This is a genomic window from Achromobacter kerstersii (assembly GCF_902859595.1).
GTDB classification, from domain to species: domain Bacteria; phylum Pseudomonadota; class Gammaproteobacteria; order Burkholderiales; family Burkholderiaceae_B; genus Achromobacter; species Achromobacter kerstersii.
In genome coordinates this window covers 345,600-557,660 of record NZ_CADIJQ010000002.1, presented here as the reverse complement: position 1 = coordinate 557,660, position 212,061 = coordinate 345,600, and the positions used below count along the sequence as shown (strand labels likewise).

Annotated in this window: 199 protein-coding genes, 8 tRNA genes and 1 pseudogene (1 of these 208 cut by a window edge); 70 read left to right on the top strand and 138 right to left on the bottom strand. The window is 63.6% G+C overall.

Annotated elements, in window-relative coordinates:
- Positions 1-256: 256 nt before the first annotated feature.
- The 12 genes from HV765_RS11440 to rnr form a co-directional block, all read right to left on the bottom strand.
- On the bottom strand, positions 257-2,185 hold the full coding sequence (locus tag HV765_RS11440) for a potassium transporter Kup (protein ID WP_054423395.1): 1,929 nt from the start codon (positions 2,183-2,185) through the stop codon (positions 257-259).
- Positions 2,182-3,207: a sensor histidine kinase gene (locus HV765_RS11435; protein WP_054423396.1), complete on the bottom strand. Its 1,026-nt coding sequence runs from the start codon at positions 3,205-3,207 to the stop codon at positions 2,182-2,184. The genes HV765_RS11440 and HV765_RS11435 overlap by 4 nt, the downstream gene beginning before the upstream one ends.
- Positions 3,208-3,363: 156 nt before the next feature.
- A complete protein-coding gene (locus tag HV765_RS11430) occupies positions 3,364-4,035 on the bottom strand; it encodes a response regulator transcription factor (protein ID WP_006218435.1) in 672 nt (223 codons plus the stop codon).
- A 66-nt stretch (positions 4,036-4,101) separates the two neighbouring features.
- Entirely contained in the window at positions 4,102-4,608 is a 507-nt protein-coding gene (locus tag HV765_RS11425) for an ExbD/TolR family protein (RefSeq protein ID WP_054423397.1), read from the bottom strand.
- Entirely contained in the window at positions 4,608-5,573 is a 966-nt protein-coding gene (locus tag HV765_RS11420; protein ID WP_082387088.1) for a MotA/TolQ/ExbB proton channel family protein, read from the bottom strand. The genes HV765_RS11425 and HV765_RS11420 overlap by 1 nt, the downstream gene beginning before the upstream one ends.
- 1 nt (position 5,574) lies before the next feature.
- The gene (locus HV765_RS11415) at positions 5,575-6,372 is read right to left on the bottom strand and encodes an energy transducer TonB (protein ID WP_054423398.1); all 798 of its coding nucleotides are present in this window, start codon (positions 6,370-6,372) and stop codon (positions 5,575-5,577) included.
- A 500-nt stretch (positions 6,373-6,872) separates the two neighbouring features.
- A tRNA-Val gene (locus tag HV765_RS11410) sits at positions 6,873-6,948 on the bottom strand.
- 156 nt (positions 6,949-7,104) lie between these two features.
- Positions 7,105-7,377, bottom strand: coding sequence for an HU family DNA-binding protein (locus tag HV765_RS11405; RefSeq protein WP_003812968.1), 273 nt, complete (start codon positions 7,375-7,377; stop codon positions 7,105-7,107).
- A gap of 357 nt (positions 7,378-7,734) precedes the next feature.
- Positions 7,735-8,415 (bottom strand): Fe2+-dependent dioxygenase, encoded by a 681-nt coding sequence (locus HV765_RS11400; RefSeq protein WP_175169754.1) that lies wholly within the window; start codon positions 8,413-8,415, stop codon positions 7,735-7,737.
- Positions 8,416-8,473: 58 nt separating this feature from the next.
- Positions 8,474-9,718, bottom strand: coding sequence for a cystathionine gamma-synthase family protein (locus HV765_RS11395; RefSeq protein WP_175169753.1), 1,245 nt, complete (start codon positions 9,716-9,718; stop codon positions 8,474-8,476).
- Positions 9,719-9,766: 48 nt separating this feature from the next.
- A complete protein-coding gene (gene rlmB, locus HV765_RS11390) occupies positions 9,767-10,504 on the bottom strand; it encodes a 23S rRNA (guanosine(2251)-2'-O)-methyltransferase RlmB (RefSeq protein WP_175169752.1) in 738 nt (245 codons plus the stop codon).
- A 142-nt stretch (positions 10,505-10,646) separates the two neighbouring features.
- Complete coding sequence (gene rnr, locus HV765_RS11385; protein ID WP_175169751.1) at positions 10,647-13,115, bottom strand: ribonuclease R; 2,469 nt, start codon at positions 13,113-13,115, stop codon at positions 10,647-10,649.
- A gap of 225 nt (positions 13,116-13,340) precedes the next feature.
- Here rnr and HV765_RS11380 point away from each other — a divergent pair.
- Positions 13,341-13,425: transfer RNA gene (locus HV765_RS11380), tRNA-Leu, on the top strand.
- A gap of 221 nt (positions 13,426-13,646) precedes the next feature.
- Here HV765_RS11380 and HV765_RS11375 read toward each other — a convergent pair.
- Positions 13,647-14,258, bottom strand: coding sequence for a tRNA-uridine aminocarboxypropyltransferase (locus tag HV765_RS11375; protein ID WP_175169750.1), 612 nt, complete (start codon positions 14,256-14,258; stop codon positions 13,647-13,649).
- Positions 14,259-14,419: 161 nt separating this feature from the next.
- Between HV765_RS11375 and HV765_RS11370 the strand changes: the two genes are divergently transcribed.
- A tRNA-Leu gene (locus HV765_RS11370) sits at positions 14,420-14,504 on the top strand.
- Between the two features lie 107 nt (positions 14,505-14,611).
- On the opposite strand, the gene HV765_RS11365 is transcribed toward HV765_RS11370, so the two are convergent.
- Positions 14,612-15,070 carry a GNAT family N-acetyltransferase gene (locus HV765_RS11365; protein ID WP_082387090.1) on the bottom strand — a complete coding sequence of 153 codons (459 nt, stop codon included), beginning with the start codon at positions 15,068-15,070 and terminating at the stop codon, positions 14,612-14,614.
- A gap of 112 nt (positions 15,071-15,182) precedes the next feature.
- Here HV765_RS11365 and HV765_RS11360 point away from each other — a divergent pair, with 112 nt between their 5' ends.
- The 4 genes from HV765_RS11360 to HV765_RS11345 all read left to right on the top strand — a co-directional run bounded on the left by HV765_RS11360 (position 15,183) and on the right by HV765_RS11345 (position 20,279).
- Positions 15,183-16,079, top strand: coding sequence for a DMT family transporter (locus HV765_RS11360; protein ID WP_054423404.1), 897 nt, complete (start codon positions 15,183-15,185; stop codon positions 16,077-16,079).
- 28 nt (positions 16,080-16,107) lie between these two features.
- Positions 16,108-17,064 carry an AEC family transporter gene (locus HV765_RS11355; RefSeq protein ID WP_175169749.1) on the top strand — a complete coding sequence of 319 codons (957 nt, stop codon included), beginning with the start codon at positions 16,108-16,110 and terminating at the stop codon, positions 17,062-17,064.
- A 220-nt stretch (positions 17,065-17,284) separates the two neighbouring features.
- Complete coding sequence (locus HV765_RS11350; protein WP_054423406.1) at positions 17,285-18,511, top strand: YeeE/YedE family protein; 1,227 nt, start codon at positions 17,285-17,287, stop codon at positions 18,509-18,511.
- A 127-nt stretch (positions 18,512-18,638) separates the two neighbouring features.
- Positions 18,639-20,279, top strand: coding sequence for an FMN-binding glutamate synthase family protein (locus tag HV765_RS11345; RefSeq protein ID WP_054423407.1), 1,641 nt, complete (start codon positions 18,639-18,641; stop codon positions 20,277-20,279).
- 99 nt (positions 20,280-20,378) lie between these two features.
- On the opposite strand, the gene HV765_RS11340 is transcribed toward HV765_RS11345, so the two are convergent.
- Positions 20,379-21,743 carry a phospholipase D-like domain-containing protein gene (locus HV765_RS11340; protein WP_175169769.1) on the bottom strand — a complete coding sequence of 455 codons (1,365 nt, stop codon included), beginning with the start codon at positions 21,741-21,743 and terminating at the stop codon, positions 20,379-20,381.
- Positions 21,744-21,878: 135 nt separating this feature from the next.
- Positions 21,879-22,211, bottom strand: coding sequence for an ElaB/YgaM/YqjD family protein (locus tag HV765_RS11335; protein ID WP_054423408.1), 333 nt, complete (start codon positions 22,209-22,211; stop codon positions 21,879-21,881).
- Between the two features lie 330 nt (positions 22,212-22,541).
- On the opposite strand from HV765_RS11335, the gene egtD reads away from it, so the two are divergent.
- The 3 genes from egtD to HV765_RS11320 all read left to right on the top strand — a co-directional run bounded on the left by egtD (position 22,542) and on the right by HV765_RS11320 (position 25,068).
- Positions 22,542-23,519, top strand: a complete 978-nt coding sequence (gene egtD, locus HV765_RS11330; protein WP_054423409.1) for an L-histidine N(alpha)-methyltransferase — start codon at positions 22,542-22,544, stop codon at positions 23,517-23,519.
- Between the two features lie 35 nt (positions 23,520-23,554).
- Positions 23,555-24,871 (top strand): ergothioneine biosynthesis protein EgtB, encoded by a 1,317-nt coding sequence (gene egtB / locus HV765_RS11325; RefSeq protein WP_054423410.1) that lies wholly within the window; start codon positions 23,555-23,557, stop codon positions 24,869-24,871.
- Between the two features lie 120 nt (positions 24,872-24,991).
- Positions 24,992-25,068: transfer RNA gene (locus HV765_RS11320), tRNA-Met, on the top strand.
- 175 nt (positions 25,069-25,243) lie between these two features.
- Here the strand turns inward: HV765_RS11320 and HV765_RS11315 are convergent.
- From HV765_RS11315 to HV765_RS11305, 3 genes are all read right to left on the bottom strand, one after another.
- The gene (locus HV765_RS11315; protein WP_054423411.1) at positions 25,244-26,164 is read right to left on the bottom strand and encodes a hypothetical protein; all 921 of its coding nucleotides are present in this window, start codon (positions 26,162-26,164) and stop codon (positions 25,244-25,246) included.
- A gap of 209 nt (positions 26,165-26,373) precedes the next feature.
- Positions 26,374-26,565: a hypothetical protein gene (locus tag HV765_RS11310; protein ID WP_175169748.1), complete on the bottom strand. Its 192-nt coding sequence runs from the start codon at positions 26,563-26,565 to the stop codon at positions 26,374-26,376.
- A gap of 132 nt (positions 26,566-26,697) precedes the next feature.
- Positions 26,698-26,949, bottom strand: a complete 252-nt coding sequence (locus tag HV765_RS11305; RefSeq protein ID WP_054423413.1) for a hypothetical protein — start codon at positions 26,947-26,949, stop codon at positions 26,698-26,700.
- Between the two features lie 262 nt (positions 26,950-27,211).
- On the opposite strand from HV765_RS11305, the gene HV765_RS11300 reads away from it, so the two are divergent.
- Positions 27,212-27,403: a hypothetical protein gene (locus HV765_RS11300; protein ID WP_054423414.1), complete on the top strand. Its 192-nt coding sequence runs from the start codon at positions 27,212-27,214 to the stop codon at positions 27,401-27,403.
- 32 nt (positions 27,404-27,435) lie between these two features.
- Here HV765_RS11300 and yddG read toward each other — a convergent pair whose 3' ends face one another.
- Positions 27,436-28,344 carry an aromatic amino acid DMT transporter YddG gene (gene yddG, locus HV765_RS11295; RefSeq protein ID WP_054423415.1) on the bottom strand — a complete coding sequence of 303 codons (909 nt, stop codon included), beginning with the start codon at positions 28,342-28,344 and terminating at the stop codon, positions 27,436-27,438.
- A 506-nt stretch (positions 28,345-28,850) separates the two neighbouring features.
- Positions 28,851-30,425 (bottom strand): sensor domain-containing diguanylate cyclase, encoded by a 1,575-nt coding sequence (locus tag HV765_RS11290; RefSeq protein ID WP_175169747.1) that lies wholly within the window; start codon positions 30,423-30,425, stop codon positions 28,851-28,853.
- Positions 30,426-30,696: 271 nt separating this feature from the next.
- Between HV765_RS11290 and HV765_RS11285 the strand changes: the two genes are divergently transcribed.
- Positions 30,697-32,559, top strand: a complete 1,863-nt coding sequence (locus HV765_RS11285; RefSeq protein WP_175169746.1) for a DUF4153 domain-containing protein — start codon at positions 30,697-30,699, stop codon at positions 32,557-32,559.
- A gap of 31 nt (positions 32,560-32,590) precedes the next feature.
- On the opposite strand, the gene HV765_RS11280 is transcribed toward HV765_RS11285, so the two are convergent.
- The 4 genes from HV765_RS11280 to HV765_RS11265 form a co-directional block, all read right to left on the bottom strand.
- A complete protein-coding gene (locus HV765_RS11280; protein ID WP_054423419.1) occupies positions 32,591-32,812 on the bottom strand; it encodes a hypothetical protein in 222 nt (73 codons plus the stop codon).
- A 117-nt stretch (positions 32,813-32,929) separates the two neighbouring features.
- Positions 32,930-34,021, bottom strand: coding sequence for an AI-2E family transporter (locus HV765_RS11275; RefSeq protein WP_175169745.1), 1,092 nt, complete (start codon positions 34,019-34,021; stop codon positions 32,930-32,932).
- 67 nt (positions 34,022-34,088) lie between these two features.
- The gene (locus tag HV765_RS11270; protein ID WP_175169744.1) at positions 34,089-34,793 is read right to left on the bottom strand and encodes a DUF3053 family protein; all 705 of its coding nucleotides are present in this window, start codon (positions 34,791-34,793) and stop codon (positions 34,089-34,091) included.
- Between the two features lie 122 nt (positions 34,794-34,915).
- A complete protein-coding gene (locus HV765_RS11265) occupies positions 34,916-35,422 on the bottom strand; it encodes a GNAT family N-acetyltransferase (RefSeq protein ID WP_175169743.1) in 507 nt (168 codons plus the stop codon).
- A 140-nt stretch (positions 35,423-35,562) separates the two neighbouring features.
- Between HV765_RS11265 and HV765_RS11260 the strand changes: the two genes are divergently transcribed.
- The 3 genes from HV765_RS11260 (at position 35,563) to HV765_RS11250 (ending at position 37,748) form a co-directional block, all read left to right on the top strand.
- Positions 35,563-35,922: a hypothetical protein gene (locus HV765_RS11260; RefSeq protein ID WP_175169742.1), complete on the top strand. Its 360-nt coding sequence runs from the start codon at positions 35,563-35,565 to the stop codon at positions 35,920-35,922.
- A 738-nt stretch (positions 35,923-36,660) separates the two neighbouring features.
- On the top strand, positions 36,661-36,945 hold the full coding sequence (locus HV765_RS11255; RefSeq protein WP_054423425.1) for a hypothetical protein: 285 nt from the start codon (positions 36,661-36,663) through the stop codon (positions 36,943-36,945).
- A 110-nt stretch (positions 36,946-37,055) separates the two neighbouring features.
- Entirely contained in the window at positions 37,056-37,748 is a 693-nt protein-coding gene (locus tag HV765_RS11250; protein ID WP_175169741.1) for a cytochrome b/b6 domain-containing protein, read from the top strand.
- A 93-nt stretch (positions 37,749-37,841) separates the two neighbouring features.
- Here HV765_RS11250 and HV765_RS11245 read toward each other — a convergent pair whose 3' ends face one another.
- Both HV765_RS11245 and purB read right to left on the bottom strand, forming a co-directional pair.
- Entirely contained in the window at positions 37,842-38,300 is a 459-nt protein-coding gene (locus HV765_RS11245) for a c-type cytochrome (RefSeq protein ID WP_175169740.1), read from the bottom strand.
- Between the two features lie 58 nt (positions 38,301-38,358).
- Positions 38,359-39,735 carry an adenylosuccinate lyase gene (purB, locus tag HV765_RS11240; protein WP_054423428.1) on the bottom strand — a complete coding sequence of 459 codons (1,377 nt, stop codon included), beginning with the start codon at positions 39,733-39,735 and terminating at the stop codon, positions 38,359-38,361.
- A gap of 161 nt (positions 39,736-39,896) precedes the next feature.
- Between purB and HV765_RS11235 the strand changes: the two genes are divergently transcribed.
- Positions 39,897-40,508: a glutathione S-transferase gene (locus tag HV765_RS11235; protein WP_054423429.1), complete on the top strand. Its 612-nt coding sequence runs from the start codon at positions 39,897-39,899 to the stop codon at positions 40,506-40,508.
- Between the two features lie 109 nt (positions 40,509-40,617).
- Here the strand turns inward: HV765_RS11235 and HV765_RS11230 are convergent, their stop codons facing one another.
- The 3 genes from HV765_RS11230 to HV765_RS11220 all read right to left on the bottom strand — a co-directional run bounded on the left by HV765_RS11230 (position 40,618) and on the right by HV765_RS11220 (position 43,601).
- A complete protein-coding gene (locus HV765_RS11230) occupies positions 40,618-41,439 on the bottom strand; it encodes a sulfite exporter TauE/SafE family protein (RefSeq protein ID WP_054423430.1) in 822 nt (273 codons plus the stop codon).
- Positions 41,440-41,547: 108 nt separating this feature from the next.
- Positions 41,548-42,666 carry a tRNA 2-thiouridine(34) synthase MnmA gene (mnmA, locus tag HV765_RS11225; RefSeq protein WP_175169739.1) on the bottom strand — a complete coding sequence of 373 codons (1,119 nt, stop codon included), beginning with the start codon at positions 42,664-42,666 and terminating at the stop codon, positions 41,548-41,550.
- 8 nt (positions 42,667-42,674) lie between these two features.
- Positions 42,675-43,601, bottom strand: coding sequence for a LysR substrate-binding domain-containing protein (locus HV765_RS11220; protein ID WP_175169738.1), 927 nt, complete (start codon positions 43,599-43,601; stop codon positions 42,675-42,677).
- A 224-nt stretch (positions 43,602-43,825) separates the two neighbouring features.
- On the opposite strand from HV765_RS11220, the gene HV765_RS11215 reads away from it, so the two are divergent.
- From HV765_RS11215 to HV765_RS11195, 5 genes are all read left to right on the top strand, one after another.
- On the top strand, positions 43,826-44,815 hold the full coding sequence (locus tag HV765_RS11215; protein ID WP_054423433.1) for a Bug family tripartite tricarboxylate transporter substrate binding protein: 990 nt from the start codon (positions 43,826-43,828) through the stop codon (positions 44,813-44,815).
- Between the two features lie 70 nt (positions 44,816-44,885).
- Positions 44,886-45,761 (top strand): N-formylglutamate amidohydrolase, encoded by an 876-nt coding sequence (locus tag HV765_RS11210; protein ID WP_175169737.1) that lies wholly within the window; start codon positions 44,886-44,888, stop codon positions 45,759-45,761.
- A 265-nt stretch (positions 45,762-46,026) separates the two neighbouring features.
- Positions 46,027-47,145, top strand: coding sequence for a Re/Si-specific NAD(P)(+) transhydrogenase subunit alpha (locus HV765_RS11205; protein WP_175169736.1), 1,119 nt, complete (start codon positions 46,027-46,029; stop codon positions 47,143-47,145).
- Between the two features lie 2 nt (positions 47,146-47,147).
- Positions 47,148-47,465, top strand: coding sequence for an NAD(P) transhydrogenase subunit alpha part 2 (locus tag HV765_RS11200; protein WP_006388447.1), 318 nt, complete (start codon positions 47,148-47,150; stop codon positions 47,463-47,465).
- Positions 47,462-48,901 carry an NAD(P)(+) transhydrogenase (Re/Si-specific) subunit beta gene (locus HV765_RS11195; protein WP_054423436.1) on the top strand — a complete coding sequence of 480 codons (1,440 nt, stop codon included), beginning with the start codon at positions 47,462-47,464 and terminating at the stop codon, positions 48,899-48,901. The genes HV765_RS11200 and HV765_RS11195 overlap by 4 nt, the downstream gene beginning before the upstream one ends.
- Positions 48,902-48,984: 83 nt before the next feature.
- On the opposite strand, the gene glcF is transcribed toward HV765_RS11195, so the two are convergent.
- The 10 genes from glcF to tldD all read right to left on the bottom strand — a co-directional run bounded on the left by glcF (position 48,985) and on the right by tldD (position 60,627).
- A complete protein-coding gene (glcF, locus tag HV765_RS11190) occupies positions 48,985-50,220 on the bottom strand; it encodes a glycolate oxidase subunit GlcF (protein ID WP_054423437.1) in 1,236 nt (411 codons plus the stop codon).
- A 6-nt stretch (positions 50,221-50,226) separates the two neighbouring features.
- Positions 50,227-51,333, bottom strand: a complete 1,107-nt coding sequence (gene glcE / locus HV765_RS11185; RefSeq protein ID WP_175169735.1) for a glycolate oxidase subunit GlcE — start codon at positions 51,331-51,333, stop codon at positions 50,227-50,229.
- 12 nt (positions 51,334-51,345) lie between these two features.
- On the bottom strand, positions 51,346-52,845 hold the full coding sequence (locus tag HV765_RS11180) for an FAD-linked oxidase C-terminal domain-containing protein (RefSeq protein WP_054423441.1): 1,500 nt from the start codon (positions 52,843-52,845) through the stop codon (positions 51,346-51,348).
- Positions 52,846-52,977: 132 nt separating this feature from the next.
- Positions 52,978-53,718 (bottom strand): IclR family transcriptional regulator, encoded by a 741-nt coding sequence (locus HV765_RS11175; RefSeq protein WP_175169767.1) that lies wholly within the window; start codon positions 53,716-53,718, stop codon positions 52,978-52,980.
- Between the two features lie 89 nt (positions 53,719-53,807).
- The gene (locus tag HV765_RS11170; RefSeq protein WP_175169734.1) at positions 53,808-54,524 is read right to left on the bottom strand and encodes an SDR family NAD(P)-dependent oxidoreductase; all 717 of its coding nucleotides are present in this window, start codon (positions 54,522-54,524) and stop codon (positions 53,808-53,810) included.
- Between the two features lie 10 nt (positions 54,525-54,534).
- Positions 54,535-55,053, bottom strand: a complete 519-nt coding sequence (locus HV765_RS11165; RefSeq protein ID WP_054423446.1) for a 2,4'-dihydroxyacetophenone dioxygenase family protein — start codon at positions 55,051-55,053, stop codon at positions 54,535-54,537.
- Between the two features lie 6 nt (positions 55,054-55,059).
- Entirely contained in the window at positions 55,060-56,028 is a 969-nt protein-coding gene (locus tag HV765_RS11160) for a Bug family tripartite tricarboxylate transporter substrate binding protein (RefSeq protein WP_175169733.1), read from the bottom strand.
- A 276-nt stretch (positions 56,029-56,304) separates the two neighbouring features.
- Positions 56,305-57,714 (bottom strand): FAD-binding oxidoreductase, encoded by a 1,410-nt coding sequence (locus HV765_RS11155; protein WP_175169732.1) that lies wholly within the window; start codon positions 57,712-57,714, stop codon positions 56,305-56,307.
- A gap of 100 nt (positions 57,715-57,814) precedes the next feature.
- A complete protein-coding gene (gene aroG / locus HV765_RS11150; RefSeq protein WP_081534219.1) occupies positions 57,815-58,924 on the bottom strand; it encodes a 3-deoxy-7-phosphoheptulonate synthase AroG in 1,110 nt (369 codons plus the stop codon).
- 242 nt (positions 58,925-59,166) lie between these two features.
- A complete protein-coding gene (tldD, locus tag HV765_RS11145) occupies positions 59,167-60,627 on the bottom strand; it encodes a metalloprotease TldD (RefSeq protein WP_175169731.1) in 1,461 nt (486 codons plus the stop codon).
- A gap of 883 nt (positions 60,628-61,510) precedes the next feature.
- On the opposite strand from tldD, the gene HV765_RS11140 reads away from it, so the two are divergent.
- Positions 61,511-61,891 carry an H-NS histone family protein gene (locus tag HV765_RS11140; RefSeq protein WP_175169730.1) on the top strand — a complete coding sequence of 127 codons (381 nt, stop codon included), beginning with the start codon at positions 61,511-61,513 and terminating at the stop codon, positions 61,889-61,891.
- 86 nt (positions 61,892-61,977) lie between these two features.
- Here the strand turns inward: HV765_RS11140 and HV765_RS11135 are convergent, their stop codons facing one another.
- On the bottom strand, positions 61,978-62,616 hold the full coding sequence (locus tag HV765_RS11135) for a DUF4136 domain-containing protein (protein ID WP_054423455.1): 639 nt from the start codon (positions 62,614-62,616) through the stop codon (positions 61,978-61,980).
- 149 nt (positions 62,617-62,765) lie between these two features.
- On the opposite strand from HV765_RS11135, the gene pepN reads away from it, so the two are divergent.
- Positions 62,766-65,471 (top strand): aminopeptidase N, encoded by a 2,706-nt coding sequence (gene pepN, locus HV765_RS11130; protein WP_175169729.1) that lies wholly within the window; start codon positions 62,766-62,768, stop codon positions 65,469-65,471.
- A gap of 10 nt (positions 65,472-65,481) precedes the next feature.
- Positions 65,482-66,501: a class 1 fructose-bisphosphatase gene (locus HV765_RS11125; protein ID WP_054423457.1), complete on the top strand. Its 1,020-nt coding sequence runs from the start codon at positions 65,482-65,484 to the stop codon at positions 66,499-66,501.
- A 71-nt stretch (positions 66,502-66,572) separates the two neighbouring features.
- Here the strand turns inward: HV765_RS11125 and HV765_RS11120 are convergent, their stop codons facing one another.
- The 4 genes from HV765_RS11120 to alaC form a co-directional block, all read right to left on the bottom strand.
- Positions 66,573-66,794, bottom strand: a complete 222-nt coding sequence (locus HV765_RS11120) for a YgdI/YgdR family lipoprotein (RefSeq protein ID WP_054423458.1) — start codon at positions 66,792-66,794, stop codon at positions 66,573-66,575.
- 198 nt (positions 66,795-66,992) lie between these two features.
- Positions 66,993-68,402, bottom strand: a complete 1,410-nt coding sequence (gene thrC / locus HV765_RS11115) for a threonine synthase (protein WP_054423459.1) — start codon at positions 68,400-68,402, stop codon at positions 66,993-66,995.
- Complete coding sequence (locus HV765_RS11110) at positions 68,399-69,703, bottom strand: homoserine dehydrogenase (RefSeq protein ID WP_054423463.1); 1,305 nt, start codon at positions 69,701-69,703, stop codon at positions 68,399-68,401. The genes thrC and HV765_RS11110 overlap by 4 nt, the downstream gene beginning before the upstream one ends.
- Before the next feature lie 47 nt (positions 69,704-69,750).
- Positions 69,751-70,938, bottom strand: a complete 1,188-nt coding sequence (alaC, locus tag HV765_RS11105) for an alanine transaminase (protein WP_175169728.1) — start codon at positions 70,936-70,938, stop codon at positions 69,751-69,753.
- Between the two features lie 262 nt (positions 70,939-71,200).
- Between alaC and HV765_RS11100 the strand changes: the two genes are divergently transcribed.
- Genes HV765_RS11100 through HV765_RS11090 form a run of 3 tightly spaced genes read left to right on the top strand, consistent with a single transcriptional unit; the run spans position 71,201 to position 73,879 of the window.
- Positions 71,201-71,662, top strand: coding sequence for an Mth938-like domain-containing protein (locus tag HV765_RS11100; protein WP_054423467.1), 462 nt, complete (start codon positions 71,201-71,203; stop codon positions 71,660-71,662).
- A complete protein-coding gene (locus HV765_RS11095) occupies positions 71,659-72,123 on the top strand; it encodes a peroxiredoxin (protein ID WP_054423469.1) in 465 nt (154 codons plus the stop codon). The genes HV765_RS11100 and HV765_RS11095 overlap by 4 nt, the downstream gene beginning before the upstream one ends.
- A 55-nt stretch (positions 72,124-72,178) precedes the next feature.
- Positions 72,179-73,879, top strand: a complete 1,701-nt coding sequence (locus HV765_RS11090; RefSeq protein WP_054423471.1) for a PhoH family protein — start codon at positions 72,179-72,181, stop codon at positions 73,877-73,879.
- Between the two features lie 81 nt (positions 73,880-73,960).
- On the opposite strand, the gene HV765_RS11085 is transcribed toward HV765_RS11090, so the two are convergent.
- From HV765_RS11085 to HV765_RS11055, 7 genes are all read right to left on the bottom strand, one after another.
- Positions 73,961-74,092, bottom strand: a complete 132-nt coding sequence (locus HV765_RS11085) for an entericidin A/B family lipoprotein (protein WP_008164311.1) — start codon at positions 74,090-74,092, stop codon at positions 73,961-73,963.
- A gap of 44 nt (positions 74,093-74,136) precedes the next feature.
- On the bottom strand, positions 74,137-74,832 hold the full coding sequence (locus tag HV765_RS11080; protein WP_054423472.1) for a fumarylacetoacetate hydrolase family protein: 696 nt from the start codon (positions 74,830-74,832) through the stop codon (positions 74,137-74,139).
- 82 nt (positions 74,833-74,914) lie between these two features.
- Positions 74,915-75,217 (bottom strand): Dabb family protein, encoded by a 303-nt coding sequence (locus tag HV765_RS11075; protein WP_175169727.1) that lies wholly within the window; start codon positions 75,215-75,217, stop codon positions 74,915-74,917.
- Positions 75,217-77,094, bottom strand: coding sequence for an ABC transporter permease (locus tag HV765_RS11070; protein ID WP_175169726.1), 1,878 nt, complete (start codon positions 77,092-77,094; stop codon positions 75,217-75,219). Before HV765_RS11070 ends, HV765_RS11075 begins: the two co-directional genes overlap by 1 nt.
- 13 nt (positions 77,095-77,107) lie before the next feature.
- Positions 77,108-77,800 (bottom strand): ABC transporter ATP-binding protein, encoded by a 693-nt coding sequence (locus HV765_RS11065; RefSeq protein ID WP_054423479.1) that lies wholly within the window; start codon positions 77,798-77,800, stop codon positions 77,108-77,110.
- Position 77,801: 1 nt separating this feature from the next.
- Positions 77,802-78,569 (bottom strand): ABC transporter ATP-binding protein, encoded by a 768-nt coding sequence (locus HV765_RS11060; protein WP_175169725.1) that lies wholly within the window; start codon positions 78,567-78,569, stop codon positions 77,802-77,804.
- Positions 78,570-78,580: 11 nt separating this feature from the next.
- Positions 78,581-79,360: an SDR family NAD(P)-dependent oxidoreductase gene (locus tag HV765_RS11055; protein ID WP_054423483.1), complete on the bottom strand. Its 780-nt coding sequence runs from the start codon at positions 79,358-79,360 to the stop codon at positions 78,581-78,583.
- Between the two features lie 174 nt (positions 79,361-79,534).
- Here HV765_RS11055 and HV765_RS11050 point away from each other — a divergent pair, with 174 nt between their 5' ends.
- From HV765_RS11050 to HV765_RS11035, 4 genes are all read left to right on the top strand, one after another.
- Complete coding sequence (locus HV765_RS11050) at positions 79,535-79,933, top strand: cupin domain-containing protein (RefSeq protein ID WP_054423485.1); 399 nt, start codon at positions 79,535-79,537, stop codon at positions 79,931-79,933.
- 104 nt (positions 79,934-80,037) lie between these two features.
- The gene (locus tag HV765_RS11045) at positions 80,038-81,249 is read left to right on the top strand and encodes an ABC transporter substrate-binding protein (protein ID WP_054423487.1); all 1,212 of its coding nucleotides are present in this window, start codon (positions 80,038-80,040) and stop codon (positions 81,247-81,249) included.
- Positions 81,249-82,010, top strand: a complete 762-nt coding sequence (locus tag HV765_RS11040; protein WP_175169724.1) for an SDR family NAD(P)-dependent oxidoreductase — start codon at positions 81,249-81,251, stop codon at positions 82,008-82,010. Before HV765_RS11045 ends, HV765_RS11040 begins: the two co-directional genes overlap by 1 nt.
- A 15-nt stretch (positions 82,011-82,025) precedes the next feature.
- Positions 82,026-82,862: an IclR family transcriptional regulator gene (locus HV765_RS11035; protein WP_175169723.1), complete on the top strand. Its 837-nt coding sequence runs from the start codon at positions 82,026-82,028 to the stop codon at positions 82,860-82,862.
- Here HV765_RS11035 and ppa read toward each other — a convergent pair whose 3' ends face one another.
- From ppa to metE, 12 genes are all read right to left on the bottom strand, one after another.
- Positions 82,863-83,393 carry an inorganic diphosphatase gene (ppa, locus tag HV765_RS11030; RefSeq protein ID WP_046802833.1) on the bottom strand — a complete coding sequence of 177 codons (531 nt, stop codon included), beginning with the start codon at positions 83,391-83,393 and terminating at the stop codon, positions 82,863-82,865.
- Between the two features lie 32 nt (positions 83,394-83,425).
- On the bottom strand, positions 83,426-85,048 hold the full coding sequence (locus HV765_RS11025) for a heme biosynthesis HemY N-terminal domain-containing protein (RefSeq protein WP_175169722.1): 1,623 nt from the start codon (positions 85,046-85,048) through the stop codon (positions 83,426-83,428).
- Between the two features lie 5 nt (positions 85,049-85,053).
- On the bottom strand, positions 85,054-86,247 hold the full coding sequence (locus tag HV765_RS11020; protein WP_054424630.1) for a uroporphyrinogen-III C-methyltransferase: 1,194 nt from the start codon (positions 86,245-86,247) through the stop codon (positions 85,054-85,056).
- 37 nt (positions 86,248-86,284) lie between these two features.
- Entirely contained in the window at positions 86,285-87,085 is an 801-nt protein-coding gene (locus tag HV765_RS11015) for a uroporphyrinogen-III synthase (RefSeq protein ID WP_175169721.1), read from the bottom strand.
- A complete protein-coding gene (gene hemC, locus HV765_RS11010) occupies positions 87,085-88,032 on the bottom strand; it encodes a hydroxymethylbilane synthase (RefSeq protein WP_054423497.1) in 948 nt (315 codons plus the stop codon). Before hemC ends, HV765_RS11015 begins: the two co-directional genes overlap by 1 nt.
- A gap of 118 nt (positions 88,033-88,150) precedes the next feature.
- The gene (locus HV765_RS11005; protein WP_054424631.1) at positions 88,151-88,870 is read right to left on the bottom strand and encodes a TerC family protein; all 720 of its coding nucleotides are present in this window, start codon (positions 88,868-88,870) and stop codon (positions 88,151-88,153) included.
- A gap of 110 nt (positions 88,871-88,980) precedes the next feature.
- The gene (locus tag HV765_RS11000) at positions 88,981-89,679 is read right to left on the bottom strand and encodes a TerC family protein (protein ID WP_175169720.1); all 699 of its coding nucleotides are present in this window, start codon (positions 89,677-89,679) and stop codon (positions 88,981-88,983) included.
- A gap of 283 nt (positions 89,680-89,962) precedes the next feature.
- Complete coding sequence (gene sucD / locus HV765_RS10995) at positions 89,963-90,844, bottom strand: succinate--CoA ligase subunit alpha (RefSeq protein ID WP_054423501.1); 882 nt, start codon at positions 90,842-90,844, stop codon at positions 89,963-89,965.
- A 103-nt stretch (positions 90,845-90,947) separates the two neighbouring features.
- Positions 90,948-92,108: an ADP-forming succinate--CoA ligase subunit beta gene (gene sucC / locus HV765_RS10990; protein ID WP_054423503.1), complete on the bottom strand. Its 1,161-nt coding sequence runs from the start codon at positions 92,106-92,108 to the stop codon at positions 90,948-90,950.
- A gap of 10 nt (positions 92,109-92,118) precedes the next feature.
- Positions 92,119-92,721 (bottom strand): DUF2889 domain-containing protein, encoded by a 603-nt coding sequence (locus HV765_RS10985; protein ID WP_175169766.1) that lies wholly within the window; start codon positions 92,719-92,721, stop codon positions 92,119-92,121.
- 135 nt (positions 92,722-92,856) lie between these two features.
- Positions 92,857-96,879 carry a Pls/PosA family non-ribosomal peptide synthetase gene (locus tag HV765_RS10980; RefSeq protein WP_175169719.1) on the bottom strand — a complete coding sequence of 1,341 codons (4,023 nt, stop codon included), beginning with the start codon at positions 96,877-96,879 and terminating at the stop codon, positions 92,857-92,859.
- A 135-nt stretch (positions 96,880-97,014) separates the two neighbouring features.
- Positions 97,015-99,312 carry a 5-methyltetrahydropteroyltriglutamate--homocysteine S-methyltransferase gene (metE, locus tag HV765_RS10975; RefSeq protein ID WP_175169718.1) on the bottom strand — a complete coding sequence of 766 codons (2,298 nt, stop codon included), beginning with the start codon at positions 99,310-99,312 and terminating at the stop codon, positions 97,015-97,017.
- A 152-nt stretch (positions 99,313-99,464) separates the two neighbouring features.
- On the opposite strand from metE, the gene HV765_RS10970 reads away from it, so the two are divergent.
- Positions 99,465-100,382: a LysR family transcriptional regulator gene (locus tag HV765_RS10970; protein ID WP_054423509.1), complete on the top strand. Its 918-nt coding sequence runs from the start codon at positions 99,465-99,467 to the stop codon at positions 100,380-100,382.
- Between the two features lie 47 nt (positions 100,383-100,429).
- Here the strand turns inward: HV765_RS10970 and recX are convergent, their stop codons facing one another.
- Both recX and recA read right to left on the bottom strand, forming a co-directional pair.
- The gene (recX, locus tag HV765_RS10965) at positions 100,430-101,194 is read right to left on the bottom strand and encodes a recombination regulator RecX (protein WP_175169717.1); all 765 of its coding nucleotides are present in this window, start codon (positions 101,192-101,194) and stop codon (positions 100,430-100,432) included.
- A 92-nt stretch (positions 101,195-101,286) separates the two neighbouring features.
- Positions 101,287-102,348 carry a recombinase RecA gene (gene recA, locus HV765_RS10960; protein ID WP_054423513.1) on the bottom strand — a complete coding sequence of 354 codons (1,062 nt, stop codon included), beginning with the start codon at positions 102,346-102,348 and terminating at the stop codon, positions 101,287-101,289.
- Between the two features lie 306 nt (positions 102,349-102,654).
- Between recA and HV765_RS10955 the strand changes: the two genes are divergently transcribed.
- The 3 genes from HV765_RS10955 to HV765_RS10945 all read left to right on the top strand — a co-directional run bounded on the left by HV765_RS10955 (position 102,655) and on the right by HV765_RS10945 (position 106,719).
- Positions 102,655-103,344 carry a response regulator transcription factor gene (locus HV765_RS10955; RefSeq protein WP_006225021.1) on the top strand — a complete coding sequence of 230 codons (690 nt, stop codon included), beginning with the start codon at positions 102,655-102,657 and terminating at the stop codon, positions 103,342-103,344.
- A 115-nt stretch (positions 103,345-103,459) separates the two neighbouring features.
- Positions 103,460-104,836: a sensor histidine kinase gene (locus tag HV765_RS10950; RefSeq protein WP_156336667.1), complete on the top strand. Its 1,377-nt coding sequence runs from the start codon at positions 103,460-103,462 to the stop codon at positions 104,834-104,836.
- Positions 104,837-105,057: 221 nt separating this feature from the next.
- Entirely contained in the window at positions 105,058-106,719 is a 1,662-nt protein-coding gene (locus tag HV765_RS10945; protein ID WP_054423515.1) for an MFS transporter, read from the top strand.
- A 615-nt stretch (positions 106,720-107,334) separates the two neighbouring features.
- Here HV765_RS10945 and HV765_RS10940 read toward each other — a convergent pair.
- The gene (locus tag HV765_RS10940) at positions 107,335-107,544 is read right to left on the bottom strand and encodes a hypothetical protein (protein ID WP_054423516.1); all 210 of its coding nucleotides are present in this window, start codon (positions 107,542-107,544) and stop codon (positions 107,335-107,337) included.
- A 150-nt stretch (positions 107,545-107,694) separates the two neighbouring features.
- Between HV765_RS10940 and HV765_RS10935 the strand changes: the two genes are divergently transcribed.
- Complete coding sequence (locus HV765_RS10935; RefSeq protein WP_175169716.1) at positions 107,695-108,594, top strand: recombination-associated protein RdgC; 900 nt, start codon at positions 107,695-107,697, stop codon at positions 108,592-108,594.
- Between the two features lie 87 nt (positions 108,595-108,681).
- Here the strand turns inward: HV765_RS10935 and HV765_RS10930 are convergent, their stop codons facing one another.
- From HV765_RS10930 to HV765_RS10905, 6 genes are all read right to left on the bottom strand, one after another.
- On the bottom strand, positions 108,682-110,103 hold the full coding sequence (locus tag HV765_RS10930) for a diguanylate cyclase (protein WP_175169715.1): 1,422 nt from the start codon (positions 110,101-110,103) through the stop codon (positions 108,682-108,684).
- Positions 110,104-110,395: 292 nt separating this feature from the next.
- Positions 110,396-111,688 carry an aspartate carbamoyltransferase gene (locus HV765_RS10925; RefSeq protein ID WP_054423518.1) on the bottom strand — a complete coding sequence of 431 codons (1,293 nt, stop codon included), beginning with the start codon at positions 111,686-111,688 and terminating at the stop codon, positions 110,396-110,398.
- Between the two features lie 101 nt (positions 111,689-111,789).
- Positions 111,790-112,200, bottom strand: coding sequence for a hypothetical protein (locus HV765_RS10920; protein WP_054423519.1), 411 nt, complete (start codon positions 112,198-112,200; stop codon positions 111,790-111,792).
- A 3-nt stretch (positions 112,201-112,203) separates the two neighbouring features.
- A complete protein-coding gene (locus HV765_RS10915; RefSeq protein ID WP_054423520.1) occupies positions 112,204-112,635 on the bottom strand; it encodes a BPTD_2524 family lipoprotein in 432 nt (143 codons plus the stop codon).
- 127 nt (positions 112,636-112,762) lie between these two features.
- Positions 112,763-112,894, bottom strand: coding sequence for an entericidin A/B family lipoprotein (locus HV765_RS10910; protein WP_054423521.1), 132 nt, complete (start codon positions 112,892-112,894; stop codon positions 112,763-112,765).
- Positions 112,895-113,039: 145 nt separating this feature from the next.
- Complete coding sequence (locus HV765_RS10905) at positions 113,040-113,954, bottom strand: LysR substrate-binding domain-containing protein (RefSeq protein ID WP_175169765.1); 915 nt, start codon at positions 113,952-113,954, stop codon at positions 113,040-113,042.
- A gap of 133 nt (positions 113,955-114,087) precedes the next feature.
- Between HV765_RS10905 and HV765_RS10900 the strand changes: the two genes are divergently transcribed.
- The 4 genes from HV765_RS10900 to HV765_RS10885 all read left to right on the top strand — a co-directional run bounded on the left by HV765_RS10900 (position 114,088) and on the right by HV765_RS10885 (position 116,851).
- Positions 114,088-114,723 carry a glutathione S-transferase family protein gene (locus HV765_RS10900; protein ID WP_175169714.1) on the top strand — a complete coding sequence of 212 codons (636 nt, stop codon included), beginning with the start codon at positions 114,088-114,090 and terminating at the stop codon, positions 114,721-114,723.
- Between the two features lie 83 nt (positions 114,724-114,806).
- Positions 114,807-115,847, top strand: a complete 1,041-nt coding sequence (locus HV765_RS10895; protein ID WP_175169713.1) for an LLM class oxidoreductase — start codon at positions 114,807-114,809, stop codon at positions 115,845-115,847.
- 176 nt (positions 115,848-116,023) lie between these two features.
- Positions 116,024-116,383 (top strand): hypothetical protein, encoded by a 360-nt coding sequence (locus tag HV765_RS10890; RefSeq protein WP_054423524.1) that lies wholly within the window; start codon positions 116,024-116,026, stop codon positions 116,381-116,383.
- Positions 116,384-116,449: 66 nt separating this feature from the next.
- Positions 116,450-116,851 (top strand): hypothetical protein, encoded by a 402-nt coding sequence (locus tag HV765_RS10885; RefSeq protein WP_054423525.1) that lies wholly within the window; start codon positions 116,450-116,452, stop codon positions 116,849-116,851.
- A 56-nt stretch (positions 116,852-116,907) separates the two neighbouring features.
- On the opposite strand, the gene HV765_RS10880 is transcribed toward HV765_RS10885, so the two are convergent.
- From HV765_RS10880 to HV765_RS10865, 4 genes are all read right to left on the bottom strand, one after another.
- Positions 116,908-118,158, bottom strand: coding sequence for a TIGR03862 family flavoprotein (locus HV765_RS10880; protein WP_175169712.1), 1,251 nt, complete (start codon positions 118,156-118,158; stop codon positions 116,908-116,910).
- 320 nt (positions 118,159-118,478) lie between these two features.
- Entirely contained in the window at positions 118,479-118,823 is a 345-nt protein-coding gene (locus tag HV765_RS10875) for a hypothetical protein (RefSeq protein WP_054423528.1), read from the bottom strand.
- A 196-nt stretch (positions 118,824-119,019) separates the two neighbouring features.
- Positions 119,020-119,096, bottom strand: a tRNA-Met gene (locus tag HV765_RS10870).
- A 24-nt stretch (positions 119,097-119,120) separates the two neighbouring features.
- On the bottom strand, positions 119,121-119,498 hold the full coding sequence (locus HV765_RS10865) for a hypothetical protein (RefSeq protein ID WP_054423530.1): 378 nt from the start codon (positions 119,496-119,498) through the stop codon (positions 119,121-119,123).
- Positions 119,499-119,668: 170 nt separating this feature from the next.
- On the opposite strand from HV765_RS10865, the gene HV765_RS10860 reads away from it, so the two are divergent.
- Both HV765_RS10860 and HV765_RS10855 read left to right on the top strand, forming a co-directional pair.
- Positions 119,669-121,108 (top strand): aminotransferase-like domain-containing protein, encoded by a 1,440-nt coding sequence (locus tag HV765_RS10860; protein ID WP_175169711.1) that lies wholly within the window; start codon positions 119,669-119,671, stop codon positions 121,106-121,108.
- The gene (locus HV765_RS10855; protein ID WP_175169710.1) at positions 121,105-121,674 is read left to right on the top strand and encodes a DedA family protein; all 570 of its coding nucleotides are present in this window, start codon (positions 121,105-121,107) and stop codon (positions 121,672-121,674) included. Before HV765_RS10860 ends, HV765_RS10855 begins: the two co-directional genes overlap by 4 nt.
- A gap of 7 nt (positions 121,675-121,681) precedes the next feature.
- On the opposite strand, the gene HV765_RS10850 is transcribed toward HV765_RS10855, so the two are convergent.
- Positions 121,682-121,912: a hypothetical protein gene (locus HV765_RS10850; protein WP_245636340.1), complete on the bottom strand. Its 231-nt coding sequence runs from the start codon at positions 121,910-121,912 to the stop codon at positions 121,682-121,684.
- Positions 121,913-122,134: 222 nt separating this feature from the next.
- Positions 122,135-122,380, bottom strand: coding sequence for a hypothetical protein (locus HV765_RS10845; protein WP_054423536.1), 246 nt, complete (start codon positions 122,378-122,380; stop codon positions 122,135-122,137).
- Positions 122,381-122,554: 174 nt separating this feature from the next.
- On the opposite strand from HV765_RS10845, the gene HV765_RS10840 reads away from it, so the two are divergent.
- The 5 genes from HV765_RS10840 (at position 122,555) to HV765_RS10820 (ending at position 126,400) form a co-directional block, all read left to right on the top strand.
- Entirely contained in the window at positions 122,555-123,160 is a 606-nt protein-coding gene (locus HV765_RS10840; protein WP_054423539.1) for a hypothetical protein, read from the top strand.
- A gap of 152 nt (positions 123,161-123,312) precedes the next feature.
- Positions 123,313-123,771, top strand: coding sequence for an Lrp/AsnC family transcriptional regulator (locus tag HV765_RS10835; protein WP_050446088.1), 459 nt, complete (start codon positions 123,313-123,315; stop codon positions 123,769-123,771).
- 254 nt (positions 123,772-124,025) lie between these two features.
- On the top strand, positions 124,026-124,334 hold the full coding sequence (locus tag HV765_RS10830; RefSeq protein ID WP_054423541.1) for a hypothetical protein: 309 nt from the start codon (positions 124,026-124,028) through the stop codon (positions 124,332-124,334).
- Entirely contained in the window at positions 124,331-125,311 is a 981-nt protein-coding gene (gene pdxA / locus HV765_RS10825) for a 4-hydroxythreonine-4-phosphate dehydrogenase PdxA (RefSeq protein ID WP_175169709.1), read from the top strand. The genes HV765_RS10830 and pdxA overlap by 4 nt, the downstream gene beginning before the upstream one ends.
- A gap of 111 nt (positions 125,312-125,422) precedes the next feature.
- Entirely contained in the window at positions 125,423-126,400 is a 978-nt protein-coding gene (locus HV765_RS10820; RefSeq protein ID WP_054423545.1) for a bile acid:sodium symporter family protein, read from the top strand.
- A 67-nt stretch (positions 126,401-126,467) separates the two neighbouring features.
- Here HV765_RS10820 and HV765_RS10815 read toward each other — a convergent pair whose 3' ends face one another.
- The 12 genes from HV765_RS10815 to HV765_RS10760 all read right to left on the bottom strand — a co-directional run bounded on the left by HV765_RS10815 (position 126,468) and on the right by HV765_RS10760 (position 136,649).
- Positions 126,468-127,850 carry a replicative DNA helicase gene (locus HV765_RS10815; RefSeq protein WP_054423547.1) on the bottom strand — a complete coding sequence of 461 codons (1,383 nt, stop codon included), beginning with the start codon at positions 127,848-127,850 and terminating at the stop codon, positions 126,468-126,470.
- Complete coding sequence (locus HV765_RS10810) at positions 127,847-128,686, bottom strand: BUD32 family EKC/KEOPS complex subunit (RefSeq protein ID WP_175169708.1); 840 nt, start codon at positions 128,684-128,686, stop codon at positions 127,847-127,849. Before HV765_RS10810 ends, HV765_RS10815 begins: the two co-directional genes overlap by 4 nt.
- Positions 128,687-128,812: 126 nt before the next feature.
- Positions 128,813-129,268 carry a 50S ribosomal protein L9 gene (gene rplI / locus HV765_RS10805; RefSeq protein WP_054423552.1) on the bottom strand — a complete coding sequence of 152 codons (456 nt, stop codon included), beginning with the start codon at positions 129,266-129,268 and terminating at the stop codon, positions 128,813-128,815.
- A gap of 15 nt (positions 129,269-129,283) precedes the next feature.
- Positions 129,284-129,556, bottom strand: a complete 273-nt coding sequence (gene rpsR / locus HV765_RS10800; protein ID WP_006218308.1) for a 30S ribosomal protein S18 — start codon at positions 129,554-129,556, stop codon at positions 129,284-129,286.
- A 110-nt stretch (positions 129,557-129,666) separates the two neighbouring features.
- Positions 129,667-129,990: a primosomal replication protein N gene (gene priB / locus HV765_RS10795; protein WP_054423554.1), complete on the bottom strand. Its 324-nt coding sequence runs from the start codon at positions 129,988-129,990 to the stop codon at positions 129,667-129,669.
- A gap of 51 nt (positions 129,991-130,041) precedes the next feature.
- On the bottom strand, positions 130,042-130,416 hold the full coding sequence (gene rpsF / locus HV765_RS10790) for a 30S ribosomal protein S6 (protein ID WP_054423556.1): 375 nt from the start codon (positions 130,414-130,416) through the stop codon (positions 130,042-130,044).
- A gap of 277 nt (positions 130,417-130,693) precedes the next feature.
- A complete protein-coding gene (locus tag HV765_RS10785; RefSeq protein ID WP_175169707.1) occupies positions 130,694-131,617 on the bottom strand; it encodes a DUF817 domain-containing protein in 924 nt (307 codons plus the stop codon).
- Positions 131,618-131,624: 7 nt separating this feature from the next.
- A complete protein-coding gene (folE2, locus tag HV765_RS10780) occupies positions 131,625-132,422 on the bottom strand; it encodes a GTP cyclohydrolase FolE2 (protein ID WP_054423559.1) in 798 nt (265 codons plus the stop codon).
- A gap of 188 nt (positions 132,423-132,610) precedes the next feature.
- Positions 132,611-134,473, bottom strand: a complete 1,863-nt coding sequence (gene dxs, locus HV765_RS10775) for a 1-deoxy-D-xylulose-5-phosphate synthase (protein WP_054423560.1) — start codon at positions 134,471-134,473, stop codon at positions 132,611-132,613.
- A 53-nt stretch (positions 134,474-134,526) separates the two neighbouring features.
- Positions 134,527-135,438: a polyprenyl synthetase family protein gene (locus HV765_RS10770; protein ID WP_054424643.1), complete on the bottom strand. Its 912-nt coding sequence runs from the start codon at positions 135,436-135,438 to the stop codon at positions 134,527-134,529.
- A gap of 7 nt (positions 135,439-135,445) precedes the next feature.
- Positions 135,446-135,712, bottom strand: a complete 267-nt coding sequence (locus HV765_RS10765; protein WP_054423561.1) for an exodeoxyribonuclease VII small subunit — start codon at positions 135,710-135,712, stop codon at positions 135,446-135,448.
- Positions 135,713-135,794: 82 nt separating this feature from the next.
- The gene (locus tag HV765_RS10760) at positions 135,795-136,649 is read right to left on the bottom strand and encodes an IclR family transcriptional regulator (RefSeq protein WP_175169706.1); all 855 of its coding nucleotides are present in this window, start codon (positions 136,647-136,649) and stop codon (positions 135,795-135,797) included.
- A 174-nt stretch (positions 136,650-136,823) separates the two neighbouring features.
- Here HV765_RS10760 and HV765_RS10755 point away from each other — a divergent pair, with 174 nt between their 5' ends.
- From HV765_RS10755 to HV765_RS10745, 3 genes are all read left to right on the top strand, one after another.
- The gene (locus HV765_RS10755) at positions 136,824-137,792 is read left to right on the top strand and encodes a Bug family tripartite tricarboxylate transporter substrate binding protein (protein ID WP_054423569.1); all 969 of its coding nucleotides are present in this window, start codon (positions 136,824-136,826) and stop codon (positions 137,790-137,792) included.
- 252 nt (positions 137,793-138,044) lie between these two features.
- Positions 138,045-139,055 (top strand): acyltransferase, encoded by a 1,011-nt coding sequence (locus HV765_RS10750; protein WP_175169705.1) that lies wholly within the window; start codon positions 138,045-138,047, stop codon positions 139,053-139,055.
- Positions 139,056-139,347: 292 nt separating this feature from the next.
- Positions 139,348-140,493 carry an aromatic ring-hydroxylating oxygenase subunit alpha gene (locus HV765_RS10745; RefSeq protein ID WP_175169704.1) on the top strand — a complete coding sequence of 382 codons (1,146 nt, stop codon included), beginning with the start codon at positions 139,348-139,350 and terminating at the stop codon, positions 140,491-140,493.
- An 89-nt stretch (positions 140,494-140,582) separates the two neighbouring features.
- Here the strand turns inward: HV765_RS10745 and HV765_RS10740 are convergent, their stop codons facing one another.
- The 5 genes from HV765_RS10740 to HV765_RS10720 form a co-directional block, all read right to left on the bottom strand.
- Positions 140,583-141,713 (bottom strand): TIGR03364 family FAD-dependent oxidoreductase, encoded by a 1,131-nt coding sequence (locus HV765_RS10740; RefSeq protein WP_175169703.1) that lies wholly within the window; start codon positions 141,711-141,713, stop codon positions 140,583-140,585.
- Positions 141,714-141,726: 13 nt separating this feature from the next.
- On the bottom strand, positions 141,727-142,749 hold the full coding sequence (locus HV765_RS10735; RefSeq protein WP_175169702.1) for a putative 2-aminoethylphosphonate ABC transporter substrate-binding protein: 1,023 nt from the start codon (positions 142,747-142,749) through the stop codon (positions 141,727-141,729).
- A 139-nt stretch (positions 142,750-142,888) separates the two neighbouring features.
- The gene (phnX, locus tag HV765_RS10730) at positions 142,889-143,719 is read right to left on the bottom strand and encodes a phosphonoacetaldehyde hydrolase (RefSeq protein ID WP_175169701.1); all 831 of its coding nucleotides are present in this window, start codon (positions 143,717-143,719) and stop codon (positions 142,889-142,891) included.
- 15 nt (positions 143,720-143,734) lie between these two features.
- On the bottom strand, positions 143,735-145,483 hold the full coding sequence (locus tag HV765_RS10725; RefSeq protein ID WP_175169764.1) for a putative 2-aminoethylphosphonate ABC transporter permease subunit: 1,749 nt from the start codon (positions 145,481-145,483) through the stop codon (positions 143,735-143,737).
- Between the two features lie 100 nt (positions 145,484-145,583).
- Positions 145,584-146,657 (bottom strand): putative 2-aminoethylphosphonate ABC transporter ATP-binding protein, encoded by a 1,074-nt coding sequence (locus HV765_RS10720; protein ID WP_054423584.1) that lies wholly within the window; start codon positions 146,655-146,657, stop codon positions 145,584-145,586.
- A 147-nt stretch (positions 146,658-146,804) separates the two neighbouring features.
- Between HV765_RS10720 and HV765_RS10715 the strand changes: the two genes are divergently transcribed.
- Together HV765_RS10715 and HV765_RS10710 are read left to right on the top strand one after the other, a co-directional pair.
- On the top strand, positions 146,805-147,668 hold the full coding sequence (locus HV765_RS10715) for a LysR family transcriptional regulator (RefSeq protein ID WP_054424647.1): 864 nt from the start codon (positions 146,805-146,807) through the stop codon (positions 147,666-147,668).
- A 54-nt stretch (positions 147,669-147,722) separates the two neighbouring features.
- Positions 147,723-148,292 carry a phosphonate degradation HD-domain oxygenase gene (locus HV765_RS10710; protein ID WP_054423586.1) on the top strand — a complete coding sequence of 190 codons (570 nt, stop codon included), beginning with the start codon at positions 147,723-147,725 and terminating at the stop codon, positions 148,290-148,292.
- 89 nt (positions 148,293-148,381) lie between these two features.
- On the opposite strand, the gene HV765_RS10705 is transcribed toward HV765_RS10710, so the two are convergent.
- Together HV765_RS10705 and HV765_RS10700 are read right to left on the bottom strand one after the other, a co-directional pair.
- Positions 148,382-149,239 carry a sulfurtransferase gene (locus HV765_RS10705; protein WP_175169700.1) on the bottom strand — a complete coding sequence of 286 codons (858 nt, stop codon included), beginning with the start codon at positions 149,237-149,239 and terminating at the stop codon, positions 148,382-148,384.
- 30 nt (positions 149,240-149,269) lie between these two features.
- The gene (locus tag HV765_RS10700) at positions 149,270-150,124 is read right to left on the bottom strand and encodes a DMT family transporter (protein ID WP_175169699.1); all 855 of its coding nucleotides are present in this window, start codon (positions 150,122-150,124) and stop codon (positions 149,270-149,272) included.
- 155 nt (positions 150,125-150,279) lie between these two features.
- Here HV765_RS10700 and htpX point away from each other — a divergent pair, with 155 nt between their 5' ends.
- Positions 150,280-151,161 carry a protease HtpX gene (gene htpX, locus HV765_RS10695; protein WP_054423593.1) on the top strand — a complete coding sequence of 294 codons (882 nt, stop codon included), beginning with the start codon at positions 150,280-150,282 and terminating at the stop codon, positions 151,159-151,161.
- Positions 151,162-151,340: 179 nt separating this feature from the next.
- Here htpX and HV765_RS10690 read toward each other — a convergent pair whose 3' ends face one another.
- Positions 151,341-152,732, bottom strand: a complete 1,392-nt coding sequence (locus HV765_RS10690) for an L-serine ammonia-lyase (RefSeq protein WP_175169698.1) — start codon at positions 152,730-152,732, stop codon at positions 151,341-151,343.
- 175 nt (positions 152,733-152,907) lie between these two features.
- Between HV765_RS10690 and HV765_RS10685 the strand changes: the two genes are divergently transcribed.
- Positions 152,908-154,569 (top strand): Na/Pi cotransporter family protein, encoded by a 1,662-nt coding sequence (locus tag HV765_RS10685; RefSeq protein ID WP_054423597.1) that lies wholly within the window; start codon positions 152,908-152,910, stop codon positions 154,567-154,569.
- Positions 154,570-154,784: 215 nt separating this feature from the next.
- On the opposite strand, the gene HV765_RS10680 is transcribed toward HV765_RS10685, so the two are convergent.
- The 3 genes from HV765_RS10680 to polA all read right to left on the bottom strand — a co-directional run bounded on the left by HV765_RS10680 (position 154,785) and on the right by polA (position 159,394).
- Positions 154,785-155,573 carry a dienelactone hydrolase family protein gene (locus tag HV765_RS10680; RefSeq protein ID WP_054423599.1) on the bottom strand — a complete coding sequence of 263 codons (789 nt, stop codon included), beginning with the start codon at positions 155,571-155,573 and terminating at the stop codon, positions 154,785-154,787.
- A 55-nt stretch (positions 155,574-155,628) separates the two neighbouring features.
- On the bottom strand, positions 155,629-156,468 hold the full coding sequence (locus HV765_RS10675; RefSeq protein ID WP_175169697.1) for a ZIP family metal transporter: 840 nt from the start codon (positions 156,466-156,468) through the stop codon (positions 155,629-155,631).
- Between the two features lie 208 nt (positions 156,469-156,676).
- Positions 156,677-159,394, bottom strand: coding sequence for a DNA polymerase I (gene polA / locus HV765_RS10670; RefSeq protein WP_054423605.1), 2,718 nt, complete (start codon positions 159,392-159,394; stop codon positions 156,677-156,679).
- On the opposite strand from polA, the gene HV765_RS10665 reads away from it, so the two are divergent.
- Positions 159,393-160,073 carry an LOG family protein gene (locus HV765_RS10665; RefSeq protein WP_447577317.1) on the top strand — a complete coding sequence of 227 codons (681 nt, stop codon included), beginning with the start codon at positions 159,393-159,395 and terminating at the stop codon, positions 160,071-160,073. The two genes, polA and HV765_RS10665, sit on opposite strands and share 2 nt — an antisense overlap.
- Before the next feature lie 92 nt (positions 160,074-160,165).
- Here HV765_RS10665 and HV765_RS10660 read toward each other — a convergent pair whose 3' ends face one another.
- Both HV765_RS10660 and HV765_RS10655 read right to left on the bottom strand, forming a co-directional pair.
- On the bottom strand, positions 160,166-161,590 hold the full coding sequence (locus HV765_RS10660) for a M20 family metallopeptidase (RefSeq protein WP_054423608.1): 1,425 nt from the start codon (positions 161,588-161,590) through the stop codon (positions 160,166-160,168).
- 125 nt (positions 161,591-161,715) lie between these two features.
- Complete coding sequence (locus tag HV765_RS10655; protein WP_054423609.1) at positions 161,716-162,579, bottom strand: LysR family transcriptional regulator; 864 nt, start codon at positions 162,577-162,579, stop codon at positions 161,716-161,718.
- Between the two features lie 107 nt (positions 162,580-162,686).
- Between HV765_RS10655 and HV765_RS10650 the strand changes: the two genes are divergently transcribed.
- Positions 162,687-163,085 (top strand): tautomerase family protein, encoded by a 399-nt coding sequence (locus HV765_RS10650; protein WP_054423611.1) that lies wholly within the window; start codon positions 162,687-162,689, stop codon positions 163,083-163,085.
- Between the two features lie 101 nt (positions 163,086-163,186).
- Here HV765_RS10650 and typA read toward each other — a convergent pair whose 3' ends face one another.
- The 8 genes from typA to scpB all read right to left on the bottom strand — a co-directional run bounded on the left by typA (position 163,187) and on the right by scpB (position 174,926).
- Complete coding sequence (gene typA, locus HV765_RS10645) at positions 163,187-165,010, bottom strand: translational GTPase TypA (RefSeq protein WP_054423613.1); 1,824 nt, start codon at positions 165,008-165,010, stop codon at positions 163,187-163,189.
- Positions 165,007-165,759 carry a tRNA pseudouridine(55) synthase TruB gene (gene truB, locus HV765_RS10640; protein WP_054423615.1) on the bottom strand — a complete coding sequence of 251 codons (753 nt, stop codon included), beginning with the start codon at positions 165,757-165,759 and terminating at the stop codon, positions 165,007-165,009. The genes typA and truB overlap by 4 nt, the downstream gene beginning before the upstream one ends.
- A gap of 39 nt (positions 165,760-165,798) precedes the next feature.
- Complete coding sequence (rbfA, locus tag HV765_RS10635) at positions 165,799-166,200, bottom strand: 30S ribosome-binding factor RbfA (protein ID WP_006218273.1); 402 nt, start codon at positions 166,198-166,200, stop codon at positions 165,799-165,801.
- A 23-nt stretch (positions 166,201-166,223) separates the two neighbouring features.
- Positions 166,224-169,322, bottom strand: a complete 3,099-nt coding sequence (gene infB, locus HV765_RS10630; RefSeq protein ID WP_054423617.1) for a translation initiation factor IF-2 — start codon at positions 169,320-169,322, stop codon at positions 166,224-166,226.
- A gap of 95 nt (positions 169,323-169,417) precedes the next feature.
- Positions 169,418-170,896, bottom strand: coding sequence for a transcription termination factor NusA (nusA, locus tag HV765_RS10625; protein WP_054423619.1), 1,479 nt, complete (start codon positions 170,894-170,896; stop codon positions 169,418-169,420).
- Positions 170,893-171,399 (bottom strand): ribosome maturation factor RimP, encoded by a 507-nt coding sequence (rimP, locus tag HV765_RS10620; RefSeq protein WP_054423621.1) that lies wholly within the window; start codon positions 171,397-171,399, stop codon positions 170,893-170,895. The genes nusA and rimP overlap by 4 nt, the downstream gene beginning before the upstream one ends.
- 537 nt (positions 171,400-171,936) lie before the next feature.
- Complete coding sequence (locus tag HV765_RS10615; protein WP_175169696.1) at positions 171,937-173,778, bottom strand: pseudouridine synthase; 1,842 nt, start codon at positions 173,776-173,778, stop codon at positions 171,937-171,939.
- A gap of 35 nt (positions 173,779-173,813) precedes the next feature.
- Positions 173,814-174,926, bottom strand: coding sequence for an SMC-Scp complex subunit ScpB (scpB, locus tag HV765_RS10610; RefSeq protein WP_054423625.1), 1,113 nt, complete (start codon positions 174,924-174,926; stop codon positions 173,814-173,816).
- 62 nt (positions 174,927-174,988) lie between these two features.
- Between scpB and HV765_RS10605 the strand changes: the two genes are divergently transcribed.
- A tRNA-Met gene (locus tag HV765_RS10605) sits at positions 174,989-175,065 on the top strand.
- Here HV765_RS10605 and HV765_RS10600 read toward each other — a convergent pair.
- The 4 genes from HV765_RS10600 to HV765_RS10585 form a co-directional block, all read right to left on the bottom strand.
- Entirely contained in the window at positions 175,044-175,325 is a 282-nt protein-coding gene (locus HV765_RS10600; protein ID WP_175169695.1) for a hypothetical protein, read from the bottom strand. The two genes, HV765_RS10605 and HV765_RS10600, sit on opposite strands and share 22 nt — an antisense overlap.
- A gap of 473 nt (positions 175,326-175,798) precedes the next feature.
- The gene (locus HV765_RS10595; protein ID WP_175169694.1) at positions 175,799-176,704 is read right to left on the bottom strand and encodes a LysR family transcriptional regulator; all 906 of its coding nucleotides are present in this window, start codon (positions 176,702-176,704) and stop codon (positions 175,799-175,801) included.
- A 115-nt stretch (positions 176,705-176,819) separates the two neighbouring features.
- Complete coding sequence (locus tag HV765_RS10590) at positions 176,820-177,821, bottom strand: CobW family GTP-binding protein (RefSeq protein WP_175169693.1); 1,002 nt, start codon at positions 177,819-177,821, stop codon at positions 176,820-176,822.
- Positions 177,822-177,966: 145 nt separating this feature from the next.
- Positions 177,967-178,042: transfer RNA gene (locus HV765_RS10585), tRNA-Asn, on the bottom strand.
- Positions 178,043-178,274: 232 nt separating this feature from the next.
- Here HV765_RS10585 and HV765_RS10580 point away from each other — a divergent pair.
- The 4 genes from HV765_RS10580 to HV765_RS10565 all read left to right on the top strand — a co-directional run bounded on the left by HV765_RS10580 (position 178,275) and on the right by HV765_RS10565 (position 182,014).
- Positions 178,275-178,350: transfer RNA gene (locus HV765_RS10580), tRNA-Thr, on the top strand.
- Positions 178,351-178,502: 152 nt separating this feature from the next.
- Positions 178,503-179,162: a response regulator gene (locus HV765_RS10575; protein WP_054423629.1), complete on the top strand. Its 660-nt coding sequence runs from the start codon at positions 178,503-178,505 to the stop codon at positions 179,160-179,162.
- Positions 179,159-180,493 (top strand): ATP-binding protein, encoded by a 1,335-nt coding sequence (locus HV765_RS10570; protein ID WP_054423631.1) that lies wholly within the window; start codon positions 179,159-179,161, stop codon positions 180,491-180,493. The genes HV765_RS10575 and HV765_RS10570 overlap by 4 nt, the downstream gene beginning before the upstream one ends.
- Positions 180,494-180,571: 78 nt before the next feature.
- On the top strand, positions 180,572-182,014 hold the full coding sequence (locus tag HV765_RS10565; RefSeq protein WP_054423634.1) for a DegQ family serine endoprotease: 1,443 nt from the start codon (positions 180,572-180,574) through the stop codon (positions 182,012-182,014).
- A 117-nt stretch (positions 182,015-182,131) separates the two neighbouring features.
- Here the strand turns inward: HV765_RS10565 and maiA are convergent, their stop codons facing one another.
- The 3 genes from maiA to HV765_RS10550 are packed head-to-tail and all read right to left on the bottom strand — an operon-like array spanning position 182,132 to position 184,277.
- Positions 182,132-182,776: a maleylacetoacetate isomerase gene (gene maiA, locus HV765_RS10560; protein WP_054423640.1), complete on the bottom strand. Its 645-nt coding sequence runs from the start codon at positions 182,774-182,776 to the stop codon at positions 182,132-182,134.
- A 47-nt stretch (positions 182,777-182,823) separates the two neighbouring features.
- On the bottom strand, positions 182,824-183,801 hold the full coding sequence (gene ispH / locus HV765_RS10555; RefSeq protein WP_175169692.1) for a 4-hydroxy-3-methylbut-2-enyl diphosphate reductase: 978 nt from the start codon (positions 183,799-183,801) through the stop codon (positions 182,824-182,826).
- Positions 183,801-184,277 (bottom strand): FKBP-type peptidyl-prolyl cis-trans isomerase, encoded by a 477-nt coding sequence (locus HV765_RS10550; RefSeq protein WP_175169691.1) that lies wholly within the window; start codon positions 184,275-184,277, stop codon positions 183,801-183,803. Before HV765_RS10550 ends, ispH begins: the two co-directional genes overlap by 1 nt.
- 49 nt (positions 184,278-184,326) lie before the next feature.
- Here HV765_RS10550 and radC point away from each other — a divergent pair, with 49 nt between their 5' ends.
- The 6 genes from radC to HV765_RS10520 all read left to right on the top strand — a co-directional run bounded on the left by radC (position 184,327) and on the right by HV765_RS10520 (position 190,609).
- Positions 184,327-185,004, top strand: coding sequence for a RadC family protein (radC, locus tag HV765_RS10545; protein WP_175169690.1), 678 nt, complete (start codon positions 184,327-184,329; stop codon positions 185,002-185,004).
- A 152-nt stretch (positions 185,005-185,156) separates the two neighbouring features.
- Positions 185,157-185,783 carry an arylformamidase gene (kynB, locus tag HV765_RS10540; protein ID WP_006218257.1) on the top strand — a complete coding sequence of 209 codons (627 nt, stop codon included), beginning with the start codon at positions 185,157-185,159 and terminating at the stop codon, positions 185,781-185,783.
- 183 nt (positions 185,784-185,966) lie between these two features.
- Positions 185,967-186,815: a tryptophan 2,3-dioxygenase gene (kynA, locus tag HV765_RS10535; protein WP_054423651.1), complete on the top strand. Its 849-nt coding sequence runs from the start codon at positions 185,967-185,969 to the stop codon at positions 186,813-186,815.
- Positions 186,816-187,087: 272 nt separating this feature from the next.
- Entirely contained in the window at positions 187,088-187,354 is a 267-nt protein-coding gene (locus tag HV765_RS10530; RefSeq protein ID WP_006218255.1) for a type B 50S ribosomal protein L31, read from the top strand.
- Positions 187,355-187,478: 124 nt separating this feature from the next.
- On the top strand, positions 187,479-189,209 hold the full coding sequence (locus HV765_RS10525) for an ArnT family glycosyltransferase (protein ID WP_175169689.1): 1,731 nt from the start codon (positions 187,479-187,481) through the stop codon (positions 189,207-189,209).
- Entirely contained in the window at positions 189,206-190,609 is a 1,404-nt protein-coding gene (locus tag HV765_RS10520) for an MATE family efflux transporter (protein WP_175169688.1), read from the top strand. The genes HV765_RS10525 and HV765_RS10520 overlap by 4 nt, the downstream gene beginning before the upstream one ends.
- Positions 190,610-190,708: 99 nt before the next feature.
- On the opposite strand, the gene paaK is transcribed toward HV765_RS10520, so the two are convergent.
- The 9 genes from paaK to paaA all read right to left on the bottom strand — a co-directional run bounded on the left by paaK (position 190,709) and on the right by paaA (position 198,913).
- Positions 190,709-192,028 (bottom strand): phenylacetate--CoA ligase PaaK, encoded by a 1,320-nt coding sequence (gene paaK / locus HV765_RS10515; protein WP_054423660.1) that lies wholly within the window; start codon positions 192,026-192,028, stop codon positions 190,709-190,711.
- Between the two features lie 137 nt (positions 192,029-192,165).
- Positions 192,166-192,636: a hydroxyphenylacetyl-CoA thioesterase PaaI gene (gene paaI / locus HV765_RS10510; protein ID WP_175169687.1), complete on the bottom strand. Its 471-nt coding sequence runs from the start codon at positions 192,634-192,636 to the stop codon at positions 192,166-192,168.
- Positions 192,636-193,424, bottom strand: coding sequence for a 2-(1,2-epoxy-1,2-dihydrophenyl)acetyl-CoA isomerase PaaG (gene paaG / locus HV765_RS10505; protein WP_054423669.1), 789 nt, complete (start codon positions 193,422-193,424; stop codon positions 192,636-192,638). Before paaG ends, paaI begins: the two co-directional genes overlap by 1 nt.
- A gap of 13 nt (positions 193,425-193,437) precedes the next feature.
- Positions 193,438-195,102, bottom strand: coding sequence for a phenylacetic acid degradation protein PaaN (gene paaN / locus HV765_RS10500; protein WP_175169686.1), 1,665 nt, complete (start codon positions 195,100-195,102; stop codon positions 193,438-193,440).
- Positions 195,103-195,147: 45 nt separating this feature from the next.
- Positions 195,148-196,233 (bottom strand): 1,2-phenylacetyl-CoA epoxidase subunit PaaE, encoded by a 1,086-nt coding sequence (gene paaE / locus HV765_RS10495; RefSeq protein WP_175169685.1) that lies wholly within the window; start codon positions 196,231-196,233, stop codon positions 195,148-195,150.
- 13 nt (positions 196,234-196,246) lie between these two features.
- Positions 196,247-196,753: a 1,2-phenylacetyl-CoA epoxidase subunit PaaD gene (paaD, locus tag HV765_RS10490; RefSeq protein WP_054424656.1), complete on the bottom strand. Its 507-nt coding sequence runs from the start codon at positions 196,751-196,753 to the stop codon at positions 196,247-196,249.
- The gene (paaC, locus tag HV765_RS10485; RefSeq protein WP_175169684.1) at positions 196,750-197,514 is read right to left on the bottom strand and encodes a 1,2-phenylacetyl-CoA epoxidase subunit PaaC; all 765 of its coding nucleotides are present in this window, start codon (positions 197,512-197,514) and stop codon (positions 196,750-196,752) included. The genes paaD and paaC overlap by 4 nt, the downstream gene beginning before the upstream one ends.
- 15 nt (positions 197,515-197,529) lie before the next feature.
- Positions 197,530-197,814 carry a 1,2-phenylacetyl-CoA epoxidase subunit PaaB gene (gene paaB, locus HV765_RS10480; protein ID WP_050447891.1) on the bottom strand — a complete coding sequence of 95 codons (285 nt, stop codon included), beginning with the start codon at positions 197,812-197,814 and terminating at the stop codon, positions 197,530-197,532.
- 109 nt (positions 197,815-197,923) lie between these two features.
- Entirely contained in the window at positions 197,924-198,913 is a 990-nt protein-coding gene (paaA, locus tag HV765_RS10475) for a 1,2-phenylacetyl-CoA epoxidase subunit PaaA (RefSeq protein ID WP_054423676.1), read from the bottom strand.
- Between the two features lie 172 nt (positions 198,914-199,085).
- Between paaA and paaX the strand changes: the two genes are divergently transcribed.
- Entirely contained in the window at positions 199,086-200,018 is a 933-nt protein-coding gene (gene paaX / locus HV765_RS10470; RefSeq protein WP_054423678.1) for a phenylacetic acid degradation operon negative regulatory protein PaaX, read from the top strand.
- A gap of 77 nt (positions 200,019-200,095) precedes the next feature.
- On the opposite strand, the gene HV765_RS10465 is transcribed toward paaX, so the two are convergent.
- Both HV765_RS10465 and orn read right to left on the bottom strand, forming a co-directional pair.
- Positions 200,096-200,722 carry an NAD(P)H-hydrate epimerase gene (locus HV765_RS10465; protein WP_175169683.1) on the bottom strand — a complete coding sequence of 209 codons (627 nt, stop codon included), beginning with the start codon at positions 200,720-200,722 and terminating at the stop codon, positions 200,096-200,098.
- 163 nt (positions 200,723-200,885) lie between these two features.
- The gene (orn, locus tag HV765_RS10460) at positions 200,886-201,431 is read right to left on the bottom strand and encodes an oligoribonuclease (protein ID WP_054423681.1); all 546 of its coding nucleotides are present in this window, start codon (positions 201,429-201,431) and stop codon (positions 200,886-200,888) included.
- Positions 201,432-201,492: 61 nt separating this feature from the next.
- Between orn and HV765_RS10455 the strand changes: the two genes are divergently transcribed.
- On the top strand, positions 201,493-202,743 hold the full coding sequence (locus tag HV765_RS10455; protein WP_054423682.1) for a M48 family metallopeptidase: 1,251 nt from the start codon (positions 201,493-201,495) through the stop codon (positions 202,741-202,743).
- Positions 202,740-203,702 (top strand): ribosome small subunit-dependent GTPase A, encoded by a 963-nt coding sequence (gene rsgA / locus HV765_RS10450; RefSeq protein ID WP_254600527.1) that lies wholly within the window; start codon positions 202,740-202,742, stop codon positions 203,700-203,702. Before HV765_RS10455 ends, rsgA begins: the two co-directional genes overlap by 4 nt.
- A gap of 126 nt (positions 203,703-203,828) precedes the next feature.
- On the opposite strand, the gene HV765_RS10445 is transcribed toward rsgA, so the two are convergent.
- Both HV765_RS10445 and rplS read right to left on the bottom strand, forming a co-directional pair.
- Positions 203,829-204,560, bottom strand: coding sequence for a CoA pyrophosphatase (locus HV765_RS10445; protein WP_054423683.1), 732 nt, complete (start codon positions 204,558-204,560; stop codon positions 203,829-203,831).
- 123 nt (positions 204,561-204,683) lie between these two features.
- Positions 204,684-205,064, bottom strand: a complete 381-nt coding sequence (gene rplS, locus HV765_RS10440; protein ID WP_054423686.1) for a 50S ribosomal protein L19 — start codon at positions 205,062-205,064, stop codon at positions 204,684-204,686.
- A 209-nt stretch (positions 205,065-205,273) separates the two neighbouring features.
- On the opposite strand from rplS, the gene HV765_RS10435 reads away from it, so the two are divergent.
- Positions 205,274-206,146 (top strand): DMT family transporter, encoded by an 873-nt coding sequence (locus HV765_RS10435; protein WP_054423687.1) that lies wholly within the window; start codon positions 205,274-205,276, stop codon positions 206,144-206,146.
- Between the two features lie 14 nt (positions 206,147-206,160).
- Here HV765_RS10435 and HV765_RS10430 read toward each other — a convergent pair whose 3' ends face one another.
- The 6 genes and pseudogenes from HV765_RS10430 to HV765_RS10405 form a co-directional block, all read right to left on the bottom strand.
- Positions 206,161-206,649 (bottom strand): hypothetical protein, encoded by a 489-nt coding sequence (locus HV765_RS10430; protein WP_175169682.1) that lies wholly within the window; start codon positions 206,647-206,649, stop codon positions 206,161-206,163.
- Positions 206,650-206,939: 290 nt separating this feature from the next.
- Positions 206,940-208,223: pseudogene (locus tag HV765_RS10425) on the bottom strand (PA0069 family radical SAM protein); the annotation flags it as partial.
- Between the two features lie 212 nt (positions 208,224-208,435).
- On the bottom strand, positions 208,436-209,734 hold the full coding sequence (locus tag HV765_RS10420; protein ID WP_175169680.1) for a sulfate adenylyltransferase subunit 1: 1,299 nt from the start codon (positions 209,732-209,734) through the stop codon (positions 208,436-208,438).
- A 41-nt stretch (positions 209,735-209,775) separates the two neighbouring features.
- The gene (cysD, locus tag HV765_RS10415) at positions 209,776-210,684 is read right to left on the bottom strand and encodes a sulfate adenylyltransferase subunit CysD (RefSeq protein WP_054423693.1); all 909 of its coding nucleotides are present in this window, start codon (positions 210,682-210,684) and stop codon (positions 209,776-209,778) included.
- A 40-nt stretch (positions 210,685-210,724) separates the two neighbouring features.
- On the bottom strand, positions 210,725-211,495 hold the full coding sequence (locus HV765_RS10410) for a phosphoadenylyl-sulfate reductase (protein ID WP_082387093.1): 771 nt from the start codon (positions 211,493-211,495) through the stop codon (positions 210,725-210,727).
- Positions 211,492-212,061 carry the 3' portion of a sulfate/molybdate ABC transporter ATP-binding protein gene (locus HV765_RS10405; protein WP_175169679.1) on the bottom strand. It continues 495 nt past the right edge of the window, so the window shows 570 of its 1,065 coding nt (coding positions 496-1,065); the start codon falls outside the window, past its right edge; its stop codon occupies positions 211,492-211,494. The genes HV765_RS10410 and HV765_RS10405 overlap by 4 nt, the downstream gene beginning before the upstream one ends.

The following is a 212,061-nucleotide window of genomic DNA, read 5'->3' as shown; positions in this document are numbered from 1 at the left end:
AGAGACAGGGGTTTAGTCTTCAGAACAGGGTCGACCACCTAAGGGAGCCGCAGAAACTCACCTGTCTCTCGTGGAATGGTAGCTAACCATTCCAGGGCTCAAGATACAAGGAAGCGCCGCAGGCGCTGACGAAGATGACGACGGGGAAGTCCGGAGCGAAGGCTCCGGACCGCAATCGTTGACCCGCGCATCCCGGGCCACCCCCACACCGTGCGTCTAAAGAACCCACCACCCGCGAAACAAAAAACCAAAGCGCCTACAACTCCACCTGCATTCCCATTTCCACCACCCGATTCGCCGGAATCTTGAAAAACTTCGTACTCCGCGTCGAATTCCGAGCCATGAACGAGAACACCGCCCGCCGCCACCGCCACAGCGCCGGCTTTCTCGCCGCCACCACGGTCTGCCGCGACAGGAAATAAGACGTCCGCATCGGTTCCAAATCCAGCTCGGGATACGCTTCAGCCACCAGCCGCAGCGCTTCCGGCACATCCGGATCTTCCTTGAAGCCGTAGTTCACCGTCGCCGTCCAGCTCGACGCGCTCAGCTTCTTCACCACGAAACGCTCTTCCGGCGAGATATACGGCACGTCCGCCACCAGAATCGTCAGGAACAGCACGTGGTCGTGCAGCACCTTGTTGTGCTTCAGGTTATGCAGCAGCGCCGGCGGCACATTGCCCGAATTCATCGTCATGAAGATTGCCGTACCCGGCACCCGCGACGGGGGGTATTCCTCAAGCTGCTCCATGAATTCCTTGAGCGGCTGACGATCCCGATGCTGCATATCAGACAGCAGATGACGGCCACGGCGCCACGTCATCATCAGCGTGAACACCACGATCGCCACCAGCAGCGGCAACCAGCCGCCCTCATGAATCTTGAACACGTTGGCCGAAAACAGCAGCACGTCGAACAACAGCAACAGACCCAGCACGCCAAACCACAGCATCCGCTTCACGCCCGTCGTGCCGCGCGGCAGCACCGCGAACGCCAGCACCGACGTCGTCAGCATCGTGCCCGTCACCGCAAAGCCGTAGGCTGCGGCCAGGTTGTCCGAATTGCGGAACAGCAGCACCAGCACCAGCACCGCGCACAACAGCAGCGCATTCACCTGCGGCAGATAGATCTGGCCCTTCTCAACGGCCGAGGTATGCAGAATCTGCATGCGCGGCCAGAAACCCAGTTGGACCGCTTGGCGCGTCACCGAATACGCGCCGGAAATCACCGCCTGCGACGCCACGATGGTTGCGATGGTCGCCAACGCCACCAACGGCGCCAACCCCCACTCGGGCGCCATCATGAAGAACGGATTGCGGATCGCCGTCGGGTCGCGCAGCAGCAGCGCGCCCTGGCCGAAATAGCACAGCGTCAACGCCGGCAACACCATGCTGAACCAGGCGCTGCGAATGGCCGGTCGGCCAAAGTGGCCCATGTCGGCGTACAGCGCCTCGGCGCCTGTCAGCGCCAGCACCACCGCGCCCAGCAACACAAAGCTGATCAGCGGAAACTCGATGATGAAGCGCAAGCCCCACATCGGGTTCAGCGCCGCCAGCACTTCGGGCGTCTGCCAGATCTGCCACGCGCCCAGCGCCGCCAAGGTGCCGAACCACACCAGCATCACGGGGCCGAACAGCTTACCCATCACGCTTGTTCCGTGCGACTGGATCGCGAACAGCGCCACCAGCACCACCAGCGCAATCGGCACCACCCAGGCATCCAAGGTGTGCGACACGATGCTGATCCCTTCCAGCGCCGAGAGCACCGAAATGGCCGGCGTGATCATACTGTCGCCATAAAAGAGCGCCGCGCCAAAAATGCCCAGCACGATCAGCACCCATCGCAATTTGCCGTCACGGTTGCGCACCGCCAGCTCCAGCAGCGCCAGCGTGCCGCCCTCGCCCCGGTTGTCGGCGCGCAGCACCAGCGTCACGTACTTCAAGGACACCACCACCATCAGCATCCAGAACAGGATGGACAGCACGCCCAGCAAATGCGCAGGTTCAAGGTCCGTGTGCACGCTCAGGCCGGTCAGGCAGGCGCGCAGCGTGTACAGCGGACTGGTGCCGATGTCGCCATACACCACACCCAATGCGCCCATGATCAGCGCCGCGCGCGACGATGGTGCATGCACCCCGCCTGCGTGAGCGCCTGACGGGGAAGGAACACCAGCCGAAGCTTGGCTCATGATGTCGGTTCTTGACGAGTAAGTTGAGCCCCTTTGCGGGGGCCGGGGAACACAACGGATAGCCGCGTTCCGGAAAAGTCGGGGCGGCTGGTGAGCTTCCACCAGGCGCCATGCGCGTGCGCAATCTCGCGCACGATCGCCAGGCCCAATCCCGAGCCGCCCGCCGTAGCGGTGGGCGACCGGTAAAAAGCTTCGAACACGCGGTCGCGCTCTTCGGCGGGAATGCCGGGGCCGTCGTCCTCAACCGTCAGCGACGGCGGGTTGGCGCCCACGATCAGCGTGATGCGCCCGGTTTCGTTACCGTAGCGCAAGGCGTTGTCGATCAGGTTGCCCAGGAGTTCGGCCAGCAGCAGGGGGTCGGCGTCGATCCAGATGGGCGCATCCGGCGCCACCAGATCCAGCTCATAGCGCGCCTCGCGCACACGCGGAAACCACTCGGCCCCATGCGCCCGCACCCATTCGCACAGGTCGATACGCACAAAGCTGTCTTGCGGCCGTGCGTTCGGATCGGCACGCGCCAGCACCAGCAACTGCTGGCCCAGGCGGATCATGCGGTCACTGACGGCCTTGATGCGTTCGGCCCGCGCCCGCACATCGTCGGGCAAGGGGCGAGCCAGCATCAGTTCGGATTCCAGCCGCAGGCCAGACAAGGGGGTGCGCAGTTGATGCGCCGCATGGCCGATGAAACGGCGTTGCGCGGCAAGCGAGGCGTCCAGCCGCAGCAGCAGGTCGTTTGTGTGCGTCACCAGCGGCTCGATCTCGACCGGTACGCCCGCCACTTCCAGCGGCTGCATATCGTCGATGGAGCGCTGCCGGATTTCTTCCGACAAATGGTTCACCGACCGCAGGCCCGACCGCACGCCCTGCACCACCACCCAGGTGAACAGCGCGATCAGCGCCACCTGCCCCACCACCATCAGCCAGAAGAAGTCTTCCAGCATCCAGAGCGACATGTCGATCTTGTGCGTGATGACCCATGTGGCTGCAAGATCCAGCAGGACGAGCAGCAGAATCGGCGGCATCAGGCGTATCACCAGATGCCGCGCCAGCGAGCGTGAAGGGAGCAAGGGGCGTGAGGGAGTAAGAGCGGAAGGAGTGCGTTCGTGCGTCATGACGCGATACCCTCGCTGTGGCGGATGCAAGTGCGCAGCCGGAGCATGCCGGCCGCGCCCGGCCCGTCAGGCCGTTTCCACATCCAGCATGTAGCCGAAGCCGCGCACCGTCTGGATGCTGGCGCCCGTGCCTTCCAGGCGCTTGCGCAGACGGTACACATAGACTTCAACCGCGTTTTCGCTGAAATCGGCGTCCCAGGCGGACAACGAGTTCACGATCTGGCGCTTGGTCACGACGCGGCCCACACGGGCCATCAGCATCTCAAGCACAGAGAGCTCGCGTACAGACAGCGACAGGCGTTGGCCATTGGCGCGCACTTCGCGGCCGACCGTATCGAACACCAGGGGGCCGACTTCGATCAGCGGCTGGGCCTGACCGGCGCGCCGCCGGCCAAAGGCGCGCACGCGCGCCGCCAGCTCGGGCAGTTCAAAGGGTTTGGTGACGTAGTCGTCAGCGCCGGCATCCAGGCCCGCAACGCGGTCTTCGATGCCATCACGCGCGGTGAGGATCAGCACGGGAACCTGATTGCCGTCTTGGCGCAATTGCCGCAGCACATCAAGCCCGCTCATGCCGGGAAGATTCAGGTCGAGCAGCATGAGGTCGTACGGCTGGCCTGCCAGAGCGCCCAGGACACGGTCGCCTTCTGTCAGCCAGTCGACCGCATAACCCTGGTCGGCCAGGAATTCCTGGAGCGCGTGGCCCAGGGTGGTGTCGTCTTCGATTACCAGTACTCGCATGCCGCGATTCTAGCGCGATCCGAAAAAAAAGGGGCGCGAAATGCGCCCCCTTCTAGCAGGATTCGTTCACCGGCCGGACGGTGCCCCGGCCGGAGCCGGCGTTGCGCCCCCCGGGGCACTGCCCGCGGCAGGCGCTTCAGCGGCGGCGGCCCCGCCCGTCGGCGGCGTCGTCACGAACCCGATGCGCGACATGCCCGAGCGGCGAGCCGAGGCCATGACCTTGGCCAGCGTTTCGTAGCGGGTGTTCTGATCGGCGCGGATGCGGATTTCCGGTTGCGGCTTGGTGCCGGCGATCGACTTGAAGCGATTGGGCAGGTCATCGATATTGACCGGCTTTTCGTCCCAGAACATTGCGCCGCTGGCGTCAATGGCCAGGTCCACCGTCTTGGGCTCTTCTTCGATCTGCTCGGCGGCCACCTGGGGCATGTTGATCTTGATCGAGTGCGCCAGAAGCGGCGCCGTGATGATGAAGATCACCAGCAGCACCAGCATGACGTCGATCAGCGGCACCATGTTGATCTCGGAAACCGCATGGCTTCCGGACCCTTTTCCCTCGAAGCTGCCAAAGGCCATTATTCGCTCCCGCGTTGAACCGCGGCGCCGTTACCGTTCTGGCGACGCAGGGCGCGCACCTTGCCGTCGGACAGCGCAACTTGCTGTCCGGTGGTCAGGAACGCAAACAGGTCATGGGCAAAAGCATCCAGGCGCGACAGGAACACGCGGTTGTTGCGCACGAACGTGTTGTACGCCAGCACTGCGGGAATGGCCACTGCCAGGCCCAGGCCCGTCATGATCAGGGCTTCGCCCACCGGACCGGCGATACGGTTGATGGTGACGCCGTCGGACAGGCCGATACCCACCAGCGCGTGATACACGCCCCACACCGTACCGAACAGGCCGACGAACGGCGCGGTGGAACCCACCGAGGCCAGCACCGTCAGGCCGTTTTCCAGCTTGGCGGTTTCTTCGTCGATCACCTTGCGCATGGTGCGCGTGACGAAATCGGAGTTGCTGCCCGACTCTTCCAGCTTGGTGGCGCCAAACTTGTTGTGGTGCGCTTGCGCGTGCATGGCGTGGCTGGCCAGATGCGAGAACGGATCGCGCGCGCCGTGCGTGCTGATTTCGTGCTCAACCTGCTCCAGCGAGCTGGCGTTCCAGAACTTGTTCAGGAAGTCGGCCGAACGTTTGCGCATGCTGACGTTGCTGGCGGCCTTGACCAGGATCAGGTACCAGGTCACCAGCGACATCAGGATCAGGATGACGAACAGGGTCTTGCCGACGAAGTCGCTCTGGGCGACAAAGTGCAGAAAGCCCATGTCGGGAACCGCAGCCGGAGCCGGGGCTGCCGGCAGCGCAGCAGCGGCGCTGTGCAGCGCGTCCGCCGATTGCTGGGCGACCGCGCCCGCGGTCGTCGCGGCTTGTTGGGCTGCGGGCGCAGCCGCGGCGGCGGCAGGCGCAGCGGCGCCCGCAGCGGCCGGCGCTGCCGGGCTGGTGGTCGCCTGCGCCACCAGGGTGGCGCTATGCAGTGCGTTGGACATCTCAGTTCCTCATTACGAAATCGAACGGAATTTTGGCTTTGGCGGCATAAGCCACGCCATTACGGGTATAGGGCTTGAACTTGGCCTTGCGAGCGGCGGTCAGCGCGGATTCGTCCAGCCTCGGGAATCCCGACGACGTGTCGATCGTGGCGCGGTCCACCAGCCCCTGCGTATTGATCTCCACCAGCACCAGCACCCGTCCCTCTTCCCGCATGCGGCGCGATGCCATCGGGTAGTTGGGCATGGGGCGTGCGCCCTGGAACTCAATACTCGACACCAGGACCGGCTGGTCAGGCGGAGGCCCTTGCTGCGGACTCTGCGAAGCCTGAGCCCCGTCCGTGGCGCCGGCGGGCGGCGTTTGCGGAGGCGGCGTTTCCGGCTTGGGTTCGGGTTTGACTTCCTGCTTGGGCTGGGGCTTGGGCTTCGGCTTGGGCTTAGGTTTAGGGGCCGGCATCGGCGGCTTTTCAACCACCGGTTCAGGCTCGGGTTCCGGCTCGGGCTTCAGTTCGGGTTCCGGCTCGGGTTCCGGCTCGATCTCGGGCTGGGGCTCGGGCGGCGGCTCCACCACGGGCTGCGGCACTTCCGGCGTGGGCTCGGCCTTAGCCACCTGCGGGATGGGCGCATCCACCAGACTGACCATGACAGCCTCGGGTTCCTCCAGTTCAGGACGATTCGCAGGAGCCATGAAAATGGCGCCGATCACAGCCGCGTGAAGTGCGACAACCGCCAGGCCAGCGCCTGCGCGTATACCAAATGAAGACGGCGAAGAAGAATTCCAACCGCGTTGAAAACTAGGCATGAATCAGCCAGGGGTGCATTGACTTAGCCGGCCAGCCAGGGAAAGGACGCGCGCAAAAGGGGAACGTCGGCTGGCCGGTACAAGCCGAACATAATATCTTAAATGCGAATGATTCGCACGTCCTATTTCGTCTGGAGTAGCGTAACACTGCTGATTCTGGTCAAGCCAGGATGCACAAAACGCTTACGAAATTGCTTGCACACCGGCAAGCGCGCGGGTAAGTGCGGGGCGTGGATGAGCGCCTAAGGAAGGTGCACGGGCGTCCCTGCGTGACGCGATGTGCAGCAGCGCGATGTGTCGCGATCTGCACAGATAGGCACCGCTAGATCAGCAGTACGGCGTGTAGCGATCTGCGCAGATAGGCACCGCTAGATATCAGCGCCCGAGAACAAAAAACCCGCCACGATGCCGTGTGCGGGTTTTGCATGGAACCTGCCGGTTCCGGACTTGCTGGGTGTATCGGCGGCCAGCGGACAACCGATGGCGTCGATGGCTTTTGATGGTGGGTGCTACAGGGGTCGAACCTGTGACCTACGCCTTGTAAGGGCGCCGCTCTACCAACTGAGCTAAGCACCCGATCCTGACACTTCCGTTGCTGCCTCAATACGAGGTTTCGTGTGAAGCAACTGCCAACTCGGGGTACTCAAAAGCAATACGCGGGCCGGAGTATACCGGACCGCGTGATTGTCGGCAAATCGCGTGGGACCAGCCCCGCGACCGCCGTGCCGTCCATTAGTTGACGGCGTCCTTCAGGGCCTTGCCCGGACGGAACTTCGGCACCTTGGCCTTCTTGATCTTGATGGTCTCGCCCGTACGCGGGTTGCGGCCAGTGCGCGCAGCGCGTGCCGACACGGCAAACGTGCCAAAGCCAACCAGCGTGACCGTACCGCCCTTCTTCAGCGTGGTCTTCACGGCACCGATCAGGGCGTCGAGCGAACGGCCGGCTGCAGCCTTGGAGATATCGGCCTTGCTGGCGATGTGATCGATGAGTTCGGTTTTGTTCATTCAGGTGTACCCCTCACAAGGTATTGAGTCTGGCGAGGCCGTGCGGTTCATGGCTGTCATGCAGGGACGCCACCAACTTACGCTAGGCCCGACAAACGACGAACAGACAGTGGATAAACTTTTTCTTGCGCTGCAAAGCACAACTTTTAAACTGCTGCGCCGCTTAGGATTTGATGGCATTGATGCCTTCAAACCGTCAGCGACGCAGAGATGTATTAGGCCTTGGCGTAGAGCGGCTGTCAAGCGAAAACCTCACCACAACCCGCGCCAATACTAGCTTTTAGCTGATTCCGCAATAAACAAAAACGCGCATTTCGGGGTTTGCACGACACCCCTTAACAACGCTTCAAGCCTGAATCAAACATCAGCCCAGCGGCGCAGCAAATTGTGATAAATGCCGGTCAGCTGCACGATAGATGCGTGCCGCGCGACGTCTTGATTCAAGCGCTGAATGGCCACATCCATATCCAGCAGCAATGCGCGCTGACTGTCTTCGCGCACCAGGCTCTGCATCCAGAAGAACGAACTGACGCGAGCGCCACGCGTCACCGGATTCACCTTGTGCAGGCTCGTGCCCGGATACAGCACCATATGCCCCGCCGGCAGCTTCACGGCGCGCGGACCATAGGTGTCATCGATGACGAGCTCGCCGCCATCATAGGAATCAGGTTCGGAAAAGAACAGCGTGGCCGACAGGTCCGTGCGCACGCGCTCGGCCGTGCCTGCAATACCGCGCACCGCGTTGTCCACGTGATAGCCGAATGCTTCGCCGCCTTCATAGCGGTTAAAGAGCGGCGGGAAGATCTTGCGCGGCAAGGCGGCGGACATGAACAGATTGTTCGTCGCCAGGCGTTGCAGGATCAGGTTGCCGAGTTCCTGCGCCAAGGGATGCTGTTCGGGCAGTTGGCGGTTGCGCTTGACCTCGGCCGACTGGTAGCCCGCCGTGACCTTGCCATCCACCCATTCGGACGCATCCAATCTGCGCCGGATATCAGCCGCCTCGTCGGGCGTGAATACTTCTGCGATCTGTATCAGCATGAATCTTGTCCTGGCGTCATCACAGCCGCACCCACGCGGCCTGCGTGCGCTTGTCGGATTATCCCTTCAGACACCCATTCAACGCCTGATCGAAATCAAACAGCAGATCGGCCTCGTCTTCGATGCCCACCGACACGCGGATCAGGCTGTCGGCAATGCCCATCTGCTTGCGGCGTTCAGCGCCCATCTCGTAATAGATGGTGTGCGCGGCCGGCAGCGCCAAGCTGCGCGTGTCGCCCAGGTGGGTGGCCATCAGCACGATGCGCAGGCGGTTCAGGAAATCAAAGCAATCCACGCCATCAGCAAGCTCTACGCCCAGCAGCCCACCAAAGCGCGACCCGAACAGGGCTGCCGCGCGCGCGTGCTGCGCATGGCTGGCCAGACCGGGGTAATGCACCTTGGCAACACCGGGGTGCTCTTCCAGAAAGCGCGCCAATGCCAGTGCGTTGGCGCAATGCTTGGCCATGCGCAGCGCGAGCGTTTCAGCGCCCACGGCAATGCGGTGCGCGGGTTCGGCGGCCAACGTGCCGCCCATGTCGCGCAGGCCCTTCTTCTTGATCTGCGTCAGGCCCCAGCTGGTGGACGCCCCCTTGCGATAGGCGTCATAGATATTGGAGTAGTCCGCCCAGTCATACAGGCCGGTATCCGTCACCGCGCCGCCCAGCGCATTGCCATGGCCGCCGATGTACTTCGACAGCGAATTCATCACCAGCGACGCGCCCACCGTCGACGGGCGGAACATCCACGGCGAGGTCAGCGTGTTATCGACCACGTAGACCAGATGCTTTTCGCGGCACATTTCGCCAATCACGGCCAGGTCAGCAACCTGCGTACCCGGGTTGGCGATGGTCTCGGTGAAGACCATGCGCGTGTTCGGCTGAATGGCCGCACGCACCTGCGCGGCGTCCGTCGCATCGACGAAGGTGATTTCAACGCCCAGCTCAAGCAGCGTGCCCAGCAGGCTGTTGGTGTTGCCGAAAACGAACTGGCTGGACACCAGGTGGTCGCCCCGGCGCAGCAGCGTCGTGAAGATGGCTGACAACGCCGCCATGCCTGTGGCGAAGCTGACCGTGCCCTTGCCGCCTTCCATATGGTTGATCTTCGCTTCCAGCGCCGTGGTGGTCGGCGTGCCTTGGCGCGCGTACGTAAAGCCCGCCTTGCCCTGGAACACAGCAGCCAGTTCGCGCGCGTCGTCGTAAGCGAATTCCGATGACGGATGCATCGGCTTGTGCACCGCTCCGTGCTCGACGGATTGCTGGCGGTCGGAATGGAGGATCGTGGTGGTAAAGCCGTTCTGGTGCATGATGGGCTGACGCGTAAAGGAAGATCTACAAACGAAGGGTTGAACCGGTCAGGCTTGGCGCTGACGCACGGTTTCGTACAGGCAGACGGCGCTGGCCACGCTGACGTTCAGGCTTTCCACCGAACCCAGCATGGGAATGTTCACGAGCTGGTCGCAGGTTTCACGCGTCAGGCGGCGCATGCCCTCGCCTTCCGCGCCCATGACCCACGCCATCGGCTGGCGCGCATCGATCTGGTGCATGCTGTCGGTGGCCTGGTCATCGGTGCCGACCAGCCACACGCCGCGGTCCTTCAGGCTGCGCATCGTGCGCGCCAGATTGGTCACCATCACATAGGGGACGGTGTCGGCCGCACCGCAAGCCACGCGCTGCACGGTGGCGTTCAGGCCCACGGCGCGGTCGCGCGGTGCGATCACCGCGTGCACGCCGGCAGCATCGGCGGTGCGCAGGCAGGCGCCCAGATTGTGGGGATCGGTCACGCCGTCAAGAATCAGCAGCAGCGGCGGGCCTTCAATGACGTCAAGCACTTCGTCCACGTCCACCGCCAACTGGCGTTCGTCAGCCAGCGCCACCACGCCTTGATGGCGGGTGCCGCGCGCCAGGCCGTCAAGGCGCTCCATCGGGACCGGATGCAGGCGGCAACCCGCCTTTTCGGCCTGCTCGATGAGCGTCTGCATGCGCTTGTCGCGGCGCGACGCTTCTACATAGATTTCCTTGATCGACTCGGGCGCGTGGCGCAGCCGCGCGACAACCGCGTGAAACCCGGCTAGAACTTGGGTCGACGCCATAGATGCAATACCTTTAGATAAACGAATACCCGCCCCAGAGGGGGCGGGCCACCGGACCAAGCCGGCCATCAGCGCAATGTTACCCCTTATGGCCGCCCCGCCCTAAGACAGGGTGGCCATAAAGCGCACACATCGGGCGGGATCAATGCCGCTTGTGCGTGGCTTTTTTGGCCGGCGCGGCGCGCTTGGATGACCGAGGCGGCTTGCTGGCCTTCTTGGCGTCTGCACGCCGCTCTTTGGCCGTTTGACCCTTGAGCGCAGCGGGCTTGGGCGCAGCCGCCTTCTTCACGCGGCGCACCGGCTCATCCGGCCCACGGGCCGACGCCTTGCGCAAGGCGTCGAAACTCGTGCCCTGCACCAAGCGGAATTCGATGCGGCGCGCTTCCAGATCAACGCGGGCCACTTGCACCTGCACCTTGTCGGTCAGGCGATAGCGCATGCCCGTGCGTTCACCGCGCAATTCATGCAGCGCGTCGTTGAACTGGAAGTACTCGCCGCCCAGTTCGGACACATGCACGAGCCCTTCGACGTGCAACGTATCCAGCGTGACGAAGATGCCGAAGCTGGCCACGCCGGTGACGGTGCCGCTGAAGTCTTCGCCCACGCGTTCCTTGACGAACCAGCACTTGAGCCAGGCTTCGACATCGCGCGAAGCTTCGTCGGCGCGGCGTTCGCTGGCCGACAGCACCAGACCCATCTTTTCCCAGATGGCTTGCTCGTGTTCCTTTTGCGTACGGCCGATGACCACCGCCTGGTGATCGTCCAGGCTGGGCACATAACGCTGCCCGGCCAGCAGCGCCTTGATCACCCGGTGCGTGAGCAGGTCGGGGTAGCGGCGGATGGGCGACGTGAAGTGGCTGTAGCCGGGGTACGACAGGCCAAAGTGGCCCATGTTGTCCGGGCTGTACACGGCTTGCTGCATCGAGCGCAGGCACATGGTTTGCAGCAACTGGTAATCGGGGCGGCCGCGCACGGTGTCGAGGAAGTCGCCGTAGTCCTTGGCGGTGGGCGTTTCACCCCCGCCCAGCGACAAGCCCATCGTGCGCAGGAATTCACGCAGCGATTGCAGGCGTTCCGGCGTGGGGCCTTCATGGATACGGTACAGGCCAGGATGCTTGCTGCGCGTCATGAAGTCGGCCGCGCAGGTGTTGGCGGCCAGCATGCATTCTTCGATCAGCTTGTGGGCATCGTTACGCACCGACGCCACGATCTGTTCGATACGGCCGAGCTCGTTGCAGACGATCTTGGTTTCGACGGTGTCGAAGTCGATCGCGCCGCGCTTCTTGCGGCCCTGCACCAGCAACTGGAACAGCTCATACAGATGCTGAACCTGCGGCATCACGGCGCGCATCGCTGCGGCGGCGGGGCCGCCCGGCTGCTGCAATGCCGCCCAGACGTTCGTGTAGGTGGTGCGGGCATGCGAGTGCATCACCGCGTTATAGAACTGGTATGCCGTGACCGTGCCGGCCTTGGCGCCGGTTGCCGGAATGACCATGTCGCAGACCAGCACCAGGCGATCGACATCGGGGTTCAGCGAACACAGGCCATTGGAGAGCGACTCCGGCAGCATCGGAATGACCCGGCGCGGGAAATACACGCTGGTGCCGCGTTCGATGGCGTCGTCGTCGATGGCGTCGCCCGGGCGCACGTAATGGCTGACGTCGGCAATTGCTACCAGCAGGCGCCAGCCCGGGCGCTTGCGCTGTCCCGTGCCGAGCTCGACCGGCTCGCAATACACGGCGTCGTCGAAATCGCGCGCGTCTTCACCGTCGATGGTGATCAGCGGTACATCGCGAAGATCCACGCGGTCTTTGAGATCGCTTTTACGCACCACATCAGGCAGGCGTGCAGCCTGCTTGCGGGCGGCTTCCGAGAATTCGACGGGCACATCAAACTTGCGCACCGCGATTTCGATTTCCATGCCAGGGTCATCGATTTCACCCAGCACTTCCGCCACGCGGCCCAGCGGCTGCGTGTGGCGAGTGGGCTGCTCCATGATTTCAACCGCGACCACCTGCCCATGCTGGGCGCCGTTGGTGTCGCTGGGTGGAATCAGGATGTCGTGCTTGATGCGCTGGTCTTCCGGCACAACGATGGACAGGCCATGCTCGTGCAGGAAGCGGCCCACCAGCTTGTTGGTGCGGCGTTCAATGACTTCAACGATGGTGCCTTCCGGCTTGCCCCGGTATTCGCCCGACGGCTTGACCAGCACGCGGTCGCCATGCAGCACCTTGAGCATTTCGCGCGGCGACAGGAACAAGTCCGGGCCGCCGTCATCGCGCAGCAGGAAGCCGAAACCGTCGCGATGCCCCAGCACCTTGCCGGCGACAAAGTCCAATTTGGTAGCGAGCAACAACACGCCTTTGCGGTTGGGCATCAATTGCCCGTCGCGTTCCATAGCGCCCAACCGGCGCTCGAAACCGACCATCGTCGCCGCGCGCTCGATGCCCATGCGCTCTGCCAACTCAACCGGAGACAGCGGCGAGCCTGCGGAACGCAGCGCCGTCAAAATGGCTTCACGGGACGGGACATCAGGGTCGAAGTCCGGCGGCGCTTCGGGCAAGGGTGTTGATCTGTTGTTTTTCGATTCGTTATTCGATCGTTTTGCCAAAGCTGAAATTTCCGTATATAATGCGCAGCTTCTGTGGTTCGCCCAAGGCTGAACACTGAAGCAGAAATGGTCAGAGGGGTCGAAAGACCCATTGTAAAACCAACTGCGCTCAGGACGCATGTTTTAGTTAAACGTTTTTAAGCTTTCAGGCTTTAAAAACACAAACTAAAGCAAAGCAACTAGAGCGGCAGCGTATCACATACTTCTGACACAGTATCTCTCAGTGCCCAGGTGGCGGAATTGGTAGACGCGCACGGTTCAGGTCCGTGTGCCGCAAGGTGTGGAGGTTCGAGTCCTCTCCTGGGCACCACCCGCATATAGGTCGAATCAGCACTTAGCTGATTGGATAGCAAGGCGAAAAGCCCCGAAGATCGAAAGATGTTCGGGGCTTTTGCTATGTCGGGGCTTTTGCTTTGCGCGCGCAATTCGTGAAACCTTCACGAGCCATTCACCTTCACGAGCCATTCATTTAAATGGCCCGCAGATTAATCACGCAGGATTATCTTCTGCGCGCCCTGCCCGACTGCAAACTCATCGCCATGGCACCTTGCGCTGCAAATGATGCCGCGCATAAAGGTCTTCACCCATCCCTTCGATCTGCCCGTCGATCAACGCTTCGAATGGCCGCAGCAAGGCATCCACATTCATCGGCGCCTCGATCGCATTCAACGCGTGCGTGACGGCTTCGATCGTGGACAGCGCACCCGGAATATCGGCATGACGCACGCGATAACGCGTGGTCAAGCCCGGCGGCAACATCACGCGCGGCAACGCCGCCAGCTCGGGATTGATGTGCAGCAACTTGCGCGCATGCCCCCACGTGCCATCCGGCACGATCAATTGAATCGGCTGATCCAGATCCTGCCCATACCCCGGATGCAAGACCTCGGCGGCCGGCCCCGGAAACAACAAGCGAGGCGCGTAGCCAGGCGCGGCCCAATCGCTCGGCTCGAAGCGTTCACCCACCACCCGCCGCGCACCCGCCAGCCCCAGCACCGCCAACCGGGCGGTGTTCAAAGCGTGACGCGATTCACTGGGATGCTGCAACACCACGACGCGGGTGCGGCACGACAAGGACGGGATCAGCGCGCACAGGCAGTGCGATTCGGGGCGCAGGCAGCGCGTGCAAAGAGGGCGAGACATGGGGCGACACTATAGCGAAAGTGGGCCGCACGAAAAAATGCGGAAAGAGAGAAAAAAGATTCTCCGTCGCTTGCACACCTTCAAAAAAGTATGCATAATCTCGTTCCTCTGCTGCTGAACAAGAAACGAAGCGAAAGCGACGCAACAAGTGAAGCGACAGCGCCCAGGTGGCGGAATTGGTAGACGCGCACGGTTCAGGTCCGTGTGCCGCAAGGTGTGGAGGTTCGAGTCCTCTCCTGGGCACCAATTATTACATCACGAGGTACCTGCGTGATGCGCCAAGAAAAACCCCGTTCGTGCAAACGACCGGGGTTTTTTCTTTTGGCTTTTCGTGGTTTGCACGCGCCCTAGCCCTACTTCAGTTCGCGCGTCATCACCACATGCGGAATGCCCGCTTCCACGAACTCCTCGCCTTCCACCGCAAAGCCGTGCGCCTGATAGAAGCCGGCGGCGTGTGTTTGCGCGTGCAACACCAACATACGATGGCCATCGCCGTGGCCTTGCTCGATCAGCGCATCCAGCAACTGCCCGCCCACGCCCATGCCGCGCGCTTTCTTGTGCACGGCCATGCGGCCGATATGGCCATCGGGCAGCAAGCGGCCGGTGCCCATCGGCGTGCCGTCCGGCCCATACGCCACGGCGTGTACTGACACGGCATCGTCATCGTCCAGCTCAACCTCGGGCGGGACTTTTTGCTCGACAACAAAAACTTCGTATCGAACCGAGTAGGCGTCTTGGCGCAAGCGGTCCCACGTGCCGAGCGCAATACGCACTGCTGATTTTTTTGATGGTTTATTGGTCGACATTTCCATTCCCTCGCGTGCAACGGATCAACAATAAATATCCTACGCCGCATTCTCGCAAGGATGACACCGAGCCGAAAAGGGGTACGATCGCGACTTGCCCACGTTGCCTGCACCCAACATGACGCCCGCCACACCCCCAACCTGGCTGAAAATCGCGCCCGCGCTTTTCCTGTTGTTGTGGTCCAGTGGATTCGTCGTGCTCAAGATCGGCCTGGCTTATGCCGACCCGATGACGTTTCTGGCGGTGCGCTACGCCTGCGTCGTGCTGATTCTGGCGCCCTTCATGCTGATCATGCGCCCGCCGCTGCCGCGCGGCGCTCGCGCCTGGGGCCATCTGGCGATGGTCGGGCTGTTGCTGCAAGCGGGCTATTTCTGTTGCACGTATCTGTCTTTGAAGCTGGGCATGTCCGCGGGCGGCCTGGCGCTGATCGCGTCGCTGCAACCTATTCTGATCGGACTGCTGGCGCCGATGATCGCGCAGGAACGTGTCGACCTCCGGCGTTGGGCTGGCCTGGGCCTGGGCGTCTCGGGCGCCGCGCTCGTCATCGTCGCCAAGGCGTCGATTGATGTGCTGGCGCCGTTGGGGCTGCTGTTCGCCGTGGGCGCACTGCTGTGCATCACAAGCGGCACGCTGTACGAAAAGCGCTACGGCACCGCCACGCATCCCGTCACGTCCAATCTGGTGCAGTACGCCGTTGGCCTCGCGGTCACCGCGCCGCTGGCGTTCTGGCTGGAACCCATGCATATCGAATGGACCGGCCCGCTGCTGGGCGCGCTGGCCTATCTGGTGGTGGGCAATTCGCTTATCGCCATCACCTTGCTGCTGACGATGATCCGGCACGGCGAAGCCTCGCGCGTATCCGCCCTGTTCTTCCTGGTGCCGCCCTGCACGGCAGTGTTCGCATTGATGGCGCTGGGCGAACCCATTCCCGCACTGGCTTGGCCAGGCATGGCGTTGGCCGCGTTGGGTATTCTGCTGGTGACCCGCAGCGCCCGCGCTCGCCAAGTAGAATGAGCGCCTTCCCGCCCCCTCGCCTTCGACCATGAATGCCGTCATCACCGCCGCCCTGCCGGTCTTTGCGCTGATCCTGACCGGATGGCTGGCCGCCCGCGCAAAGGTGCTTGGCCCCGGCGCGACCGACGCGTTGAACCGCTACGTGGTCTACCTGTCGCTGCCGGCGCTGCTGTTCCGGGCGATGACGCAGGTGGACTTGGCGCACATGGCGCACTGGGGTTTTGTCGGCGCATTTGCCGGCGGCATCGCCGTGACGTTTCTGGTGGCGTTTTTGCCGGGCCGGGGCGCTGACAAGAACACGCGGCGCGCCCTCACCGACCGCAGCATCGAAGGGCTGGCGGCGTCCTACGCGAATGCCGGCTACATGGGCATTCCGCTGTGCCTGGCGCTGCTGGGCGCGGACAGCCTTGCGCCCGCCACGTTCACCACACTGCTGACCGCCAGCGTGCTGTTCGGCTTCGCCATCGCACTGATTGAATTCGACCGCCAGCAAACCCCCAACGCTGCCGCCACGCTGATCAAAGTCGGCCGGGCGCTGACGCGCAACCCCTTGCTGGCCGCCCCCGTGCTGGGCCTGGCCTGGGCCTCGACGGGCGTCGCGCTGCCCGAAGGCATCGACCGCTACGTGGCCTTGCTGGGCGCGTCCGCCAGCCCGTGTGCGCTGGTCACGATCGGCCTGTTCCTGGCGCAGACGCAAACGGCCAGCGCAGGCCCAGGCGTACTGCGCCTGGTGCTGGGCAAGCTGTTGCTGCAACCCGCCGTCACGGCGGTGCTGGCCTTCTATGTTTTTTCCATGCCCCCGCTGTGGGCCTGGACCGCCGTGCTGATGAGCGCGTTGCCCATCGGCACCGGGCCGTTCATGCTGGCCAATATGTATGGCCGCGATGCGCGCGTTACGTCCCGCGCCATCCTCGTCTCGACCGTGGCCTCGGTGCTGACCGTCAGCCTGCTGGTGGCCTGGATCAGCGCCCATCCTGTTTCCTGACCGTCGTTGCTCGCCGCCGACTTCGCCGCAGCCTGGCGCATTGTCTGGAACGCCATCTGTGGCGGCGGCAAGCGACTCAGCTCTTAATAACTTTTAGTTATTATTCAAGCGGAATTTATTGGTTTGGGAGATTTGCGCTCCGCCTTAAACTTCCAACATTCCCACGGGCGCCCTCAATGCGCCCGTTTGCTTTGACGATACCCATCCCATCGGGATACCCATGAGCTCCAACGCCTCGACCCTGCCCCTGCCCTCTTCGGCCCTGCCGCCCATCCAGATCAACCGCAAGCCGCTTTGGATTGCACTGTTGCTGCTGCTGGCCGGCGCACTCTATCTGAACCAGACCGTCAGCTGGCGCCAAGGCGCGCTGTGGGTGGTCGGTGCGCTGCTGGGCGTCACGCTGTACCACGCCTCTTTCGGCTTCACGCAAGCATGGCGCGTGTTCGTGTCGGATCGCCGGAGCGCGGGGCTGCGCGCGCAAATGTTCATGCTGGGCGTGGGCGTGCTGCTGTTCTTCCCTTTCCTGGCATCGGGCTCGCTGTTCGGCCAGCCCGTCACGGGATTTGTCTCGCCGCCGGGGGTGTCCGTGGTGCTGGGCGCCTTCCTCTTTGGCATCGGCATGCAGTTGGGCGGCGGTTGCGCCTCGGGCACGCTGTTCGCAGTGGGCGGCGGCAATACCCGCATGCTGGTGACCTTGCTGTTCTTCATCATCGGTTCGGTGATTGCCACCGCCAACTTCGGCTGGTGGTCGGCGCTGCCCGCGCTGGCGCCCACGTCGCTGATCAAGACCTGGGGCCTGGCGCCGGCGCTTGCCGCCAACCTGGCCGTGTTCGCGCTGATCGCCTGGGTGGCCACCGCGCTTGAGAAGCGCCGCCACGGTCATGTGGTGTCGTTTGCATCGCGCACCGCGCGTCCGGTGTCGCTGCTGCAAGGCCCGTGGCCGCTGATCTGGGGCGGGGTGGCGCTGGTCGTTCTGAACTTTGCCACGTTGGCGCTGGCCGGCCGCCCGTGGGGCATCACGTCAGCCTTTGCGCTGTGGGGCGCCAAGGCCCTGAACGCCGTCAGCGGCGACGTGGCGACCTGGACCTACTGGAGCAAGCAGCCCTCGCTGGGCGCACCGCTGCGCCAAGACGTCACGACCGTCATGGACATCGGCCTGATGCTGGGCGCGCTGGCCGCGGCCAGCGCAGCGGGCAAGTTCGCCCCTGTGTGGAAAGTGCCCGCGCGTTCGCTGGCCGGCGCCGTCATTGGCGGCCTGCTGCTGGGCTATGGCTCACGCCTGGCTTTCGGCTGCAACATCGGCGCCTACTTCAGCGGCATCCTGTCGGGCAGCCTGCATGCCTGGCTGTGGCTGCCGGCCGCATTCGCTGGCAGCGCCCTGGGCGTGCATTTGCGCCCGGCTTTCGGGCTGGCGGTTGAGAAGACGCCGCCTGCGTCCAGCTGCTAAGCCACGCGGCTTAACCCCGGCACTGAAAAACAGTGTTCCAGAATCGGCCCCCTTAATTAAGGGGGTCTTTTTTTTCTGGGGGGTGAGCTGGTGTATGGTTGCTCCATTCCGCAATACGGAGAGGACTATGAGCTGGTTTGTCGGCCGCTACACGGCCTTTATATTGACCCTGGCAGGCGCGGCCATCACCGCCTTCCTGGCCATCACCAGTTCACTCTGGTGGCTATGGGCGGCGGTGCCGCTGGCGGCGTTGGGCGTGCTGGGTGTCTATGACCTGATCCAGACCCGCCACGCCATCCGGCGCAACTACCCCGTGCTGGGCAACCTGCGCTTCCTGTTCGAATTCATCCGCCCCGAGATCCGCCAGTACTTCCTGGAAGACGACACGCAAGCCGCGCCGTTCTCGCGCGCGCAACGCTCCATCGTGTATCAGCGCGCCAAGCGCGAGATCGACAAGCGCCCCTTCGGCACGCAGGAAGACGTCTACGGCGACCGCTACGAATGGATCAACCATTCCATGTCGCCGTCGCACATCAACGATACGGATTTCCGCGTCACGGTGGGCGGGCCGGACTGCAAGCAGCCCTATTCGATGTCGGCGTTCAACGTGTCGGCGATGAGCTTTGGCGCCCTGTCCGCCAACGCGATTCTGGCGCTGAATGAAGGCGCACGCCAAGGCGACTTTGCGCATGACACGGGCGAAGGCGGCATCAGCCGCTACCACCGCCAACCCGGCGGCAGCCTGGTGTGGAACATTGGCTCGGGCTACTTCGGCTGCCGCGACGAGCACGGCGCCTTCTCGGAAGAAGCCTTTGTAAAGAACGCCTGTACGCCGCAGGTGAAGATGATCGAAATCAAGCTGTCGCAGGGCGCCAAGCCCGGACATGGCGGCATCCTGCCTGCCGGCAAGGTCACGCCCGAGATCGCCGAAGCGCGCGGTGTGGCGGCCTGGCAAGACTGCAATTCGCCGGCCAGCCATTCGGCGTTTGACTCCCCCATCGGCCTGATGAAATTCGTGGCGCGCCTGCGCGAACTTTCAGGCGGCAAACCCGTGGGCTTCAAGTTCTGCGTGGGCCACCCATGGGAATGGTTCGCCATCGTGAAGGCCATGCTGGAAACCGGCATCACGCCGGACTTCATCGTGGTGGATGGCGCGGAAGGCGGCACGGGCGCGGCGCCCGTCGAATTTGTCGACCACGTCGGCACGCCGCTGCGCGAGGCGCTGCGCCTGGTGCACAACACGCTGATCGGCGTGAACCTGCGCGACCGCATCAAGCTGGGCGCGTCCGGCAAGATCATCACCGCTTTCGACATGGCGCGCGTCATGGCGATGGGCGCCGACTGGTGCAACGCCGCGCGCGGCTTCATGTTTGCCATTGGCTGTATTCAGGCGCAGGCCTGCCACACCGGCAAATGCCCCACTGGCGTCACCACGCAAGACCCGCTGCGCCAACGCGCGCTGGTCGTGCCAGACAAGGCGCAGCGCGTGACGTTCTTCCATCGCAACACGCTGCATGCGCTGGCCGAACTGCTGGCGGCAGCCGGCCTGACTCACCCGGGCCAATTGCGTCCGCACCATATCGCGCGCCGCATTTCGTCCAGCGAAATCCGCCTGCTGTCCGCGCTGTTCCCCGAACTGGCGCCGGGCGAATTGCTGCGCGGTGAATTCCGCCATCAAGTCTTCAGGGTGGGTTGGGCGATGGCGCAGGCAAGCTCGTTCCAACCCACGCAAGACATCACGACGGCGCTGGCGGAGCATCGCGCTTAAGTTTCAAGGCAACAGACAGCGGATGTTCAGCAACGGATGTTCAGCAACGGCTAAGCGTACGACGGCCAACTGCGGCCAACGACGGCCCACTACAGCCCACTACAGCCAGCGCTCGAACATCCGCGAGAAGAACTCCATGAAGCGGTCGTCGGCGCCTCGGTTGCGCCACGCTTCTGGCGTGATCTGCACCGAATCCGCCACATCGCGCTGGAACAACGCTTCCATTTCGCCCGCGAATTCCGGCCCCAGCACCACTGCGTTGATCTCATAGTTCAACGCAAAGCTGCGCCAATCCATGTTGCTGGACCCAACCGTCGACCACACGCCGTCGACTACAGCCGTCTTTGCATGCAGCAGGGCGTCGCGCCGTTCGTAGAGCTTCACGCCGGCGCGCAGCAAGTCGGTGTAATGCGAGCGCCCCGCGTTGAACACCAGCGACGAATCGCTGAACCCGGGCAGCACCAGCACCACGTCCACGCCACGCTGCGCGGCGCTGGACAAAGCATCGATGAAAGCCGGGTCCGGCACGAAGTACGCCATCGTGATGTGGATGGATTTTTGCGCGCTTTCGAACGCGGACATCAGCGTCAGGTAGACCGTGTAGCCGTCGCTGCGATCAGGCTGGTTGGCCAGGATGCGCACGCTGGTGGCGCCCACCGCCGGCGCAATGTTGGTGCCGCCGCCCTTGATCGGTTCGTCGGATTGCGACGCCCAACCCGCCTGAATCACCTGCTCCACCTGCGCCACCGCCGGGCCTTCAATGCGCAGATGCGTGTCGCGCCAGGGCGCAGCCTTGGCGTCGCCCTTTGCCTTGGTATCCGCGCCGCCGCCGCTTGCCCCGACCACTGAGCTCGATCCCGAGCCTGGCGATGATTCATACACGCTGCTGACGTTGATACCGCCCACGTAGCCGACCTTGCCGTCCACCACCAGCACCTTGCGGTGGTTGCGCTGATTCGGCGACCAGCCCGCACGGGCGCTTGCCGGATTCACGGGGTTGAACACGGCGACCTGCACGCCAGCATCGCGCAACCGCTGGAACAGCGCATCAGGCGTTTTGATGGTGCCCACGGCATCCACCATCAACGACACTTCGGCGCCCCGGTTGCGCGCGCCAATCAGCGCGTCGGCAAAGCGTGCGCCTTCCGCGTCGTCATCGAAAATATAGGTTTCCATGTGCACATACCGGCGCGCCTGCCGGATGGATTGCAGCATGGCTTGATAGGTGCTCGGGCCGTCGGCCAGCAGCCGCACGCGGTTGCCTGCCATGAGAGGTGTGCCGCTGACGGCTTGTTCAACGGCCAAATGGCGCGCCAGGAAATCATCTTTGGGCGTCTTCGCATCCGCCGCAATGCCCTGCCCTTGGCGGTAACTGTCGCGGGCCGCATCGGCGGACAAGCCGGCTTGCGCCTTGCGCGCCTGACGCTCCTGCGCATCAGGCACGCTGGCGCAGGCGGCCAGCATGAGGGTGGCGCAGGCCAGCATCAGCGCCTGCGCCCAACGGCGTACGCCGGGCAGCGTGCCGGGCAACCCGCTGAGCGTGCCCGGCCCCGTTACTATCCGGCCCGCAGCCGGAGACGGCCTCATGGCAACGGCGGCTTAGCGCCGGCCGCTTGCCACCAGGCACCCCAGCAGGGCGCCAACCAGTGCCGCCACGCCAACCGACTTCCAGGCGTGCTCGTGCACATACTCATCGGCATAGGCCTTGGCGCGATACGCGCGTTCCCGCGCGGCGCCTTCCCAGTCGCGCGAGTGGTCGCGCGCTTCGGCCAACTGCTGCTTCAAACGCGCACGGGCCGATTCGATTTCGGAGCCGGTATAAGAAGCCGTCGAACGCAAAAGGTCTTCCGTGCCCGCAAGCAGCTCGTGAAAGCTGTCGTTGACCCGGTCGCGATGCAGAGCCATCTCGGCGCGTTGGTGCTTTCGATTCATAGTCGCTCCTTATGAAGTTGGGCCTTCTCAAGTGCCTGGCCGGACACATCGCTGTGTCCGGCCAGATGCTCGTTTGACCATGTCCCCATTGTGCCGATCATTCGGCGCTTTCGCCCGAGCTTTGGCAACCAGCCGTAATTCGATATTTCAGCGGAGCGAAACTTGCTAAGGGCAAGGCAAGACGTGCCGCCGCAACAAGCGTGACGACCGCCTCAATTTCGTAAAAGTCCATTGCATTCATTGGCTTAGCGCTTGACACCGCAACCCCCCTGGCCGCCACAATAGCCCCTTGCAATGCGCTTCAACCGCCTAAAAAAAGGAAATGAACGCATGGTTTCCCCTTCTGCAGTGCTTGCCCATGCCGCGCCGGCTTTCCTGGCGCGTGGTTCTCAGGCCCCAAGTCCCGAACAAGCTGAACTGCGGGACGGTCTGCTGGACGATCCCGCCCATATCGATCCCAAGTTCTTGTACGACGCGCTCGGTTCGTCGCTGTTCACCGCCATCACGCAGTTGCCGGAGTACTACCCGACTCGCTGCGAAGCCGAGATTTTCCAGCGACACGGCGCAGACATCGCCCGGCATGTGGGCGAGATCACGTCCATGATCGACCTGGGTGCGGGCGACTGCGTCAAAGCTGAAAACCTGTTCGCTCGTCTGCGTCCACGGCATTACATTCCCATCGACATCTCGGCCGACTACCTGCAAGCCGCCGTGCGGCGGCTGCGCCTGGCGTATCCCGACCTGAGCGTGACCGCGATCGGCCAGGATTTTTCCCAGACGCTGGCGCTGCCTTCCAATGTGCCGGCCGACCACCGCCTGTTCTTTTACCCCGGCTCCAGCATCGGCAACCTGAGCCCCGACGACGCGCTAGCCATGCTGCAACGCATCCGCGCGCAATGCGACGGCGGCGGCTTGCTGGTGGGGGTGGACCGCGTCAAATCCAAGCAGGTGCTGGAACCCGCGTACGACGATGCCCTGCATCTGACCGCCGCCTTCAACCTGAACCTGCTACGCCACGTGAACACCGTGCTGGACACCGACTTCGACGTGGCCGACTGGCGTCACGTGGCGCTGTTCAACAGCCAGCGCTCGCGCATTGAAATGCACCTGGAAGCCCAACGCGCCGTCCGCGTGACATGGCCCGGCGGCGCACGCGAATTCACCGCTGGCGAACGCATCCACACCGAAAATTCCTACAAATTCACGCCAGACGCGTTTACCGATCTGCTGCAACGCGCGGGCTTTCGCGACGTGGTGCACTGGTCGGATGCCCGCGGCTGGTTCTCCGTTTTCAGCGCCCGCGCCTGACGCGGACCTGCCCTCAACGCCACTGGAGGATCGCCATGGAACCTGCCTGCCTGCTGACACACCCCGCCACCGGACCCTATGCCAGCGGGCAGGCCGGCCAGCACGATCGCTACGATGCCGTGCGCTCCACCAGCACGGCGCTTGCCGCGCCGCTCAGCCCCGAAGACTGCCAGGTGCAATCCATGCCGGATTGCAGCCCGGTCAAATGGCATCTGGCGCACACGACGTGGTTCTTCGAGACATTTCTGCTGACGCATTTCCACCCGCCGTACACGATGTTCCATCCGCAGTACCGCATGCTGTTCAACTCCTACTACAACGCCATCGGCGCCAAGCATCCGCGTCCGCACCGAGGCCTGCTGTCGCGGCCCGCGCTGTCTGATGTGCTGCAATACCGCCAGCATGTCGATGGCGCCATGCACGACCTGATTTCCCGGCTGGGCGGCAATGAACCGGCCTTTGACGCGTTGCTGGAACTGGGCTTGAACCATGAACAGCAACATCAGGAATTGATCCTGACCGACGTGAAGCACATGCTGTCCTGCAACCCGCTCAAGCCCGCTTACATCGCGCCGGGCTCAGCCGCCCTTCCCCCTGGCACGCCCGCCGGCTGGACCCGCTACGCAGGCGGCATCACCCGCATCGGTCACGATGGCCGCGGCTTTGGGTTCGACAACGAAGGCCCCGCGCATGAAGTGCTGGTCGCCCCGTTTCATCTGGCGGACCGGCTGGTCACGCAGCATGAGTTCCAGGCCTTCATTCGCGACGGCGGCTACAAGCGGCCCGAACTCTGGCTGTCCGCAGGCTGGGACCGCGTGTGCGCCGAAGGCTGGCGCGCACCGCTTTACTGGGAAGGACAGCGCGACGATTGGCGCATCTTCACGTTGCGCGGCATGCAAGAGCTTGAGCTCCAGGCGCCCGTCACTCACGTCAGCTATTTCGAGGCCGACGCCTACGCGCGCTGGGCTCGCGTGCGGCTGCCGCGTGAAGCCGAATGGGAATACGCCGCCCGCCAACTGGCCGACCCCGCATTTCCCGGCCGCGCCAACATGTTGGAAAACGGCCATCTGGACCCGCGCCCCGCCCCGGCCCGAAACGGCTCGGGCGGCCCCGTGCAGCTATTCGGCGACACGTGGGAATGGACGTCCAGCGCCTACGACGCCTATCCCGGCTACCAGCCAGACGCCGGCGCGGTTGGCGAATACAACGGCAAGTTCATGTGCAATCAGTACGTGTTACGCGGCGGCTCCTGCGCCACACCGCGCGACCATGTGCGCGCCAGCTACCGCAACTTTTTCCCGCCGGATGCGCGCTGGCAATTCTCGGGCATCCGGCTGGCGCGAGACGCATAAAACGCTTCTTAAATTTTTTGCGCCGCACCCGCTTGCAAACGAAAAAAGTTTCATGCTAGAATTTCGTTCTTCGTTGCTCAGCACTACTAACAAGTAGCTACTGAACAGCGAACAAGGATTGGCGCATTAGCTCAGCCGGTTAGAGCGACGGAATCATAATCCGCAGGTCCCCTGTTCGAATCAGGGATGCGCCACCAAGAATTAAAAAGGCCCTCACTTCGGTGAGGGCCTTTTGCATTGCGGTGTGGGCAACATTGCGGCGCGGGCAACGACGCCACAAGGATCGGGGCGCCCCATCACGGAACGCCCCATCACGGGACGCCCCATCACGGAACACCCCATCGTGGGACGCCCTTCACTACACATCCACAATTACAGACGGCGCAGCATATCCCGGCGCTTGCCGCCCCACGTAGCCGACAAGCTTGCCACGAAGGCGCCGATCAGCATCGAGGCGAAGCCCCACAGCGCGAATGCAGCGGCTGCCTTGCGCGCGGCATCGGCCGCTTCCTTGGCCTTTTGCTTGGCGTCTGCCGCCGCCTTCTTGGCGTTGGCGATGGTCTGCTCGACACGGCGTTGCGCCACGGCGGGGTCCAGGCCGGTTTGTGCAGCCACCACCTTCACGACGTAGTCGCGGTCTTCGGGCGTGATGTCGCCGCGCGCCAGGCTCATCGCCACGATGCGGCCCACTTCAGTCTTGGCCGCATTGCGGTCGCCGCCAGCATCGGGCCGGTCCGAACGCAGCAGCGTGTCGGTCAGGTATTCGGTTGCCCGATCCATGCCGCCGCCCCCTGCACCCGCAGCGCCAGCCGCTGCCGTGGCGGTAACCGCCGCGCCCGCACCGGCTGCAACTGTCGCGCCCGTTTTCGCGGCGCCGGAAGCCACCGTCGCAATCGCGGACCCCAACAGCGCGGCGCTGACCACCGCGCTCAGCGCCCACACCAGAAAGCCATGGGCAGTGTCGCGGAAATAGACTTCATCCGAATGCACGTCGACCCATTTCGTACGCAAGCGGCCAGCCACATAGCCGCCGATGCCGTAAGAAATGATCTGCGTGAACAGCATCCACACAATGATGCTGATGCCAACGGCGGGGGCCGACATGCCCTCGTCGCTCCACGGCGAGACCGACAGAAAACCCAGGCCCGTGCCGCCGGCGAATAACGCAAGCGACAGCGCGGCGGCAATCACCGCGCCCGCGAAAACGGCCGCCCAGGACACCGCCGACACCGCTGATTCTTGCGTAGGTACGCCAGCGACGTATGGCTGGCCTACTGATGATGCGTTTTCCATGGTGATTCCTTATTCATTGTTTTATCGCGCCGGCCTTCAGGCCAGCTTCAAGCCCAAACGCCGATGCGGGAAACGGCAGACACGTCAATGCCAGAAAAGCGCCAGCAAAATGATGATGGGAATGGGCACGCCAAGCAGCCACAGCAAGATGGAACGCATATCGGACTCCTCATGATTTGATGAATTGCGCGCGAGCAGGCAACCGCCGCTCAAGCCAGATCAATGGCGCCAGGCATACGCGGATCGGGCGCAGGCGGCGTGGGATCGTGCGACGGCGGATCGTCGGGCGGCTGATTCGGGTCCGGCAAGGGATCGTCGGGCGGCAAGTTGCCGGGTAGCGAAGGGTCGTCCGGCGACAGGTCGTCGGGCAAGCCAGGCTCTCGATGCGGGGTTGGGGTCATGTTCTGCTCCTCCGGCGCGTATTGCGCCGCTAAGGTGCACAGCAATTCGCGTTCCCGCCCCGCTTCGATATCGCACCGGCGCAAAAAAGCCCTCTGGCGAGGGCTTCATCTTGCGGAAAATCAAGGGCGGAATCAGGGCTTGGGCTTCGCTTCCTTGGGGACGCTCATGACATTTTTGCCATCGCTGCCCAGAAATTTCACAACGGCGGCCTTGCCTGCCGCAGAGGCCTCATCCTGGCTGCCATAGCGTCTTTCCGAATAATTGGTGCTATGCACATTACCGGTCTCAGGGTCGAGCAATGTGATGATCCATGCAAATTCGCCCGGCATGAGCTGCCTGACCTGAAGCGTGGCACGCGTGCCAGGGCGTAATTTCTGCGGCATGGGACCGCCTTTTTCTGTGATGGGATGCCGCCATCGTAGCGCAATCCCTACGCTGAAACGGCCTTATCGAACGCCGATTGAAATGCTGCGCGCGCACATGAAATTCATGCTGCATCCCCTGCGGCAAAACCGCCACATCGCAAGCGTTGCGCCTGGAAAACCCTAGGGTGCAGTCTGCCAATACAGGCGCACAATCAGTTCAAACATCTAGACCGCAGCAGCGGCAGCCGCACCCCTTTAATCAGGCGAGGACGGAGACAACATGACTTACGTAGCAGTGGTAATCAGCTGTTTGATGGTTATGGGTATCGTCGCGTTGGTGATTCAAACGATTCAAAGTGCGGGGCCCGAGCCCTGGCTGAAGATATCGGCGGCGATTGTCAGTTCCACCTTTGCTTCGCTGCTGTTGATCCCGCTGGGCTACGCCGTGGCCCAAAGCATGTTGATCGACTAGGCGCGTTTTTCCCCCAAGCCATCCGCCCTGGGCTACCCGCCCCGGGCGGATTTGCCTCGCGTTGCCGCCCAGCACAACAACGAACCGGCGGTGACCATCGCCACGCCTTGCCAGAACGACACGGTCAGGTGGGTGGACAGCCACACGGCTGCGAAAAAGGTCGACAGCACCGGGGTGAAGTACGACGCCGTGGCCAGCAAGGTCAGATTGCCTTTGAGTATTCCCACATTCCACAACGCATAGCCGGCCGCCATCGCGCCGCCGGTCACGCAGAGTTCCAGCGTGGCGGACGCGGAAAATGCCAGGGGCGGCTCGGGGCTCAGGAAGTATTTGATCCACAAGACCGCCGCAGTCAGCATGAAGAACAGCGCAACGCCATTTTTGCCGTCAGCGAAGCGCTTGGTCACGTTGCAATAAAGCGCCCAGATAATGGCGCCACTGAACGCCAATCCATAACTGAGGGGGTTGCTCGACACATTCGTGACGGTGCGCGCCCACGATAATCCGCCTGATCCGCCCACGACCCAGACGATGCCGCAGATGGAAAGCAATATCCCAGGAACGACCCAGGCGCTGGCCCGCTGCCCGTTGATGAAGATCGCCAGCACCACCGTCAGGCAAGGCCACAGGTAATTGACGATGCCCAGCTCAATGGCCTGCGCGCGATCATTGGCAAAGCCCAGCGAGAGCGACAAACAGATCTCGTAGGCGACGAACAACAGGCTGCCGACGACAAGATACTGCCGAGGAAATTGCCGTAATTTCGGAAACCCCAGCAAGCCAACCAGGAAGATCGAACCCACCGTATAGATAAGCGCGGCGCCTCCAATGGCGCCGAAATTCTCACTGACTCCACGAATCAAACCCACGACCGTGCCCCACAGCACGATCGCCAGCAACCCAAGGATGGTGGCCGTGTTCCGGCCGGGAGAAATCTGCATTACTGTGTCTGCTTTTCTGTTGTCCTGCTGCCTGCACTTGAATCAGGCGCCGTGTAAGCGGGCGCCGTGCAAGCGGGCGCCGTGCAGCCGGGCAGTGTAGCGAAAACCAAACGTTATCGTAGTGACCAGCCCGCACGGAGGAAAATCCGTGCCCGCAACCGCGACATACCCACCGAAACCGTGAAGAAGAGGGAGTAGCAGGCGCATGGCCATTTCAATACGCAGACTGAGTGATGTTCTTGCCAGCACGGAGTCTGGCCGGCTTTATCGGATAGAAGTCTTCCTGCAAGCGGACGGTCCGCCCACGCCGGACTCGCCGCCCCCGCCCGCCACGCGCTATATCCTTCGGACCTCCGAAGGGGAACAGGTGGACGCGCTGGGCGACAAGCAGTATCGGCTGAAATCAGGCGAGGTCCTGACGGCCCTCGCCCCTCAACAGCCGCCGCGCCCTGGCGTCTGAATCGCCCCCGCCACGAGGCGGGGCGGCGCGGCCAACCACATCACCGTTATAGGTCGGACGCCACGCGCCGCTTGCCCTGCCCCTTGGCCTGGTACAGCGCCACATCGGCCCGCTCCAGCAATTGCAGCATCGTGATGCCGGACTCCGGATACACCGCGATGCCGACGCTGGCAGACACCGATACGCGGATGCCCGGATAAGGCAAGGACAGGCTGTCGACCAAGGCCTCGGCCACGGGTTGCGCTTGCTCCTTGCCGACTCCCATCAGCAAGACGGCGAACTCATCACCCCCCAGCCGGGCCGCCACATCGGACACGCGGATGGCGCGGCCCATGCGGTCGGCGGCCTCTTTCAGCACGGTGTCGCCCGCGGCGTGGCCGTGCATGTCGTTGACCGCCTTGAACCCGTCCAGGTCGATCGCCAGAATGGCGAAGGGCTCGCCACTGCGCTGCGCCACGGCCAATTCACGCAAGATCAGCTCGCCGAACAACACCCGGTTGCACAAGCCAGTAAGCGGGTCGTAGTGCGCCAGATGCTGTGCGTGCGCCAGCATGCGCGAGGCCTGCAACAACGCCGTACCGACTTCCTCGGCCTCTTTGACGCGGGTGCCGGCCAGTTCGACGGTACGGCCTTCGCCCAGCGCCAATGCCGGGCCGACCAGACCTTGCACCGCAGACGTCAGGCTGCTGGCCAATCGCAACGCCAGCCACAGCCCCAGGCCAAACGCGAACAAGGTGCCCAATGCCAGCCAGGCGATGGAACGGTACAAGTCGGTAGTCAATAAGGTCATCGGCGCACCGGCCGCGACGGTCCACCCAGACACGGCAGACCGGCTGAACGCGGTGTAGACGGGCGTGCCTTCCTTCGTGGTGGATTCCAATGCGCCTTCGCCGTCCTGCATGACGGCGCGCGCCAGCGAAGGGACGGCCTTCTCGCCCACGAACTTGGACGCGTCGCGAGTGCGGGCCACGATGGTGCCGGAGCTGTCCAGCACGGCGGCCACCCAGCCATCCGGCAAGGCGCGCCGGCCCAGCGCCGCCCCGATTCGGTCGGGCGAAATGCCCACGTTCAGGCTATAGGCGACCTCCCCCGCACGCAGAACGGGCACGCCGAGCGCAATGGTCGGCCTGCCGCTGACGCCGCCCGTGAACAAGCGGGTCAGCACAGGAGAGCGCGCGCGAAACACCTGCCTTAAATCTTCGGGCGCGCCGGAAAGCGGCAGGGGCGTGCCGTAAGGCACCAGCGTATTGAGCACCTGGCGGCCGTCTTTGTCGGTCAGCACATAGCTGTCAACGATCTGGAAACGCACTGACTCCCGCGCACGCTGATGAAAGCCCGCGAAATCACCGTTAAGAAGATCCGGGGATGACGCCAGCATCTGCACGCCCGCTTCCACGCCAGTCAGTTCGCGGTCGAGGATGGACGCCAGATTGCGGGCAAGGAAAATGGTGTCGCGAAAGATGCGTTCCTTTTGGACAACGTAGCTTTCGTACACCGCCACCGACGCCACGACCAGCGCCGGCGCAATACAGGTGACGACCAGGGCCAGCAAACCGGTCCGCATGGAATACCGGTGCTGCGGGCGCGTTCTCACGCCTGCCAGGCTTTCGCCGTCAGCCATTGATTACCTCTTTTGGACCCATGCGCCTCCCGATACGTCCGTCCCGATCATTGCGCCGGGTGGATCAAATTCAGAAATTATTGCAGAAGCCCGCAACCGCACAATCCGCGCACAACGGCCGGATTACGGGCTTAAGCCCTGATTAACCCCCATCATCGCGTCCCCAATTTACTCCGAAATATTGCGCTGCGCGATGACTTCCTGACAGACAGATACGGATGGCAACCCGTTGCATATACCGGCCAATGAGCGCGTTGTTACTATCGCCGCCATGAATAATCCGTCCCTTAAAGTACCCCCCGGCAGCGCTCTGAGCGCGCCCGACAAAACCGTGCTGGTCTATGGCGTCATCGCGGCCCTGCTTGGGGTGGCCCTGCATGAACTCATGGCGCGCCAGGCGTGGCCATGGGGCCATCCCTTCGGCCTGTACTTTCTGCTGCAATGGCTGGCGCTGGCGCCGCTGGCCGGCGCTTTGCTGGCGGGGATGGCCAGCCCCAGGCGCTGGCTGATTGCGCTGGCCGTCTATGGCCTGATCCTGCCCGCCCTCACCGCCTATGGGCTGACGGCCGCGTTTGGCGCGTTGCCGAATGAGCGCGGCGGCTGGCTTCGGGACAGCGAGATGGGCGTTGCCATGCTGCTGACCGGCACGGCGGGTTTCATCCTGCTGCCGGTGATTCAGGCGCTGGACGCCACGCGCGCGCAATGGCATTACCCGGCAGTATTTCGCGCCGCGTGGCGCAATGCCGTCCACCTGGCCCTGAGCCTTTTCCTGGCGGGGGCCGTGTGCCTGCTGCTGACGGCGGCGGGCGCCATGTTCAAGATGATCGGCATCGGCATCGTGCAGCGGATTGTCGAAAACTCAACGTTCCGCTACGCGGCATGGCCGATGATTCTGGCGGCATGCCTGGTCGGCGTACGCCGACGCCCCGCACTGACGGACACCCTGCAACGTTCGTGGCTGACGCTCAATGCGTGGTTGCTGCCGCTGGTCACGCTGGTGGGCGTTGCCTTCACGCTGGCGCTCGCCGCCCGCATGGCGCTGGGCTTGCAGGCCGTGCAATTGTCGGCGGGCGCCCTGATTGCGTTCTCGCTCGTGTGGATCAAGCTGATCAACGCGGCCTGGCAAGACCATGCGGACGCCGCGCCATTCGGCCCGCGCCTGGGCGCGCTGCTGCGTGCGGCCATGGTGTGCCTGCTGCCGCTGGCGGCCGTGGCCCTGTACGGCGCCATCGTCCGAGTCGACCAGTACGGCTGGACCGTGCTGCGCGCCTGGGGCGTGGCCGCAAGCGGCATTCTGGTGCTGTATGGGGCGGGTTACAGCTGGGCGGCCTTGCGCCCCAAGCATTACTACCCGATGTTGGCCGCTACCAACCTGATCACCGCCGGCGCCACGCTGGCGGTGCTGGCGGCGTTCATTACGCCCGTCGCCAACCCCTTGCGCCTGGCGGCCGAAAGCCAGTTGCAGCGCATGATCGACGGACGCCTCGATCCCCACGAGTTCACGTATTACCGTGTCGGTGAAGACTTTGGAAAGTGGGGCGTGGAAGCCGTACAGAAACTGGCCGATGGGGCGGCCAACGCACGAGACCCCCGCATTGCGGCCGTTGCCAAAGAAGCGTTGAAAAGCGGCTACTTCCGCTGGGCGGACAATGCACAGCAGCTAGCTCAGGACATGGCGAACGTGCCCGCCTTCACCACGATCCCCGCGAACACCAAGGTGCCGGCGTCGTGGTGGGCGTACTTGATACAGACTTATCCCTCGCAAGCCAAAACGTGCGCCGCGCCAGCCAAGTCCGGCGCATCCACGGGGCTGTCCAGCCAAACCGCGGAACCCCGCTGCCAACTGGTCTTTGCCGATCTGACGGGCGACGGCCGTGATGACATCGTGCTGTACGTCACCCCGCCCAGCGATGTGCAGACCAGCACCGTTGAGCGCCTGCCCATCTATACGCCGGACGCAGCGGGCGAATGGAGCCTGCGCGGCCACCTGACCGCCATCAGCTTTTCGATGGACACCGCGGACGAGACGGGCGTCACGAATATCCAGCAGGCGCTCAAGCAAGGATTGGTGCGCACGCAGCCCCGCACCGACCGAGACCTGCGCATCGGCGACAACCTGTTCAGGCTGCGTTAGGCGTCAACGGCCAAGCGCGGCAGACGCCGCGCTATTTTTCTTCCAGGTCGGGCGTGCCCGCAAACTGGCTCTTGAGCAAGGTCAACGCGCCCTTCTCCGCCAAGGCCTCGGTGGGAAAGACGTTCTTGGTGTCTTCAAGAGGGGGGAATCCGATGATGCGTACCCGCGCATGAAACCCTTCGGGCACCTCAGCGAACTCAATATCGAAATTGCGTTCTTCGATCCAGCCTGATCGATGCAGTTTCCATTCCATTGCAACGCGCTCCTGTGTGGGCAAGCCAGCAAAGAAACAGCCGGCAGAGAAAATCGGCAATGCAAAAGGGCCGGCCTGTGAAGACCGGCCCTGCTACACGATACACCCGCGCGGGCCTTACTTGGCGGACGGCGGCGCGTCTTCCGTGTTGCCGAGCAGCTCATCCGACGACGGCGAGAACAGGTCCCAGCAGGCCATGAACAGCGCGGCGATCAGCGGGCCGATCACAAAACCGTTCAGGCCGAACAGCGCCATGCCGCCCAGTGTGGAAATCAGCACCACGTAGTCGGGCATCTTCGTGTCCTTGCCCACCAGAATCGGGCGCAGCACGTTGTCGACCATACCGATGACCAGCACGCCAAACGCAATCAGCACCGCGCCTTTGACGACGGCGCCCGTCAGCAGGAAGTAGATGGCCACGGGCGCCCAGATCAGGCCTGCGCCCACGGCGGGCAGCAGCGACAGGAAGCCCATGATCACGCCCCACAGCAGCGCGCCCTGAATCGACAGAATCGAAAAGATGATGCCGCCCAACGCGCCCTGCGCCGCCGCAACCGCGATGTTGCCCTTGACGGTGGCGCGGATCACGGTCGTGAACTTGCGAAACAAATGCTGCTTGTGCGCGTCGCTCAGCGGCATGGCGCGCTTGATGCGTGCGGACAACTGCGGCCCGTCACGCAACAGGAAGAACAGCAGGTACAGCATGATGCCGAAGCTGATCACGAACTGGAACGTGTCCTGCCCGATGCTCAAGGCCTGGGTCGCCAGGAACTGGCTGGCCTGCATGGCGCCCGCGCTGAGCTTTTCTTGCAGGCTCGGGATGTCGGCCAGATCAAAGCGCGCCAGCAGGTCGTGCACCGACGGAGGCAATGCCGCCATCGCCTGCTGAAAGTAGGCGCCGAAATTCAGCTCGCCCGACTTGATGCTCTGATACAGGTTCGCGCCTTCACGCACCAGCGACCCGCTGATGGCGACCAGCGGCAGAATGACCAGCAGCAAGACCCCCAACAGGGTGATCAGCGCGGCAAGATTGCGCCTGCCCCCCCACCGCTTGACCAGCCGGCGCTGCAAGGGCCCAAAGATAATGGCAAGAATGGCGCCCCAAAACACGGCGCCATAGAACGGCCACAATAACCAGCCGAATGCGATGGTGACGACGACAAGCAGGAGCAGAAAGGTCCTGAAGTGCAAGCTGGATGATTGACTCATATTCCGTTCCAGGCACGGCGAACGCCGCGAGACCCGCATTGTACAAAGCGCCTGCTACCGGACGCTTTCAAGACCCTCGGCCTGCCGCAAGCAGGATGGTTTCGCGCGCTTCGGCAAGGCCCGCCGACTGCGCATTCAGGCCCTGCAATCGCAAGTTCAGTTCCTGTTGGAGCGTGGGCGTGGCCACACGCGCCTGGCCATCCACAAGCTGAATTTCGGCGGAGTTGGCGGCGACGAAATCCGCGATACCTATTGCGTCGTGCGCCACGGAATCCATGCGCGTAGCGGCCTGCATCAGCTCGGCGGCGGGCGCGGTCACCGCATCGTCATAAACGCCGTCGTAGACAGGCGCCAAGTCGGCCGGCAGCGTCAGGCCGGCTCGCGCCTTGTCGGCTTTGGCGCGCGCGTCCTGAAGCTTGCCCGCGCTGTCGGCCAGGGTCTTGCGAGCCGCCTCGAACGCCGCTTTGCGTTCCACGATTTCGCCAACCGACCGCAGGGTCTCCACCGCCAGCACGTCGCGCAACGAGCCGGCCGCCTTGGCCATTTCTTGTTGGAAATCGGTCATGACGCCGTACGCGTCGTCGTAGTCACCCACCGCTTCCTTCTCGGCCTTGGTCAAGGCGGCAAGCGGCAGCAGCGCGTCGCTGGTCACGCGAGATTGCAGCAACTGGATGAACGCCACGCGTTCCTGGGGTTCTTTATTGACGCAGGCCGTCATGAACAGCATTGAGGCCATTGCCAGGCCTGCCAGGCAGGCTCGCCACAGTGACATCCGTATCCTCTCCTTGCCCGCTGCGTGGATGGCGGGCGCATGGGGGCAGATTATCCCGAAGCGCTGGCCCACGGCCGCTTGCGGGCGGATTTTGTTGCGATCGAAGCGAGTTGACACAGGGACTAAGCCCGCAGCGGATAGGCCAGGGCGCAACGCCGTGCGGCATCGAAACCCGCATCCGCTTCTGATTGCAGACGGGCGTGCACGCCCGCCGAATACGGCGGCGCCAATTCCACAAAACCCAGCCGTTGATAAAACGGCGCATTCCATGGCAGCTCGCGGTCGGTGGTCAGCACGACGGCCCCGTACCGGCCTGCCGCGTGCGCGTGCGCCAGTACGGCCTGCATCAACCCTCGGCCCAGGCCTTGGCCTTGCGCGGGCAAGGCCACTGACATTTCCACCAGGAACAGGTCGCCATCCATCGGCCTGGCCAGGGCAAAACCGCATACCTGCCCGTCACGCAACGCCACCCACAACAGGCCGGCCGCCTGGGCCGCGACCAGCGCATCAAGCGGCAGCGTTTCCCCATCGGCGGCCCAGTCCATGGGCGTGCCGCGAAAGCGCTGCGCGGCGGAGCGTTCGATATCGGCCAGGCGGGCCAGGTCGCTTACTTGGGCGGGTCGGATCATGAGGCAAGACGGTCAGGGGGCAAGGAAGTATGCACGATGCGCCGTGCCGGCCAAACCGCTGCCGCGCCTTCCCGTAAAATGCCGGCTTATATTCAATGTCGGCCGCAACGGCCGCTAGTCACCCTGGCCTGGCTTCACCCATGACTCAACACGCTTCCCCGGCCCCTTGGGGCTTCACCCTGCCCGATTGCCGCGGCGCGGCCGCCCTGCTGTATTTCATGAATGATCTGGCGCGTGTCGTGAACCAGTATCTGGGGCAGGGCCAATTGTCGGACGACGCCTTGGCCGGCGCACAGAAGGCCGTGGACGCCTTGGTGGCGCGCTATGCCGACCTTGACGCCGCCCCCGAGGCATTCACGGACGAGCATATCGGCCTGGCGCTGGAAACCGAGCGCCAGCCGGACGGCTCGATGGGCGCGCAAGTGGCGCTGCGGATGTCCCCGCGTCTGGAAGGGCTGATCATCGAAGCCCAACGCCAAGCCCGCGCCGCGGAGCATTAAGCGCAAACGTGGGGGTGCGTGGCCCCGGGCGCAAATCCGGCGCCCAGCCCCCAGGCCCCAAAAAAGACTTGCAAAACCTGCCAACCAGCGATATCATCGTTAGTTGATGTGCCTTCACGCCGCCATATTTCCGAAAATAAATAGGCTGAAAGCACGGAAAGCACCCTGGAAGTACCCCTCCAGAGCTTGGCCGGCCCCACCCGCGAAAACCGCGAGCCGCCAGCCACCCGGAAATTCGATCCGGTTTGCGAAAACCCATAACGCGAAAACGCAAGCCGCCGACTTCCATCTGGAACACACGGCATTAGCCAAACACATCTTCACCATGCCGCCAGTCCGGTTTGGAAAGAAGCAACAAGACACGTTGCAGCCCGAGTCGTACCCACGACAAAGCTGCACAGCAACCGCCAGAGTCAACCCGCTCTGCGTGGACCCCAGGCCTGAAGAGCGCATGCCCCAACATGCACGCCACTTGGCCTGAACCGATACCGTCCTGGACTGACTGACGACATCGGCCGCATCACCCCGTTACGCGCGCAAGCAAAAACATGAGAATGCGCAAACTGACGGCAACACTTGTGCGTTACTGTCATGCATGCCTGTCCGATATGTCTGAAAGACGTTACCCGGCCGGACATGGCAAACGCGAAGTCGCGAGGCGCTTTTGGTACGTCCGCCCCTTCGTGGCATGAACAAAACGCAGCTTTCTAATAACTAGAACTTAAGAGAACACACACCATGAATACTCGTTTCACTACCTCGGACCTGATCCGACGCCCGGCTCATACGACGCTGGACAACACGCCGATCCACATTGGCGACATCGTTTATCTGCAACCGGCCAACGGCCCGGCCATCCGCGCAACGGTCATCTTCAACGCGCCGATCAACGGCACCACGACCTACACGACGGAAGTCGTGCCTTGCGGCGTAACGTCGCAAAAAGCGCCCGGCCAGCGTATCCGCTTCCGTCACGAACACGTGCATCGCATCGAGTCCGTGCGCAGCAATACCACGCACTAAACGCAATACCCTGGCTCTTTGAGCCAGTTCAATCTCGCCGCGCATCATGCGCGGCGAGTGCTTTTTACGCGTGATAAAGTCGCAAGCACCTTAGTCCGGGCACGCTCACCATGCAGAACAACCGTCTCGCGATCCGCATCTGGGATCTTCCCACCCGCCTCTTTCACTGGGCGCTCGTCGTCTGTATCGTCGGCGCGTTCGTCAGCGTAAAGCTGGGCGGCCTGTATATGGATTGGCATGTGCGCTTCGGCTGTACGGCGCTGGGCCTGATCATCTTCCGCATCCTGTGGGGCATCATCGGCCCGCGCTACGTCCGCTTCACCCAGTTCGTGCGCGGCCCCGGTTCCATTGCCCGCTACCTGAAAGGCGCGGCCGCCCCCGCCGGCCACAACCCACTGGGTGCGCTGTCGGTTCTGGCACTGCTGCTTGTCGTCGGCTTTCAAGCCGTCAGCGGGCTGTTCACCACCGACGACATCATGACGCAAGGCCCCTTGTTCGGCTATGTCAGCGAAGCCACCGCCGGCGCGTTGACCTCGTGGCACAAGCTGAACGAGTGGGTGATCATTGCGCTGATCGCGCTGCACCTGGCCGCCGTCGCCTGGTACGCGGTGGTTCGCCGCAAGCGCCTGGTGCGCGCCATCATCACCGGCGATGTCGACGCCAAGGACCTGCCCGCCGGCACGCCGCCCGCACAAGACGGCATTGCCGTTTGGCTGCGCGCACTGTTGCTGGGCGCTTGCGTGACGGGATTGGTGTTGTGGATACGGTCGCTGGAAGTGGTGGCCGACATGTCCTTTTCCTGAACACGCTCGCGCAGGACAAAACAAAAAGCCCTTCGAATTTTCGAAGGGCTTTTTGTTTGCAGCGATCGAGGCCGTCCGCGAACGGCTCGCGCCTTACTTCTTCTTGCGGTAGGAATCGTGGCAGGCCTTGCAGCTGGCGCCAACATCACCGAAGGCAGCGCGCAGCTTGTCCAGATCGCCGGCGTCAGCAGCTGCCGACAGCTTCACGATGTTGTCCTGGAACGCTTGCTGCTTTTGCTTGAAACCTGCGGCGTCGCTCCAGATTTCGGGGCGGGCATCGCCGCCTTCCGTACCCGGACCGAAAGCCGTCCACGGCAGCGCCGACAACGTCTTCAACACTTCAACGTTGGCCTTGATCTGCGCGGCATCGTAGGGCGCCTGGCCCTTGACCACCGGCGTCATGCGCCCGAAATGCGAGGCCATCAGCGTCAGCGCCGATTGGCGGTACTTGACCGCATCTTCGGGCTTGGCGAACTGCGCCGACGCAGTCGTCGCCAACAGCGGCCCAACGGTCATACAGGCCAACGCGGCAAGCGTGGACAACTTCTTCATTGCAATCTCCCGTAAGAACAACAAGGATGCCGCGCGCATGACGCGCGCGGCATGGCGACTATACCGCCCGAGCCAGCTCGGCGGCCAGCCCGATGTACGAGCGCGGCGTCATCGCCAGCAGACGGGCCTTGGGTTCTTCAGGCAACGCCAGGCCCTGGATGAATTCTCGCAGGGCTTCTTCGGTGATGCCCTTGCCGCGCGTCAAGGCCTTGAGCTGTTCGTACGGTTGCGGCAGGCCATAGCGGCGCATCACGGTTTGAACCGGTTCGGCCAGCACTTCCCAGCACGCGTCGATATCGGCGTCGATGGCGGCCGTGTTGACTTCCAGCTTGCCCAGGCCGCGCATGCACGCGTCCCATGCCACCAGGCAATAGCCCAGGCCCACGCCCAGGTTGCGCAGCACGGTGGAGTCGGTCAGGTCGCGCTGCCAGCGGGAGATCGGCAGCTTGTCGGCCAGGTGGCGCAACACGGCGTTGGCCAGGCCCAGATTGCCTTCGGAGTTTTCGAAGTCGATCGGGTTGACTTTGTGCGGCATGGTCGACGAGCCGACCTCGCCTTCTTTCAGGCGCTGCTTGAAGTAGCCCAGGGCCACGTAGCCCCAGACGTCACGGTCCAGATCCAGGACGATGATGTTGGCGCGCGTGATGGCGTCAAACAATGCCGACATCCAGTCATGCGGTTCGATCTGGATGGTGTGACGGTTCTGGGTCAGGCCCAGGCCGGCCAGCACGCGCTGGCTGAAGGCGGGCCAGTCGATTTCCGGATAGGCGGACAGGTGGGCGTTGTAGTTGCCGGTGGCGCCGTTCAGCTTGGCCAGCGGTTCCACGGCTTCGACGGCGGCGATGGCGCGGTTCAGGCGCGCGGCCACGTTGGCGAATTCCTTGCCCAGCGTGGTCGGGCTGGCCGGCTGGCCGTGCGTGCGCGACAGCATCGGCTGGTCAGCTTGGGCCACAGCCATGTCGTTCAGCTTGGCGGCCAGTTCACGCAGGCGCGGCACCACGACCTGGTCGCGGGCGCGCGACAGCATCAGCGCGTGCGAGGTGTTGTTGATGTCTTCGGAGGTGCAGGCAAAGTGGATGAACTCGGCGGCGCGGGCCAGCTCGGCGTCATCAGCGACTTTTTCCTTCAGCCAGTACTCAACGGCCTTCACGTCATGGTTCGTGACGCGTTCGATGTCCTTGATGCGGCCAGCGTCGGATTCCGAAAAATCCTGCACCAGCTGTTGCAGGCGCTGGCGTGCGGCTTCAGAGAACGAGGGCAGTTCGGGCAGGCCGGCGTCGGACAGGGCGACGAGCCAAGCCACCTCGACTTCGACACGGTGCGCCATGAAGCCGGCTTCGGACAGCAGACCGCGCAGCGCGTCGCTCCGGGAAGCGTAACGGCCATCCAATGGCGAAAGGGCATTCAGTTGGCTCAATTGATCGGCGATTTGCATGGTCTGGAGAAGAAATGGCTACGGATGGGAAAACCCGACGATTTTATCATCCGAGGGCATGCAACATTGTGGCAAACTGGCGAAGATTCCGGCCGGCGGCCGGTTAGACCGTCATACGGCCTGCTATACTTCGGCCGCTTTTCGACTCCGCTTGTGACTCCATGAAACTGATCGGCTCGCTTACCAGTCCATACGTACGCAAAGTGCGTATCGTCATGGCCGAGAAAAAGCTGGACTACCGGCTTGAACTCGAAAACGTCTGGTCCGCCGACACGCAGATCCAAACGTACAACCCGCTGGGCAAGGTTCCCTGCCTGGTCATGGAAGACGGCGGCGCGCTGTTCGATTCGCGCGTCATCGTTGAATACGTGGACACCCTGTCTCCCGTTGCCCGCCTGATCCCGCAACAGGGCCGCGACCGCGCGGCTGTGAAATGCTGGGAAGCCATCGCAGACGGCCTGCTGGATGCGTGCGTGGCTATCGTCAAGGAAAACCAGCGCCCCGAGGTGCAACGCAGCCCGGAATGGATTGAACGCCAGTTCAGCAAAATCCACGCCAGTCTCGACGCCATGAACAAGAGCCTGGGCGAAAACGCGCACTGTATGGGCATCAACTACAGCCTGGCCGACATCGCCGTCGGCTGCGCGCTGGGTTACCTGGACTTGCGCTTCGCCGAGCTTGACTGGCGTGCCAACCACCTGAACCTGGCCCGCCTGTACGACAAGCTGTCCCAACGGCAATCGTTCCTGGACACGGTTCCCAAGACCGCCTGACCGCCACAGACTGCCCATCCGCGATGGGCGCCTGAGAGACATCGGCCGCAAATGCGGCCGATTTTCATTGCTGCGGCCGGTAGATTCCGGCCGCGTATTGTCGACCCCGCTATTGGGCGGCGAACGTCTGCCAGGCCTTGAACAGCATGTAGGCGGCCAAGGCGAACAGCAGGCAGGCGAACACGCGCTTCAAGGTTTGCACCGGCAGGCGGTGCGCCATGCGCGCGCCCATCGGCGCCGTCAGCACGCTGGTGCACACCAGCGCCAGCAAGGCCGGCCAATAGATATAGCCCAGCATGCCGGGGCGCGACGCGCCCTCGTTCAGGCCCGACACCACATAGCCCACGCTGTTGGCCAGCGCGATGGGAAAGCCCAGCGCGGCCGACGTCGACACGGCGTTATGCAACGCCACATTGCACCAGACCATGAACGGCACGGACAGGAAACCGCCGCCCGCGCCGACCAGGCCCGACAGGAAACCGATGCCTGCCCCGGCTGCACTGGTGCCGACCACGCCGGGCATCTGCCGCGCCGGCTTGGGCTTCTTGTTGCGCAGCATGCTCCAGCCCGAATAGCCCACGAACAGCGCGAAGAACAGCGACAGCCACAAGGTGCTGAGCGCGGCGAACACGGCGCCGCCCGACACCAGCCCGCCGATGATGATGCCCGGCGCCATCGCCCAAACGATGTTCCATTTGATGGTGCCCCGCTGCTGGTGCGCCCGGACGCTGGACACGGAGGTGAACAGGATCGAGGTCATCGACGTGGCGATGGCCGCGTGCACGACCAGATCAGCCGGCATGCCCTGCCAGGCGAACAGCATTGTCAGGAAAGGCACCAGCAGCATCCCGCCGCCAATGCCCAGCAGCCCCGCGGCAAACCCCACCACCGCCCCCAACACCAGCAGGCAAATCAACATCGACACATCCACAACCGTCTCCTCTTGTTTTGTTTTGAATACTTGCTTCTCATGAACAAGGCCCCGCAGGGATCGCACCCGCGGGGCCTCGTCCGGACCCACACGCACCAGACGGCGTCCTTACAGGATGATGCCGCCGCCCAGGCAAACCTCGCCATCGTAAAGCACAGCCGACTGGCCGGGCGTGACGGCCCACTGCGGCTCGGTGAAATCCAGCGCAAAGGTATCGCCCTCGGCACGCTCCAGACGGCAAGCCGCGTCCGCCTGACGGTAGCGCGTCTTGGCGCCATAGCTGGCGATGGCAGGCGGATGCCCGGCCACCCAGCTGGCGTCTTGCGCCTGCAACTGGCCCGACAACAGCCACGGGTGGTCATGCCCTTGCACCACGTAGAGGATGTTGCGCTCCAGATCCTTGCGCGCCACGTACCAGGCTTCGGCCGTGCCATCTTCACGCTGGCGGCCCTTCACGCCGCCCACGCCCAGGCCCTTACGCTGCCCCAGCGTATAGAACGACAGGCCCTCGTGGCGCCCGACCTTCTGGCCTTCGGGCGTCAGGATCGGGCCCGGCTCGGTCGGCAGGTAGCGGTTCAGGAATTCGCGGAACGGGCGTTCGCCGATGAAGCAGATCCCCGTGGAATCCTTCTTGGCCGCGTTGTGCAAACCGATCTCGTGCGCGATACGCCGCACCTCGGTCTTGTGGATCTCGCCCAGCGGAAACAGCGTGCGCGACAGTTGCGCCTGATTCAGCCGATGCAGGAAGTAGCTTTGATCCTTGGAGGCGTCCAGCGCTTTCAACAGCTGGAACTGCGTGCCGCCCCCCTCGGCCGGCACCTCGCGCACCCGCGCGTAGTGACCGGTGGCGATGTGCTCGGCGCCCAAAGCCATGGCGTGGTCCAGGAATGCCTTGAACTTGATCTCGGCATTGCACAGCACATCCGGGTTGGGCGTGCGGCCCGCGGAATACTCGCGCAGGAAATCCGCGAACACGCGGTCTTTATATTCAGCAGCGAAGTTGACGAACTCGAAGTCCACGCCAACCAGGTCCGCGACGCTGGCGGCGTCAAGCAGATCCTGGCGGGTGGAACAGTATTCGGAATCGTCGTCGTCTTCCCAGTTCTTCATGAACAGGCCAACGACGTCATAGCCTTGCTGCTTGAGCAGCCACGCGGTGACCGAAGAATCGACCCCGCCCGACATGCCGACCACAACGCGGCCTTTCTTGGTGGATATTTGACTCATGATGGCGCTTATTTTAAATCGGACACGGCATCTTCCCGTGGCTGCGGCTCGGCCGCCCGCGAGACTTCCATCAGCCAGGCGCGAAACGCCTGCAATGTGGGCAGGTTGGCCTTCTGCTCGGGATAGCACAGGTAATAGCCCATGCGCGCGCGAATGGGCAGCTTGATGGCGACGGCCAGCTTGCCGTCGCGCAATTCGTCTTCGATCAGGCAACGCGGAATCAGCGCAACGCCAAACCCCGCCGCAGCCGCCTGCGACAAGAGCGCGTACTGATCAAAGCGCGCCCCTTCCAGACTGCGCCGGGAATCGCATCCGGCCTGCTCGAACCAGTCGCGCCAGCCTTCCAGGGCCGACGTGTGGTGCAGCAGCGGATACGCCAGCAACGCTTCCGGCGTGGGGCAGCCGCCCGGGATCAGGCGGGGGCTACAGACCGGCACGATATCCCGGCCAACGATGTAGTCAGACCCGCTGCCTGGCCACAGCCCTTCGCCAAAGCGCACCGCAGCATCCAGTTCCGGCGTCGAAAAATCGTAGCCCTGGCGATGCGGCAGAAACTCTACGTGGATGTCGGGGCGCAGGCGCATGAAGGCGGTAAGCCGCGGAATCAGCCAGCGCGCGCCGAAGGTCGGCATACAGGTCAGGTTGAGCGTGCCGCCCTGCCCCTGGTGCGCAATCAGCTCTACGGTCGCGGCCTCAATCTGGCCCAGCCCCGCCTGAATCTTGGTCAGATAGCTGCGGCCCGCTTCGGTCAGGACCAGGCCTTGCCTGATCCGCAGGAATAGTTCGACGCCGACGAACTCTTCCAGATGTTTCACCTGTTTACTGACGGCGCCCTGCGTCACACATAGTTCCTGCGCCGCGCGCGTAAAGCTGCTGTGCCTGGCGGCCACTTCGAAGGCCTGCAGATCGGTTAAAGAGGGACAGAAACGTCGCATGGTTCGCCCCCACGCCTGGGTGGGGCTCCGGCCCGAAAGATCAGCGAACCGTGTCGGAAAAGTTACACAAAAGTAACGCCCGAACGGTGCCGCCAACAGAGAGGCATGAAAAAAAGTCATAGCTTACGGAGAAACTTTCGTTTGCGCAAACCGCCCCGCCAGGAAAGAATCATTGCGTTTGCGTCTGCCTTTGCGCATCCGCTTTCCATTTATTAGGGGAATTCATGCAACGCCGTAATGTAGTCCTGGGCCTCTGTGTCGCTGCCGCGACCTTGGCCACGCCGCTGATCTCGGGTATCGCGCACGCTGAAGATGCGTATCCGAGCAAGCCCATCCGCCTGATCGTTCCCTTCCCGCCCGGCGGCACCACCGACATCGTCGGCCGCCTGTTCGCGGACAAGCTGGGCAAGGAACTGGGTCAGACCGTTGTGGTGGAAAACCGCGGCGGCGCCGGCGGCTCGATCGGCAGCGCATTTGTCGCCAGCAGCGCGCCGGACGGCTACGTGCTTGGCATCGCCACCGTCAGCACGCACGGCATCAACCCGGCCATCTACCCGAACCTGCCGTTCGATGGCGAGAAGGACTTCACGCCCATCTCGAACCTGGCAGCCGTGCCGAACATCATGACGATCAACCCGAAGGTGCAGGCCAAGAACATGGCCGAGTTCATCACGCTGGCCAAGAGCCAGCCGGGCAAGCTGACGTACGCATCGGCCGGCAACGGTTCGGTCTCGCACATGATGGGCGAACTGTTCAAGATGGCCTCGGGCACCGACCTGATGCACGTTCCCTACCGTGGCGTGGGCCCGGCGCTGAACGACGCACTGGCCGGCCAGGTCGACGTCATGTATGACAACCTGCCGTCCACGCTGCCGCACGTGCAGTCCGGCCGCCTGATCGCCATGGCCGTCGCTTCCCCGAAGCGCGTGGCCAGCCTGCCCAACGTGCCCACGTTCGCCGAAGCCGGCCTGCCGGCCGTGAACGACGCGTCCTGGTTCGGTCTGGTCGCCCCGGCCAAGCTGCCGGAGCCGATTCTGGCCAAGCTGAACGCCGCCGTGCAGAAGGTCAGCGCGGAAGCCGACGTCAAGTCGCGCCTGGAAGCGCTGGGTGCTGAACCCGCCGCCAACAGCTCGGCCGACTTCGGCAAGCAGATCGCCACTGAAATCGCCAAGAACAAGCGCATCGCCAAAGAAGCCAACGTGAAGATCGACTAAGCGATCTTCGGCCCCCGCCGCGCAAGCTTGTGCAGCGGGGGCCTCCGATTCACGAACGCAATACCTCCATATGCGAATTACCCAACCCCTGTCTTACCGGCTCGACCTTCCGCAGCAATATCCGGATTCGGAACCCTCGGCCCCGCTTGTGCTGGACTCTCCGCACAGCGGCACCGCCTACCCTCCCGATTTCGCGGCCGCGGTGGACTTTGGCGCACTGCGCACTGCCGAGGACACCTGGGTTGACGACCTGTGGGGCGACGCCATCGATATGGGCGTGCCGATGGTCGCCGCGGCGTTCCCGCGCGCCTACATCGACGCCAACCGCGCGCCCGACGAGATCGACGAACTGCTGCTGGACGAAGCCTGGCCCGATGCTATCAATGCATCGCCCAAGGTGAAGCTGGGCAAGGGCCTGATCTGGCGCATGCTGGATGACGGCACCCCGCTGTACAACCGCAAGCTGACGGTGGAAGAAGTGCGCCACCGCATCAACGCCTGCTGGAAGCCGTACCACGCCGCGCTTGGCCAAGTGCTGGATTCGGCACACAAGAAATTCGGCAAGGTCTGGCACATCAACTGCCACTCCATGCCCAGCGTCGCCGGCGCTTTCGCCACCGACCGTCCCGGCTTGGTCCACCCCGACTTCGTGCTGGGCGACCGCGACGGCAGCACCAGCGACCCGGCCTTCCGCGAATTCATCGCGGCCTGGCTGCGCGAACGCGGCTACAACGTGACGGTGAACGATCCCTACAAGGGCGTCGAACTGGTGCGCGCCTTTGGCCGCCCGGAAGAAGGCCGCCACAGCTTGCAGATCGAAATCAACCGCAACCTGTATATGGACGAAGTCACGCTGCGTCCGACGGAAAACTATGGCCGCCTGAAGGCCGATCTGCGCGACTTGACCGCTGCGCTGATCAACTGGACTCGTGCGCAAACGGCCTGACGCCGGACGTTTGCGTGCAGGTGCCGGCCAGCGGCGTGGTAAGACTGGCCGGAGCAAGTGGGGGTGCAAACCCCGAGCCCCATGGTTCGCCATGGGGCTTTTTTTTGGCCGACAACATCCCTCCTCCAAAAGAACCCACCAGCCCGCCACCGCTCCCCCCAAGGCGGGCTAGCCTCTTTGGGGGCAGCAAGCGAATGCAATGAGCGCAGCTTGGGGACAGCATTAGCGTGTATAACTACGGCGAACCTTCTGAGGAGAGGCGTCGATGCACATCGGGATACCAAAAGAGACCCGAGACGGGGAAACCCGTGTCGCAGCAACACCGGAGACCGTCAAGAAGTACGTAGGCGGCAAACACACCGTTGTCGTGGAGCGTGGGGCCGGCACCGCCGCCCGCTATCTGGATGACGCCTATGAGGCCGCGGGCGCAACGCTCGGTTCCGCCCAGGATGCGCTGGGCGCGGAACTCGTCCTGAAGGTTCGCGCGCCCTCTCCCGCAGAAACGCCCCAGATGAAATCGGGCGCTGTCGTCATCGGCATGCTTGATCCCTTCGACGCCGAAGGCCTGGAACAGATGGCCGCGGCAGGTCTCGTTGGGTTCGCGCTTGAGGCCGCGCCGCGCATTACGCGTGCGCAAAGTCTGGACGTGCTGTCGTCTCAGGCGAACCTGGCCGGCTACAAGGCCGTGCTGCTGGCCGCGCATCACTACGGCCGCCTGATCCCCATGATGATGACCGCCGCAGGCACCTTGAAAGCCGCGCGCGCCGTCGTGCTGGGCACCGGGGTGGCCGGCTTGCAGGCCATCGCCACGGCCAAGCGGCTGGGTGCGGTGGTCGAAGCCTCTGACGTGCGCCCCGCCGCGCGCGAACAGGTCGAATCGCTGGGCGCCAAGTTCATCGACGTGCCTTTCGAAACCGATGAAGAACGCGAGATCGCCCAAGGCACGGGCGGCTATGCGCGCGCTATGCCGCCCAGCTGGATGGCGCGGCAAGCGGCGCTGGTGTCCGAACGCTGCAAGCAGGCCGACCTCGTCATCACCACTGCGCTGATTCCCGGGCGGCCCGCCCCCACGCTTGTGTCCGCGGAAACGGTTGCGGCCATGAAGCCGGGTTCGGTGCTGGTGGACCTGGCGGTCGAGCGCGGCGGCAACTGCCCCTTGTCGGAAAAAGGCCTGGTGGTGGAAAAGCATGGCGTGACCATCATCGGGCTGACCAACCTGCCCGGCCTGGTCGCCACGGATGCCTCCGCGCTCTATGCGCGCAACATCCAGGATTTCCTGAAGCTCATCATCAATGCGGACGGCGCGCTGGCGATCCAGCGCGACGATGAAATCGTGGCGGCCTGCCTGGTGTGCGAAGGCGGCAATGTGTTGCGGAGAACCTGAACATGGAAGCGATCAACCCCACCCTGATGAACCTCATCATCTTCGTGCTGGCCATCTATGTCGGCTATCACGTCGTGTGGAACGTCACGCCCGCCTTGCACACGCCGCTGATGGCGGTCACCAACGCCATCTCGGCCATCATCATCGTGGGCGCCATGCTGGCGGCCGCGCTGACCGAAGGCGGCCTTGCGCGCGGCATGGGCGTGTTCGCCGTGGCGCTGGCTGCGGTGAATGTGTTCGGCGGCTTCCTCGTCACGCGCCGCATGCTTGAGATGTTCAAGAAAAAGGACAGAAAGCCGGCCAAGGAGGAAGCGAAATGATCTCGCTGAATCTGGTCACCCTGCTTTATCTGATTGCGTCCGTCTGCTTCATTCAGGCGCTCAAGGGGCTGTCGCATCCCACGACATCCCGGCTGGGCAACGCGTTCGGCATGGCCGGCATGGCGATTGCCGTGCTGACCACGGCGGCGCTGATTGTGGGGCTGGCGCGCGAAGGCACCGCCACGATCGGCCTGGGCTGGGTCGTGCTGGGCCTGCTGGTGGGCGGCACCGTCGGCACCGTGATGGCCCGCCGCGTCGAGATGACGAAGATGCCTGAACTGGTCGCGTTCATGCACAGCATGATCGGCTTGGCGGCCGTCGCCATCGCTGTCGCCGTCGTGGCGGAACCGCACGCGTTCGGCATCGTCGCGGCCGGCATGCTGATCCCCACCGGCAACCGCTTCGAGCTCTTCATCGGCACCTTCGTCGGCGCCATCACGTTCTCGGGTTCGGTCATCGCGTTTGGAAAACTGTCGGGCAAGTACAAGTTCCGGCTGTTCCAAGGCGCACCCGTCGTGTTCCCTGGCCAGCACATGCTGAATCTGGCGCTGGCGCTCGCGATGCTGGGCTGCGGCTTGTGGTTCATGCTGACGCAGGAATGGACGCCCTTCATCATCATGACGCTGGTGGCCTTCGTGCTGGGCGTGCTGATCATCATCCCGATTGGCGGCGCGGACATGCCGGTGGTGGTGTCCATGCTGAACAGCTATTCGGGATGGGCCGCGGCCGGCATCGGCTTTTCGCTGAACAATCCAATGCTGATCATCGCCGGTTCGCTGGTGGGTTCGTCGGGCGCGATTCTGTCCTACATCATGTGCAAGGCGATGAACCGGTCGTTCTTCAACGTGATCCTGGGCGGCTTTGGCGGTCAGGCGGGCGGCGCGGCGGATGCGGGCGATGGACAGCAGCGCAGCGTCAAGTCGGGCAGCGCAGACGACGCCGCTTTCCTGATGACCAATGCCGAAAGCGTGACCATCGTGCCGGGCTACGGCCTGGCGGTGGCGCGCGCCCAGCACGCGTTAAAGGAACTGGCCACCAAGCTCACCGAGCGCGGCGTGACGGTCAAGTACGCCATCCACCCCGTTGCCGGCCGCATGCCCGGCCACATGAACGTGCTGCTGGCCGAGGCGGAAGTGCCGTACGACCAGGTCTTCGAAATGGAAGACATCAACAGCGAATTCGCGCAGACCGATGTGGTGCTGGTGCTGGGTGCGAACGACGTGGTCAACCCGGCCGCAAAGAACGACCCGAAGTCGCCCATTGCTGGCATGCCGATTCTGGAAGCCTACAAGGCGCGCACGGTCATCGTGAACAAGCGCTCGATGGCGTCCGGCTACGCGGGCCTGGACAACGAGCTCTTCTACATGGACCGGACGATGATGGTGTTCGGCGATGCGAAGAAGGTGCTGGAAGACATGGTCAAGGCGGTGGAATAAATTGCGCGGGCCACGAAGGCCTAGATCAGGCCTTCGTGGACTTGCCGTGTTTGAGACCTGACCTTAATCGCAACGCGGCGGCCTTACGCGACGACCGCCTTTTGCAGCTGCGCATCCACCACTTCCACCCAATGCCGCACCGGTGTGTCGGTGCCGCTTTGCAGATGGCCGATGCAGCCGATGTTGGCCGACAGAATCACATCCGGCCCGCTCGACGCGATGGCGCCCAGCTTGCGGTCGCGCAGCTCCAGCGCAATCTCCGGATTCAGCACCGAGTACGCCCCCGCCGATCCGCAGCATAGATGCTGGTCGGCAAACGGCAGCAGCTCGAATCCCAAGTCCGCCAGCAAGCGCTCCGACAGCGGCCGCAGCCCCTGCCAATGCTGCAACGTGCACGGCGGATGAAACGCCGCGCGCGTCCCCGGCGCCAAGCGCGCACGCAGTTGTTCCGCATGCGGCGCGACAATTTCAGCCACATCCTTTACCAGCGCCACGATGTCCGCGGCCTTCTGCGCGTAGGCGGGATCATGCTTCAGATGATGCGCATATTCCTTCACCATGGCGCCGCAGCCCGACGCGTTCATGACAATGGCCTCAACCGCCCCGTCTTGCACCAGCGGCCACCACGCGTCGACGTTGGCGCGCATTTGCGCCAGCGCTTCGTCTTGCGCATCCAGGTGAAAACTGACCGCGCCGCAGCAGCCCGCCCCCGGCGCCAGCCGCGCGCCGATGCCCACGGCATCCAGCACGCGGATGGTGGCGGCGTCGATCGTCGGCATCATCGCTGGCTGCACGCACCCCGTCAGCATCAGCACTTGGCGCGGGTGAGCCGCCACGTCAGGCAACGCGCCCGCATCGCGGCGTTCCGGCACCTTGCGTTTGAGCGCATCGGGCAGCAAACCGCGCATGGCTTGGCCCACCCGCATCGCCGGCGCGAACAGCGGCGACAGCATGGTTCGGCGCAGCAGATTGCGCTTCGTCTTTTCCGCCCAGGAACGCGGCACGCGCTCGTCCACGATCTTGCGGCCAATATCAATCAGATGACCGTACTCGACCCCCGACGGACATGTGGTTTCGCAATTGCGGCAGGTCAGGCACCGGTCCAAGTGTTGTTGCGTGGACTGCGTGGGCTCGGCGCCTTCCAGCACTTGCTTGATCAGATAGATGCGGCCGCGCGGGCTGTCCAGCTCGTCGCCCAATACCTGATACGTCGGACAGGTGGCCGTGCAGAAACCGCAATGCACGCATCGCCGCAGAATGGCGTCGGCCTCGTTGCCCAGTTCGGTGTCGCGGGCCCAGGATGCCAGGTTGGTTTGCATGATGCGCTATAGCTCCAGGACCAGGCGGCCGGGGTTGAACAAACTGGCGGGATCGAGTTCCTGCTTGAGCCGCCGCGTGATCAATGCAACGCCTGGCGCCAGCGGATGAAACACGCCATCGGCCGGCGGTTTGAGAGCGCCCGCCCGAAACAGCGTGGCATGGCCGCCCAAGCGCGCGGCGATCTCCCGCAGTTCCGTGGCGTCACGAGGACCGGTCAGCCAGCGCTGTCCACCGCCCCATTCGATAAGCGTGGGGCCCAACCCCAACGAGGCGGCCGTCGGCGGCAATGCCAGGCGCCACAAGGGCCGGTCTGGCGCAAAAAATTCGTGGGTCTGTTCACGCAGGCCACGCCACCAGGCTTGCGCGGCATCCGGGTCCATCGGGTCGCCGCCTACCACTTGCCGCGCGCTGGCGATGGCGGGCGGCGCGCCGGACAGGCGCACATGCATTGCGCCCTGGCCGTCGCCATCGTCGCCCGTCCAACTGGTGGCGGAAATGGGCAGCGGCTTGCCGCGCCACAAGGCAAAACTGGCCAGCGCTTGCGCCTGCGTGGCGGGCAGCACCAGCGTCAGTTCTTCCATCGGCCGCGGCACGACCTTCATCGACACATCAAGGATGGCGCCGAAGATGCCGTGCGATCCGGCCAGCAGCCGCGACACGTCATACCCCGCCACGTTCTTCATGACCTCGCCGCCAAACGACAGGATGCGCCCTTCCGAATCCAGCAAGCGCGTTCCTAAGACGAAGTCGCGCAAGGCACCGGCGCTCATGCGGCGCGGGCCGGACAGCCCTGCCGCCACACAACCGCCCACGGTCGCGGACTCGCCAAAATGCGGCGGTTCGAAAGCCAGCATCTGACCGTTCTCGGCCAAGGCCGCTTCCAGCTCGGCCAGCGGCGTGCCCGCGCGCACCGTCACCACCAGTTCAGAAGGGTGATAACTGACGATGCCGCGATACGGTGTCATGTCCAGCAGGCAGTGGCCATCTTGCGGCGTTACCGGGCGGTAATTGCCATAAAACGCCTTGCTGCCGCCACCCATCACAAACAACGGTTTGTGACCGGCACGGGCTGTCATGACCTGGTCGCACAATTCCGACAGGACAAAATCCATAGGGGACACGTCCTAGAAACGGGCGAGATCGGGGAAGCGCATCTCACCCGCATGGACGTGCATCTTGCCGTATTCGGCGCAGCGGGCCAGCGTGGGAATGACTTTTTCAGGATTCAGCAGGCACGGCGGATCAAACGCCCGCTTGACCGCCAGGAACGCGTCGAGTTCTTCGCGAGAGAATTGCACGCACATTTGATTTATCTTCTCCATACCCACACCGTGCTCTCCGGTCACGGTTCCTCCTACCTGCACGCACAGCTCAAGAATGGCCGCACCGAATTTCTCGGCGCGCTCCACCTCGTCCGGCTTATTCGAATCGAACAGAATCAGCGGATGCAGATTGCCGTCGCCCGCATGGAACACGTTGGCGCAGCGCAACCCGAACTCGTCTTCCATCTGTTCAATGGCGCCCAGCACGCGCGCCAGATGGCGGCGCGGAATGGTGCCGTCCATGCAGTAATAATCGGGTGACACGCGCCCCGCAGCCGGAAACGCGTTCTTGCGGCCGGCCCAGAATTTCAGGCGCTCGGCCTCGGACGTGGACACCTGGCAGCGCGTGGCGCCGGCATCGCGAAACACCGCTTCCATGCGCGCGATTTCGTGCGCGACTTCTTCGGGCGTGCCATCGGACTCGCAAAGCAAAATGGCTTGCGCGTCCATGTCATAGCCGGCGCACACAAATGGTTCGACCATGTGGGTCGCGCGGCGGTCCATCATTTCAAGGCCAGCTGGAATCATGCCCGCCGCAATCACTTGCGTGACCGCATTGCCGGCCGCTTCCACGCTGGAAAAACTGGCCATGACGACCTGCGCGCAGGCCGGCTTCGGAATCAGTTTGACGGTCACTTCAGTGACCACGCCCAGCATGCCTTCGGAGCCGATAAAGACAGACAGCAGATCCAGGCCCGGCGCATCCGGCGCTTCGGAACCCAGTTCAACGATGTCGCCATCGATCGTGACGACGCGCACGCGCAGCACGTTGTGTACGGTGAGCCCGTACTTCAGGCAATGCACGCCGCCGGAATTCTCGGCCACGTTGCCGCCGATGGAGCAGGCAATCTGGCTGGACGGGTCAGGTGCGTAGTACAGGCCATAAGGCGATGCGGCTTCGGAAATGGCCAGGTTTCGCACGCCCGGCTGCACAACCGCCGTGGCGCTGGCCAGATCGATATGCTTGATGCGGTTGAATTTGGACAGGCCCAACAGCACGCCTTGGCTGTGCGGCATGGCGCCGCCAGAAAGGCCGGTGCCTGCGCCGCGTGCGACGATAGGCGCGTTCAGCCGCTTGCAGATCCGCATGACGGCCTGCACCTGCTCTTCGGTTTCGGGTAATGCCACAACAGCCGGCAGCGCGCGATATAACGACAGCCCGTCGCACTCGTAGGGACGGGTATCTTCTTCGCGAAACAACACGCAGTGCGCGGGCAACGCGGCCGACAACGCCTCGATGAGCTGCTGCAACGAATAAGGCGCCTGCACTTGTGCCAGGCCGGTTTCGACCAGTGAATTCATGAGCGCAACAATAGCGCGAGCGCACTGTTAAAACAGGCCGGGATTTACCCGCATCCATGCAACGACCGGGGCGCAGCGACACGTAACCAGCCGTAATAGGTGCGATTTTTGTCGCTGAAAAGCCGCACGCAATCAGGCGGAATAATCCAGCAGCGCCAGTTTCCGGGAGATGGCCGCGCAGGTGTCGACCAGCGGCTGGATATAACTGTCCACGCGGTTTTCGCTCATGCGAAATGCCGGAATGCTCAAACTGACGCACGCCACCGGCTGACCCTGCTTGTCGGTAATGGCGCAACCGAAGCAGAAGATGTCCTTCTCGTTTTCTTCGCGGTCTTCCGCAAAGCCCTGGCGGCGGATCTGCTCAAGCTCTTGGCGCAACGCGTCAGGCGTGCGCAGCGTGGCCGCGGTGAACACCTTGAAATCCAGGGTTTGAATGATGGCGTCACGCGCATCCGGTTCCAACTGCGCCAGATACGCTTTGCCGACCGAACTGGAATACATCGTGACGCGGCTGCCCAGGCGCGAATTCATGCGCACCGCCTTCGGGCTTTCCAGCTTGTCGATGTAGGTCATTTCCGACCGGTCCGGCACCGCCAGATGCACGGTCTCTTGTGTGTGCTCTTTGAGATCGAACAGATGGTCTTTGCACAGTTGCCGGATGTCGGAACTTTCCAGCGCACGGCTCGCCAGGCTGACCAGCCGCGGCCCCAAACCAAAGGTCTGGCCGTTGCGCTGCTGCACGATCAACTGCTCGGCCAGCAGCGCATCGACAATGCGGTAAATGGTGGGCCGCGGGTAGCCCAGCCTGGCGCTCAGTTCGTTCACCGTCCATGCCGTTTCGCCGCTGGATGCAATCACATCCAGCACGCGCATGAACTTGGAAAACGAGGCCGTGCCGGCGACCGGTTTGGCGCCGGAGGCTGGGCTTGACGAAGGCTTGTCGCGAGCGATTTTCACGCGGGTCAGGTTACCATGTAGCCCCCGTCCACCGGCATCACCACCCCCGTCATGAACGCGGCCGCAGGCGAACACAAAAACACGACGGCTTGCGCCACATCCGCTGGCGTTCCCCACCGTTTCAGCGGCGTGCGTTCCAGAATGCGCGAGGCGCGTACGGGATCTTTTTGCAGCGCCTCGGTCAGCGGCGTGGCGATCCAGCCCGGCGCCACCGCATTCACGCGGATGCCCGCATCAGCATAAGCAATAGCCAGGGACTTGGTCAGTTGCGCCACCCCGCCCTTGCTGGCGCTATAGGCCGGCACCAGCCCGCCCCCGAAGAAGCTCAGCATCGACGCCGTATTGACGATGCACCCTGCTGCACGCGCCAGTTGCGGCTGCAAGGCTTCGCACATGCGCATGGTGCCCGTCAGGTTGATGTCCAGCACCCGCTCGAATACCGGCAGCTTGAATTCTTCTTGCCGGAAGATCACGCCCGCGCAGTTGATGAGCATGTCCACGCGATCAAGCGTGGCGGCAAACGCCGCTACGTTTTCTGCGTGCGTGACGTCCACCGTGACCACCTCGACGCCAGCCGGCGGGGCTTCGGAAGAAGGCAAACCCACCGCAATCACCCGCGCACCCAATCGCGCCAGCGCGTCAGCCACGCCATGCCCCAAGCCTTGCGTGCCGCCTGTCACCACGGCGGTCTTGCCCTTGAACAAGCCTGTCTGAAAACTCATGGCAGTGCCCTCAGCGCACGAATTGATCGACGTAATCGGCGCCCAGCCCCACGCTTTCGTAGTGCTTGCGGCACATGTCCAGCTTGGTGAACACGTCTTCGTATCCGGTATGGCGGCCTTCGCTGTCGCAGTAGTACATGACGCCGTTGACCTGGAACATGGTGATCATTTCCTCCACGTCGTCAGGCACATACAAGGTATGTGTTTCGCCGGGCGGCTCGAAGACATAACTGCCTTCGCGCGCAACCCAGTCATGTTCCAGATACCGCCACGATCCCTTGATGACGTAGCCGTGCACGGCTTGCGGATGGCGGTGGCAGCTCAGCACGCCCGACTTGCGCACGCGCAGCAGGTTCATCCAATAGCCCTGCGACACGTTCAGACAGAGCGGCCGGAACCAGACGTTGTCGGCTTGCGGCACCCAGACGCGCTCGTCATCCGGAATCACGCTTGGCACGACGATGTCGGGCAGCGCTTCCTTGGGATTGGGGTAACGGTATGGGGTGGGTACGGCGGATGTCGTCGTCATCGCGGCTCACTTGATGCTTAAGGTCTTCAGGACTTGGGCGTAATCAGCGGTCTCGGCCGCCATCTTCTTTTCGAAGGTGTCGCCATCGGCGTACACATAGCCCAGGTTCTGCGCCTTGATCGCCGAGATCAGTTGCGGGTCCTGCGCCACCTTTTCAAAGACTTCCTTCAGCTTGGCCACCGTGGCGGGAGGCATGCCTTTGGGGCCGGCGATGCCGCGCCAGGTGCCATAGGCCACATCCAGGCCCTTCTCTTTGGCGGTGGGCACGTCGGGGAATTCCGGCACGCGCTTGTCGCTCATCAAGACCAGCAGCCGCAGCTTGCCAGACCGCACGTATTCAGAGGCTTCGGCGGGGCTGGTCGCTACCGCATCCAGCTGGCCACCCAACAGATTCAGCAACGCAGGCCCCGAACCGGGAAACGGAATATGCGTGAAGCGCGTGTCCGACTTCACTTCGAACGCGCTCAGCGCCACGTCGTAGATGGAGCCGGTGCCAGACGTACCCACATTCAAGGTGGCGGGCGCTTTCTTCGCGGCCGCCATGAATTCTTCGAGCGTCTTGTAGGGCGAATTGGCCGGCACCACGATGGCCGCCGGGTCGGCGTTCAACTGCACCAGCGGCGTGTAGTCCTTGTACGTGTGGTCGAACAGGCCAAGCAGCGGCAGGATCACGAATTCCGCGGTCACGACCGTCAGCGTGTGGCCGTCGTTCTTGCTGTTCAGCACATATTTCCAGCCCACCGCGCCGCCCGCGCCGGACTTGTTCAGCACCACCATGCCCTTCGGGAAATACTGCGCCGACACTTTGGCGAAGGTGCGGGCCACGGCATCAGTGCCACCGCCCGGCTGGAACGGCACCACCAGCGTGACGGGCTGGTTCGGATAGGAATCCGCCGCCTGCGCATGCGCCGGCAACGATGCCGTCAAGCCCGCCGCAATCAGGCTGGCCGCCATCAAGCCTTGTCTCATCAACATCCTTGTCTCCTTTGTCATGGCCGGGTTTTCTGTTGAAACCCGATCCGCTTTATGGAAGTCGCAGACGGTATTTTTATTTGTCCATATTATGGACAATTGTCTACGAAAATTCAGAATAAAGGATTTGGCTTGCCGTGTCACTGGAAAATTCGCGGTATCCGTTGCGATGCTCCGAGGGCAATCAGGCAAAAAAAACCGACGGGCGATGCCGTCGGCTTTTCGGAAAAGCGTTGTAAGGCGCGCAGCATCATCCGCCGCGCCCCTTGCCCTGGATGTTTACCAGGACACGATCTTGCCGGGGTTCAGGATGTTGTTCGGATCAAACGCGTGCTTCAGGCTGCGCATCAAATCCAACGCGTCTTCGCCGTGCTCTTCCGCCATGAATTGCATCTTGTGCAAGCCCACGCCGTGTTCGCCCGTGCAGGTGCCGTCGGCGGCAATCGCGCGGCGCACCAGATTGTGGTTGATGGTTTCCGACTCTTCCCATTCCTGGGGATTGTCGGCGTCCAGCAGCATCAGCACGTGGAAGTTGCCATCGCCCACGTGGCCAACGATGGTGTACGGGAAGCTGGCGCGGTCCAGTTCTTCGACCGTGTCGCGCACGCAATCCGCCAGGCGCGAGATCGGCACGCAGACGTCGGTGGTGCTGGCGCGGCAGCCGGGGCGCAGTTGCAGGCCGGCAAAGTAGGCGTTGTGACGCGCGGTCCACAGGCGGCTGCGGTCTTCGGGGCGTTCGGCCCATTCGAAGTCCATGCCGCCATGCTCGGCGGTAATGGATTGCACGGTTTCGGCCTGCTCTTGCACGCCGGCCGGGCTGCCGTGAAATTCGAACACCAGCAGCGGCGTCTCGCGCAGGGTCAGCTTGCTGTACTGGTTCACCGAACGCACACTGGCCGCGTCCATGAACTCGACGCGCGCAATCGGCACGCCCATCTGGATGATTTCGATGACGCTTTGCACTGCGTCGTCCAGCGTGGGGAAGTTGCAGACGGCGGCCGACACGGCTTCGGGCTGCGGGTACAGGCGCACCGTCACTTCGGTGATGATGCCCAGCGTGCCTTCGCTGCCGATGAAGACGCGCGTCAGGTCGTAGCCCGCCGACGATTTACGCGCGCGCCCGGCGGTGCGGACGATGCGGCCATCGGCGGTCACCACCGTCAGCGACATCACGTTTTCGCGCATGGTGCCGTAGCGCACGGCGTTCGTGCCCGATGCGCGCGTAGCGGCCATGCCGCCCAGGCTGGCGTCGGCGCCCGGATCAATCGGGAAGAACAAGCCGGTGCTGCGAATTTCTTCATTGAGCTGCTTGCGCAACACGCCTGCCTGCACGGTGGCGGTCAGGTCTTCGGCGTTGATCGCCAAGACCTTGTTCATCTGCGACAAGTCCAGGCTGATGCCCCCCTGGATCGCCAGGATGTGGCCTTCCAGCGACGAGCCCGCGCCGTACGGAATCAACGGAACGCGATGCTCATTGCACAGCTTGGCGACCTCGGCGACTTCTTCGGTGGTGTGCGCGAAGACAACGGCGTCCGGCAGCATGGGCGGATACGGCGACTCGTCGCGGCCGTGGTGTTCACGCACGGCGGAGGACTCGGACAGGCGGTCGCCAAAGCGCGCGCGCAGGGCATCCAGACAGGCGGCCGGCACCGCGCGGCGCAACGTTTCAGCGTGCAAGGGAGCGTTCATGATCAGCGTGTTCTCGGGTTCGTTAACCGGAATATTCTACGCCGCAACGCATGCTGCACCGCAAACCGCCCCAGGCAGGCGGCTTGCGGTGTGTCTTGCCTTACTTGCCAGAGGTCAGCGCGACCCGGCGGCGTTCACGCACCGCATGCGCCAGACGTTCCAGCACCGCCACCGACGCATCCCAATCGATGCAGCCATCGGTGATGCTTTGGCCGTACACCAACGGCTTGCCGGGCACCATGTCTTGGCGGCCGCCCAGCAGATGGCTTTCCACCATGACGCCCACCAGGCGCGCGTCGCCCGCTTCCATCTGGCGCGCCACGTCGTCGATCACGCGCGGCTGGTTTTCGGGGTCTTTGCTGCTGTTGGCGTGGCTGGCGTCAACCATGATGCGTTGCGCCAGACCGGCCTTGGACACGTCCTGGCAGGCCGCGTCGACACTGGCGGCGTCGTAGTTCGGCGTCTTGCCGCCGCGCAGGATGACGTGACAGTCTTCGTTGCCGGCCGTCGACACAATCGCCGAATGCCCGCCCTTGGTCACCGACAGGAAATGGTGCGGCTGCGACGCCGCCTTGATCGCGTCGACCGCGATCTTCACATTGCCATCCGTACCGTTCTTGAACCCCACCGGACACGACAGGCCGGAGGCCAGCTCACGATGCACCTGGCTTTCCGTCGTCCGAGCCCCGATCGCCCCCCAGGAGACCAGATCCGCGATGTATTGCGGCGTAATCATGTCCAAGAACTCGCAACCCGCCGGCAGCCCCAGGCTGTTGATGTCCAGCAGCAGTTCACGGGCCACGCGCACGCCCTTATTGATGTCGAAGCTGCCGTCCAGGTCGGGATCGTTGATCAGCCCCTTCCAACCGACGGTGGTGCGCGGCTTCTCGAAATACACGCGCATCACGATTTCCAGGTCGGCGCTCAGGCGGTCACGCACCGGCTTCAGACGCTTCGCATATTCGATGGCAGCCCGCGTGTCGTGGATCGAGCACGGCCCGATCACGACGATCATGCGGTCGTCCATGCCGTGCAGGATGCGGTGCATGCCTTGGCGAGCGGCGAAAACGGTATCAGACGCCTCTTTCGTGCACGCGAACTCGCGCATCACGTGCGCGGGCGGATTCAGTTCCTTGATTTCTCGAATACGAAGGTCGTCGGTATTGTGTGACACGGTACTGCTCCTGGGTTGCCCGCCAACGGGGTCCATCCCGATCGGTCTATTCCGATCCCGGCGGCACAAAAAAAGCCGCCAGTTCGCTGGCGGCTTTTTTGGGGGGGATTCTTTCCAAACTTCAGATTGAGCGCGTCCCTTCCTCCGCCAGCGGCTTCAGAAACTTATAAAAATAAAAGTAAAAGGCGGGGGACGCGAATTTCATGGGGATTGACTCTAGCACAAAACTTTTTGGCCGTCACATCGTTTTTTAAGGACGCGACGGCCTGAATTCACGCTCAGGCGGTGCCGCCCACGGTCAGGCCTTCCATGCGCACGGTCGGCATACCCACGCCCACCGGCACGCTCTGGCCGTCCTTGCCGCAAGTGCCCACACCCGAATCCAGCTGCAAGTCATTGCCGATCATGGTGACGCGGGTCATGGCGTCAGGTCCGTTGCCGATCAGGGTGGCGCCCTTGACGGGATAGGTCACCTTGCCGTCTTCGATCATGTAGGCCTCGGAGGCCGAGAACACGAACTTGCCGCTGGTGATGTCGACCTGGCCGCCGCCGAAATTCACCGCGTACAGGCCGCGCTTGACGGACGACACGATTTCTTCGGCAGGCTTGTCGCCGGCCAGCATGTAGGTGTTGGTCATGCGCGGCATCGGCAGATGCGCGAACGATTCGCGGCGGCCGTTGCCGGTGGCGGCGGTTTTCATCAGGCGCGCGTTCAACGTGTCTTGCATGTAGCCGCGCAGGATGCCGTCTTCGATCAACACATTGCGTTGCGTGGCGTTGCCTTCATCGTCAATGTTCAGCGAGCCGCGGCGGTCAGGCAGCGTGCCGTCATCCACCACCGTCACGCCCTTGGACGCCACACGCTCACCGATACGGCCCGAGAACACGCTGGAGCCCTTGCGGTTGAAGTCGCCTTCCAGCCCGTGGCCCACGGCCTCGTGCAGCAGGATGCCGGGCCAGCCCGAACCCAGCACCACCGTCATTTCACCGGCGGGTGCGGGGCGCGCTTCCAGGTTCACCATGGCTTCGTGCACGGCGCGTTCCACATAACCTTGCAGCATCTCGTCGGTGAAGTAGGCCAGACCCAGGCGGCCACCACCGCCAGCGTGACCCATTTCGCGGCGGCCGTTGCGCTCGGCGATCACGGTCAGCGACAGGCGCACCAGCGGTCGCACGTCGGCGGCCAGACGGCCATCGCTGCCGGCCACCAGCACCACATCGTATTCAGCGCCCAGGCCCGCCATGACTTGAATGATGTGCGGATCGCGGGCGCGCGCCATGCGTTCAATGCGTTCCAGCAGCGCAACCTTTTCAGGGGCGCTCAACGTGGCGACGGGATCAATGTCGGCATACAGGCTACGGCCCATTTCGGCTTCGACCTGCGCCGCCACCTTGACCTTGCCGGCGCCACGGCGCGCAATCCCGCGCACGGCATGCGCGGATGACAGCAACGCGTCTGCTGACAGCGAATCGGAATAGGCGAAGGCGGTTTTCTCGCCGCTCACCGCGCGCACGCCCACACCCTGGCTGATGGAAAAGCTGCCGGTTTTGACGATGCCCTCTTCCAGGCTCCACCCTTCGCTGCGCGTGTACTGGAAGTACAGGTCCGCGTAGTCGACCTTGTGGGTGAAGATTTCACCCAGTGCGCGCGCCATGTCGGCTTCGGTCAGACCCCAGGGGTCGAGCAGCAGCGATTTAGCGGTGGCAAGGGATGCAATGGCGGGATCAATGATTTTCATAGGCTCTATTCAGGGGGCATCGGCGCGGCACGGGTGCGCACATGCGTGGACGCTCAAGACCGTATCGTACCGCCGACCGGGGTCCGGCGTCCCGCTCAAGCGTCAAAAGAGACACACCTCGGTGGCAGAGGCCAGCGGCATCCTCAAGGCACGCGCTGGACGGCGATTGGCGGCAGCGGAAAATGCCGTCGATTATTCACAGGTGAATCAGATGGGGACGCAATACTGAGTATCAAGTTAAGCAATTACGACCAAAGATTGTTCGATCACATAACAGTTTTTTGCACGTGATTTGCTTACACATCGCTTACAAAGCCGATTTCGCAATCTTGGCAGACAAGGGGCACCGCGTTCTGCCAGGTCGTCATACAAGTGGTAAGAAAATGCAGCCCAAATTGCCTGAGCACCACTTTTCCCTCCATATCATTCTCATAAACCAAGAATGCCAAAATGCATGACGGCGGCGCCCATCAGTACAAGTAGGGGCAGTTAGGTCGTCTGACCTCGCTTCTGAAAACGCGTTCTCCTCGTAGACTTTAAATCAGAGCAGCTTGCCCCCAAATCCGGTTCACGACGCCTGCTCTCCTTCGATTCGCCTGCCGTATGAAACAAATGTGCTCCGAAATGGGGCCTATGCACCGTCTTCGTCCGCCTTGTGAGCCGACGGCTGATTTGTTTCAATCCGTCCCAAATTTGGGAATATCCTTCCCAATACTTGTTCCAGAGGCATATCCGCGCGGCTAAAGGCTCTGCGTCTCTTTTGATACAAAGTAATTAGTCCGAAAATAGAGAAGTCAAGGCGTAACTTCTGTATTATGCGAAGCACAACAAATAAACATAACTTCGCCGGCGATTAAAGCAGTTCCATAATCAGGAATAAACCATGGCCCGAGAAACATACGCAGCACTGCAAGCAAAGATCGAGAAAGAAATCAACAAGCTTCAAAAGAAGGCAGAAGTCCTTCAAACGAAGCGCCGCAAGCCCGTGATCTCTTCCATCATTACCTCGATGCGTGAGTACGACATCACGCCCGAAGAAATCATCGCTGCCTTTGGCGCCGGCAAGCCGGCTCGCGCGGCCACTGGCGGCCGACGCAAGGCTGGCGCGGCTGCCCGCCCCGCCACCGCCAAGCGCGCCGTAGCGCCGAAGTATCGCCACCCGCAAACTGGCGAAACCTGGAGCGGCCGCGGTAAAGCACCGCGCTGGCTCGCTGCTGAAGAAGCAACTGGCGCTACACGCGACAGTTTTCTCATCAAAGAATAAAAGCTATTCTGCAGTAAGAAATAAATCGGCGCACCAATTTGGTGCGCCGATTTTATTTATGAAACGTAGTCAGAAGGCAGTCAGACTTAGCGAAGCGGAAATTCAATCTCGCGTTCCGCTCCGTTATTTCCGGGAAAATTGTCAAATATTGCGCGCACCAGATAGGGCATTGTGCGCATGAAATCATCACCCTGGCTGAGTATGAAGGCCGTGGAACGATAAACCTCAGCCCCGCCCCGCTGGGTATCGCGGATCTTCAAGTTCAGCGTATTGCGCTGGACCGCCATGGGGACATCGACCCAATCCGGGCCCCAATAGCCGTAGCCCGGGCCCCAAGGCCGCCCACCGTAATAGCCGCCATAGCCATAACCGCCATAGAAGTACGGGTCATAGGGGCGGCGCACCATGATCTGGGTTTGGCTGGTGCCGTACGTGAACGACACATCAAAGCGGCCCTTGGCCCCGGGTTGGGCTTCGATCAGCCCGGTTGCGCCGATGCCGGCGCGGACCATATCCTGATAAGACTGGTATTCCAGATTATTGACCTGGTTAGGGTCGGACGCGACGAATTGATAGGTCTGACCTTCAACGCCGGTTGGCCATTGCTGGAAAGAAGTGACCCGAGCCGACACCGTAGGGGCTGCGCAGCCCGTCAATGTCAGCGCCCCCGCCACGGCCAATAATCCGGCCCAACGGCCAACTCTGAACATGGACATTCTGGACATATTGCGACTCCTGTAGCGCGCGACGGCGCCATCATACTGAGCTTTGACTGGGGCCACGGCAAAAAGTTTGCCGTAGTCCGCACGCCCCAGCCTAGCGCTCGCGACCACCTACTACAATAGACTCCTCGTTCAACCAGGACTGCAACTCCATGCGCACCGACACGCCCATTACCGTTTATCGCAAGGACTACCAGCCCTACCCCTACGACATTCCCGAAGTCGCTCTGGCCTTCGATCTGGCGCCCGACGCCACCGAAGTGCGCTGCACGATGCACGTGCAGCGCAAGTCCGGCGCCAGCGCCGACGCCGCTCTGATCCTGGATGGAGAAGACCTGGAACTCGTCTCGGTAGGCGTTAACGGCAAGGCGCTGGCCGCCGACGGCTATCACCTGTCGGATCACAGCCTGGCCATTTACGGCCTGCCCCAAGACGCCACCGTGGAAATCGTCAGCCGCTGCAAGCCGTCGGCCAACTCCACGTTGATGGGTTTGTACGTATCGGGTGGCAATTTCTTCACGCAATGCGAAGCCGAAGGCTTTCGCCGCATCACCTGGTTTGCCGACCGCCCCGACGTGATGTCGCGCTACCGCGTGACGCTGCGGGCTCAGCCGCAATACCCGGTGCTGCTGAGTAACGGCAACCTGATGGCGTCGCGCCAGTTGCCCGACGGCCGCAACGAGGTCGAATGGGAAGACCCGTTCCCCAAGCCCTGCTATCTGTTTGCGCTGGTTGCCGGCAACCTCACGCACCGCGAAACCACAGTCAAGACGGCCAGCGGCCGCGACGTGCTGCTGCAGGTATATAGCGACCCGGGCTCCGAAACCAAAACCGAATGGGCCTTGGATTCGCTGGTGCGCGCGCTGCGCTGGGACGAAACCCGTTTCGGCCTGGAGCTGGATCTGGACCGCTTCATGATCGTCGCCGTGCACGACTTCAATATGGGCGCGATGGAGAACAAGGGCCTGAACATCTTCAACGCCGCCTACGTGCTGGCGGACGCCGACAGCGCCACCGACGCCAACTACGAAGGCATCGAATCCGTTATCGGGCACGAATACTTCCACAACTGGACGGGCAACCGCGTCACCTGCCGCGACTGGTTCCAGCTGAGCTTGAAAGAAGGCCTGACCGTTTTCCGCGACCAGGAATTCAGCGCTGACATGATGGCGCATGGCATGGACGAGGCGGCAGCCGCCAGCGCTCGCGCCGTCAAGCGCATTGACGACGTGGTCGCCCTGCGCGCCGCTCAGTTCCCCGAAGACGCCGGCCCCATGGCTCACCCCATCCGGCCCGAGAGCTACCAGGAAATCGGCAATTTCTACACGGCTACCGTGTACGAGAAAGGCGCCGAAGTCATCCGCATGCAGCACACGCTGCTGGGCGAAGCCGGGTTCCGCGCCGGCATGGACGAGTATTTCCGCCGCCACGACGGCCAGGCCGTCACCTGCGACGACTTCGTTGCCGCCATGGAATCGGTCTACGTGCGCCAACACCCCGGCCGCGATTTGTCGGTGTTTCGCCGCTGGTATCGCCAGGCCGGCACGCCGCGCGTCACCGTCCGCCTGGACCATGACGCTGCCGCCCGCCGCTGCACCGTCACGCTGACGCAGGACTGCCTGCCAGTAGGCGTCGAAAGAAAAGCCGGCGCCGACTACGTCAAGGCGCCGTACCACATCCCGTTTGCCATTGGCCTGCTGGACAAAGACGGCCGAGCCCTGCCGCTGCGCCATGACGGCGCGGCCAAGGAAACCGCGCTGCTCGAGCTCACCACGCAAAGCCAGCAATGGGTGTTCGAAGACATCGCCGACCGCCCCGTGCCATCGCTGCTGCGCGACTTCTCGGCCCCGGTCATCGTCGACTACGACTGGACCGACGAAGAGCTTGCGCTGTTGTCCGCGCATGACACGAACCCGTTCGCCCGCTGGGAAGCCGGGCAGGAATTGGCCACGCGCCAGATCCTGGCGCTGGCCGAAGCCCGCCAAGCCGGCCGCACGCTGCACGCCGACGCCGCCTTCATCGAGGCCTGGCGCGCCCTGCTGACCGACCCGGTGATTGACGCCGCCTACCGCGCCCGCGCGCTGGCGCTGCCGTCCGAGAAGACGCTGGCCGAGCGCATGCAAGCGGTGGACCCGCCTGCGCTGGCCGTTGCCCGCGACTTCCTGCGCGCCGAACTCGGACGCCAACTGGCCGCCGAATTCCGTCAGGCATTCGAGCAGAACCAGACGCCGGGTGAATACAGCCCCGCCCCTGTGCCGGCCGGCATGCGTGCGCTGAAGAACCTGGCGCTCGGCCACCTGATGGCCGCTGGCGAGCATGATGCCCAGCGCCTGGCTGAACAGCAGTACGACCGCGCGGGCAACATGACGGACAGCATTGCAGCGCTGTCGGTCCTGATCAATTACGGCCAGGGCGACTTTCCGCAGGAAGCGCTGGCCGCGTTCTACGACAAGTGGCGCGACAATCCGCTGGTGGTAGACAAGTGGTTCGCCCTGCAGGCCGCCGCCCGTTCAACCACCGTGCAAACGGCGCGCGAGCTGATGACGCACCCCGCGTTCACATTGCGCAACCCGAACCGCGCCCGCGCGCTGATTTTCCAGTTCTGCCTGAACAATGCGCGCGGCATGCATCACCCGGACGGCTCCGGCTACACGTTCTGGGCCGAGCAGGTGCTGGCGCTGGACGCACTGAATCCGGAAATCGCAGCGCGCCTTGCCCGCGCGCTGGACAACTGGTCGCGTTTTGTTCCGGCGCTGCGCACGCCCATGCAGGCCGCCCTGCAACAGGTGCGCGCGCATGAAGGCCTGTCGCGCAACGTGCAGGAAATCGTATCCAAGGCATTAGAATTCGCAGCATAGGGAGACCTTTTTGAAACGTAAAACTCTGACTCAATACCTGGTGGAGCAACAACGCTCCGCCCAAGCCCTTGCACCGGAAGTGCGTCTGCTCATCGAAGTGGTCGCGCGCGCCTGCAAGGCCATCAGTCACGCTGTCAGCAAGGGCGCCTTGGGCGGCGTCCTGGGCAGCCTGGAAAGCGAAAACGTCCAGGGCGAAGTGCAGAAGAAGCTGGACGTGCTGTCCAACGAAATCCTGCTCGAAGCCAACGAATGGGGCGGCCACCTGGCGGCCATGGCGTCGGAAGAAATGGAAACCATCCATCTCATCCCGAACCGCTACCCCAAGGGCGAATACCTGCTGCTGTTTGATCCCCTGGACGGCTCGTCGAACATCGACGTGAACGTGTCCATTGGCACCATTTTCTCGGTGCTGCACGCCCCCCATAACGTGTCGGGCGCCCCCGTCTGCGAGCAGGACTTCCTGCAACCGGGCGACAAGCAGGTGGTGGCCGGCTATGCCGTCTACGGCCCGCAGACCATGCTGGTGCTGACCATCGGCAACGGCGTGGTGGGCTTCACGCTGGATCGCGAAATGGGTTCGTGGGTGTTGACGCACGAGAACATCCAGGTGCCGCAAGACACCAAGGAATTCGCCATCAACATGTCGAACATGCGCCACTGGGCCCCGCCTGTGAAGCGCTACATCGACGATTGCCTGGCTGGGTCGACCGGCCCCTTGGGCAAGGATTTCAACATGCGCTGGATCGCCTCGATGGTGGCGGACGTGCATCGCATCCTGACCCGCGGCGGCATCTTCATGTACCCCTGGGACGCCCGCGAACCCGGCAAGGCCGGCAAGCTGCGCCTGATGTACGAAGCCAACCCCATGAGCTTCCTGATCGAACAGGCAGGCGGCGCGTCGATCACCGGCACGCAGCGCATCATGGAAATCCAGCCCGACACGCTGCACCAGCGCGTGAGCGTGATCCTGGGTTCGAAGAACGAAGTCGAGCGCGTCGGCCGGTACCACGCGGAAGAAGCGGCGAAGTAATCGTCGCCCCATTGAAAAGCCCCTTGATTTCTCAAGGGGCTTTTTTTATTGCGCGGGTTGCGCAGCAGGGGTTACTTGACCTCTTCAATGGACTTTACGTCGTCCTTGTTGACTTGGACTTTCTTGCCGTCCTTGTCGTATTCATACATGCCGGACTTTTTATCGTACGACGGCGTGTCGGGCGTTACGGTCGAGCTTCCGTCCCGATTCTGAATGACCGAGGGCGACGAGCATCCGGCCAGCACCCCAACTCCGGTCACCACCAGGGCCAACGTCATGGTCTTCAGGTTCATGGGCGTGTTCTCCAAGTGTGATTAGGTGGATTCACTGTATCGGTAATCCGGCCCCTAATCCGTGTCGGGTTGTGGTCAAAATGCATGAGAACGTAATCACGATGTCCCACATCGTAAAAAAACCCCACGCAGGACGGGCCTGAGTGGGGTTTTGCGCTTACAGAAACCGCAAGCGGTTACACGTTTTCGCCAGGCGGTTCACACCTTGGCGTTGGCCTCGATGAAACGGCGCACGGCGGCGACGCTGCATTCCATGACTTCCACGCGTTGCGGCAAGGATTCCAGATTCGCCAGATTGCCCGGCGGCGTGGCAGGACGGCCCAGCGCTTCTTCGATGGTCTCGGAGAACTTGGCCGGCAAGGCGGTTTCCAGGACCAGCATCGGCACGCCTGGCTCGACAAATTCGCGCGCAACCTTCACGCCGTCAGCCGTGTGCGGGTCAACCAGCACGCCGGTTTCTTCGTACACGGAACGAATGGTCGCCAGACGGTCTTCGTGCGAGCTCTGGCCCGACACGAAGCCGTAGCGCGATTCGAATTCCGGCAGCAGGTCGGACAGGTCGAACGAGCCATCCTTGGCCAGCGCGGTCCACAACGCCTTCACGCGGGCGGCGTCGCGGCCGACCAGGTCGAACACGAAACGCTCGAAGTTCGACGCGCGCGAGATGTCCATGGACGGGCTGGACGTGGCGTAGGTTTGCTCGGCCGGACGCGGACGGTAGATACCCGTGCGGAAGAATTCTTCCAGCACGTTGTTCTCGTTCGTGGCCAGCACAAGGCGGCGCACGGGCAGACCCATGCTGCGCGCGATATGGCCCGACAGGATGTTGCCGAAGTTGCCCGAGGGCACGGCGAACGACACCTGCTGGCCCGGCTTGTCGGTGGCGCGCAGCCAGCCGTGGAAGTAGTACACCACCTGGGCCGCAATGCGCGCCCAGTTGATGGAGTTCACCGCGCCCAGGCGGTACTTCGTCTTGAATTCCAGATCGCCCGCCAAGGCCTTGACGATGTCCTGCGCTTCATCGAACACGCCATGCACGGCAATGTTGTGGATGTTTTCGTCTTGCAGCGAATACATCTGCGCGCGCTGGAAGGCGCTCATGCGGCCGTGCGGCGACAGCATGAACACGGCCACGCCCTGCTTGCCGCGCAAGGCGTATTCCGCGGCCGAGCCCGTGTCGCCCGAGGTTGCGCCCACGATGTTCAGCGTGGTGCCGCGCTTGGCCAGCACGTATTCAAAGACCTGGCCCAGGAACTGCATGGCCATGTCTTTGAAAGCCAGCGTCGGCCCTTCGGACAAGCCCAGCAGCGACAGGCCGCCGTCCAGCGGACGCAGCGGGACGATGTCTTCGCTGTTGAAGATTTCTTGCGTGTAGGCCGCGCGCGTCAGGCGGCGCAGGTCTTCCGCGGGAATGTCGGTGGCGAACAGCGACAACACTTCGAACGCCAAGTCCGCGTAGGACAGGCCGCGCCAGGATTCGAGCGTCTGCTCGGACACCTGCGGCAGCTGCTCCGGCATGGCCAGGCCGCCATCGGGCGCCAGGCCTTCCAGCAGGATGTCCGAGAATTCCAGGGCGTTCATGCCGCCACGGGTAGAGACGTATTTCATGTCAAGTTCTCCACGCGCAGTCGCGTGACCTTGGACCGCACGAACGGCAGGGACTCGATGCGCTCGATGGCTTGGTTGACGTTGCCTTCCACGGCTTCATGCGTCAGGAAGATGATGTCGGCGCCGCCAATGTGCGACGGCTGCTGAATCATCGACCCGATCGAGATGGAGCGGTCAGCCAGAATGCGGGCGATATCCGCCAGCACGCCGGGCTGATCATCCACGCGCAGGCGCAGGTAGTACGACGTGCTGACCAGTTCAATCGGCAGGATCGGGGTGTCAGACATGGCGTCCGGCTGGAACGCCAGATGCGGCACTCGGTTGCCCGGGTCGGCCGTGTGCAGGCGCGTCACGTCAACCAGGTCGGCAACCACGGCCGATGCGGTGGGCTCTTCGCCCGCGCCTTGGCCGTAGTACAGCGTGGGGCCGACGGCGTCGCCCTTGACCAGCACGGCGTTCATCGCGCCTTCCACGTTGGCCAGCAGGCGCTCGGACGGCACCAGCGCCGGATGTACGCGCAGCTCGATGCCGTCGGGGCGGCGCTTGGTCACGCCCAGCAGCTTGATGCGATAGCCCAGGCGTTCGGCGTGTTCGATATCTTCGGCGGCCAAATTCGAGATGCCTTCGATGTAGGCGCGGTCGAACTGCACCGGCACGCCGAAGGCCAGCGAGGCCAGCAAGGTCAGCTTGTGCGCGGCGTCCACGCCTTCCACGTCGAACGTCGGGTCGGCTTCGGCGTAGCCCAGGCGCTGGGCTTCGGCCAGCACGTCGGCAAACGGCAGGCCGCGCGAACGCATTTCGGACAGGATGAAGTTGGTAGTGCCGTTGATGATGCCGGCCACCCACTGGATGCGGTTGGCGGTCAGGCCTTCGCGGATCGCCTTGATGATCGGGATGCCGCCGGCAACCGCGGCTTCGAACGTGACCATGACGCCACGCTCGTAAGCGGCGGCGAAGATCTCGTTGCCGTGCTTGGCCAGCAGGGCCTTGTTGGCGGTGACGACATGCTTGCCGTTGGCGATGGCTTCCATCACCAGCTCCAGCGCCAGCGTGTCGCCGCCAATCAGCTCAACGACGATATCGATTTCGGGGTCGCGAACCAGCGCGTGCACGTCGGTGTCGACCAGAATCGAGTCGCCCACGCGGGCGCGCGCCTTGGCCACATCGCGCACAGCGGCGCGCGTGACTTCAATGCGGCGGCCAGCGCGGCGTGCAATTTCTTCCGCGTTGCGCGACAGCACGGTCCACGTGCCGCCGCCAACCACGCCGAGTCCGAGCAGGCCCACCTTCATGGGATTCATCGCGCTGCCCTCGGGGCCATGCGAGACGGGTGAGCGTAGGGGGGTATTCATTTCAGCAATCCGTCCTTGCGGAACATATCTTTGATGCCGCGCACCGCTTGGCGGGTGCGCTGCTCGTTTTCGATAAGAGCGAAGCGTACGTAGTCGTCGCCGTACTCGCCGAAGCCGATCCCGGGGGACACGGCTACTTTCGCATCCGACAGGACACGCTTGGCAAATTCCAAAGAGCCCATTGCCCGGTAGGGCTCGGGGATTTGCGCCCAGATATACATGGACGCCTTGGGAATTTCCACATTCCAACCTGCTTCGTGCAGACCGCGCACGAGCACGTCGCGGCGGCTTTGGTACTGGGCCACGATCTCGTTCACGCAATCTTGCGGGCCATCCAGCGCAGCGATGGACGCCACCTGGATCGGCGTGAAGGTACCGTAGTCGTGATAACTCTTGATGCGCGCAAGCGCGTTGACCAGCTCGCGGTTGCCGACCATATAGCCGACGCGCCAGCCCGCCATGTTGTAGCTCTTGCTCATCGTGAAGAACTCGACGGCGACATCGCGCGCGCCGGGCACCTGCATGATGGACGGGGCCACATAGCCGTCGAACGTGATGTCGGCGTAGGCCAGGTCATGCACGACAAGGATATCGTGTTCCTTGGCCAGCGCCACCACGCGTTCAAAGAATGACAGGTCCACGCACTGCGCGGTGGGGTTGCTGGGAAAGCCCAGCACCATCATCTTGGGCTTCGGGAAGGATTCGCGCACGGCGCGTTCCAGTTCCTCGAAGAAATCCACGCCCGGCGTCATGCGCACCGAACGGATGTTGGCGCCGGCGATGACAGCGCCGTAGATGTGAATGGGGTAGCTCGGGTTCGGCACCAGCACGGTGTCGCCGCGGTCCAGCGTGGCCAGCATCAAGTGGGCCAGGCCTTCCTTGGAGCCGATGGTGACAATGGCTTCGGAATCCGGGTCGAACTCTACCGCGTAACGGCGCTGATACCAGTCGCAGATCGCCTTGCGCAAACGCGGAATGCCCTTGGACACCGAGTAGCCGTGGGTGGTCGGACGCGAGGTCGCTTCCACCATCTTGTCGACAATGTGCTTGGGCGTTGCGCCATCCGGATTGCCCATGGACATGTCGATGATGTCCTCGCCCCGCCGACGCGCCGCCATCTTGAGCTCGCCGGTAATGTTGAAAACGTACGGAGGCAATCGCTCGATGCGAGAGAACTTCCTCATGGGGAATCCTTAGGGGTAAAACTCAAGGCTACACGCAGGGGTGACACGTAGGGGTGACAGGCAGGGATGACACGCAGGAATGACCCGCAGGGGCTGAACGCCGCGCCCGCACACGTTTGCAGCGCAACAAAACCCTGTAATCTAGCGCAACGACGCCTAGGCGGCAAATGGGGCGGAAAAACCCCCATTTCCCGAGTGGATACTGCGCAACATCAGGTCATCTTGATGCGCTATTATCAAGCCCATAAAGCCGGAGTTTTTATTGAAGCTGCATACCGATCCTGCGACGGCCGCTCTGAACACTGTCACCGCGTACGGTGAGGGTTATATCGAGGTCAACCAGGTACGTTTTTCCTCCTCGGTCGCTTTTGGCCCCGAAGGCGAAGTGTCCGAATGGCCCGTTGAGTCGCCGGCCGACATCACCTCTTCCCTGTTGCATCAGGCGGCCGGCTTAGTCGAGCCCGTCCGCGATCCCATGGCCTTTCTGGACGAACCGGAAGCCAGCCCCAGCCGCCCGGCCAATGCGCCCGAAGTGCTGCTGGTGGGCACGGGCGCCCGGCAACAGTTCCTGCGTCCTGAAGTGCTGCGTCCCCTGTTGACCATGGGCATCGGCGTCGAGATCATGGACACGCACGCCGCCTCTCGCACCTACAACATCCTGATGGCAGAGGGCCGACGCGTGGTCGTGGCCCTCATCCCCCCGAACGGAGAACCCCAGAAATGACGCCCAGTATCGGCAAGCCCGCCCCGATGTTCACCGCTGAAAGCACCATTGGTCCGATCAGCCTGGAACAATGCCAGGGCCGCGCCGTGATCCTGTATTTCTACCCAAAGGACAACACGCCTGGCTGCACCACCGAAAGCCAGGACTTCCGCGACCTGAACGCCGAATTTCTGGCGGCCAGCGCCGTGGTGATTGGAATCTCGCGCGACTCGCTGAAGTCGCATGAGAACTTCAAGGCCAAGTACGAACTTCCTTTCCCGCTCATCTCCGACGCCGACGAAACCGTGTGCAATCTGTTCGGCGTCATCAAGCAGAAGAATATGTACGGCAAGCAGGTGCGCGGTATTGAACGCAGCACCTTTTTGATCGACGCCTATGGCGTGCTGGTGCAGGAGTGGCGCGGGGTGAAGGTCCCGGGTCACGCCAAGGAAGTCCTGCAGGCCGCAAAAAGCATCGGTTAGCTGTACAGGAATACCCGTCAGGCGCTAAGCCGGCCCACCCTGGAGAGTGACGCATATGCCGCTTCCGAAGTTGCCCACCCGTCCCGCAGCCATCCTGACCTTCCCCTCGGGCGAAACCGCCCGGGCGCAGGCCCGCACCACCAAGACCGCCGCTGCGCGGTCCAACACCCAAGCCGTTCTTGCTGACGACGACGAGGACGAGCTTCTCGTCCAGCCCGAACTCGACGGCATGGCGTCTCCGGCCCGCAAGGCGCAGATTCCCGCGCCCGCGCGCCAGGTTCCACCCCCTGCTCCTGCTGCTGCCGCCCCCCGCACGGAAACGCGCCCGGCCAAGCCCGCCCCCGCCAAGCGCGCCAAGCCTCGTGCGCAGAACGAACCGCGCAAGCTGTTTGTTCTGGACACGAACGTGCTGCTGCACGATCCCAGCTCGCTGTTCCGGTTTGAAGAGCACGACATCTTCTTGCCGATGATGACGCTGGAAGAGCTCGACCACCAAAAGAAAGGCATGTCGGAAGTGGCGCGCAACGCGCGTCAGGTCAGCCGTTCGCTGGATGCGCTGGTGCAAGACACCACGCAGCTGGATGAAGGGCTGGAACTTGCCAAGCTGGGCAACAAGGACGCCACCGGCCGTCTGCTGTTCCAGACAACCGCCATCCACAGCACCCTGCCGTCCGACCTGCCCATGGGCAAGGCCGACAACCAGATCCTGGGCGTGGTGCGCGCCTTGCAGGAAAAGTACCCGCAGCGCGAGGTCGTGCTGGTGTCGAAAGACATCAACATGCGCCTGAAGGCGCGCGCGCTAGGTATGGCCGCGGAAGACTACTTCAACGACCACGTCCTGGAAGATTCCGACCTGATGTATTCGGGCGTGATGCAACTGCCCGAAGACTTCTGGAACAAGCACGGCAAGGATGTCGAATCCTGGCAGCAAGGCGGCACCACCTTCTACCGCATCCATGGCCCGCTGTGCTCGCAGTTTGTCGTCAACCAGTTCGTCTACTTTGAAGGCCAGATGCCGCTGTACGCGCAAGTGCGCGAAGTCAGCGGCAAGATGGCGGTGCTGGCGACCCTGCGCGACTACACCCACGGCAAGAACAATGTCTGGGGCATCACGGCGCGCAACCGCGAGCAAAACTTCGCCATGAACCTGCTGATGAACCCGGAGTGCGACTTCGTCTCGCTGCTGGGTCAGGCCGGTACCGGCAAGACGCTGCTGGCGCTGGCGGCGGGCATCACGCAGGTGCTGGAAACCAAGCGCTATACCGAGATCATCATGACCCGCGTCACGGTGCCTGTCGGTGAAGACATCGGTTTCCTGCCCGGCACGGAAGAAGAAAAGATGCTGCCCTGGATGGGCGCGCTGGAAGACAACCTGGATGTGCTCAACATGGGCGAAGGCGAAGGCAACGGGGACTGGGGCCGCGCCGCCACCATGGACCTGATTCGTTCGCGTATCAAGGTCAAGTCATTGAACTTCATGCGCGGCCGCACCTTCCTGAACAAGTACCTGATCATCGACGAAGCGCAGAACCTGACGCCCAAGCAGATGAAGACGCTGGTGACCCGCGCGGGCCCCGGCACCAAGGTGATCTGCCTGGGCAACGTCGCCCAGATCGATACGCCGTATCTGACCGAAGGCAGTTCGGGCCTGACGTTCGTCGTCGACCGCTTCAAGGGCTGGCCGCATTCGGGCCACGTCACCTTGCAGCGTGGCGAACGTTCGCGCCTGGCCGACTATGCGGGGGATGTGCTGTAAAGCACGGTTCTGCTTCGCATAAAAAAAGCCCCTTGATTGCTCAAGGGGCTTTTTCTTGCCTGAACACAACGACGCCGGGGATTACTTGTCGGCCGCGTTGGTGATGGCATTGCCGGCCCGGGACATATCCTTTCCCATGCCCGCAACGGTATTGCAACCGGCGAGCACGAATCCGAATACGACGAAGGCGGTCAGCACGATCTTGCCGCGCATGCTGTCAACTCCTGAACAAAAAAGTGAAACGGGACTGTCTGGCGTCAGACGATCTGCACGCGCAGTTCGCCCAGGCCTTCGACACCACCCGTGATGACGTCACCCTGCACCACCGCGCCCACGCCTTCGGGGGTGCCGGTGAAGATGATGTCGCCCGGTTGCAGTTCGAACAGGCCCGACAGATAGGAAATGCTTTCCGGAATGTTCCACAGCATTTGCGAAATGTCGCTGGACTGCTTGCGCTGGCCGTTCACGTCGAGCCAGATCGCGCCCTTGTCGAGCGTGCCCACGACGCTGCGCGGGTGGATCGGGCCCATCGGCGCGGATTGATCGAACGCCTTGCCGATTTCCCAGGGGCGGCCCTGCTTCTTCATTTCGCCTTGCAGGTCGCGGCGGGTCATGTCCAGACCCAGCGCGTAGCCCCACACGCAGTCGTTGGCTTCTTCGACGGGAATGTCGCGGCCGCCCTTGCCCAGCACCACGACCAGTTCCATCTCGTAGTGCAGATTGGAGGTCTTGGGCGGATAGGCCATCTTGCCGGTTTCACCGTCGGCCACGCTCAGCACGGCGTCCGCCGGCTTGCAGAAAAAGAACGGATCTTCACGGCCGGTGAAGCCCATTTCCTTGGCGTGCTCGGCGTAGTTGCGGCCGACGCAGTACACGCGGCGCACCGGGAACAGCGCGGCGCTACCGGCAACAGGGGCCGCCACGGGCGGCTGGGGAGGCAATACGTAGTCCATGAGTGATCAACCTATGACAGATACGTGAAAAATCATCCGCGAGTTTATCCCTTTCCGGGAGGAACGCGCTGCGCTGTTTTGTTCAGGAAAACGTAGGGATATCCCCGTCAAAAACCACCAGGCGTTCGATGAAGTTTGCCATATAGGCCTTCATTTCCTGGTGCGCGGGCGAGACCTGGTAGCGGTCATGCGCCGGGCCGTCGGCAAAGGCCGCCACCACGGCGTGGGTCAGCCCGTCGGCGCGGCTGGCCTGGTTGGGCCGGAACGCGTAGCCCGCCACCCCCTCGCATTCTGCAAGGATGCGGTCGCAATAACCTTGGACGCGCGCATGGAATTGGGCGTCGGCAGCCGCCGACAGTTGCAACATCACGACATGCAGAAACATCAGGACTCCTTTTTCACGCGGGTCGCGGCAAGCCAGGCGCGCGACACCAACCCCATGATGCCGTCTCGAAACAGCAGCACGCACAAGACGAAGATCACGCCCTGGACAATCAGCACCCAGGAACCCAGCGGCGCCAGATAGTTCTGCAGCGACACAAAGGTGAATGCCCCCACCAGCGGGCCGAACACCGTGCCGATGCCCCCCAGCAGCGCCATCAGCACTACCTCGCCATTGGCGTGCCAGTGCACGTCCGTCAGCGAGGCCACGCCGAACACCAGCACCTTCAGCCCGCCCGCCAGGCCCGCCACCGAGGCCGACAGCGTGAACGCCAGCAGCTTGTAGCGCGACGTCGAATACCCCAACGAGCGCGCGCGCTGCTCGTTATCGCGCACAGACCGGATCACTTCGCCAAAGGGAGAATTCAGCACACGCAGCACGAAGGCGTAGCCCAGCGCAAAGACGGCCAGCGTGAAGTAGTACATCGGCATCACGCCTTCCAGGTCGATCAGGCCAAACAGCTTGCCGCGCGGCACGCTCTGCAAGCCGTCTTCGCCGCCCGTGAACCCAGCCTGCACGGCAATGAAGTAAACCAGCTGCGACAGCGCCAGCGTGATCATCGCGAAGTAGATGCCCTGGCGCCGGATGGCGATGGCGCCGAACAGCAGCCCCAGCAGTCCGCCCGTCAACACGCCCGCCAACAGCCCCAGTTCGGGCGTGGCGCCCAGCAGCTTCATCACGATGCCCGTGGCGTAGGCGGCCGCGCCAAAGAACGCCGCATGGCCAAACGACAGCAGGCCCACATACCCCACCAGCAGGTTGAACGCCGCCGCAAAAAGCGCGAAGCACAGCACCTTCATCAGGAACGTCGGGTACACGAACCACGGCGCGGCCAACGCCACGACGGCCAGCACCGCCATGGCGATACGCATCGCGCGCCGGCTCAGTTGCACGGGCTCGCGCGTGGCTTCGGCGGCCAGCACGTTCTGCATTTGCAGTGGCTTGCCGAACAGGCCCGCCGGCTTGCACAGCAGCACCAGCACCATGATGATGAAGATCGCCAGATTCGCGGCCTCGGGATAGAACACCTTGGTCAGGCCTTCGATGATGCCCAGCCCGAAGCCGCTGACGATGGCCCCCATGATGGAGCCCATGCCGCCGATCACAACCACGGCGAACACCACCACCACCAGGTTCGACCCCATCATCGGGCTGACCTGATAGATGGGCGCCGCGATCACGCCCGCCACCGAGGCCAGCGCCACGCCCAGCGCGTAGGTCAGCGTGATCAGCAGCGGCACGTTGATGCCGAAGGAACGCACGATGGTCGGGTTCTCGGTCGCCGCGCGCAGCATGGCGCCCACGCGCGTTTTCTCGATCAGGACCCACACCGCCAGGCACAGCACCAGCGACACCGCCACCGCCCAGCCGCGATACCAGGGCAGGAACATGAACCCCAGGTTCACGCCACCGCTCAGCGCCTTGGGGATGATGTACGGCAGGCCCGACACGCCATAGGCCTGCCGCAACGCGCCCTCGATCAACAAGGCGATGCCAAACGTCAGCAGCAAGCCGTACAGGTGATCCATGCGATACGTGCGCGAGATCAGCAAACGCTCGACCACCACCGCGAACACCGCCATGATCAGCGGCACCAGCACCAGGGCGGCCCAGTAGTTCACGCCCAGATAGTTCAGCAGCATCCAGGCAAGAAACGCGCCCGCCGTGTACTGCGCGCCATGGGCGAAGTTGATGATGTTCAACAGGCCGAAAATCACCGCCAGCCCGATCGAGAGCAAGGCGTAGAACGAACCGTTGATCAGGCCAAGCAGGAGCTGGCCGAACAGTGCCGTGGACGGCACACCGAAAATTTCGAACACAGGCCTTCTCCTCTCAGACGCCCAGACGGCGCGCGATCCGGGCAGGATCGCGGCGCGCCTCATCCGCCGACAACTGGTCGACCACGCAACCGTGCTCCATGACGTAATGGCGGTCCGCCACCTTGGTCGCGAAGCGGAAGTTCTGCTCGACCAGCACGATGGTGAACCCCCGCTCTTTGAGCGTGCGGATGGCCTGCCCGATCTGCTGCACGATGACCGGCGCCAGGCCTTCGGTGGGTTCGTCCAGCAAGATCAGTTGGGCGCCCGTGCGCAGGATGCGCGCAATCGCCAGCATCTGCTGTTCGCCGCCCGACAGGTTGCCGCCCGAGCTGTCGCTGCGTTCGCGCAGGTTCGGAAACAGCGTGTAGATCTCGTCCAGCGACATGCCGCCTGCCGCCAGACGCGGCGGCAGCATCAGGTTTTCGGTCACGCTCAGGCTGCGGAATACCGCCCGTTCTTCGGGGCAATACACCACGCCCAGACGCGGGATACGATGCGGCGCCATGCCCACGGTTTCCTGTCCGTTCAGCCGGATCGAGCCGCGCCGTTTGTCCAGGATGCCCATGATGGCGCGCAGCGTCGTCGTCTTGCCCGCGCCGTTGCGGCCCAGGATGGTGACGAGTTCGCCCCGGTTCACATCAATGTCCACGCCATGCAGCACATGGGATTCGCCATACCAGGCGTTGAGGTCTTTGATTGCCAGCATCTCAGTGCGCCTCCTCGTCCGAGCCCATGTAGGCGGTGATGACGCGCTCATCGCGCGACACCGCGGCGTAGTCGCCTTGCGCCAGCACGGCGCCACGCGCCAATACGGTGATGGTGTCGGACAGATCGGCCACAACGGACAGGTTGTGCTCCACCATCAGGATGCTGCGACTCACCGACACCCGCCGGATCAGCGCGGCGATACGGGCGACGTCTTCCTGCCCCAGGCCCGCCATGGGTTCATCCAGCAGCATGATTTCGGGTTCCAGCGCTAGCGTCATCGCAATTTCCAGCGCGCGCTTGCGCCCATACGGCAACAGCGCCGCCGTGGTGCTGGCCAGGTTCGCCAGGCCCACCGCGTCCAGCAGTTCCATGGCGCGATCGTTCAGGCGATCCACGCTGCGCCGGCTGCGCCAGAAGCGCAGCCCGTCGCCATGCTGGCGCATCAGCGCCACGCGCATGTTCTGCAGCACGGTCAGGCCCAGGAACACCGCCGAAATCTGGAACGAGCGGACGATGCCCAGCCGCGCGATCTCTTCCGGCGCCAACGCCGTGATGTCGCGTCCGCGGTAGTGAATGACGCCCGCGTCCGGCGTCAGAAATTTGGTCAGCAGATTGAAGCAGGTGGTTTTGCCCGCGCCATTGGGGCCAATCAGCGCATGGATAGAGCCTTCCTGCAGGGCAAGGGTCACGCCGTCGACGGCATTGAAGCCGCCGAACCGCTTGACCAGCCCCTGTGCGGATAAAACCGCTTGGGTGCTTGAGGTCATGGCGGGGTTCCTTACATGCGGGCCAGCAGGCCGCCGTCGATCGCCAGGACATGCCCGTTGACGAACGACGCGCCCGGCGACGCCAGGTAGACCACGGCGGGAGCAATGTCTTCGGGTGTCGCCCAGCGGCCGACCGGCACGGACGTCGACAGGAACGACTGGAACTGCGGATTGTCCTGCAAGCCCTGCGTGAAATCCGTGCGCACGAATCCCGGCGCCAGGGCATTGCACGTGACGCCGCTGGCACCGTATTCCACGGCCAGCGCACGCGTGAACGCGGCAATCGCGCCCTTGGCGGTCGCGTAAGCGGCGATGTTCGGCATGGTGGCCTGACCCGCCACGGACGACATCAGCACAATGCGGCCGAAGCCCCGCTTGCCCATGCCGGGCAAGACGGCCCGCGCGCAATGGAACGCGCCGTTCACGTGGACGTTTTGCAGCGCCTGCCATTCGGCGGGCGTCATGTCGACCACCGCTTTGCGATTCTGATTGCCGGCGTTGCTGACCAGCACGTCGATGAACAGGCCGGCCTCTTCCAGCTGGCTCACGGCTGCGGCCACGGCGGCGGCATCGGCCACATCAAAAGGCGATGCATGCGCCGTGATGCCGTCACCCGCGAGCCGCGCGCAAGCAGCATCGCAAGCGTCCTGCGACAGGTCGTTGACCACCACCTGCGCCCCCGCGCGGCCCAACGCCTGCGCAATGGCGTAACCCAATCCCCTGGCCGCGCCCGTCACCAGCGCGACGCGTCCCGCCAGACCAAATGTCTGGTCCAGATAGTCGTGTTTCAAGCTTGTCTCCTTGTCTTATATGCACCGGATCTCTAGGCCCGGCCTGTGTCGTCCCTGCTTTCCAGATGCAAAAACAAAGTTGACATCAATCTCAATATACGCGACTATTTTTAAACACTCAATAACAAGATTCTTGCTTTTTCTTCCATAACGAGTTCTGGCTAGGAGACATTCATGGCCCTCGAAACCCCCGGCTGCCCCGCGGCCAACGCGCTGCCGCCGCTGGCCTCACGCTTTCTGAAAGTGGCTGATCTGCCCTGGAAACCCACGCAGGTGGAAGGCATCGACATGAAGGTGCTGATGCAGGACAAGGAATCCGGCCTGCTCACCGCGCTGTTTCGCTGGCAGCCCGGCACGGAACTGCCTTTGCATGAACACGTTGAAGTCGAACAGACCTACGTCCTGGAAGGCTCCATCGTGGACGCCGAAGGCGAGGTCTGCGCGGGCGACTACGTTTGGCGCCCCCGCGGCAATCAACACGTGGCGCGCGCGCCCAACGGCGCGCTGGTGCTCAGCTTTTTCCTGAAACCCAATCTGTTTATCGACGCTTACGCTGGCCAGACGCTGGAGTAAGTCCGCCTGCCCCGGCAGGATTCAGCTTGAATCCGCAAGACCGCATGACCGCCCGGCACAGGACGGCGCGCAAAAGAACCAAGACCCCCAAGGAGACACCCCCCATGAAGACCCGTTTCAAGAACAGCCTTGCCGCCTGCGTGCTGGGCGCCGTATCCCTGCCCGCCATGGCGCAGGTGTCCGATGATGTCGTGAAGATCGGCGTGCTGGGCGATCAGTCCGGCATGATGGCGGACCTGTCCGGCAAGTTCGGCGTGGAAGCCGTGAAGATGGCCGTCGAGGATTTCGGCGGCACCGTGCTGGGCAAGCCCATTGAAGTGATCTCGGCCGACCACCAGAACAAGGTGGACATCGGGGTGTCCATTGCGCGCCGCTGGTACGAGAACGACAAGGTGGACCTGATCCTGGACGTGCCCAATTCGGCTATCGCCCTGGCCGTGCAGGACCTGACCCGCCAGATGAAGCGCGTCGTCATCTTCACCAGCGCGGGGTCGGCCGACCTGACGGGCAAAGCGTGTTCGCCCAACGGCATGCACTGGACGTACGACACCTACGCCTATGCCACCGGCGTGGCCAACGGCGTGATGGAAGACGGCGGCAAGAGCTGGTACTTCATCACGTCCGATTACGCCTTCGGCCACTCGCTGGAACGCGACGCGATGGCAGTGGTGAAAGCCAAGGGCGGACAAGTGGTGGGCAGCGTGCGCCACCCTATCGCCAGCTCGGACTTCTCGTCGTTCCTGTTGCAGGCGCAAGCTTCCAAGGCGCAGGTGATCGGCCTGGCCAACGGCAGCGGCGACACCATCAACAGCATCAAACAGGCATTTGAATTCGGCATCATGGGCAGCAAGCAGCGCGTGGCCGCCCTCTTCATGAGCATCGTCGATGTGCGCAGCGTGGGGCTGGAATACGCGCAGGGGCTGAATCTGGTCGAACCGTTCTATTGGGACCAGGACGACCGCGCGCGGCAATGGTCCGAACGCTACTTCAAGCGCACGGGGCGCATGCCGTCGATGGTGCAGGCCAGCAACTACAGTGCCGCCATGCACTACCTGAACGCGGTCAAGGCTGCCGGCACGGACGCGTCCGAACCCGTGTTGAAGAAAATGCACGACACGCCCATCAATGATTTCATGACCGAAAACGGCCGTATCCGTGAAGATGGCCGCGTCATGCGCGACCTGTATCTGTTCCAGGTCAAGAAGCCATCGGAGTCCAAGCGCGACTGGGACTACTACAACCTGGTGCGCAAGATTCCCGCCGAACAAGCGTTCCGCCCGCTGAAGGACGGCGGCTGCTCGCTGGTGAAGTCGTGATGGACGGCGCGCTTGCACTGCTGGCCGGCAAGCGCGCCGTTGTCACCGGGGGTGCAAACCCCCGGGGCATCGGCGCGGCGGTGGTGGACCTGTTTTTGGCGCACGGCGCCACGGTGGCGGTGCTGGACTACGCCTACCCCGAGGGCGGCGCGGGCGTGCTCGCCGACGGCCGTATGGACCTGCACTGCGACGTGTCGCGCGGTGTCTCGTGCGAGGCCGCGATCGAGCAGGCCCGCATGGCGCTGGGCGGCATCGATGTGCTGGTCAATAACGCGGGCATCGTTGCCGCCACGCGCATCTGGGACCTGCCCGAAGACGAGTTCCGCCGCATGATCGACGTCAACCTGACCGGCACCTACAACGTCACGCACGCGGCGCTGCCCGCCCTGCTGGAAAGCACGCGGCGCCCGGCCATCGTGAACCTGGGTTCCACCGCGGCGCTGCGCGGCGGCGGGCTGCTGGGCGGTTCGCACTACGCGGCATCCAAGGGCGGCGTCATCAGTTTCACCAAGGCCCTGGCGCGCGAATTGGGGCCGCGAGGCATCCGCGCCAACTGCGTCGCTCCCGGCATTATCGAAACGGACATGACGCTGGGGAAATTCGGCGAAAATTGGGAACAAGAACTCAAACAGGGCATTCCACTGCAACGTTTCGGCTCGCCCGCCGAAGTTGCCCAGGCCATCGTTTTCCTGGCCTCGGACCTGTCCTCTTATTCAACCGGCATCGTGGTCGACGTCAACGGCGGCTTCCACATTCACTAGGCACACCCAGAAGCAATGAGCACTCCCGATCGCATGCTGTCCATACTCGACCTCTTTCGCGACGACACCACCGCCGCGTTCCAGGAGGACGTCATGGCGCATCTGGAGTGCTCGCGCGCCACGGCCTACCGCTATCTGAAGTCGCTGACCGAAAGCGGCCTGCTGGCGCCAACCGCCGGCGGCGCCTATGTGCTGGGTTCCCGCATCATCGAACTGGACCGCCACCTGCGCCAGCACGATCCGCTGATGCGCGCCGCGCGCGACGTCATGCGCGCAACCGGCGACGAACTCCATGCCAACCTGATGCTGTGCAGCTATTACGGCGACAAGGTCATGTGCGTGGACCGCTACTGGACCGACCACTCCATCGAATCCAGCTATGCCCGCGGCCGGCCGTTCCCGATGTTTCGCGGCGCCACGGCCAAACCCATCCTGGCCAACCTGCCGCCTTACCAGTTGCGCAACCTGATGCTATGGCACGCGGCCGAAATCCGCGAAGCCGGGTTGGGCGATGACTGGGATGCGTTCCGCGCCAACCTGAAACGGCTGCGCACGGCCGGGGTGTGCGTCTCGCATGGCGAGGTCGACCGCGGCTTGATGGGCATCGGCGCGGCGATTTTCAGCCCCGAACAAAAGGTGGTCGGCAGCTTGGTGTTCATTGCAGCAGAAGCGCACACATCACCGGAACGGCTGGACGTGCTGCAAGCCCGCATCCAGATCGCCGCCGCCGAGGTCTCGCAAAACTTGCAGGCGCCACAAAGCAACGGCGCGGCGGCGATCGGCATCATGCCGTCGCGGCCGCGCCGCATCAAGGCGCCGGCCGGTTCGACACCGGCGCGGCCCAAAGCCTGATCAGGCCTTGTTGTAGCGTTCGACGCTGTTCACGATTTCTTCGTGAGCGGCATCAACGCCCTTCCAGCCCTTGACCTTGACCCACTTGCCCTTTTCCAGGTCCTTGTAGTGCTCGAAGAAGTGCTGGATACGCGCGACGTCTTCGGTCGGCAGATCTTCGTAGGACTTGATGTTGCGGTACGGGGGGTACAGCTTTTCGATCGGCACGGCCAACAGTTTGGCGTCGCCGCCCGACTCGTCGTCCATTTCCAGCACGCCGATGGCGCGGCAGCGCACGACGGCGCCGATCTGGATCGGGAACGGGGTCAGGACCAGCACGTCGGCGGGGTCACCGTCGTCCGACAGGGTTTGCGGGATGTAGCCGTAGTTGCACGGGTAGTGCATCGCGGTCAGCATGAAGCGGTCAACGAAAATCGCGCCCGTGTCCTTGTCGACCTCGTACTTCACCGGGTCGGCGTTCATGGGGATTTCGATGATGACGTTGAAGTCTTCCGGCAGCTTCTTGCCAGGGGAGACGCGATCAAGACTCATGATTCAACCTTGTTGTTTGTCTGAAGAAATGTTCAAAGCGAGCCGTCGTCCTTGAACGGCGGCTTGGTCGCCGGCACCGGCGCCGCGGCAGGCGCGGGCTTCGGGCTGGCAGCAGGCGCCGGCGAGTACGTGGGCACGGGCTCATCGAAAGCCGCCGCCGGGATCGGGGCGCTGTCGAAGTACTCGTCGATATCGGACGTGCCGCCGGCAAGCGGCGCGTCTTCCGGCGCCAACGCGCGAGCATGCTGATCCTTGCTGACGCGCGCATCGGGGTCCAGCACATAGTCGGAAGCCGATGCCGCCACCGAAGGCGGCAGCGCCGGATAATCGCCGCCAACGTCGGCGTCGCCGTCCGTGTCCGACAGGCCCACCGCATAGCCGCCTTCGGCGTCCACGCGATAGGGATCGGAACCGGTGTCGGCCGCGGGCAAGGCCGCATCCACCGCCAGCACCGGCAAGGCCATGCTGGCCGCCGTGGCCAGACGCCAGTGGCGCACCGCGTCGGCGGGACGATCCAGGCGGTCATACAGGCTGCCCAACAACGCATGCGTTTGGGCATCGCTGCGGCGGCTGAGACTGCGCAGCAGATAGCGCTCGGCCTGCCCCCACAGCTGACCGTTCAGGCACAGCATGCCCAGCGCGGTCAGCAGATCGGGATCAGTGGGGCGCTGTTGCAGCCACGTCTCGGCCTTGGCCAGACGGCGCGACACCTGTTCGGCTTCGCAGCGGGCATAGGCCGCTACCAGCGTCGGGTTGAACTTCACGGCAATGGCGGCTTCCAGCACGCGGGCCGCCTCATTGGCTTCGCCGGCCGCATCAAAGGCCGCAGCGCCCGCCAGCGCCACATCGGGCAGCAGGCGCTCTTCGGCCTTCAGGTCTTTCCAGATGGCGCGCCAGGCATCGCTATTGGCCGAGCTGGCCGCCGCACGCAAGCGTGCCGCACCCGAGGCGTCGATAAGAAGATCGGCTTCGCTGCGGGCCAGCGCATTGCGGCGGACCAGCCCGCGCGCCAGCGTGAAGACTTGCTCGTGGTGATGCAGCGCGGTGTGGGCGCGCAGCAGCAGGCGCATCGTGTGCAGGTGGCGGGCGCCGCCGTCAGCCAGCGGCGCCAGCACGGCCAGCGCGCGTTCGGCCCGGCCTTGGTCCAGCAGCATGTCGGCCGAAACCGTGGCCGTGGCTTCCACCAGACCCGGGTCGGTGCCGGCGTGTTCCTGTGCGGTTGCCAGCAGGCGGTCGCGGCGGTCGAACTCGCCCAAGCCATGGGCAGCGCGCGCAGCCGACAGCGCGGCCAGCACACGGCGGGTCTGCACTTTGGTCTGCTCAAGCAGCTTGGTCAGATCTTTTTCGGCGTGGGTGTAGCGGCCTTCCAGCAAGCCGATCCAACCGCGTTCGAGCAATTCGTGGTCGCGCGCTTGCGCACGCTTGCCACGCCAGACGCGGACGCGATCAGGAATGGCCAACAGCCACGCCAGCACGCGCAAGCCCACGTACAGCACGATGAAAGCCGCAACGATCAGCAGTACGGCGAGCGTGAGCGACATTCCGATGCGCCACGGCCAGACCAGCAACAGCACGTTGCCGGAATGCGAGCGCAGCACCACCGCCAGGGCGACGGCGATGACGGCGAGCAGCAGTGTCCAGAACCAGGTACGCATAAGGCTCAGTCCTGCCCGCTAGTCTTGAAACCCGCAGCCCGCAAAGCGGCGACAGCGTTCAGGCTGTCGGACACGTCCGGCATGCGCACGGCGATGTCGGTCTGCGCCAGTTCGCGCGCCAGCGTCTGGGCGGCGACGGTATCGGGGGAACGGTTATCGAAATACTTGGCGAGCGTGACGCCGACGTTGTCGAGCTCGCTCTTCCACACGGCGGGCTGACGCATCAGCATGGCCAGTTGAACAGTCAGCAGGCGTTGGCGCAGCGTGGCGCGCACCTGATCGGCCTGCTCGGGCGACAGCAACAACGCGGCGGGTTCGTCCACACGCTGGATCGTGATCAAGCCACCCAGTTCCTGCGCCAGCGCCGAACCGGCGCGGCCAGGCCACGAGACCACCTCGGCGCGCCAGCGCTGCCACCAGGGCGCGTCGGCGGGCAAGCCGGCCTGCGGGTCCACGGCGGGCGCGGGGGCCACGGCGGGGCGCGGCTCACCGGCGGCAACCACACCCGGCGCGGCGGCGTCAGGCACCAGCAAGGGCGCCTTGCCCACCATTGCCACCAGGCGTTCGATACGGGCGGATTGTGCGGGGATGTCGACGGTGGAAACGGCGCGCAGACGGTCCAGGTCGCCGTTGATGGCTTGCTGCAAGCTGGAGAAGCGCGGGCGGTCAGCGCGCGCCAAACGGGATTGCGCGGTTTCCAGTGCGACGATGGCGTTGGAAACGTTGCCGGCCAGACGCAGTTGCTGGTTGGCGATGGTCAGCAGGCGTTCGACGTCGTTGGCCAGCAGTTCGTCGCTGGCGCTGTCGTTGAAGTTCTGCCACGCCTGTTGCAGCGCGTTGTATTGACTTTGGGTTTCGCGAACGGTGTCTTCAAGCTCGCCCACGCGGCCGGCCTGCGCTTGCGCCAGGGCCAGCGCTTCACGCGTGTCCTTGCGGGCCTGCGCCACATCGGCGGACAGCGTGTCGATACGCGACGCGACCTCGCGTCCGGCGGACACGAATTGCGTGCGCTGCTTCCACAGGGCATAACCTAAGCCCACGGCTAGCAGGATGACGATTATCAGGGCGGTGACCAATGGGCCATTGCCGCGCTTGGCCGGACGGGCCTTGACGGGATCGGCCGGGGCCGATGCGGGCGCGCTTGCGCCCGGGGCGGCCGTGTTAACGACCGGATCGGTAGCGGGAGTCTTGTCTGTCATGACGCGATTGTATTCGGTGTCAGTCCGATGCAACGAATCAAGCAGCAACAAAAGCCTGGAATATCGACTCGTCGTTGGGCAAGCAGATTTTTACCATTTCTGTCGCGCCACTGTCATGACAGCCTGGCGGCACGCGGCGCGCGAGCGAGGGATGCGTCAGCACGAAGCGGCAGCGCGCCCACCAGGAAGACAGGCCGGCGGCGTCCACACAGGCCCGCACGGCATCGGCGCCTTCGCCGCTGGTGATGAGCCAGGTGGCCGGCACGCCCGCATCAGCCCATTGCCGCAAGGCGGCAAGCGCGGCATCGTCCCAGAGGGCCGGGCGCCGCAGATACGCCGCGTGGCGCGTGACGGCCGCGCCCTGCGCTTCGAGCGTGTCGCCCAGCCAATCCCTGCCCTGCGTGCCTCGCACCAGCAGCACGCGGGCGGGCAATTGCGGCAGGCCGCAAAGCACGTTCCACAAGGCTTCGGAATCGTGGCTGGGCGCATCATCGCCCGGATGCAGGACTGTTGTATTCGCGCCAAAAGCGGGCGCCTCGCGCAGCGCCTGTGCGCTGGCGGGGCCAACGGTTGCGGCGATCACGCCCGCCGGCCAAGCGGCTTGGCCATCGGCGTGCGCGAGCTGATCCAGATACTGTTTGGCCGCATTGCCGCTGACGAACACCACCATGTCGAAGTCGGCCGGCCGAGGCAAGTCCGCTGCGGCCACTTGCAGCGGATGGATTGCCAGCGCCGGCAGGATGCAGGCGGACCAGCCGGCGTCGGTCAGACGGCCGGCCAGCGCCTCGTTGCGGCCCGCGGGCCGCGTCAGGATGGCGACTCGCGGCGCGGTGGACATCAGTCCGGCCGCGGGTCGGCTTGCAGCAGTTCCTGGAGGATGGCGGCAGCGCCACCGTCCAGCAATTCCTGCGCGGCCGCCACACCCAGCGCGTCAGCATCGGCCGCGGGGCCAGTGCGCGTCGTGCGGACGATGCGGACACCGTCGGTTGACGCCACCAGGGCGCGCAACGACAAGGTGTCGCCCGAGAGTTCGGCAAAGGCCGCCAGCGGCACCTGACAGGAACCGCCCAGCGTGCGGGACACGGCGCGTTCAGCTTGCACGCAAGCCGTCGTGGCGCTGCTGATCAACGGCGCGAGCCAGGCCCGCATGTCGTCGCGGTCGTCGCGGATCTCGATGCCCAAAGCGCCCTGCCCGGCTGCCGGCAAACTATCGGCGGGGTCCAGCAGGCTGCGGATACGCGCGCCCAGGCCCAGCCGATCCAGCCCGGCCGCGGCAAGCACAATGGCGTCGTATTCCCCTTTGTCCAGCTTGCCCAGGCGGGTGTCCAGGTTGCCGCGCAGCGGCTTGACCACCAGTTCCGGGTAGCGCGCGCGAATCTGGGATTCACGGCGCAGGCTGGACGTGCCCACGACGGCGCCCGCCGGCAGTTCTGCCAGCGTTGCATAGCGGTTGGACACGAAGGCATCGCGCGGGTCCGCGCGATCAAGAACGGCGCAAAGCTCGAACGGGGCTTGCAGATCCACCGGCACGTCTTTCAACGAATGCACGGCCAGATCGGCGCGCCCGTCGAGCAGCGCGTTTTCGAGTTCCTTGACGAACAGTCCTTTGCCGCCAACCTTGGACAAGGTGCGGTCGAGGATCTGGTCGCCTCGGGTCGTCAGGGTAAGGAGCTCAACCGCGCACGCTGGGTACAGCGTGCGCAGCCGGTCGCGCACATGCTCAGCTTGCCAAAGGGCAAGCCGGCTGGCGCGGGTCGCAATGACCAGGCGTTGCGGTAGAGGCACGAGCGGTCATCAAACGAAATTAGAGACGATGACAGTCGCGACTATCCCGAGGATGGCCAGGACGAAAAGGCCCTGAAGGAGGCTCAGGCCCGATTCGGATTGCTGGGGATCGACGGATCTACGCAGACTCATGTGCTGATTCCTTGGAAGCGGTTTTGCGGCTTGCCAGCCACCGTCCAAGGACAACAACGAGCAAGGCGCCAATAATTTCTGCACCGATTTTAACCGTAGTGGGCTGAACACCGAATTGACGTTCGACAACCACATCGGTAATCAGCATGCCACCGGCGATCCAGCCCAACAGCGCAGCGCCCAGCGTAATCACCAGCGGGTACTTGTCGATCAGCTTCAGAACCAGCGTGCTGCCCCAGATGATGATCGGCACACTGACGATCAGGCCAAAGGCGACCAGACCGATCTGATGGTCGGCGTGGGCGTTCTGGGCCGCGCCGGCGATAGCGATCACGTTGTCCAGGCTCATCACGAAGTCAGCAATGATGATGGTTTTGATGGCCGCAGCGATGGAGGTTCCCCCCTTCACGTTGCCATGCGCATCGTCTTCGGGGATCAGGAGCTTGACGCCGATCCAGACCAGCAGCAGGCCGCCAACGACTTTCAGGAACGGAATCGACAGGAGTGTCAGCGCGAAAGCAATCAGCACGACACGCAGAATGATGGCGCCTGCGGTGCCCCACAGGATGCCCTGCATGCGCTGCTTGGGCGCCAGGTTGCGACAAGCCAGCGCGATGACCACAGCGTTGTCGCCGCCGAGCAGGATATCGATGAGGATGATCTGGAATACCGCTGCCCAACTCAGCGTCTGGAAAAACTCAAGCACTTTTAACCCCCGAAGGCATTTATGAAAAGAAAGGCCGGTCCCGAGCCGGCCATCCTGCCGCGCCATGCGCGGCAGGATCATTCGAACAACTAATTATTGTAATTCAGCTTTCATTCAGCTTTCTGGCGCATCAGCAAAACTTTACCAATTGCCAGCACCAGCAGTGCGCCGAGCACGCCCGTCATGAGCTCGAACGTGTGGTGCGTCACACCCAATGCCGCGTCAATACGCGCCACCGGTTCCTGCAAGGCGGGATCTCCCACCAGCAATTCACCTGCAATAAAGCCCAACAACGCAGCTCCGACCCAGACAATGACCGGGAAACGCTCGATGACCTTCAGAAGCAGCGTGCTGCCGAAGATGACCAAGGGGATGCTGATGGCCAGGCCCAAAACCAGCAAGGTCGTGTCGCCCATCGCCGCAGCGGCAACCGCCACCACGTTGTCCAGGCTCATGACCAAGTCGGCGATCATGATAGTGCGAATTGCGGTCAGCAGATTACCTTGCGTCTTGCCCGCGCCGTCGTCTTCGCCTTCCGGCAACAGCAGCGTCACGCCGATGTAGACCAGGAGCAGCGCGCCGATCAGCTTCAAATACGGCAGCAGCAACAGCTTGGCCGCCACCAAGGTCAGCACGATACGCATGATGATCGCGGCGGCGGAGCCGATCGTGATCGCTTTCTTCTGTTGCGCCGGCGGCAACGAACGCGCTGCCAGCGCAATAACCACGGCGTTGTCGCCTGATAGCAGAATGTTGACCCAAATGATCTGGAGCAACGCTATCCAGAATGCCGCTGAACTAAGTTCCATGCCTCTCTTTCCCAGGTGATGATCCCCCTAGGACAAACCAAATGAATGGATGATGAAAACGAAAATCGTACTGACCGTCTTGGTGCGAGCCCGACGGCATTCTTGCTGGGTACGTGCGAAATTTCTTTCATTATAGTTTCGTTCAGCTTTCCGTATGTTTTGACGACCGCGTTATGGACACGGGATTTCCCTAGGAAAGCCGTAGAAATTTCTGCCTGCCGTGTCACAAGCACGCAAAAAAAAAGCCCGCCGAAGCGGGCTTTTTTGCGCAATGCTGAAAGACTTACAGCACCGACTTGAGCAGCTTGCCCATTTCGGAGGGGTTGCGCGTGGTGCGGATGCCGCAAGCTTCCATGACTTCCAGCTTGGCGTCGGCCGTGTCGGCGCCACCGGAGATCAGGGCGCCAGCGTGGCCCATGCGCTTTCCAGGAGGAGCGGTGACACCAGCGATGAAGCCGACGACCGGCTTCTTCATGTTGTCCTTCGCCCACTCAGCGGCGTTGACTTCATCCGGACCGCCGATTTCGCCGATCATGATGACGGCGTCGGTGTCGGGATCGTCATTGAACATCTTCAGGACGTCGACGTGCTTCAGGCCGTTGATGGGGTCACCACCGATGCCGACGGCGCTGGATTGACCCAGGCCCAGCTCGGTGACTTGCGCCACGGCTTCATACGTCAAGGTGCCCGAACGGCTGACGATGCCGATGCGGCCCTTGCGGTGGATGTGACCGGGCATGATGCCGATCTTGATTTCGTCCGGCGTGATCAGACCCGGGCAGTTCGGGCCCAGCAGCAGCGTCTTGCTGCCCTTGGCCTTCATGCGGTTCTTCACTTCCAGCATGTCGCGGACGGGGATGCCTTCGGTGATGCAGATCACCAGATCCAGTTCGGCTTCAACAGCTTCCCAGATCGCAGCAGCGGCGCCAGCCGGCGGCACGTAAATGACGGACACGGTCGCGCCGGTGTCAGCCTTGGCGTCTTTCACCGTAGCGAAAATCGGCACGCCTTCGAAGTCTTCACCCGCCTTCTTGGGGTTCACGCCGGCCACGAAGGCGGCTTTGCCATTGGCATACTCACGGCACATACGGGTGTGGAACTGGCCCGTCTTGCCCGTGATGCCCTGGGTGATGACTTTGGTGTCCTTGTTGATCAGAATCGACATTTGTGAATCCTTGGCAATTTCTTTTACCGCCGAGCCGTCCCAAGGTGGAAAGCGCCCCCTTGGGGGGCAGCAAGCCACAACGGGGCGCGGCGAGGGGGCATATTTACTTGACGGCGGCTACGACGCGGGTGGCCGCTTCGGCCATCGTGTCAGCGCTGATGATCGGCAGACCGGAGTCAGCCAGCATCTTCTTGCCGAGTTCTTCGTTGGTGCCCTTCATGCGCACGACCAGCGGCACGTTCAGGTTGACGGCCTTGCAAGCAGCGATCACGCCTTCGGCGATGACGTCGCAGCGCATGATGCCGCCGAAGATGTTGACCAGAATGGCCTTCACGCTCTTGTTCGCGAGCATGATCTTGAACGCTTCGGTGACCTTCTCGGCCGTAGCGCCGCCGCCGACGTCCAGGAAGTTGGCCGGCTCGCCGCCGAACAGCTTGATGGTGTCCATCGTGGCCATGGCCAGACCGGCGCCGTTCACCAGGCAGCCGATGTTGCCGTCGAGCTGGATGTAGGCCAGGTCGAACTTGCTGGCTTCGATTTCAGCGGGATCTTCTTCGTCCAGGTCGCGGTAGGCGACGATTTCCGGGTGACGGAACAGGGCGTTGGGGTCAAAGTTGAACTTGGCGTCCAGGGCGATGATGTTGCCCTTGCCGTCGCGGTTCAGCGGGTTGATTTCAACCAGCGACGCGTCGGTTTCCATGTAGCACTGATACAGCTTCTGGAAAACATCCACGGCTTGGGCGGTGGAGTCGGCGGGCAGGCCGATCGCATTGGCGATCTTGGTGGCTTGCTCAGCGGACAGGCCGGTCAGCGGGTCGATGTATTCGGTGATGATCTTTTCGGGAGTGGAGTGAGCCACTTCCTCGATGTCCATGCCGCCTTCGCTGGAAGCGATGAAGGCAACCTTTTGCGTGGCGCGGTCAGTAACCAGCGACACGTAGTATTCCTTCTGGATGTCGGCGCCGTCTTCGATGTACAGGCGGCGAACCTTCTGGCCTTCCGGGCCAGTCTGGTGCGTGATCAGCTGCATGCCCAGGATTTCCGAGGCCAGCTTGCGGACGTCGTCCAGCGAGCGCGCCAGCTTGACGCCACCGCCCTTGCCGCGGCCACCCGCGTGGATTTGTGCCTTGACGACCCACACCGGTCCACCCAGCTTTTCAGCGGCAGCCACGGCCTCGTCGACGGAAAGAGCGGGAATCCCGCGCGGCACCGGGATGCCAAATTGCTTCAGCAGTTCCTTGCCTTGATACTCGTGGATTTTCATGTGTTACCTGTCAGGACGTATGAGAAAGAGAAGGTGAATCGGAGGACGAATCGGCCGATGCCTCAGCGCTACCCCCGGTGTACCACTTGGGATAGTGCTCAGCCACCACCGGGCCGTCGGTGCTTAGCGCATGACAGCCATCCAATTGGAATGGACGCCGGTTCGGGTTGGTTTCCTGCCGCCGGCGGTTAGCCATGGTCTGGACCGCCGCGGTGGGAAGCACCTGCGACAGCTCGGTCATGTGCGTACAGCCCTCTACATGCCCGAACCGCTCCTTGACCTGGCGGCGGAATCCCTTAAGCAGATTCATGCCGATCAAATCAGTGTAAGCCGGCTCGATGGCCATGCAATGACGACCGTATGGGGCCGCATCATAGACAGCCTGCGCCGCCAGGATCGAGTAGTTCTCGTCGATGGTGATGCGCAGATGCATATGGTGAATGGGCTGCCCGGCCTTGAACATCTCGCCGTCGCTCTTGGGGAAATCGTACGCCTTGACGTCGATCAGCTCGGCTTCCAGATCCCAGTTGCCGTCTTCGCGCGCATACGACTGCACGCGTATGGAACGCGTGTGCAGAGGTTGGCGAGGGTAATCCGGCGGTGGCAAGGGCATGCTGGGGGCCTGCGGGGCGAAGATGGCCTGCGCATGGTGCGCGGCAACAAAACCTTCAAAGTATAGCGCAGGCGGCCCGCGATCAACCGTCTTGATGGAGCCGCCTGCAAGGGGACGCAACGTCGGCGCAGGCGATCATGCCGTCCACGGTGTGGCCGGACTGCCCATCCAGGCCTGCCCTGCCGGGATGCTTTCCCCCTTGAGCACCAGCGTCAGCGGCCCCAGCCGCGCCCCGTCCTCGACGTGGGTGTCATACAGGATGGTGCTGCGCGGCCCAACATTGACGCCGTTGCCGATCCGGACCTGGCCGATCTTCATGACGCGGTCCTCGAACAGATGGGTCTGCGGGCCAGAGCCTGCGTGCAGCACCGCGTCGTCGCCGATCGACACGCAGTCGTATTCGGTGATGTCGGTGGTGTCCATGAAGACGCGCTTGCCGATCCGCGCGCCCATGCAGCGCAGGGCCAGCGGCAGCCAGGGCGTCGCCCGCAGGAAGTTGAAGAAGTTCGGCACGGCGATCGACTCGTACAAGCTGGTGACGGCTTCGCTTTTCCAGACAAACGGCGTCCACATCGGTTCGGCGCGCGGCTGGTAGCGGCCCACCAGGGCCCACTTCAAGAGCACCAGGAACAGGAAAGTGCCAATGCCGTAGAGCACGCCCGCCAGCATCAGTTCATCGAACGCGCCCAGAAAGCCTTGGGCCACGGCGATCGGGATCACTTTCATCACCGTCAGATAGCCCACTGCAATCACGACCGCCAGCGGCAAGATCATGCGCATGCCTTCCACCGCGCCGCGGGCGATCTTGCGGGCGAAGCTGGGCCGGAACGTCAGATGCGCCGGGAAGCCCGCCGTCTGCTCGCGCGCGGGCAAGGCCAGCGGCGGATTGCCCAGCCACGTCTGCCCGCTGGCCATGCGGGCGTTTGAGGGCGCGCGGCTCTGCACGCCGATCAGCACATCGTCGGGCAGCACCGAGCCATCGGGCACATACGCGCCGTTGCCAACGAAGCTGCGGTTGCCGATGATGGTGGGCCGCATCGTCATCCAGCCGCGATCGATTTCTTCGTCGCCCAGCATGACGCCGTCGGCGATGAAGCTGTCGCGGCCAAGCGTCAGCATGTCGGGCACGATGCCCATCGCCGTGGAAATTTCAGTGCCGCGGCCCACCTTGGCGCCCAGCAGCCGATACCAGGTGCCAGCGTAGATGGACGCATACAGGCCGTGCAGCACGCTCAGGCTGGATTCCTGGATCTGGTTGGTCAGCCAGCGGCGCAGGTAGATCTGCCCATACACCGGCCAGCGCCCGCTCGACAGCCGGGGCAGCAGCGCCCAGCGCAGCATGGCCGAGACCAGCACCGTCAAGAACAACAGCAACGCGCTGGCGGGCAACGCCAACAGCAGATAGCAAAGAAAGGCGTAAGGCCAGGGCGTGCGGGCGCTCATCAGGTCGAGCCAGCGCGCATCGATCCAATCAATCAGCACAAAGCTCGGGAACACCGGCATGAAGAACAAGGCGGCGATCAGCGTCCCGCCCGTGGCGTAGGCCAGCACATCCAGCCGGCGCCAGCGGCTCGCACGCTCGGGCCGCGGCGGCAGATCAGCCGCCCGCGCGTCAGGGTCATGCTTGGCCGGTGCGCCGGTCCAGACCTGCCCGGCCGGCACGCACGCGCCCGATGCCAATGACGACAAGCCTTCCAGCCGCGCGCCCTCGCCCATCGACACATCGCCTTGCAGCACCGCATACGAACCCACATAGGCGTTGTCGGCCAGCGTGATCGGCGCCACGTCCCACACGCCGCCCTTCACCGAGAAATTCTCCAGGTTGACGGCGGCGCCAACGCTGACGCCATCGCCTATCGTCAATAGGTCGGGCGCGCGAACGGAAACGCGACTGATGGCGGCATTGCGGCCGATGCGTGCGCCCAGTGCGCGCAAATACCAGACTTGCAATGGCGAACCCGCCAGCAGATGCGCCGGCGGAATATCCAGCACGCGATCCACCAGCCACCACCGGTAAAACAGCCAGCCATACAGCGGATAACGGCCCGGTTTGAGCCGGCTCAGAATGCCCCACTTGCACGCCACAGCGACGCCGAAGCTCAACAGGTTGCAAGCCAGATAGGCGGCGATCGACATCGCCACCGCGCGCCAGACCGAATCGCCCTCGTCGCCCGTCCAGTAGTGATACGTGAAAAACGGCGTCAGCCAGATCAGCATGCGCACGCCAATCAACAGCGGCAGCGCGGCCAACTGCGCCAAGCCGCAAGTCCAGCGCCGCCATTCGGGCGCGCGTTCGATGGCGGCATCGGGCGATGGGGCGCCGCCTTGCGCGTCACCGTGTTGACCGCCTTGCCGGCTGGCTGACTCGTTGACGCGGTCCGGCGTGCTGGCCACAGCCAGCGCATCCAGGCGCGCCGCCAACGCTCCCACACCGGGATGCTGATAAAGCTCGTGCATCGTCAGTGCGGAAAAATGCGGATGCTTGCGCAGCGACGACACCAGCCGCGCGGCCAACAGGGAATGGCCGCCCAGGTCGCGAAAGAAATCGCTGGCCAGCCGCAGCGGCTGCCCGGGGAACAATGGGCGCAGCGCGTCGAACAATGCCCGCTCGCCCGGCGTGACGGGTTCGTCATCTTCGCCACTGGGCTCGGACACCGTCTCTAATGGTTGCGCCTTCAGCGTCTTGCGGTCGATCTTGCCCGAGGTCAAACGCGGCACGTCGCTCACGCGTTCAAAGCGGGCGGGAATCATGTAGGCCGGCAAGTCCTGCGCCAGCGCTGCACGTAATGTGTGGAGATCCAGCCGGGCCTCGCCTTCCGGTTTCAGAAAGGCCACCAGTTGCTCGATGCCAGCAAGGTCGCGCAAGACGACGGCCGCGGCCCCCACGCCGGGCTGCCGGTACAGCGCAGCTTCGATTTCGCCCAATTCCACACGAAAGCCACGCACCTTGACCTGATCGTCGCTGCGGCCCAGGCACTGGATCTGCCCCTGCTCGTCGATGCGGGCAAGGTCGCCACTGCGGTACATGCGCGTGTCGTGCTCGCCGCTGGGCCGGGGGTTGGCCAGAAACTTGTCGGCAGTGAGTTCGGGACGGCCCAGGTAGCCGCCCGCGACGCCAGGGCCGGTAATACAGAGCTCGCCCACCTGCCCTTGCGGCAGCACCGCGCCATCATCGCCACGGATCAACATGCCGTAATTGGGCAACGGCGTGCCGATCGTGACGGGCTGGCCCGGCAGCAATTCGGCCAGGCTGGCCGAGACCGTCGTTTCCGTCGGCCCGTAGGTGTTGAACAAGCGCCGGCCAGGCGTGGCCCAGCGCGGCACCAGAAAGTCCGGGCACACTTCGCCACCCAGATTCACAATGCGCAGGCCGGGCACGTCGTGCGCGAACAGCGCCAGCAGCGTCGGCACCGCGTGCAGCACCGTGACGCCTTCGCGCACCAGCGCGTCGGGCAGGCCCTCCGGGTCCGTCGTCAACATCTTGGGCGCCACCCACAAACTCGCGCCCACCAGGTAGCTGATCCATATCTCTTCGAACGACATGTCGAAGGCCACCGAGAAACCCTGGTAGACCTTGTCGCCATGGCGCACGCCCAGCACTTCATTTTCGCTACGCAGAAAATGGCAGATGCTGGCCTGGCTGATGGGCACGCCCTTGGGCTTGCCCGTGGAGCCGGACGTGTAGATGACGTAAGCGGGATGCTCGGGCAGCAGCCCTTCCCGCTTGCGCAATGGGCCGTCCGCAGGCGCCGACAGCGCCCACGTCGTCCACGTGATCATTCCGTCTAACCGGACTTCCGCGCCCGCAATCAACCCATTCGCGCCCGCGTCTTGCAAACAGACCAACATGCGGTCAGGCGGCGTGTCAGATTCAAACGGCAGCCAGGCGGCCCCGGCCTTGGCGATGGCCGCTTGCATCACCAACAGGTCGGCGCCGCGCGGCAAACACAGGCCCACGATATCGCCAGGCCGCACGCCAGCTTCGATCAGATGGTGCGCGGCCACGTCGGCGCGTGCGCCAAGCGTGTTGTAGGTGAGGGATTGATCCAGCCAGTGAATGGCGATGGCGGCGGGATGCCGCAGGATCGTGGCTTCCAGAATATCGGGCAGCGTTTCCGCGCGAAGCAGATCTGGCCGATAAGGGCCTTGGAGAATCATAGGAACGGCAACAATCCGGCTGTGAGGATTTTTGCTTATGGACCGGCGCCGCAAGAATTCGTTCAAGACTTCAATAAAAAAAGCCCTCGTGATGGGCATCACTTGCACACCACGAGGGCTTTTGATGAAGCCCTTTTATGCGGACTGGCGCAACGCGCGAGCGGCTTGCACCATGCCGATCAACGCGGCTTCGGTTTCCGGCCAGGCGCGCGTTTTCAGACCGCAGTCAGGATTCACCCACAGCCGTTCCTTGGGCAGGCGGGCGGCCGCCTTTTGCATCAAGCCCACCATCCAATCCACGTCCGGCACGTTGGGCGAGTGAATGTCGTACACGCCCGGGCCAATGTCGTTCGGGTAATCGAAGTCTTCAAACGCCTTGAGCAGCTCCATGTTGGAACGTGACGTTTCAATCGTGATCACGTCGGCATCCATCGCCGCAATCGATTCGATGATGTCGTTGAATTCCGAATAGCACATGTGGGTGTGAATCTGCGTTTCGTCGCGCACGCCAGCGGTCGACAAGCGGAAGCAGTCCACCGCCCAATCCAGATACGCCTTCCAATCGGCACGGCGCAGCGGCAAGCCTTCGCGGATGGCGGGTTCGTCGATCTGGATGACGTTGATGCCCGCCTTCTCCAAGTCCACGACTTCATCGCGCAACGCCAGCGCCAGTTGGCGGCACGTCTGTTCACGCGGCTGATCGTCACGCACGAACGACCACTGCAGAATCGTCACGGGTCCGGTCAACATGCCCTTGACCGGCTTGTCAGTGAGCGACTGCGCGTACGACGACCAGCCCACCGTCATCGGCGCGGGGCGCGCCACATCGCCAAAGATGATCGGCGGTTTAACGCAACGCGAGCCATAGCTTTGCACCCAGCCGTGCTTGGTGAACGCAAAGCCGGCCAGCAGCTCGCCGAAGTATTCCACCATGTCGTTGCGTTCGGGTTCGCCGTGCACCAGCACGTCCAGGCCCACCTTTTCCTGGAAGCGGATGACTTCCTCGATTTCCTTGCGAATGGCGGACTCATAACCGGAATCCGTCAGCGCGCCGACCTTCCAGTCGCGGCGCAGCGCACGAATTTCAGCCGTCTGCGGGAAGGAGCCGATGGTGGTGGTCGGGTAAGCGGGCAAGCCCAACTGTTCTTGCTGGCGCGCAATGCGGCCGGCAAACGGCGCACGGTCGCGCGACACCGACTCGGCGGCGGCCATGCGGCGGCCCACCACCGGGTTGTGAATACGGCGCGACGCTCGGCGGGCGGCCAAGGCGGCGCGCTGCCTGATCAGGCCATCTTGCAGGGACGGCTCGGTTGCGCTTTCCAGCGCGCGGCCCAGCAGGCTCAGTTCTTCGAGCTTTTGCGCGGCGAACGACAGCCAGCTGATCAGTTCACCATCCAGTTCGGTTTCGTTGGCCAGGTCCACCGGCACGTGCAACAACGAGCACGACGGCGCCAACCACAGGCGATCGCCCAGTTGCTGCTTGACCGGCGCGAGCGTGGCGATGGCGGCGTCCAGGTCGGTACGCCAGATGTTGCGGCCGTTGATGATGCCGGCGGACAGCACCTGGCCCGCACGCAGGCCGGCCACGACGTCAGCCAGTTGCTCCGGCGCGCGAACCAGATCCACGTGCAAGCCTGCTACCGGCAGCGCTTGCGCGGTGGCCAGGTTGTCTTTCAAGCCGTCGAAGTAGGTGGCGACCAACAGCTTGACGGGGCTGGCGGCCAGCGTGCCGTAGACCTGCTTGAACGCATCGCGCCAGGCTTCTGGCAGGTCCAGCGCCAGGATCGGTTCGTCGATCTGCACCCATTGCACGCCCTGTTTGGCGAAGCGGGCCAGCACGTCTTGGTACACCGGCAGCAACGCTGCCAGCAATTGCAGCTTGCCTGCGTCGGCAGCGCCGCCGGCAAAGGCGTCGCCCTTGCCCAGGTACAGCCAGGTCAACGGACCCGGGATCACGGGCTTGGCGGCGTGGCCCAGCGCGTGCGCTTCCTGCACCTGCTGAAACAGCGATTCACGGGCGATGCGGAAGGTCTGGCCCGGAACCAGTTCCGGCACGATGTAGTGATAGTTGGTGTCGAACCACTTGGTCATTTCGCAAGCGGCGGCGGGCTTGCCCGTGGGCGCGCGGCCACGGCCCATGCGAAACAGCGTGTCCAGCGAGACCGGCTCGCTGTCCTTCTGGCCGAAGCGGGCCGGCACGGCGCCCAGCAATGTGGACCATTCCAGAATCTGGTCGTACCAGGCGAAGTCGCCCACGGGCACGAATTTGAGGCCGGCGGCAGCTTGCAGTTTCCAGTGTTTGGCGCGCAGTTCACGGCCGGTTTCTTCCAGCGCTTCGGCGGTCTGCTTGCCAGCCCAATACGCTTCCACCGCGCGCTTGAGTTCGCGCTGCGCGCCAATGCGAGGGAACCCAAGATTATGAATAGTCGTCATGACAATGCCACCGTAAGACAAATTTTGTTCAAGTGATGATTATTGTGCAGGCTAACTTATATGAATCAAAATCAATGTCTACATTTATAAGATGAGGAAATCTCATACAATAATTCCTCATCCAGCCCGCCCCTGAGCCACTCCCCCGCCCCATGCTAGAAATTCGCCATCTTGAAACGCTGACCGCCATCCGCGAAGGCGGCAGCCTGCAAGAAGCCGCCGAGCGCCTGCACCTGACCCAATCCGCCCTGTCGCATCAGTTGCGCGACCTGGAAACCCGCCTGGGTACGCCGCTATTGAACCGCCGTACCCGCCCCGCCCGCTTGACCACTGCCGGTTTGCGCGTGCTGGCGCTGGCGGACGAGGTGTTGCCGCGCATTCGCGCCACCGAACGCGAATTGCAGCGTCTGGCCGCGGGGCGCACGGGGCGCCTGCATCTGGCCATTGATTGCCATTCCTGCTTCCAATGGTTGATGCCGGCGCTAGACGCTTTCCGCGTGCAATGGCCGGACGTGGCGCTGGACTTGTCGGCGGCGTTCTCGTTTGCGCCGCTGCCCGCCCTGGTGCGCGGCGACCTCGATCTGGTGATCACGTCAGACCCGCAGCCGCTGGATTCCGTGGAATATCTGCCGCTGTTCAAGTACGAGCTGGTGCTGGCCGTGTCGGAATCCAATCCGCTGGCGGGCAGCAAATTCATCATGCCGGACCAACTGGCCGACCAGACGCTCATTACCTATCCGGTGGACAAGCAGCGCCTGGACGTGTTCACCGCCTTCCTGGACCCGGCGGACGTTGAGCCCGCCGCCATCCGCAAGGCGGAACTCACGCCCATCATCGCGCAGCTGGTCGCCAGCAACCGCGGCGTGGCGGCGCTGCCGAACTGGGCGCTGACGGAATACATGAATCAAGGCTGGTTGCGGTTGTGCCGGCTGGGGCCGCAAGGGGTGTGGCGCACGCTGTACGCCACGGTGCGCAGCGAAGACACCGACACGTCGTACATCGATGAATTCCTGACCATCACGCGCGACGTCTGCTTCAAGACGCTATCGGGCATCAAGTCGGCGAAGTGATGCGGGAAGCCTGAAGCAAGCAGGCCAAATACCGCAAGGCGGCCGGATCAGTCTTCGTCGCTGTCGCCCAAGATGCGGCGGATGACGTCGTGCGCAAAGCCGCGGCTGGCCAGAAAGCGGGCTTGCTTGGCGTAGGCGGCGCGGTCGGCCGGTTTGGCATCGAAGCGCTTCTTCCAGACTTCCAGCGCGCGGTCGTACTCCGTGGCGCGAAGCTGGTCGCGCAGTTCGGCGACCTGGTTGTCGTCCACCCCATGCTGGCGCAATTCCTGCACGATGCGGGCCGTGCCTTGGCGCGATGCGCGGCGATGCACCAGGCTTTGCGCAAAGCGCTCGGTGGACAGCCAGCCTTCTTTTTCCAGCGCGTCCAACACCGCTTCGACCTCGTCCGCGTCGTCGGCATAGGCGGCAAGCTTGCGGGCGAGTTCTTCGCGCGCATGTTCACGCCGCGACAAATACCCCACGGCGCGCATCTTCAGCGACGGCCCCTTGCGTTCGGCCTTGCCATCGGACGTTGCGGCGCCTTCGTTCGCGTCCGATCCTGTTTCTGATCCAGCCTCTACGCCCGCTCTTGCGTCGTTACGCGCCGTGCCACGGCCGCGCGCGGAGCCGCGTGTTGCCGCATTGCGTGTTTCCGAGCTGCGCTGCCATACGTCAGGCGCGGAGGCGGATGCGTCTTCGGCCGCCGCAGCTTCTTTTTCGCGGCGCGCGTCGGAAGTGCGCCGCAAGCCCTGGGGCTTGGCGACGGTTTCAAACTCGTCATCCAACTTGGCGCGAAGACGGTCGGCTGACGCGGGAGTCGATTTCCAGCTCATGCGCTTCCTGCTTTCTATGCAAAACGGCAGGCCCGTAGTGGCGCCTGCCGCATATATCGCCAGGCCGAAGCGCTGGCGGCGTCCGAATTGCGTTATTCGGCGGTGTCTTCCGCCGTGGGCACGAATTCGGCGGCGCGGCTGACGATGCCCTGGTTCTCGCGAACGCGGTTCTCGATCTCGATCGCGATTTCCTTGTGCTCTTTCAGGTATTCGCGAACATTGTCCTTGCCCTGGCCAATGCGATTGCCGTTGTAGCTGTACCACGCGCCGGACTTGTCCACCACGCTGGCGGCCACGCCCAAGTCAATGATTTCGCCTTCGCGCGAGATGCCGGCGCCGTACATGATGTCGAATTCAGCCTGCTTGAACGGCGGCGCGACCTTGTTCTTCACAACCTTGACGCGGGTTTCGTTGCCAACGACTTCATCGCCCTTCTTGATGGAGCCAATGCGGCGGATGTCCAGACGCACCGAGGCGTAGAACTTCAGCGCGTTGCCGCCCGTCGTGGTTTCGGGGTTGCCGAACATGACGCCGATCTTCATGCGGATCTGGTTGATGAAGATGACCATGCAGTTGGTGCGCTTGATCGTGGCGGTCAGCTTGCGCAGCGCCTGGCTCATCAGACGGGCTTGCAGGCCGGGCAGCGAGTCGCCCATTTCGCCTTCGATTTCAGCCTTGGGCACCAGCGCGGCGACCGAGTCGATGACGATCAGGTCAACCGAACCCGAACGCACCAGCGCATCGGTGATTTCCAGTGCCTGTTCGCCCGTGTCCGGCTGCGAGATCAGCAGGTCGGTCAGGTTCACGCCCAGCTTGTTGGCGTATTGCACGTCCAGCGCGTGTTCCGCGTCGACGAACGCGCAAGTGCCGCCGATTTTCTGCATTTCAGCAATGACTTGCAGCGTGAGGGTCGTCTTGCCCGACGATTCCGGGCCGTAGATTTCGACCACACGGCCGCGCGGCAGGCCGCCAACGCCCAGAGCGATGTCCAGACCCAGCGAGCCCGTGGAAACCACCTGGATGTCGTGCGAGACCTCGTTGTCGCCGTAGCGCATGATCGAGCCCTTGCCGAACTGCTTTTCGATCTGCGAAAGCGCGGCGGCAAGCGCCTTGGCCTTTTCCGAAGCGGCGGCCTTGGAGGTTTTGTCGTCCATGTAATGTCCTGTCTGTAACGTATCTGGTATCTGGTGGTTGCGGCTGGGGCCTGAACCGCAGCATTGCTGTTTTGAATCAGGTTCAGATTATGGCATCGGATTGTACTGTACAAAAAACCAGTGTGCCAGAGTTTTGCACGTATTCCCTGAGTGGGCAAGCCCGGCCGCCTATGACAGAATCGAAGCCGACCCCGGCGTTTCGTCCCTTTTCCGCCGCCGGGCCGCCCACAAGGCGGATAGCCCCCCATAGAGGGGTGGCCAGCGCGCAAAGCGCCGGCGCCACAGGGACCCCTTCATTTGCAGCCCATGCGTATTCTGATCGCTGAAGACGACAGCATTCTGGCCGACGGTCTATCCCGGTCATTGCGCCACAACGGCTATGCCGTGGACGCCGTGCGCGACGGGCTGGCCGCCGATTCTGCCCTGGCGGCCCAAGCCTTTGACCTGCTCATCCTGGATCTCGGCCTGCCGCAACTGGCCGGGCTGGAAGTGCTGCGCCGCCTGCGCGCCCGCAACTCCGCCCTGCCCGTTCTGATCCTGACCGCTGCCGACAGCATCGAGCAGCGCGTCAAGGGCCTGGACCTGGGCGCCGACGATTACATGGCCAAGCCTTTCGCGCTGTCCGAGCTGGAAGCGCGCGTGCGCGCCCTGACCCGGCGCGGCGCGGGCGGCGGCGCCACGATGATCAAGCACGGCCGGCTGCTGTTCGACCAGACGGGCCGCGTGGCCATCGTTGATGACCAGACGCTGGACCTGTCCGCGCGCGAAGTCAGCCTGCTGGAAATTCTGCTGACTCGCAGCGGCCGCATGGTCAGCAAGACGCAACTGGTGGACCACTTGTGCGAATGGGGTGAGGAAGTCAGCACCAACGCTATCGAAGTCTATGTGCACCGGCTGCGTAAAAAGCTGGAGCCCAGCGGCGTGAAGATCGTGACCGTGCGCGGCCTGGGCTACTGTCTGGAGCGGGACCAGGGTGCCGCGTACCTCGCCAGCTGAGCCTGCAGGACCTGAGCCGCTCAATCAGGAAGCGCTGGATATCATGCAAGCCGGGTCCAAGGGCCCGAGCTTCGCGCCGCCCCAGCGTTCGCTGCTGGGCGAAATCCTGGACTGGATGCTCGCGCCGCTGTTCCTGCTGTGGCCCATGAGCGTCGCCATCACGTATGTGGTCGCGCAGAACATCGCCAACGTGCCTTACGACCGGGCGCTGGCCAATAACCTGCATGTGCTGACGCGCCAGGTTCACGCGCAAGACGGCCGCGCGGTACTCAAGATGACGGACCCTGCACGCGATGTGCTGCGCGCCGATGAAACCGACAGCGTGTTCTGGCTGGCGCTGGGCAGCCGCGGCGAATACCTGGGCGGCGACCGCGCGTTGCCCCTGCCCGCCACCGTGGGCCAGCCCCGCCCCGGCGAGGTCCAATACGAAGACGACACCATGCGCGGCTTCGGCATCCGGCTGGCCTTCACGTGGGTGGACCTGAACCTGCCCAACACGCAGCCCGCGCTGCTGATCGTGGCCGAGACCGTCGAGAAGCGCACCCAGCTGGCCAACGACATCATCAAAGGCGTGATCATTCCGCAGTTTGTGGTGCTGCCGATTGCCGTGCTGCTCGTGTGGTTCGGGCTGTCGCGCGGCGTGGCGCCATTGAATGCGTTGCAGCAGCGCCTGCGCGCGCGCCGTCCTGATGATCTTTCGCCCATCGATGAGCGCGCCGCGCCGTCGGAAATCGCGCCGCTGGTGGCGGCTATGAATGACCTGCTGGACCGCTTGTCCGCCAACGTGCAGGCGCAGCGCCGTTTCGTGGCGGACGCGGCGCATCAATTGAAGACGCCGCTGGCCGGCTTGCGCACGCAGGCCGAGCTGGCGTTGCGCGATGCCAGCCCCGAAGAAATGCAGTCCAGCCTGCGCCAGCTGGTGACGGGTTCCGAACGCGCCACACGTCTGGTCAACCAGCTGCTGTTGCTGGCGCGCGCGGAAAATCCCAGTGCGATCGGATTGACCCGCACCGATCTCAACGCCATCGCCTACGAGCAAGCGATGCACTGGGTGCCGCAGGCGCTGTCGCTTGCCACCGATCTGGGTTTCGAAGGGTCGGACGACCCAGTTGAGATCAGCGGCAACCCGCTATTGCTTGCCGAGCTGCTGAACAACCTGGTCGACAACGCCTTGCGCTACACCCCCCGCGGCGGCCACATCACCGTGCGCGTGCAGCGGGTTGGCGACGAAGCCGTGCTGGAGGTCGAAGACTCTGGCCCGGGCATTCCCCCCGAAGAACGCGAACGCGTATTCGACCGCTTCTACCGCGTGCTGGGCACGGCGTCCGACGGCAGCGGCCTGGGGCTGGCCATCGTGCGCGAAATTGCGCAGAAGCATCAGGCCACGGTCCTGATCAGCGACCATCCCACCGCACATTCGGACCTGCCCGGCACCCGCATCCGCGTGGTGTTTCCGATGTACGCCGACCACCCGGATTTGCTGGAAAGCTGAGCGCAACCCTGCCCGCAGCGGGCTAAGGACTATCCCTAGCCCCGCGCGCAAAGCTTACACAATGTTTCAATTTTAAGATTCAGGTAAGGGTTACGTCAGAACCTCGTCAGCCTCGCGCCTCAATGTTGCGTATAGCTCGATGTCGGCTCGCCGGCAAAGGGCCCAGCACGGCGGACAACCGCTGGCCAAAAAAACGAGGAGACATCATGAGCACAACAACCATGGCAGGCCGCGGTCCTTCCGCGGAACCGCGCCCGATGACCAAGGATGAACGCCGCGTCATCTTCGCGTCGTCTTTGGGCACGGTTTTCGAGTGGTACGACTTTTATCTATATGGCTCGCTCGCAGCCATCATCGCGCAACACTTTTTCTCGGGCGTGAACCCCACCGCGGGCTTCATCTTCGCGCTGCTGGCGTTCGCCGCGGGCTTCGCCGTGCGCCCCTTCGGCGCCCTGGTGTTTGGCCGTTTGGGCGATCTGGTCGGCCGCAAATACACGTTCCTGGTCACGATCGTGATCATGGGCCTGTCGACGTTCCTGGTCGGCGTGCTGCCCAGCTACGCCAGCATCGGCCTGGCCGCTCCGGCCATCCTGATCGTGCTGCGCTTGCTGCAAGGCCTGGCGCTGGGCGGTGAATACGGTGGCGCGGCCACGTACGTCGCCGAACACGCTCCGCACGGCCGCCGTGGTTTCTACACCTCGTGGATTCAAACCACCGCAACCCTGGGCCTGTTCCTGTCGCTGCTCGTCATCCTGGGCATCCGCACGGTCATGGGCGAAGACGACTTCAAAGCCTGGGGCTGGCGCATTCCGTTCCTGATCTCGGTCGTGCTGCTGGGCATCTCGGTGTGGATTCGTCTGCAACTGAGCGAATCGCCGACCTTCAAGCGCATGAAGGAAGAAGGCAAGGGTTCGAAGGCGCCGATCGCTGAATCGTTCGGCCAGTGGAAGAACCTGAAGGTCGTGATCCTGGCGCTGCTGGGCCTGACCGCCGGCCAGGCCGTGGTCTGGTACACGGGCCAGTTCTACGCGCTGTTCTTCCTGACGCAGACGCTGAAGGTTGACGCCAATACCGCCAACATCATGATCGCCATCGCGCTCTTGATCGGCACCCCGTTCTTCGTGGTCTTCGGCGCGCTGTCGGACAAGATCGGCCGCAAGCCCATCATCATGGCGGGCTGCCTGATCGCTGCCGCGACCTACTTCCCGATCTTCCAAGGCATTACGCACTTTGCCAACCCGGCGCTGGAAAAGGCTCAGGCCACGGCCCCGGTCACGGTGATTGCCGACCCCAGCACCTGCTCGTTCCAGTTCAACCCGGTGGGCACGTCCGCGTTCACCAGCTCTTGCGACGTCGTGAAGTCCTTCATGGCCCGCAACTCGGTGAACTACAAGAACGAAACGGCGCCGGCAGGCTCGCTGGCCAAGGTCAAGATCGGCAACGACGAGTTCGCCTCGTTTGACGGCAAGGCCATGGCCCCCGCCGACTTCAAGGCCAAGGCCGCTGAACTGGACAAGGCGCTGACCACCGCGATCCGCAGCCACGGCTATCCGGCCAAGGCGGACCCGGCGCAAAGCAACAACGTCATGGTGGTCGTGCTGCTGGCGATCCTGGTGCTGTACGTGACCATGGTTTACGGCCCCATCGCCGCCATGCTGGTGGAAATGTTCCCGACCCGCATCCGCTACACCTCGATGAGCTTGCCGTATCACATCGGTAACGGCTGGTTCGGCGGCTTCCTGCCCCCGGTCGCCTTCGCGGTCGTGGCTGCCACCGGCAACATCTACGACGGCTTGTGGTACCCGATCATCATTGCAGTCATGACCCTGGTCATCGGCACGCTGTTCGTGCGCGAATCCAAGGACAACGACATCAACGAATAAACGGCCATCCCCCGCCGGGTGGGACTGCTGCGCCTGCCCGGCCTTTCAAAAGCTCCTTATGGAGCTTTTTTTTTATGTGCCCCCACGCTGCGCGCGCTTTGCGCGCTTGCTGCCCCCCGAGGGGGCTTTTTTCCCTTGGGGCGGCCCGGCGGGAACGAAGCCCCCACGCTGCGCGCGCTTTGCGCGCTTGCTGCCCCCCGAGGGGGCTTTTTTCCCTTGGGGCGGCCCGGCGGGAAAAAGGCTATTTTTGCGAAGACTGGGGTGCTGATGCGGTGGTCGTTACCTATTGCCAAAATATCCCCCCCACTTTCAGGACGATGTCAGACCCTCGCGCTTAGACTGGCGCCTCAGATTACGGCCTTGCGCCAGATCGGCTGACGATTGATCCCCCTGTCAGACGATTGCAGGGCTAGTGTTCTGACACCGATACCGCGTTCCCCGCGAGCCTTTTATGACGCGGTATTGTGTGCTCCCGTACCGGCCCGGCCTTTATTGAGCCGGGCCGCTTTTTTTTGCGCGCGCCAACTGCTGTCACCCTTCGAACCAACAAAAAAATGGCGACCGCGTAGCGGCCGCCATTTCTGTTCATCGCGCCGGACTTGCCGGCCAGCCGGGTTAGCGGCGCATGCCCACGCCGAAGGCCACCACGCCCGCCACGATGGCGGCAATGCCGGCCCACGTCGGGATCGGCACCGACTTCTCGGTTTCGGCCGTAGCCTTTACCGAACCGATCTGCAAAACGGTCTCTTCGGACTTGTAGTTGAAGCCCTTGTAGGCCAGGGCTGCGATGCCCAGGACGATCAGGATGGCGCCAATGATTTTCATGTATTCCTCTCCGATTCCATGTGGGTGCGCGGAAGTTAACGCATCGCCTGGAATGTGTCAGTGACAGAACGTGTCGTCTGTCGCTTGCGGTTTATCGCACTTCGGCAAACCGGCTGCGTCGTATAGAATCAACCCTTTTGGCCGACGCTCATGTGGTTCAAAAACCTCAAGATTTACCGCCTCTCCTCGCCGTGGACTCTCGTTGGCGATCAGCTTGAAGAAACGCTTGCGCGCCACGCCTATCAAGCGGGCAACAACCTTGAAATGCAAAGCCTGGGCTGGGTGCCGCCGCGCGAAAACGGCGGGCTTGCCCACGTTGTGAACGGCCAGATCCTGCTGTCGCTACGCGCCGAGAAAAAGCTGCTGCCGGGCACGGTCGTGAACCAGGTCGCCAAGGCGCGCGCCCAGGAAATCGAAGAGCAGCAAGGCTACAAGCCGGGCCGCAAGCAGATGAAGGAAATCAAGGAACGCGTCACGGACGAGCTCCTGCCGCGCGCCTTCAGCGTGTACCGCGACACCCGCGTCTGGATCGACCCGCAGAATCACTGGCTGGTGATCGACGCCGCCGCGTCCGCCAAGGCCGACGAAGTCATTGGCCTGCTGGCCAAGTGCGTGGACCCTTTCCCGCTGGAAAACCTGTACGTGGCGCAATCGCCCGCGTCTGCCATGACGGGCTGGCTGGCTGAAGACGAAGCGCCGTCGAACTTCACCATCGACCAAGACACCGAGCTGCGTTCGTCCGGCGAAAGCGGCGCGGCCATCCGCTACGTGAAGCACTCCATCGACGCTGACGACGTGCGCCGCCACATCCAGTCGGGCAAGCAGTGCACCCGCCTGGCCATGACGTGGGCCGACCGCATCTCGTTCGTGCTGACCGAAGGCCTGGATGTGAAGCGCGTGTCGCCGCTGGACGTGCTGAAAGAAGGCAACGAAGGCGTCGCCACGAACGACGACGAAAAGTTTGATTCCGACATGATGCTGATGACGGGCGAACTGGCCAAGATGATGGCCGAGCTCGTCGACGCGCTGGGCGGCGAAAAGAAAATCTGATTGCTGACGCCATCACGCTGAACGCGACAGGCCGCTCTGGAACAGAGCGGCCTTTTTATTGGCGGGCGCGCAAATATCGCCGTCTTATCAAGCCGCTACACTCTGATCGCGCCCCGCCTGCTTGGCGCGATACAAGGCCTTGTCGGCGCGATCAATCAAATAGGCGTAATCCGGGTGCCCGTCAAAGGTCGCCACGCCAATACTCGCTGTAATTCGCAACGCCCCCACTTCGGGAATCGTGAAATCGTGCCGGCGGATCTCGTTGCCCAGCTTTTCAGCGGCAGCCAGCGCGGCCTCTTGGCCGGTGTCGACCAGCACCACCAGGAACTCTTCACCGCCATACCGGAAGACGAAATCGCTGGACCGGCACGACTGATGCACCACCTCGGCAAACTGGCGCAACACCTGGTCGCCACCCGAATGCCCATGCGCGTCGTTAATGGCCTTGAAATGGTCGATATCCAGCAGCAGCACCGAAAAGCGGCTTTCTTGCCGGCTGGCGATTGCGATCTCGCGCCCGATCACCGAAGGCAGGAAGCGGCGGTTCAACACATTCGTCAGCGGATCGCTGCCGCTTTCGATCTCGGCCACCATGTCGAACAGGCCGTTCAGCAAATGCTTAATGCGCGCCACCAATTCTTGTAGTTCACGCACCTGATCAGGCAAGGACATCTGCCGTTGGGCCTCGGCCATCATCAGCTGCGGCAGCACCACGTCATCCAATCGCGTCACAGCTTCGGTGATCTGGCGCAGGGCCGGTGCGCTTTCAAACAGTACGCCGCCCTTGTGTTGCAGCCACAGGCCGAATTCTGACGCCGCCAGACGCGGCAGCGCCTGTTCCGGCGCGCGGTAATGCAGGCCGATCAACACTGCCTGGCTCCACTCCAACAGGGCGGCGCGCTGGCGCTCGCGCTCAGTGGAAATGTTCTGCCCCAGGGCGAACAAGCGATACGCCTCGTCATTGCGCGCGCCGCGGTTGATGTCGCGCATGAAGGCGCGGCTCATCTGCTCAATGGCCAGATCAAACAGATTACAGACGTACTGGGTAGCGATGGACGCGGCCATGCCGTCAAGATCGCTGGCGCGCAAACGGGCCGAGATTTCGTTTTTCAGAACGCGGGCGCCGGCCATCACCAGATGGATCGGAATATGCACGCGCGCATGCACTTCGCCCACCTTTTTCTGCGTGGCCATCAGCGCGACGATATCGCCCTGATCGCGCACACAGAGCAGGCCCTTCAGCCAATACTTCATGCCGTTGTGCAAGCGCGTCGCAACGATCTCGTGCGACAGACGCGGCCCGGCCTCAACATCCGCCAGCAAGGTGGAATAGAAGGCGTCCACCAATTCTTTGGCGCTATCGCCCACTACCGCTGCGACCTGGCCGCGCGTGTAGGCGTCAACCGATTGATAGACCGCTTCCCAGGCCTGCGCGTTTGACGCGCTCAGGTAGCACGCCTGACCGGCGCCACCCGACCACACCGGCATCGCGCTGTTGCTCGAAGACATAAATCATCCGCCCTAAAATCGCCGCCCGTGTCTTGGAACGACACGCGACAGAAAACCAGCGCGGATTATCCTTCAAAAGCACAAAGAGGCCGCCAGGGGCACGCGGCTTGCGTGTCACGCCGGCGCAGTAGCGCTGACCAGCGCGCTTGAGCTGCCCCGGCTTGCGTGTCACGCCACGTGATCAGGGCGCCCCGCCGCCGGGCCGCCCCAAGGCGGGGCGAGCCCCCTCGGGGGGCAGCCAGCGAGCTGCTGGCGAGTGCAGCGTGGGGGCACTTTACTTTGGGGACACCACTTATTCCAGACCGTGGAACACGGAGTCATCCGGACCCACGTGCGACGGGTGCTGCCACGTCACATCGCGCAGCGAGTGCTGCACCAAGCCTTCCACGCCCAACAGCACCGCGAAAATCGCCATGCGGATGGGGATACCGTTGTCGGTCTGGCGGAAGATAGCCAGACGCGGATCGTGGTTCAGGTCCACGCTCAGGTCGTTGGCGCCCGGACGGCTGTCGCGCGGCAGCGGGTGCATCACGATGGTTTCGGGGCTGCAATACGCGTCGATGATGGCGCGGCTGATCTGGAAGTCCGGCGTGTAGCCTTCGTTCTCTTCGTTGGCGAAGCGCTCTTTCTGCACGCGCGTCGCGTAGATCACGTCGGCGCCGGCCAGGCCTTCGGCCAGCGACGTCTTCTGTTCAATGATGTTGCCGTTGCGGCTGGCCTGCTCGATGATGTAGCTCGGCATCTCCAGACCCTTGGGCGACACCAGCGAGAACTTCACGTTCTTGTACAGCGCCATCAGCTTGATCAGCGAATGCACGGTACGGCCGTACTTCAGGTCGCCCACCATGGCGATGTGCGCGCCGTCCAGCAACTTACCCAGGCGCGAGAACTCGGTCAGGATCGTGTACAGGTCCAGCAAGGCCTGGCTGGGGTGCTCGCCGGGGCCGTCGCCGCCGTTGACCACCGGGATGTTCGTCGCGCGTGCAAATTCAGCCACGGAACCTTGGTCCGGATGGCGGATCACCATGGCGTCCACGTAGCCGCTCATGACGCGGCTGGTGTCGTAAATGGATTCGCCCTTGGCCATCGACGAAAACGTGAAGCCCGTGGTGTCGCACACCGAGCCGCCCAGGCGGCAGAAGGCCGAGCCGAAGCTGACGCGGGTACGGGTGCTGGCTTCGAAGAACAGGTTGCCCAACACCGCGCCTTCCAGCACCCGCGACACCTTCTGGCGGCGTGCGATGGGCTGCATCATGTCGGCCACGCGGAACAGGTCTTCAACCGACTCGCGCGTGAATTGGTCCACCGACAGCAGCTGATGCTTGCCTTCCACGGCGATGCGCTCACGCAGAGGGCCGTCTTGTACGCTTTGCGTATACTTTTCCAGCAGCACCCCGTTCTGCACGATTTCGCTGACGAAACGCTGCACCACTTCCGGCATGGCGCGGAATTCCTGCGAGCCTTCGGGCAACAGCCAGGTGTCCAGGGCGCGGCGTTTGACGCCGATCCGGGTCGCGAACACGTCGCGCGTCAGGTTCAGGCGGCGCATGGCGTCGCGCAGGAAGGCTTGCTGGGAGATGGTCATGACGGGCCTCGAGAAAGAGGATTTATATACGCACCGCGCATATTATTCTCAACGCAAGTGCAAGTCCAACACTTTTGCGTATAGGGGTTTACCCCTTATTTTCACCGGCTAGCGTACGACGTCATCTGCTGCGCATCATGCGCCGCCTGCCCCAGCGAGAACCAGCACGCCGCGCAGAATGTCAGCGCCGCGAGCAGATAGCAGATCATCGCCAGCAACTGGGCTGGCCAGTGGCCGCGCGTCATGTGCCCCGTGTAGCCCTGACGCAACAAACTCACTTGCGCCAGGTAGGCAAACAGCAGACCCAGGCAGGAAGCCACGAGACCCGCCAGGAACAAGGCCAGGGGTAATTGAAGATCAGGGGCGGCGATGTCGCCACCAACAATGCCCAACGAAAACGCCACCAGCGCCAGCGCCGCGCCCCCGTTCAACCATCCCAGGAATCGAAACGCGCCCGCAAGCAGCGAGAACGACAGGCCTGAAGAACGTATCTGCTGGGCGCGGGGGTCCATGCGTCAGCTGCCGTTGCCGGTGCGGCACACGGGCGTGGCGCTTTGGATCGACGCGCGTGCGGCGGCGATTTCGGCCTCGTCCCAGCGCCCTTTACCCAGTACCGTCACGGTGACTTTGGACTTGGCCGGGCCGTCGGCTTCGGCGGAAATCAGTTCAAGCACAGTGGCCGGCTCGCCCACCTTGTACAGCTGGATCTCATCGGGCGCACCCTTCTCGCCCAGGCTGTGGCGCCAGGCGTAGGCCACGCCATAGGGGTGCTGCACATTCACATGGCATGAGCGGACATATTCACCACCGCGGCGGAAAGCGGCCTGATAGTTGGTGTCGACGCTGAAGGTTTCTTTACGCACGCTATCGGCCTCGTAGACCCCTTTACTTGCGCAGCCGGCCAACAGCACTGCCAACGCCACACCTGCCCATACTGACTTGCTCATGATTCTTCCCGCATTGAAATTCGGACTTCCGCGATTATGCCAGCGGCTGCAAAAAGGCCACGCGGGAAATGCCTGGGACATTTCGCGCGTGGCCTTGAGCCAGCCTGACATTGGCCGAGGGGACCAACTACTTTTCCGCGGCGCCCTCGATCTTTTCGCCACCACGCTGGATATCTTTACCAGCGCCCGCAACGGTGTTGCAGCCCGCCGAAAGCGCGGCAATCGAAAGCAGCATGACGAGAACGACTTTGTTCTTCATAAACATCTCCTGTCTAGGCGTGGAAACCGAAGTCAGCATACCCCAAAGACCCTGGATTGCGCATCAATCGGATGAGGCGGATGGGGCTGCACGAGGCGGGTGATCCCGCTGTGACGACACCACGCCGCCCGCTGCGCCGGCGTCTTCAGATCTCTGGGGTCTCTTGGATCTCTTGGGGTTCTTGCGCTTCTTCGGCCAGCCAATCGATGAAGCGGCGCACATCGGGCCGCCGCGCCGCGTCAGGCAGGCTGACGGCGTAATAGGCAAAGCGCATCGGCCAGGGCAAATTCAGCACCACCTGCAATCGGCCGGACGCGATGTCGTCCCGCGCGTGGTCTTGCGGCACCAACGCAATGCCCTGCCCGGCTGCCGCCGCCCTGAGCAAAAGCAAGTCGTCGTCAAAGCTGGAACCGCGCCGCGCAGCGTCATCGGGCGGGACGCCGTGCGCTTGCAGCCACAGCGTCCATTCAGCGCGATCCGAGTCCTGCAGCAAGGGATAGCGCAGGCAGTCCGACGGCTGGCGCAACGCGGGCCCATTGCGCAACAGCGCCGGGCTAGCCACCGGCAGCATCACCGGCGCCATCAGCGGCATGACGGCCAGACCCGGGTAGTCGCCCAGGCCATGGCGCAAGGCGACGTCGATCCGGTCGCGCTGGAAGTCGACCAGTTTGGACGTGGCCTCGACCCGCACTTCGATGCCGGGATGCAGCTCGGAAAATCGCCCCAACCGCGGCACCAGCCAGTTGGCGGCAAACGCGGGCACGGTGCTGATGGTCAACGTACGGCGCGCTGCGCTGGATTCCAGCCGAGCAAGCGATTTCTCGATCAGCTCGAAGGCTTGCACCAAGCCGGGATGGGCTTGCGCACCGGCTTCGGTCAGGTGCACGCCATGGCGCTCCCGCACAAACAAGGGCACGCCCACACGGTCCTCAAGCAACCGGATCTGCTGGCTGACCGCGCCTGGCGTCACCCCCATGCGCGCCGCCGCCGCTTTGAAGCTGCCCAGACGGCCGGCTTCCGCAAACGCCCGCAGCGCCAGCAATGGCATCACCGCTCCCATCATGCACCTTTGTTTAGAAAAACTAACTTCATGATCGACGATTCATCGTTTTACGACGCGAGCGTGACACAGCAAGATTACCGCTCGGCCTATCGCCTAATGGCAATAGCTTAACTACTTTCTTGAAAACGGCATGCAACCACCCGCCCTGCACCTTTACACCGATAGCTCACCCAATGGCTTCAAGATCACCATCGCCCTTGAGGAACTGGGCCTGCCTTACCGCCTGCACCACGTGCGTATCGACCAAGGCGAGCACCGCCAGCCCGCCTTCCTGAAGCTGAACCCGCACGGCCGGATTCCCGCACTGGTCGACCACGACACAAGTGTCACGCTGTTTGAGTCCGCCGCCATCCTGCTGTATCTGGCCGAAAAATCCGGACGCCTGCTTCCCAGCGAACCCGGCCCGCGATGGGATGCCATCGTGTGGCTGATGTTCCACAGCGCCAGCATGGGCCCCGTGCTGGGCCAGCGCGTGCACTTTGAGTGCTTTGCCGACGAGCCGAATCTGGCCGCCATTGCGCGCTACCGGGAACTGAGCGAAGCCGCTTTCGCCACGCTGGACGGCCGCCTGGCCGACCGCCCGTGGCTGGCTGGAGATGCCTTTTCCATTGCGGATATCGCCACGTTCGGCTGGACGCATATCGCGGGCATCGCGGGTTTCGACTTCAGCCACTACCCACATCTGAGCGCCTGGCATCAACGCACCGCGCGGCGCCCCGCCGTGCAACGCGGCATTGCCCTGCCCCATCCGGCCACCCGCCCCTGATATCCGCGCCTGATATCCGCGCCTGATATCCGCGCCTGATATCCACCCCGATACCCGCCCCTGACACCCCGCCTTCGACAAACATGTCTCACACGCTTCCCGCCTCATCCTTACTCACCGGCGCCTCGGCGCCCGCGTTCGCCGGCCATCCCGGCTACCAACGCATGTTCGCCCCAGGCCAACTGACGCTGGGCATCTTCTTACCGCTGCGCTTCTATCAGGGAGACATGGCAGTGCTGGCCGGACAGGCCGACTTGGTTGCCAGCATTGACCGCGCCGGGTTTGCCGCGGTCTGGGTGCGCGACGTGCCGCTGTACGACCCGGGGTTCGGCGATGCCGGCCAAGTCTTTGACCCCTATACCTATCTGGCGTATCTGGCCGCGCGCACAGAACGCATCGCCCTGGCCACCGGCAGCGCCATATTTTCCCTGCGTCATCCGATTGATCTGGCCAAAGCCGCCACCACCATTGATCGCCTGTCAGGCGGGCGTCTGGTGCTGGGCATTGCGTCGGGCGACCGTCCCGTCGAATTCCCGGCCTATGGGTTGGAGCACGCGCGGCGCGGTGACCGCTTCGCACAGACCGTGTCCGATTTCCGTCAACTGATCCAGGCCCGCCACGGCGCCATTGAATCTCCGCTTGGCCGCTTCGATGGCCCGCAACTGCTGCCGAAACCGGCTACGGGACGCATCCCGCTACTGATTACGGGTTCGTGCCGCCAGACGCCGCAGTGGGTAGGTGAACACGCCGACGGCTGGCTGACCTATCCGGAAAGCACGCACGACACGAACGGGCCATTGCGGCTGGCGGACAAGATCAGCGCATGGCGGGCGCGCATTCCAGACGGCGGGTTCCGGCCTCATGTCACCAATGAATGGCTGGACCTGAGCGCTGACCCTGACCATCCGCGCACCCCGCTGCGCGGCGGTTACGTGTTGCGCACCGGGCGCAAGGGCCTGCTTGACCTGCTTGCGCGCTGGCGCGAGGCGGGCGTCAACCATGCCGCGTTGGGCATCCAGTTTTCAGATAGACCGGCCGCCGAAGTCATCCAGGAACTGGCGGAAGAAGTGCTGCCCCATTTCCCGTCCCATGAGGGCCCCGCCCCCGACTCAACCCGCTGGTAGATCAAAAAGCCGTACGCATTCCCGCCTACAATGCGGCCCGCCTGGCGCGCGACAGAAGACCTGCCCGCACTTTGTAACCCTGGCGACGAAACCCCGTAACCGCCCTTACGCGGCCGTGACAATACGGCCGGGGTACGGCTGTCGCGTATTTGCCGGCAATGGATTAGGATGCGCAAATGAATAAAAAACCTGTTTCGCAGATCGCTGGTTCCGCCCCTTCGGGTTGGGGTTGGGAACAGCCTCAATGCCGTGGACAAGCGGCTTTGGCGCTGTTCATCGACGATCTGCATCGAATTCTGCAAGCCCATGCCGCTGGCAAGCTCGCGGACAGCAGCACGCTGGCCGACGCGCAAGAACATGTAGATGAATTGCTTGCCCGCTACAACGAAATCAACGCCGCGCCGGAAATCTTTTTGGGGCAATCGGTCGAGCTCAAGGAAGGCGTGGATCGCAATGGCGTTTCCCATACGGTACCGATTTTCTCGGCGCGCCTGAAAAAATCACTGGTGTCGATGCTGGGCCAAGGCGCCGGCTGACTCACCCCGAACGACCGGCGGCATGCAATTGGCCCGGACCAGAACAGCTTTTACAGGGGACCCATAATGAATACTGACAACGTCGTAGAGTTTCTCCGCTTGCTGTCGCTGGACGTCTCGCTGGGCGCCGCCGCCCAACACGCCGCGAGCCAGGCGGATGCACCTCTGGCGCTGGCCCGTTTGGCCACCGCGCACGGCTTGCCTTGTAACGCGTCCGACTGGTCCTTCTTTGCCCGCAGTTGCCTTGACACGTCGGCAGATGCCGATGCAGAAGCCGTTCCCAGCGCCACCATCTGGCAACTGGTGCAAGACCCGGCTCAGGGCACCGCTATTCCCGCCAGCGCCATTACCCGCGTCATCGGCATCATCACGCAACCCGAAGGCGGTCCGCCCGTGGTGGGCCATGTCGTAGGAGACCTGGCGCCGCGTTCGCCACTGGGCGTGTCGCCTTACCCGTCGGTTTCCTGATCACGCGGGCTGGCGCGCCCCGAGCGGATGCGCGCCCCTGGCTGACATGCCCCGGCCTACCTGCTTAGGTAGTCCCCTACCCCGTTTGCAGCAACCACGCCGCTGGCCATGCAGGCGGTCAGCAGATAGCCGCCGGTGGGCGCTTCCCAATCCAGCATTTCGCCGGCGCAGAATACGCCCGGGGCCGCCCGCAGCATCAAGCCCGCATCGACCGCATCGAATGCCACGCCGCCCGCCGTGCTGATCGCCTCGTCAATGGGACGGGCACGCACGAGCGTCAGCGGCAGGGCCTTGATACGAACCGCAAGGCGCGCCGGGTCCTTGAAATCTTCCGCCGACGCGCATTCGCGCAGCAAGCCCGCCTTCACGCCCGTCAGCCCCATCCGGCTTTGCAGGTGACTGGACATGGACCGTGCGCCACGCGGATGCGTCACGGCCGCCGTGACCTTTTCCTGCGGCCAATCCGGCGCCAGATCCAGCACGGCGACAGCGTGTCCGCCGGCATCGATCTGGTCACGCAACGGCGCCGACAGCGCATACACCAGGCTGCCCTCGATGCCGGTTTCCGACACCACAAATTCACCTTGGCGGGCGGGCGTGATCCCATCCTTTCGCGCGCACGACATCGCCACGGATTTAACCGGCTGGCCCGCATAGCGCTGGCGGAAGTGCTCGGACCACGCCACATCAAAACCGCAGTTGGCCGGACGCAGAGGCGCGACTGTAATGCCATGCGCCTGCAAGCCGTCGGCCCAGGCGCCGTCTGAACCCAACTTGGCCCAACTGCCGCCGCCCAAGGCCAGCACCACGGCGTCCGCCGTTTGCGTCTGCACGCCATCGGGCGTATCAAAGCGCAGCATCGCCGGCGATGGCGCCGCGCCTTCCGGCCACCCCAGCCAACGGTGCCGCATATGAAAGCGCACACCGCTTGCGCGCAGCCGCGCCAGCCAGGCCCGCAGCATCGGCGCCGCTTTCATCTCCTGCGGAAACACGCGGCCCGACGAACCCACGAACGTCTCGATGCCCAACGCATGCGCCCATTCACGCAACGCCGTAGCATCCATCGCCGCAAGCCACGGCGCGACCTGCGCCGCGCGCTCACCATACCGCGCCAAGAATGGCGCGGCCGCTTCGCTATGGGTCAGATTCAACCCGCCCCGCCCCGCCATCAGGAACTTGCGGCCCACCGACGGCATGGCGTCAAACACGTCAACCTGCACGCCCTGCGCGGCCAGCCCTTCCGCCGCCATCAGGCCAGCCGGCCCCCCGCCGATCACGGCGACACGCTTGGAAGCGTTCAGCGTCATGGGGCTACCCCGTTCTGAGCGGGGACGTAAAGGAACGGAAGGCGAAACATGAAGAGAGGATCGAAGCCATCAATGACGAATACGACGCCGGGCGCGCCGCAAGGGGAAAGATTGTCGCATGGCGGCTCAGTGCGAATCCGGCTGGCGGACCGCTCCGCGCATCAAGGGCTTATCGGCAAGGGGTGCCAACAAGAAAAAGGCCCGGCGCCGGCCACTTATTGACCGCAGGCGCCAAGCCTTTGTTATGACAGGACAAATTGGACATGCGCAGAGGCTATCCCAAGGCTTGTCCACAGTCGTTGTGGGTAACTTTCAACGCTTCAGGCGTTACCCGCCGCCTGCATGGGCCCGGACCAGGGTTCGGAATCCAACTCAAAACGCAGTTCCTGATATTCGCCATCCACCGCTACCGTCCGCAGCAGCCCCGCGCCCATTGCCTGCCCAAGCGCGCGGCGGCACAGGGTTTCAGGATCATCAGGCAGGGACTGGAATACGCCGTCGGGAATGCGCAAGCGCAGCAGCGCTTGGGGATCGCCGCGTTCCGCGGGGCGGCCGATGTGGATGTGGGCGGGATAGCCGTGCGGGCACCAGATGCCCACGTGATACTTGCCTTCAGCGCCGGTGTCGGCGACGTAACCAGGATGATCGTATTTTGCGGTACCCATGGACCCTCCTCGAGTGCGGCGAACTAGCGCGCGTGACCCATGGTAGCTCAGCGTTCAAGGCCTGTGCGCGCAGGAACACCCGGGAAACTCCGGGTTGGAACAATCGGTTGATCCAAGGCAAACGCCAGGCGAAAACATCAAACCAAATTCCAAACGAAAAAAGCCGCGATTTGCATCGCGGCTTTCTTCTTGAAACTGGTTGCGGGGGCAGGATTTGAACCTACGACCTTCGGGTTATGAGCCCGACGAGCTGCCAGACTGCTCCACCCCGCGTCTGATGTGATGAATCATACACCATTATGAAATCTTGTGCAGCGCACCCAGGCCTTTTTTCGCTAATTTGGCCCGATTCAGGCGAAATATTTTCGTTGCGACCCCAAAAAAACGGGTGAACGGGCTTGGAACGTCCACACAAATCACTTCGGCGCCTTTAATTGCCGTCACGCGCAGCACGCCGCCTGAGGCCACCCCATGCGCCTCGCCCGCATTGACGTGTGCGGAAACCGGCAGATGCAGGCTGCTAGCGGCTTCGGCGCCTGCGGCGGGTTCGTCGATGCGGATACTGCCTGAAAGACAAACGACGCTTGCACCCGCGCGCAGCGCCAGAGTGCGGGACGCGCCAGAGGCGATTTCAAGGCGGCGGGCCAGGGGTTCAGGGCGGGTATCGGGGGTCATGAATATTCTCCAGTCGGACAATGACAGGCTACGCGCGCCCTGCTCTGCGCAACAGCCACACTCCCGGGCTTTCTGTACCGATGCAGACTCTCGATTTCGCCGCTGTTATGGTGTACTTTTCTGCAATCTGTGCCTTCCTTCCGTCCAACCTCGGGGAGCATGATCGGCGCATGGACCCACAACCGCTGTACCTTCGCTTGGCGAACCATTACCGGCGCGCCATTCAGACGGGCGTTCTGGCGCCCGCCCAGCGCATGCCCTCCGTGCGCACCTTGGTGCGAACCCACCACGTCAGTCTGTCCACCGCGCTGCAAGCTTGCCGCCAACTGGAAGACGACGGCCTGATCGAAGCCCGGCCGCGCTCGGGATACTTCGTGCTTTCCCCCCGGCGCAACAGCATCCCCCCCGTCAACGAGCCCGACATTCGCCAGACGCTTGGGGCGGCGCAGTATGTGGGCATCCACGACCGGGTGTCCGATTTCATCGCCAAATGCGAGGCGCACCCGGTCAGCGCCAACTTCGCGCTGGCGGCCGCGGTGCCTGAGGCTTATCCCATGGAAGCGCTGAAGCAAGCGATGACGCGCGCGCTGCGGATGACGCCGCACGTGCTGGTGAGCCCCGTTCCGCCGCAAGGCCACCCGGAGCTGCGCACGGTGCTCGCGCGGCGCGCGCTGGCCAATGGCATCAACGCCACGCCGGATGACGTCATCGTCACGCATGGCTGCATCGAAGCGTTGAACCTGGCTTTGCGTGCGGTGGCCCGCCCCGGCGACACGATTGCCGTCGAATCGCCCACCTACTTTGGTCTGCTGCAAATCTTGGAAAGCCTGGGGATGCGGGCGCTAGAGATTCCCACCAGCCCGCAGCACGGCTTGTCCATCGAAGCGCTGGACCTGGCCTTTCAGACGCACGGCAATATTCGCGCCGTGGTCGTCGTGCCGAACTTTCAGAACCCGCTGGGCTGCGTCATGCCGGACGCTGAAAAGGCGCGGCTGGTGGCGCTGTGCGAACGCCAGCAAGTGCCGCTGATCGAAGACGATACCTATGGCGCGCTGACCGATGAAGACACGCCGCTTGCCGCCGCCAAGTCGTGGGACGCGACCGGCAACGTTATCTATTGCTCGTCGATGCACAAGACGCTGGCGCCGGGTATGCGTCTGGGCTGGCTGCTGGGGGGCCGCTGGAAGGCGCGCATCGCCATGCTGAAGTATGCGCAAAGCCGCCCGAACGAACCGCTGGCGCAGATTGCCGTGGCCGAATTCCTGGGGTCGCGCGCGTATGACCGGCACCTGGCGCGGCTGAGGCGGCAATTGAAGAGCCAACGCGACCAGACGGCCGAAGCGATTGCCGCGCACTTTCCCCGCGGCACCCGGCTGAGCGTGCCGCAAGGCGGCATGCTGCTATGGGTGGAAATGCCTGGCGGCCGCTCCGGCATGGACGTGTTCGAGGCCGCGCTGCAACAAGGCATACGCGTCGCCCCGGGCGCCATGTTTTCAAATGGCACGCGCTACAACCACTTCCTGCGGATCAGTTGCGGCCAGCGCACCACGCCCGAGATCTCGCGCGCGCTGTTGACGCTGGCGCGCATTGTTGGCGAAGGCGGCGCATGAATCCGTCGCTGCATCAGTTCATCGTTGACTACGGCCTCTGGGCCGTGCTGGGCGGCACGTTTCTGGAAGGCGAAAGCGTGGTGGTGTTCGCGGGCTTTCTCGCGCACCAGCATCTGATGCACTTGCCGTATGTGATGCTGTGCGCGTTCGCCGGGTCCTTCATCGCGGACCAGCTGCTGTTCTTTCTGGGCCGCCGTTATCGCGACCATCGCTTCGTGCGGCGCATCCGCGAAAAGCCCGCGTTCGAAAAAGCGCTGGCCGCCGTCGACCGCTATCCGCACGGCTTCATTTTGAGCCTGCGATTCCTGTATGGCCTGCGCACCGTGGGCCCCGTGGCGTTGGGCATGTCGCGCGTGCCGCCGCTGCGCTTTTTGGTGCTAAACGCCATCGCCGCCGCCATTTGGGCGGTGTGCTTCAGCCTGGTCGGCTATGCATTCGGCCAGACCATCGAGACGTTACTTGGACGCCTGCACGGCGTGGAAACGAAACTGGCGGTGGCCGTGGCGATTGGCGTGGTGATCGGGCTGGCCTACCACCTGATCTCCCGGCGGCGAATGCGGCGCTAGGCGGCCGTCAGCAGACGATCCGGCCGCTTGCGCGCAGCACGTGGCGGCGCCGCGCATTGCGGTACCAGCCGCCAATGAATGGCAGCAGCGCCAGACGGCGCAAGATGGGGTGACGCTGGTCGAAGTCGTGCCAGGCCTTGAAGCCATGGCCCATTCGCTCCCAGCTCTGACGAGCCTCGGGCGTAAGTTTGCCGGGGTCGAACGCCGCCAGCTTTGCTGCTTCCGAAACGCGAGCCAACAAGGCTCCGCCCGGGTGTTCCAATCGATACTGATTCCGCATGGGGCCGCATATTACCCGGCTTGACGGGCCTGTGGAGGACATTGAAACGCGTGCGCAAAACACGCAAATGGAGCCACCTTTGACCGCCCCATCCAAGCCCTTGTAATTAAAGGAAAATGCGGAACTATGCCCGCACTATCCCAAGGCTTGTCCACAGAAGCTGTGGGTAACTTTCGCGTTTTACTTCAGCGCGGTCGTGATCATGTCGCGCACGCTTTCGAAGCCGGCCACGTATTGCGGGTTCTCGGAACGGGCCAACAGGCTGGAGTAGTTCTGCTCCAACTGGGCTTCGATTGCTTCACGCAACCCGGGCGACGCCTTCACCAGATGCAGCATCGACAGCAGCGTCGAATTCAGCGCGTCGATGCGGCCGCCCTGGTGCGAAATGGTGTGGACGATGACGGCGATTTGTTCTTGGATATCCATGGCTGAGCCTCCTGGCATTGATAGTCGGCGCAAATCCTAGCATGACGCTTGCGGCCGCCCCAACGCCGCTAGGCAAGCGCCACGCACCGCGCTAGCATCAAGCGTAGCCGCTGGGGCACCGCGGCGCACGCCACCGGCCGCCACCCGCGGCGCCGGGGCTATCGGAGCGCGCTCATGAAGACGATCCAAGACTATGCCCCCCCGGACGCCCAATCCCTGCAGCGCTTGCAGGACAAACTGGGTTTCAGCGACGCGCGCATGGCGGAGCTGGCCGGGCTGGACGCCGCCACGCCATGGCCCAGTTACGTGGGCGGCCCTGAACCCCGTGGGCTGGGCCGGCAGCGCCTGTTCTACATGATGGCCCGCCTGACGCTGGATGAACGGCAATGGCAACAGGTGCTGGACGCCATGCGCGAAGCCGGCGCCCACTTCAATTACGAAGATCCCTTGGCGGACGCCGCGCCGCCTGCGCCTGAGCCCGTGGCGGACGAAGAGCGCAAATTCGGCATGCTGCTGGTCAGCCGTAATGGCGCGTTCCACGAAATGGAGCAGTTGCGCGAGTTCGCGCACTTCGCCCACGAGGCCGACGTCAGCCGCTTCGTGAACTCGGTGTTCTACGACAGCGATATCGACCTGTGCCGCTTTCGCTTTGCCGACCACGACGGACTGGACGACGCCAGCCGCGACCGCATTTTCGACGCCGCGCACAAAACCATCACGCGCTTCGAATTTGATGGCCGCATCTATCACGGCGGCATCCCGCCCGAATCAGACGGTTAACGTGGCCCTGCCGCAGAAATGCGGCCGTATCGCATTGACGCCGTTGCATCGCACTGAACCGGCCGTCATGCAATGACGGGCCCGTATCGCATTGACGCGGGCTGGTCCGCGCCTGTACCGTCGGCACTCTGCTTTCGCCACCCGCCTTCCGCATGAACGAACGACTCGACGACATCGACCGGCAACTGCTCAGCCTGCTCTCGGCCAACGCGCGCGAGCCCGCGGCGATTCTTGCGCGCAAGCTTGGGCTGGCCCGCACAACCGTCGTTGCGCGCATCGCCCGCTTGGAGCGTGAGCACATCGTGTCGGGTTACGGCGTGCGCCTGGGCCGCCGCCTGGAAGAAGCCGCGGTACGCGCGTATTGCTTCATCAGCGTGCTGCCCAAGACGCCCGCGGCGGTGATCCGCGAACTGGAGCGCATGCCGGAAGTAGAAGAAGTGTCGTCCGTCAGCGGGCCGTATGACTACCTGATCTTCCTGCGTTGCGAAACGCATGAACAGCTGGATGACTTGCTCGACCGCATCGGCCTGATCGACGGCGTGAAGCAAACGCAGACATCGATCGTGCTGAGCCGCAAGGTGGACCGCCGCAGCGCCGTCGCCGCCCCCTGAGGCGCAGTCGCCGCTGCTTAAGGCCCGGTCGCCGCTGCTTCAGGCGCAGTCTCCGCAGCTTAAGGCGCGGTCTCCGCTCCCTAAAGTGCCGTCGCCGCTCCCTAACGTGCCGTCGCCGCTCCTTAGGGCGCCGTCGCCGCTCCTTCAAGCGCCATCTGCCCGGCTGCCCAGACGAACCCGCCTGAAGCGGCCCGTCTTTTCTCCCGGCCCGACATGGTGTTGTAATGGCGGATAACGTGATTTCTGGACGCCCCATGCTTGCACGCCTTGCCCCCGCCGCCGCCTTGCTCACCTTGCTAACTGCCTGTTCCAGCATGAGCGAGGTCACGCCCGTCGACAAGAACACGTACACCGTCACCTATAGCTCGGGCACGCAGTTGCTGACCTGGGTTGAGCTCAAGAACCAGACGCTGCAACGCGCCGACCAGTACTGCACCTCAATCGGCCGCAAGATGCAAAAGCCGAAAGTGACGTCCAACCATGCGACGGGCCTGGGTTCCAAGCGCGCCACCGTGACGTTCGAATGCGGCGTCATCGACCCGCCCAAGGAACCCAAATCGTGAACGCTTCGTTGCCCGTGGGCATCACCATGGGCGATGCCGCCGGCATCGGCCCCGAAATTGTCGTCAAGGCCTATGCACAAGGGCTGGGCGCACCCTGCGTGGTGTATGGCGATGCGGGCGCATTGCGCCGCGCAGCCGCCCAGCTGGGCGCGCGTTTGGATATTGTGGAAATCAGCGATGTGGGTCAGGCAGAACCCGATGCCAGCCGCATTCACGTCGTGGCCTGTAGCCCCGCGCTGCCCGCCGACCTGCCTTTGGGACAGATCAGCGCCGCCGCCGGACGCGGCGCCTACGACTACGTGTGCGCCGCCATCGATGATGCGCAGGCCGGCCGCATCCGGGCGATTGTCACCGCTCCGCTGAACAAGAAGTCCATGCACAAGGCCGGTATCGACTACCCCGGCCACACCGAGATCCTGGCCGAGCGATCCGCCACGCAGGACTTCGCGATGATGCTGGCCAACGATGAGTTGCGCGTCTTGCTGGTGACCATCCACGTGGCGTTGGCCGACGTTATCGCCCGCATCACGCCCGAGGCCGAACTGACCGCCATGCGCCTGGCCGACCGCGCGTGCCGGCAGATGGGCATCGCGGCCCCGCGCGTGGCCGTGGCCGGCCTGAACCCGCATGCGGGCGAAGGCGGCAAGTTCGGCCGCGAAGACATCGACATCATCGAACCCGCCATCGCACGCGCCCGCGCCGAAGGTATCGACGCCAGCGGCCCCTGGCCCGGCGACACGATCTTCATGCGCGCCCGCCGCGGCGAATTCGACATCGTCGTGGCTCAGTACCACGACCAGGGCCTGATTCCGGTGAAATACCTGGGGCTGGACCACGGCGTGAATGTCACGGTGGGGCTGCCGTTTGTGCGCACCAGCGTCGACCACGGCACGGCCTTCGACATCGCCGGGCGCGGCATCGCCGATCAGGCGTCGCTGGTCGCGGCCTTTGATCTTGCGCTGGCGATGACGCCTTAGCCCACGCAACGCCCGGCGGCTTCGGCTCCGGGCGATAGCGGGACTACAATACGCCCCGTTTCCGGCGCCTGCTGCGCGCCGCCGCTTTCGGTCTGCTCCCCTACCCCTTCCATGTCACGCCTTGTCCGCCTTCTGCCCGACCGCTTCACCCTCTACCTGATCTGCACCGTCATCATCGCCAGCATCGTGCCCGCGCACGGGCAAGGCGTGGTGATCTTCGGCTGGATCACCAATATTGCGGTCGGCCTGCTGTTCTTCCTGCACGGGGCGCGTTTGTCCCGCGAGGCCATCATTGCCGGCTTGACGCACTGGAAGCTGCACCTGACGATCTTCTCCGCCACGTTCCTGATGTTTCCGCTGCTGGGCCTGGCGCTCAAGCCGGTTTTGGAACCGCTGGTGACGCCCGAGCTGTACCTGGGCATCCTGTTCCTGTGCTGCCTGCCCGCCACCGTGCAATCGGCCATCGCGTTCACGTCGATGGCGCGCGGCAACGTGCCCGCCGCCGTGTGCAGCGCGTCCGCCTCGAGCCTGCTGGGCATCTTCCTGACCCCGCTGCTCGTGGGCACGGTCGTGGCCAATGCGGGCAGCGCGCCGATCTCGTTCGATGCCGTCGGCAAGATCATGCTGCAGTTGCTGCTGCCGTTCGTGCTGGGCCAGTTCGCCCGCCGCTGGATTGGCGCCTGGGTGCACAAGCGCAAGGCAATGCTGAAGTTTGTCGACCAGGGTTCGATCCTGCTGGTCGTCTACACGGCCTTCTCCGAAGCCATCAATGAAGGCCTGTGGAGCACCACGCCGATCCCGGCGCTGGTTGGCCTGGTGGTGTGCTGCGCCGTGATCCTGGCGTTGGCGCTGGGCCTGTCGGCATTGGCTGGCAAGATGTTTGGCTTCAGTATCGAAGACCGCATCACGCTGCTGTTCTGCGGTTCGAAGAAAAGCCTAGCCAGCGGCATTCCGATGGCGCAGGTGCTGTTTGCCGGCCACGCCGTGGGCGCCATCGTGCTGCCGCTGATGCTGTTCCATCAGATCCAGTTGATGGTGTGCGGCGTGCTGGCCGCGCGTTACGGCAAGCGTCCCGAAATCGAAGGCTGACGCCTGCCGCCACACAAAAAAAACCGCGCCATGAAGCGCGGTTTTTTTATGCCTGGCCCGCGGCGGATCAGTACATATCGCGCGGCTGCGCACCCGAGAAGTTCAGGAAGCGCGTGCTGGAGCCCTGGAAGGTCAGGCGCACCGTGCCGATCGGCCCGTTACGCTGCTTGCCGATGATGATCTCGGCCGTGCCCTTGTCCGGGGAATCGGGGTTGTAGACCTCGTCGCGATAGATGAACAGGATCACGTCGGCGTCCTGTTCAATAGCGCCGGATTCGCGCAAGTCGCTCATCACGGGACGCTTGTTGGGGCGCTGTTCCAGGCTTCGGTTCAGCTGCGACAACGCGATCAGCGGGCAATTCAGTTCCTTCGCCAAGCCCTTTAGCGAACGGCTGATTTCCGACACTTCGGTCGCCCGGTTTTCACCCGAGCCGTTACCCGACATCAGTTGCAGGTAGTCGATGATGATCAGGCCCAGCTGGCCACATTGGCGCGCAAGGCGGCGGGTGCGCGCACGCACTTCCATCGGGCTCAGGGCGGGCGTTTCATCGATGTAGACCTGCGCATCCTGCATGAGCTGCACGGCGTGCGTCACACGGGGCCAGTCATCTGCGATGAGCTTGCCGGTACGCATGCGGTGCTGGTCCAGCAACCCCACCGAACCCAACATACGCATGGCCAGCTGCACCGCGCCCATTTCCATCGAGAACACGGCAACCGGCAGGCCCTGTTCGATGGCCACGTGTTCGCCGATGTTCATCGAGAACGAGGTCTTGCCCATGGACGGGCGCCCGGCCACGATGATCAAGTCACCGCCCTGCATGCCGGATGTCATCTTGTCCAGGTCGGTGAAGCCCGTCGGCACCCCGGTCACGTCAGACGTGCCTTCGCGGTGATAGAGCTCGTCGATGCGTTCCACCACTTGGGTCAACAGCGGTTGAATCTCTTGGAACCCGGCGGCGCCGCGCGAGCCTTCCTGCGCGATCTTGAAGACCTTGGATTCTGCTTCGTCCAGCAGTTGGCGCGCTTCCTTGCCCTGCGGGTTCAAGGCGGCCGACGAGATCTCGTCGGCAATCGACACCAGCTTGCGCAGCATGGCGCGCTCGCGCACGATTTCGGCGTAGCGCCGAATGTTCGCGGCCGACGGCGTGTTGTGCGCCAGCGCGTTCAAATAGGCCAGGCCGCCGGAATCTTCGGCCTTGCCGGCGCTGATCAGCGATTCATTGACGGTGATGACGTCGGCGGGACGCGCCAGCCCGATCAGGCGGGCAATGTGGTGCCAGATCAGACGGTGATCGTGGCGGTAGAAGTCTTCTTCGACCAGCACGTCGGCGATGCGGTCCCACGCGGTGTTGTCCAGCAGCAGGCCGCCCAACACCGATTGTTCCGCCTCAATGGAATGGGGAGGAACGCGCAGGTATTCAAGCTGGGGATCGGCAGGTGTGTTCATGACTTCAATAGTAATGGCTGCAGGATGTCCGCAACGCGGAAAAATCCTTGGACGTCGCGCGACGGCAGGCGGCGCAACAGGGGACGCAGGGGCGTCGCCAGACCGCAGAGGATACGCGCCAGGCGGGTCAGCCGCGCTTTGACCTCGGGGTCGGGGTTGCTCTCAAGATACACGTCGAGGGCCAGTGTACCCAGGGTCACGGCCACGTCGTCCGGCAATTTACGCAGGGACGCAAGAGACGACAGCATCTGGAAAAGATCGTACGCCTGGGCCAGCGGGCGGGACAGCGTCGAGCCAATGTTTTCTTCGAAATCAATGCGCCACAACTCGCCGTCGCGCAAGGTGACGTTGCGGATCTGTGCACCACCGTGCCACATCCCGCGGGCGTGAAACGCCGCCAAGTCAGTGGCGGCAGCGCGCGTCAGCCACAGCTGCGACGTGGAATCTTCGTTGCGGATCAGGTCAGCCAGATCCTCGCCCACGTATTCCAGCACCAGCAGGCCCTGCTCTTGCCACCACACTTCCGGGACGCGGCAACCGGCCTGCAACAGCGTCGACAGGCGCGCGGCCTCGTGGGTCAGGCCATTCTTCAACAACACGCCTGGGCGCGGAAATTCGCCCAGGAACAGCTTGCAGCCCACGCCCAGCAAGAAGGCCCGCACGTAACGCAGCGCATAGCTGACGCCGCGGACAAAGCTTGGCCGGCGGCGCTTGATGATGCAGCGAACCCCATCGATCGTCACGTCGCGCACCGAAGGTTCACGCAACGCATCCACGCTGTCGATCCAGGCGCGCAGGCCGGGCGGCGCATTGTGATGAACGGGCGGCTGAGTCAAGGGGTCCTCTGAGGAAAGCAAGGGAGTGCTTCAAGCGGGGCGCGCAAAGGCAATGCGCGATGGCGCCCGGGCAAAAAGAAAAAAAGCCGGCGCGCGGGCCGGCTTCTTTTTACTGCGGGTACCGGCTTAGGACAGTTCGCCTTCAACCAGAACCGTGACGTCGACGACTACGTCGGCGTGCAGGGCGACCTGGATCGGGAACTCGCCAACCGACTTCAGCTGGCCGTTGGGCAGACGCACTTGCGCCTTTTCAACGCCTTCGAAACCGGCCTTCTTCAGCGCTTCAGCGATGTCGGCGTTGGTGACCGAGCCGAACAGACGGCCGTCAACACCAGCCTTCTGAACGATCTTCAGTTGGTAACCAGCGACGCGTTCGCCCAGAGCTTGGGAAGCGGCCAGCTTTTCAGCTTGGGCCTTTTCCAGCTCGGCGCGGCGGGCTTCGAATTCCTTCAGAGCGGCGTCGGTAGCACGACGGGCCTTGCGCTGGGGGATCAGAAAGTTGCGGGCGTAACCATCACGCACGCGCACGACTTCACCCAGGTTGCCCAGGTTGACGACTTTTTCGAGCAGAATAACTTGCATTTTCAGTGCCCCGGATTAGTTGTGGTTGTCGGTGTAAGGCAACAGAGCCAGGAAGCGCGCGCGCTTGATGGCGGTGTCCAGCTGGCGCTGGTAGATTGCCTTGGTGCCGGTCAGACGAGCCGGGATGATCTTGCCGTTTTCTTGCACGAAGTCGCGCAGGGTGTCCAGATCCTTGTAGTCGATCTCTTCGACGCCGGCTGCGGTGAAGCGGCAGAACTTACGACGCTTGAAGAGCGGGTTCTGCTGCGTGAATTTGCGTTTTTCTTTGCGTTTTCCGAAGAAAGCCATGATATGTGCCTCTATGTTTGAGGGGACTGGGCGGTTATCGATAACCGGGTCCAACTCCCCATAACCTATCCGTATTCAGAAGGCGCTTTCGCACCTGTTGCTCAACCCTTTCAAGCCACCTGCGGATCGCGTCCTGCGCTACCGCTGACCTTGCGTGCCTGCTGCAAATGCAGCTTGATCTTCACCGAGTCTTTGCGCGCGGGAGCCAAAAACCCCTGCACCAGCAATTCAGACCCTAAAGCGGTGTTCTTCAACAGCAACGCCAGATCGCCCAGTGCCACAGCCGTAATCGTCAATTCGACACGGCGCGGGTGGCCGGCTTCGATGACTTCCGACTCATGCGCCAGCACCATTTCCAGTGCAGGCAGTCCGGCGGGAGTGTGGCGCAAAGGCTCGCATTCGAGAACGCGGGCGCTGAGTTCCAGCTGATTCATCCTGCCAGGCACCGAGGGGACTTCATGGGATGAGCTCTGCGTGAGCCCTGCTTACTCGGCCTGAGCCGGGGCAGCTTCTGCCGAAGCCTTACGGGCTTCTTCACGCTCGACCGACTTCATCATGATCGAGGGCGTGGTCTGGGCTTTCTTGGTCTTGATGACCAGGTGGCGCAGAACGGCGTCGTTGTAGCGGAACGAGTGTTCCAGCTCATCCAGCGTGGCTTGGCCGCACTCGATGTTCAGGCAAACGTAGTGAGCCTTGACGAGCTTCTGGATCGGGTAGGCCAGTTGGCGGCGACCCCAGTCTTCCAGGCGGTGAACCGAGCCGCCTTGGCCCGTGACCAGCGCTTGGTAACGTTCGACCATGGCGGGCACTTGCTCGCTTTGGTCGGGGTGAACGATAAACACTACTTCGTAGTGACGCATGAGTAAAACTCCTTGAGGATGTCTCGCTGGCCTGGCGTCCCGAACCCGTGCTTTCCATCATGGGTTTTTGCAATACGCTTAAAAAGCAGTACCGCGCTTTTCAGCGCTTTGCTTTTTAGCTCGCCTTTCAGCGCGCTTTTAAGCTCGCTTTGAAGCGCATTACATAGGATGCTCTAGGCCCGCAAGGGGCAGCCCGCTACCCAAAAACCATGGGCGGTCGAGCAAGAAAGCCCTCGATTATTACCGATTGAGTGTCAGGGCGCAAGCGAGCTGGGCGTCAAGAAATCAGGGACGGACTATTTTCGCCGCCCTGCCCCGCCGGCTGCGGCAGATCGGCAACACCGATTTCCTGGGGCCGGTTCACCACGCTGACCATCACATAGCTGATGATCATCAGCAGGAACCACGAGCCGAGCTTGGCAATCGACACCCATTGCCAGACATGCGTCTGGTTGGGATAGCGCCAGGCGTTGGCAAAGGTGCCGATGTTTTCGGCGAACCAGATGAACAAGGCCACCAGCACGAAGCCCAACAGCAAGGGCATGCGGCGATAAACGCGCCAGATCCGGAAATACACCCAGGTGCGCGCGAACAGCACCGCGGTCAGCGCGAACAGCATCCACCGGAAATCCATGATGAAGTGGTGCGCGAAGAAATTCACGTAGATCAGCACCGACAACGCCACCGTGGAGGCCATGGGGGGATGCGCGCGAAAACGGAAATCGAACAAGCGCCAGACACGGGCCAGGTAGCTGCCCACCGCGGCGTACATGAAGCCGGTAAAGAGCGGCACGCCGCCAATACGCAGCACGCTGGCTTCGGGGTAGATCCAGGAACCGGCCGCGGTTTTGAAGATTTCCATGCCGGTACCGACCACATGGAACATCAGGATCACGCGCGCTTCGCTCCAGGTTTCCATGCGCAGCGCCAGCAACAGGGCTTGAATGCCCAGCGCCGCAAGCGTCAGGAAATCGTAGCGGGCCAGCAGCGCATCCTTGGGATACCACCAGTGCGTGCCCAACAGCAGCGCGCACATCAGCCCGCCGAACAGGCAGGCCCAGGCTTGCTTGACGCCAAAGCGGAAAAATTCGTAGAGCGCCACGCCAAAACGGCCGCGGCCGGCCAAATGATTGGCCAGCCGCGATTCCCACGTTTGCAGCGCCGCGATAAGCGGCCAGTCACTGGCCGCCGGATGGCTCACGGAACGCTCAGCCTTCCACGACGGCGTAGGCCGAGTGGTTGTGGATCGATTCGAAGTTTTCGGCCTCGACGCGATAACGGGCGATGCCGGGATGCGCATTCAGGCGGGCAGCCACGTCACGCACCAAGTCTTCAACGAACTTGGGATTGTCGTAAGCGCGTTCGGTGACGTACTTTTCGTCGGGGCGCTTGAGCAGGCCCCACAGTTCGCACGACCCTTCCTCTTCGATCAGGCGGATCACGCCGTCCATGCTGATGTCGCCGTCCAGAATGGCCGACACCGTGACGTGCGAACGCTGGTTATGCGCGCCGTATTCCGAGATGGCCTTCGAGCACGGACAGAGGCTGGTGACGGGCACCTGCACGACCAGCTCAAATTCCACGCCATCATTCTGCGCGCGGGCGATCCACTGAACTTCGTAGTCCAGCAGGCTTTGCACGCCGGAAATCGGGGCCGACTTGTTGATGAAGTACGGGAAGGCGGCCGTGATGTCGCCGCGTTCGGCGTGCAGCAGCGGCAGCATGTCAGCGGCCATGGCGCGGAACAGGGCCGGCGTCATGGGGGTGCTGCGGTACTTTTCCAGCAGCGCCACGAAGCGGGACATGTGCGTCCCCTTTTCTTCGGGCGGCAGCGCCACGGTCAGCGTCCAGTTGGCCACGGTGCCTTGGGGCGAGCCGTCGCCGCTTTCAATCAGCATGGGGTGGCGCACGCCACGGATGCCCACGCGCTGGATCGGGATGTGCCGGGTGTCCGCCGAACTCTGGACGTCGGGCATCACGATGGCGGGGTCGATCGGAGAATTCATTTCAGCGTACCTGTCTAGGCAATCAGTCGCTCGCGCTCGGCCTAGGAAACTTTGAGAGAGGGCCATTATCGCCCAAACCCCCGCCTGCGCCAGGGAAAACCCTTCTATTCGTAGGTTGGCGGGGCCGGAACAGTGTGTTTCAGATTCCGGACGAAAGCCGCGCCTTCGTCCGGGCTCGCGGTATGCGTTTACGCCAGCAGATCGGCGTAGCGCGTGCGAATCGATTGCTCGATACCGGCGGCGTCCAAGCCCACGCCGGCCAACAGGGCCGACTGCTCGCCGTGGTCAATGAAGACATCCGGCAGGCCCAGTTGCAGCACCGGAATCTGTACGCCGGCGGCGCTCAGCACTTCCAGCACGGCGCTACCCGCCCCCCCCATGATGGAGGCGTCTTCAATCGTGACCAGCGCGTCGTGGCGGCTGGCCAGGTCCAGAATCAATTCGCGGTCGATGGGCTTCACGAAGCGCATGTCCGCCACCGTGGCGTCCAGCTTGCCGGCTGCGGCCAACGCCGGCTGCACCAGCGTGCCGAAGCCCAGGATGGCAATCTTCTTGCCCTCGCGGCGCACGATGCCGCGGCCAAGCTCAACGGTACCCAGGCCGGCGTCTTCCACCGCGCCACAGCCCGCACCGCGCGGATAGCGCACCGATGCCGGGCCCGGGTACTGATAACAGGTCGACAACAGCAAGCGCGTTTCGCTTTCGTCGGACGGCGTGGCGACGACCATGTTCGGCACGCAACGCAAGAAAGCGGTGTCGTAGTTACCGGCATGCGTGGCGCCGTCAGCGCCGACGATGCCCGCGCGGTCCAGCGCGAAAGTCACATCCAGGTTCTGCAGGGCGACGTCATGGATGAACTGGTCATACCCGCGCTGCATGAACGTGGAGTAGATGGCAACGACGGGCTTCTGCCCTTCGCAGGCAACGCCCGCGGCGAACGTCACGGCGTGCTGCTCGGCGATGCCCACGTCGAAATAACGCAGCGGGAAACGCTTTTCAAATTCCACCAGGCCGCTGCCTTCGCGCATGGCGGGGGTGATGGCGACCAGGCGCGAATCCGCTTCAGCCATGTCGCACAGCCACTTGCCAAACACCTGCGTGAAGGTGCGCTTGCCGGGTGCCTTGGACTGCTGGATGCCGACGGCGGGGTCGAACTTGCCGGGGCCGTGATACAGCACCGGGTCGGCTTCGGCCAGCTTGTAGCCTTGGCCTTTCTTGGTCACCACATGCAGGAACTGCAAGCCTTGCAGCGCCTTCAGGTTTTGCAAGGTGGGCACCAGCGCGTCCAGGTCGTGGCCGTCGATGGGGCCGACGTAATTGAAGCCGAACTCTTCGAACAACGTGGCCGGCGTGACCATGCCCTTGGCGTGCTCTTCGAAGCGGCGAGCCAGTTCCAGCACCGGCGGCACGTGCTGCAGGACGGCGCGGCCCACGTTCTTGGCCGTGGCGTAGAAGCGGCCCGACATCAGGCGCGCCAGGTAGCGGTTCAACGCCCCCACCGGCGGCGAGATCGACATGTCGTTGTCGTTCAGGATCACCAGCAGATTGATGTTGGGCGTGACGCCCGCATTGTTCATGGCCTCGAACGCCATGCCGGCGGACATGGCGCCGTCGCCAATGATGGCGATGTGCTGGCGCTGCACGCCCGCATTGCGCGAGGCCACCGCCATGCCCAGCGCAGCCGAGATGGACGTCGACGAGTGCGCGGTGCCAAAGGCGTCGTATTCGGATTCGCTGCGCTTGGGAAAGCCCGAGATACCGCCCTGCTGGCGCAGCTTGGCCATGCCGGCGCGGCGGCCCGTCAGGATCTTGTGCGGATAGGACTGGTGGCCCACGTCCCAGACGATGCGGTCATGCGGCGTGTCGAACACCTGATGCAAGGCCAGCGTGAGCTCGACCGTGCCCAGGTTGGACGACAGGTGCCCGCCCGTTTTGGATACCGACTCCAGCACGAAGCCGCGCAGCTCGTCAGCAAGCTTTTTCAGCTCGCGACGATCCAGGCGCTTGAGGTCTGCCGGGGATTGAATGCGGTCCAATAAATCAGTCGTCATGCTTTTATGGGGTTCGTTGGCCCGGCCTGGACTCAGGCCGGGCTAGTCACGGATCAGCGGTCTCGAAGGACGATGAAATCGGCCAGTTGCGCCAGGCGCAAGCCGGCGTCGCCCAGCGGTTCCAGCGCCGCCAGCGCGGCCACACGCAATTCTTCGGCAAACGCGCGCGCTTCGGACAGGCCCAGGAGCGACACGTAGGTAGGCTTGTTCTCCGCCGCGTCCTTGCCCGGCGTCTTGCCCAGGCTGGCCGTATCGGCGGTGACGTCAAGAATATCGTCCACCACCTGGAACGCCAGACCCATGGCTTGCGCGTAGGCGTCCAAGGCCTGACGCGAGGCCGAACTGGCGCCGGCCACGATGCCGCCCAGCGCAACGCTGCACGCGAGCATAGCGCCGGTCTTCATGCTGTGCATGGTCTGGAGTTCATCGCGCGACAGCGAATGGCCGACGCTGAGCAGGTCAATTGCCTGACCGCCCGCCATGCCCTGGCTGCCGGCGGCGCGCGCCAGCGATTGGGTGGCCTGCACGATCAGCGCGGGCGCAATCGGCATGGACGCCAACAGGTCAAACGCCAGCGGTTGCAAGGCGTCGCCCGCCAACATGGCGGTGGCTTCGTCGAATTGCACGTGCGTGGTGGGCCGGCCGCGGCGCAGCGTGTCGTCGTCCATGCAAGGCAGGTCGTCGTGCACCAGCGAATAGGCGTGAATCAGTTCCACCGCCGCCGCCGCACGGTCCAGCGAGGCCTCGATGGCCAGCACGCTGCCGCTGACGGGGCAGGCTTGCCCCGCGGCGTAAACCATGGCGGCGCGCACGCGCTTGCCACCGCCAAGCACGGCGTAGCGCATGGCTTCATGCAGACGGACGGGCAGCACATCCGCGGGGGGCATCAGGTCATCCAGCACGTCTTCGACATGCCGCACACGACCGTGCAACCACTCCGCGAAGGGGAGTTGAGTTTGCTTCATCGGATTCTTATTCGTCATCCAGCGCCGCCGGGTCCAGCGGGCGCAGCAGGTCGCCTTCCAGAACCTTGACCTGCTGTTCGGCCTGCGCCAGGCGTTCCTGGCAGACGCGCGTCAAGGCAACGCCGCGCCGGTAGGCAGTCAGCGATTGCTCAAGCGGCAACGAGCCGTCTTCCATGGCCGCAACCAACGATTCCAATTCGGCCAGGGCCGTTTCGAAATCCTGGGGCAAGGGACGGTCATCGATCTGCGGATCGGCTTGTGCGGGTGTGGCCAAACGGGTCTCCGAGGGCGCTAGGGGTGGATCAATTCGTGAATTGTACGAGATAGCCACGCCGGACCTTGATGCAGCGCAATGATCAGGCCGATGACCCCGCCAGTCCCGCAATGGCGGCCCGCAATGCCGGCCCCACGCGCGTGCGCAACTCGGCCTCGGGTAACAGGCTGGCGGGGCCGCCGCAGCTCATCACGAAGACCCCTTCGCCGGTAATGGAGGTGAACGGCACGGCGACGGCGTTGATGCCCGACTGCCACTCCCCCAGCGCGAAACAGCAGCCGGATTCTTGCAATTCCGCCCGCGCCCGCACGATGGCGTCGGTAGGTGGCGCGGCCGGGCCGAGCCTGGCCGTGACGTCATCGCAGGCGTCCGCCGGCAGGCTGGCCAGATACGCGCGCCCCATGGCGCTGTCCAGGCTGGCGCGATAGCCGACCGGCAGGCGCAGGTACAGCGCCGACGAGCCGTGGATGGCTTCCACATAGGTCATGGCGTCGCCATCGAATGCGCCCAGCGCCACCGCGCCCCCGGTGTCTCGCGCCAGGTCCGTCATGGACGACTTGGCCAGTTCGCGCACTTCCAGCCCGGCCAACAGGCCAAAGCCCAGCGCCAGCACGCCGTAGCCGGGCGAGTACTTGCCGGTGTCCGGGTGATAGCGCAGGTAGCCCAGCTCAGTCAGCGTGTACGTGATGCGGCTGATGGTGGGTTTGGGCAAGCCGGTCAGGCGCGCCAGATCCAGATTGCCCAGCGCGGTTACGCCATGGCGAAAGCAGCGCAAGACGTCCAGCCCGCGCGCAAGCGCGGTGATGAAGTCGGGCGAATTGGCGCCTTCGCCCACGCCAGCCGTGCGTTTGCGGCGGGCGGGCTGGCTGAGTTCCAACGTTTCGTCGGGCTTGGCGGCGGCGTGAATGACGCGCTTGGAGTCAGAAAAAGATTGCATTTCTATTCGCTTCGTTTTTATAGTTTATTCCGAATAACAAAACTAAATTCCATATAACGGAATTTAAATCATCCAAGGAGACCTGGCAAGTTGGCGCGATGCCCCCAAAGCACCGCAGCGCAACCAAGCCAGGCCCGGCGATCCACTCATGCACGCGATTTCAAGGGGAAAAACATGATTCGCACAGGCATCAAACTGCTGGCCACCGTATTGCTCAGCGCCGCCGCATTGGGCGCGCAGGCCGACACCTACCCGGCCCGCCCGATCAAGGTCGTCTCGCCCTTCCCGGCGGGCGGCGCCACCGATGTGCTGACGCGCATCCTGGCCGAACGCATGGCCAAGACGCTGGGCCAGCCCATGATCGTCGAGAACAAGGCGGGCGCCGGCACGTCGATCGGCGCGGCATTCGTCTCGCGCGAGCAAGCGGACGGCTACACCATCCTGATGGCCACCAACTCCACGCTCGTCACGAACCGCTATCTGTATAAGGAACTGCCGTACGACCCGGACGCCTTCGCGCACATCGGCATGGTGGGCGTTGGCCCGCTGGTGCTGCTTTCCAGCCCCAAGCGCCCGTTCAACAGCACGCAGGACGTGGTCGCCTATGCCAAGCAGAACCCGGGCAAGCTGACCTTCGCCACGTTCGGCCCCGGCACCTCGTCGCACCTGGCGGGCGAACTGTTCAAGGAACGCGCCGGCATCGACATCCTGCACGTGCCCTTCAAGGGCGCAACCCAGGCCCTGCCCGCGCTGATCAGCGGCGACGTGGACCTGTTCTTCGACATGGTCGCCACCGGCATGCCGCAAGCGGACGCGGGCAAGGTCAAGGTGTTCGCCATCACCAGCCCCTCGCGCCTGGCCACGCTGCCCAAGCTGCAAACACTGGCCGAAGAAGGCTACCCGGCCTTCGACATGACCGCCTGGTTCAGCTTCGTGGCACCCAAGGGCACGCCGGCCCCGGTACTGGAAAAGCTGCAAGCCGCGCTGACCGAAACGCTGAAGGATGAAGCCGTCAAAAAGCGCATGCTGGATATGGGGATCGACCCGCGTTCCGGCACGGCGGCTGAATTGGACAAGCAGATCAAGACCGAACAGCCCATCGTGTCGCAACTGATCAAACAGGCGAACATCGTTCTGCAATAAGCCCGCGGCGCGCTGCGCCAACGGGCAACCGGCAAACGGGCAACCGGCAAACGGGCAAACGGTTTCGTGACAAATCGTTCGCGGCCTCGCCGGCCCGCGAGTCGGCGGCGTCCCACCGGGCACGCCGCCCTTTCCACCGACAGCGCCTTCACAGGCCCTGTCGGTTTTTTACGCCTTGCCTAACCGCTGGATACAGAAGACGGGCGCGGGTCGCTGCTATGGTGAAGCAGCGAAACACCCAGCGGGAACCCGATGCATCAGACCGAAGACCGATACGCCCGCCTGGACGCCGCCCGCTGGCTGGCGGCCGTGGCCGTCGTGCTGCTCCATAGCGCCGCGCTGATCGTCAGCGATCCGGCCGCGTATGGCGGCGGCGCGTGGCTGGCCGCCAATCTGTACGACTCGGCGGCGCGCTGGTGCGTGCCGGTTTTCGTCATGGTCAGCGGCGCCCTGCTGCTCGACCCCCACAAGCCCCAAGACGCCCGCCAGTTCTACAGCCGCCGCATGGCGCGCATCTGCGCCCCGCTGGTGTTCTGGACCCTGTTCTATCTGGCCTGGCGCACCGGGCTCGACTGGTGGGATGACGGCCGCGTCGATTTCTCGTTCTGGCCGCGCAAGGTGGCCCAAGGCGAACCGTATTACCACCTTTGGTATCTGTACATGATCGTGGGGCTGTACCTGTTCGCCCCGCTGGCCCGCCTGCTCTACGCACGCAGCACGCCGCGCGGCCGCGCGCTGTGGGTTGTGGGCATTCTGGGCGTGGCCATTCTGGATGCCCTGTACCGGCGCGCGCTCGGCGCGCCGCACGGATTCTTCCTGACGTGGTTCCTTCCGTACCTGGGTTACTTCGTGGCCGGGCGCCTGATTTTTGATGGCGATATGCGCATCCCCCGCCCCGGCCTGATGCTTATGGCCAGCGTCGCCGCCACCGCTTTGGGCGTCAGCGTTATGTCCAATGGCCACGCCCTGGACACTTATTTCTACGACTACTTCAGCCTGACCGTGCCATTCATGTCACTGGCGGCCTTCCAATGGATCGTGTCCTCGCCCCGCCTGCCGCGCTTGACCGCATTGGCGCCGCTGACCTTTGGCGTCTACCTGATCCACCCCGTCTTCCTGGACATCGCGCACCGCGCGGGCGCTTTCACAGGCGGCCAACGCGACGCCTGGATAGTGCCGCTGCTGACCCTGGCGGTCTTCGCACTATCGGCCGCCAGCAGCTGGCTGATGCGCCGCCACCCCGCCACCCGAAGGCTCGTCTGAAAGACCTACGCCGCAAAGGGTTGATTCGCCTTTGTGGCGGGGCCATCATGCCCCTCTGGATCTTCACCAAGCTTCACCGATCTTCACGGGCGTGGGGGAATCCCTTGGGGTACAATTCACGGCTTATTTGATCGGCCAGACACCGATTTTTCTTCGCGCCAGCACGGATGTAGCCAAGCTCGACGTTGAGCTCAAGCGTTTGCAACGATGGTTTGCAATCACGCTGGGCTTGAACAAAAGCGCTTGGCAGAGCTCAAACCGTCCTGGCTTTTTTATCCGAGCGGAGGGAATCATGACCGACATCGGTCGGATGGCACATGTCGTGCCAGCTCGCACCCAGCTACCCGTCAGCGCTTATTTTGACGAAGCCCTCTTTGCCCGCGAGCAAGAACTCATTTTCAAGCAATCCTCACAGTACGTCGGCCATCAGAAATTGGTGCCCGACATCGGGGATTGGCGGTCGTTGGCCCAGGAAGGCGGAGGACGCGTGCTGGTTCGCAACCAGCAAGGCGTTGAACTCATCTCGAATGTCTGCCGTCATCGTCAGGCTTTGATGCTGGGCGGCGAAGCCGGCAACGTGACCGGCAACTGCAATACGCACGGCAATCTGAAGGCTACCGGCGGCAACATCGTTTGCCCGCTGCACCGTTGGACGTACAACAACCAAGGCGAGTTGTTGGGCGCGCCGCAGTTCGCCACCACGCCCTGCATGAATCTGCAGAAGTTCCGCCTGCGCGATTGCCACGGCCTGCTGTTCGAAGGCCCGCGCGATCCGGCCTCCGACATGGCCCCGCTGTTCTCGCGTCCGGAATTCAACTTCGGCGATTACGTGCTGGACCACGTTGAAGTGCATCAGTGCAACTACAACTGGAAGACGTTCATCGAGGTCTACCTCGAGGATTACCACGTGGGTCCGTTCCACCCGGGGCTGGGCCGCTTCGTCACGTGCGACGACCTGACCTGGGAATTCAACGACTGGTACAGCTTGCAGAAAGTGGGCGTGCACAATGCGCTGGCGCAGCCGGGTTCGGATGTGTACAAGCAATGGCACGACCGCCTCTTGTCGTTCCGCGATGGCGATGCACCGGACTTCGGCGCGGTCTGGGTCACGTACTTCCCGACCCACATGATCGAGCTCTATCCGCACGTGCTGGTGTTGTCCACGCTGTACCCAAAGAGCCCGCAGGAAACCATCAACGTTGTCGAGTTCTACTACCCCGAGGAAATCTCGGCGTTCGAACGCGAATTCGTTGAAGCCCAGCGCGCGGCTTACATGGAAACGGCCATCGAAGACGATGAAATCGCCGAACGCATGGACGCCGGCCGCAAGGCGCTGATGCTGCGCGGCGTGAACGAAACCGGCCCGTACCAATCACCCATGGAAGATGGCATGCAGCACTTCCACGAATGGTATCGGCGCATCATGCAAGACCTGTAATCCAGGCATTGCGGAAATAAAAAAAGGGCCTCGCTGGACAAGCGAGGCCCTTTTGCTTGGGCAAGGCTAAACGGGCGGTCACATCCGGGTCACATCCCGACCACGCCCGCCACCGTCCGTTCACCGATCGCCAGCCCCACCGTCATACCGACGCCGGAGTGCATCACCGCAACCGTCGTGGCCGCGTCCACCGGCATCACCGAAAACGGCGCCGGCCCGTGTGCGCCATACACGCCCTGCCAGCGTTCAATCACCCGCAAGCGCGCGCCCAATGCCTGCGACGCCAAGTCCAGCATGGCGTTGTCGACCGCCTCGTCGTTGAACGGGAACGCGTCCTGCCCATAACGATGCGAGTCACCGATGATCAGTTCGCCCGTGGGCGTGGGGCTGATCAGCAGATGGATGCCGTTTTCCAGCAGCATCGGCGTGCGGGCCTGGATCACGTCACGCAGCGTCTGCGCCGTGGGCAAATCCGAAAACGCGCCGTAATGCACGCAGGACAAGCCCGTCAGCACGGGGCGGTCCAATGCGATGGGGTTCGTCTCGAACGCCGCGCGCAACATCTGCAAACGCGTGACTTCCAGGTTCAGCGGCGCGAAGCGTTCGGGCAGCAGGGTCAGGTAATCGTGACCCGGGCAGACGAACACATGCTTGCCTTGGAATTCACCCGCGGTGGTGCCGACCAGGCCATTTTCCACGGCACGCGCCAGCGTGCCCGTGATGAAAGTCACGCCCAACGATTCGGCCAGGTACGCCGTGATGGCGGGCAAGGCTTCGCGGGAATAGATTTGCAGGTCGTCATGGCCGCGCAGCGCCATGCAGTGATGCGCCAATTGCCCGCCGTACAGGCCTGCCACGTCACGCGCCGACAGCAGATCGGCGCGATAGCCTTCCTGCTTCAAACGCGTGTCCGCGAATTCTTGCAAGACAGCGGCTTCATCGGCATTGCGGGCCAGCACCAGTGCGCCATTGGCGCGCACATGAAAGCCCGCCTTGCCCGCCAGGTCCAGCCACAGTTCGCGGGCCTGCTGCGCGTGCGACAGCATCATGCCGGGCGCCTGGCCCGTCACGATGACCTGGCCGAAGTTGCGGATCGTGGCGCCGTGCGCCTGACGGCTGCGCTCGATCACCGCAACCGACAGGCCGCGCTTGGCGGCCGCCCAGGCGTGGGCGATGCCAAGCATGCCCGCGCCCACCACGATTACGTCATACGTTTTCATGGCTGGCCGCGCCTTACTTCTTCTTGGGTTCCGACTTGCCGTCGTAGCGCTTCGTCCACTCGGCGATGATGCGTTCGCGGTTCGTCGCGGCCCACACGAAGTCGTTCTTGATCATGCGCTTCGTCAGGTCGGCCGGCAGGTTGGGGTTGACCGTGGCGATGGACGGAATCGCCAGCACCGCGAAGTTGGCCTTGTACAGCTCGTTGGCTTCGCGGCTGGCCGAGAAGTCAGCCAGCTTGCGCGCGGCGTCCAGGTTCTTCGTGCCCTTCATGATGGCGGTGGCTTCCACTTCCCAGCCCAGACCTTCCGACGGGAACACGGCTTCAACCGGTGCGCCATCGGCCTTCAGCTTGGCCGCGCGGTAGTCGAACGACACGCCGATCGGGAACTCGCCCGCGGCCGCCATGTTGCAAGGCTTCGAACCCGAGTGCGTGTACGAACCGATGTTCTTGTGCAGGGCGTCCATATAGGCCCAGCCCTTTTCTTCACCAAAGATTTGCAGCCATGCGCTGACGTCCAGGAAGCCCGTGCCGGACGAAGCCGGGTTCGGCATGACGATCTTGCCGGCGTAGACCGGCTTGGTCAGGTCTTGCCACGACGTGGGCTTGGGCAGCTTTTGCTTTTCGGCTTCGATGGTGTTGAAGCAGATGGCGGCGGCGTAGCCGTCCATGCCCACCCATGACGGCTCGGCCTTGGCGTCGCGCATGTTGGCGGCGATCTGGTCCAGGCCCTTGGGCGCGTAGGGTTGCAGCATGCCTTCCTTGTCCATCAGGCCCAGCGCCGTGCCGGCCAGGCCCCAGATCACGTCGGCCTTGGGGTTGCTTTTTTCGGCCAGCAGCTTGGCGGCGATGATGCCGGTGGAATCACGCACCCACTGGATCTTGATGTCGGGGTTGGCCTTTTCGAATGCGGCTTGGTAGACCTTGATCTGGTCGGCTTCGAGCGCGGTGTAGACCGTCAGCGTGGTCTCGGCGGAGGCGGCGCCCATCACGCCCGTCAGGGCGGTGGCCAGTGCAAGCAGCTTGTAGCGATTCATGTGGAACTCCGTGGATGAGCGGAAAAATTGCGCAAAAAAAGGGTGAAGGTCGCCCCCACTGCCGGCGGCTGCCGGCTGCGGTGCAAGGTAAAAACAGAAAGGGAAACAGCGTCCGGCGTGGCCGGAAGAAAGCGCTAGCTCAGGGTCGTTGGCCTCGTGCCAGACGGGCTTCGATGTCGATGATGACGGCCGGCAGATCGGCCACCGTGTCGATCAGGTAATGCGGCGCAGCGGATGACAGCTCGCGGCTGGCGTCGGCGCGCACCCGATCACGGCCGGCCTCGTCCAGGCTCAGGTATTCGTCCAGCGTCAGGCCGGCGGCGTTGCCCGACAACAGCAAGCCCACCGACCACATGCCGGCGCGGCGGCCTTCTTCAATGCCGGGCGCGGTGTCGTCCACCTTGATGCAGGCGGCCACATCCGACAGCCCGAGTTCGACCACGTTCTTCAGCGCCATGGCGGGCGCGGGGCGCGCGCGCGGCACGTCGTCGCTGGCCACGATGCAATCGGGTTCCAGGCCTTCAGAGGCGGCGCGTTCAACCACGCGGCGCATCACGCTGTCCGGGTAGCCCGAGCACGAACCAATCTTCAAGCCCTTCTGGCGCAGCGCGCGCAGCAGCTCGGCCGCGCCGGGAATGGCCGCCGAATACTGCGCAACCTTCTCCATCTGCATCGGCAGAAAGCGTTCGTAGATGGCGGTCACGTCGTCGTCGGTGGGCAGGCGGCCAAACTGGGCCTGGTACTGGCTGGCGATGGCGGGCTGGTCGCAAAGCGCACGGATGTGATCCCACTTGCCCATGCCCATCGGGCCGCGGGCCTCTTTCAGCGACACCTCCATGCCGAACTGCGAAAACGCATCCACGAACACCTTGGTGGGGGCAAACGAACCGAAGTCGACCAGCGTGCCGGCCCAGTCGAAGATCACGGCTTCCAGCTGCACGGGCAAGGAAGAAACAGTCATGAGGGTCATCCTAGAAATAAGCGTTCAAAGAGCCACGGGACGGCGCCAGGCCTGGCTGCGCGCCACCAGCGCACGGCTGGCCAGATGCAACACCAGAGCCGCCGTGGCGGAACTGGCCATGATTACCGTGCACATGGCGGCAGCCGGGCCGATGAAGCCGGCGTCGTCCATGTTAAGCACTGCAACGGCGGCCAGCACCGTGGACGGGCTGTACAGGAACACCACGGCCGACACGGTCGTCATGGCGGAAACAAACAGGTAGCGGGCGACATCCAGCGTGGCGGGCAGGCACATCGGCAAGGTCACGCGCAGGAACGTCGTCATGCGCGGCACCTTCAGCGACGCGGATGCCGCTTCGAATTCCGGGTCCAGCGCGTTCAGCGCGGTGGCGGCCGTCAGATGCGCGCTGGTGTAGAAGTGGACAACCGTGCACAAGATCAGCAGCGGCATGGTTCCGTACAACATGTTCAGCGGATTCATCAGGCTGTTGAAGAAGAAGATGTAGCCCAGGCCCAGCACCAGGCCAGGCACGGCCATCGGCATCAACGCCAGCATGCTGACCACGCCGCGCAAACCGCGCGCCACCTGGCCGCGCGCCGGCACCTTTTCCATCATCCAGGCGCCCACGAAAACCACGGCCGTGCCGATCAGGGCGGTGCAAAACGCCAGCTGCAAGCTGTTGCGCCAGGCCAGCCAGCCGCCGCCGTCCATGTTGTCGAAGTCGTAGGACCGCAGCGACATCGACAGGTTGTACGGCCACATCTTCACGAAGGACGCCCAGACGGCCACGCCGATGATCAGCAGCAGGAAGGCGGCCATCACGCCCGCCAGCGCCAGGAATGCAGCGTCACGGCGGCGGTTCTGGCCCGCCGCGTAGGCTTGGGCGCGGCCGCTCATCTGGGCGCCTTGACGGGCACGCAGGCGGCGGTCCAGCACGAAGGTCAGCAAGGCCGGCAGCAGCAGCAAGATGCCGATCGCCGCGCCCTTGGGGAAGTTCTGTTGGCCGACCACCGCCTTGTAGGCTTCCATGGCCAGCACGTTGTAGTCACCGCCCACCACCTTGGGTACGCCGAAATCAGTGACCGTCAACGTGAACACTACGCAGCAGGCCGAGAACACGGCATAACGCGTGCCGGGCAAGGTGACGGTCATGAAGGTGCGCCACGGCCCTGCGCCCATGGCGCGCGCCGCGTCGTACAGGCGCCCATCGGCCAGCGTCAGGCCGGTCAGCAGAATCATCAGCGCGTGCGGGAAGGTGTAGAACGCCTCGCCCACGACGATGCCCCAGAATCCGTAGATGGTGGCGCCGCCCGTCAGCCCCTTGAGCAGGCCCTGGTTGCCCAACAGGTAGACCAGCGCAATGCCAGGCAACAGCGACGGGGCCAGCAGCGGCAGCAAGGCGATGGTGCGCAAGAGGCCCTTGCCCGGCAGACGCGTGCGCGTCAGGCCGTAGGCAAACGCGTACGCGCAAGGCACGACCAGCAGCATGGTCACGATGCCTACCGTCAGGCTGCGCCCGACCATCGGCAGAAAGCCGTCAGCGCCGATGATGCTGCCGACGACCGACAAGCCCGCCCAGGCGCCGTCGTTATCCGTCACGGACTTGGCCAGGATGGCGATCAACGGCAGCGCCAGAAACAGCACCAGAAACAAGACCAGCGCGCCCTGCCCCATCGTCAAACCCAGCGCGCCGATCCAGGCGGGCATGGGACGGCGGCCCAAGGCCAGCGCGGGACTGTTGGCTGGCGTTTTAGCGGACACGGGGGTCGGCATTGCTGCCGGCATTCCCGCCGGCATGGCCGCAGACACAGCGGCAGCGGCCATCGGCGCGGAGGGGGTCTCAGCCACGGAAGGCGAACCGGTCATGACGGGCTCAAGCGTAGGCGCGAATCGCATGGCGCGGCAGCTCCACCCAGCAACGGCTGGCAGCGTGAGGGCCCAACAGGGCGTCTCCGATTTCGGGGGACACGATGGAATGCACGGTGGACCCGGGCACGCCTTCCAGCCGCAAGGCCAGGCGGTAACCGCGGCCCAGGAACACGCCGTCCAGCACATCGGCCAACATCGAATTGGGTTCTTCCGGGCGCGCCATGGTGACGCGCACCGCTTCGGGGCGCACAAACAGCTTGCCCGACTGGCCGCCCAACGCCTCGTCCACCGCCAGTTCCTGACGGCCGACGCGCGCACGGTGAGCATCAACGCGTTCGAACGGCAGCCAGTTCGCTTCGCCCACGAAGTCGGCAATGAAGGCCGAGCCCGGCTGACGATACAGTTCGCGCGGCGTGCCGTACTGTTCAATGACGCCGCCATTCATGACGGCGATGCGGTCGGCCATCACCATGGCCTCTTCCTGATCATGCGTCACCATCAGCGTCGTAATGGACAACCGCTTTTGCAACGCACGCAGCTCGATGCGCAGATGTTCACGCACGCGGGCGTCCAGCGCCGACATCGGTTCATCCAGCAACAGCAATGAGGGCGACGGGGCCAGCGCGCGCGCCAGGGCCACGCGCTGCTGCTGGCCGCCCGAGATCTGTCCCGGATATTTATCCGCCGCGCCCGCCAGGCCAACCAGCGTCAGCATTTCCTCGACCCGGCTGGCGACATGCTTGCGATGCGCGCGCTTGCCGCTCAGGCCGTACGCCACGTTCTGCGCCACGGTCAGGTTGGGAAACAGCGCATAGGACTGGAACAGGATGCCGTAGTCGCGCTCTTGCGGTTCGGCGTAGGAAATATCGCGGCCCGACAGCACGATCGCGCCGCTGTCCTGGCGCTCCAACCCGGCAATGGCGCGCAAGAGCGTCGTCTTGCCGCACCCGGACGGGCCCAGCAGGCACACCAGCTCTCCGGCGCGGATATCCAGCGAAACGTCCGCCAGCGCCGTGTGGCTGCCGAATCGTTTCACTAAATTTCGTACTGAGAGAAAGGCGCTATCGGGTTGGGGCATGGTGCCTCCGGTCTGGGAACGAAGGCAGTATGGAAGGCGCGTATTGAGCGTTTATGACACTTCGCGCAAATGCAGTAATAAAAACATCAAATTATTTTGGTGTACTGGCGGTCTTGCGCATTGCGTCCCTTTCCCGCCCCCACCATCGTGCTTGTCGCCGAACTCAAATCCTTCTACGCCGTGGCTCGCTGCGGCACCGTCACCAAAGCCGCCGCCCAACTGGGTGTCAGCCAACCCACCGTGACGGGGCAACTGCGCCAGCTGGAATCGCGTTACGGCGTTGAACTGTTCCACCGGCAAGGCCGCGGCATGCGGCTGTCTGACGCCGGCCACAGCCTGATGCCCATGGTGGAAAAGCTGGTGCAGCAGGAAACCGAAATCGATTTCCGGCTGCGCGACGCGAGCGACCTGCGTGAAGGCAACCTGCGCATTGGCGCAACAGGCCCCTTCTACATCATGGATACCGTGCGCCGGTACAACCAGCGCTATCCGGGCATCGACCTGACGGTGACGATCGGCAATTCGCAGTCGATGCTGCAAGCGCTGCACGACTACCGCATCGAGATTGCCACGTCTTCTTTTCTGATGGATGACAAGCATCTGTACCGCCGGATGATTGCCGCCGACCCGATCCGCGTTGTCACCCACCGCGACCATCCGCTGGCGCGGCGCGGCAAGGTGCGTCTGGCCGATCTGGCCGACCATGCGGTGCTGCTGCGCGAACCCGGCTCCATGACGCGTCAGCTGACCGAGGACGCGCTGGCGCAGGCCGGCGTCACGGTGCGCCGCACGCTGGAGATCGGCAGCCGCGAATCGATCCGGCAAGCCATTCTTTGCGACCTGGGGATCAGCCTGATCCCGTCGCGTGAAATCCCGTCCCATCCGGATCTGGCGGCCCTGGATATCCAGGGGGCCGAGATCATGATGAACGAATACCTGTACTGCCTGCGCGAGCGCCAACCGGTGCAATTGATCGCGCGCTTTCTGGAGATGGCGCCGGCAGCCGGCTGACCGTCAACGGTCACTGCCCGCCCCCTCCCCCTTGCGGCCACTCAGGAGACAACCATGGCCTTGACCTTGCAAGACATCGAGCAGATTTTCCTGGAACGGGGGCACCGTTCCTATCACGGCGAGTCTGTGAGCCATTTGCGGCATGCGCTGCAAACGGCATCGCTGGCCGAACGCAATGGCGCAAACGCGCAACTGATCACGGCCTGCCTGTTGCATGACCTGGGCCACCTGATTGCGGACCGGCCCGGCACGCCCACGCTGCGCGGCATCGACGACAAGCATCAATATTTCGTGCTGCCTTTCCTGCGCGGGCTGTTCAGTTCGGCGGTGCTGGACCCCATCCGGCTCCATGTCGAAGCCAAGCGCTACCTTTGCTACGTGGAGCCGCAATATGAAGCGTCGCTCTCGGAAGACTCCAAGCGCAGCCTGGCGCTGCAAGGGGGCAGTTTCGATGCGGGCCAGGCGGTGGATTTCGCCAGCATGCCGGGCGCGCCGGATGCGATTCGTCTAAGGCGTTGGGACGATATGGCCAAGGTGCCGGGGCTGGCGACGCCGCCCCTGGACCATTTCCTGGAGATCGCCGAAAGCGTCTCCGGGCGGGTCAAGCTGGCGGCGATCTGGTGATGTACGGCTAGGGCACGGCAGCGCTAGCTGAAGCCCGCGGCGGCCTCTGCCCTGGCTCGTCGGCTGCCTTGGCCCGGCAGCCTCCTACTTCAGCCCTTGGCCACCGGGCGGGATGGGTCGCTGCACCACTCGCTCCACGAGCCCGGGTACAGGCGCGATCCGGACAAGCCCGCGATCTCCATGGACAGCAGGTTGTGGCAGGCCGTAATGCCCGAGCCGCACTGATGGACAATTGCTGCCGGGTCGCGCCCTGCCAGCAGGCCCGAGAATTCGGTGCGCAATTGCTCGGCGGATTTGAAGCGGCCGTCGGCTTGCAGGTTCTCGCCGTTGGGGCGGTTCAGGGCGCCGGGGATGTGGCCGGCCACCGGGTCCATCGGCTCGACCTCGCCGCGATAGCGGTTGGCGGCGCGTGCATCGATCACGGTGAAGGACGGCTGGGCGATGTTGTCCAGCACGGCGCGGGCGTCGACGGCACCCGCGAGCGATGCGCCGGGTTCCACCGGTTGCCCCGCCTTGACTGCCGGCGCGGCCTCGGTCGTGGTCGGCAGACCCGCAGCCACCCAGGCTTGCCAGCCGCCATCCAGCACCACCACGCGCTCATGGCCCAGCCAGCGCAACATCCACCACAAGTGCGCGCCGTACATGCCGCCGCTGGCGTCATACGCCACCACCAGCGTTTGCGGCGTGACGCCGTGCGCGGCCATCAAGGCGCCGAATTCGGCGCGCGACGGCAGCGGATGGCGGCCGTTCTTGCCGGTGCGCGGCGCGGCCAGCTCGGTTTCGTGATCCAGATAACGCGCGCCGGGAAGGTGGCCGGCGTCATAGGCCTGGCGGCCCGCAGCGTGGTTGGTCAGGTCATGGCGCACATCGAAGATGCGCACGTCGGGCGCATCGCTCGCGCCCAGGCGTGCGGCCAGGTCGGCGGCGGAAATCAGTGTCATCGTCATTCGGGGTGCTCCTGATCGAAAAGAGGCGGGTCAGGTCGGCTTGGGGTCGCGCATGGTGCGCCACACCGATAGCAGGCCCGCAGAAATGATCAAGCCCATGCCGGCCCAGGCCAGGGCGTCCAGATGGTCGCCCCAGAACCCCATGCCCAGCAAGGCCGCGAAAATAATGGTGCTGTACTGCAACGCCGCCGTCAGCAGGGCTGAGCCCATGCCGAAGGCCCGGGTCATGGCCAACTGGCCAAACATGCCCGCCACGCCCACGCCAAACAGCGATGCGTAGCCCTGCCAGTCGGCCTGGCCCCACCCTTCAAACCACAGCCCGGCCAGGCTCGACACGCAGACCGCCACCGAGAAAAACAGCACGGTGCGCCACTCGGGTTCACCGATGCGGCCCAATTGGCGGATCTGCATCATGGCGATGGCCGACATGGCGCCCGCGCCCATACCCATCACCGCGGCCAGCCACTGGTCGTCGGTAATGCTGGGACGCAGCACGGCGATCACGCCCAGAAAACCCAGCGCCACAGCAATGATGCGCACCGGGTCGCGCTGCGCACCGCCCCAGCCCAACATCCAACAGGCGATGAACAGCGGCGCCGTGTAGTTCAGGCTGGTGGCGGTAGCCAGCGGTAAATGCGAGATCGCGAAAAACCCCAGCCACATCGACGTGACGCCAGACAAGTTGCGCCAGATATGCAGCTTCCAACTGGTGGGGATGATGGATTGCCGGCCGGCGCGCGCCCACAGCAGCAACAGAATGACGGAGGGGAGCCCGCGGAAAAGCACGATCTGCGGCAACGACGCGCCGTGCTCGGTGCCGAGCTTCACGAACGACCCCATGATGGCGAACATGGCGGACGCCAGCAACATCCAAAGAGCCTGCATTGGGGGTCTGCGCTAAGGGAAAAGTGGGGGAGAAATAGGGGAAAGCGATACTATACTCTCCGTCACCGGGAGCGGTGCCGGCGAGTCGGGGAACTGGCGGGCCGCCGCCATGTCGAACCCCGGGTATTTCCCGCTCGCAGAGGAACACAAAAAACATGAAACGCATTGTCTTGTTCGTCATCACCAACCTGGCCGTCATGCTCGTGCTGTCGGCCACGCTGCGCATCCTGGGCGTAGACCGCTACATCACCGCCAATGGCCTGAACCTCAACGCGCTGCTGATCTTCTCGGTGGTCGTGGGCTTTACCGGCGCGATCATCTCGCTGCTGATCAGCAAGCCGATGGCCAAATGGAGCACCGGCGCACAAGTGCTGGACCCGAACGCGCCGCGCAGCCAGCGCGAAGCCTGGCTGGTCGACACCGTGCACCAGCTGGCCGACCGCGCCGGCATCGGCCGCCCGGAAGTCGCCATCTATGAAGGCGCCCCCAACGCATTCGCCACCGGCGCGTTCAAGAACGACTCGCTGGTTGCCGTGTCGACGGGCCTGCTTGAAAGCATGAGCGAAGAAGAAGTCGCAGCCGTACTGGCGCACGAAGTGGCCCACATCGCCAACGGCGACATGGTCACGCTGACGCTGATCCAGGGCGTGGTGAACACGTTCGTCGTGTTCCTGGCGCGCGTGGTTGGCTACTTCATCGACCGCGTCGTGTTCAAGAACGAACGCGGCATCGGCCCGGGCTACTACATCACCGTGCTGGTCTGTGAAATCATTTTCGGCGTGCTGGCCTCGATCATCGTGGCCTGGTTCTCGCGCCAGCGCGAATACCGCGCCGACGCCGGTTCGGCTCACCTGATGGGCGCGCGCGAACCGATGATCCGCGCCCTGGCGCGCCTGGGCGGCCTGGAGCCGGGCGATTTGCCCAAGTCGTTTGAAGCTTCCGGCATCACCGGCAAGGGCGGCCTGGCAGCCATGTTCGCCTCGCACCCGCCGATCCCGTCCCGTATCGCCGCCCTGCAAAACGCACGCGTGGTCTGACCCCAGCACCACTTGCAGGCAGGCAGCAAAAAGCCCCTCATCAGAGGGGCTTTTTCTTGGGCCGGCTCGTTGCCGGATCGATGTGCCGGGCGCCGGATCAAGGCCCGGTCACGCCGATGATAAAGGCCCGGGTCACGGCCAGAATGAAGGCCTACGCCACGCGCCCGGTCACGCCTGGATCAGCACTCGACGATGTTCACCGCCAAGCCGCCACGCGCGGTTTCCTTGTACTTCGTCTTCATGTCGGCGCCCGTTTCGCGCATCGTCTTGATGACCGAATCCAGCGACACATAGTGCTGCCCGTCGCCGCGCAGCGCCATCCGCGCCGCGTTCACGGCCTTGATGGAGGCCATGGCGTTGCGCTCGATACAGGGAATTTGCACCAGCCCGCCCACGGGGTCGCACGTCAGGCCCAGGTTGTGCTCCATGCCGATCTCGGCGGCGTTCTCAACCTGCTCGACCGTGCCGCCCAAGGCGGCCGCCAAGCCGCCCGCAGCCATCGAACACGCCACGCCCACTTCGCCCTGACAGCCCACTTCGGCTCCCGACAGCGACGCGTTGTACTTGTACAGTAGCCCCACCGCCGCAGCGGTCAGCAAGAAATTGCGCACGCCGTCGCTGTTGGCGCCCGGCACGAAGCGGTCGTAATAATGCAGCACGGCCGGGATGATGCCGGCTGCGCCGTTGGTCGGCGCGGTCACCACACGCCCACCGGCCGCGTTTTCTTCGTTGACGGCCATGGCGTACAGGTTGACCCAGTCCATCACCGACAAGGGGTCGGACAAGGTGCGCTCGGCGCGCTGCGTCAGGTTGCGGTAGAGCTCGGGGGCGCGGCGGCGCACGCGCAGCGGGCCGGGCAATTCGCCATCGGCTTCCGGGTAATTGATGCCACAGCCACGCGCCACGCAGTCCTGCATGACCTGCCAGATACGGTCCAGCCCGCTGTGCGTTTCCGACGCTTCGCGCCAGGTCAGCTCGTTTTGCATCATCAGCTGCGCCACGGTCATGCCGCTTTCGCGGCACATGGTCAGCAGCTCACGGCCCGAGCGGAACGGATACGGCAACTGGTTATGCGCGGCAATGACCTGGCTGTTCGACGCGCCGGCCGTCACGACAAAGCCGCCGCCTACCGACAGATAGCGCGATTCACGCAGCGACTCGCCATTGGCGCCCATGGCGTGAAACTTCATGCCATTGGGGTGTTCGGCCATCGCTTCGCGGCGGTAGAACACCATGTGTTCCTTCTCGATGAAGGGGACGGGGAAACGGCCAAGCAGGGGCAGTTGGCGGCTGGCGCGCACCGAGGCCAGCATGCCGGCGATCGCCGCCGGGTCAACCGTGTCGGGGGCTTCGCCCATCAGGCCCAGCAGCACGCCCTTGTCGGTGCCGTGGCCCTTGCCAGTGGCGCCCAGCGAGCCGTACATTTCGGCGCGCACATAGGCGACTTGGGGGATCAGGCCGTCGCGTTCAAGCCCCTGCGCAAATAGCAATGCGGCCCGCATCGGGCCCACCGTATGGGAGCTAGACGGGCCTATGCCTATCTTGAACAGATCGAATACGGAAACGGCCACGCGAAACTCCAGTACATCTAAGAATAGTCAGGCAATGATACGCGCAGCCACAGCCGCGCGCAGTAAAGGCCCGACGCGCGTAAGCTGTATTGCGCCGCCGGGTTTCGCCGCCCGGTCAGGCGTGCGATCATTACAGAATTATTTCATGTCATAAAAAGAACGGAACTACCCCTGGATGTCTGGACTTATTACCCTGCTTGACTTCGCCGGCTACGTCGCGCTCCTCCTTTGGGGGGTGCACATGGTCCAAACGGGCGTCCAGCGCGCTTTCGGCGCGGCCTTGGGCGCGGCGCTGGGCAAAGCGCTGGGTACGCGCTTGCGTGCCTTTGCCGCCGGGCTGGGCATCACCGCCGCCCTGCAAAGCAGCACCGCCACCGGCCTGATGATTACCGGCTTCGCCGCAGGCGGCGTGGTCGGCCTGGTGCCCGCCCTGGCCGCGATGCTGGGGGCCAACGTGGGCACCACGCTGATCGTTCAGCTGCTGTCGTTTGACCTGACTTCGCTTGCCCCCATCCTGATCCTGGCGGGCGTGTGGATGTTCCGGCGCTATCCGCCGGGCCGCACCCGCGACCTGGGCCGGGTGTTCATCGGGCTGGGGCTGTTGCTGCTGTCGCTGCATCAACTCGTTGAGCTTTTCGAGCCGTTCCAGACCGCCCCCATGCTGGGCATGATTCTTGACGCACTGTCCACCCAGCCGGTGGCTGCCGTGCTGCTGTCGGCCGCCTTCACCTGGGCCGCGCATTCCAGCGTGGCCGTTGTGGTGCTGGTGATGTCGTTGGCCAGCCATCACATGGTGGCGCCGCACGTGGCCTTTGCGCTGGTGCTGGGCGCCAACCTGGGCACCGCCATCAACCCGATGATCGAAGGCGTGACGGGCGACGACCCGGCCGCCCGCCGCCTGCCGCTGGGCAACCTGCTGACCCGCGTGCTGGGCGTGCTGGCCGGCCTGATTCTGCTGCCCGTGCTGCAACCGCTGATGAGCGACATGGCCAGCGACCCGGCACGCGCCGTGGCCAACTTTCACACGCTGTTCAACGCGGTGATCGCCCTGGTGTTCCTGCCGCTGCTCACGCCCTACGCCGCCCTGCTCACCCGCTGGCTGCCCAAACGCGCCGACCCGAACGACCCTTCCCGTCCCCAATATCTGGACGAGTGGGCGCACGACGTGCCGGCCGTGGCGCTGGGCAACGCCGCGCGCGAAGCCCTGCGCATGGCCGACATGGTGCAAACGCTGCTGCTGTACGCGCGCGCCGGTTTCAAGCGCGACAACCGCCACCGCATGGTCCAGGCGCGCCAGCTGGACGCCGCGCTGGATAAGCTGGAAAACGCCATCACGACGTACCTGGCCACGCTGGATCAGGAAAACATGACGCGCGACGACGTGCAGCGCATGGACGACATCCTGGCCTTCACCAGCAACATCGGCCATGCGGGCGACATCGCCCACCACGGCCTCTTGAGCCACGTCGCCAAGCTGCGCAAACAGGGCTGGACCTTCTCGCCCGAACAGCGCGCCAGCCTGGACGATACGCTGGGCCAGCTGATCGCCAACGAGCGCCAAGCCGCGGCCCTGTTCGTCAACGACGATCTGCGCCAGGCCCGGGCCCTTGCCGGCGAGAAGGCGCGTTTCCGCAACATCGAAATCCAGGCATCCGAGACGCACCTGCAAAAGATCAAGGCCGGTCAGGTCGACGCCGCCGAAGTCGGCGCGCTGTATCTGGATATCCTGCGCGACATGAAGGGCATCAACTCGCATCTGGTGGGCGCGGCGGCTTACCCGCTGCTAGCCCGGCACGGCGAGCTGCTGCCGAGCCGGCTGCGCGAAGCCGGGAACTGAACAAAAAGAAACCGGCCCTTGGGCCGGTTTCTTTATGGGCGCTTACTTATGGGCGCTTACTTATGGGCGCTTACTTATGGGCGCTTACTAATGGGCGCTTACTAATGGGCGCTTACTAATGGGCGCTTACTAATGGGCGCTTATTTATGGGCGCTTACGCTTATTGGCGCCCACGCTTATTGGCGCCTTCGTTCAAGGATGCCTGCGCCTCGTCCCTACAGATAGCGCTGGAACCAAGCGAGCATCCGGCTCCAGCCATCTTTCGCCGCCTCCGGCTTGTAGCTGGCGCGGTAGTCCGCCAGGAACGCGTGGTCGGCATCCGGGTAGACGACGAATTCCGACTGCTTGGCGGCGGCATTTCCCGCAGCCAGCTTTGTCTTCATGGTCTCGATGTCGGCCAGCGGAATGCTGGCATCCTTAGCCCCGTACAAGCCCAGCACGGGGCCGTGCAATTCGTTCACCACGTCGAAGGCCACACGCTTGATCAGCGGGCCATGGCCCACGCTCAGCTTGCCGTACCAGGCCACGCCCGCCTTCACATCGGGATTGTGCGCGGCATACATCCAGGTCAGGCGGCCGCCCCAGCAAAAACCCGTCACGGCCACACGCTTGGCGTCGCCGCCGTTCTGCGCGGCCCAGGCCACGCTGGCGTCCAGGTCTGCAAACACCTGCTCGTCCGGCACTTTGCTGACCAGTTCGGCGATGAGTTTGGGGATGTCGGTGTAGACCGAGGCGTCGCCCTGGCGCTCGTACAGGTTGGCGGCAACGGCCAGGTAGCCGGCCTTGGCCACGCGGCGGCACAGATCCTTGATGTGCTCGTGCACGCCGAAGATCTCTTGCACGACCAGCACGATGGGCAGGTCGCGGCGGCCTTCAGGGGCCGCGTAATAGGCGGCGATGGAACCATCGGCCACGGGCAGTTTGAAATCCCCGTGGACCAGTCCATCCGTGTCGGTATGGATGACGGTAGGCGCGACGTTACCGGCGGCGGCGGAAAAACTCATGGGCACACTCCTAGGGTGGAATCGAAGACGGCCGGGCATCCCGTCCGCGCGCGTCCTAGTGCGTGTGAGCGTGCTCCGCATGGGGCGCGCCGTGGCCGGCTTCGGCCCCGTGCTCGTGTCCATGGTGCATCAGGGTCGTCACGCTGTAGATCAGCACCACGCCCACGCCTACCAGCAGCAATTGCGGGACGGCATCCGAAAGGGATACCCGTTCGTGCATCTGCGGCATCAGATCGGCCACCGAGATATAGAGGAAGCTGCTGGCGGCAACCACCAAGACATACGGCACCCAGCCCTGCGCCTGCTGCAGCACGAAGTACCCTATTATGCCGCCCACGGCTGAACACAAGCTGGTGAAGAGAATCAGCGAAAACGCCCGGCGGCGCGCCAGGCCCGCGTTCAGCAGCACGACGAAATCGCTCAGCTTGTGCGGCACTTCATGCACGATGATCGACGCCGCCGTCAGCACGCCCAGCAGCGGGTCGGTCAGGAAGGCCGCCGCCACCAGCACGCCGTCGCACAGGTTGTGCAACGAGCTGCCGATCAGAATCAACATGCCGCCACGGCCCGCTTCGTGATGGTCGTGGCCCTTGTGATGGTGATGGCCGTCGCCTTCGTGGTGATGGCTGTGGCGCAGCAGCGCAATCTTCTCCAGCACGAAGAAGCCGATCAGCGAGGCCAGCATCAGCCCGAACAACGCATGGGCATCGCCCACCGCGCCTTCAAAGGCCTCGGGCAGCAGGTGCAACAGCGCCACCGACAACAGCACGCCCACCGACAGGCTGACCATGTGATGCAGATATTGGGCAAACACTCTGTAGGCCAGCCAGCTGGCGACAAAGACGGCGATGAGCCCGCCGGTTACGGTGGCAAGCAAGACCCAGAGCAGCAACATTTGGGGGACGCAATAAAGGCGGGAGGGAAGCGCAACATTATATTGTTGCAATCCCAAAATCGGAAATGGGCCGTCCGAAGACGGCCCACCGATGTTCAAGCCAGCAAAACGGCGCGGGCCGCGGCCGCCCCAAATGGGCGCCCTTTGTTGCCGCCCTTCGTTGCCGCCCTTCCTTGCCGCCCTTCCTTGTCGCCCTTCCTAGCCGCCCCTAGTGCGCCTGCTCCCAGTTCTTGCCCATGCCCACTTCGGCCACCAGCGGCACGCGCAGCTCAGCCACTGCACACATCAAACGGGGCAACGCTTCCTTGACCACGTCGATCTCGGCGTCCGGTGCTTCCAGCACCAGTTCATCGTGCACCTGCATGATCATGCGCGTTTGCAGCTTTTCCGCTTCCAGCCAATCTTGCACGGCCACCATGGCCATCTTGATCAGGTCAGCCGCGGTGCCTTGCATGGGCGCGTTGATGGCGGCCCGTTCTGCGCCCTGCCGGCGCGGGCCCGACGCCCCGCGGATTTCCGGCAATTGCAGCCGGCGGCCGAATACGGTTTCCACATAGCCCTGTTCGCGCGCCAAGCGGCGGGTATTTTCCATGTACATCGCCACGCCGGGATAGCGGGCGAAGTAGCGGTCGATATACGCCTGCGCCGCGTCGCGCGTGATGCCCAGGTTGGACGCCAGGCCGAACACGCCCATGCCGTAGATCAAGCCAAAGTTGATGGCCTTGGCCGCGCGGCGCTGCTCGGTGGACACATCCGGCAAGGCCACGCCGAACACTTCCGAGGCCGTGGCGCGGTGGATGTCCTCGCCAGCGGCGAAGGCGCGTTGCAGGTTTTCGTCGTCGGACACATGCGCCATGATGCGCAATTCAATTTGCGAATAGTCCGCCGACAGCAACACGCCCTGTTCAGCGATAAACGCTTCGCGCACGCGGCGGCCAGCCTCGGTGCGCACCGGAATGTTCTGCAAGTTGGGATCAGACGACGCCAGACGGCCCGTGATCACCGCCGCCTGCGAATAGCGCGTATGCACGCGCCCGGTATTCGGGTTGATCATGCGCGGCAGCTTATCCGTGTACGTGGACTTCAGCTTGGACAAGCCCCGATATTCCAGCAGCACCTGCGGCAGCGGATAGTCTTGCGCCAGCTTGGTCAGCACGTCTTCGTCGGTAGACGGCGCGCCGCTTGCGGTCTTGCGCACCACGGGCAGCTGCATGCGCTCAAACAGGATCTCGCCCAACTGCTTGGGCGAATTCAGGTTGAACGGCTGGCCGGCCAGTTCATAGGCCTTTTGTTCCAGCCGCAGCATTTCCTGGCCCAGCTTGTGGCTTTGGCGGCCGAGTTCAGCGGCATCCACCTTCACGCCATTGCGTTCGATGGTGGTCAGCACCGCCGACACCTGGATCTCAAGCTGGTAGATGCGGTTCAAGCCTTCGTCGGCCGCCACCATCGGGCGCAGCACCTGATGCAGCTGCAAGGTGAAGTCCGCGTCTTCGGCCGCGTAATGGCCGGCCTTGTCCACCGCCACTTCGTCAAAGCCGATCTGCTTGGCGCCCTTGCCGCACAGGTCTTCATACGACACGCCGCTGCGGCCCAGATAGCGCTGGGCCAGATCATTCAGCCCCACGCCGCGATGCGATTCCAGCACGTAGGCTTGCAGCATCGTGTCGTCGGTGATGCCCGCAAGCTTGATGCCTTCGTTGGCGAACACATGGGCGTCGTACTTGGCGTGATGCAGCAGCTTGGCGCGCGAGGCGTCTTCCAGCCACGGCTTCAAACGCGCCAGCACTTCGGCCTTGGGCAGTTGGGTGGCGCCGTCCGGGCCGCGATGGGCCACGGGGATGTAGCAGGCCACGCCCGGCTCCACCGCCAGCGACAAGCCAACCAGCCGCGCCTGCATCTGATCAAGCGAAGTCGTTTCGGTATCCAGCGCCACCAGCGATGCGCCTTGCAGCTTCTCAAACCAGGCGTCGAATTCAGCCCAGTCGGAAATGATGCGGTAGTCGATTTCAGTGGGCGCCGCCGGCGCCTCGGCTGCAACACGCGCATCCCCAGTGGGCACGCGCTCGGCGTCGCCCGTCAGGTCGCGCAGCCAGGTGCGGAAACCATAGCGCTCGTACAGCTCGGTCAGCGTGGCGTCGTCGCGCGCGCGCGGCGTCAGGTCGTCCACGCTTTCGATATGGCCGGTCAAGTCACAGTCGTACTTGACCGTGAGCAGTTGGCGCGTCAGCGGAAAGTTCGGAATGGCTTCACGCAAGTTGTTGCCCGCCACGCCCTTGATGCCATCGGCGCCTTCGATCAGCTTGTCGATGGAACCGAATTCAGTCAGCCATTTGACGGCCGTCTTCGGGCCGACCTTGGTGACGCCCGGTACGTTGTCCACGGTGTCGCCCACCAGCATCAGGTAGTCAACGATGCGGTCTGCGGGCACGCCGAATTTATTGACGACGCCAGGTTCGTCCAGCACTTCGCCCGTCATGGTGTTGACCAGCGTGACATGGCTGTTGACCAGCTGCGCCAGGTCTTTATCACCCGTAGAGACGATGGTGTGCACGTCGTGTTCGGTGGCACGCTTGGCCAGGGTGCCGATCACGTCATCGGCTTCCACCCCTTCAATGGCCAGCACCGGCCAGCCCAGCGCGCGCACGGCGCGGTGGATGGGTTCGATCTGCGCGGCCAGGTCCTCCGGCATGGGAGGACGGTGCGACTTGTATTCGGGATAGAGGTCGTCCCGGAAGGTCTTGCCGCGAGCATCGAAAATACATGCGGCATACTCTGCCTTGTGGTCAGATACAAGCTTGCGCAACATGTTCACCACGCCGTAGAGCGCACCCGTAGGTTCGCCTTGCGCATTGCGCAAATCAGGCATAGCGTGGAAAGCGCGGTACAAGTAACTTGAACCGTCGACCAGTAATAAGGTTTTTTTCATGGTTACAAAGGCAGATATGGAAACACCCGCCGGCAAACAAATTCCGCTGATTATGTCAGAGATACGGACGGCGGCAGACAAGCTCGCAAACATCGGGCCCGCAGTCAGCGTCTTCGGCAGCGCACGAGTCAGCCGCAATTCCCCCCACTATGAAACCACCGTTGCGATTTCGGCCGCCCTGGCCGGCGCCGGTTTTGCGGTGATCGCTGGGGGCGGCCCCGGCATCATGGAGGCCGCAAACAAGGGCGCATTCGAAGCAGGCGGCACCAGCATCGGGCTGAACATCAGCCTGCCGCACGAAGCGCACAACAACGAATACCAAACCATCAGCCTGTCGTTCGAATACTTCTTCTCGCGCAAGGCAACGTTCTTCATGCACAGCTTCGCCTACGTGGCGATGCCGGGCGGATTTGGCACGCTGGACGAGCTCTTCGAAGCGTTGACGCTGATCCAGACGGGCAAGGTTCCGCCGGCACCCATCGTGCTGGTGGGCAGCGAATACTGGTCTGGCCTGGTCGAATGGCTGGGCGACCAGGTGTTGAGCAACGGCATGATCGGCGCGCATGACCTGGATCTTTTCATCATCGAAGACGATCCCGTCAAGGTCGTGCGCCGTGTCGTGGAATTCCACGACAAAGTCACATCCGAAGCGCAGTACGCGCCGTCGCTGCCGGCCTGATTCCTGATCAGGAAAACAGACACGCCCCGCCGCCTGGCGACGGGGCGTGTCGTGTCACACCCCGGATTTCGTGCCGGCTTCCCAAGCCAAGATCACTTGCGCATGAACGACGGCACGACATCGGCCGGGATCGGGCACACATACGGCTGACCGCGGCGCGCCTCAAGCAATTCTTCCTTGGCGCGCGCCAGCGCTTCCGGCTGCGTATACAAATCTGCTGCGGTCGCCGCGATGATTTTCGCGGCATGCACCATGCCTTTGTGCGCCATCGACATCTTCCCCTGCGCCACCATCTGCCACGAATGGAACGGCGTGCCATAGGCGTAGCAAGCGCCCCAGCACTGCGCCGTGGGCGTCACCCAGCTGACGTCGCCCACGTCGGTAGAACCGTAACTGATCTCCGTCTTGGCCGGATCAAACGGCGCCACGCCCGCGAACAAGGGCGTGGGGTTACGCAGCACGGCGCCCAGGTTTTTCCCCGCGTTATCAATGTCGTCTTCGCTGATCGCATCCCACATGCGGCGCGCCGCCTGCTCTTCGCCCGGCGTGTAGGCCGGCCCTTGCAGCGCCTGCATGTTGGCGTACATCACGTCGTTCAGCACGCGGTTCGGCATGTAGTTTGAGCAGGCCTTGTCGAACACGATTTCCAGCTCGCAGCCGGTCATCAACGCCGCGCCGCGCGCCACGTTCTTCACCCGTTCATACAGGTCGGCCGCCTGCGAATTGATCGGTGCGCGCACCAGATAAAGCACTTCGGCACGCGCCTGCACCACGTTGGGCGAAATGCCGCCGCTGTTGGTCACGGCGTAATGCACGCGCGCGTCCGGCACCATGTGCTCGCGCAGATAGTTCACACCCACGTTCATCAACTCCACCGCGTCCAGCGCGCTGCGGCCCAGATGCGGAGAATTCGCCGCGTGCGCCGCGATGCCCCGAAAGCGGAAGTAGGCCTGGATGTTGGCCAGTGACGACTGATAAAAAATGCCCGTGTGCGATGCCGGATGCCACGTCAGCGCCGCATCCACATCATCAAACAACCCCGCGCGCGCCATGAAGGTCTTGCCCGACCCGCCCTCTTCCGCCGGACAGCCGTAAAACCGGATCGTGCCCGGCAACTGCTTGGCCTCCAGGAATTCCTTGACGGCGACGGCGGCGAAATGCGCGGCCGTACCCAGCAGATGATGGCCGCAACCGTGGCCGTTGCCATTGGGCGTCTCGGGAGACGGCGCACAGGCAAAGGCGCCGCTTTCCTGGCTTAAGCCGGACAGCGCGTCGTACTCGCCCAGAATGGCGATGACGGGGCCGCCCTGGCCGGCTTCCGCGACGAACGCAGTGGGAATGCCGGCGGCGTCGCGCGTGACGCGAAAGCCCGCTTCCTCAAGCATCGCGATGTGCAGCTCGGCCGACTTATGCTCGTCATAGCGCAGCTCGGCCAGGCTCCAGATGCGGTCGCTCAAGTCGGCATAACGGTCGCTGCGCGCGTCGATGAACGGCGCGAGTGTATCGATGGCACCCATTGCTTCTCCAGTGAAAGGGATGATCCTGTCTCGGTGAAAAAAGCCTGTGATTCGTCCAGCTTGATTCCGGCAGTTTCAATCATTTCCAGGCGGGAAGCCAGAGCGAATGCGGGGCGCTCGCCGGATCAGGCCATCGCCTTGATGATGGCTTCGCGCGCAAGCCCGATAAATTCGCTCTCGCCGGGGCGCGCGGGCAACAGGCGGAATTCCACCATCGGCAAGGCCGGCAAACCCGGCGCGTGCAAGCGCGCAATGCCTGGCGCCAGCGCCGATTCATTCAGGCAGGCCACGCCCAACCCCGCCGAAATCGCCAACTGCAAACCGGCTACGCCAGAGGCCACATGCGACACGGTATAGGGCACGCCTCGCCGGGATAGCAAGCGCTCTACGTACTGACGCAGCGCACACGTTTCGGGCAACACCAGCAGCGGCAAGGGGTCATGTTGCGGCACGCTTGCGCCTTCCGCCGCCATCCACAGCAACGGTTCGCGGCGCAGCAGCGCGCCTTGCGCACGGGCTCGGGGCGCGCCACGTTCCTGGATCGACATGGAGATGCCGACATCAATCTCGCCGCGTTCATAGGCGGCCTCGATCGCGCCGCTTTTCATGATGGTGACGTGCAGCCGCACTTGCGGATATTGCTCGTTCAGGCGGCGCAGCATGCGCGCCACGTCACCGGGGCGGAAGTAGTCAGTGATGAACAGCCGCAGCTCGCCTTGCAGCGCCACGCCGCGCAGATCGCGGTAGGCCTCGTCGCTCAAAGCCAGAATGGCGCGCGCGTGCGCCAACAGGCGTTCACCTGCGGGCGTGGCCGTCACGCCCGTCTTGCCGCGCACGAGCAGCGGCTGGCCAGCACGGTCTTCCAGTTTGCGCATCTGCTCGCTGACGGACGACTGCGACAGAAACACCTTGGGCGCGGCCGCCGTCAGGCTGCCTGCATCCAGCACGGCAACCAGTGTGCGCAACTGGTCCAGATCGAATCCCGACATGATTTATCCAACGGATTTATCGATGGATTGAATCGTAATTTCCCGCTTTTCCGATGTCAATCGGCTGCCTACACTGGCCCTGTCCCTTCCCCTTTCAGGAGCCAAAAATGCCCCACATCGTCGTTCATCTCTCGGGCCAGTCCGACCCCGCCATCAACCGCCGCGTGGTGCAATCCGTTGCCGGCCTGACCCAGTCCGTACTGGGGAAAAAGCTGCCCGTCATCGCGATCACGTTGCAGCATATTCCGCATGACCTGTGGTTCATCGGCGGCCAGCCGCTGTCAGAACTGGGCAAGAATGCCTTCCACCTGGACATCAGCGTCACCGACGAGACCAACACCAAGGGCGAAAAGGCGCGCTTCATCAAGGAGATCTACGCGGCGTTCCAAGAGATTCTGGGCGAGCTCCACGAATGCTCTTACGTGCATGTGATCGATGCGCGCGCCGCGGCATACGGCTACGGCGGCGCCACGCAGGAATACCGGCACCAGCAAAACGGCGTGTAATTCACCGGCCAGCGTTGAAGCTGAAAAAAAAGCCGCACACCCTAAGGTGTGCGGCTTTTCTTTTGCTGCCGAACCGCAAGGAGCCTTAGCCCCAGCGTTGCTTAGACAGCGGCGTCGCGCGCGGCGCGCTTGCGTTCGTTTTCCAGCAGGTGACGCTTACGCAGACGGATCGACTTCGGCGTGATTTCCACGAGTTCGTCGTCGTCGATGAATTCAACAGCGTATTCCAGCGACATCTGGATCGGCGGAACCAGGCGCACGGCTTCGTCGGTGCCCGAGGCGCGAACGTTGGTCAGCTGCTTGCCCTTGATCGGGTTCACGACCAGGTCGTTGTCGCGGCTGTGGATGCCGATGATCATGCCTTCGTACAGCGCATCGCCCGGGTTCACGAACATGCGGCCGCGGTCTTGCAGCTTCCACAGTGCGTAGGCCACGGCGTCGCCGTTGTCCTGGCTGATCAGCACGCCATTACGGCGCTCGCCAATCGAACCTTCCTTGATCGGGGCGTATTCGTGGAAGATGTGGCTCATCAAGCCCGTGCCGCGCGTCAGCGTCAGGAACTCGTTCTGGAAACCGATCAGGCCACGGGCCGGGATCAGGTATTCCAGGCGGGTACGGCCACGGCCGTCCGGCTGCATGTCTTGCAGGTCGCCCTTGCGGCGGCCCAGCTCTTCCATGACGCCGCCCTGGTGAGCGTCTTCAACGTCAACCGTCAGCGATTCAAACGGCTCGCACTTCACGCCGTCGACTTCCTTGAACACCACGCGCGGGCGCGACACGGCCAGCTCGTAGCCTTCGCGGCGCATCGTTTCCAGCAGAATCGTCAGGTGCAGTTCGCCACGGCCCGACACTTCAAACACCGTGTCGTCGCCCGTGTCGCGCACACGCAGCGCCACGTTGGACTTCAGTTCGCGGTCCAGGCGGTCGCGCACTTGGCGGCTGGTCACGAACTTACCTTCGCGGCCGGCCAGCGGCGACGTGTTCACCATGAAGTTCATGGTCAGCGTCGGCTCGTCGATGCGCAGCATCGGCAGCGCTTCTTGCGTGGCCACGTCGGTGACGGTGCAGCCAATGCCCAGTTCTTCGATACCGTTGATCAGCACGATGTCGCCGGCTTCGGCTTCATCCACCACCACGCGTTCCAGACCGTGGAACTTCAGCACCTGGTTGATACGGCCGCGGCCGCCCTGGCCTTCCGGACCGAACTTGTAAGCCACTTCCATGCCGGGGCGCATACGGCCACGGTTGATGCGGCCCACGCCGATCTTGCCGACGTAGCTGTTGTAGTCCAGCGAGATGATTTGCATCTGCAGCGGGCCATTGGGGTCGTCGTCACGCTGCGGCACGTGCTGCAGAATGGCTTCGAACAACGGGCGCATGTTGCCTTCGCGCACGTCCGGGGTCAGACCGGCGTAGCCCGACAGACCCGAGGCGTACACCACCGGGAAGTCCAGCTGTTCTTCGGTCGCGCCCAGCTTGTCGAACAGGTCGAACGTGGCGTTGATGACGAAGTCGGTACGGGCGCCCGGGCGGTCAACCTTGTTGACGACCACGATCGGCTTCAGGCCCAGGGCCAGCGCCTTGCGCGTCACGAAGATGGTCTGCGGCATCGGGCCTTCAACGGCGTCCACCAGCAGCAGCACGCCGTCAACCATGGACAGCACGCGTTCGACTTCACCGCCGAAGTCCGCGTGTCCCGGGGTGTCGACGATGTTGATGTGCGTGCCTTCGTATTCAACGGCACAGTTCTTGGCCAGAATCGTAATGCCGCGTTCTTTTTCCAGATCGTTCGAGTCCATGACCCGTTCGGTCAGCGCCTGGTTTTCGCGGAAGGTGCCGGATTGGCGCAGCAGCTGGTCGACCAGGGTTGTTTTACCGTGGTCCACGTGGGCGATGATGGCGACGTTGCGCAAGGCGCGAGTCATAGCGAGTCCTTTAAGGTCAGGGTGGAGGGCAGCAAGCCCTCCGGCAATTCGTTCAGTGCAAGCAATGCCTGCTTCGGGTCTGGCATGGCCTGCAAGGCTTCCAGCTCAACGGCGCGTTCCAGAGAAAATGGCCCGACATGCGTGCGCCGCAGCGCCGTCAGGTGGGCGAAACAGCCCAGCACGCGCCCGATGTCCTGGGCCAGTGTTCGGATGTATGTGCCTTTACTGCAAGCCACATCGATCTCTGCCTGCGTCCCCGAAAGGGACAACAGCTCGATGCGGTGTATCGTGATTTGTCGCGGAGCGCGTTCCAGCTCGATGCCGGCGCGCGCGTACTCGTACAACGGTTTGCCGTCGCGCTTGAGCGCGGAGTACATCGGCGGAATCTGTTCGATCGTGCCCGAGAAACGTGACAGCGCGTCGCGCAATGCCTGTTCCTCTACGGCAAAACCCGGCTCGGCGGTCGACACGACATTGCCGGTCAGGTCGCCAGAATCGGTTTCGCTGCCAAATTGCAGCGTAGCGCGATAAGCCTTGTCGGCGTTCAGCATCGCGCCGGAAATTTTAGTTGCGCGACCCATGCAGCACACCAGCAAGCCGGTGGCGAAGGGGTCCAGCGTGCCTGTGTGACCGGCTTTCGCCGCGTCCATGGCGCGTTTGGCGCGTTGCAAAGCGTGGTTACTCGACAAACCTACGGGTTTGTCGAGCAACAGCACACCGTCGAGCGCAAGCCCGCGTCGTTTAGCCATCGTCGAAATCCGGTTGAAAAAGCAGTGACGACAGCCCGATCAGGACTGGTCTTCAGGTTCGTCGGGCACGCCCGAGTGCGGGCCGGGCCGGTTTGCGCGGTCGATGAGGATCGACATTTCGATACCACGGGCAATTTGCTCGTCGTGGAAGAAACGCAAAGTGGGGACAGTGTGAATGTGCAACAGCTTGTAGAGCTGAGAATGCAGCCAACCGGCTTTTTCGTTCAGCAAGGCGGTCGCGGCTTCGGGCTCAGCGCCCAAAACCGTGAACCACACCTTGGCATGCGCGTAGTCGGTCGACAATTCCACACCGGAGAGCGTGATCAGGCCAGCGCGAGACATATCGATTTCGCGCTGGATGATCTCGGCCAGATCCTTCTGGATCTGGTCGGCCAGCCGCAGATTGCGGCCGGGGATGGCTTTGGACTTGTGACGGCTCATTAGCAATAATGCCTCGCGACGCTTTACAGCGTACGCGCGATTTCCTTGATTTCAAAGACTTCCAGCTGGTCACCCACCTGGATGTCATTGTTGCCGCGCAGCGTAAGACCGCAATCGAAGCCCGACTTGACTTCCTTGACGTCGTCCTTGAAGCGGCGCAGCGATTCGAGATGCCCGGTCCAGTGAACCACGTTGTTGCGCAGCAGGCGCACCTGGGAATCGCGGCGGACGATGCCGTCAAGCACCATACAACCGGCGATGTTGCCGAGACGCGAGATGCTGTAGACCTCACGGATTTCGACCAGGCCGATGATTTCTTCTTTCTTCTCGGGCGCCAGCATGCCCGACATGGCTGCCTTCACTTCATCCACGGCGTCATAGATGATGTTGTAGTAGCGCACATCGATGCCGTTGTTTTCGGCCAACTTCTTGGCGCTTGCTTCCGCACGCACGTTAAAGCCGATCACGACAGCGTTCGAGGCGATAGCCAGGTTGATGTCGGTTTCCGAGATGCCGCCAACAGCCGCGTGCACCACTTGCACACGGACTTCGTCGGTCGACAGCTTGACCAGCGACTGCACCAGCGCTTCCTGCGAACCTTGCACGTCGGTCTTGACGATAAGCGTGAGCGTTTGCGTGCCCTCGCCCAGGTTGTCGAACATCGATTCCAGCTTGGCGGCCTGTTGGCGGGCCAGCTTGACGTCGCGGAACTTGCCTTGGCGGAACAGTGCGATTTCGCGCGCCTTGCGCTCGTCGGACAGGGCCATCAGCTCGTCACCAGCGGCCGGAACTTCGGTCAGACCCTGGATTTCCACCGGGATCGACGGGCCGGCCGATTGGATCGGCTTGCCGTTTTCGTCCAGCATGGCGCGCACGCGGCCAAAGCTTGCGCCGGCCAGCACGACGTCGCCGCGCTTGAGCGTACCGCTTTGCACCAGAATCGTCGCGACCGGGCCGCGGCCCTTGTCCAGACGGGCTTCGATGACCAGACCCTTGGCGGGTGCGTCTTCCGGCGCCTTCAGTTCCAGCACTTCGGCTTGCAGCAGCACGTTTTCGAGCAGGTCGTCGATGCCTTCGCCGGTCTTGGCGGACACACCCACGAACGGCACGTCGCCGCCGTATTCTTCCGGCACAACCTGTTCGGCAACCAGTTCCTGCTTGACGCGCTCCGGGTTGGCCGACGGCTTGTCGATCTTGGTCACGGCCACGACCATGGGCACGCCCGCAGCCTTGGCATGGTGGATAGCTTCACGCGTTTGCGGCATCACGCCGTCGTCGGAAGCCACCACCAGAATGACGATGTCGGTTGCCTTGGCGCCGCGGGCACGCATGGCGGTGAACGCCTCGTGGCCCGGGGTGTCAAGGAAGGTCACCATGCCGCGTTCGGTCTGAACGTGGTAGGCGCCGATGTGCTGCGTAATGCCGCCGGCTTCGCCCGCGGCAACCTTGGCGCGGCGGATGTAATCCAGCAGCGAGGTCTTGCCGTGGTCGACGTGGCCCATGACGGTCACGACCGGGGCGCGCGGCAGTTGTTCGGCTTCGGAAACCGTTGCGGAGATGTCCAGGAACGCTTCCGGGTCATCCAGCTTGGCGGCGATTGCCACGTGGCCCAGTTCCTCGACCACGATCATGGCCGTTTCCTGGTCCAGCACCTGGTTGATGGTGACCATCTGGCCCAGCTTCATCAACTGCTTGATGACTTCTGCGGCCTTGACGGACATCTTGTGCGCCAGGTCGGCCACGCTGATGGTTTCCGGCACGTGAACTTCACGTGCGATGAATTCGGCGGGTGCCGGCTCGTTGCGGCGGTCATTCTGCTGGTTGCGGCCACCACGGCCGCCGCCCTTGCCACCACCCTTGCCGCCTGCACGCCAGCCATCACGGCTGGCCGGGGCTGCCGGCTTGTCGGCGGGCTTCTTGCGCGAAGCGTCATCAGACCAGGTCGAAGCGACTTCGGCGGTCTTGATGGTCTTCTTCGTGCCAGGAGCGGCGGGCTTGGCGTCCTTCTTGGCGCCAGGAGTGGCGCCCGGCTTGCCAGCCGGCTTGTGCAGCGTGCCCGAAATCGGAGCGGCGGCGGCGGCAGGCGCCTCCGGCTCGGGGGCGCGCAGCACCTTGCGCGGACGGTTCAGCATCTCGCGCAGAGCAGCGGCTTCGGCTTCTGCAGCGCGGCGGGCCTCATCACGGCCACCCGACGTAGCGGAGGCGGCGAGCGGCGGGCCAGCGCGGCGGTTGTCGGCGCGATTGCCCACCCTGGCGGCGGGAGCCGGTGCGGCGGCCGCAGCAGGTGCGGCAGGCGTCGGCGCAGGCGCGGCGGCCTCGGGCTTGGCAGCGGGTTTCACGGATTCGGACTTCGCAGCAGGCTGAGCCTGGGCGATCGGCGCATTGGCCTGGGGGGAAGGTGTTTCGGACTTATTAGCTAGCACAACAGGTTCCGGCTTGGCTTCTTCAGCCTTGGGCTCGGTGGATTCAGTCTTAACTTCGGGCTTGGCCTCTTCGGCCACGGGCTCGGCAGGAGCAGGCGCCGGCGTCGGTTCGGGTTCAGGCTGAGCCTGAACTTCGGGGGCTTGCGCCTCGACGGTGGCGGGCACTTCGGCCGCGACGGATTCAACAGGCGCGGGCGCTTCAACCGGCGCGGGCGCTTCTACAGCAACAGGCTCTGCCGCTTCAACGGGGGCCGCAGCCTCCGCCTGCACGGGAGTGGTCTCGCGAGGCTCGACCACGGCAGGCGCCTCGGATGCAGCCGGCGCGGACACCTGCTGCTCTTCTTCGACGGAGACTTCTTCATCAGCACGCGCGGACGCGGCCTGCTCCAGGGCGATTTCGGAGGGATCACGCTTGACGAACACGCGCTTCTTGCGCACTTCGACCTGAATCGTGCGCGAGCGGCCGGTGGCGTCAGCCTGCCGGATCTCGGACGTTTGGCGGCGCGTCAGGGTGATCTTCTTGCCTTCGGTCGCGCCGTGGGCGCGACGCAGCGATTCGAGCAATTTCGCCTTGTCGCTGTCGGTGACGGAATCGTCAACCGATTTGAGGTCAACACCAGCCGAGCGCAGCTGATCCAGCAGCACATTGGCAGGCATTTTCAGCTCGGTAGCGAACTGGGCGACGGTGTTACTCGACATTAGGCTCTCTCTTCCCTATATGCAGCTATTACAAACAACGTGAACTTGCGGTGGATAAAATCAGCACTACCCACCGCAGACCCGTGTCCTTTTGGTTATTCTTCGTCGAACCAATGGGCACGGGCACGCATGATGAGGTCGCTGGCTTCCTGCTCGGTCAAGCCGGCGATTTCCGCCAGTTCGTCCGTTGCCAATTCGGCCAGATCATCACGCGTATGCACTTGACGCTCGGCCAGCTTGCCAGCCAGCTCTTGCGTCATGCCTTCGAGTTCAAGCAAATCCTGTGCGGTCTCAAGGCGCTCTTCCTGGGCAATTGCCTCAGTCAGCAACGCATTGCGAGCACGGGCGCGCAATTCATTGATGGTGTCTTCGTCAAACGCTTCGATTTCCAGCAGTTCCTGCATGGGCACGTAAGCGATTTCCTCGATACCGGTAAAACCTTCGTCGATCAGGATGTCAGCGACTTCCTCGTCAACGTCCAGCTTGCTCATGAACGTGGTGCGCAGACCCGACCGCTCGACTTCCTGGCGGTTCAGGCTTTCTTCCGGCGTCATGATGTTGATCTGCCAACCGGTCAGTTCGGACGCCAGGCGCACGTTCTGACCCTTGGCGCCGATCGCCTTGGGCAGGTTTTCTTCGTCGACGACGACGTCCATCGCATGCTTGTCTTCATCAACGACGATCGATTCGACGTTGGCCGGCGCCAGGGCGCCGATGACAAACTGCGCGGGGTCTTCCGACCACAGCACGATATCGACCTGCTCGCCGCCCAACTCATTGCGCACTGCAGTAACACGCGAACCACGCATGCCCACGCACGTGCCGATGGGATCGATCCGCTTATCGTATGCCACGACGGCGATCTTCGCACGCACACCCGCATCACGGGCAGCAGCCTTGATCTCGAGCAGACCCTGCTCGATTTCCGGAACTTCGTTCTCGAACAACTGGCGGATGAACTCGGGCGAGGTGCGCGACAGAATCACTTGCTGGCCACGCGCGGCGTGGTCAACACGCAACACATAGGCGCGGACGCGGTCGGCGACCCGGAGGTTTTCCTTCGGAATCATCTCGGAACGGGGCAGGCGCGCTTCGATCTTGCCGGTTTCGACAATGGCGTCACCCTTGTCCATGCGCTTGATCGTGCCGGACACAATGGTTTCGCCACGATCCAGGAAGTCGTTCAGCACCTGTTCGCGCTCGGCGTCACGGATCTTTTGCAGAATGGCCTGCTTGGCCGCCTGCGCGCCGATACGGCCGAATTCGATGGGTTCAAGCGGCTCTTCGATGTACTCGCCTTCCTGGATGCCAGGAACGATTTCCACCGCGTCCGACAGCATTTCCTGCTTGTCGGGTTCTTGCAGGCCGGCTTCGTCCGGCACCACCAGCCAGCGGCGGAAGCCTTCGTGATCGCCGGTTTCCCTATCGATGGCGACACGAATGTCCGCATCATCCTTGAAGCGCTTTTTCATGGCCGAGGCCAGCGCACTTTCCAGTGCACCGAACACGACGTCACGCGTGACGTTCTTTTCACGCGCCAAGGCATCGACCAACAGAAGAATTTCGCGACTCATCGCTTTTTGCCCTTGAAATCCAGAACGGGATCCAGTTTTGCACGCTCGATATCATCGACCGTGAAATTCAACACCTGGATGTCGTTCTTTTTTGCCTCAAATTCGAGACCGAACACGACGGTCTTGTGCATCCCAGCAGCAGCGTCCGAGGCGGCGGCGTCGTCTTCAGGCACGGTCAACGTGCCAGAGAAGACCTTACGTCCGTCTAATGCCTCGCGCAGCTTGATCTCGATGCGCTCGCCAGCAAAGCGCCGGAACTCGGCCTCGTTGCGCAACGGGCGGTCAATGCCCGGCGAGCCAACTTCCAGGCGCTTGTAGTCGACGTTTTCGACCTCAAACACCCGCGACAATTGGCGAGACACCTGTTCACAGTCTTCGATGCGCACACCGCCGACCCGATCGATCGTTACGCGCAAAAGGCCCAGGGCGGCACGCTCGACGTCCACGAGTTCGACGTCCATGCCGGCCAGAGCCTCTTCGGTCAATGCGAATAAATCAGCCATATACTCAAAAAAAATGGGCTGCACGCCCAGCCCACCGATATTGCGCAGAGCCCAGCCGCTTCCCTACTACACGTAAGGAGCAATGCTGGGCAGCGCCCTATATTGCGACCTAATTTGTGGTTTGCGCCACGAAACCCCCGCAGGGTTTCTCAACCTTGGCCGCCCCGGCCCGACCTGCGGACCCGACGGCACTTGGCGCAAATTCCGATGCCAACTGCTCTTGCTTAAAGCTACTAGCACTGCGTTCTTAGCGGGGCATATTCAGCCCTGCATTTTTAGCACTGCCCTAGCACTGCTTTTCCAGCGTTGCCCAGCTTTTCCAGCGTTGCCCTGCCTCGCATTGCGATATTTGCACGCCACAGCAGAGCAATAAGCACCATGCCAACCGCCTTTGCCTGACAAAAAGCAATGACGCGAAGCCATGAAAACCATTGATTTTACCAGATAAACTGGAAAAACGCCTGATTCGTCACGGGCTTACCGTTATGCGGGACACATCGTGCCCGGCGGCGCAGCTAGCGCCGCCGCCAGCAACGCTCAGCGGCCCTGACGACCGCGTCCGCCCATCACACCCAGACGGGACTCGTGGGCCGATGCGCCACGCGGCTGCCAATCATCACCGCGAGCCGACGACGAAGGCGAAGACGACGAGGCGCTACGCGGAGCGCGCGGTTTGCCGCCTGCGCCCGGACCCTTGTTGGCTGCTGAATTGCCTGCACCGCGCGGGCCTTCAGCCTTGTTGCCACCCCGGCCGCCAGCACCCGCGGGCTTGCCATTGCGGCCGCCGGCGTTGCCACCACGCGCACCCGCAGGCTTGCCACCCGGCTTGCCACCAGAAGGCTTGCGGCCACCGCCCACAGGCGCCTCGGCCACATTACCCACGGCCACATCCGCCGAACCCACGTTACCCGACGGGCCACTGGCCGCCGCCGAACGCGGACCGCGCGGTTTGCCGCCAGGCTTGCCGCCTGCGTTGCCACCTGGCTTACCACCCTGCTTGCCGCCCGGACGGCCACCGCCCGGCGCCGCAGAACGGCCACCCGGCTTGCCACCCTTGCGATTGCCGCCTGCGCCTTCCGCAGCCAGCGGATGGCCATTGGCATAACCGCCAGCAATCATCAAACCCGTGCCGAACGGATCGGACGGACACGCGGCCGTTTGACCCGCGCTGCCCAAGCGACCGCCTTGCAGCTTGCCGCGACGGCCGATACGCGCGCCGTTCATCCCGTTGCGATCCATCGTGCCAAAGCCCGGAGGCAGCGCGCTGTCATGCGATTGCGGCTGCTTCGAGCGGCGGCGATTACCGCCAGATTCGTCGTCTTCACGCAACAGTCCAAGCTGGACCATCAACGCGGTGACCAACGAACCATCCAACTCTTCCCAGCGGCCCCGGCGCAACGTGCGCGGCAAGACCACATCACCGAAACGGGTGCGGATCAGGCGGCTGACCGTAACGCCAACCGCTTCAAACATGCGGCGGACTTCGCGGTTGCGGCCTTCTTGCAAGGTCACGCGATACCAGCGGTTGCTGCCGTCGCCACCCAGATAATCCAGCGCGCCGAACGCCGCCAAGCCGTCTTCCAGCTCGATGCCATCCACGAGCGACTGGCGCTGCGCTTCGTCCATTTCACCCAGCACGCGCACCGCGTACTCGCGCTCGGTGCCATAACGGGGGTGCATGATGCGGTTGGCCATGTCACCGGAGGTCGTGAAGATCAGCAGGCCTTCAGTGTTCAAGTCCAGACGGCCGACCGACAGCCACTTGCCCGTGCGCAGCTTGGGCAAGCGCGCGAACACGCTGGCGCGGCCTGCCGGGTCGTCATGGCTGACGATTTCGCCTGCCGGCTTGTGATACAGGATCACGCGCGGCGGCTTCTTGGTGTTCACGCGCATGATCGGCTTGCCGTTCACGCGAACCTGGTCGTTCGGAGCCACGCGCTGGCCAATATGGGCCGGCTCGCCGTTGACCGACACGCGGCCAGCAACAATCAGCTCTTCCATTTCGCGGCGCGAACCGATACCGGCATCCGCCAGCACCTTGTGCAACTTGGGCATGACCGAATCACTATTCAGGTACTTGCCCAGGCGCTGCTCCATGCGGTCCGCCGTCTCGAGGTACGACAGAGCCTGCTCGGCTTCCTGCTCACCACCGCGGGAGTCAGGCGACTCGACCGGGGCGGCGGCAGCCGCGGGCTGGCCTTCGACAGCGGGTGCTTGCTCGCCCGTTGCATCGCCACGACGGCGACGGAACGGCGTCCTCAGCTTGCGGCCGCGGCCACGGGCTGCGCCCTCGCCTTCGGCAGCCGGCTCGCGCGCGGCGGAGGATTCCGGCTGACCGTTGGAAACGGTGTCATCCGAACGGGGATTGTCGTCCTGCATTGCTGTATTCGTTGTCACTGGGACAGCTCCGAATTTCAAACTTGGGTAGGCCTGCCAGGGGCAGGCTCGTCATCATCAGGGGACGCCGAATCTCGGCTGGCGCCAGGCCGCGCCGGGTCCGTTTCATCCGAGGCCACGGAGGCGGCATCGGGGTCGGGCCGAACAGGATCATCAAGGCCGAAATCGGGCTCATGCCCAGCGGCGCCAGGCGCTGCGTGATCGGTCTCGTCAATCGGGTCGGTCGGTTCCGCGTGTTTTGCGTTCTCGACACTTTCCTTTGCAGCACCGTCCTCAGGGGATTCGGCGGCTATATCGGAAATGTCGTTACCGGCTCTGTCGTCGGGAAAACCGGACAGGGTCGGCGTATCGGACAAGCCTTCGGCTTGCTCCCGGACGGTGGGTTCGTCGGCGGGAATCGCGCCTTCTTCTGTGCGCGAAACGACGGATTCTACGCTATCGACCGGGGCTATGGGTGCATCGTCTTCCGAAACAGACAATTCCGCAACGGGGATAGTGTCATTTTCAGCACTTTCGACCGGTATTTCACCCGGCACTTCACCCGGCACCTCACCCATCACTTGCTGCACTTCTCCCAGATCCAGCCCCGCCAACGCGGCGGCAGCCTGTGCCGACTCCAGCGGCGGAAGCTCATCAAGCGCCCGCAGCCCCAGATCGTCCAGGAACTGGCGCGTGGTGCCGAACAGGGCTGGCCGGCCGGGCGCATCACGATGCCCGATCACTTCGATCCACCCCCGATCTTCCAGCGCCTTCACGATCTGCGAAGACACAGTGACGCCACGGATATCTTCAATATCGCCACGCGTTACCGGCTGACGCCAAGCAACAATCGCCAGCGTCTCCATCACGGCGCGCGAATACTTGGGCGGCTTTTCAGGACTCAGCCGCTCAAGGTAGCGCTGCATATGCGGGCGGCTTTGAAAGCGCCAACCGCTTGCCAGCTGCACCAGCTCAAGGCCGCCATCGGCCCAATTGGCTTGCAGCGTCTCCAACAGCGCACGCAGCTTACTGTTGTCGAATTGTTCATCGTCCCCGAATAGCTTGCGCATATCGGACAGTTGCATCGGCTGCACCGCACATAAAAGCGCGGTTTCCAGCACGAGTATTGCCTCGCTATCGTTCATCGACATTCAAATTCAAAAAGGGCTAACTTGCGCTAGGTTGGAAATAAGGTTAATATTCTTTTCTCAGACGCGGGGTGGAGCAGTCTGGCAGCTCGTCGGGCTCATAACCCGAAGGTCGTAGGTTCAAATCCTGCCCCCGCAACCAAATTTGATGAAGGCCTGGCGATTTCGCCGGGCCTTTTTCATTTGCGCGACGATTTTCATGCGTTCCGCGCTTTTCATTTGTGCAGCGCTCATTTGTGCAGTGCTTTGCTGGGCATTGTGTTCGGCGACTTCTTTTGCACCCGCTTTTGCAGCAGTTGCGCACGCCAACCACCCACGCACTTCCACAGCCATCCGCGCCTCGACACGAGCCAGCACTCGGACGGACCCGCTACAGACGGCGTTGATTTGCGTAGTGTTCACAAGTTTCCTGCGTTGACTGCCATGCACGACGGCGATGCGGCAAAACGGCCGCGCCGATCAAGATAGGGCGATAAGCCTGTCCGATTCGTGTCGCGACAGACGCCTTAAGCAAATTCTGGAAAGCTGGCATCACTTGCCAACAAGCCTGCGGGACACGCCGGCACCCCGCGTCATCATCCCGTGGCAATCAGTATCAAGACCTGGGCCATCAAAGCATGGATACGGTGTCGCGGCGAGCTGCCGCGCCCTGAACCCATGCGCCCCTTGTACATGCGAAGACTCCTTCGCGATGCAATAGCCTGATCCAGGCCGGACTTACGATTCTTAGATATTTTCGAAGACCACCGCTCGCAAACATGGGCTTGCCTAAGTTGCCAAAACTGCGGCTGCCAAATCTGCGCGAGCAATTCGCAAATTATACCGCCATAACCCTCACCCTCAAGCCCACGGGCCCGCAATACGCGCCGGGGAATTTATCCGGCAGGCTTGTCCCATGGCGCAGAACCGAGCCGATCTACCAGAAAATCCAGCATCGAACGCAGAATCAGCGGCATTTGGCGACGCGATGCATACACACCATAAATGCCTAATTCCTGAGGCTTGCAGTGCGGCAAAATCGCCTTCAACCTGCCCGCAGCAAGATGCTCCCCCGCGTAGTAGGTTGGCAACATGGCAATGCCCGCCCCTTCCAGCGCGGCGCTACACAGCACCGACACTTCGTTGGCGCTGATATTTCCGCTGACAGGAACATCCACCGGCTGGCCATCGCGCTCAAAACGCCACAGGCTCTTGCCGAAGTAGGAATGGGTCAGGCAATTGCGCAAGGACAGATCCTCGACGCGCGCCGGCACGCCTTCGCGCGCCAGATAGTCCGGTGACGCACAGACCACCGAACGGCAGACGGCCAGCTTGCGAGCAATGAGATTCGGGTCCAGATCATTGGTGATGCGCACTGCCAGATCCACCCGCTCTTCGACCAGGTTCACAGCGCGCTCAACCAACATCAGATCCACCGACGTGCCTGGATGCTGTTTGACGTAATCCGTGACGGCGCCGGCCAGATGCTTGGCGCCAAACGACATGCTGGTCGTGATGCGCAACAAGCCGCGCGGCGTATCTTCAGGCGTGGAGACCGCATTGCGCAGATCTCCCACCATATCCAGCATCTGCCGGCAGCGCGGCAGGGTTTCCGCGCCTGCTGGCGTCAGACTCAGGCGGCGTGTCGTGCGGTGCAGCAAGCGCACCCCCACCCACTGCTCCATCTCGGCCAGATACCTCGACACCATCGCTCGCGACATGTCCAAATGGACAGCGGCCGCCGACAGGCTACCCCGGTCAGCGACCTCCACGAACACCTGCATGGCTTTCAGACGATCCATGATTGTCTCGATTCTTGCATCAGACCGTACCGGTTATACCGTATTTCTGTGCAACATCCGCGCCGAATATGAGACATTTTGCGCACAGAACCGACCGACCGGCCCTGCACCCACATCAGGCAGACGACTGGCCCAGCGCCTCGCAAACCGCAGCCCGCACCTCATCCGCACCCAAGCCACGGACGATATAGACCAGATGCGAGGATCGATCATCCCCAGGCCATTGCGCGAGGCCGCGCAAGGGATACAACTCACCATGCACACCGTGCACCTCGCAGGGCAGCGCCTCGCCTTCGAAACACACCAGCCCCTTCATGCGCAACAGCCCCTGGCCGAAGCGTTCCTGAATTCGCGACACCCCCGCCAGGAAAGCAGCACGGCCCATCGGCGAAGACAAGGTCAGTGAAAAACTGGCGACTTGCGCATGCCGGCCAGCTGCCGGCTGGGCGAATGCCTGAAGCCAATTCGACAGCGCAACGCCATCCCGCCGCGCCAGCACATCCGGGCCGTCGCGCAACACACCCGCCAACGGCGAATCCTGACGTTGCACACACCGCTGCGCACCCGGGTTGATCGCAACAACCGCCTGCTCCACCCGCCGCAATTGCGCCGCATCCGCCAGGTCAGACTTGCTGAGCACAACCGTATCCGCCAAGGCCAGTTGCCGGGACGCCTCGGGCTGCGTGGCCAATTGCGCTTCACCATGGCGCACATCAACCAGCACGATCGCGCCGCGATACGCATAGCGCTCGGCCAAAAAATGGTCGTGTTTGAGCATGAACAGAATGGACGCTGGATCAGCCAACCCGCTGGTTTCGATCAGCACATGACGAAACGGCTTGATCCGGCGGCTGACCGCCAACATGAACAGATCGCGCAAGGTGTCGACCACCGCGCCGCTAACCACGCAACACAGGCAACCGCCTTCGATCAGAACCACATTTGCCGGCGCCAGGCGCACCAAGTGATGGTCCACGCCGATATCGCCGTACTCGTTGACGACGACAACCGCATCGGCATATGCCGGCTCGTGCAGCAAGCGGTTAAGCAGCGTGGTTTTGCCGCTGCCCAGAAACCCCGAAATCACGGTCACGCCAATGCGCTTATCGTCTTCCATTGCCTTCGACCCAACCCGTTTCATTGCGCCCACCCCACCATGGAAGCGGATCGCGCAGCGTACAACAGAGGGCGCCCGACCTGGGCCGCGGAAAACAAAAAGGCCACTCGCTTGCGTGAGTGGCCTTGATGTTCGGTATTTGTTTTGGCTCCCCGAGCTGGGCTCGAACCAGCGACCTGCGGATTAACAGTCCGTCGCTCTACCGACTGAGCTATCGGGGACCTGCCAAGAACGTAATTATGAACTAAATTTTTGGCGCATGCAAATCACAGAATTTTTAGATCTTTTTGCGTCGATTGTTTCCCATCGGGAAAAAACTCTGATATGATTTCGGTCTTTCCAGATCAGGCCCTAAAAACAGGCCAGTGAACGGGAAGAAACAAAGATGTTTTGCTTGTTGTTCAGCATCGCCGAATTCAACACCGGCACGCAGAAGTTGAAGCAAATGGTCTTGCCGGCATAGCTCAGTTGGTAGAGCAGCGCATTCGTAATGCGAAGGTCGTAGGTTCGACTCCTATTGCCGGCACCAAATTCAAAAAGCAGCCCTCTCGGGCTGCTTTTTTCATTTCCGCGCATCCTTCGCTCGAGCGCCCCTTCCCTTGGCGGCCCGCTCACGGGAACTCCATCCGCCCCACACGCGTCCAACTTGCTGGATTTTCCATCAGCCAAGCGAAGACCACCATGCGCATCCTTCTCGTCGAAGACGACATCATGATCGGTGAAAGCGTATTGGACTGCCTGCGCGCGGAGCATTACGCCGTCGACTGGGTCAAGGACGGCAACGCTGCCGAGCTGGCCTTGCGCACCGACACCTATGACTTGATTCTGCTGGACCTGGGCCTGCCCAAGCGCGACGGCCTGACGTTGTTGCGCGACCTGCGCACGCGCAAGGACCGCACGCCAGTCCTGATCGCCACCGCCCGCGACGCCGTCAGCGACCGCATCGCGGGGCTGGACGCCGGCGCGGACGACTACGTCGTCAAACCGTACGACGTAGACGAACTGCTGGCCCGCATGCGCGCGCTGATCCGGCGCAGCGCCGGGCGCGCCGAGCCCGTGTTTGAGCACGAAGGCATCACCATCGACCCGCAATCACATGCGGCGATGGTGGATGGCACGCCCGTTGCGCTGACCGCCCGCGAATGGGCCGTGCTGGAACCCCTGATCGCCCGCCCGGGCATGATCTTTTCCCGCGCCCAGCTGGAAGAAAAACTCTACAGCTGGAAAGACAGCGTCAGCAGCAACGCGGTTGAGGTTTATATTCATGGCCTGCGCAAGAAACTGGGTCCGAACCTGATCCAGAACGTCAGAGGCGTCGGCTATGTCATTCCCAAAACATGAGCATTCGGCTTAGCGACTCGCTACGAGCCCGGCTGCTGTTCTTCCTGCTGGCCGCCATCGTGGTCGGCGCGCTGGCGCAAGCCGCCATCGCCTATCGCAGCACGCTCGCGCAGGCCGACGACATCTTTGATTCGCTGCTGCAACGCACCGCCCTGTCACTCGGCACGGGCGATGGCTTGCTCAGCACGGGCCCGACGCACAACCGCGGCGCCGCCACGCCCATGGCCGACGACCTGATCATCCAGATCTGGACGCCTGACGGCCTGCGCGTCTTCAACTCGCGTTCGCGCCGCCCCCTGCCCGATCAGATCGTGCTGGGGTTTTCCGACGCCAAAATGGAAGGCACCACGTATCGCGTGTATTCACTGGCGACGCCCTTCCAGGTGATCCAAGTCGCGCAGGACATGGACGTGCGCAAGCACATGGCGCGCGCACTGGCTCTGCGCACCATCGCGCCCATTGCGGCGGCGGCGCCCGTTCTGATGCTGATCATCTGGTGCGTGGTGAGCTGGTCGCTGCGCCCCGTCAATCGCGCGCGCGAACAGGTTGCCGCGCGGCAGCCCGAAGACCTGTCGCCCGTCAGCGTGACGGGGCTGCCCGATGAAATCCGCCCCCTAATCGTGGAACTGAATCTGCTGCTGGAACGCATGCGGGGCGCGTTCGCACAACAAAAGCAATTCGTCGGAGACGCCGCCCATGAATTGCGATCTCCGCTGACGGCACTGCGCCTGCAACTGCAAGCGCTGCGACGCGCCAGCGACCCAGACGCCCGCCAGATTGCCGAACAGCGCCTGGCCGCCGGCATCGACCGCGCCACGCGCCTGGTCGAACAGCTGCTGTCCATGGCCCGCCACGAAAGCACAGCCGAACAGACACCCGCCGCCCCCGTGGATCTGGCCGATGTGCTGCGTCAGGCCCTGTCTGAAAACCTGCCGCAGGCGAACACCAAGTCGATCACCATCGACATGGACGGCGCCGATGAAGCCGTCATGCAAGGGCACCGCGACGCGCTGGTGCTGCTGGCGCGCAACCTGCTGGACAACGCCATCAAGCACTCGCCGGAAGGCGGGCGCATCCGGCTGCATTTGGATCAAGCGAAAGACAAGGTGTCTTTCACAATTGACGACGAAGGCCCCGGCATTCCCCCCGCCGAACGTGAACGCGTCTTCGACCGCTTCTACCGCGCCGAAGGCAATACGCAGCACGGCAGCGGCCTGGGGCTGTCTATCGCCCGCGCCATCGCCGACCGCCATCACGCCGCAATTTTCCTGGAAGACGCCCCCGGCGGCCACGGGCTGCGCGCACGCGTGGAATTCCCCCTTCGCGGATGATTTCAGCGATTTAAGATTCACCTAAGTGTCAGGCCCGAAGATAGCGTCATGTCCTCAAACATGAACCCAGGAGCCGACATGAAGACCTCGCAAATGAAACCCTCGCGCCTGATGCTGGCGCTGCTGGCCGCTGGCGCCATTGGCGGCGCTGGCGCAACCGCCGTGATGGGCGGCGTGTCGATGGCGGCCAACGCGCCGGCCGTCGCCGCTGCGCCGCAATCGATCAATACCTCCAGCCCGCCGAACTTCGCGCAGATCACGCGCGACTTCGGGCCGGCCGTTGTCAATATCAGCGTCAGTGGCACCCGCAAGGTGTCGGCCGACGATGGTGATCCCTTCGCCCAGTTCTTTGGCCAGATCCCCGGCTCGCGCGGCCGCATGCCAGCGCGTGAAGTACCGATGCGCGGCGAAGGCTCGGGCTTCATCATCAGCAACGACGGCACCATCCTGACCAATGCACACGTGGTGCAAGACGCCAAGGAAGTGACCGTCAAGCTCACCGACCGCCGCGAATTCAAGGCCAAGGTGCTGGGCGCCGACCCGCAGACAGACGTGGCCGTGCTCAAGATCGACGCCAAGAACCTGCCCGTCGTGAAGGTGGGTGACGTCAACCAATTGCAGGTGGGCGAATGGGTGTTGGCCATTGGCTCGCCCTACGGCCTGGAGAACACCGCGACGGCCGGCATCGTCAGCGCCAAGGGGCGTTCGCTGCCGGACGATACGTCGGTGCCGTTCATCCAGACGGACGTGGCCGTCAACCCGGGTAATTCGGGCGGCCCGCTGTTTAACGACCGCGGCGAAGTCGTGGGCATCAACTCGCAGATCTACAGCCGCACAGGCGGCTTCCAGGGCCTGTCGTTCTCGATCCCCATCGATGTGGCCTACAAGATCAAGGACCAGATCTTGCAGCACGGCAAGGTGCAGCATGCGCGGTTGGGCGTGACGGTGCAGGAAGTGAATCAAGACCTGGCCAACTCGTTCAAGCTGGAGTCGCCGTCCGGCGCACTGGTGTCCAGCGTCGAGAAAGGCAGCGCGGCTGAGAAGGCCGGCCTGCAACCGGGCGACGTGGTACGGCAGATCGACGGCAAGACCATCGTGTCTTCTGGTGACTTGGCATCCATGATCACGCTGGCCTCGCCCGGCGAGAAGATCAAGCTGGATGTCTGGCGTGCCGGCGCGCCGAAGGAACTCGTCGCCACGCTGGGCGGCGTGCCGAAGGACAAGTCGCAAACGGCGTCAGGGGATCAGGACGTGCAGCGCGGCCAACTGGGCCTGGCCCTGCGCCCGCTGAGCCCGCAAGAGCAACAGGCGTCTGGCACCGAAGGCCTGCTGATTGAGCGCTCGGCAGGTCCGGCCGCCAAAGCGGGCATCGAACCGGGTGACGTGCTGCTGTCCTTGAACGGCGTACCCGTGCGCGATATCGCGCAGGTGAAGGCGGAACTGTCGAAAGCTGGCAAGACGGTTGCGCTGCTGGTGCAGCGCGGCGAAGACAAGATCTTCGTGCCGGTGCAGATCGGCTAAGCGCATCCGCGCCTTACGAACGGCGCCTTACGATCGGCGCTTTACGATCGGCGCTTTACGATCGGCGCCGTATGACTTCGAGTCTCAGGACTTTGGGTCGTACGGCGTCGGCTCGTCCTACTCCGCGTCGGGCTGCTTGCCCGGCGCGGCGTTTGCAAACGCCGGCAGCGCGCGGCAAGCGGCATCGATACGCACCACATTGGGCATCGACGACAGATCGCATTCGAAGCGCTGCGCATTGGCCACTTGCGGCACCAGACACAGGTCTGCAATGGTCGGCGTATCGCCGTGACAGAAGTTACCCGTGGCGCTGGAACGCGCCAGTTGCGATTCCAGGGCCTCAAGCCCCTGATGCACCCAATGCTTGTACCAGGCAGTCTTTGCGGCTTCATCCACACCCAGGGTGTGCTTCAGATACTTCAGCACGCGCAGGTTGTTCAACGGATGCGTGTCGCACGCAATACCCAACGCCAGATCGCGCACGCGCGCGCGGCCGATTGCGTCAGCGGGCAACAGCGGCACGTCGGGGTGCGTTTCTTCCAGGTATTCAATGATGGCCAGCGACTGGCCAATGACCGCGTCGCCGTCAATCAGCGTAGGCACCAGAGCCGTCGGATTCAGCTTGCGATAGCCCTCCGACAACTGCTGGCCGCCATCCTTCAGCAGATGCACCGGCACTGTCTCGTACGGCAAGCCCTTGAGATTCAAGGCGATGCGCACGCGGTACGCGGCCGAGCTGCGGAAATAGCTATACAACTGCATGAAGTCTCCTTGAAGTCTTTTCTGGCGCCGCGCCGGGCGGCGGCCGCTTATTCCAGCGATTCCGTTTGCGCAGCCTTGCGCGACAAGCCCTTGGGCAGCGGGAACGCCACATTTTCTTCCAGGCCGGGCATCGTGCGAACCGATACCGCGCCCAATTCCTTCACGCGGTCGATCACCTGTTGCACCAGGATCTCGGGGGCGGAAGCGCCCGCCGTGACGCCGATGCGCTTGCGGCCCACCAGCCACGCGGGGTCGATCGATTGCGCGCCATCAATCAGATAAGACGCCACGCCCTTGCGCTCGGCCACTTCGCGCAAACGATTCGAGTTTGAGCTGTTGACGCTACCCACGACCAGCACCAGATCGCAATCCGGCGCCATCACCTTCACCGCGTCCTGACGGTTCTGGGTGGCGTAGCAGATGTCGCTTTTCTTGGGCTCGACGATGCTGGGGAAACGCGCCTTGAGCGCCTTGGACACCGCGTCCGCATCATCGACGGACAGGGTCGTCTGGGTGACGTAGGCCAGGTTTTCGGGGTCGGTCACTTCAAGGCCCGCCACGTCTTCCACGGTCTCGACCAGATACATGCCGCCCTGGGCCTGACCCAGCGTGCCCTCGACCTCGGGGTGGCCCTTGTGGCCGATCATGATGATCTCGCGGCCGGCCGCACGCATGCGCGCCACTTCAATGTGCACCTTGGTGACCAGCGGGCAGGTGGCGTCAAACACCTGCAAGCCGCGCGATTCCGCTTCGGCCCGCACCGCCTTGGACACGCCATGCGCCGAGAACACGACGATGGCGCCCGCAGGCGCGTCGTCCAGCTCGTCGATGAAGATGGCGCCCTTGGCGCGCAGGTCTTCGACCACATAGCGGTTATGCACGATCTCATGACGCACGTAGATCGGCGCGCCATGCAGTTCGATCGCGCGTTCGACGATATCGATCGCGCGGTCCACACCGGCACAGAAGCCGCGCGGCTGAGCCAGCAGAACTTCAGCGTCGACGGCGGTAACGGCCTTGCTCATCAGAGAACTCCCAGCAGCGCCACGTCGACGCGCAAGCTGATGCCCGCAAGCGGGTGGTTGAAGTCGAACAGTGCCGACTCATCGTTGATTTCTTTCAGAACGCCAGAATAACGCCCGCCGTTGGGCGCGGTGAATTCCACCAGGTCGCCCGGCTCGAACGTGGCGTCGGCGCCCGCGTGCTCGGCCAGCATGCCGCGCGTAACGCGCTGAATCAGCTCGGGGTTGCGGTCGCCATAGGCGTCCGCCGGCTCCAGCGTCACGCTGAACTTTTCGCCTTCGGCATGGCCGATCAGCGCGGCTTCCATGCCGGGCGCCCACTGGCCGCTGCCCATTTGCAGCGTGCCGGGACGGCCGTCGAAGGTATCGGCGAAGATCGAATCCTTGCCAGGACCGGACGCGAGCGTGATGCGGTAATGCAGCGTTAGGTAGGAATCCTGACGGACAAAAACGTTCACTTCGTTAGAGGCGCTGCTCAAGATCTGCCACCGTATGGATATTGGATAAACCCCGATTTTAGAGCCTCTTATGAAATTGTCTGTCCGGCTGTCAAAACACGAGCGTCCCCGAGAGCGTCTGCTGCGCCACGGGGCCGCTGCGCTCCAGGATGCGGAACTGCTCGCCATCGCCCTGCGCACGGGCATTCCCGGGCTGAACGTGGTGGATCTTTCCAGCCGCCTGCTCGAGCGTTTTTCAGGGTTGCGGGGCTTATTAGGGGCCACACCCGACGAATTGATGACCGTTTCCGGGCTGGGCGCCGCCAAAGCCTGCACCCTGGCCGCGCTGCTGGAACTGGCCCGCCGGGCAGTCGAGGAAGACTTGACGCGCGCCGACGCCCTGCGCCACCCGTCCCAGGTGAAACGCTATTGCATGACAGCGCTGGGACATCGCCAGGTGGAACATTGCATCGCGCTCTACCTGGACAACCAGTTGCGCGTGATCGCCACGGGCGAACTGGCGCGCGGCACGCTGTCGCAGGCCTCTGTCTACCCGCGCGAGGTCGTCCGCGAGGCGCTGCGCCACCACGCCGCCGCCCTGATCGTGGCGCACAACCACCCGTCGGGCCTGGCCGAACCCAGCGCCGCCGACCGCGGCTTCACGCAGCAGCTGAAACAGGCGCTGGCGCTGGTGGACATCAAACTGATCGACCACTTGATCGTCGCCGGGGCAGCCGTCATCTCCATGGCCGAACTGGGCGGCATGTAGCTCCCCGCGCGCCGCCGGAATTCGTTAGACTACCGCCCGGAATTGCTTTAGGCTTTAACCTATTCGCATGACCGATTGCCGTTTTTGCCGGCCCCGTTTTTGCCTGTCCCGCTTTTGCCTGCCCCTTCCCTGCCAGACTTGAAACGCTTCTGATGAAACGCTTGTGGGACATTTCCCCGCCCGTCTCCACGGCGTCGCCTGTTTTTCCCGGCGACACGCCGTACCGCCAGCAATGGAAGTGGTCGCTTACGCCCGGCTGTCCGGTCAATGTCAGTGAAATCACGCTGTCGCCGCATATTGGCGCGCATGCGGATGCCCCGCTGCACTATCAGAACGGCGCCGCGGCCATCGGTGCGGTGTCGCTGGAACCCTTTCTAGGCCCCTGCCGCGTGATCCACGCAATCGACTGCGGCCCGCTGATCACCACCGACCACCTGGCCCATGCGGCCCTGAATCTTCCTCCGCGCGTGCTCGTGCGCACCGCCAAGCACGCGGCGCAAGACTGGTGGACCGACGATTTCTCCGCCTACGCGCCCCAGACCATCGAATGGCTGGCCGAACGCGGCGTCATGCTGATCGGACTGGATACCGCCAGCATCGACCCCGCGTCCAGCAAGACCCTGGACAGCCATCACACGATCTTGCGGCACGACATGCGGGTGCTTGAAAACCTGGTGCTCGATGATGTGCCGGAAGGCGATTACGAATTGATCGCCCTGCCGTTGGCTTTGGTCCAGGCTGATGCCAGCCCGGTTCGCGCCGTCTTGCGCGAACTGTAGGCTGGTCCGCTAGCCTTCGAGCGGCCGCCTCACGCCGGCCGCTCGTTCTCGAAGACGCACGACCATGAACCTGTCTGACACCCTCTGTGCGGCGCTTGCCTGCGCCCGCCCCCGCGCGCCCGGCTGGCGCACCCTGCCCGCGTCGGCCCGCCGCGCCGCCCCGCCCTGCCACGGAGGCCAAGCATGAGCTGCCCGCACCGCCCCGAAGACATCGTCCACCAGGAAAAAGCGCAGCTCGATTTCACGCGCGACATGACCTACGGCGATTACCTGCATCTGGACGAAGTGCTGGGCGCGCAGCATCCGCTGTCGCCCGAGCACAACGAGATGCTCTTCATCATTCAGCATCAGACGAGCGAACTCTGGATGAAGCTGATGCTGCACGAGCTGCGCGCCGCTATCGCCAACGTGGCGGCCGACCGCCTGCAACCCGCCTTCAAGATGCTGGCGCGCGTCAGCAAGATCATGGAGCAGCTGGTTCACGCCTGGGATGTGCTGGCGACGATGACGCCGCCCGAATATTCCGCGCTGCGCCCCTACCTGGCCCGTTCCAGCGGCTTTCAAAGCTATCAGTACCGCCAGATCGAATTCCTGCTGGGCAACAAGAACGCCGCAATGCTCAAACCCCATGCACATCGCGAAGACCTGCTGGCTCAGGTGCAAAGCGCCTACGTCGCGCCTTCGCTGTACGACGAAGCGCTGCGCCTCTTGGCGCGTCAGGGCATCACGGTTCCCGCCGACCGGCTGGACCGCGACTGGACCCAGCCGTACGAATCCTCTGAAGGCGTGGAAGCCGCCTGGCTGACGGTTTACCGCGACACCGACCGCTATTGGGATCTGTATCAGTTGGGCGAAAAGCTGACTGATCTGGAAGACGCCTTCCGGCTGTGGCGATTCCGCCACGTCACGACGGTCGAACGCGTCATCGGCTTCAAACGCGGCACGGGCGGCACGTCGGGCGTGGATTACCTGCGGCGCATGCTGGACGTCGTGCTGTTCCCGGAAATCTGGAAACTGCGCACGGAACTTTGAAATCCGTCCCCTTATTCGGCACCGAAGGCAACGCACGCCGCAGCCCCCTTTTGCCCTGGCGTAGCAGGATTTTCCCGTGCTAGAATTTGGGGTTACTTTTTGGATACGTGGCTAGAGTCCTCGCATAAGTGATTCAGTGATTCGGTATTTCGCAGCGGCAACCCCATCGTTGTCAGCCAAAATATCGAACCCCTGGAACCCGCTTTTCGCGTCCTGGCTGGCGACCCTAACTCTTGAGAAAGACTCCCTAGCGGGTCCAAGGATTAAGCACCATGAAAGAAGGCATTCACCCCGAATACCGCGAAGTCGTCTTCGCCGACCTGCAAACGGGCAACAAGTTCATCACCCGTTCGACGGTCCACACGCGCGAAACCGTTGAAATCGACGGCAAGACGTACCCGCTCTTCAAGTGCGACGTGACCTCCGAATCGCACCCGTTCTACACCGGCGCCCAAACGCGTATCGTCGAAACCGGCCGTGTGGAAAAGTTCCGCGCCCGCTTCGCCCGTACGGCCGGCACGGTCAAGTCCGCTTCCTGATCCTGTTGCTCCTACGGGAGTCACAGCAAAAAGGCAGCCTTCGGGCTGCTTTTTTTTCCCCCCTAGACGGCTTCTTGCATACTGGGGGCTGGCGCAACCAGATCACTCGGTTACATTAACGCCCGTGTCCCCACTTTCTCTTTCCACTCCCGCCCGGCTCACCTCCGTGGCGACCGCGAAGCTCCCCAGACTGATTTTGCTGGGCTTGGCGCTGGCCTATGTCGTGGCCGGCCTGTTCATGCGCGACCCGTGGAAAACGGATGATGCGGTGGGTTTGGCGACGATGATCACGGCGATCCGCGAAGGCGGCATCACGTGGCTGCTGCCGCAAGTGGGCCACTTGGCGCACGCCGAAGAAGGCCCGCTGATTACCTGGGTGGGCGCCATCTGCATTTGGCTGTTTGGCCCCTTTATTGGCGACATCACCGCTGGCCGCCTGCCCAATCTGCTGTGGTTTGGCATTACCGCGACCAGCGTCTGGTACGGCACCTATCTGCTGGGCCGCCGCGCCGAAGCCCAACCGCTGGCCCTGCCCTTTGGCGGCGAACCTGAACCACGCGACTACGGCCGCATGCTGGCCGACGCCGCTTTGCTGCTGCTGCTGGCCACCGTGGGCATCCTGCAGCGCACGCATGAAACCACGGTTGTGCCGGCGATCATGGCGTGCCAGGCACTGGCTTTCTATTCCTTGGCGCGCAGCGTCGACCGCCCCTTCACTGGCACCACGACGCTAGGCATCGCGCTGGCCGCCAGCTTCCTGACGCGCGGCTGGGTCGGCGCCGTGCCCATCATGATCGGCGCGTTGCTGGCCTTCTACCCGCGCAGCCAATTGTGGAAGTGCAAGCGCTGGCTGCCCTGGGCGGCCCTGCTGACCGTTGCGCTGATCCTGGCCTGGTGGATTCCTGCCAGCGAAACCAGCCAGTACTGGATACGCAACTGGAAGACCTGGAACCTGTCGTCCTTTGCGCTGCCGTCGTGGCATGACATCGGGCGCACGCTGCGCGACCTGCCCTGGTACTTGTGGCCCACCTGGCCGTTGGCGCTGTTGGCCGTCTGGCGCTGGCGCGCCTGGATCTACGCCCCCCATATCTGGCTGCCGCTGATGCTGCTGGTGTGCTCGGCGCTGGTGCTGTTCGCCCTGGAAGAAGCCACCGATTCCGAGTACGTCCTGTTGGCGGTGCCGTGCGCCGTGCTGGGTGCGTTCTCGCTGCCGACGTTGCGCCGCGGCGTGGTCAATACGCTGGATTGGTTTGCCGTCATGTGCTTCTCGCTGACGGCTGCAACCGCCTGGCTGGGCTGGGTGGCGCTGCACTTCCACTGGCCTGCACAGATCTCCCGCAACATCGCCCGCCAGACGACCGGCTACGAGCCCGTCATTTCGTGGGGCGCATTCACGCTTGCCGTGATTTTCACCGTGGCCTGGATCGCGCTGGTGGTGTGGCGGCTGCGCGTGCGTCCGCAAGCCCTGTGGCGCGGCACGGTGTTGTCCGCAGGCGGCCTGACGGTGACGTGGATTCTGCTGGTGCTGCTGTGGCAGCCTGCCGTGGACTACGCGCGCAGCTATCGCACGGTGTCGGGCCAATTGGCGCAGGCGCTGGAACAACACAAACGGCCCGGTGAATGCGTGCGGGGTTTGAGCCTGGGCAGCGGCCAACGCGCCTCGTTCCTGATCTTCAATAACTTGAGCTTCACGTTCGACGCCAAGTGCACGCTGATCCTGCAACAGACCAGCAATCAAAGCCTGCGCGACAACACCGCCGCGTATAGCGACGGCGCCGACGTGCTGTGGCAAGGCGGCCGCCGCGCCGACCGGCAGGAAGTCTTCCGCCTGCTGCGAGTCGGCCCCAACCGATGAATGCCGTGAACACGGCGCCGATGTCATTCGGCGCCACCCTGCGCGGCATTGCCAAGCAGGCCTGGCCGGTGCTGATCAGCCAGTGGGCCGGCATCTCGTTCGGCGTGCTGGACACCGCCATGACGGGCCACTCCAACGCCAGCGATCTGGCCGCGATGGCCTTATCGGCCTCGATCTACATCACCGTATTCGTGGGCCTGATGGGCGTTGTGCACGCCCTGATTCCCATCCTGGCCCAGCACTACGGCGCGGGCAACAATCACGAAGTGGGCCGCAGCTGGGGCCAGGGCGTCTGGCTGGCGCTTGGGCTTTCGGTGGTGGGCGCCATCCTGATGCTGTTCCCGGATGTCTGGCTATCGATGTCGGGCAATGTCGCCCCTGGCGTGCGCGAGCGCATCGGCTCCTACCTGCAAGCGCTGGTGCTGGCGCTGCCCGCCGCGCTGGTGTTCCGCACCATCTACGCGCTGGGCACGTCGGTATCGCGGCCCAAGCTCGTCATGGCGATCAACCTGTCGGCCATCGGTTTCAAGGCCTTCTTCAACTGGCTGTTGATCTACGGCAATTTTGGCCTGCCCGCCATGGGCGCGACCGGCGCCGGCCTGGCAACGGCCATCGTGTCGTGGATGAGCCTGGGGTTGGGATTGTGGGTGATCACGCATGACCGCTTCTACCGCCGCTTCCAGCTTCGCGTGGGCAAACCCGACTGGAAGACGCTGAAGGAACTGCTGCGCCTGGGCATTCCGATGGGCGGCTCGTACCTGGTGGAAGTGTCGGCCTTCACGTTCATGGCCCTGCTGGTGGCCCGCGAAGGCACCTTCGTCACGGGCGGCCACCAGATCATGTCGAACCTGGCGGCGCTGTGCTACATGATGCCGATGGCGCTGGGCGTGGCCACCGCCGCGCTGACCGCGCAAGCCATTGGCGCCGGCAATATGGCGCACGCGCATCGCACGGGCATGGCCGGCTTGGCGCTGGGCCTGATCGGCGCGTTGCTAACCGCGGCCGTGCTGCTGGCCGGCCGTCCGCTTATTCTTGCCGCCTATACCAACGACGCCGAAGTCGCCGCCGTGGCCACGACGCTGCTGGCGGTACTGCCGCTGTTTCACTTGTTCGATTCCATGCAGTGCATCAACTCCTACCTCTTGCGCGCCTACAAGGTGGCGGTGGTGCCGTTGCTGCTGCAAATGGTGGCGCTAGCGGGCGTTGGGCTCGTCGGCGGCTGGTGGTTTGGCTTCGGCCCGGGCCGTGGCGGGCTGGATGGCATCCGCAATGTGTTGGTGCCGGGTTCGCCCGAAGGCGCGGGCAGCATGTGGCTGATGGCGATGGTTGGGCTGGCCTTGTCTGCTGCCCTGCTCCACTTCTGGTACCGCCGCATCGTGCGGACGATGGCGCAACAGTAAGCCCTCAGCGTTTGAATCCAAAAAAATGGCAGCCCGAAAAGGCTGCCATTTTTATTCCCTGACTGAATTACGCCAGGGGCCAAGGGCCAAGGGCCCGGATTAGACCACTTTCGGACGCTTGTCGATCACACGACGCGCCTTGCCCGTCAACGTGCGCTCGACATGGCCAGCATCAGACACCTGGATGCGCGCGCTGACGCCGATGTGCGTCTTCACGGCATGTTGCAGCTGCTTGCCCAGGTTGTTGCGTTCGTCGTCCGACAGGCCCGAGAACTCGGCGCGCACTTCCGTCAGGATTTCAAGCTCGTCCATATTGCCCGTGCGCGACAGCACCAGCTGATAGTGCGGCGCCAGTTGCGCGATCTTCAGCACCAGCTCTTCGACCTGCGTCGGGAACATGTTCACGCCACGCACGATCAGCATGTCGTCACTGCGGCCCGTGATCTTGCCAATGCGGCGCATGCTGCGCGCGGTGGGCGGCAAGAGGCGGGTCAGGTCACGCGTGCGGTAGCGGATGATGGGCATCGCTTCCTTGGTCAACGACGTGAACACGAGCTCGCCGGGTTCGCCATCGGCCACGGGTTCGCCGGTGTCCGGGTTGATGATCTCGGCGTAAAAATGGTCTTCCCACACCACCGGACCATCCTTGGTTTCCACGCATTCGCTGGCCACGCCCGGGCCCATCACTTCCGACAAGCCGTAGATGTCCACGGCGTCGATGCCGGCTTCGGCCTCGATGTCGGCGCGCATCTGGCCCGTCCACGGCTCAGCGCCGAAGATGCCGATACGCAGCGAACTTTGACGCGGATCAATACCCTGGCGGCGCTGTTCTTCGAGAATATTGCAGAAGTAGGAAGGCGTGACCATGATGATGTCCGGACGGAAATCATTGATCAGCTGCACCTGCTTTTCGGTTTGGCCGCCCGACATCGGGATGACCGTGCAGCCCAGGCGTTCCGCACCGTAGTGCGCGCCCAGGCCACCCGTGAACAGCCCGTAGCCGTAGGCGATGTGCACGGTGTCGCCCGGCTTGCCGCCGGCTGCGCGGATCGACCGCGCCACCAGGTTGGCCCAGTTGTCCAGGTCGCTCTTGGTGTAGCCCACAACCGTCGGCTTGCCCGTCGTGCCACTGGACGCATGAATGCGCGAAATGCGCTCGCGCGGCACCGCAAACATGCCGAACGGATAGTTGTCGCGCAGTTCCTTCTTCGTCGTGAAGGGGAACTTGGAAATATCGGACAGCTGCTTCAAATCGTCCGGATGCACGCCCGCTTCGTCGAAGGCCTTTTTGTAGTGCGCAACGTTCTCGTATGCGTGCTTGAGGCTCCACTTCAGACGCTCAAGCTGCAACGCGCGAAGCTCGTCCTCGCTGGCATGCTCGATGGGGTCCAGCCCCGGCTTGCTTATGGTGTTGGACATGGTTATCTCTCTCCTGAAATTCGCTCTACACCGGTCCGGGCCGCGCCGGGGGCAACACCCCCATGCGCGCGCCGCTTGGCCGGCGATCTTGTCTTTGGTTGGATGACGGGTTCAGCGTTGTGCCGCAGGCCTGCCACTCAGGCCTCGGCGGGGACCCCCACGATCTGGCCCTTGATGCGATAGGACCGCCCTCGGAACAGCGCGACGTTGCGCCCGTCTTGATTCGTGACGGTCACGTCGTACACACCCGTGCGGCCAGCCAGCGACCGCTCTTCTGCCACAGCGGTCAGCAGATCGCCTTCGAAGCCCGGGGCCAGATAGTCGATCGTGCAGCCGGACGCTACCGTGCTGACATTGCGCGAATTGCAAGAGAACGCGAACGCGCTGTCGGCCAGCGCGAAGATGAAGCCGCCATGGCAGGTCTTGTGCCCGTTGAGCATGTCGGCGCGCACGCGCATCGTCAGACGCGCATAGCCCGGCGCCATGTCTTCGACCTTCATGTCCAAGCCCTGCGATGCCGCGTCGCCCGCATACATCACGGTGCCAACGGCCTGCGCCAATTCCTGGGGATCGCTCGGCACCTCAACAGTGGGAACGTGCACGGTCATCATTGCCCCTTGAATTGCGGTTCGCGCTTGCCCAGGAACGCGGCCACGCCTTCAGCGTAATCGGCGCTGCGGCCCAGTTCGCGCATCATGTCGCGTTCCAGGTCCAGCTGCGTCGACAGGTCGTTCGCCAAGCTGGCCTGCAGGGCGCGCTTGGTGAACGCCAGGCCCTTGGTGGGCGCCGTCGAAAAATGTTGAGCCAGGCGGTTCAGCGTGGCGTCGAATTCTTCGTCCGCCACGCATTGCCAGATCAAGCCCCATTCTTCGGCTTGCTTGGCGCTGAGCTTGTCGCCCAACATCGCCAAGCCCATGGCGCGCGCCCGGCCAACCAGGCGCGGCAGCACGAAGGTGCCGCCGGTATCGGGGATCAGGCCCAGCCGGCAAAACGACTGGATGAAATTGGCCGAGGCCTTGGCGATGACGATATCGCCCGCAAACGCCAAGTTGGCGCCCGCGCCGGCCGCCACGCCATTCACGCCCACCACAACGGGCATGGGCAAGGCGTTCAGGCGGCGCACCAGCGGGCCGTAGAACTTGTCGACGGTTTCGCCCAGGTCGGGCGGCGTGCCGTCTTCGGCGGGCTTGCGCTCGCTTAAGTCCTGGCCTGCGCAAAAGCCGCGGCCAGCGCCCGTCAGCACCAGCACGCGCGCGCCTTCGGTTTCAACGCGCGTCAACGCGTCGGCCACTTCGCCGTGCATGTTGGCGGTGAAGCTGTTCAGTTTGTCCGGGCGGTTCAGCGTCAGACGCGCGATGCCGTTGGACAAATCAAATTGAATATCCTGATAGCTCATAAGCGTCGCCCTGTCAGACGTGACGGCGGGTTTGCACCACGCGGAAGCGGTTCGACACGAAGGCCGTGTCGGACAGCGCCGCGTTGGCGGCCGGGTTGGCGCCGGTGCCGTGGAAGTCGCTGAAGGCCGCGGTTTGGTTAACGAACACCGCGCCCGTCAGGTTCAACGACAAGGACACGCCCGACACTTCCGCCGCGTCCTGCACCTGATCGGCCACTTGCGGGTCGGTCGTGTAGGCGGACAGCGACAGTGCGCCGTGCTGGATGACGCTATCGCGCGCCAGCTGGACGCTGTGCGCGGTGGAGTCCGTCGCCACCACGAAGGCGATCGGGCCAAACCATTCCTGGCTGATGGCGGCGTTGCCGGCTTCCGTGCGCAGCAGCAGCGGCGTGCGGACGCGGGCATTTTCAAATTGCGGGTGCGTCAGCGTCTTGCTGTCGGCCACCACCGGCAGGCCCAGTGCGCGGGCCTTTTCGATGCGTTCGACGATGCCTTCGTTCTGGATGGCGCCCGTCAATTCGACGGCGCGTGCCGCGTCGGCGCCAAGCTTTTCCAGCGCCACGCCCAGGGCGGCGGCGACGTCATCAAAGCTGACGCGGCCTTCCGGCGTGTTGATGCCATCGCGCGGCACGTAGATGTTTTGCGGCGCGGTGCACATTTGGCCCGAATACAGCGCCAGCGAGAACGCCAGGTTGCGCGCCACACCCTTCAGGTCGTCGGTGGAATCGATGATGACCTGGTTGACGCCGGCCTTCTCGGTGTAGACCAACGCCTGGCGGGCATTGTTTTCCAGCCAGTCGCCGTTGGCGGTGCTGCCGGTGAAGTCAACGATCTTGACGGCCGGGTCCAGCGCCAGCTTTTGCGCGGTGTCGTCGCCGGCTTCGTGTGCGGCCAGCAACACCACGTCGGGGTCAAAGCCTGCTTCTTGCAGCACTTCGCGCGCCACCTTCACGGTGATGGCCAGCGGCAGAATGGCGCCGGGGTGCGGTTTGACGATAACGGTGTTGCCGGTGGCCAGGCTGGCAAACAGACCCGGGTAGCCGTTCCAGGTGGGGAACGTAGAGCAGCCGATCAACAGCGCCACGCCACGCGGCACCACGGTGAATTGCTTTTCCATGCGGATGGGGTCGTTCTTGCCCTGCGGCTTTTCCCAGATGGACACGCCCGGAATACGCGACAGTTCCTGCCACGCGTAGGTCACGGCTTCAAAGCCGCGGTCTTGCGCGTGCGGGCCGCCCGCCTGGAAGGCCATCATGAAGCCTTGGCCGGTGGTGTGCTGAACCGCGTAGGCGATCTCGAAGCTGAGCTTGTTCAGACGAGCCAGAATTTCCAGCGACACGCCCACCCACGCTTGGGGGCCGGCACGGCGCCAGTCTTCCAGCGCGCGCTTGGAAGCGGCGATGAGCTTGTCGACGGGCACGCGCGGATACGTGATGCCCAGGTCAAAACCATAAGGAGATTTCTCGCCGCCCACGGTGCCGTCGGCATCATGCAGGTTCAGCGGGAAAGGCTTGCCCTTCAGCGCATCAAACGCGGCGCGGCCGTCGTCGTTGGCGGTTTCGCCATAGTTGCGGGGGCTGGGCGATTCGGCAAACGGGCTCCAGTAGCCGCGCAGCGCGGCGGCAGCCAGGGATTGTTCCAGCAGGGGCTGATGGCGTTCGAAGAATTTCTGGGACACTGCGTCTCTCCAATGAATATGTTGTGTCTGACCGGCTGCGCCGTGTCAGGTTTCCTGGTCGAAGTCGATGACCAGGCGGTCGCTGACCGGGAAGCTCTGGCAGCTCAAGACGAAACCGCGCGCCACTTCGTAGTCTTCCAAGGCGAAGTTGGCATCCATGTCGACTTCTCCTTCGATCACCTTGCAGCGGCAGGTGGAACACACCCCGCCCTTGCACGAATACGGCAGTTCGATCCCTTGCGCCAGCGCCGAATCCAGCACGCTGTCTTTGTTCTTATCAATCACGAATTTACGGCTGTGGCCGTCTTGCACCACCGTGACTTCGCACTGCCCCTTGCCGGGCGCCTGGCGGGCGTCTTGGCCGGTGCGCAGCGCGCGCGGGCCCTTGGGGGCGCCGAACAGCTCGAACTTGATGTTCGCCTTGGGAATGCCGCGCGCCTGCAGGTGCTCGACCACGCTTTCCGTCATGGTCTGCGGGCCACAGACAAAAGCGTAATCGATATCCTCGGGGCTCATCCAGGCCGACATCAACTGGTCAACCTTGTCACCATCCAGGCGGCCGTTGAAGAGTTCGATGTCCTGCGTTTCGCGGCTCATGACGTACACCAGCGAAAAACGCTCCATGTACTGGTTCTTCAGGTCTTCGATTTCTTCGCGAAACAACACCGCCGACGATGCGCGGTTGCCGAAGAACAGCGTGAACTTGCTGTTCGGCTCGATGGACAGCGCGGTTTTCACCAGCGAGAACACCGGGGTGATGCCGCTGCCCACCGCAAAGGCCACGTAATGGCGCTGGTTCTCGGGCGAGAAATCCACGGTGAAGTTGCCGGCCGGGGCCATCACTTCCAGCGTCTGGCCCGGCTGCAACTCCTGGTTGGCCCAGCTTGAGAACGTGCCTTCGTCGACCTTCTTGATCGCCACGCGCAGCAGCTTGTCGTGCGGGGCGGAACAGATCGAATACGAACGGCGCAGCTCTTCGCCATTTAACTGCGTGCGCAGGGTCAGGTACTGCCCCGGCAGAAACGCGAACTCGTCCGCCAGCGTGTCGGGCAGATCGAAGGTCACGACGACGGCATCGCGCGTGTTGCGCGCCACCGAGGCCACCTTCAAGGAATGAAATTGGTTGCTCATCTTGAAACCGCTCTCAGTGAGTCTTGAAATAATCGAAGGGTTCGCGGCAAGACACGCAGCGATACAGCGCCTTGCATGACGTGGACCCGAAGTTGCTGACCATCCGCGTGTCGTGCGAACCGCAGCGCGGGCACGCAATGGCGGGGGCGGCGGCGCGGCGGCTGATGCCCGAGATGTCGATGGCGCGTTCAGCGGGCGCGGCGATGCCGTAGCCCTTGAGCGCTTCACGGCCCTTTTCGCTCATCCAGTCGGTCGTCCAGGCGGGCGCCAGGCGGGTGTCGACACGAACCTCGCCCACGCCATGGCGCGCCAGCGTCTGCTGAATGTCTTGCGTGATCTCGCGCATGGCCGGGCAGCCGGAGTACGTGGGCGTGATGACGACGACACAGGTGCCGCCGTCCCAGGTCACGTCCCGCACCACGCCCAGATCCACCACGGACAGCACGGGGATCTCCGGATCGGGGACCTCTTGCAGCCAGGTGTAGACCTGGTCGGCGGAAATGGGCGCCAGCGCGTTCACCACGTGGCTCCCGGATAGGCGCGCGGCAGGTACTGCATTTCGGCCAGCACGTAGCCCAGCGCTTCGGTGTGCCTGCCTTGGCGCCCGCCGCGATAGGCCAGATGGTTGGCGGCAGCGTCATCCGGCACGGTCAGCGTGGCTTCTTCCAGCACGTCGCGCACGTGGGCGATCCAGGGTTCGCGAAGGGCAGACAGATCACAGCCGATGCCACGCGCGGCCACGTCCTGATCCACGGCGTCATCGGCGAACAGTTCGCCGGTGAAGCGCCAGGCGTCGTCGATGGCGGCCTGCATCTTGGCGTGGCTTTCATCGGTGCCGTCGCCCAGGCGCACGACCATGTCGGATGAGCGGCGCACGTGATACGTCACTTCCTTGATCGACTTGGCGGCGATGGCGGAAACGCGTTCGTCAGCGGACTGCTCCAGCCGTTGCAGCAGGAAGTAGTGCCAGACGTCGAACAGGAACTGGCGCGCCATGGTGTCGGCGTAGTTGCCGTTGTCGCGTTCAACCAGCAGCACGTTGTGGAACTGATGCGCGTCGCGGTGATAGGCCAGCGCGTCTTCATCGCGGCCAGCGCCTTCGACTTCGCCCGCAAGCGTCAGCCACATGCGGGCTTGGCCCAGCAAGTCCAGCGCGGTGTTGGTGAGCGCCAGGTCTTCTTCGAGGATCGGGCCGTGGCCCGTCCAGGCGCCCAGCCGCTGCGACAGGATGAGCGACGAGTCGCCCAGGCGCAGCAGATATTCAAACAGAGTCTTGTCCATGTCTCCCCCGCCGCCTTACATGTGCTTGATTTCGTCAGGCATCGGGAAAAACGTGGGATGCCGATAAACCTTGCTGTTGGCCGGTTCGAACAGGGGTTCCTTGTCGCCGGGGCTGCTTGCCGAGATATCGGAGGCGCGCACGACCCAGATGCTCAGGCCTTCATTGCGGCGCGTGTAGACGTCGCGGGCGTGGTTGATCGCCATTTCGGCGTCAGAGGCGTGCAGGCTGCCGACGTGCTTATGCGCCAGGCCATGCTGGCTGCGGATGAACACTTCCCACAAAGGCCAGTCTTTGCTCATGATGAATATCCTTGAAATGCCGGGCGCGCGCGGCGCGCTCCGGACGGCAATGATGAGGTGATGTCGCGGGTGGAAAAGAGAAACGCAGTTGCGCGTGGGCCGGTTCGCTTCAAGCGGCCTTGCGCTGCGCCTTCTTGTCCGCGTAGGCGACCAGCGCGTCGCGCACCCAGGCCCCGTCCTCGTGCGCCTTGACGCGCGCGGCCAGGCGTTCCCGGTTGCAAGGGCCGTTGCCCTTGAGCACCGCGTAGAACTCGCTCCAGTCGATTTCGCCGAAGTCGTAGTGGCCGCGTTCGGCGTTCCACTTGAGTTCGGGGTCCGGCACGGTCAGGCCCAGGTATTCGGCCTGCGGCACGGTCTGGTCCACCATCTTCTGGCGCAGCTCGTCGTTGGAGAAGAGCTTGATCTTCCAGGCCATTGATTGCGCGCTGTTGGGCGAATCGGCATCCGAGGGGCCGAACATCATCAGGGCGGGCCACCACCAGCGGTTCAGCGAATCTTGAACCATGGCTTTTTGCTCGGGCGTGCCGTGCAGGCACATCTGCATCAGCAGGTCGTAGCCCTGGCGCTGGTGGAAGGACTCTTCCTTACAGACGCGCACCATGGCGCGCGCGTACGGGCCATAGGAACAGCGGCACAGGGGGATCTGGTTGATGATGGCCGAGCCGTCAACCAGCCAGCCGATCATGCCGATGTCGGCCCAGCTGAGCGTGGGGTAATTGAAGATGCTGGAGTACTTGGCGCGGCCAGCGTGCAGGTCGTCGATCAGGTCATCGCGCGACACGCCCAGCGTCTCGGCGGCGCTGTACAGGTACAGCCCGTGGCCGGCTTCGTCTTGCACCTTGGCCAACAGAATGGCCTTGCGCTTGAGCGACGGCGCGCGGGTGATCCAGTTGCCTTCCGGCAGCATCCCGACAATTTCCGAATGCGCGTGCTGCGAGATCTGGCGGACCAGCGTCTTGCGGTACGCATCCGGCATCCAGTCTTTGGCTTCGATGCGCACGCCGTCGTCAATGCGGCGCTGGAACGTCTGTTCGCGGCCTTCAAGCTGGTCCGCGGTCTTGACCTGCTTGACGCCGGTTTCGACGAGTTGAGCGTACATGTTTGTCTCCTTGAGACGGTTTGCGAAAACGCAAAGCAAACGTTCCACAGCGCCGTCATGTCATAGGCGGATTATTTAATACAAAAAAACCATTGTCAAACTCAAATCTGTATCACATTGGATTTATGTATCATATTGCAGATCCTGATATCGGCCGCTTGCGGCCCACCCTATGGCAAACCCTACGTCGCCTTTGGACCGTTTCCTGTCCCGGTTGTTGAAAAGCGACCCGCCTCGCGCCAAATCGCTCTGCGTCAGCTTGCTGGGAGACGCGCTCGCGCCTCACGGCGGCGCTATCTGGCTGGGCGATCTCATCGAACTGCTGGCCCCGCTGGGCATCAATGAACGCCTGCTGCGCACGAGCGTCTTCCGGCTGGTTGCCCAGAATTGGCTGCAATCAGAACGGCACGGGCGGCGCAGCCTGTACCAGATTTCCGAACAAGGGCTGAGACACACCGCTCATGCTTCGCAGCGCATCTACGAGGGCGCGGCGCAAGACTGGAACGGCGAATGGACGCTGGTAGCGTTGCCGCGCACGGGCAATGGCCTGGCCGAACGTGCGGAGCTGCGCCGCGAGCTGGTGTGGGAAGGCTTCGGCATGATCGCGCCGGGGCTGTTCGCTCACCCGCACACCGAGGCGCGGGCTGCGCACGACATTCTGGAAAAGCTGGGCATTCCGGACCGGGCGCTGGTGCTGTCGGCTCGTGATCTGGCTGGCGCGGGCGGACTGCCGATCGCCAGCCTGGCCTCGCAATGCTGGAATCTGGACGACGTGGCCGAGCAGTACCGGCAATTCTCGCGAAATTTCGGCCCGCTGGAAAAGCTGCTGGAAGAGACGCCGGCGCCGGCTGACGCCTTCGTCATCCGCGTCATGCTGCTGCACAACTGGCGCCGGATCGTGCTGCATGACCCCCAATTGCCGGGGCCCATGCTGCCCGACAACTGGCCAGGGCATGCCGCGCGCGAGCTTTGCGGGCGGATTTATTGGAAGGTATTCGATGCGTCGGAAACGCATCTGGATGTGCTGGCGGGAAAGGATAACGAGCGCTACGCGCCGCTGAAACCGGACGTGGATGCGCGCTTCGGCGGCCGGCCCGCCAACTGAGTCTGGCTACAGCGCGGGAGGCGGTCTGGTTTCCGTCGCGATCACTACGCAATCACTACGCAGTCACTACGCAATCCCTAGGCGATCACAACTCCGAGCGTGTCCACATACCGCTCGCCCGCGGCATCGCGGCCCGCGCCAGGGACGTCCAGCCCGCGCGCCATACCGATGAACGACAACGTCCACCGTGCCTGCACCGGCCGGCCCAATGCCGCGCCGGTGTCGGCGTCAATTCCGCTGGGCACGTCCAGCGCCAACACGGGCAAGCGCCAGGCATTCACCTGGTCCACCAGTGCCTGCCACGAATCGCTCAACGGCCGATTCAGCCCGATGCCAAACAGGCCATCGATCACCACATCGAACGCCGAATGAGCCGGTAATTCCGTCAGCACCGGCCCTTTTTTATCAGACCAAGCCTGCCACGCGGCGGCGGCATCCGGCGGCAATTTGCCGGGGCCAGATGGCAAGAGGACGACAACCTCATCCCCGCGCTCGCGCAGCAGGCTGGCTGCCGTCAGCGCGTCGCCCCCGTTATTGCCGGGGCCGGCCATGACCAGGATGGAGATTGGATGGGGATAGCGGGCCGCGATGAACTCGGCGGCCGCCTTGCCCGCAAGCGGCATCAACTCCCGGCCTTCAGCCAGGGCAAGCTGCTCAGCGCGGCGGATTTGGGTGACAGAGTAGGACTCGAAGTCGGACGGCATGGCGGGGACGGCTAGCGCCCGGGGCTGAGGGGCTGCGAGCTGGGGGGCTGCGAGCTGGGGGGCTGCGAGCTGGGGGGGCGAGCCACTAGCCGCTGACGGCTGGCGGCTGACCGCAGGCGGGCGGGCCGTGGCCCGTTTACGCCCTCAGGCCGCCCCCGATTTCTTACACTTTCAGGAAGTGCTCGCGGTAGTACTTGAGTTCGTCGATGGATTCGTAAATATCGGCCAGCGCTTCGTGGCGGCTCTTCTTTTCGAAACCCTTGTAGACAGCCGGCGCCCAGCGGCGCGCCAATTCCTTCAGCGTGCTGACGTCCAGGTTGCGGTAGTGGAAGAACTGTTCCAGGCGCGGCATGTACGCAAACATGAAGCGGCGGTCCTGGCTGATGGTGTTACCGCACAGCGGCGACTTACCTGCCGGCACATGCTGCGCAAGAAACGCCAACAGCGTATCCTCTGCCTGCGCCTCGGTCACCGTCGACGCCTTGACCTTGTCGATCAGGCCGCTTTTGCCGTGCGTGGACTTGTTCCAGTTGTCCATGGCGTCAAGCAGGCTGTCGGGCTGGTGAATCACCAGCACGGGGCCTTCGGCAACCACGGTCAGATCGGGCTCCGTCACCACGACGGCCACCTCGATGATGCGTTCTTTCTCAGGTTCCAGCCCCGTCATTTCCATGTCGAGCCAGACCAGGCGATTTTCGTTCACAGCCATATAATTTGCCTATAAAACACGCGATTTTCGCACATCCCTACTTGAGCTCACCGCTTCGCCCATGTTCACACTGCTGTTCGTAGCTTTCCTGCTGGCCGACATGGCCGTGCGCCTGTGGCTGGCAACGCGCCAGATTCGGCACGTTGCACGCCATCGCGATGAAGTGCCTGCTGAATTCTCTCACCGTATCGGGTTGACCAGTCATCAGCGTGCGGCGGATTACACGGTTGCCCGCGTCAAGCTGGGCATGCTGGAACGCACCTATGACGCGATCCTGCTAGTGTGTCTGACCTTGATGGGCGGGCTGCAATTCATCGACCTGATGGTGGGCCAGCTTACCAGCAATGACTTCCTGCGCCAGATGCTGTTGCTGGTGGTGGTGGCGCTGCTGCTGGGCCTGCTGGGGCTGCCCTTTACGCTGTGGAGGCAGTTCAAGCTGGAGGCGCGCTTCGGTTTCAACCGGATGACGCCCGAGCTGTTCATTGCCGACACCGCCAAGGGCCTGCTCGTGGCCGCGGTGCTGGGCCTGCCGCTGGCAGCCGCCGTGTTGTGGCTGATGGGTAGCGCGGGCACCTATTGGTGGATCTGGGCGTGGGCGCTGTGGACGGTATTCAACCTGGTGCTGCTGGTCGTCTACCCCATGTTCATCGCGCCGCTCTTCAACAAGTTCACGCCGCTGTCCGACCCCGACCTGGCAGGCCGCATCCAGCGCCTGGCGCAACGTTGCGGCTTCGCGCTGAATGGCCTGTTCGTGATGGACGGCTCGCGCCGCTCTGCGCATGGCAACGCCTACTTCACGGGCTTTGGCCGTTCGCGCCGCATCGTGTTCTTCGACACGCTGCTCGCCCGCTTGAACGGCGATGAAATTGAAGCCGTGCTGGCCCATGAACTGGGTCATTTCGCCAAGCGCCACATCATCAAGCGTGTCATCTTCAGCTTTGGCGGCGCGCTGGTTTTCTTCGCCATCCTGGGCTGGATCTCCCAGCAACCCTGGTTCTACGTGGACCTGGGCGTGCTGCCGCAACTGGGCGGGCGCAACGACGCCATGGCGCTGCTGCTGTTCTTCCTGGTCATTCCTGTTTTCACTTTCATGTTCACGCCGTTGGCCAGCTGGTACTCGCGCCGCGACGAATTCGAAGCGGACCGCTATGCGGCCGAACAGAGTTCGCCCGAACGCCTGGTTTCCGCCCTGGTCAAACTCTACGACGACAACGCCGCCACGCTGACTCCCGACCCTGTGCATTCCGCCTTCTACGATAGCCATCCCCCCGCCGCCGAGCGCATCCGCCACCTGATGGCGGCTGCCGCATGAGCGCCCCGCGCAAAACCAAAAATGCGCCCGCTGGCGCAGCGTCTGCCGCGCAGGCCGCAAGCACCTTGCTGGAAGGCCGCATCATCGCGGCCCACGGCCGCCACTACACGGTAGAGCTTGCCGACGGCTCGGTGCGCAAGTGCTTCCCGCGCGGCAAGAAAGCCGGCGCCGCCGTGGGCGACCGCGTGCAAATCGCGCCGCAAGGCAAGGACGAAGGCGCTATCGACGCCATCCTGCCGCGCAGCAATCTGCTGTATCGCTCTGACGAAATGCGGTCCAAACAGTTCGCCTCGAACGTTGACCAGCTGCTGATCGTGATTGCCGTGCAGCCGACGTTTTCAGACGACCTGACTGGCCGCGCACTGGCCGGCGCCTGGAGCGCTGGCATCTCGCCGCTGATCGTGTTGAACAAGACCGACCTGGTGGACGAATTGCCCGCCGCGCGAGCGCGTCTGGCGCCGATCGCCGCCTTGGGCGTGCCCGTCATTGAACTCAGCGCGCTGGAACCCGACAACGTCCACACGCTGCTGGCCCCGCGTTTGGCCGGCCGCACCAACCTGCTGCTGGGCCAAAGCGGCATGGGCAAATCGACGCTGCTCAACGCGCTGGTTCCCGATGCGCGCGCGGCCACCCGCGAGCACTCGACGGCGCTGGACATGGGCAAGCACACCACGACCAGCACGCGCCTGTATCACCTGCCCGAGCCGGGCGGCGATCTGATCGATTCCCCGGGATTCCAGGCGTTCGGCCTGCAACATCTGACCCGCGACGACATCATTCGCGGCTTCCCGGAATTCACCAAACCGATTGAGCAATGCCGCTTCTATAACTGCACGCACCGGCAAGAACCGGGCTGCGGTGTCGTGGCAGCATTGGAGTCGGGGCAGATCAATCCGCTGCGGTATGCGCTGTACCAGCGCATCCTGGAAGAGAACCTGGCGGGGCAGCAGCGGTATTGAACGCGGGCCTACACTACCCGCGCCACCCGCGTCTGAGCCAGTACGCCGGACACTACGCCGGAGCCCGTAGGCCTGAGCCGACACGCTTGATGCGTGCCGGTTTCAGCGCCAGTTTCAGCGCGGGTTTCAGCGCGGGGCCAGGCCGTGACGCAGCAGGTGATAGAGGTTGCGCAACATCCCGGCGGTTGCGCCCCAGATGAAATGCTTGCCGTAAGGCATGCCGTAATAGTTGCGCACGCGGCCATCATCCAGCCGCGCTTCGTACAACCGATGGTTGGCCGGGTCCATCAAGAAGGACAACGGCACCTCGAACACCTCGGCCACTTCGAACGCGTCGGGCGCCAGGTCAAACCCGGGGCGTACCAACGACACCACCGGAATGATTGAAAAGCCCGTCGCCGTCAGGTACGGCGGCATGCTGCCCAACACTTCCACGAAGTTGGCGGGCAGACCGGTTTCTTCTTGAGCTTCGCGTAGCGCGGCATCGACGGGCGTCGGGTCACTGATTTCAATGCGGCCGCCGGGAAAGCTGATCTGCCCCGCGTGGTCATGCAGGTGCGCCGCGCGCTGCGTCAGCATGATGTGAACGCCGTTATCGCGCGTGACCAGCGGAATCAACACGGCGGCTGGCACAGGCGTGCCTTCGCGTCCGGGATAGCGCAGATCGTTGTCGCGCGAAAGCTCCAGCGTCCAGGTGGACGGCTGGGTCAGCGTGCCCCGCAAAGAATCCGGGGTCAACAGATTGGCAGGCACGGCCGGCAGAGAATCGTTGGCCACTACCCACGGTTGCGTCGCCGGATCGAAGCCGGGACGCACGAGCGGCCGTCGGGGCCGCGCGGAATACGAGGAATCAGACATACGGCTTTGCAAAAAGAAAAAGGCACCCTCGCAGGTGCCTTTTTAACCCGGAAACCTGTGCCGGACGGAAACGCTGAATGGCGCGAACGTCCGACACTGGTAGGGCCGTGTGCCGATAAGCGATCAAGCCGCCGGGGCTTGCTTGCTGACCAGCTTTTCCTTGATACGTGCCGACTTGCCCGAGCGGTTGCGCAGGTAGTACAGCTTGGCGCGGCGCACGTCGCCGCGGCGCTTGACTTCGATGCCGGCGATTTGCGGCGAGTACAGCTGGAACGTACGTTCCACGGCTTCACCCGACGAAATCTTGCGCACGGTGAACGCGGAGTTCAGGCCGCGGTTGCGCTTGGCGATGACAACGCCTTCGAAAGCCTGCACGCGCTTGCGGGTGCCTTCAACGACGTTCACGCTCACGATGACGGTGTCACCAGGAGCAAATTCAGGTTTGGCTTGACCGCCGGTCAGACGGGCAATTTCTTCCTGTTCCAGGATAGCGATAAGGTTCATTAGAACTCCTAGATCATCATGTCTTTGCGGACTAAAACTTTTGCCGATCGATGTTGTTGCTGATGCCGCAAGCAGAGGATGAGATTTGGCAAACCAATGATTCTACACCAAAAATTTCGTTAGGCGTCGGGTAGAATGGCGACCTTCCCGCGGCGTTGCTGTACCCTTGCCGCTTCTGTAACAAACACGTCATCTGACGCTGTTCCCTCATGTCGTATACGTCCCTGTTATTGGTCGTCCTGGCGGCGATGGCCCACGCAACGTGGAATCTGCTTGCCAAGCGCGCGGCCATGGTGGGCGCTCCCTTCGTCTTCGCCTACGGCCTGTGCGCCTCGGTGCTCTATGCACCCTGGGTGATCTGGGTGTTGCTGCACGACGGCATGACGTGGACCTGGCCCATCGTGGGCGCCATCCTGACCTCCAGCCTGTTGCATCTGGGCTACAGCCTGTGCCTGCAACGCGGATATCAGGTGGCGGATCTGTCGGTGGTGTATCCCATTGCTCGCGGTACCGGCCCCCTGCTTTCCACCACAGGCGCTTTTCTGCTGCTGGGCGAACCCGCCACCAGCACCGGCATCATCGGCATGCTGTGCGTGGTGATCGGCGTGCTGCTGATCGCTACCCAAGGGCGGCTGGCCATCTTCAAGCAGGCGCAGGCCTGGGTGGGCGTGCGGTGGGGCGTCGTGATCGGCCTGTTCATTGCGGCCTACACCGTGGTGGATGCCTATGGCGTCAAGGTGCTGCTGATCAGCCCCGTGCTGTTCGACTGGTTTACCTGTGTCACCCGCACCACCATGATGACGCCTCACATGCTGAGCCGGCGCGCTCAAGCCTGGGAGTCCATGCGCGGACACTGGCATCTGGCGCTGGCGGTTGGGCTGCTGTCGCCGTTGGGGTACATCCTGGTGCTGTACGCCCTGCGCAACGGTGCACCGCTGAGTCTGGTGGCCCCTGCCCGCGAGATGTCCATGATGTTGGGCACCCTGGCCGGCATGTTCCTGCTGCGCGAAAAGGTCGGACCGGGCCGCTTGGCCGGTTGCGTGTCGATCCTGATCGGCGTCGTGCTGCTGGGCTCCAGCTGAAAAACCGGCCGGCCTTAGAACCCTGCGGCCGCGCCCAACCACATCAAGCCAGGGATGATCGCCCCCCAGGCCAACACCATCACCACATCCAGCACCATGGCTTTCATGGTGACCTGAGACGTCACGGGTTCCACCGTGGCGTTACCCAGGCTGCGCTCGCGCACAGCGGTTGCGGCGGGCAGGCTGGGCGAAGCCGGTGCAGCCACCAAGCCAGCGGTATCCGCCACGGGCCGAGCCACCGGCATCGGCATGCCGACGGAAACGTTTGCCGCTTGCCCTGACAGCGCGCCCTCTTCCACCGGCACGGGCGGGAAAGGCCAGCGTGCAGGCCGCGTGCTTGAGCGTACGCGCTGACGCGGCTCGGCGTCTGCCGACGTGTTCCAGGGCATGGCCAGACCGGCCAGCTTGGCGCACACGGCGCGGGCGCGATAGGCGCCGCGACGCAGCGGGTTCAGCGACACGACGAGCTCGTCCGACAAAACGGAAATATCAGCGGTGTTCATAGGAACTCCTTGGAGAAACGATTCCACGCCGCCGCAGCGGCCGACGCGGCGGCAAGCCGCGATCAGTCAAACAACGACAACTGCCCGGCCGCCAATGCGCGCAACTGGCGCGCACCGCGGCCAACCGCGCCACTCAGTGCGGGCAGGCCATCAGAAAAAGGGACCCCTGAAGACGCTTGCGCGCCAACCGGGGATAGGAAATCGGTAGAGGAAGCGCCAGCGGCTTGGGCGAAACCGGCACCTTGGCCACGGCCAGCTTGGGCCGTTTGGGCCGTTTGGCCACCTTGGCCAACCTGGCCTGCTTGGCCTGTGGAAAACAGCGACGCCGTGGCGTTAGGCGCCAGCGGCGGCTGGAAGCGATCGCAGTCCAGCGCCAGACGCTGGCGGTTCAGCCCCAGCTTGCGCGTTGCCACGGCGAAACGCTGGCGCAGCAAATCGGCCCAGATGCCGGTACCGCGCATGCGGGAACCGAAGTTGGGATCATTGCGGCGGCCATTGCGCAGGTCTTCAATGCGGTGCAACACGCGCTGGGCGCGGTCGGGATAATGGGTGTTGAGCCAGTCTTCGAACAGGGTCTTGACCTCCCAGGGCAGGCGCAAGACGGTGTAGCTGGCGTAATGCGCGCCGGCCGCCTTGGATTCCTGGAGGATGTGTTCCATGGACTCGTCGTTGATGAACGGAATGACCGGCGCCACCAGCACGCCCACCGGCACGCCGGCGTCGGTGAGGCTGCGCACGGCCTCCAGGCGGCGCCAGGGCGCGGCGGCGCGGGGTTCCAGCGTGCGGGCCATGCCGGCGTCCAGCGTGGTGATGCTCATGTAGACCACCACCAGCTTCTGTTCGGCCAATGCCGCCAACAGATCAAGGTCGCGGGCGACCAGCGCATTCTTCGTGACGATGGTGAGCGGATGCCGGGTTTCCAGCATCAGCTCGAGCATGCCCCGGGTCAGCCGCCAATCGCGTTCAATCGGCTGGTAAGCATCCGTGGCCGATCCGATGTTGATGGGCGACGGCTTGTAACCCGGCTTCCCGAGCTCAGCGCGCAGCGCTTCCACGGCATTGGCCTTGGCGACCAGGCGGGTTTCGAAGTCGAGCCCGGGCGACATGCCCAGGTAGGAATGGGTGGGACGGGCGTAGCAGTACACGCAGCCGTGCTCGCAACCCCGGTAGGGATTGACGGCGACATCAAAGGGGATATCGGGCGAATCGTTGCGCGACAGCATCTTGCGCGCTTCTTCCGCCGTGACGGTGGTCTTGGGGAGGGGCGGCGCAATGCGGGTGTCGGGCAGGATTGGGATGATCGTCGAACCTGAACGCGAACCAGAACGCACGTCGGCCACATCAGAAGCCTGATCGGGGAATTCGGAGGGGAAGTCAGACGAAAAACTATCAGGGACGGATTCAACAAAATCCGCCGGCAGACCTGACGAGGACCAGCCATCGTCGACCTGCACGCGGTCATCGCGCTGAAAGCGATGCCGAACATTAGTAACCGCACCCCGACCGCGCAAGGCGGCGGGGGCGGCAGCCGGGGACCCAGAACCGGCGGGAAAAGAATGATCGGTGCGTGCCATAAAAACTACTGTACAAAAACACAGTGGTTTTGACAAGCACCAAAAGCCTTTTCGTAAGACAGCCCAACTTTACCGCAAGACGCGGACGCCGTCTGAACAAATCGATTTCATCAGGCGATATTGCCCGGAGAGCCGCACCAGCATTGAGTTTGGACGAAATACAACACCAAAAATCCGGGCCGGGTTTTGTTGTTTTCCGGCCCGAACCCCACTTACCGCAACATGCCTGCGGCAGCCGTCTGATGCGTGGCCTCATCGATCAAAATAAAGGCCCCGGTGGCAGGCACATCGGCATAACGATCAACCGCCAATGCCTCGCGCGTGGTGAACGTCACGCGTCCGATATCGTTCATGCGCAACGTGCCTTCGGTGTTCTCCACTTCCTGCAATTCATGGATGTCACGATGCGACAACACCGCACGAATCTTCGCCGACGTGAGCCGCGTGCCCGACTTCAACAGATACTTGCGCGCCGGGTTCAACGCTTGCGAATCGAGCCAGCACAACTCGGCTTCGAACTCGCGCGTGACTTGCGCGGGTGCGGCGGTATGCACGATGACATCGCCGCGCGACACATCCACATCACGGTCCAACACCAGCGTGACCGAATCACCCGCCACCGCTTCATCCAGCACGCGATCAAACACTCGCACTTCACGCACCACTGCGCTGACACCCGACGGTTGCACGGTGATGGCATCGCCCGGACGCAGCACGCCGCTGGCCACGCGCCCGGCATAACCGCGGAAATCTTCCTTGCGGTCTCCGTCGTGACGCGCCACCCATTGCACCGGGAAGCGCAGCGGCAACGCGCGGCCATCGCTGGCCAGGTCCAGCGCTTCCAGCAGCGCCAGCAATGGCTGGCCTTCGTACCACGGCGTCTTCGGCGACAGCGTGACCACGTTGTCACCATTCAACGCCGACAAGGGCAGCGCATCGAAGTGTTCGATGCCCAGCTTGCCCGCCAGATCCGCATACGCATCGCGGATGCGTTCGAACACAGCGCGGTCCCAATCGACCAGATCCATCTTGTTGACCGCGACCACAATGTGGCGGATGCCCAGCAAGCGCGCGATGGTGCTGTGACGCTTGGTTTGCGCCAACAGCTTGCCGTCGGCCGCGCGCGTGGCGTCGATGAGGATGACGGCCACGTCCGCCGTCGATGCGCCCGTGACCATGTTGCGCGTGTACTGCTCGTGCCCCGGTGCGTCGGCGATGATGAATTTGCGCGCGGGCGTCGAGAAGTAGCGGTAGGCCACGTCAATCGTGATGCCCTGCTCGCGCTCGGCTTCCAGGCCGTCGGTCAGCAGCGAAAAATCAATGCCGTCACCCGCCACCCGTTTGTGTTTGGCGCGCGAGATCGCGTCCAGCTGATCCGCGAACACGCCCTTGCTGTCGTACAGCAAGCGTCCGATCAGCGTGGACTTGCCGTCGTCGACGGAACCCGCCGTGATCAGGCGCAGCACGCCCGTGCCGGCGCCGGAAAGGAAAGAATCATTCAGTGCGTTCATGTGCGTCCCCTGCCGCCGGCCGCAGCCGGCGTATCGTGCATTCAGAAATAGCCTTCCTTCTTGCGGCGCTCCATCGAGGCCTCGGAAGTCTGGTCGTCCATGCGCGTGGCGCCGCGCTCGGTGATATCCGTCACCGCCGTCTCGGCGATGATGGCGTAGGTGTCGGCGGCGTCAGACGCCACCGGGCACGTGCAGGAAATATCACCCACCGTGCGGAAACGCACCGGCAGGCGCTCGACCTGCTCGCCCTCTTGCGGCGGCGTCAAACGCGTCACCGGCACCAGCAGGCCCTTGCGGCGCACCACCTCGCGCTCGTGGCTGTAGTAGATCGACGGCAGCGCCAGCTGTTCGCGCTGGATGTATTGCCAGACGTCCAGCTCGGTCCAGTTCGAAATCGGGAAGACGCGCATGTTCTCGCCGCGATGCACGCGGGTGTTGAACAGGTTCCACAGTTCCGGGCGCTGCGCCTTGGGGTCCCATTGGCCGAATTCGTCGCGGAACGAAAAGATGCGTTCCTTGGCGCGCGCCTTTTCCTCATCGCGACGCGCGCCGCCAATGCAGGCGTCAAAGCCAAATTCTTCGATCGCTTCAAGCAAGGTGACCGCCTGCGCCGCGTTGCGCGAATCGGTCTCGCGGCGCAGCACCACGCTGCCGCGCTTGATCGAATCTTCCACGCTGCGCACGATCAGGGTTTCGCCCAGTTCGGCGGCGCGCTGGTCGCGAAACGCAATCACTTCATCGAAGTTGTGACCCGTATCGATGTGCATGAGCGGGAACGGAAAGCGTCCCGGGCGAAAGGCCTTTTCAGCCAGGCGCAGCAGCACCACGGAATCTTTACCACCCGAGAACAGCAGCACGGGCTTTTCGCTTTCAGCAGCCACCTCGCGCAGGATGAATATCGCTTCCGATTCCAGCCAATCCAGGTGGCTGCGTTGGATCACAGCAGACATAGGTATTCCCCTAAAACAGATTTCGAATTCATGGACGGCGTCAATCGCCGCGCGCCACAACACTGATGACCCGGTTGCCCGCGTGCAGGCCGCATTCCTTGGAGTCGGACGACTCCCACCACCAGCGCCCCGCCCGCAGGTCTTCGCCCGGGCGGATCGCGCGCGTACAGGGTTCGCATCCGATGGACGGGTAGCCCTGGTCGTGCAGCGGGTTGTACGGAATGCCCAGCGCCCGGATCAGATTCCAGACGTCGTCTTCGCTCCACTCGGCCAGCGGGTTGAACTTGTATAGGCCGAACGTCGCGTCTTGCTCTTCCAGCGGCAGTTCGCCGCGCGTGGTGGATTGCTGACGGCGCTGGCCGGTGATCCACGCGCCGCGTCCGGCCAGAGCGCGCTTGAGCGGTTCGACCTTGCGGATCTGGCAACAGGCTTTGCGCAAGTCCACGCTTTCGTAAAAGGCGTAGGCGCCATGCGCCGCCACGTGTTCCTCGACGGCGGAGGCAACAGGCCGGTAGACCGTCACATCACGCCCGTAACGCGCACGCACGGCATCCAGCACGCCCAGCGTTTCGGCATGCAGGCGCCCGGTGTCCAGCGTGAAGACTTCCAGGTCCAGGCCCGATTCGTAGATGGCGTGCGTCAGCACCATGTCTTCGGCCGCCAGCGACGAGGCCAGCGCGGCGTCCGGGTAGCGGCGCTGGACTTGCGCCAGGCGCTCGACCAGGTCGCGCCAGCGTTGGGCCAACGCGGGCTCCAGGTTGGCGAGAAGATCGGACGAGCGATCAACAGAACGCGCAGATACAGTCGTCATGGCTGCACCGCAAAAATACGGGCACGCCGGGGACGCGCCAACAGAGTTTCGCCATCGCGCAGGTTCAGCTCCCGGTACTGGTACTCGGGCACTTCGGCTTCGATGATGACGTCGGAATCCTGGCGGGTCAGTTCCAGATACGCGCTGGGTCCGGCCAGATACGCGTGCGCCAGCCGCACCGGAATCCCCTCGCCGCCCGCGCGATAACGTTCGATGTCGAACTCGTGCGGGCGCACATAGGCGGTGGCGCGCTGCGCATCCGCTTGCGCCAGATCAGGCGCGGGCAGCGACAGCCCCGCGCCTTCCCAAACGCCACGCGTCGCCACGCCCTGCAATTGGTTGACGTCGCCCAGAAAGCCATAAACGAACGGCGTGGCCGGGCCTTCCCAGACTTCGCGCGGCGTGCCCACCTGCTCAATACGGCCGGCGTTCATCAGCACCACGCGGTCGGACACTTCCAGCGCTTCTTCCTGGTCATGGGTGACGAACACGCTGGCCACGTTCAGTTCATCATGCAGCCGGCGCAGCCAGCGCCGCAGTTCCTTGCGCACCTTGGCGTCCAGCGC

Excerpts from the sequence above, each read along its gene's own strand:
- HV765_RS11440 (WP_054423395.1), bottom strand. The coding sequence starts at position 2,185 with ATGAGCCAAGCTTCGGCTGGTGTTCCTTCCCCGTCAGGCGCTCACGCA.
- HV765_RS11435 (WP_054423396.1), bottom strand. The coding sequence starts at position 3,207 with ATGCCGCCGATTCTGCTGCTCGTCCTGCTGGATCTTGCAGCCACATGG.
- HV765_RS11430 (WP_006218435.1), bottom strand. The coding sequence starts at position 4,035 with ATGCGAGTACTGGTAATCGAAGACGACACCACCCTGGGCCACGCGCTC.
- HV765_RS11425 (WP_054423397.1), bottom strand. The coding sequence starts at position 4,608 with ATGGCCTTTGGCAGCTTCGAGGGAAAAGGGTCCGGAAGCCATGCGGTT.
- HV765_RS11420 (WP_082387088.1), bottom strand. The coding sequence starts at position 5,573 with ATGTCCAACGCACTGCATAGCGCCACCCTGGTGGCGCAGGCGACCACC.
- HV765_RS11415 (WP_054423398.1), bottom strand. The coding sequence starts at position 6,372 with ATGCCTAGTTTTCAACGCGGTTGGAATTCTTCTTCGCCGTCTTCATTT.
- HV765_RS11405 (WP_003812968.1), bottom strand. The coding sequence starts at position 7,377 with ATGAACAAAACCGAACTCATCGATCACATCGCCAGCAAGGCCGATATC.
- HV765_RS11400 (WP_175169754.1), bottom strand. The coding sequence starts at position 8,415 with ATGCTGATACAGATCGCAGAAGTATTCACGCCCGACGAGGCGGCTGAT.
- HV765_RS11395 (WP_175169753.1), bottom strand. The coding sequence starts at position 9,718 with ATGCACCAGAACGGCTTTACCACCACGATCCTCCATTCCGACCGCCAG.
- rlmB (WP_175169752.1), bottom strand. The coding sequence starts at position 10,504 with ATGGCGTCGACCCAAGTTCTAGCCGGGTTTCACGCGGTTGTCGCGCGG.
- HV765_RS11375 (WP_175169750.1), bottom strand. The coding sequence starts at position 14,258 with ATGTCTCGCCCTCTTTGCACGCGCTGCCTGCGCCCCGAATCGCACTGC.
- HV765_RS11365 (WP_082387090.1), bottom strand. The coding sequence starts at position 15,070 with ATGGAAATGTCGACCAATAAACCATCAAAAAAATCAGCAGTGCGTATT.
- HV765_RS11360 (WP_054423404.1), top strand. The coding sequence starts at position 15,183 with ATGACGCCCGCCACACCCCCAACCTGGCTGAAAATCGCGCCCGCGCTT.
- HV765_RS11355 (WP_175169749.1), top strand. The coding sequence starts at position 16,108 with ATGAATGCCGTCATCACCGCCGCCCTGCCGGTCTTTGCGCTGATCCTG.
- HV765_RS11350 (WP_054423406.1), top strand. The coding sequence starts at position 17,285 with ATGAGCTCCAACGCCTCGACCCTGCCCCTGCCCTCTTCGGCCCTGCCG.
- HV765_RS11345 (WP_054423407.1), top strand. The coding sequence starts at position 18,639 with ATGAGCTGGTTTGTCGGCCGCTACACGGCCTTTATATTGACCCTGGCA.
- HV765_RS11340 (WP_175169769.1), bottom strand. The coding sequence starts at position 21,743 with ATGCTGGCCGCCTGCGCCAGCGTGCCTGATGCGCAGGAGCGTCAGGCG.
- HV765_RS11335 (WP_054423408.1), bottom strand. The coding sequence starts at position 22,211 with ATGAATCGAAAGCACCAACGCGCCGAGATGGCTCTGCATCGCGACCGG.
- egtD (WP_054423409.1), top strand. The coding sequence starts at position 22,542 with ATGGTTTCCCCTTCTGCAGTGCTTGCCCATGCCGCGCCGGCTTTCCTG.
- egtB (WP_054423410.1), top strand. The coding sequence starts at position 23,555 with ATGGAACCTGCCTGCCTGCTGACACACCCCGCCACCGGACCCTATGCC.
- HV765_RS11315 (WP_054423411.1), bottom strand. The coding sequence starts at position 26,164 with ATGGAAAACGCATCATCAGTAGGCCAGCCATACGTCGCTGGCGTACCT.
- HV765_RS11310 (WP_175169748.1), bottom strand. The coding sequence starts at position 26,565 with ATGACCCCAACCCCGCATCGAGAGCCTGGCTTGCCCGACGACCTGTCG.
- HV765_RS11305 (WP_054423413.1), bottom strand. The coding sequence starts at position 26,949 with ATGCCGCAGAAATTACGCCCTGGCACGCGTGCCACGCTTCAGGTCAGG.
- HV765_RS11300 (WP_054423414.1), top strand. The coding sequence starts at position 27,212 with ATGACTTACGTAGCAGTGGTAATCAGCTGTTTGATGGTTATGGGTATC.
- yddG (WP_054423415.1), bottom strand. The coding sequence starts at position 28,344 with ATGCAGATTTCTCCCGGCCGGAACACGGCCACCATCCTTGGGTTGCTG.
- HV765_RS11290 (WP_175169747.1), bottom strand. The coding sequence starts at position 30,425 with ATGGCTGACGGCGAAAGCCTGGCAGGCGTGAGAACGCGCCCGCAGCAC.
- HV765_RS11285 (WP_175169746.1), top strand. The coding sequence starts at position 30,697 with ATGAATAATCCGTCCCTTAAAGTACCCCCCGGCAGCGCTCTGAGCGCG.
- HV765_RS11280 (WP_054423419.1), bottom strand. The coding sequence starts at position 32,812 with ATGGAATGGAAACTGCATCGATCAGGCTGGATCGAAGAACGCAATTTC.
- HV765_RS11275 (WP_175169745.1), bottom strand. The coding sequence starts at position 34,021 with ATGAGTCAATCATCCAGCTTGCACTTCAGGACCTTTCTGCTCCTGCTT.
- HV765_RS11270 (WP_175169744.1), bottom strand. The coding sequence starts at position 34,793 with ATGTCACTGTGGCGAGCCTGCCTGGCAGGCCTGGCAATGGCCTCAATG.
- HV765_RS11265 (WP_175169743.1), bottom strand. The coding sequence starts at position 35,422 with ATGATCCGACCCGCCCAAGTAAGCGACCTGGCCCGCCTGGCCGATATC.
- HV765_RS11260 (WP_175169742.1), top strand. The coding sequence starts at position 35,563 with ATGACTCAACACGCTTCCCCGGCCCCTTGGGGCTTCACCCTGCCCGAT.
- HV765_RS11255 (WP_054423425.1), top strand. The coding sequence starts at position 36,661 with ATGAATACTCGTTTCACTACCTCGGACCTGATCCGACGCCCGGCTCAT.
- HV765_RS11250 (WP_175169741.1), top strand. The coding sequence starts at position 37,056 with ATGCAGAACAACCGTCTCGCGATCCGCATCTGGGATCTTCCCACCCGC.
- HV765_RS11245 (WP_175169740.1), bottom strand. The coding sequence starts at position 38,300 with ATGAAGAAGTTGTCCACGCTTGCCGCGTTGGCCTGTATGACCGTTGGG.
- purB (WP_054423428.1), bottom strand. The coding sequence starts at position 39,735 with ATGCAAATCGCCGATCAATTGAGCCAACTGAATGCCCTTTCGCCATTG.
- HV765_RS11235 (WP_054423429.1), top strand. The coding sequence starts at position 39,897 with ATGAAACTGATCGGCTCGCTTACCAGTCCATACGTACGCAAAGTGCGT.
- mnmA (WP_175169739.1), bottom strand. The coding sequence starts at position 42,666 with ATGAGTCAAATATCCACCAAGAAAGGCCGCGTTGTGGTCGGCATGTCG.
- HV765_RS11220 (WP_175169738.1), bottom strand. The coding sequence starts at position 43,601 with ATGCGACGTTTCTGTCCCTCTTTAACCGATCTGCAGGCCTTCGAAGTG.
- HV765_RS11215 (WP_054423433.1), top strand. The coding sequence starts at position 43,826 with ATGCAACGCCGTAATGTAGTCCTGGGCCTCTGTGTCGCTGCCGCGACC.
- HV765_RS11210 (WP_175169737.1), top strand. The coding sequence starts at position 44,886 with ATGCGAATTACCCAACCCCTGTCTTACCGGCTCGACCTTCCGCAGCAA.
- HV765_RS11205 (WP_175169736.1), top strand. The coding sequence starts at position 46,027 with ATGCACATCGGGATACCAAAAGAGACCCGAGACGGGGAAACCCGTGTC.
- HV765_RS11200 (WP_006388447.1), top strand. The coding sequence starts at position 47,148 with ATGGAAGCGATCAACCCCACCCTGATGAACCTCATCATCTTCGTGCTG.
- HV765_RS11195 (WP_054423436.1), top strand. The coding sequence starts at position 47,462 with ATGATCTCGCTGAATCTGGTCACCCTGCTTTATCTGATTGCGTCCGTC.
- glcF (WP_054423437.1), bottom strand. The coding sequence starts at position 50,220 with ATGCAAACCAACCTGGCATCCTGGGCCCGCGACACCGAACTGGGCAAC.
- glcE (WP_175169735.1), bottom strand. The coding sequence starts at position 51,333 with ATGGATTTTGTCCTGTCGGAATTGTGCGACCAGGTCATGACAGCCCGT.
- HV765_RS11180 (WP_054423441.1), bottom strand. The coding sequence starts at position 52,845 with ATGAATTCACTGGTCGAAACCGGCCTGGCACAAGTGCAGGCGCCTTAT.
- HV765_RS11175 (WP_175169767.1), bottom strand. The coding sequence starts at position 53,718 with ATGCGCGTGCTGGATGTGATTGCATCCAGCGGCGAAACGGCATGGACG.
- HV765_RS11170 (WP_175169734.1), bottom strand. The coding sequence starts at position 54,524 with ATGAGTTTTCAGACAGGCTTGTTCAAGGGCAAGACCGCCGTGGTGACA.
- HV765_RS11165 (WP_054423446.1), bottom strand. The coding sequence starts at position 55,053 with ATGACGACGACATCCGCCGTACCCACCCCATACCGTTACCCCAATCCC.
- HV765_RS11160 (WP_175169733.1), bottom strand. The coding sequence starts at position 56,028 with ATGTTGATGAGACAAGGCTTGATGGCGGCCAGCCTGATTGCGGCGGGC.
- HV765_RS11155 (WP_175169732.1), bottom strand. The coding sequence starts at position 57,714 with ATGAACGCTCCCTTGCACGCTGAAACGTTGCGCCGCGCGGTGCCGGCC.
- aroG (WP_081534219.1), bottom strand. The coding sequence starts at position 58,924 with ATGGACCCCGTTGGCGGGCAACCCAGGAGCAGTACCGTGTCACACAAT.
- tldD (WP_175169731.1), bottom strand. The coding sequence starts at position 60,627 with ATGAAAATCATTGATCCCGCCATTGCATCCCTTGCCACCGCTAAATCG.
- HV765_RS11140 (WP_175169730.1), top strand. The coding sequence starts at position 61,511 with ATGGCCCGAGAAACATACGCAGCACTGCAAGCAAAGATCGAGAAAGAA.
- HV765_RS11135 (WP_054423455.1), bottom strand. The coding sequence starts at position 62,616 with ATGTCCAGAATGTCCATGTTCAGAGTTGGCCGTTGGGCCGGATTATTG.
- pepN (WP_175169729.1), top strand. The coding sequence starts at position 62,766 with ATGCGCACCGACACGCCCATTACCGTTTATCGCAAGGACTACCAGCCC.
- HV765_RS11120 (WP_054423458.1), bottom strand. The coding sequence starts at position 66,794 with ATGAACCTGAAGACCATGACGTTGGCCCTGGTGGTGACCGGAGTTGGG.
- thrC (WP_054423459.1), bottom strand. The coding sequence starts at position 68,402 with ATGAAATACGTCTCTACCCGTGGCGGCATGAACGCCCTGGAATTCTCG.
- HV765_RS11110 (WP_054423463.1), bottom strand. The coding sequence starts at position 69,703 with ATGAATCCCATGAAGGTGGGCCTGCTCGGACTCGGCGTGGTTGGCGGC.
- alaC (WP_175169728.1), bottom strand. The coding sequence starts at position 70,938 with ATGAGGAAGTTCTCTCGCATCGAGCGATTGCCTCCGTACGTTTTCAAC.
- HV765_RS11095 (WP_054423469.1), top strand. The coding sequence starts at position 71,659 with ATGACGCCCAGTATCGGCAAGCCCGCCCCGATGTTCACCGCTGAAAGC.
- HV765_RS11090 (WP_054423471.1), top strand. The coding sequence starts at position 72,179 with ATGCCGCTTCCGAAGTTGCCCACCCGTCCCGCAGCCATCCTGACCTTC.
- HV765_RS11085 (WP_008164311.1), bottom strand. The coding sequence starts at position 74,092 with ATGCGCGGCAAGATCGTGCTGACCGCCTTCGTCGTATTCGGATTCGTG.
- HV765_RS11080 (WP_054423472.1), bottom strand. The coding sequence starts at position 74,832 with ATGGACTACGTATTGCCTCCCCAGCCGCCCGTGGCGGCCCCTGTTGCC.
- HV765_RS11075 (WP_175169727.1), bottom strand. The coding sequence starts at position 75,217 with ATGTTTCTGCATGTCGTGATGTTGCAACTGTCGGCGGCTGCCGACGCC.
- HV765_RS11065 (WP_054423479.1), bottom strand. The coding sequence starts at position 77,800 with ATGCTGGCAATCAAAGACCTCAACGCCTGGTATGGCGAATCCCATGTG.
- HV765_RS11060 (WP_175169725.1), bottom strand. The coding sequence starts at position 78,569 with ATGACCTCAAGCACCCAAGCGGTTTTATCCGCACAGGGGCTGGTCAAG.
- HV765_RS11050 (WP_054423485.1), top strand. The coding sequence starts at position 79,535 with ATGGCCCTCGAAACCCCCGGCTGCCCCGCGGCCAACGCGCTGCCGCCG.
- HV765_RS11045 (WP_054423487.1), top strand. The coding sequence starts at position 80,038 with ATGAAGACCCGTTTCAAGAACAGCCTTGCCGCCTGCGTGCTGGGCGCC.
- HV765_RS11040 (WP_175169724.1), top strand. The coding sequence starts at position 81,249 with ATGGACGGCGCGCTTGCACTGCTGGCCGGCAAGCGCGCCGTTGTCACC.
- HV765_RS11035 (WP_175169723.1), top strand. The coding sequence starts at position 82,026 with ATGAGCACTCCCGATCGCATGCTGTCCATACTCGACCTCTTTCGCGAC.
- ppa (WP_046802833.1), bottom strand. The coding sequence starts at position 83,393 with ATGAGTCTTGATCGCGTCTCCCCTGGCAAGAAGCTGCCGGAAGACTTC.
- HV765_RS11025 (WP_175169722.1), bottom strand. The coding sequence starts at position 85,048 with ATGCGTACCTGGTTCTGGACACTGCTGCTCGCCGTCATCGCCGTCGCC.
- HV765_RS11020 (WP_054424630.1), bottom strand. The coding sequence starts at position 86,247 with ATGACAGACAAGACTCCCGCTACCGATCCGGTCGTTAACACGGCCGCC.
- HV765_RS11015 (WP_175169721.1), bottom strand. The coding sequence starts at position 87,085 with ATGTCCACCGCGCCGCGAGTCGCCATCCTGACGCGGCCCGCGGGCCGC.
- HV765_RS11000 (WP_175169720.1), bottom strand. The coding sequence starts at position 89,679 with ATGGAACTTAGTTCAGCGGCATTCTGGATAGCGTTGCTCCAGATCATT.
- sucD (WP_054423501.1), bottom strand. The coding sequence starts at position 90,844 with ATGTCGATTCTGATCAACAAGGACACCAAAGTCATCACCCAGGGCATC.
- sucC (WP_054423503.1), bottom strand. The coding sequence starts at position 92,108 with ATGAAAATCCACGAGTATCAAGGCAAGGAACTGCTGAAGCAATTTGGC.
- HV765_RS10985 (WP_175169766.1), bottom strand. The coding sequence starts at position 92,721 with ATGCCCTTGCCACCGCCGGATTACCCTCGCCAACCTCTGCACACGCGT.
- HV765_RS10980 (WP_175169719.1), bottom strand. The coding sequence starts at position 96,879 with ATGATTCTCCAAGGCCCTTATCGGCCAGATCTGCTTCGCGCGGAAACG.
- metE (WP_175169718.1), bottom strand. The coding sequence starts at position 99,312 with ATGACGACTATTCATAATCTTGGGTTCCCTCGCATTGGCGCGCAGCGC.
- HV765_RS10970 (WP_054423509.1), top strand. The coding sequence starts at position 99,465 with ATGCTAGAAATTCGCCATCTTGAAACGCTGACCGCCATCCGCGAAGGC.
- recX (WP_175169717.1), bottom strand. The coding sequence starts at position 101,194 with ATGAGCTGGAAATCGACTCCCGCGTCAGCCGACCGTCTTCGCGCCAAG.
- recA (WP_054423513.1), bottom strand. The coding sequence starts at position 102,348 with ATGGACGACAAAACCTCCAAGGCCGCCGCTTCGGAAAAGGCCAAGGCG.
- HV765_RS10955 (WP_006225021.1), top strand. The coding sequence starts at position 102,655 with ATGCGTATTCTGATCGCTGAAGACGACAGCATTCTGGCCGACGGTCTA.
- HV765_RS10950 (WP_156336667.1), top strand. The coding sequence starts at position 103,460 with ATGCTCGCGCCGCTGTTCCTGCTGTGGCCCATGAGCGTCGCCATCACG.
- HV765_RS10945 (WP_054423515.1), top strand. The coding sequence starts at position 105,058 with ATGGCAGGCCGCGGTCCTTCCGCGGAACCGCGCCCGATGACCAAGGAT.
- HV765_RS10940 (WP_054423516.1), bottom strand. The coding sequence starts at position 107,544 with ATGAAAATCATTGGCGCCATCCTGATCGTCCTGGGCATCGCAGCCCTG.
- HV765_RS10935 (WP_175169716.1), top strand. The coding sequence starts at position 107,695 with ATGTGGTTCAAAAACCTCAAGATTTACCGCCTCTCCTCGCCGTGGACT.
- HV765_RS10930 (WP_175169715.1), bottom strand. The coding sequence starts at position 110,103 with ATGTCTTCGAGCAACAGCGCGATGCCGGTGTGGTCGGGTGGCGCCGGT.
- HV765_RS10925 (WP_054423518.1), bottom strand. The coding sequence starts at position 111,688 with ATGACCATCTCCCAGCAAGCCTTCCTGCGCGACGCCATGCGCCGCCTG.
- HV765_RS10920 (WP_054423519.1), bottom strand. The coding sequence starts at position 112,200 with ATGGACCCCCGCGCCCAGCAGATACGTTCTTCAGGCCTGTCGTTCTCG.
- HV765_RS10915 (WP_054423520.1), bottom strand. The coding sequence starts at position 112,635 with ATGAGCAAGTCAGTATGGGCAGGTGTGGCGTTGGCAGTGCTGTTGGCC.
- HV765_RS10910 (WP_054423521.1), bottom strand. The coding sequence starts at position 112,894 with ATGAAGAACAAAGTCGTTCTCGTCATGCTGCTTTCGATTGCCGCGCTT.
- HV765_RS10905 (WP_175169765.1), bottom strand. The coding sequence starts at position 113,954 with ATGGGAGCGGTGATGCCATTGCTGGCGCTGCGGGCGTTTGCGGAAGCC.
- HV765_RS10900 (WP_175169714.1), top strand. The coding sequence starts at position 114,088 with ATGCAACCACCCGCCCTGCACCTTTACACCGATAGCTCACCCAATGGC.
- HV765_RS10895 (WP_175169713.1), top strand. The coding sequence starts at position 114,807 with ATGTCTCACACGCTTCCCGCCTCATCCTTACTCACCGGCGCCTCGGCG.
- HV765_RS10890 (WP_054423524.1), top strand. The coding sequence starts at position 116,024 with ATGAATAAAAAACCTGTTTCGCAGATCGCTGGTTCCGCCCCTTCGGGT.
- HV765_RS10885 (WP_054423525.1), top strand. The coding sequence starts at position 116,450 with ATGAATACTGACAACGTCGTAGAGTTTCTCCGCTTGCTGTCGCTGGAC.
- HV765_RS10880 (WP_175169712.1), bottom strand. The coding sequence starts at position 118,158 with ATGACGCTGAACGCTTCCAAGCGTGTCGCCGTGATCGGCGGGGGGCCG.
- HV765_RS10875 (WP_054423528.1), bottom strand. The coding sequence starts at position 118,823 with ATGGGTACCGCAAAATACGATCATCCTGGTTACGTCGCCGACACCGGC.
- HV765_RS10865 (WP_054423530.1), bottom strand. The coding sequence starts at position 119,498 with ATGACCCCCGATACCCGCCCTGAACCCCTGGCCCGCCGCCTTGAAATC.
- HV765_RS10860 (WP_175169711.1), top strand. The coding sequence starts at position 119,669 with ATGGACCCACAACCGCTGTACCTTCGCTTGGCGAACCATTACCGGCGC.
- HV765_RS10855 (WP_175169710.1), top strand. The coding sequence starts at position 121,105 with ATGAATCCGTCGCTGCATCAGTTCATCGTTGACTACGGCCTCTGGGCC.
- HV765_RS10845 (WP_054423536.1), bottom strand. The coding sequence starts at position 122,380 with ATGGATATCCAAGAACAAATCGCCGTCATCGTCCACACCATTTCGCAC.
- HV765_RS10840 (WP_054423539.1), top strand. The coding sequence starts at position 122,555 with ATGAAGACGATCCAAGACTATGCCCCCCCGGACGCCCAATCCCTGCAG.
- HV765_RS10835 (WP_050446088.1), top strand. The coding sequence starts at position 123,313 with ATGAACGAACGACTCGACGACATCGACCGGCAACTGCTCAGCCTGCTC.
- HV765_RS10830 (WP_054423541.1), top strand. The coding sequence starts at position 124,026 with ATGCTTGCACGCCTTGCCCCCGCCGCCGCCTTGCTCACCTTGCTAACT.
- HV765_RS10820 (WP_054423545.1), top strand. The coding sequence starts at position 125,423 with ATGTCACGCCTTGTCCGCCTTCTGCCCGACCGCTTCACCCTCTACCTG.
- HV765_RS10815 (WP_054423547.1), bottom strand. The coding sequence starts at position 127,850 with ATGAACACACCTGCCGATCCCCAGCTTGAATACCTGCGCGTTCCTCCC.
- rplI (WP_054423552.1), bottom strand. The coding sequence starts at position 129,268 with ATGCAAGTTATTCTGCTCGAAAAAGTCGTCAACCTGGGCAACCTGGGT.
- rpsR (WP_006218308.1), bottom strand. The coding sequence starts at position 129,556 with ATGGCTTTCTTCGGAAAACGCAAAGAAAAACGCAAATTCACGCAGCAG.
- priB (WP_054423554.1), bottom strand. The coding sequence starts at position 129,990 with ATGAATCAGCTGGAACTCAGCGCCCGCGTTCTCGAATGCGAGCCTTTG.
- rpsF (WP_054423556.1), bottom strand. The coding sequence starts at position 130,416 with ATGCGTCACTACGAAGTAGTGTTTATCGTTCACCCCGACCAAAGCGAG.
- folE2 (WP_054423559.1), bottom strand. The coding sequence starts at position 132,422 with ATGAATTCTCCGATCGACCCCGCCATCGTGATGCCCGACGTCCAGAGT.
- dxs (WP_054423560.1), bottom strand. The coding sequence starts at position 134,473 with ATGACGACTGATTTATTGGACCGCATTCAATCCCCGGCAGACCTCAAG.
- HV765_RS10770 (WP_054424643.1), bottom strand. The coding sequence starts at position 135,438 with ATGAAGCAAACTCAACTCCCCTTCGCGGAGTGGTTGCACGGTCGTGTG.
- HV765_RS10760 (WP_175169706.1), bottom strand. The coding sequence starts at position 136,649 with ATGCAATCTTTTTCTGACTCCAAGCGCGTCATTCACGCCGCCGCCAAG.
- HV765_RS10755 (WP_054423569.1), top strand. The coding sequence starts at position 136,824 with ATGATTCGCACAGGCATCAAACTGCTGGCCACCGTATTGCTCAGCGCC.
- HV765_RS10750 (WP_175169705.1), top strand. The coding sequence starts at position 138,045 with ATGCATCAGACCGAAGACCGATACGCCCGCCTGGACGCCGCCCGCTGG.
- HV765_RS10745 (WP_175169704.1), top strand. The coding sequence starts at position 139,348 with ATGACCGACATCGGTCGGATGGCACATGTCGTGCCAGCTCGCACCCAG.
- HV765_RS10740 (WP_175169703.1), bottom strand. The coding sequence starts at position 141,713 with ATGAAAACGTATGACGTAATCGTGGTGGGCGCGGGCATGCTTGGCATC.
- HV765_RS10735 (WP_175169702.1), bottom strand. The coding sequence starts at position 142,749 with ATGAATCGCTACAAGCTGCTTGCACTGGCCACCGCCCTGACGGGCGTG.
- phnX (WP_175169701.1), bottom strand. The coding sequence starts at position 143,719 with ATGACCCTCATGACTGTTTCTTCCTTGCCCGTGCAGCTGGAAGCCGTG.
- HV765_RS10725 (WP_175169764.1), bottom strand. The coding sequence starts at position 145,483 with ATGCCGACCCCCGTGTCCGCTAAAACGCCAGCCAACAGTCCCGCGCTG.
- HV765_RS10720 (WP_054423584.1), bottom strand. The coding sequence starts at position 146,657 with ATGCCCCAACCCGATAGCGCCTTTCTCTCAGTACGAAATTTAGTGAAA.
- HV765_RS10710 (WP_054423586.1), top strand. The coding sequence starts at position 147,723 with ATGGCCTTGACCTTGCAAGACATCGAGCAGATTTTCCTGGAACGGGGG.
- HV765_RS10705 (WP_175169700.1), bottom strand. The coding sequence starts at position 149,239 with ATGACGATGACACTGATTTCCGCCGCCGACCTGGCCGCACGCCTGGGC.
- HV765_RS10700 (WP_175169699.1), bottom strand. The coding sequence starts at position 150,124 with ATGCAGGCTCTTTGGATGTTGCTGGCGTCCGCCATGTTCGCCATCATG.
- htpX (WP_054423593.1), top strand. The coding sequence starts at position 150,280 with ATGAAACGCATTGTCTTGTTCGTCATCACCAACCTGGCCGTCATGCTC.
- HV765_RS10685 (WP_054423597.1), top strand. The coding sequence starts at position 152,908 with ATGTCTGGACTTATTACCCTGCTTGACTTCGCCGGCTACGTCGCGCTC.
- HV765_RS10680 (WP_054423599.1), bottom strand. The coding sequence starts at position 155,573 with ATGAGTTTTTCCGCCGCCGCCGGTAACGTCGCGCCTACCGTCATCCAT.
- HV765_RS10675 (WP_175169697.1), bottom strand. The coding sequence starts at position 156,468 with ATGTTGCTGCTCTGGGTCTTGCTTGCCACCGTAACCGGCGGGCTCATC.
- HV765_RS10665 (WP_447577317.1), top strand. The coding sequence starts at position 159,393 with ATGGTTACAAAGGCAGATATGGAAACACCCGCCGGCAAACAAATTCCG.
- polA (WP_054423605.1), bottom strand. The coding sequence starts at position 159,394 with ATGAAAAAAACCTTATTACTGGTCGACGGTTCAAGTTACTTGTACCGC.
- HV765_RS10660 (WP_054423608.1), bottom strand. The coding sequence starts at position 161,590 with ATGGGTGCCATCGATACACTCGCGCCGTTCATCGACGCGCGCAGCGAC.
- HV765_RS10655 (WP_054423609.1), bottom strand. The coding sequence starts at position 162,579 with ATGTCGGGATTCGATCTGGACCAGTTGCGCACACTGGTTGCCGTGCTG.
- HV765_RS10650 (WP_054423611.1), top strand. The coding sequence starts at position 162,687 with ATGCCCCACATCGTCGTTCATCTCTCGGGCCAGTCCGACCCCGCCATC.
- typA (WP_054423613.1), bottom strand. The coding sequence starts at position 165,010 with ATGACTCGCGCCTTGCGCAACGTCGCCATCATCGCCCACGTGGACCAC.
- truB (WP_054423615.1), bottom strand. The coding sequence starts at position 165,759 with ATGGCTAAACGACGCGGGCTTGCGCTCGACGGTGTGCTGTTGCTCGAC.
- rbfA (WP_006218273.1), bottom strand. The coding sequence starts at position 166,200 with ATGAGCCGTCACAAGTCCAAAGCCATCCCCGGCCGCAATCTGCGGCTG.
- infB (WP_054423617.1), bottom strand. The coding sequence starts at position 169,322 with ATGTCGAGTAACACCGTCGCCCAGTTCGCTACCGAGCTGAAAATGCCT.
- nusA (WP_054423619.1), bottom strand. The coding sequence starts at position 170,896 with ATGAGTCGCGAAATTCTTCTGTTGGTCGATGCCTTGGCGCGTGAAAAG.
- rimP (WP_054423621.1), bottom strand. The coding sequence starts at position 171,399 with ATGGCTGATTTATTCGCATTGACCGAAGAGGCTCTGGCCGGCATGGAC.
- HV765_RS10615 (WP_175169696.1), bottom strand. The coding sequence starts at position 173,778 with ATGCAGGACGACAATCCCCGTTCGGATGACACCGTTTCCAACGGTCAG.
- scpB (WP_054423625.1), bottom strand. The coding sequence starts at position 174,926 with ATGTCGATGAACGATAGCGAGGCAATACTCGTGCTGGAAACCGCGCTT.
- HV765_RS10595 (WP_175169694.1), bottom strand. The coding sequence starts at position 176,704 with ATGGATCGTCTGAAAGCCATGCAGGTGTTCGTGGAGGTCGCTGACCGG.
- HV765_RS10590 (WP_175169693.1), bottom strand. The coding sequence starts at position 177,821 with ATGGAAGACGATAAGCGCATTGGCGTGACCGTGATTTCGGGGTTTCTG.
- HV765_RS10575 (WP_054423629.1), top strand. The coding sequence starts at position 178,503 with ATGCGCATCCTTCTCGTCGAAGACGACATCATGATCGGTGAAAGCGTA.
- HV765_RS10570 (WP_054423631.1), top strand. The coding sequence starts at position 179,159 with ATGAGCATTCGGCTTAGCGACTCGCTACGAGCCCGGCTGCTGTTCTTC.
- HV765_RS10565 (WP_054423634.1), top strand. The coding sequence starts at position 180,572 with ATGAAGACCTCGCAAATGAAACCCTCGCGCCTGATGCTGGCGCTGCTG.
- maiA (WP_054423640.1), bottom strand. The coding sequence starts at position 182,776 with ATGCAGTTGTATAGCTATTTCCGCAGCTCGGCCGCGTACCGCGTGCGC.
- ispH (WP_175169692.1), bottom strand. The coding sequence starts at position 183,801 with ATGAGCAAGGCCGTTACCGCCGTCGACGCTGAAGTTCTGCTGGCTCAG.
- radC (WP_175169690.1), top strand. The coding sequence starts at position 184,327 with ATGAAATTGTCTGTCCGGCTGTCAAAACACGAGCGTCCCCGAGAGCGT.
- kynB (WP_006218257.1), top strand. The coding sequence starts at position 185,157 with ATGAAACGCTTGTGGGACATTTCCCCGCCCGTCTCCACGGCGTCGCCT.
- kynA (WP_054423651.1), top strand. The coding sequence starts at position 185,967 with ATGAGCTGCCCGCACCGCCCCGAAGACATCGTCCACCAGGAAAAAGCG.
- HV765_RS10530 (WP_006218255.1), top strand. The coding sequence starts at position 187,088 with ATGAAAGAAGGCATTCACCCCGAATACCGCGAAGTCGTCTTCGCCGAC.
- HV765_RS10520 (WP_175169688.1), top strand. The coding sequence starts at position 189,206 with ATGAATGCCGTGAACACGGCGCCGATGTCATTCGGCGCCACCCTGCGC.
- paaK (WP_054423660.1), bottom strand. The coding sequence starts at position 192,028 with ATGTCCAACACCATAAGCAAGCCGGGGCTGGACCCCATCGAGCATGCC.
- paaI (WP_175169687.1), bottom strand. The coding sequence starts at position 192,636 with ATGACCGTGCACGTTCCCACTGTTGAGGTGCCGAGCGATCCCCAGGAA.
- paaG (WP_054423669.1), bottom strand. The coding sequence starts at position 193,424 with ATGAGCTATCAGGATATTCAATTTGATTTGTCCAACGGCATCGCGCGT.
- paaE (WP_175169685.1), bottom strand. The coding sequence starts at position 196,233 with ATGAGCAACCAATTTCATTCCTTGAAGGTGGCCTCGGTGGCGCGCAAC.
- paaC (WP_175169684.1), bottom strand. The coding sequence starts at position 197,514 with ATGGACAAGACTCTGTTTGAATATCTGCTGCGCCTGGGCGACTCGTCG.
- paaB (WP_050447891.1), bottom strand. The coding sequence starts at position 197,814 with ATGAGCAAAGACTGGCCTTTGTGGGAAGTGTTCATCCGCAGCCAGCAT.
- paaA (WP_054423676.1), bottom strand. The coding sequence starts at position 198,913 with ATGTACGCTCAACTCGTCGAAACCGGCGTCAAGCAGGTCAAGACCGCG.
- paaX (WP_054423678.1), top strand. The coding sequence starts at position 199,086 with ATGGCAAACCCTACGTCGCCTTTGGACCGTTTCCTGTCCCGGTTGTTG.
- HV765_RS10465 (WP_175169683.1), bottom strand. The coding sequence starts at position 200,722 with ATGCCGTCCGACTTCGAGTCCTACTCTGTCACCCAAATCCGCCGCGCT.
- orn (WP_054423681.1), bottom strand. The coding sequence starts at position 201,431 with ATGGCTGTGAACGAAAATCGCCTGGTCTGGCTCGACATGGAAATGACG.
- HV765_RS10455 (WP_054423682.1), top strand. The coding sequence starts at position 201,493 with ATGTTCACACTGCTGTTCGTAGCTTTCCTGCTGGCCGACATGGCCGTG.
- rsgA (WP_254600527.1), top strand. The coding sequence starts at position 202,740 with ATGAGCGCCCCGCGCAAAACCAAAAATGCGCCCGCTGGCGCAGCGTCT.
- HV765_RS10445 (WP_054423683.1), bottom strand. The coding sequence starts at position 204,560 with ATGTCTGATTCCTCGTATTCCGCGCGGCCCCGACGGCCGCTCGTGCGT.
- rplS (WP_054423686.1), bottom strand. The coding sequence starts at position 205,064 with ATGAACCTTATCGCTATCCTGGAACAGGAAGAAATTGCCCGTCTGACC.
- HV765_RS10435 (WP_054423687.1), top strand. The coding sequence starts at position 205,274 with ATGTCGTATACGTCCCTGTTATTGGTCGTCCTGGCGGCGATGGCCCAC.
- HV765_RS10430 (WP_175169682.1), bottom strand. The coding sequence starts at position 206,649 with ATGAACACCGCTGATATTTCCGTTTTGTCGGACGAGCTCGTCGTGTCG.
- HV765_RS10420 (WP_175169680.1), bottom strand. The coding sequence starts at position 209,734 with ATGAACGCACTGAATGATTCTTTCCTTTCCGGCGCCGGCACGGGCGTG.
- cysD (WP_054423693.1), bottom strand. The coding sequence starts at position 210,684 with ATGTCTGCTGTGATCCAACGCAGCCACCTGGATTGGCTGGAATCGGAA.
- HV765_RS10410 (WP_082387093.1), bottom strand. The coding sequence starts at position 211,495 with ATGACGACTGTATCTGCGCGTTCTGTTGATCGCTCGTCCGATCTTCTC.